The organism is Bordetella genomosp. 1 (assembly GCF_002261335.1).
Taxonomy (GTDB): Bacteria; Pseudomonadota; Gammaproteobacteria; order Burkholderiales; family Burkholderiaceae_B; genus Bordetella.
The window spans coordinates 555,828-783,893 of record NZ_NEVL01000003.1; the positions used below are offsets into that span (position 1 = coordinate 555,828).

Sequence of the window (228,066 nt, forward strand, 5' to 3'; positions counted from 1 at the left end):
CTGCATTTTTCGAACGCGGCGGCCGGCAAACAATGGTGTCAGACTGCATTTATCGCCGACCGCCGCGGCAGAACAATGGTGCCAGACTGAATTTTTTTGTGCGGGGTCATCGGCGGGACGGCTGCAGCGCCTGGGCCCGGCATGCGGCGGCTGACCGGCCGCACGCCAGGCTCGCGCCGGCCGCTCAACGCGCCTGGGGCACCGTGAGCAGGCGCCGGTCCGCATCCGAGGCAGCGTGCAGCAGGCTGCCGCCGAACACGATGCGGCCCATCTCGCACACCCTGGCCGGATCACTGGTGTCGAGATTCTTGACGTCGACCTGGCCAAGCGCCCGGTTCAGCACCGCCATCGCGTCGGGCGGCAGGCGAGCGATCATGCGGCTCAAGGCGGCACGGTAATCCGCCTGTGATGCCTCGTTGAGCGGCGCTTTCGCCATGTGGGCACGCAGGCTGTCAGTCAGCAAGATCTCCCAATCCGAAATGTGATCGCTGAAGCTCGCGCGCTCGAGCAGCGCGATCTGGGCACGGATGCGCCGGTCGAACCCCATGGGGTTGTTCGTACGATAGAGCTCGGCACACTCGGCGGGCGGGGCTTGCAGCATCAGCTCCAAAGTAAAGACGAAGCGGTTCTGCGCCTGCTGGTTGGACAGGCGGTACTCTCCGTCGATGATGGCCTGCCGGAAAAAGTCCCGGCGTTGCTCGCGGTTCATCGGCGCGATCCGTGCGGGCACGCCGGGCGTCTTCGTGAACGTGAGCGCAACGATGTTCAGCGCCTTAGCCACCGCACCGTCCGCCCGGTATGGCGCCTCGAGAATATCCCCCGGTTGCACTTCGATGACATCAGCCGGGGGCACCGGCACCGTGCTGCCGTCGGACCCGGGCCGAGCCAGATGCGCGCGCACCGTGTGCGGCAGGTTGCGTGCCATCCGGTACAGCTTGCGTCCCGATTCGCAGAGCCGGGCATCGGGAATTTCAGGCTGGTTCATTGCCACGTAGTACGGGTCGATCTCGCCTTCGAGCAGCCGGCTGCCCAGCAGCATCCAGCCGATACGCCACTCCTTCATGTCGCGCGCATTGATCGGCGCCTGCGCGATGTGGACGCGCAGTCGCTCGAAGGCCACGTCGGCCCACTCCTGGGCGTCCGCCGGCGCAAGCATCCCCGAGAGTTCCTGCAGCGCCGCCTCGAAGGTGTTGCCGTCGACCTTGCCCGCACGCAGTGCTGCCGCGCACTGCGCCTCCGGCGCCGCCTCCAGGAGCTTCTGTTGCAGCGCGAAGGCGCGCTCCATGTTGCCGTCGCTCAGCCGGCGTCCGCCGTCGACCAGCGCCGCGATCAGCAAAGGCCCGCGCCGCGCCGCGGGCAGGCTCGCGACGAAGTCGCGCGACTGGACGTCGGTCTGGATCCGGGCCTGGAACGCCGCCTGCGCGGGTGAAGGCTCGGCAGCCAGGGCAGCGGCGCCCGTCGCCAGGTTGACGATGCCGGCAAGGGCGGCGGCCGCGGCCAGGCGCGCGCCGGCGCGTTGCAACGTTCGGGCGCGCAAAGGTGCGGAGCCCGGCCGGGCGGCGCGCGTCGGCCGCGACACAATCACAGAAAAGTGGCTCATCAGCGCACCTCGGGGCGGGCGAGCAGGACGCGCTGTGCGCGCGGGCCGCGGGCATACACTTCACGCATCGCGCGGTGGTAGTCGCACACGGTGGCGGGATCGGTCGCGCCGTTTCTGAGCTTGTCGGCCAGCGCGGCGATCCGCAGCCGATCCCTTTCGCTCATCATGCCCACCGCCAGGTACCGCGCTGAGTCGGCCTCTTCCTTCGTGGATACGTTGAGCGGCGCTTGCCGCAGGTACGCGACGATTTTCTGCAACTCCACCTCCTTCCAGTCATACGCGATTGCCGAGGCGCCGTCGCCGCCGCGTTCGAAGAACGCCAGCAACACGGCGGTGCGCGTGCGCTCGCCCGCGGATCCCGGCTGCGCCTGGACGTAGGCGACGCATTCCTCCTGGTTGGCAAGCTTGAGGAAGGCGATCTCGTTTTCCTGTTGCAGCAGGCTCACGAAAATGGGAAGGCGGTTCGCGCCATTGGCGCGTGCCGCGATGAAGAACTTTTGCCGCTCGGCCGCGCCCAGACTGGCGATCCGGGCGGTCACCTCCGGCATCATGGCCAGGTAGGAGGCCATCAGGTCCAGCGTCTCATACGTATCGCTGCCCTCCTCGACCCGCACGTCGTAGAGCGTGCGGGGATCGATCGGCAGCTTGCCGGCGCGATCCAGGTTGTAGGGCAAGCGATTCTCCAACGGCCCCGCATTCGTGACCGTGGTGGTCGAGGTGGAGGCCGACGTCGTTTGCGCCTGGGCCGGCGCCGCGGCAAGCGAGATCACCGCGCCGGCAATGAGGCTGGCCATGGCACCAAGGCGGGTCGGGAGCCGGCGTTGGGCTTTCGATCTGATCGCCAGGCTTGAACGGTTTCGCATTGCTATCTCCTTTGGAATGCAGGTGTGCGCCGACCGCGAGCGAGCCTGCCCACGGCCGCGCCAGCGGAGCGCGCCAACAGGGACGGTCGGCAGGGTCGGGGTCGGCGGCGACGCCACTGACGCGTTATCGGGCCACGACGCGAGGCGGCGCAGCGTCCGCGTCATTTCTCCAGCCTGTTCGGCACGACGGCGTAGTCGGGCCGCATCAGCTCGAAACGCTCTCGCCCGGGTGCCCGCAGAATCGCCTGGTAGAAGCGCCGGCCGGCATCGCAGCGCACGGCGGGATCGAGCAACGCCGGTGCCAGCGCGACCTGCTCGAGCGGTCCGCCGCTCGCCTCGCCTTCGCGCGCCGCCAGCCTGCGCACGAGGGTCTCGTACGTGGACCTGGTGGTGCTGTTGCCGAAGGTCGTGTTGCCCCCGACGCCCATGCGCGCCTTCTGGATCTCGAACCACAGCGCGATCGTCTCCGGCGGCTGACGCCGCAACAGATCGCCGCTGGCAAGAATGCCTTGCGCCACGTCGCGCTCGCCCGCCAGCACCATGCGGTCGCACACGTCTTCGTCGACCGCCTTCAGCAGCGCGATGTACAGATAGAGCTGTTTCTGGAGCAACGCGCTGCTTTGCGAGCCCAGCCCGTGCAGCCATTCCTGACGCAGCCAGAGCCGCTGGCGCTCAATGGTGAGAAAGCGCGTCGAATGCATGATCATGCTGTCGCCGAGAATCTGCGCGACCCAGCGTCGGCCGGCCTGGTCGAGCGCATCGCCGGGTTGGTACTGTATTCCGGGGATGATGTCTTCGAGCTCGATGTCGAAACGGCGCGGCGCAGCGGCTTGCTGCGCTGCCCCTTCCGCCGGCACGGACCGCACGACCACCGCGGGGGGCGGCTCCGGCGCGGCAACGTCGTTGCCATCGGTCGGCATCCCAGCGCTGGCGATCGCCGCCGCCATGCGGTCCGCGTTCGAGGCGTACGCCGGCGCATCCGCGCCCGCAGCGGGCCCGGCGGGCGTGGCGCGCGTGGCGGCGGTGGCGGGCGTGACGGGCGTGACGGCCACCTGCCCGAGGCCATCGTGCTGGAAATACCTGACCCACTGCGTCATCACGTCGTTGCGCGACGGGTCCAATCCCAGTCCGGAGATGACGACACAAAGAAAGGTGAGGAACCAGGCCAGGGCCAGGCCGCCCTTGTGCGCGGCGGGCCGGACCACCTCGCCGTTGTCGGCAAGTTCGATTTCCTGGGGCTTGTCCAGCCACTGCTGCAACACGCCCAGGCTGGCGCGGCCGATCAGCACATCGCCGGTCCACGCGAAGATGCCCACGCTGGTCGACATCAGCAGCAACATGCCTGCCCACATCTCGACGCCGCCGTGCAGATGCAATCCGTAGGCGCCGACGAGCGCGGCGACGAGCGGCACGGGCTGCAACACCAGCGCGACGGCCAGCAATGCGAGAAACACGGTGCCCGAGCCCACGAGTGCATCCAGCGCGTAGAAGGCGCCCACGCCCTGCAGCACCATCACCAGCAGGTGCAGCAGGAACAAGACAAGGCCAGGCACGAAATTCATGGGAGACCGGATCAGAGAGGGCGACGGGGGGCTTGCGCAGCCGGACACATGCTGTTGCATGCGTCAGCAATGCAGCGCATGATAAATCAAGACGCATCAGCGCGACGCCCCGGCGGCTGGAATGTCTGTCTATAATTAGATCGTTAGTCTTAATCTGGCCCTGGCGCCGTTCCGGCCCGCCCTTCTCTTCTCGTAGCCACCATGACGCAACCCGCCCTGCCCACTTTTGCCGACGTCGAAGCCGCCGCCGCCCGCCTCCAAGGTGTGTCGCACAAGACGCCCGTCCTCACCTCCACCACGCTGAACGACCTGCTCGGCGCCGAGGTGTACTTCAAGGCCGAAAGCCTGCAACGCATGGGCGCGTTCAAGTTTCGCGGCGCCTACAACGCGCTGGCGCAGTTCAGCCCCGAGCAGCGTCGTGCGGGCGTGGTGGCGTTCTCGTCGGGCAACCACGCGCAGGGCGTTGCCCTGGCCGCCCGCATTCTCGGCATCCCGGCCACGATCCTGATGCCCTCCGATGCGCCCGCGATGAAGATCGCCGCCACCCGCGGGTACGGCGCCAACGTGGTGACCTACGACCGCTACAAGGAAGACCGCGAGGCGCTTGGCCGCAAGCTCGCGGAAGACGGCGGCCTGACCCTCGTGCCGCCCTACGACCACTTCGACGTGATCGCCGGCCAGGGGACCGCCGCCAAGGAATTGTTCGAGGAAGTCGGCGCGCTCGACGCGCTGTTTGCGCCGCTGGGCGGCGGCGGCCTGCTCTCGGGCACGCTGCTGTCGGCCAAGGCGCTCGCGCCGCAGTGCCAGGTGTTTGGCGTCGAGCCGGAGGCCGGCAACGACGCGCAGCAGTCGCTGCGCAAGGGCAGCATCGTGCACATCGACACCCCGGTCACCCTGGCCGACGGCGCCCAGACCCAGCATCTGGGCAACCTCACCTTCGCCATCATCCAGCGCGACGTGACCGACATCCTGACCGCCACCGACGCCGAGCTGGTCGAGGCAATGCGCTTCTTCGGCTCGCGCATGAAACAGGTCGTCGAGCCCACCGGCTGCCTCGGCCTCGCCGGCCTCAAGACGATCGCCGAGCAATGGCGCGGCAAGCGCGTGGGCATCATCATCAGCGGCGGCAACGTCGACCTCGCCCGCTACGCCCAACTCGTCGCCGACCCCGCCTGAGCTCCAGAAAAGGAGTCAGACTGCATTTTCTGATTGGCCGACACCCGAAAACAAAGGTGTCAGACTGCATTTTTGGCGTCCGCCCCGCGGCTCGAAAATGTAGTCTGACACCTTTGTTTGATCGCGGCCGGCCCCTCGAAAAGGTGTCAGACTGCAATTTCCCGCTCACGAAGGCCGCGATAAATGCAGTCTGACACCTTTGTTTTGGTCGGGCCGGGGCTGGATAAGGTGTCAGACTGCAATTTCCATGTCGGTCCTGGCGCGCGGGCCCCGAGCTTTAATCGCCCAGGAATTCCGAGAACGCTTCCAGGCCCTCGATGTGGTCGGCGACGACCTTGGCGATGAAGGCCAGCGGCACGGACAGCAGCGTGCCCCACATCCCCCACAGCCAGGTGAACAGCAGCAGCATCATGAACACGGCGACCGCGTTCATGCGCGCGATCCGGCCGGACATCCAGGTGGTCACCACCACCCCGATCAGGGTGGCGATGACCACGGTGCTGCCGGCCACCGCCAGCGCCGTTCCGATCTGGCCAAACTGCAGAAGCGCGGCCACGCCGGTGCCGACCGCCGTCAGCATCGGGCCGAAGTAAGGAATGATGTGCAGCGCGCCCGCCGCCACCGCCCAGGTGGCCGCGTTCTCCAGGCCGAACATCCGGAACACGATCCACGACAACAGCGCCAGCGCCACGTTGGTCACCAGCATCATCACCATGTACATATGGATCGAGCTGTTGATCTGGTCCAGCATGTGCACGCTGATTTTCTTTTGCGACAGCGTGTTGCCCGCCACCTTCACGAACTTGCGCTTGAACGCGTTGCCGGACAGCAGCAGGAAGAACACCAGAAAGATGCACATGGTGGCCTGGCCGAGAAACTCGGCCAGGCTCTTGGAGCCCAGCAAGAGGAAGTGATTCAGGTTGGCGTCCGACTTGTCGACCACGACCGGACGCCCGCCGCCCTGCCCGCCCTTGTCCACCAGCAGGCTCACCGAACTCTTCAGCCGCTCCATCAGCGAGCCGTCACCCGAGGCAAAATCGTCGAACGTGCGCGACAGCTTGCGCGACATGTCCGGCAGGGCCTGCACGATGGACGCGACCTGGTCGCTGATCGCATAGGCCACGAGCCCCAGCGTCGCGGCAAGAATCAGCATCACGATCATCACCCCCGCCACGCGCGGCACCCGCAACCGCATCAGCGCGGCCACCGCCGGGTCCAGGGTGTAGGCGATCACGATGGCGATCATGACCGGCACCACGAACTCCTGGGCGGCCTTCAGGCTGAACAGCACCGCCAGGACGGTCAGGGTCGTCAGGCAGGCGCCGCGTGCCCAGACGTGCGGCACGGGCGGCTTGGGCTCCGGCACGATGCCGGCTTCCTGGGCGGTGACTTTCTTTTCTTCTTCCGGCTCCGGCTTGGTGGCCTCGGCGGTAATGGTGGAATCGGCGGCGGTCATATCAGCGCGTTAATCCTTCGGGAGCCACGGCGGCACGGTGATGTCGGCGGTCATGGCGGCACACCCGTCCTCCCGATGAACGGCAGGCACAGGACGGGCAATCGGACGCGATATTCATGAATCCCCTCAACAATTCGAGTTTCCTGGCCCGAAGCAAATGCCATGCCCAAGCAAACACCGCGCTGGATGCGCGCGCAATCGGCCGGAGGGAGGAGTCGGTCGGCCTGATAAGCTGTTGGGCGCACGGCCCCCGCCCGCCGCATTTCGATGGACCGCCCCATGCATGTAGAGAAACTGGAACGACAACTCGAATTCCTGCGGGAAATCGACCGGCTCAAGAGCGTTTTGCGCCAATCCCCGCTGCTCGACCGCAGCCGCCGGGAGAATTCCGCCGAGCATTCCTGGCATCTGGCCATGTATGCGTTGGTGCTCGCCGAGTATGCCTGCGGGCCGGTGAATACCCTGCGTGTGATCCAGATGCTGTTATTGCATGACGTGGTGGAAATCGACGTGGGCGATTTTCCGATCCATGGCGGTCACTCGGCCGCCCTTCAGGCCGAACAGGAGCGCGCGGCGGCGGCGCGCCTGTTCGGGCTGCTGCCGCAACCGCAGGCAACCGAGTTTCATTTGCTGTGGGAGGAGTTCGAGCGCGCGGAATCCGAGGATGCCCGCTTCGCGAAGGCGCTCGACCGCTTCCAGCCGCTCTTGATCAACGTTTACACGGGTGGCGGCACATGGGCCGAGAACGACGTTTCGCTGGAACACGTGCTTTCGCGCTACGGCCCGGCCATCAAGGCAGGCGCGCCGGCCTTGTGGGCAGTCTGCGAACGCTGGGTGGCGGACCACTTCGCCGGGCGCGGCCCGGCCGCGGCGCGCGACTGAAAATTGCAGTCTGACACCTTTTCTGCATCGTCCAATAAATGCAGTCTGACACCTTTGTTGGGGTCGCTTCGGGAAAGGCGGCCGGGTGGATCCGGGAAAGCCGCACGGCGCGTCGCCGGCCGCCGATGAGCGGATTTACCGTTTGCCCAGATCGCCCTGCTTGAAATCCACCTCCCCCGCATATCCATACAGTTTCGACACTTTATGGAAATCCTCGGTGGAAAATCCGATCCACGAGTAATTCCGCACTGTGCGCTTGCATCGCAGGTCGCGCACGTTGAAGGACAGTGTCGCCTTCTGTTCGGGCACGTTCACGGCCTTGTGCAGCGAAGGGACGAAGGCGTAGTCGGTCGTGGGAAAGGTCTTGGTCACGCCCAGGGCGGTACGGACCGTGATGGCGGCCGGGGTGAATTCGTATTGCTTCACGAAAATGTAGTCGCGGCGCCATGCAACGAACACGAGCAGGCCCAGCAGCACCGTGATCGCGTAGAACGCCGGCGTATCGATGTTGCGGTCGACCGTGTAGCGGTAGCCGTAGTTGAACACCAGAGAGAGCAGTGCCACGGCGAGCACGAGTTGCCCGGTCTGGTAGGCCAGCCATTTGAAGCGATGCTGAACCGTGATGATCATGCGTGTATCCATGGGCGGAGGTTGATGCGATCGTGAAATGCCGACGACACGTCGCCGCGCACGCGAATGGTGCATCGAACTGCCGGCCAGATCAAGAACATCGGCATCTGCGCAGGGGATTGATCCCAAGGCTGGGAATAATCGCGGCCATGTGCCACAGGCGCCCACACGACGGTGTAAATGGAATAGCCGCCCCGGACGGGGCCGAACGAGACAGGCCTCGATTATCCAATCACGGCTGCGTTCGATATTCGGCCGCGGCAAAATAAAATCAATTTGCCTTCGCAGCGACGTATGCGTAAATTCGAGTTGAAAGCCCCGCACTGCGGGGCTGTTTTCTCCCCGGCGCTGCGGCGCCGGTGATCATCGCTCCCCGGACCCGGGGCAAGCCCGGGCCGTGGCTGAAGACAGGTTTGGCAACGGAGTAGCGACGATGAGAACCCGTGTTACGCAGGACGAGGCCATGATCGAGCGTTTTCGCGGCGATCCCGGCTTTGCGTTGAATGTCGTCAATGGCGTGCTCGAGCACGGCGACCAGGCTGAACTGCTACGCGTGCTGCGCCAGTTGGCGCAGGCGTCCGGCGGCGTGCAGTCGGTCGCAGAGGCCGCGCAGCTCAATCCCACCCAGCTCTACCGGACCTTGTCGCCCAAGGGAAATCCATCCTTGAGCAGCCTGATGTCCATCCTGAAAGCCATGGGCTTGCGCTTGTCGATCCAGCCGCTCGATCCTTCGCCGCCGCACCGGCCCAATTAACGCCCGGGCGGGTATTCCGTGCGCGTATCCGGCCTCTCCACGCCGGAATGATTTGCTTCGCGTATACGAATTCCGCCGGAAGCGTCTCAACGCAAACAGCGATCGGGGATTTATTCCCCGAAAATGCCTCCTGGCCGACCGTGGGCAGACGCGGCCACGGCATTATCCGCAGGCCGTGCACGCCCGTTCCCGGCCTGGGGTCGGCAGTGCTGCCATCAAGCGTCGGCGGCGCCATCCTGCAAATGGATTGCCAATCCGGTGCGGCCCGCGCCCAACCCCGGTTTCAGGGTGAGTGCCGGGATCTCATAATCGCCGTGATTCTGTTTGCGAAAGGGAATGGGCTCGGTGCGTTCGAGCGCATCCAGGCGCTGGCCCAATCCGCTGGCGACCTCGCCGAAATTGGCGTCATCGATCTTGCCACTGCGGTAGATCACGTGCGGCGGCAGCACATCGAAGCCCGGATAGAACAGCGTGCCGTGCTGGATCGGAAACAGAATATCGTCGATCGAGCCGTTGATGCCACGCGAGGCGTAGTGACTGGCCCAGCCGCCGGTAGTCACCACCAGCATGGCCCGCTTGCCGGCCATCGTGCCTTCTCCATAGCGGTCGCCCCAGTGGCTGTCCGAGTGTTCGCCCACGCCATAGGCAAACCCATAGGCATACACCCGCTCGATCCAGCCTTTCAGGATGGCCGGCATCGAGAACCACCAGAGCGGAAACTGCAGGATCACCGTATCGGCCCAGCGCAATTTGTCCTGCTCGGCGGCAATATCCGCGCTTTGCGTGCCGTTCATGAACGCGCGGCGCGATTCCTCCGAGGCATCGAAGCGACCGCCGGCCTTGAAGGCAGTGTTGTCGGCCGCGTCGAGCGTGGCTTTCCACTGCATCGCATACAGATCGGAGACCTGGACGGCATGGCCGCCCGCGCGCAGGCGCTCGACGGCGAAATCGCGCAGTGCGCCGTTCAGGGAGCGGGGTTCGGGATGGGCATAGACAATCAGGACATTCATGGCGGGCGCCTAAAGAATCAATCGATGGCGACACGATAGGGGCTGGCACGCTATATTGGAAATGAATATCCTGGATACCAGCCATTGCCATGAACAATCCCTTGCGCCAGCTCGACCTGAACCTGCTGGTCACCCTGGACGCGCTGCTGGCCGAACACAACGTCACCCGGGCCGCGGAGCGTCTCCACCTGGCGCAGCCCACGGTGAGCGTGCAGCTGGCACGGCTGCGCGAGGCCTTTGGCGACCCGCTGCTGCTGCCCGGACCGCGCGGCATGCGTCCCACGGCCCGCGCCGACGCCTTGCGCGAGCCGCTGCGCGAGGCCCTGCGGGCCTTGCAGTCGGCGGTTGCGCCCACGCCGGCGTTCGACCCGGCCCACGCGACGCATACCTGGCGGGTGATGGCATCGGACTACGGCGAATCCACCATTCTGCTGCCCGCCCTGCCCGGCCTGCGCGCCGCCGCCCCCGCAACGCGGCTGGCCATCCTCGAGCTGACACCACCCACCCTGGCGCGGCGCGCCGAGCTGGGCGAGCTGGACCTGGCGTTTCACATCACCACCGAGGCGCCGCCGCAGTTGCACCGCCGCAGCATGTTCCACGAACGCTATGTGCTGGTCGCCCGTGCCGGCCATCCGCGCCTGCAGCGCAAGCCCACGTTGGCGCAATACTGCAAGCTCCATCACGTCATCGTGTCGCCGAACGGCGGCGGTTTTCACGGCCCGGCCGACACGGCGCTGGCCGAGGCCGGCCTGGCGCGTCACGTCGCCCTGTCGGTGCCGCACTTCCTGTTTCTGGCGAAGGTGCTGACCGAAACGGATCTGGTGGCGATGGCGCCCGAACGGCTGGTGCGCGGTAATCCTGCGCTGCGTACGGTCGAGCCGCCCGTCAGCGTGCCGGGCTTCGAGATGGTGATGCTCTGGCACGAACGCGTGCATCGCGACCCGGCGCATCGATGGTTGCGCGAGCAAATGCTGGCCGCCGTGGCATCCGCGCCGCAATGAAAAACGGCGCCGCGAGGCGCCGTGTCTTGCTGCCCTGACGGACCTCTACCAATGCCAGGGCACGCGCGTGCCGATACCGCGCGCGGTGGCCTCGCGCAGCAGCGCCTGCCCCACCGTGAGGTCCTGCAGTGCCAGGCCGGTGAGGTCGAACACCGTGATATCGGCCGCGTGGCGCACGAAGGGCGCGCGGCCGGTGAGGATGTCGCCCAGTTCCACCCCGGCCTGCTCCGGCGCCCACTGGCCTTCGCCCAGACTGCGGGACTGCGCCAGGTCGTCGACGATCAGGCGCGCGCGCGCCAGCAGGCCGTCCGGCAGCTCGCGCTTGCCGCGCGTGTCGGCGCCCACCGCGTTGATGTGCGTACCCGGCCGCACGGCATCGGCGTGAAACAGCGCCTGGCGGCCGGGCGTCGCCGTGATCACCACGTCTGCCAGGGACACCGCCACGTCGGCCTCGGGCGCGTGATGCACCGCCAGGCCCGGCGCCGCGACGGCCGATTCGAAATCGGCCACCGGCTGCCCGCCGGCGGTTATGTAGTCGACCCGCGCGAGGTTCGGCAGCACGCGGCGTGCGTGCCGGATCTGCACCCGCGCCTGCACGCCCGTGCCGAACACGCAGAGCCGTCGGCTGTCGGGCCGCGCCAGCAGCGACAGCCCCAGCGCGCCGGCGGCTCCCGTGCGTTCGGTGGTGATCAGGTTGCCGTCGGCCAGACAGCGCGGCCGGCCCGTCGCCGGGTCGACCAGCATCACGGTGGCCTGGTGCGGCTCGCCGCCACGCTGTCGATTGGCCGGCCAGAAACCGGCCGCCTTGAAGCCCAGCAACGCCTCGTCGGCCACATCTCCGGCCTTGATGCCGAACACGCCGCCGCCGGCCAGCGCCTCGCGGATCACCGGGAACACGCGGCCCTGGCGCCCGGCGTGCAGCGCGAACGCCTGGCGCACGGCTTGGTCCACCATCTCGGGCAGCAACAGCGCCGCCACGTCGGCGTGGTCGAGCAACAGCAGGTCGTCTTTATTATTTGGCATCGTTGTACACCGTGGCGCGGGACACGCCCAGATGCGAGGCGATCACGTCCATCGCCTTGCGCACCTCGAGGAAACCGCCGGCCTTGAGCTCCTGCAGCAAGGCGCGACGCTGGTCGGCCTTGAGCGACTGCGCCGGCGTGGCGAGCGCGGCCGCGAACTGGTCGATCCGTTCGCGGATGCCATCCGCGCCGACCGGATCCAGCGTCTCGCGCACGGTGGCGGGCCCGGTGCCGCAGAACAGATCGAGCATGCTCTGCAAGGTGCGCAGCACCGTCACGTCGACGTTCAGGCAGAGCGCGGCCACATACCGGCCGTCGGCGTCCTTGATCCCGACCGAGGTGCTTTTGGCGCGCCGGCCGTCCGCGAACTGGTTGGCATAGTTGGTCAGCACCTGCGGGTAATCGTCATCGGCGATGCGCGCCAGCCCCAGCTCGGTCGTGGGATCGCCGACCGCTCGCCCGGACAGATTGTTGTGGATCGCCAGAATCGCGTTGTCCGGCGTGCGCAGGTCGTGCACCACCACTTCGCAGAACGGCGCAAAGGTCTCGCCCAGGCCATGGGCGATCTGCTTGACCTGTTCGATGAGCGAGTCCTGCTCGCTCGGGGCGGGCGGCTTGGCTTTTTTCATGACTATACGATTTGTCTAGAACTAATCGTATTGTACAGATTCGTCCGGGCCGCGCCGCGCCCGCTCAGGCCTCAACTGCCGGGACGCGCATACGCCTCCTCGAAGAAGAAGTCCTTCCAGCCCTGCGCACGGTGATTCAGCACGCCGATATCGTGCAGCTTCTCGGCGTAGACCTGCGTCTGTTGCGGATTGATCGTGAAGGTGTTCTCGGGATCGTTGATGATCCGCTGCACCAGTTCGACCGGCAGTTTGGAGTTCTGCTGGCGGATGAACACCTGGGCCGCCTCGGCCTTGTGGCCGGCGATCCACTGCTCGGCTTCGGCCAGGGCATCGTAGAAGGCCTTGTAGGTCTTCGGATTGTCGTCGTGGAACTTGCGCGTGGTGTAGAGCACGTTGAAGGTGGCCGGGCCGCCGAGGATGTCGTACGAACTGATCAGCTTGCGGATGGCGGGATTGCGCTCCAGCGCCTGGTAGTAGAACGGTGCGCTGGAGAAATGCGTGTTCACCTCCAGGCCGCCCGAGATCAGGGCCGCCGTCGCGTCCGGGTGCGGCAGGCTCACGGTGAAGGCGTCGAAGTGCTTGAAATCCGCCTTGCCGTAGCGCCTGGCCGCTTCGATCTGGAGCGTGCGCGACTGGAATCCCACCCCGGCGGCCGGCACGGCGATGCGATCCTTGGCGGAGAGATCGTCGATCGACTTGACGGCGGGGTTGTTGGTGATGAGGTAGTTCGGCAAGGCGCCCAGCGCGGCCACCAGCTTCACGTCCTGCTTGCCGCGCGTGCGGTCCCACAGCACCAGGGCGGGCGGCACCCCCGCGGACACGAAGTCGAGCGAGCCCGACAGCAGCGCCTCGTTCATGGCCGTGGCGCCGGAGATCTGGTTCCACTCCACCGTGATGTCGACGCCCGCGGCCTTGCCGTGCTTCTCGATCAGTTTCTGGTCCTTCACCACGTCCAGGATCAGGTAGGCGATACCGAACTGCTGGGCCACGCGGACCCGGCCCTCTGCCTGGGCAGGCGCAACCTGGGCCACGCCGAGGCCGGCCAGCACCAGCGCGGCCAGCGAGCGGGCGGAAAACACTTTCATGGGAGCACTCCAATAGGCGCGGGCACGGCATGCCCCGGTTGGCGCCGCTCAGGCCCGCGTCTGGCCGCGCCGGGAACGGCCGCATCCTCGCAGGGCACGCGACCGCTGCGAACGACGGATTTCGCCTATGGAAATGCAAACGCCCGGCACATGCTTATGCCGGGCGGTTGTTAGCGCAACGAACCATTGCCGGCACCGGGGGCCGGCGGCCGTCAGAGCATCTGGCCCAGGAAGGCGCGCGTGCGGGCCTGCTGGGGCGCGCTGAAGAAGGTGGCGGCGGGCGCCTCTTCCACGATCCTGCCCTGGTCCATGAAGATGACCCGGTGCGCCACCTCGCGGGCAAAGCCCATCTCGTGGGTCACCACCAGCATCGTCATGTGTTCGTCGGCCAGCTGGCGCATGGTACGCAGCACCTCGACCGTGAGCTCCGGGTCCAGCGCCGAGGTCGGCTCGTCGAACAGCATGATGTCGGGCTCCATGGCCAGCGCGCGGGCGATCGCCACGCGCTGCTTCTGGCCGCCCGAAAGTCGGTTGGGATAGTTGTCGCGCTTGTTGAGCAGGCCCACCTTGCGCAGCAGCTCCTCGGCCTGCGGAATGATGGCGTCGCGCTTCATGCCCTTGACCGTGATGGGCGCCTCGATCACGTTCTGCAGCACGGTCATGTGCGGGAACAGGTTGAACGACTGGAACACCATGCCCATGCGGCGGCACAGCCGGCGCACGTCGGCATCGGCCACGTAGCGGCTCTGCCCGCCCGGCACGGCTTCGGCCAGCGCCTCGCCCTCGATGTGGATGCTGCCGCCGTCGATGGTCTCGAGGTGATTCAGGCAGCGCAGGAAGGTGCTCTTGCCCGACCCCGACGGCCCGATCACGGCCACGACCTCGCCCCGGCCGAGCGTGAGCGACACCTGGTCGAGCACGCGGTTGTCGCCAAACGACTTGACGATGTCGCGCGCCTCGATCATCACGGTGCGCGCGTCGTTGCCCGCGGGCTCATTGATCGTATTTGGCATAGCGTTTTTCCATGTGCTGGAAGAACCAGGTCAGCACGAGGGTCATGATCAGATAGAAGGCGGCGGCGACCAGGAACGGCGTGGTCGAGAAATCCCGCTGCACCATACCGCGTGCGGTGCGCAGGATGTCGTTGAGGGCCAGCACGTAAATGAGCGAGGTGTCCTTCACCAGCGTGATGGTCTCGTTGCTCATGGGCGGCAGGACCCGCTGCACCATCTGCGGCAGCACCACGCGCCGCAGGGTCTGCAGGTAGGTCATGCCCAGCACCTTGCTGCCCTCGTACTGGCCGCGGTCCACGGACAGGATGCCGGCGCGGAAGATCTCGGCAAAGTACGCCGCATAGTTGAGCGCGAACGCCACGATGGCGGCCGGGAAGTCCGGCAGGCGGATGCCGATCACCGGCACGAACGGCAGCGCGAAATAGATGAACAGCATCTGCAGCATCAGCGGCGTGCCGCGCATGAGCCAGATGTAGCCGTTGACCAGCTGGCTCGCCAGCTTCCAGCGCGAGATGCGGATCAGCGCCAGCCCGAGGCCCAGCGGCACGGCCAGCGCCAGGGTGATGAAGAAGAGCGAGAGCGTGAGCTTCGCGCCCTGCGCCATCGGCCCCAGGAGGGAGAGTACGTAATCCATGTGTCGGTCCGCCCGGCGCCGGAACGCGCGTTCCGGCGCCCTGCCCCCGCGCGCGGGCGGCGGGCAGCGTGGGCGTCGTCTTTATTTGATGATGTCGGCGCCGAACCACTGGGTGGCGATCTTGGCCGAGGTGCCGTCCTTCTTCATGGCGGCGAGGGTCTCGTCGAGCTTCTTGAGCAGCTCGCCGTCGTCCTTGCGCAGGCCCACGCCGTAGTCTTCGGTGCCGAAGTTTTCGTCCAGCACGCGGTACTCGCCGGCGCGCTTGGCGGCCAGGTATCGGCCCACGACTTCATCGACCACCACGGCTTCCAGGCGGCCGGCCGAGAGGTCCATCAGCGCGGTCACGTTGTCGCCGAACAGCTTGAGTTCCTTCAGGCTGGCGGCCACCGGGGCGTCTTTCTTGATGGCGTCGACGGCGGAGCTGCCATCCTGGGCGCCGACCACGCGGCCGGCCAGGTCGGCCTTGGTCTTGATGGGCGAGGCGGCGGCGACCAGGATGATCTGGTGGTTTTCCATGTAGGGCGCGGTGAAGCCGATGTTCTTCTTGCGCTCTTCGGTGATGGTCAGGCCGTTCCAGAGCATGTCGACGCGCTTGCCGTTGAGCTCGGCTTCCTTGGCGTTCCAGTCGATCGGCTTGAATTCCATGTCCAGGCCCATACGCTTGCCAGCTTCGCGCGCCATGTCGATGTCGAAGCCGACGAGCTGGTTCTTCTCGTCACGGAAACCCATGGGCGGGAAGTTGTCGTCCAGGCCCACCACGATCTTCTTGGCGGCGGCCGCCTGCGGGGCGGGCGCGTTGTCGCCCTGGCCGCAAGCCACGAGCAGCGCGGAGGCGGACACCATCAGAAGTGCAGTCAGTTTTTTCATGTTTTCAGTGCGCGAGCACGCAAGAGGAGAGAAACCGGGGCGCCGGGCGAAGGCCACTCTGGCCGTCAAGTCGGGGATGCCGCGCGGCCGGCCGCGACGGCATTGGGCCGCCGGCCCATGGCCGCGGCGCGGATCCGCACGAAGGCGCCGAATCCGGGATTATATCGGCACCCGCGCGATCGGATCGCGCTGCGGGCCGGTGGGCGGCCTGCGGTTGGCGGGTTCGATCGGGGGGGAGCAGGTGTCGCGCTTGCCGTTCGCCGGACCGAGTTTGCTTGCGAGCTGCGCGGTTCTCGCCTGCGCGAGAGCACGTTCATACGGAAACGGGCGTCCGGCGTGACGCACCAACGAGCCGTTTGCACACGCGCCGGTCCGCGTCAGGGGCTCTACGGGAAACAGTCTTACTGGTGTCAGACTGCAATTTCTCGCTGGCGTCACCCCACAACTCCCAGCGTTCGCACCCAGCCTGGACGATCGTCCTATCGGTGTCAGACTGCAATTTCCGAGGAGCGCGTTCCGACCGGTGTGAGAAGGCCCGGCGGGCGGCTTCTCGCTGTCGAGCCACGGATTGGCGGTAGTCCTACTGGTGTCAGACTGCATTTTCCCGGCGAAGAAATTGCAGTCTGACACCTTTGTTGGGTGAGCCGCGCGGCGGGTCTGCCAGGCGACGATCCCGCAGGTGGCGGATATCAAAAATGCAGTCTGACACCTTTGTTTGGCACGCCACCCTTCCCCCTCGACATGGTCTTTCGTGGGCGGTGGCAGTCGAAAAAATGCAGTCTGACACCTTTGATTTTGGACCGGGCTACCGTCTTACCGGTGTCAGACTGCATTTTTCGGCGTGGAAATTGCAGTCTGACACCTTTTTAAAAATGCAGTCTGACACCTTTGTTTGGGGCGGCGGGGTGTCAGGGGCGGCGGAGGGCTTCTACCTGGATCTTGAGTTCGACTTCGGGTTTGAAGCCCATGTCCAGGCCGAAATCGAGGCCGAAATCGCTGCGCTTGAACTCGGTGGAGACGTCCGCGCCGCAGACTTCGCGTTTTTCCATGAAGTGTTCCATGCACTTGAAGTCGTCGATCTCGAGCTTGACCTTGCGGGTGACGCCGCGCAGGGTGAGGTCGCCGGTCGCCTCTTCCGGCTTGTCGCCGTCGAACTTGGTGAACGTGCCCTTGAAGGTGGCGTTGGGGTATTTCGCGGCGTCGAAGATGTCGGGTGCGATGGCGTGCTGGTTCATCTCGTCGTGGCCGAAGTCCACGGATTTGATGTCCACCGTCACGTCGATGGTGCCGGTGCGGGCCGCGCGGTCGAGCACGATCACGCCGCTGCTCCGGTTGAACTTGCCGCGCCAGGTCGACAAGCCGCCCATGTGGTCGGCCTCGAAGCTCGGGTACGTGTGCGAGGGATCGATGTCGTAAGTCACCGGCGCCGCGTGCACGGGGGCGACGCCCAGCAACAACGCGCCGGACAGGGCGCCGAACAGGGCGCGCACAGACAGGGAAGGCTTCATCGGGGGACTCCATAGAGGGTGGGCACAAGAACACGCCGGGCCAGCCAGCTCACTGCGCAGAGGGAGCAAGACAGACACCGAATGTCGGAACAGACTGACACGCTACCTGATGAGTGACCCGGCCCCGGTTGTTCAGTTCCCATTCAGCGCATCATCAACCACAGAAAAATCACTTTTCTTTATTTATTTCAATCAATTAAACGACCTTTCGATAATTCACATTAAACAAATCGCTTTAACAAATTCAAGCCACCAACGGGCCAGACGCCGTCGATATTCACGCCCTGCCGTGGTGCACTCCCGCTCCGTTGCTGCGAGAATGCCGCCTTCGCCGCTCGCCGGTGTCTTCCAAGCAGCAACTCTTGCAGCCCGCCACTTCCCCCTCCTCCTCAGCCACCCCGCGCGACCCCGGCACGTTGTGGCCGCAACTGGTCCTGACCGGCATCACCGTGATCTGGGGCGGTACGTTCCTGGTGATCAGCAAGGCCCTGCAGTGGATCGGCCCCTACACGCTGGTCGGCGCGCGCTTTCTGATCGCCGCGGCGATCCTGGGCGCGGTGTTGCGCAGCCGGCTGCGCGGCATGACGGGGCACGAGGTGCGCGCCGGCATCCTCATCGGTCTGGGCCTGTATTTCGGTTATTCGCTGCAGACCGTCGGATTGCAGACCATCGACAGCAACTCGTTTTCACCCTGGCGCCTGGGGAGTTCTATACGGTGCTGGGCGCGCTGGCGATTTCGGCGGAGATCCTGCTGATCGCCCACTTCAGCCAGCATTGCGATCCGCGTCGCGTGGCCTTCATGCAGCTGCTCGCGGTGGGCGTGATGGCCCTGGCCACGGCTGTGGCGCTGGGCGAGCGCCAGCCCGAATTCACGCCCGGACTGATCGCCAGCGTGCTCGGCCTCGCCGCGGCCTCCGCGCTGATCCAGTTCTGCATGAACTGGGCGCAGCGCTACGTGAACGCGACCCGCGCGACCTTGATCTATGCGATGGAGCCGGTCTGGGCCGCGCTGGTCGGTGCGGCGGCCGGCGAGCGGCTGGGCCTCTGGGGGCTGACGGGCGGCACGCTGATCGTGCTCGCCGTGCTGGTCAGCACGCTGGAGCGGCGCAAGCGCAAGACGTAGCGGCCGCGGGCGGACCCGGTAGACGATACGGAGGGGAATTCATGCAAAAGTTCACAGAATTCCTATCCAGATCAACGACATACCGCCGTAATCAAACCTCAGATCTCTGACCTGATTTCTTAGGTTTGACAGGCGTTCGGCCGGCCAGCAACTGCTCGATCTGGCGGTCGCGCGACGCGAGCTGCGCCTCCATCCGGGCGCACTGGGCCGTGAGATCGTCGAGCCGCGCCTGGGTCATCGCCTGCAGCGCGGCGGCGCTCTCCACGTCGGCTCGCGCCTGCCGCGCGGCCTGTTCGGCCAGGCCGCGGGCGCCGACCAGCTCCGCCTGCAGACCGTTGCGCTCGCCCTGCCATTGCAGTTGTTGCTCGCGCAACATGGCGCGGCCGGCGTTCTGCGCCTCCACGATCGCCTTCTCAGCGGCGGCAAGCCGCTCCTCCGCCTGCGCCAGCGCCCGGCGCAACTGCTGCTGCTCCTGGCGCGCGGCTTCGGCCTCTTCCTGCGAACGGCGCAACGCCTGGCGCTGGGCATCCAGATCACCCAGCCAGCGCCGCTCGTGCGACGCGTGACGCTCCTGCTCCGCGGCCAATGCCTGGGCATGGGACTGTGTCTGCTCGCGCAACTGGTCGGCCAGGGCCTTGCGGTCTGCCTCCAGCGCCTGCTGGCCTTGCACCAGCTCGGCGCGCTCGATGCGCGCCTGCGCCAACGCGTCGCGCAGCTGCGACTGGGCCTCCCCGAGCCGCGCGTCGGCTGCCTGGGTCAGCGCCAGCGCGTCGCGGGCCCGCGCCTCCAGCTCCTGGGCGCGGGCTTGCAGCAGCAGGCGCTCCTGCAGCAGCTCGTGTTCGCGCTCATCCAGGGCAGAGCGGGCCTGCACCAGCGCCAGACGCTCGTCGGCCACGGTGTGTGCCCATTCGTCTTGCGCGGCCTCGAGCGCCATCTGCCAGACCTGCGTCACGGCCTTGGCGACGGGCTCGGGCACGGCGGCGCCGGGCGTGTGCTGCCCCGCCAGACGCGCGCCCAGGTTGCGGAACCACGACTTCAGCATCGGGCCGACCGTATTGGGCGACCCCCGGCCGAGCTTGAGCCGAACCCGCTCGATGGTGGGCTGATCGCCCTCCATCAGCAGCGCGTCGGCCGCCTGCCACACATCCTGCTCCTGTACGCCCTGCGCCATCTCGGCCTCCCAATGTGCCGTTTGCCGGGCGCGCGCAATCGGCGACGCCCCTGATTCGATTGCCAAGCCGAAATAAGCGCGGATAATCGAAGGTTATCCGACCTTATTTGGCTACTACGTATTATTTAATACGTATTATGTATGATCTTAGACAATATGGCGCAGCCGTCTGACGAAAAGCCATCCGAAACGCCGAAAAACCGTGGCGAAAACGCGCCGGGCGCACCCCAGCGCCTCGAAGGCGGGATCGAACCCTCGGCCGGCCCCACGGCGACCCCGGGGCCTCCCCTCCCCGCCGCCCCGGCGCCCACCGCTGCGCAGCCCGCACCGGCCGAACGGCAGGCCTACGCCCTGCTGGCCGACGCCTCGCCCGGCGTGCGCGCGCTACTGCGCGAAGGCGCCTCCGAAAACACGGCCAACGCCTATCGCGCCGCGATCCAGTATTGGTCTGCCTGGCACGCGCTGCGCGTGGGCGCGCCCATGCGGCTGCCGGTCAGCGGCGAGGCGGTGCTGCGGTTCGTGGCCGATCATCTCGAGCACGCCGGGGTCGACGGCCTGACACATGAGCTGCCGGCAGAAATCGATGCCGCCCTGGTGGCGCAGCGCGTGAAGCGACGCGCCGGGCCACTGAGCCTCGCAACGGTGCGGCATCGGCTCGCGGTGCTGTCGGAGGCCCACGAAGCGCGTGCGCTGCCCAATCCGTGCCGCGACCGCGCCGTCCAGATCCTGATGGCGCGGGCGCGCAACGCCTATGCGCGTCGCGGCGTGCAGCCGGCGCGCAAGGCGGCACTCACGCGCGAACCGCTGGAGCGGATCCTGGCCACCTGCGATGGGTCGTTGATCGGCCTGCGCGACCGCGCGCTGCTGTTGTTCGCCTGGGCCAGCGGCGGGCGACGCCGCTCGGAGGTGGTGCGCGCCACCTTTGCCAACACGGTGCGCACGACCGAAGGCTGGCAATACATGCTGACGCACAGCAAGACCAACCAAAGCGGCGCGGTGCGCGCCGACATGGTCAAGCCGATCGTGGGCCGGGCCGCGCAGGCACTGGATGCGTGGCTGACCGCGGCGGGCCTGCGCGAAGGCGCCCTGTTTCGCCGCGTCCTGAAGGGGGGCCACGTGGGTGGGCCGCTGTCGGCCGAGGCAGTGCGCCGCATCGTCCAGGCGCGCTGCGCGCAGGCCGGACTGGAGGGCGACTACGCCGCACACAGCCTGCGCTCCGGCTACGTGACCGAAGCGGGCCGCGCCGGCGTGCCGATGGCCGAGGTCATGGCCATGACCGGCCACGCCAGTGTCACCAGCGTGGCCAGCTACCACCGCGCGGGGGCGGTCGGCGCCTCGCGTGCGGCGCGGCTGCTGGAGGATGCGGACGACGCGCCCCTCACCCGCGCGCCAACGCCGCCCGGCTGATGCCCGCGCGCCGCCTCGGCGCACGAGCGCCCGCAGCGAGCGCGCAGCGAGCACGCCGCGGCAATGCAGCGGTCGGGCCGACGACGCCGCAGCCGGGCGCGCCCCGCCCTCCCCGCTTACTTCACGCTCGCGACCGCGTCCAGGATCACGCGCGCCACGTCCTGCGGACGCGACTGCTGCGGCACGTGGCTGGCGGGCAGCTCGGTGATGCGTGCGCCGATCCGCTGCGCCATCGTGCGTTGCAGGGCCGGCAGGATCATGCGGTCCTGCTGGCTCACGACGAACCACGAGGGCTTGGTCTTCCATGCCGCGACCGACACCGGCTCGCCGAACGCGCTCGCCTTGATCGGGCCCTGGGTGGCCGCCATCACGCGGGCCTGGGCCGCGGGCACGTCCTGCGCGAAGTCGCGCGCCAGGCCGGCCGGCGTGAGGCTGAGCCAGCCATGGCTGTCGGGCACGATGCTGTCGTTGCCGGGCGCCTTGGGTTGGTTCTGCGTGACCGTGGCGACCGACTGGCCGGCGTCGGGCGCGAACGCGGCCACATAGACCAGGCTCGCGACCTTGGCATGGTTGCCGGCCTGCGTGATCACGCTGCCGCCCCACGAATGGCCCACCAGCACGACCTTGCCGGGCTGGCTGTCGATCGTGCGTTCGGCGGCGGCCACGTCGCCCGCCAGCGATTCGAGCGGGTTCTGCACGGCCTGCACCTGCACGCCCTTGTCCTGCAGCAGCGCGATGACCTTGGCCCAATCCGAGCCGTCGGCAAAGGCGCCGTGCACGATCACGACGGACGGGCGCGTTGCATCGGCAACGGGGCTGGCGGCCTGGACCGACAGGCTTTGGGTCAGGCCGGCGGCGAGGAAGGCGGCTGCGATAAGATGGCGTTTCATCAGAAATCTCCTGGGATCATGGGTTTCAAGCGACGTTTCGCTTGCTGGATGCCAGTGTGGCCAACCCCGGTTCCGGCCGGTATCGGATGATCGACCGATCCCCCCGCCCGCCGCCCGCCTCTACGCTTTCGCCATGATCGCAGCCAGTCCGATAGCCCTGACCGACGCCATCCTGGCGCTCGCCTTCGTCGGCGACCTCAGCATGGGCCGCGCCACCGACCACTCCCGCCGCGCCGCCTGCCTGGCCGGCTGGCTCGCCCGAGCCGCCGGCGCCGACGACGCCATGCAGAACCACGCGCGCGCCGTCGCGCTGCTGCGCTGGTCGGGCTGCACGGCCAACGCCAGCGGCTTTGCCGAACTGCTCGGCGACGATATCGCCGCGCGCGAGGCCATGATGGCGCAGACGCTCCCGCCCCTGGATGCGCGCACCCAATCGCTGATCGTGCCGCTCGCCGTGATCCACTGCGAAATCTCGGGCGACGTGGCGGTCACGCTCGGCATGCCCGAGACGGTGGTGACCGGGCTGCGCCAGGCGTTCGAACGCCACGACGGCAGCGGCTCGCCCCAGGGCCTGGCCGGCTCGGCGATCACCCCGGTGGCGCACTACGTCAACGCCGCCAGCGATCTGGAAATCCTGAGCCGCGCACATGGCCGCGAGCGCGCGCTGCGGTTCTTGCAGAGCCAGGCCGACGCCAAGTATCCGGCGGCGATCGTGGCGCACGCGATCACGCAGGGCCCCGCGTGGCTGGACGCCCTCGACGCATCGCCACCGGACTGCGCGGCCTGGAACCTCCACAGCGCCGGGGCCTGCGACGCCGATCTGAGCCTGCTGGCAGATGTGGCCGAACTCAAGCTGCCCTGGCTCGCCGGCTACTCGCGCCGCACCGCGGCGCTGGCTCAGCGCTGCGCCCGGCAACTGGGCATGGACGAGGCCACGCAGGCACGCCTGCAGGCCGCGGCGCTGGTGCACGGCATCGGCCGGGCGGCCACGCCCAATCATGTCTGGGACACGCCGGGCCGCCTGAGCCCCGACCAATGGGAGAAGGTGCGGCTGATGCCGTACTGGACCGCGCGCGCGGCGCGCCAGATCCAGGGCCTGGCGGATGCGGCCGAACTTGCCTCGTATGCCTACGAACGGCTGGACGGCGACGGCTACTTCCGCGGCATCGGCGGCGCCGGCCTGGGCCCGCCGCAGCGGGTGCTGGCCACCTGTGTCGCCCTGCAGGCGATGCTGGAGCCGCGACCCTGGCGCGAGGCGCTGACGCCGGCACAGGCCTCGGCGCTGCTGCATGAAGAAGCGCGCGCGGGGCGGCACGATGCCACCGTGGTCGATGCCGCGCTCACCGTGCTGGATGGCGGCCTGCCCGCCGCCCGCCGCGAGTCCGGCCTGTTGTCGCAGCGCGAGCTCGACGTGCTGCGCCAGATCAGCCTCGGCGCCAGCAACAAGGAGGCCGCACGCACGCTGGACATCAGCCCGAGCACCGTGCGCACGCATGTGGAGAGCATCTTTCGCAAGCTGGACTGCACCACGCGGGCGGCCGCCACGCTCAAGGCACTGACGGCCGGGCTGCTATAGGCGCGGCCGGTGGGCAGCCTGGTCTGCCGCGCAATTCGGCTTAGGCCCGGCCGCGCCGCCGCGTCTACCAGCGCACCACGTACGGCCGGTCGCCCAGGCCCCAGGTCGAGCCGCGCCGCTCGAGCGTGATGTAGGCGCTGTGCCACCCGTCCTCGGATTCGGGCGCCGTGCGCCAGGCCAGCACCGACTTTGCGAGCGCGGGATCCGCCGCCCAGCCCTGCGCGGGCTGCGGCAGCTTCCATTGGAACTTCACCAGGGCGATCAGGTTGTCGTTGCCGCCATTCGGATTCTTCAGCGGATCGGTGGAATGCAGGATCTCCCCCACGACCAGGCCCGGCGGGCAGAACAGCGCGGTGTCCAGCGTGTTGGCGCTGGTGTGCGGCGAGGCCTGGTACACGCGCTTGCCCTCCGCCGTGAGCGCCACCTGCGTGAGCTGCCCATCGATCTCGTAGCCCGGTTGCAATCCGGGCGCGCGGCCCTCGCCCTTGGGCGACAGCGTGATCAGCTTGTTCTTCACCAGCGCGTCGACCACCGGCTTCTGGGCCGCGAGCACCTCGGTCGAGGCGCTGGCCGGCAGCGGCGGCACCCCGAGCAACGGCAGGCAGGCCCGCGCGGGCACGTTGGCGGCGCGCGCCAGCTCGGTCTCCAGGATGTTCCGGATCTTGTCGTCGTCGAGCCCCGGCCCGTCTTCGGAGTGATAGAGCAGGTGCGCACCGACCGCGGCGGCCACCAGCGCCGGCACGGCCAGCCACCATAGGGAGATGCGCGTGCGCGGGGCGGGATGGCGGGTCATCGCGAAAAACACTCCTCTGTCGAAAGCGGGACTGGCATGAGCGGGATGGCGGCGGCGCGGCCGCAGGCGTGCGACGGATCGTGCGGCGCAGCTGCGCGGCGGGCGCGGCCCGCGCCCACTATAGCGCGGTTGCCCGCGCAACGACCGGCGCGGCAACGCAGGCCCGGACAAGCCGGCGGGCACGCGCGGCGGTCCGCGCCGGCGCCGCCCCAGGACGCGCCGGGCCGGCCCGCACCCGCGTCGGCGCTCCTTCCGTCACGAAGCGCGCTGGCGCAAGCGGCGCCGACGCACCGACATGCGGCCTCCACACCCGCCGCGAGAAGTCCCGACACACGCGTCGCGCCGCACGCGTCCCGCTATGTGAGCGCGGCCAATTTTTCCCGCTATCTGAACAGTTTCAAACCATGTTGGTGCACAAGCTTTCCACCACCTTTCACGCAATCGTTGCGCGCGCAATTAAATGATGGAAAGGTGAATTCCAGCCCTGGAAAACAGGCATTTTTTTACCTGGGTGTCAGTTTCGACGGGCAACATGAACGAAAGTATTAGGGACCGACACCATCTGCCGATTTCCCGGATCGGCACGCCCCCATACGCTTCATTCCCATTGCCTGGCGCGTCGCTCATGGGCGCGCGCCAACTCCGCCCATTCCTTTCCGCTCGATCCCTGTCATGCCCACAATGCTCCGGCGATTGTTCAAGACGTCCTGTCTGCTGCTCGCGCTCGCGGGTGCGCAGCAGGCCTGGTCCGCCACGCCTGCCGCCGAATCCGCCACCCCCGCCTCCCGCAACCCCACCACGGGCGAGTATCTCTCCATCGCATCCGACTGCGTCGCGTGCCACACCGTGCCGGGCGGCAAGCCCTACGCGGGCGGCTACGGCATCGACTCGCCGATGGGCAAGATCTGGTCGACCAACATCACCCCCTCGCGCGAGTTCGGCATCGGCGCCTACTCGCTGCAGGACTTCTCGCGTGCCGTGCGCGAGGGCGTGGCCCGCGACGGCCATCGCCTGTATCCGGCCATGCCGTACACCGCGTACGCCTCCATGACCGACCAGGATGTCGAGGCGCTCTATCACTACTTCATGAAGGAAGTGAAGCCGGTGGACGCGCCCACGCCCAAGACCGAGCTGCCCTTCCCGTTCAGCATCCGCCAGTCGATGATCGTGTGGAACGCGGTCAACTTGTCGTCGGGCCCGTTCCAGGCCGACCCGTCCAAGTCGGAGCAGATCAACCGCGGCGACTATCTGGTGAACACGCTGGCGCACTGCGCCGCCTGCCACACGCCGCGCGACTTCCTGCTCGCCGAGGATGCCGGCCGGGCCCTGTCGGGCGGCCAGCTCGGCGCCTGGTTTGCGCCCAACATCACCTCCGATCCGGTCGCCGGCATCGGCGGCTGGAGCGACGCCGAGCTGGTCGCGTATCTGCGCACCGGCCACGTCAAGGGCAAGGCACAGGCCGCCGGCCCGATGGCCGAAGCCATCGAGCACAGCCTGCAGCACCTGTCCGATCCGGACCTGCACGCCATCGTGGCGTATCTCAAGCAGACCCGCCCCGTTGCAAGCGGTGAAGCCAAGCCGCGCTACGCCTTTGGCGGACCCGATGACACCGAGGCCCGCCAGCGCGGCAATCTGGTGCGCGACCTGGATCCCGGCTGGCGCGTCTACTCGGCCACCTGCGCCGCCTGCCATGGCGCGCGCGGCGAAGGCACCGAGTCGTACCCCTCGCTGTATCACAACACCGTCACCGGGGCGCCCGACGCGTCGAACCTGATCGCCACCGTGCTGTACGGCGTGCATCGCAAGATCGACGCCCACGAAGACATCTCGATGCCCGGCTTCGGCCCGCAGGCGTCCTACACCGAACGCCTGTCGGACCAGCAGATCGCCGACGTGAGCAACTACGTGCTGGCGCATTACGGCCAGGTCGGCCAACGCGTGACGCCGCAGGACGTGGCGCTCGCGCGCAGCGGCGGCCCCGAACCGGCGCTCATCCGCGTGACGCGCTACGCCCTGCCAGTGGGAGGCGCCGTGGCGGTGCTGCTGCTGATCGCGATTGTGTACCTGGTGGCGCGCCGACGCGCCCGGAAGAAGGCCTGATCATGAAATCGACGAATCCCGTTTCCCCGTTCCCCGCGCGGCCGCTCGAGAACCCGGCGCGCCGCACCCTGGTCAAGGGCGCCGTGGCCTGGACGGTGCTGGGCGCCGCGCTCGCGCCCCTGCCGATCCGCCGCGCGCTCGCCGCCGCCCAGGAGAGCGCAGCCGCACCCGCCGCGCTCTCGCCCGCGTTGCAGGCGTTCCAGCGTGCCTCGGTGTTTCTCACCGGCAAGGAAGTGAGCGCCGCGATGGCCGCCCGCTGCCACGACGCGCTGACCAAGCGCATGCCCGACATCGACAGGATCGCCGCCGGCGTGAACGCGCTGGTCGAGCAGAAGCAGCTCAAGCACATGGACGACTACCTGGCGCTGACCGACGTCGATCCCAAGCTGGACCAGGACGCCAAGGAAATCGTGCGCGCCCTGTATCTCGGCGTGGTCGGCGACGACGCCGAGGCCGAATTGTTCGCCTACGAAGAGGCGCTGATGTACGACGCCACGCGCGACGTGCTGGTCGTGCCGACCTACGGCCGCGGCTTCAACACCTGGGGCCCCAAGCCCGCGGACAGCAACATCAAGGTTGAGAAATAATGGAATACGATAGCGACGTACTGATCATCGGTTCGGGCGTGATGGGCGCGCTGGTGGCCTCGCGCCTCGCACGTGCCGGCAAGTCGGTCACGATTGTGGAGGCCGGGCCGCGCGTCACGCGCCCGGAAATCGTCGAGCGCTTCCGCAACGCACCGGTCAAGCTTTCGCTCACCAACATCAAGCTGCAGGGCGCGGGCTCGCCCTTCCCGAATCCGCCGCACATTCCGTCGACCTACGGCGATTACCTGCAGCAGGTCGGTCCGGTGAAATACCCCACCAAGTACCTGCGCGTGGTCGGCGGCACCACCTGGCACTTCGGCTCGGCGCTGTGGCGCATGATCCCGAACGACTTCAAGACCCAGAGCCTGTACGGCCGCGGCCGCGACTGGCCGATGACCTACGACGAGCTCGAGCCCTACTATTGCCAGGCCGAGGCCGAGCTCGGCGTCTCGGGCATGGATGGCCAGGACGAAAGCGGCCAGGGGCTGCCGCACCAGTTTCCGCCGCGCTCCGAGCCCTTCCCGATGCCGGGCCTCGCCGTGCCGTACTTCATGCGCCGGCTGGCCGCGCAGCTGTCGGTGGGCGGCTACAACCCGATCTACGAACCGAACGGCCGCGCCACGCGGGAGTACAAGGAGCGTCCGCTGTGCTCGGGCAACAACAACTGCAACCCGGTCTGTCCCAGCGGCGCCAAGTATGATGGCACCCGCCACGTCGACGACGCCGAGCGTCATGGCGCGCGCGTGCTCGACAACTCGGTGGTCTATCGCATCGAGGCCAACGACCAGGGCAAGATCGTCGCCGCGCACTACAAGAAGCCCGATGGCTCCGAGCACCGCCTGACGGCGCGCTATTTCGTGCTGGCCGCCTATGGCATCGAGAGCCCCAAGCTGTTGCTGATGTCGACCTCGGAGAAGTATCCGAACGGCATCGCCAACAGCTCCGACCAGGTCGGCCGCAACCTCATGGGCCACACCGGCATCGCCATGAACGTGATGGCCAGCGAAGACCTGTGGCCGGGCCAGGGCCCGACCGAATTGCTGGTCTACATGAACTACCGCGACGGCGCGTTCCGCAAGGACATCCCGAGCTACAAGACCAAGCTGCGCAATACCGTGCCGACCTCGTCGATCGCCACCGACCTAATGAAGAAAGGCGTGTTCGGCTCCAGGCTGGATGCGGAAATCCGCCGCATCTCGGCGCGCTCGCTCAACTTCGCCGTGGACTTCGAGACTGAGCCGCTGCCCCAGAACCGCGTCACGCCGAGCAAGACCAAGACCGACGCGCTGGGCCTGCCCCTGCCCGAGATCTACTACAGCGTGAACGACTACTGGAACGCCGGCCGCGACTTCGCGGTGAAGGACCTGCAGCGCATGGCGCAGCTGATCAACGCCGACATTCTCAAGATGGACACCGGCCACCAGGATCGCCAGCACATCATGGGCACCACCATCATGGGCGCCGATCCGCGCACCTCGGTGGTGGATCGCGATGGCCGCTCGCACGACCATCCGAACCTGTTCATGGTCGGCACCAACGTGATGCCCGCCATGGGCTGCGTGAACCCGACGCTGACCGGCGCCGCCGTGTCGCTGCGCACCGCGGATGTGATGTTGCAGGAAGTCTGACGCCGGCCCGTCCGGCGCGCTGCATCACTCCACACGGCCACCCTGTGGTGGCCGTGTGCGTTCTGGAGGCAGGCTGACCGTCAGTCCAGCAGCGCGGCCGCCGCGCCGCCCGCCAGGATCGCGGCCAGCAGCGCGTCGAGGCTCTCGGCCACGACGCTCACCTCCTCGAACGCCGGCTCCACGCCGTGCACGATCCGGCCCGTGTCACGGTCCAGCGCGAGATACGCGTAATCGCCGCCCACGCTCATGAAGATCGGCAGATGACGGGCCCAGAACGCGGTCACCGCCTGCCGGTCGGCCTCGCTCATCGCGGCGTCCATGCTGATCTGGCGGAAGGCGTCGGGGCCGAAGGCGTCGTCCGAGGCGGCGGTATAGTCGGCGGCCGCCAGGAACCAGCGGGTGTCGTCGGCGCTGTTCAGTTGCGTGTACAACGACAGAAACGCCGCGTGGCTGGGCGCGCCCGCCGCAGCGTCCACGGCCGCCGCGAGCTCGCCGGGCGCGGCGCGGCGCACCGTCCAGCCGCTCGCGGCGAGATGGTCGAGAAAGCGTTCGTGCAGGGTCGTCATGGGGTGTCGTAATCGAGAGACGGCGCGCGCCGCGGCAGTCGCCATGATGCCATCATTCAGTTCGGCGTCATCCCGGCACTGCTAGTATCCCCCCATCGTGTCGGCCACCCGGCCGCCACCGTAAGCGTTCACGTCAATCAACGCGCCCGCTGTCCGCACGCCGGACGGGGCGCTGGCGTGCACGCGTGGCTCGCCGCTCCCCGCTGTCGTGCGCATGGCCTGATGACCGCAACGCGGCCCCTCGCCCATGGCAACCGATACCACCCTCCCTGCTCGCCCTCCCGACACGGCCGAATCGCGCCGCCGCCTGTACACGGCCCTGCTGGTGGCCGCCGCGTTCTTCATGGAGAACCTCGACGGCACCATCATCACCACCGCCGTGCCGGCGATGGCGCGCGATTTCGGCGTGCTGCCGATCGACCTCAATCCCGGCGTCAGTGCCTACCTGCTCACGCTCGGCATCTTCATCCCCATCAGCGGCTGGGTCGCCGACCGCTTCGGCCCGCGCCGCATCTTCGCCAGCGCCATCGTGATCTTCACGCTGGCCTCGCTGGCCTGCGGCATGGCCGACAGCCTCGGCATGTTCGTCGCGCTGCGGGTGCTGCAAGGCATCGGCGGCGCCATGATGGTCCCCGTCGGCCGCCTGGTCGTGCTGCGCAGCACGCCCAAGCACCAGCTGGTGGGCGCGATCGCCATCCTGACCTGGCCCGCCCTGGTCGCGCCCGTCCTGGGCCCGCCCATCGGCGGCTTCATCACCACCTATGCCTCGTGGCGCTGGATCTTCTATCTCAACCTGCCCATCGGCCTCGCCGCCCTGGCCGCCGCGTGGGTGCTGATCCCGAACGACCGCGCGGCCACCCGGCGCCCCTTCGACTGGGCCGGCTTCTTCTGGATCGGCAGCGGGCTGTTCTGCGTGCTGTGGGCGCTCGAGCATTTCGGCAAGCCGACACTCGACTGGTCGGCCATCGGCGTCTGGGCCGTCCTGGGCAGCCTGCTGCTGGCGTCGGGCGTGCGCCACCTGCACCGCACGCCGCATCCCATGCTGAGCCTGGCCGCGCTGCGCATCCCGACCTTCGCCGTCACGTGCTGGGGCGGCTCGCTGTTCCGCATGTCGGTCGGCGCCGTGCCGTTCCTGCTGCCGCTGATGTTCCAGGTCGGCTATGGCATGGACGCCTTCCATGCCGGCCTGCTGGTGATCGCCGTGTTCGCCGGCAACCTGCTGATGAAGGTCTACACCACGCGGGTGCTGCGGCGCTTCGGTTTTCGGCCCACGCTGCTGGTCAACGGGCTGATCAACGCGCTCGCGCTGATGGCCTGCGCCTTCATCGGCCCCGACACGCCGGTGGCAGCCACCGCCGTCCTGCTGTTCGTGGGCGGCATGGCGCGCTCGATGCAGTTCACGGCGCTCAACACGCTGGCCTTTGCCGACGTGCCGCAGGAAGGCATGAGCGCGGCCAACACCCTCTTCAGCACCGTGTTCCAGCTGGCGATCGGCATGGGCGTCGCACTCGGCGCGGTGTCGATCCGGGTGGGCGAATGGGCCGCGCCCTTCCTGCATCTGCAGGACCTGCCCGGCATCCCGTTCCGGCTCGCCTTCGTCGCGGTCGGCCTGGTGGCGCTGCTCGGCCTGGCCGACAGCCTCGCGCTGGCGCGTGGCGCCGGCGAACACGTCGCCCGCCCGCAGCCGCGCTGACGCCCGCGCGCCGCAGCCGGCCCGGGCGCGCCCGCCCGGCTGCGTTACGATGGCGGCCCCGCCCTTTCCATGCCGTACCCGCAGTGAAGCAACGCATCATGACGACCGCCTCCGACGCCGCGACCCGCCGCGCCACCCTCATCGGCCTGTGCGCCGTGCTGTGCTGGAGCGCCATGGTGGGCCTGATGCGCAGCGTGACCGAGGCGCTCGGCGCGGCGGGCGGCGGTGCGATGCTGTTCACCACCAGCGCCGTGCTGGTGACGCTGGTGCGGGGCTGGCCCCGCCTGCGCGGCTTCCATCCGGTCTATCTGGTGGTGGGCGGCGCCCTGTTCGTGGCCTACGAAGTGTGCCTGGCGCTGTCCATCGGCTATGCCCATACCCGCGCCCAGTCGCTCGAACTGGGCATGATCAACTATCTCTGGCCCTGCCTCACGCTGGTGCTGGCCGTGCTGTGCGGCCAGGCGCACGCGCGCTGGTGGATGTGGCCGGGCGCGCTGCTGTCGCTGGCCGGCATCGTCTGGGTGCTGAACGGCGACGGCTCGGCCTCGATCACCCGCTTCGTCAGCAACCTGCAGGACAACCCGGTGGCGTACACGCTGGCCTTCATCGCGGCCGGCCTGTGGGCCTGCTATTCGGTGCTGACGCGCCGCTACGGCCGCGGCCAGAACGGCGTGCCGGTGTTCCTGGCGGGCGCGGCCACCGTGCTGTGGCTCAAGTACGGCCTGAGCGCGGAGCCGGCGCTGCAGTTCACGGCGGGCGCGCTGGCGCAGGTGGGCATGCTGGCGCTGTTGACCGCCGCCGGCTACAGCTGCTGGAATCATGGCGTGCAGCACGGCAACCTGGCCATCATGGCCGCCGGCTCTTACTTCACGCCGGTGCTGTCCGTGCTGCTGGCGAGCCTGTGGTTGCGCACGCAACCCACCCTGGGCTTCTGGCAAGGCGTGGTGATGGTGACGGCCGGCTCGCTGGTCTGCTGGCGCGCCACGCGGCGCTGAGCGCCGCCGCGCTCAGCATCACAGCGCACGCAGCGGCGCGCGCTCGCCCCGATCGTCCGGAAACACCCGCGCGCACAGGAAATCCACCAGCGCGCGCACCTTGGGCGACGGATGTTTGCTCGCCGGCCACTGCACGTAGAACACGCCGGTCCAGCTGACCTGATCTTCGAGCAGGGCTACCAGCCGCCCGTCGGCCAGCGCGCTCTCCACCGCGAAACGCGGCACGAAGGCGATGCCCAGCCCGCGCAGCGCGAAGCAGACCCGCGTTTCGAGGTTGTTGGCGATCAGTGTGGCCGGCAGCTGCAGTTCGCCCTCGACCGAGCCGTCGATCACCGGCCACGCCTCGAGCTTGCCGCGCGTGGGATAGCGGAACTGCAGGCAGCGATGCTGCGCCAGATCGGCCGGCGAACGCGGCGTGCCGCATTCGGCCAGGTAGGCCGGCGAGGCCACGAGCAGCGACTTGTATTCGCCGAGCCGGCGCGCCGACAGACGCGAGTCGACCGGATGGCCCGAGCGCACCACGGCGTCGAAGCCTTCCTCGATCACGTCCACCATGCGGTCGGTGAAATCCAGATCGAGCTGGATCTCCGGATAGGCACGCATGAAGTCGCCCAGCACCGGCAACACCAGCGAGCTCACGATGGGCAGGCTCACGCGCAGCCGCCCGCGCGGCGCGCCGCTGCTTTGCGACAGCTCGAGTTCGGCGGCCTCGATCTCGGCCAGGATGCGGCGGCTGCGTTCGAGAAAAAGCGCGCCCTCGGCCGTCAGGCTGACGCTGCGCGTGCTGCGGTGGAACAAACGCACGCCCAGTTTTTCCTCGAGGCGCGCCACGCTCTTGCCCACGGCCGACGCGGAGACCCCCAACGCGCGTCCGGCCGCCACGAAACTGCGCGTCTCGGCCACCTGCACGAACACCATGAAGCCGTTCAGGCTGTCCATTGCGATCCCCATTGCGGACATAGTTGTCCGCACAACGAGGAACTGTACCCCACTTTTTCTTTAATGCGCCGCTGTCTATCGTGACGGCCTGATCATCCGAACGAGGCAGCACCATGCTCAACCCCTTCCCCGCTCATCCCCTTGCGCCGCAGGTGGCGTCATGAATCCCGCCGCCGCCGACCGCCTGCCCTGGGGCGCCCTGCTCGCGCTCGCGATGGGCGCCTTCATCACCATTCTCACCGAGGCCCTGCCGGCCGGCCTGCTGCCGCAGATGGCCCAGGGCCTGGGCGTGTCGCCGTCGATGGCGGGCCAGACCGTGACCGTCTACGCGGTCGGCTCGCTCGCCACGGCGATTCCGCTGACGGCCTGGACCCAGGGCATGCGCCGCCGCGGCCTGCTGCTGGCCGCGCTGGCCGGCTTCGCCATCGCCAACGCCGTCACCACCTTCTCGCCCTGGTACGCGCTCACGATGGTGGCGCGCTTCCTGGCGGGCGTGTCGGCCGGCCTGCTGTGGGCGCTGCTGGCGGGCTACGCCGCACGCATGGTCGCGCCGCACCTGCGCGGGCGCGCCATCGCGGTGGCGATGGTCGGCACGCCGCTCGCGCTGTCGCTGGGCGTGCCAGCGGGCGCATTCCTCGGCAACCTGATGGGCTGGCGCGCCTGCTTCGGCATCATGAGCGTGGCCGCGCTGCTGCTGATCGTCTGGGTGCGCGTGCAGGTGCCCGACTATCCGGGCCAGTCGCGCGGCGCGCGCGCCTCGCTCGGCCAGGTGCTGCGCATGCCGGGCGTGCGGCCGGTGCTGTTCGTGGTGCTGGCCTACGTGCTCGCGCACAACATCCTCTACACCTACATCGCCCCGTTTCTGGAAGCGGCGGGCATGCCGGGGCAGACCGACCGCGTGCTGCTGGTGTTCGGCCTGGCCTCGCTGGTGAGCATCTGGATCGCCGGCACCTGGATCGACCGTCACCTGCGGGCGCTCACGCTCGCGAGCACCCTGCTGTTTGCCGCGGCCACGCTCGCGCTGGGCCTGGCCGGCCGCGACGCCGCGCTGGTATATGTGTCGGTCGCCGCATGGGGGCTGGCCTTCGGCGGCGTGGCGACGCTGTTGCAGACAGCGCTCGCCATCCATGCCGGCGCGCATGCCGACGTGGCGCAATCGATGCTGGTGACCTCGTGGAACACCGCGATCGCGGGCGGCGGCCTGGTGGGCGGGCTGGTGCTGGATTACCTCGGCGTGGCGGCCTTCGCACCGGTGTTGCTGGCCCTGCTGGCCGCCGCGCTCATTGCGATCGTGGGCGGCTGGCCGCGCGACCGCCAGGTGGCGGGCGCGGCCACACCCGCCACGGCGTGCGACGGCGCCTGAACGCCGCGCCCGGCCGGGTTCAGGCGGCGGGCTCGGCCTCGAGCGCCGCCTGCCCCTGACGCGCGAACACCGAGGGCGCCATGCCGAAATGCTGGCGAAACGCCAGCGTGAACGCGCTGTGGCTCTGGTAGCCGCACCGCAGGGCCACCTGCAGGATGGGCTCGCCTTCGAGCAGCGCATCGAGCGCGCGCAACAGCCGCAGGCGCTGGCGCCAGCGGCCGAACGTCATGCCGGTGTCCTGCACGAAGTGGCGGTGCAACGTCTTGCCGCTCATGGCCAGCGTCGCGGCCCAGTCGTCGAGCCCGAGGGACTGGCCCGGCTCCGCGCTGAGCGCGTCGCAGACCTTGGCCAGACGCGCATCCTTGGGCCAGGGCAGAAAGAACGGCAAGGCGTCGCGCGTGCTGAGCTCCTCCAGCAGCAAGGCGCTCATGAGCTGGCCATGGCGCGACGCGCCGATGCCCGGCCCGGCCTGCGCCACGCGCAGGATCAGCGCGCGCAGCAGCGCCGACACCTGGATCACACCGTTGTTGATGGACAGGTCGGGCTCGAGCCCGGGCGCGACGAAGATGCCGTAGACACGGGCGCTGCGCTGCACGGTGAAGCCGTGCGCCACGTTGGGGCCGATCCAGACCGCCGTGGTGGGCGGCACCACCCATCGGCCGGTCGAGGCCTCGACGTGCATCAGACCTTCGGCCGCATATAGCAATTGGCTGTAATCGTGTTGATGCGCGGGCACGCGATGCCCGGGCGGGTAGGCCACCGCCACGCCGGTCACGGCGCCCGTGGGCGCGGCGTGCAGCGATTGTTCGAGCGCGCGGCAATCCTCGGCGGCGAGGTGCGAGAGCGGTATGTCTATTTTCATACAGAAACTGCGAGACTTCATCACGAAGACGCATTCTGCCTGTTTGCCAAAACTGACACAACACTGAATGTCGCAATCTTGCGGGCATTGCGGAAATCGCAATCCCGGCCCTCTCGGCACGCAAGGCCAGTCCGCGCGTACGCCCACAACGATTGTCCGTTCTCGAACAGAAACTGTCGGATTGCATGAAGACGCCCGCGCGGCCGGCCCCTAGACTGTCCGCATCGGCATTGCACTGACCCCGCTACCCATCATGGCCCGCTTCCCGCACGCCCTATCGCGACTACCCCTGACGCTACGTCGGGGTCCGTCGCGCGCGGCTGCGCGCCCGGACCTGCCCTGATTCCCCGCGGACCCCGACCTCGCACACGCTTGCCCCAAGCCAGGGGAATCAGGCCCATCCCCCTCGCGAGGTTCGCATGCTGCAACACCCCCACACCAAGTACCCGCCCCGACCGCCCGTCGCCCTGCCCGACCGCCAATGGCCCTCGCGCACGCTGCACGGCGCCCCCATCTGGCTCTCCACCGATCTGCGCGACGGCAACCAGGCGCTGTTCGAGCCCATGAACCGCGAGCGCAAGCTGCGTCTGTTCGACGAGCTGGTGCGCATCGGCTTCAAGGAGATCGAGGTCGGCTTTCCGGCCGCCTCGCAGACCGACTTCGACATCGTGCGCCACCTGATCGACGGCGACCTGATCCCGGCCGACGTCACGCCCATGGTGATGACGCAACTGCGCGAAGACCTGATCCGCGACACCGTGCGCAGCGTGCAGGGCGCACGCCGCGTCATCGTGCACTTCTACAACGCCATCGCGCCGGCGTGGCGCGAGATCGTGTTCGGCATGAGCGTGGACGAGATCATCGCCATGGTGCGCCATCACATCGCGCTGCTGGTCTCGCTCACCGACGCCCATCCGGAAACCGAATGGGTGCTGCAGTATTCGCCCGAGACCTTCTGCATGGCCGAGCTGGAGGTGTCGCTCGCGGTCTGCAACGCCGCCATCGAGGCCTGGGACGCGGGCCCGACGCGGCCGATGATCGTCAACCTGCCGACCACCGTCGAGGTCAGCACGCCCAACGTGTTCGCCGACCAGATCGAGTGGATGAGCCGCCGGCTCGACCGGCGCGAACACATCGTGCTGTCGGTGCACCCGCACAATGATCGCGGCACCGGCGTGGCCTGCGCCGAACAGGCCCTGCTGGCCGGCGCGCAGCGCGTCGAGGGCTGCCTGTTCGGCAACGGCGAGCGCAGCGGCAACCTCGACGTGGTGACGCTGGCGCTCAATCTCTATACCCAGGGCATCGGCCCGGGCCTGGACTTCTCCGACATCGCCGCCGTGGCGCGCATCGCCGAGGCCTGCACCGCGCTGCCGATCCACCCGCGCCACCCTTATGTGGGCGACCTGGTGTTCACCGCCTTCTCCGGCTCGCACCAGGACGCCATCGCCAAGGGCTTCGCGGCGCAGCGCGACGGCGCGCCCTGGCGCGTGCCCTATCTGCCGGTCGATCCCAAGGACCTGGGCCGCACCTACGACAGCATCGTGCGCGTCAACAGCCAGTCGGGCAAAGGCGGCATCGCCTACCTGCTGCAGCGCGACCGCGGCATCGTGATGCCGCGCCGCATGCAGGTGGAGTTCAGCGCCATCGTGCAGAAGCAGGCCGACAGCAGCGAAGCCGAGCTGAGCAGCGACGCCCTCTGGCAACTGTTCCGCCAGACCTATCTCGCGCCCGCCGGCGGGCTGCGCTACCTCGGCCACCGGCTGAGCGAAACCGCCGACGGCCGGCAACACATCCAGATCGATCTGGAGACGCCCGCCGGCGCGGCGTGCACGCTGGCGGGCAGCGGCAACGGCCCGGTGGACGCGGCGGTGGCGGCGCTCGGCCTGCCGCTGCGCATCGACAGCTTCGAGGAGCGCAGTCTCGACGCGGGCGCGGGCGCCCAGGCGCTGGCCGTGATCGAGGCGGCCAGTCCGGGCGTGGCGGGCTCGCGCTTCGGCGCCGGCATCCACGCCAACATCGTCACGGCCTCGCTGCTCGCGCTGCTCAGCGTGGCGGCGCGCTACGGCCACGCGCTGCCCGCCCAGGAGACGGCGGCGGCCGGCTGAGCGGCGCCGCCCATGAAAAAACGCCCCGATGCTGCCATCGGGGCGTTCGATACGCGGCAGGCGCCGGCCGCGGCCGGCGCCGCGCGTTCAGCGCTTCGGACCGGGGTCCGCGCCGATTTCCTTGCGCACCTTGGCCACGTCGGAGGCGGTCACGGCCGCGCCCTTGTTGCCCCAGCTGCCTCGCACGAAGGTGACCACGTCGGCCACTTCCGCGTCGTTCAGGCGCCAGTCGAAGCCCGGCATGCCATACGCGGTGGGTGCGGCCTGGGTGGCCGGCATCTGGCCGCCCTTGAGCACGATGTGGATCAGCGAGGTCGGATCGCTGGAGTTCACGGTCGAGCTCAGCGCCAGCTGCGGGAACGTCTCGGCGTAGCCCTTGCCGGTGCTGCGGTGGCAGGCGGCGCAGTTGTTGAGGAACTGCAGCGCGCCGTTGCTGGTGTCGCGGCCCACGCGCAGATCCTGGGCGGCCTTGTCGTCGTAGGCGAGCTTGGCGTTCGCCTTTTCGTCGACCGGCTTGAGGCTCTTCAGGTACGCCGCGATGGCGTTGAGGTCCTCGTCGCTCAGATGCTGCGTGCTGTCGGCCACGACCTGCGCCATGCCGCCGAACGCCGCCGAATGGCTGTTGCGACCGCTCTTCAGGAACGCCACGATGTCGGCCTGCGACCAGCTGCCCAGCCCGTCGGCGCTGTCGCCGCGCAGGTTCTTCGCGAGCCAGCCTTCGATCACGCCTCCCGAAAGGAACGCCGTGCCGTCGGCATCGGTGAGCGCCTTTTCCTGCAGGCCCACGCCGCGCGGGGTGTGGCAGGCGCCGCAGTGACCCAGCCCTTCGACCAGGTACTTGCCGCGCAGCATCACCGCCTGGTCGGCGGCCGAGGCGGACGCCGGCACCGCGTCGGCGACGTCGGGCGCATAGACCCAGCGCCAGACCGTGAGCGGCCAGCGCATCGACAGCGGCCACACGATGTCGGTGTCGCGGTTTTCCTGGCGCACCGGCGCCACGCCCTGCATGAAGTACGCGTAGAGCGCCTTCACGTCATCGGGCGACACCTTGGCGTACGAGGTGTACGGCATGGCGGGATAGAGCGTGTGGCCGTCCTTGGCCACGCCATGGCGCACGGCACGATCGAAATCCTCGAGCGTGTAGTTGCCGATGCCGGTGTCCTTGTCGGGCGTGATGTTGGTCGAATAGATCATGCCCAGCGGCGAATCCAGGCCCAGGCCGCCGGCATAGGGCTTGCCGCCCTTGACCGTGTGGCAGGCCACGCAGTCGCCGGCACGGGACAGGTACTCGCCCTTCTTGATGAGCGCCGCATCGGCGCCATCGGCGGCGAACGCGGGCAGGCTGACGACAGCGCAGGCCAGCGCCATGATGGTTTGCTTGATCATGATGCGTGCCTCCTCAAGCCTGGACCAGCGGACCGGGGTTCTTCAGATACTGCTCCCGGATCGCCTTGGCGGCCCAATAGGCCAGCGCGCCGACCAGGCCGGTGGGGTTGTAGCCCATGTTCTGCGGGAAGGCGCAGGCGCCCATCACGAACACGTTCGGCACGTCCCAGCTCTGCAGGTACTTGTTGACCACGCTCTCGCGCGGGTTCGAGCCCATGATGGCGCCGCCCGTGTTGTGCGTGCTCTGGTACAGGCGCGTGTCGTAGTGCGCACCCTTCTTGCGGGTGGCGACGAACACCTTCTCGTGCTTGATGTTCTTGCCGACTTCCTCCATGCGCTTGCCCATGTAGTCGAGCATCGCAAACTCGTTGTCGTGCCAGTCGAACGTCATGCGCAGCAGCGGCTGGCCGTAGGCGTCCTTGTAGGTCGGGTCCAGCGACAGGTAGGCGTCGTTGTACGACTGCACCGAGCCGGAGATGCCGATCGTCATGTAGCGCTGGTAGGTGTCCTGCACGTTGGCCTTCCAGCCCGAACCCCAGCTGGCCGCGCCCGGCGTGGTCGGGGTCTGCTTGATGGGACGGCCGCCGTAGCGCACGTGACGGATGCTGGCGCCGCCGATGAAGCCGAGCGGGCCGTGGTCGAACTGGTCGCCATTGAGGTCGTCCATGCCGACGCCGCCGGCGCCGGTGCCCACGAACGGGTTGAGCTGCGTGCCCTTGGGCAGCAGCACGTTGACCGCGCCGTTCATCTGGTAGGCGTAGTTCTTGCCCACCGTGCCTTCGCCGGTCTTGGGATCGTAGGGCTTGCCGATGCCCGAGAGCAGCAGCAGGCGCACGTTGTGCATCTGGTAGGCGGTCAGCAGCACCAGGTCGGCGGGCTGCTCGATCTCCTGGCCCTTCTCGTCGATGTAGGTCACGCCCACGGCCTTCTTGCCGGTGGAGTCGAGGTTGACCTTGATGACGTGCGAGCGGGTGCGCAGTTCGAAGTTGGGCTTCTTCAGCAGCACCGGCAGGATGGTGGTCTGCGGCGAGGCCTTCGAATACATGTAGCAGCCGTAGTTTTCGCAGAAACCACAGAAATTACAGGGGCCCAAGCGCACGCCGTAGGGGTTGGTGTACGGACCCGAGGCGTTGGACGCGGGCGCCGGGTAGGGATTGAAGCCGGCTTCGCGCGCGGCCTTCTCGAACAGCTGGGCACCCAGCGTGTTGGCCAGCGGGGCCAGCGGGTATTCCTTGCTGCGGCGGCCTTCGAGCGGGTTGCCGCCCTCGACGATCTTGCCCTGGATGTTGCCGGCCTTGCCGGACGTGCCGCACACGTCCTCGAAGTGCGTGAAGTGCGGCTCCAGCTCGTCGTACGTGACGCCGAAGTCCTGCAGGTTCATGCCTTCGGGGATGAACTTCTTGCCGTAGCGCGTTTCGTAGCGCGTGCGCAGTTCCAGCTCTTCGGGCAGCACGCGGTAGTGCATGCCGTTCCAGTGGAAGCCCGCGCCGCCCACGCCGTTGCCCAGCAGGAAGGAGCCGTGCTGGCGATACGGCACCGCGGTGTCATTGACGCCGTGGCGGATCGTCACGGTTTCCTTGGACAGGTCCTGGTAGAGCTTGCCGCGCACCGAGTACGCCAGCTCGTCGAGCACCTTGGGATACTCGGCGTCGGTCGGGGTGTCCTGCATGTGGCCGCGCTCCAGCGCCAGCACGTGCATGCCCGCATCGGTCAGTTCCTGACCCAGGATGGCGCCGGTCCAGCCGAAACCGACCAGCACCACATCCACTTTGTCTTTTTTGATTGCCATCGTTCAACCCTTCTCGCCGGAGATCGACACGGGGCCGTACGGGTACTTCGCGTTGGGCTGGTCGACCCAGTCCATGAAGTCGCCGCGCGCGCCCGGGAAGCCCACGAGCTTCCAACCCACCATGCCCTTGTTGCCGCCATACATCGGGTCGGCGAAGAAGCCTTCCTTGGTGTTGGCCAGCAGGTAGCTGAAGAAGGTGGTGGCGGGGACCTTGTCGAGCTTGATCTTGTTGCCCTGCAGGTCGTGCAGGATCTGCTCCTGCAGCGTCTTGTCGAGCTCGGCGTAGACCTTGCCGTGCGTCTGGCGGCTCCAGGCGTTCAGGCCGGCGATGCCGTTGCGGTAGATGTCGCGCGGGGTCTGGTCGAGCTGGTAGCCCATCTCCGGGCGCTGCTCGGTATTGAACGGACCTTCCATGTACCAGAGCTTGCCGTGACCGTAGGGGTCTTCCATCTGGCGGTCGATGAACTCGGGCACGCCCGCGGCCACGGCGCCGGGGCCCAGGTCGTCGGCGGGGATGAGGTGATCCACCGCGGCATTGATGAATGCCCACTCTTCCTGGTTGAAATACGTGGGCGTGTAGGGCTTGTTCTGGGCCTTTCTGTCCGCATCGCTGCTACAGGCCGTCTGCGAGACGACCATGCCGCCCGCGAGGGTCGTGGCAGGAACCAGCGCTACAGCCTGCTGCAGGAAACGCCTGCGCGGCCGCGTGTCTTCTGTCATGTGACTTCTCCGTGATTTTTCCTAGCTGTCACTGCTCGAACTCGAACATGCAATGCCGGAAACACGAACCGCCGAGCTGGTGACAACACGCACTGCCTTCCGCGCGGCACGAAGCCCTGCATTCGGCAAGCTGATGCAATCCCTAGTCGGGATAGCCCGAGCGATTATGCGCTTCGCTCACCGGGCAGCTCATTTACCCGAGTAGATCGCTCGGACTATCCGGGGCAATCCCCTACTCTCATCACAGGTTTAACGCGGCTGTCAGGCTGCGCCGGCGGCCGTGCGCAGGCCGCGGGCGCCGAGCGGACCTGCCGCTGCGGGCCCGCACGCGCCGCCCGCCCGCCGCGCGGCGTGCCGACGGCGGCAGCGCCACCCGCCGAAACGCCGCACTTTCATCCGCGTTTTCAGTTAGTTGCGGGCGCATCGAATCGCGCCCGGCAAGGTTGCGTGCGACGTGCAGCCCTGCAGCGCGGCGTCTGGGTCGGGCGCGGGTGCCGCGCAACGCGCGCGATCACGATGCCTGCCGCCTGCGCGTCTCAAGCCGCATCAAAAAAGGGCGCCAGGTGTGCCCTGGCGCCCTCTTGCGGTGCTTTTCGGTCCGTTGTGGTGCGGCGCAAAAGCAACACACCTTACTCAAGCCTGACGTCCATGCGCCGCACGCGTGGCTCACTCCTCGGCCGTGTCGAGCTGGTGATACTTGCGGCCCAGCTCCACGTTGGCGCGGTAAAAGCCCGCCTTGCTGCCGCAGTCGTAGCGCTCGCCCTCGTACTGATAGCCGAACACGGCGCGGTCCTTCAGCATGGCGGCGATCGCATCGGTGAGCTGGATCTCGCCGCCCACCCCGGCCTGGGTCTGGCGCAGGTAGGTGAAGATCTCGGGCTCCAGCACATAGCGCCCCACCACGCCCAGGCGCGACGGCGCGTCGCGCGGCGCGGGCTTTTCCACGATGCCGCTGACCTGCATCAGGCGCTCGTCGCGCATCTGGCCCGACACGATGCCATAGCGATCGGTGTGCTCGGGCTTGACCGGCTGCACGGCGAGCACGCTGCCGCCCTGCTTGCGCGCCACCTCGACCATCTGCGCCGTCACCGGCGTGTCGGCATCGATCAGGTCGTCGGCCAGTAGCACCACGAAGGGCTCGTTGCCGACGATGGCTTCCGCACACAGCACCGCGTGGCCCAGGCCCAGCGGCGCCGACTGGCGCGTGTAGACGCAGTTGACGTGGTCGGGCAGCACACTGCGCACGGTCTCGAGCAGCTCGGTCTTGTTCTTCGATTCCAGCGTGGCCTCGAGCTCGGGCACACGGTCGAAGTGATCCTCGATCGGCCGCTTGTTGCGGCCGGTGATGAAGATCAGTTCGGTAATGCCGGCGGCCACGGCCTCTTCGACCGCATACTGAATCAGGGGCTTGTCGACCACCGGCAGCATTTCCTTGGGCATGGCCTTGGTGGCCGGCAAAAAACGGGTGCCCAGACCCGCGACCGGGAATACGGCCTTGCGCACCGCCGGCAGGGGCTTGGCGCCGCGATCGGCGCGCACGGCGCCCGGATGATCCATGGACATCGAAAACTCCAGAAGCGTTCGATGAAAGCACCGACGGTTGTGAACGCAACGGGCCGCGGTGGCCGGCAGCCTTGCCCACCTGGGCACTGCCGACGCTGCACTGCCGCAATTTCCGTGCCCGGGCATGGCGGTTGCTAAGGGTGACCGCATCGAGCCCGCCCCGGGCTCCCGAGGAGACCCCATGCAACCCATCACCCGCACCCACGCCCCCCTCCGCCTGCTCGCCCTGTCGCTCGCCACCGCGGGCGTGCTGGCCTGGGCCATGCCCACGCAGGCCCAGCAGACCGCCGCGCCGGCCGGCGGCGCCGTCAGCGCGCAACACGACAAGGCGATGGGCGAACTGGCGGGCGCCGACAAGGACTTCCTGGAGAACGCGGCGCAGTCGGGCCACTTCGAGATCGAGGGCAGCAAGCTCGCGCTGGAAAAGTCGGGCAACGCGGACGTCAAGACCTTCGCGCAGAAGATGATCGACGAGCACGGCAAGGTGGGCGCGGCGCTCGCGGCGCTGGCCAAGCAGAAAGGCTACGACGCGCCGAGCGGCCCCTCGCTGATGCAACAGGCCAAGCTCAAGACGCTGGACATGAGCGACGACGGCTTCGACAAGCGCTACGCCGAGATGGTGGGCGTGACCGCCCACGAAGACGCCGTCACGCTGTTCCGCAAGGCCAGCGAGGAGGCGAAGGACCCCGACGTCAAGGCCTTCGCCGCCAAGACGCTGCCGGCGCTCAAGGAACACCTGACCGCCTCCCGGGCCCTGCAGAGCAAGGTCGGCGGCGGCAAGTGAGCGATCAGGCGAAGCGCGCCAGCGCTTCCTCGCCGGTCATGCCCGGCGTCACGCCGAGCGCGGCCGCGGCGGCCGACACCGCGGAAATGGCGGTGGTGCGCATGTCGTCGAAATCGTTGACGCCCGACACGATAGCGATGGCCTCGCCGGTCTTGTCGAAGGTGACGGGGTTCAGATAGCCGCAAGCCAGGATGCCCTTGCCGCCCACCAGCATCAGCAGCGGACGCTTGAGTTCGATACGGACTTGCTTGAAGGCGGCGAAATCGACGGACATGGTGAAACGCTCCAGGATCGGCGCCGCGACGCGCGGCGCAAAGCCGGATGATAAGCCAGCGCGCACCGGCGCGGATTGACGCCCTACGATTCGAACGTGATTTCCACCGATGCCGCGCTGCGATGCGCGGACCCGTGGAACACCGCCTCGATGTTGTTGCCGTCGGGGTCGAGCACGAAGGCGCCGTAGTAGCCCGGGTGATACGGCCGCTCGCCGGGCGCGCCATTGTCGCGTCCGCCCGCCGCCAGCGCGGCGCGATGAAAGGCCTCGACCATGGCGGTATCGCGCGCCTGGAACGCGAGATGGTGGCGTCCCGTGAGCACGCCGCAGGCCGCCGCGCTGTCCACGCTAGACACGAACAACTCATCGATCCAGAAGAAATCCGGACCGTCCCCGCCCCAGGGCACGGCCAGTGCCTCGCAGACGGCGGCATAGAAGCGCCGGCTGGCCGGCAGGTCTCGTACCACCAGTTGGATATGGTCGATAAGGCGACCGCGATGCAACGACTGCGTTTCCATGTCTGTCTCCCTTGCCGGCCCCGCGCCGGTCCATCCGCCATCGTAACCGCTGCCGTGCGGCGCGGTGGCGGCAGGCCTGCGGCTCAGACGCTCAGGTAGGCCCGCCGCGCCGCCTCGTCGGCGCGCAGCTCGGCCATGGTGCCGTGGTAGCGGATCTGGCCCTTCTCCAGCACGTAGGCCCGGTCGGCCACCAGCGCCGCGAAGTGCAGGTTTTGCTCGGACAGCAGAATGCTGGCCCCCTGCGCCTTGAGCTCGAGGATCATCTGCGCCATCTGTTCCACGATCAGCGGCGCGACGCCTTCGGAGGGCTCGTCGAGCAGCACCAGCAAGGGATTGCCCATCAGCGTGCGTGCCACCGTGAGCATCTGTTGTTCGCCGCCGCTCATCTGGCCGCCGGGCCGTTCCTGCATCGCACCCAGGTTGGGAAAGAGCCGATAGAGCGCCTCCGGCTGCCAGTGGCGCGCGGGCGTGCCGTCCGGCCACCGGCGCGGCGGCTGGCGCCCCACCTCGAGATTCTCGGCCACCGTGAGATCGGTGAAGATGCGGCGGTCTTCGGGCACATAGCCCAGGCCCAGCCGCGCCACCTCGTGCGGCTGGCGCCGCATCAGGTCATGGCCCAGGAAGCGCACCGAGCCCTGCCGGCGCGCCAGCAGGCCCATGATGGCCTTGAAGGTGGTGGACTTGCCCGCGCCGTTGCGGCCCATCAGCGCCACCACCTCGCCGCGTCCCACGTCGAGGTCGAGGCCGAACAGGATGTGGGCCGCGCCGTACCAGGCGTGGAGCCCGCGCACCGCGAGCAGCGGCGCCGGCACGGCGGGGGTATCGGGTCGGGTTGCGCTCATGCCGGCCCCGCCGGGGTCTCGAAGGTCTTGCCCGTGCCGAAATACACCGCCTGCACCTGCGGATCGTTGCGCACCTGCTGCGCGTCGCCCTCGGCGATCAGCCTGCCGCGCGCCAGCACGATGATGCGATCGGCGTAGGCGAACACCACGTCCATGCTGTGTTCGGTGAAGAGCACCGCCATGCCGCGTTCGACCACCAGCCGCTTGATGAGCGCCATGAGCGCGTGGCGCTCGGCCGGCGCCATGCCGGCGGTGGGCTCGTCCATCAGGAGCAGGCGGGGGGCGTTGGCCAGCGCCATCGCCAGCTCCACCCGCTTGATGTCGCCATAGGCCAGCTCGCTGCACGGCCGCGCGGCCTGCGCCTGCATGCCGACCTGCTCGAGCAGCGCCATGGCCGCGTCGCGGTACTGCCCCGCCGCACGCCGCAGCAAGGCATAGGTGCGGCCGTGGTGGGAAAGCAAGGCCATCTGCACGTTCTCCAGCACCGTGAGCGAGGCGAAGGTGGCGGCGATCTGGAAGGTGCGGCCCACGCCCAGGCGCCAGATGGCGCGCGGCTTGCGGCCCAGCAGCTCGTGGCCGTCCAGGCGCACGGAGCCAGCGCTGGCGGCCAGCTGGCCATTGACCATGTTGAAGGTGGTGGACTTGCCGGCGCCATTGGGCCCGATCAGGGCGAGCAGCTCGCCGGGCGCGACATCGAAGCTGACGTCGTCGACCGCGGCCACGCCGCCGAAGGCCTTGGAAAGATGCCTGACCTGCAACAGACTCATGCGCCCTCCCCGTCCGCGCCGCGCCGCGGCCAGCGCAGGCGGAAGAACCCGGCGATGCCCTGCGGAAAGGCCAGCACCAGCAACAGGATCACGCCGCCGAACAGCGCGCGCCAGTACTCGGTGGCGCGCAGCGCGTAATCCTGCAGCAGGCCGAACGTGGCCGCGCCGACGACCGGGCCGGCCAGGGCCTGGATCCCGCCCAGCAGCACCATGACCAGGCCGTCGATCGACTTGCCCACGCCCAGCGCGTCGGGCGAGATGCTGCCCTTGGAATACACATAGAGCGACCCGGCCAGCCCCGCGAACAGCCCCGCCAGCGTGAAGGCGGCCCACTGCACGCGCTTGACGTCGATGCCGACCGCATCGGCGCGCAGCGGCGAATCGCGGCCGGCACGCAGCGCCAGGCCGAACGGCGCGAACACGAGGCGGCGCACGGCCAGGAGCGCCAGCGTGGTGAGCAGCAGCACGGCGTAGTAATAGGCATTGCCGGAGAGCCAGTCGGCGGGCCAGATGCCGATGATGCCGTTCGATCCGCCCGTGACGCCATCCCACTGGAACACCACCGACCACACGATCTGCGCGAAGGCCAGCGTCAGCATCGCCAGGTAGACGCCCGACAGCCGCACGCAGAACCAGCCGAACACCAGCGCGCCGAGCGCGCCGGCCAGCGGCCCGAGCAGCAGCGTGGCCGCCATGGGCAGGGCCGCAGTCTTGAGCAACAGCGCCGCGCCATAGGCACCGAGGCCGAAATAGGCGGCATGGCCGAACGAATGCATGCCGCCCGGCCCCATCAGCAGGTGCAGGCTGACCGCGAACAGCACGAGGATCAGGATGTCCTGCGCCAGCACCACCGCATAGGGCAGCAGGCTTTCGGCCAGCGGCAGCAGCGCCAACAGCGCGAGCAGGCCCATCACCGCCAGGCGCGCGCCGCGCCCGGCAGGGCGCAACGGCGGCTCGGCGGGCGCCGCGCTGCGGCTGGCCGACTGCGGCCGGCCGAACAGGCCCCACGGCCGGAACACCAGCACCAGCGCCATGACCAGGAACTCGACCACCAGCGTGAGCCGGGAGAACGACACCTCGATGCCGAACAGAGAGACATTGCCCAGGAAGACGCAGAGCGCCTTGATCTGCGCCACGATCAGCGCCGCGACGTACGCGCCCGGGATCGAGCCCATGCCGCCCACCACCACGATCACGAACGCGTCGCCGATGGTGCGCAGGTCCAGGCTCAGGCTGGCGGGCTCGCGCGGCAGCTGCAGCGCGCCGCCCAGGCCGGCCAGCATCGCGCCCAGCGCGAACACCCCGGTGAAGAGCCAGGCCTGGTTCACGCCCAGGGCGCCGAGCATCTCGCGATCCTGCGTGGCCGCCCGCACCAGCATGCCCCAGCGGGTGCGCGTGAGCGCCAGCCACAGCAGGCCCAGCACCAGCGGCCCGACCGCGATCAGCACGAGGTTGTAGGTGGGATAGGCGCGTCCGAACAGGTCGATCGCGCCGCCCAGGCCCGGCGCGCGGCGGCCGAGCTGGTCTTCCGCGCCCCACAGCCACAGCGTGGCGTCGTTGATGATGAGCACCAGCGCGAAGGTGGCGAGCAGCTGGAACAGCTCGGGCGCCTTGTAGATGCGTCGCAGGAGCACCACCTCGATGGCCGCGCCCAGCGCGCCCACGATCAGCGCGGCCGCCATCAGGCCGAACCAGAAGCCGGCCGCCCCCGCGCCCAGCCGCTCGACCAGCGTGTAGGCGAGGTACACGCCCAGCATGTAGAGCGAGCCGTGCGCGAAGTTGACGATGCGCGTCACGCCGAAGATGAGCGACAGGCCCGCCGCCACCAGGAACAGCGACGAGGCCTCCGCCAGGCCGTTGAGCAGCTGGGCCAGGAAACCCGTCAGATCCATTCGGGCAGGCACCGGCAGCGTGACGAGGCCGGCCGCGCGGCGTGGACGGGCGCGCCCGTGCGCAGCGGCGTCACGGGGCCCGGCGCAGCTTGCGCACTTCGTCGTCGGAGGGCTGCACCTTGGCGCCGTCGACGTAGCGGATGTCGATCATCACACCCTTGCCGTCTTTCGAGGCGAGCTTGCCCACGTAGGCGCCCATGGTCGACTGATGATCGATCTCGCGGTATTCGATGTCGCCGAACGGAATCGTGAGCTTGAGGCCCGCGAAGGCCTTGATCAGCGCCTCGGTGTCGGTCGAGCCCGCCTTCCGGATGCCTTCGGCCAGCGACTTGATGGTGCTGTAGCCCACCACCGAGCCCAGCCGCGGGTAGTCGTTGAACTTGGCCTGGTAGGCCTTGAGAAAGGCCTGGTGCTCGGGGGTGTCGATGAACTGCCAGGGGTAGCCGGTGACGATCCAGCCCTCCGGGGTCTCGTCGCGGAAGGTGTCGAGATACTCGGGTTCGCCGGTGAGCACGCTGACCACGGCGGTGTTCTTGAACAGGCCGCGCGTGTTGCCCTCGCGCACGAACTTGGTCACGTCGGTGGCGAACAGCACGTTGAAGATGGCGTCGGGCCTGGCATCGGCCAGGGCCTGCACCACGCTGCCCGCGTCGACCTTGCCGAGTGGCGTGGCCTGCTCGGCCACGAACTCCACGTCGGGCTGCGCGGCCTTCATCAGCGTCTTGAAGGTGGCCACGGCCGACTGGCCGTATTCATAGTTGGGATAGACGATGGCCCAGCGCTTCTTGTTGAGCTTGACCGCCTCGGGCACCAGCATCGCCACCTGCATGTAGGTGGAGGTGCGCAGGCGGTACGTATAGCGGTTGCCGTCGTGCCAGACGATCTTGTCGGTCAGCGGCTCGCTCGCCAGGAAGAACACCTTTTTCTGGCGCGCGTAGTCGGTGAGGGCCAGGCCGATGTGCGACAGGAACGAGCCGGTGAGCACGTCGACCCGCTCGCGCGAGAGCAGCTCGTCGGCGGCGCGCACCGCGTCGCCCGGGTTGGCGTTGTCGTCGCGCACCACCAGCTCGAGCTTCTTGCCGTTGACGCCACCGGCGGCATTGACCTCGTCGAGCGCAAGCTGCATGCCTTTCTTGTAGGGCTCGAGAAAGGCCGGCTGGGCCTTGTAGCTGTTGATCTCGCCGATCTTGATGGTGCCCTGGGCCCAGGCGGAGGCACACAGCAACAGCGCGCAAGCGGCGCCGGCCAGCGGAATGGAGCGGATGCGGAGGTTCATGTCTTTCCCTTGCAGACACCGAAAAATTTCGATGTTGGCCCTTGCCCTGGCGCAACGTCCATGCGGATCCGTCTGGCACCGTCCGCGCGGGGGCGGCGCCGGGAAAAACCGGAAACGGGGACTCGGGCCGGGCGGCCTCGCTTTCTGGTCGCCGCGCGCCGGAGGTCTCCGGCGCGCAGATCATGGCGAAGTATACCGACTGCCCGCCCCCGGAATCAGGCCGCCTGGGCCTGCTGGACCGGCTCGTTGTCGATGCGGCGGAACACCAGCGCCGAAGCCAGCGTGACCAGCCCGACCACCACGAAGGCGATGCGGAAGGCCTGGCCGGCGTCGCCGTGGGCCGCGAACACCGACACCAGGCCGCCGCCGATGGTCACGCCCAGGCCCATGGCCAGCATCTGCACCATCGAGAACAGGCTGTTGCCGCTGCCCGCATCGCGGGTCGACAGGCCTTTGAGGGTGACGCCGTTCATGGCGGCGAACTGCATCGAGTTGCTGGCGCCGAACACGCCCAGCACCGCGATCTCGAGCCAGAGCGGCGTCACCGCCGAGAAGCTGGCGAAGGCCGCGATCGACAGGCCGACGATCACCGTGTTCCAGAACAGGAAGCTGCTGTAGCCGAAGCGGCGCAGCAGCGGCGCGATCCAGCCCTTGGCAAAGGTGCCGGCGATGGCCGCGGGCAGCATCATCAGGCCGGAGTGCAGCGGGCTGTAGCCCAGTTGCAGCTGCAACAACAGCGGCAGCAGGAACGGCACCGCGCTCGAGCCCACGCGGCACACCAGATTGCCGACCAGGCCGGTGGAGAAGTTGTGGTCGCGGAACAGGCCGAGCCGGAACAGCGGATCCGGGTGGCGCCGCGCATGGGCCACGTAACCCAGCACGGCCGCCACGCTCACGGCCAGCAGCGCCATCGACACCAGCAGGCGGTGCGGCCCCGGTGGGCCTTCGAGCGCCAGCGAGAACGACACCATGCAGAGCGACAGCAGCCCGCCGCCCACCCAGTCGAAGCGCGGCGCCTGCGGCAGGCTGTCGTCGGGCATGAACTTCCAGACGCCGAGCAGGCCGAGCGCGCCGATGGGCACGTTGATCAGGAAGATGGCGTGCCACGAGAGCGACTGCACGAACCAGCCGCCCAGCGTGGGCCCGAGGATGGGGCCGACCTGGCCCGCGATCGAGATCATCGCCAGCGCGGCGATGTAGGCCTCGCCGCGGATGGTGCGCAGCACCGCCAGCCGGCCCACCGGCAGCAGCATGGCGCCGCCCACGCCTTGCAGCACGCGCGCCGCCACCAGTTGCGGCAGCGACTGCGCGGTGGCACAGAACACCGAACCGAGCACGAACAGCAGGATCGACACGAAGTAGACCCGGCGCGAGCCGAAGCGGTCGGCCAGCCAGCCCGACGCCGGCGTCAGCAGCGCCATGGTCAGCGTGTAGGCCACCACCACCGGATGCATTTCCAGCGCCGATACCCCCATGCTGCGCGCAATCGAGGGCAAGGCGGTGTTGACGATCGTCGTATCGAGCGCCTGCATGAAAAAACCGCCCGCTATGGTCCATAGCATGGCGGTGTGGGCGGATGACTTCGGCATGGAAAACTGCGGCTCCGGGCAAGGAATTCGGGGGTCGCACGCGATAAGTCGTGCGCGATGGAGTCATTCTAGGTAAGCTGAGGCCTATCGTGAACCCCTTTAGGCACACTGACTGCTATCGATAATTCCGATAGACCTGTCGTGTCCCCCCGCTGCCATGCTCAATCCCGTCTGGCTCCAGACCTTCGTCACGGTCGCCACCGCCCACAGTTTTTCGCAGGCCGGGCGCGAGCTCGGGCTGACCCAGTCCACCGTGAGCGAGCACATCCGCCGCCTCGAAGACACGGTGGGCCGGCGCCTCTACACGCGCGACACGCATTCGGTCGCGCTCACGGCCGACGGCGAGGCCATGCTGGTGCACGCCCGCCTGATCCTGGAGGCGATGGCGCACGCCGAGTCGCAGTTCCGCTCGCCGCGCCTGCGCGGCCGGGTGCGGCTCGGCTGTTCCGACGACATCGCGCTCGGCCCCCTGCCCGGCATCCTGGCCGCGTTCCGCAATGCCCACCCCGACGTGGAGCTGCAGATCACGATCGCCATGACCGGCCGCCTGCACGAGCTGCTCGACGGCGGCGCGATCGACCTGCTGGTGGGCAAGCGCCGACCCGGCGAGGCGCGCGGCACGCGCTTGTTCACCAGCCATCTGCAATGGATCGCCCGCACCGGCACCGAGGTCGACCTCGGCCAGCCGCTGCCGCTGGTGCTGGCCGCCGAACCGAGCGTGACGCGCGCCGTGGTGCTGGACGCGCTGGCGGTGGCGGGCGCGAGCTGGCGCATCGTCTGCACCAGCAGCTCGCAGGCCGGCAGCAGCGCCGCGGCCCGCGGCGGCCTGGGGCTGACCGTGCGGCCGCAGTTCATGAGCGGCCGCGGGCTCGCGCCGCCCACCAACGCGGCGGCCCTGCCGGCCCTGCCCGACGTGGAATTCGTGGCCGTGGGCGCCGAGCACCTGAGCCGGCCCGCGGAAACCCTGCTGCAGATCCTGCTCGACAGCGAACTGCGCGGCGACTGGACCACCGTCTAGGCGCGCCGCTCCCCCACGCGCCACCAGCCCGGCAGCAGCGCGCGCACCTTGCCGCGGCGGAAGCGGTCGTCGATCAGGTGCACCGTGCCGGTGTCGGTCTCGCTGCGGATCACGCGGCCGGCCGCCTGCACCACCTTCTGCAGGCCGGGATAGAGGTAGGTGTAGTCGTAGGCGGACTCGTCGCCGAAGCGCGCGCGCATGGTTTCCATGATGCGCTCGTTGACCGGGTTGACCTGCGGCAGGCCGAGCGTGGCGATGAAGGCGCCGATCAGGCGCCGGCCCGGCAGGTCCACGCCCTCGGCGAAGGCGCCGCCCAGCACCGCGAAGCCCACGCCCTGCCCGCTTTCGGTGAAGCGCGCGAGGAATCCCGCGCGGGCGGCCTCGTCCATGCCGGGCGCCTGCTGCCAGAGGGGCACGTGGGGCTGGCGCTGGCGCATGGCCTGCACCATCTGCTCGAGATAATCGAAGCTGCTGAGGAAGCAGAGATAGTTGCCGGGCTGCGCGGCGTACTGCTCGGCGATCAGCGCGGTGATGGGGGCGAGCGACTGGCCGCGGTCGCGCCAGCGCGTCGACACATTGCCCACCACTTGCACGCGCAACTGATCGGCCGAGAACGGCGCGGCCACGTCGACCCAGGCGGTCGAGGCCGGCAGCCCGAGCGTATCGAGATGGAAGCCCGCCGGGCTGAACGTGCCGGAGAACAGCACGGTGCTGCGCGCGGCCGCATGGCGTGCCGCCAGGTAAGGCGCCGGCACCACGTTGCGGATGCAGATGTCTGATTCGGTCTTGCCGAGCGCGTCGCGCCGGGTGATGTCGAACAGCGCGTGGCTGCCGAAGCTCTCGGCCAGCCGGCCAAACTGCAGCAGCGTGAAGTACAGGCCCAGCAAGGGATCGTCGGGCGCGGCCGGCCCGCTGGCGAAGTGTTCGGCGAAGGCGGTGCTGGCGCGCTGCGCCGCCTCGCGCAGATTGGGCGGCACCATGTCGTGGGCGGCGTAATCGCCCTCCTGCTTCTTCAGCACCGCGCGCCACGAGCGCAGCAGCCCGTCGAGCGGCTTGCGCAGCGCCACGGGCGCCAGCGTGCGCGCCGCGCGCACCGCGCCCATCGACACGCTGACGCTGTACATGCGGCGGGCCCGCTCGAGCAGGTTGTGGGCCTCGTCCACCGCCACCGCCACGCGCCATTGATGCGCCTGCGTATAGGCATAGAGCATCGCGCTGGAATCGAACCAGTAGTTGTAGTCGCCCACCACCACGTCGCCCCAGCGCGCCAGCTCCTGGCCCAGGTAGTAGGGGCAGACATCGTGCCGGTCGGCCACGGCCCGCACCGCCGCGCGGTCGAGCACCGCGTCGGGTTCGGCCAGGGCCTCGGCGCGCGCCTCGGGCAGCCGATCGTAGAAGCCGCGGGCCCGCGGACACGATTCGCCGTGGCAGGCGCGATCGGGATGGGCACAACTCTTTTCGCGCGCAACCAGTTCCACCACCCGCAGCGGCAGCACCTTGCCGGGGCCGGCGTCGAGCCGGGCCAGCGCCGCCAGCGCCAGGCCATGGCCCGGGCCCTTGGCGGAGAGAAAGAACACCTTGTCGAGGCCCTGGGTGGCGCAGGCCTTGAGCAACGGGAACAGCGTGCCCAAGGTCTTGCCCACGCCGGTGGGCGCCTGCGCCATCACCGGATGCCCGTCGCGCGCGGCGCGATACACCGACACCGCCAGCTGGCGCTGGCCGGCGCGCATCTCGCCGAACGGAAACGCGAGCGCTTCGAGCGCGCCGTCGCGGGCCTCGCGGTGGGCCCGTTCGCGCGCCGCCCAGGCGGCGTAGCGCTCGCACAGGCCCGCGAAGAACTGCGCCAGCGCCGCGGCGTCCAGCGTCTCGGCCTCGGCCGATTCTTCCTCGGTGTCGAGATTGAAATAGACCACCGCCACGGTCAGGCGCGCCAGCCCGCGCGATTGGCACAGCATGTGGCCGTAGACGCGGGCCTGGGCACGATGCAGCGCGCGCTGGTTCTCGCGCAGCGCCGAAAGCTCGCCGCGATAGGTCTTGACCTCTTCGACGCGGGCCGCCACCGGGTCGTAGCCGTCCGCGCGGCCGCGCACGGTCAGGCCGGCATGCTGGGCGTCGAGGCTGACCTCATGTTCGAAGTGCGCGGGGCGGCGCGCGGCGATCACGGCGTGGCCCGCCATGCCCTCGAGCGCGGTGGGCGCCGGCGTGAAGCGCGAATCCAGATCGCCCTCGCGCGCCGTGAAATCGCACAGCGTGCGCACCGCCACGGCGAGATTCATGGCGACACCGCCATGCTGTCGGCCTCGGCCCAGCGCACGTGGCAGACCCGCACCGGCAGGCCATGCTCGGCCGCATAGGCCAGCCAGCGCAGCTGGTTGTCCTGCAGCCGGTCGCCCGGCCCCTTCACCTCGATCAGCTCATAGCGGCCCTCGCCGGGCCAGAAGCGCACCAGGTCGGGCAGCCCCGAACGATTGGTCTTGAGATCGTCGAGCAGGCGCGCGAACCACAGCGCCAGGTGCGCCGGCGCGATGCAGGCCAGCGCCTGCTCGAGCAGTTCGCGGCGCAACATGCCCCAGAACACGAACGGAGACTGCACGCCCTGCTTTTCGTCGAACCGCGCCAGGATGCGGGCGCGGTGGCTGCCGTCGCGGAGCGCGCCCAGACAGTCGTCGAACGCGGCGGCGCGGCGGGCGCGGAAACCGGCCTCGTGCAGGTCCGCGGGCCCGCGCTGGAACGGATGAAAGAAGGCGCCCGCCACCGGATGGAAGATGGCCTCCCAGCACAGCAGGCCGAACAGCGAATTGATGAGGCCGTTTTCGACGTAATGCACGGGCGCGTCGTCCGCGCCCAGATGATCGCGCGCCACCCATTCGACGCGGCTCGCCTGCGCCGGCCGGGGCAGCACCAGCTCGAAGACCTCGGGCGGCGCGGCGCGCACGCGCGGCGGCGGGGGTTGCTCGGCCTGCCGCGCCAGCCGGGGCAGCATGCGCGCCACCAGCTGGCGTTCGGCCTCGCTCTCGCTGTCGGCCAGGGCCGCGAGCGCCAGCGCATGCGCCTCGGCGTGGCGCGCCTGGCGTTCGACCACGCGGATCAGTCGCTGCCGCGCGCCGGGATAGGCCGAGGCCCGATAGGCGCGTTCGGCCTCGCGCCAGTCGGCGCGGCGCTCGCACCACTGCCCCAGCCGGAACCAGGTCTTGGCCTGCTTGCGCGCGAGCCAGGGCGCCGACGAGGGCCAGGCGGCGATGCGCGCATGCAGCTCGGCCGCCGGCGCGGGCTCGGGCGCGTCCAGGCTGTCGCGCACCGCCTGCAGGCCGAGCCAGGTGTCCAGGTCGGCGGCGTCGCGGAAGGCCCGCGTGTCCGCGTCGAGCGCGACCGGCTCGTATTGGAAGATGCCGAGGTCGGCCAGCACGAACTCCGACCAGCTCTGGTCGAGGTTGCCGAAAAACATCAGGCGCAGCCGCTCCGCGAGCCCGGCGATCTCCACCGACCAGATCGCTTCGCCGGGCGCGGCGCCCCAGGCGCTGCACGGACGCAGATCGGGCCCGCCCAGATGGGCGCGCAGTGCCGCCAGCAGCGCGTCCTTGCGCCAGGTCGCGCGCGCGCCCGCCGCCGGATACCGGCGCAGCAGCTCTTCCTTGGTGTGCAGCGCGGCCCACGTGGGCCAGTCGAGCTCGGGATCGGCGCGCAGCCAGCCCAGCGCCAGCAGCGGCGCGGCGGCCGCGGCGATGTCGCCGATCTCTTCGTAATGAAGGCGCGCCGCGCGGAACACCCGGTGCCGCCGCATCAGCAGGCGCACGGCGAGCGCGCGGGCCGGCTGCGGCAACTGCGCGAAGGCCGCGAGAAAGTCCTGTTCGGCGGGCAGCAGCACATCGGCGTAGCGCGTGGCCAGCCAGTCCAGCGCGTGCTGGAAATTGTGCAGGTAGTAGTAGCGATGGGCGGGAAACATGCCGGCGGCGGGCCGTGTCGAACCAGGATCCAGGGCGATATGCGTGTGCTGGATGGATATCCAGTCAAATCATAACAAAACGCCGCGGCCCCTGCCCCGCGGGTGCGGTCGGCGCGGGGGGCGGGGCTGGCGCGGCGGCGCTGATCCCTGCCGGCCCCGGCCGACCCGCGCGGGCCGGCACGACAGGAATTGCGTGCGCGCGCAACAATTTGCCGCCGCGGCGTGCCATCACGCCACAGGCCCGCCTCATGCCGGGGAAAAAGCCCGGATTCCGGCCTTGTTTTCACGCCCAGGTCGCACGGTTGCGGGTAAGCTAAGGCCCGGTCCCTCGCCGTGCGCCCGCCATCCCGCGGGCGCGGGCGATCCCCCGCGCGGCACGCGCGGTGGGGCCGACGCCGTTTTCACCGACTATCAGGAAACGACATGAGCAGAGAGAACGTCCGCAAACTCCTCTCGATGACCGCCGGCGACAGCGAACTGCGCGAGCGCGTCGAAAGGCTTTGCGACGGCAACGCCATCAGTTCGGCGGCCCGCGTGGTCCGCCTCGCGGAAGACCTGGGCATCACCTTCCGGATCGAGCCGTTCCTGGTCGAAATGCAGGCGCGCACCCAGGCGGCGCGCGACAAGGCCGCCGCCGACGGCCGGCCCGACGACGGGCCGGCGCGCTGGCGCTTCAACTGACGCGCCGGCCTCGCCCGCGCCCGCGTCACGCCCTTCACTCCTGCGGCGCCTCGCGGCTCGCACGTTGCTTCGCCGGCCCTTCGGCCTGGGTCAGGTTGTAGGCCGTGTTGACCAGGCCGATGTGCGAGAAGCCCTGCGGATAGTTGCCCACCAGCCGTCGCCGCGCCACGTCGTATTCCTCGGCCAGCAGGCCCAGATCGTTGCGCCGTCCCAGCAGGCTCTCGAACATCGCGTTGGCATCGTCCAGGCGCCCCTGCATCGCATACGCGTCCGCGAGCCAGAAGCTGCAGGCCAGGAACGCGCCCTCCTCGCCCGCCAGGCCGTCGTCGGTCTTGGCCATGCTGTAGCGGCGCAGCAGCCCACCCTGCAGCAGCTCGCCCTCGATGGCCGCGACCGTGCCCTGCACGCGCGGATCGTCGGGCGGCAGGAAGCCTACCTGCGGGATCAGCAGCAGGCTCGCGTCGAGACCGTCGCCGCCGTAGTACTGCACGAAGGTGTTGCGGCGGGCGTCGAAGCCGTGCGTGAGGATGTCGTCGCGGATGCGCTCGCGCAGCGCGCGCCAGCGCGCCACCGGTCCGCGCAGGCCGAATTGCTCGCATGACTTGATCGCGCGGTCGAACGCCACCCAGCACATCAGGCGCGAATGCGTGAAGGCCTGCTTGGGCCCGCGCACCTCCCAGATGCCGTGGTCGAGCGAGTCCCAGATCTTTTCGAGCGGCTTGAGAAACACGTTCTGCAGCCGCCAGGCCTCGGCCAGCGGCGCCAGCCCGGCCGCGCGCGCCGCGTGCAGCGTCTCGATCAGCTCGCCATACACGTCGAGCTGGATCTGGCCGGCGGCACCGTTGCCCACCCGCACCGGCTTGCTGCCGGCGTAGCCCGGCAGCCAAGGGACGTCGTGCTCGGGCAGCCAGCGTTCGCCGGCGATGCCATACATGATGTGCAGCTGGTCGGGATGGCCGGCCGCGGCGCGCAGCAGCCACTGCCGCCAGGCCTCGGCCTCTTCGCGATAGCCGGCGTTGAGCAGCGCGTAGAGCGTGAGCGAGGAATCGCGCAGCCAGCAATAGCGGTAGTCCCAGTTGCGTTCGCCGCCCAGTTCCTCGGGCAGCGAGGTGGTGGGCGCGGCCACGATGCCGCCGGTCGGCGAGAACGTCAGCAGCTTGAGCGTGATGAGCGAGCGCACCACCGCCTGGCGCCGGGGGCCATCGGGCCCCTCCCAGCGGCAGCGATGGGCCCATTGCTGCCACCACGACACGGTGCGCTCCAGGCTCTCCATGCGATCGGCCACGAAATGCGGCGTCTTGTGCGAGCGGTGGTACGACAGCGTGAACGGCACGACCTCGTCGGCGCACACGCTGAATTCGGCGGTGCTCACCATGTCGTGCCCGTCGAGCGGCACCGGGGTGTGGAGCTCGACCGCATCCGGGCCCGCGATGGCGCTCAGCCCGTAGTCGCGCCGGCGCACCCACGGCACCGCCTGGCCGTAGTTGAAGCGCAGCACCAGCTCCATGCTCATGTCCACCGTGCCGCGCAGGCCGCGCACCACGCGCACCACGTCGACCTTCTCCTCGTCTTCGGAGAGCGGCATGAAGTCGTGTACCACCGCCACGCCGGTGGCCGTCTCGATGCGCGTCTCGAGCACGGCCGTGTCGGGCACGTAGCGGCGCGTGATGCGCGCCTGCGGCTCTGCCGCGCTGATGCGCCAGCGGCCGTGCGAGGCATCGCCCAGCAAGGCGGCAAAGCAGGCGGGGGAGTTGAAGTGCGGCAGACAGAGCCAGTCGATGGAACCGTCGCGCGCCACCAGCGCGGCCGACAGCATGTTGCCGATCAGACCGTAGTCCTCGAGCGGCTTGGGGTAGCCATTGGCCTGCATCAGCCCGCCCCCCGGAATTCCGGATAGAGCGTCATGCCGCCGTCGACGAACAGCGTGGTGCCGGTGACGTAGTCGGCATCATCGCTGGCGAGCCAGACCGCGGCGCGGCCGATGTCGTCGGGCTCGCCGATGCGGCCGTACGGGATCAGCTTGAGCAGGTCGTTCATGGCCTGCGGCGTATCCCAGGCCTCGCGGTTGATGGGCGTGCGGATGGCGCCGGGCGCGATGCTGTTGACGCGGATGCGGCGCGGCGCGAGCTCCTGCGCCAGCGAGCGCATCAGCAGGTTGATGCCGCCCTTGGAGGCGGCGTAGTTGGCCTGGAACGCCCAGGGAATCACTTCGTGCACCGAGCTCATGAAGATCATCGTGCCCAGCGCGCGCACGCCCGCGGGCGGCATGCCGCGCGCGATGAAGCGCCGCGCCGCCTCGCGGGCGCACAGGAATTGCCCGGTGAGATTCACGTCGATCACGCGCTGCCATTGCGCCAGCGTCATGTCTTCGATGGCCGAGGGCTGCTCGATGCCCGCGTTGTTGACGAGGATGTCGAGCGGCCCGTGCTCGGCCTCGGCCCGCGCGAACAGCGCCTGGACCTCGTCTTCCTTGCTCACGTCGGCCTGCAGCGCAATGGCCTGGCCGCCGGCCTGCACGATGTCCTGGGCGACCCGCGCCGCGCGCGCCGCGGACTCGCCGCCGCTGCTGTGATTGACGGCGACGCGCGCACCGGCCTGCGCCAGCGCCACGGCCACCGCCTGACCGATTCCTGACGACGCGCCGGTGACCAGCGCGGTTCGTCCTTCCAACACCTTCGGCATGCCTGTCTCCTTGCGGCAACATCCGGCGCATCGCGCCGTGAATGGCAGGCTCCCCTATTTTTTCTTCAAGCTTAGCGGCGCATTCGTCAATCCACAACCATCGCCCGCCAGGCCGCGCCAGGCATGACGCTTGCTCTTCGCAACCCTGGCGCGCAGCGCCCGCACGCCGCGCGCGTACGCCGTATTCTTGCGTGCGCCTGAACACGCGTCCTTGCGACTTTACATACACTATGACTCCCGCCGGCAGGGTTCGCGCGCGCAACGAGCGCGCGGCCAGGCCGTTGCAATGTTGGAGTCTGCATTGATGGAAGTCCGTATCGAACCCTACCCCGGCTGCGATGAAGCCGCGCGCTATCTGCTGGCGGCGCGGCATCGCGGCGAGCCTGGTCCGCGCCTGCCCGAGCACTGCCGGCCGGCCACCTTGGGGCAGGCCCTGGCCGTGCAGATGCGCACGGCCGAACTGCAGCAGGCGCAAGGCGCGCCCATCGCCGCCTGGAAAAGCGCGGTCCCCACGCCCGAGAAGATCGCGGTCGCGCCGATCTACGCGCCGTCCGTGCACCAGAGCCGCCACGGCACCGCGCCCGCCGCCGATGCCATGGTGCGCATCGAACCCGAGATCGCCTTCGAACTCGCACGCGACCTGCCCGCGCGCGAGGCGCCCTATGCGCCCGCCGACGTGGATGCCGCCGTCGGCGCCGCGCGTCTCGCGCTCGAGGTGCTGGGCTGCCGCTACAGCGCGCCGCAGCACGTGCCGCTGCCCGAGCTGCTGGCCGACCACATGTTCAACCAGGGCCTGGTGCTCGGCCCCGAGATCGACGCGCCCGCGCCGGCGCAGATGCCGATCGAGGTGCATGTCGACGGCACGCTCCAGGAAGATCACGACGGCGTGCACCCCAACACCGATCCGCGCGCCGGCCTCTACTGGATCGCCGAATTCCTGCGCGCCCAGGGCCTGGGCCTGCGCGCCGGCCAGCACGTGATCACCGGCTCCTATGCCGGCTACATCGACGTGCCCGCCAATCGCGAAGTCCGCATCGTCTACGGCTCGCTGGGCGAGATCGCGCTGCGCTTCGTGCGCTGACGCGCCCTCAGGCGGGCGCGCCGCCCTCGCGCGCCCGCGCATAATCCTTCAAGAGTCGCATGAAGCGCTGCGCATGCCGGCTCGGGCGCTCGAAGCCCGAGCGCACCAGGCTGAGCTGCAGCGGAATCGCTTCCTCCAGCGGCCGCACCTCGATGCCGGGCCAGCCGGCCTGCTGCACCGAAAACTCGTCGACGATCGCCACGCCCACGCCGGCCCGCACCAGCGCGCAGGCAAGCTCGGCGCGCACGATGTCGACCGTGGCGTGCCAGCTCACGTCGGCGCGCTGGAACGCCGCCGCCACCAGTTGGCCGAACGGAATGTTGCGGCTGTAGAGCACCAGCGGATAGGCCGCGAGCTCGGCCAGGCCGACCGCGCGCCGCGCGGTGAGCGCGTGGCCGGTGGGCATGATGCACACCATCTGCCCCGTGGCGAAGGGCTCGACCACCAGATTGGGATGGTCGATCGGCAGCACCGACACCGCCAGTTCGGCCTTGCGGCCCAGCAGCTCGTGCGCCATGTCGGCGAGCAGGGTCGTGTGGTACTTGAGGCGCACGTTCGGAGACTGCGCCAGGAAGCGCGCGATCACCGGCGGCACGAAGTTGAGCGCGAGGCTCGGGCTCGAGCACAGCGTGAGCGCTCCTTCCGGCTGGCGCGCGAGGTCGCGCGCGAGCTCGTCGATGCGCAAGGCCTCGTCGAACAGCGGGCCGACCTCCTCGAACAGCCGCAGCGCCTCGGCGGTGGGCGTGAGCTTGCCGCGGTCGCGCGCGAACAGTTGCAGGCCCAACGCTTGTTCGGTGTGGGCGATGAGGCGGCTCACCGCCGGCTGCGACACGAACAGCAGCTTGGCCGCCCCGTTCATCGAGCCGGTCAGCATGACCGCGCGAAACACCTCCATCTGACGCAACTTGAAGCGCACGCCCGGCTCCTTTACGGCTGATCCAATAATCGAATGTTATACCCCCTGGCCAACTGGGCATAAGCCTGGATTTTCGGCCTTCGGTAGGATTCCCGCATGGGCGGTGGCACGCATCGCCCGGAAATCCGGATCGTTCGATAAGGGACCTGCATGACACTGAAATTGGGATTCGTCGGCCTGGGCATGATGGGCCTGCCGATGCTGGAGAACCTGGCCCGCGCCGAGGGCATCGACATCGTGGCCTTCGACCGCGCCGAGGCGCCGTTCGAGCGCCTGCAGCGCCACCCCGCCTGGCAGCGCAGCCTGCGCCGCGCCGCAACGCTGGCCGAACTGGCCGACCGCGAACTGGTCATCACCATGCTGCCCAACAGCACCATCACCAACGAGGTGGTCGCGGGACCCGGCGGCCTGGCGGGCCTGCTGGCGCGCGGCAGCACCGTGATCGACATGGGCTCGTCCAATCCCGCCGACACCGGCGTGCTGGCGGCCGCCCTGGCCGAGCGCGGCATCGTGCTGATCGACGCGCCGGTGTCCGGCGCGGTGGCCAAGGCCGCGACCGGCACGCTGGCCATCATGGTCGGCGCCGAGCCGTCCGACCTCGACCGCGTGCGGCCGGTGCTGGCCCACATGGGCACCACGGTCATCCATACGGGCGCGGTCGCCTCGGCCCATGCCATGAAGGCGCTCAACAACTATGTGTATGCGGCCGGCCTGCTCGCCGCCTCCGAGGCGCTGCTGATCGCCGACCGCATGAAGCTCGACCTCGGCATCTTCACCGAGGTGCTCAACGCGTCGAGCGGCCGCAACGTGGCCACCGAGACCAAGCTGCGCCAGTTCATCGTGCCGGGCACCTTCAACGGCGGCTTCGCGCTGGCGCTGATGGCCAAGGACCTGGGCACCGCCGACAGCCTGCAGGACCTCACCGGCGTGCAGGCCGAGCAGCTCGCGCTGTGCACGCGCCTGTGGCGCGAGGCGCGCGAACAGCTGCCCGCCACCGCGGACAACACCGAGATCTATCGCTACCTGCGCGACCGGGCCGCCGACGCCGTCGCGGCCTGAGCCCCCCGCAGGACGGACGGACCCGCACGACCGGGCCGCCGACATCCAATAACAGGAGACAACCCATGCCCACCCTTTTCCGCCAGCTCGGCCTGGCAGCGGCCGCCTGCGTGCTGGCCACCGGCAGCGCACTGGCTGCCTACCCCGACCATCCGATCCGCCTGGTGGTGCCGTTCCCGCCGGGCAGCATCACCGACGTGGTGGCGCGCGCGCTGGCCAAGGACATGGCCACCGACCTGGGCCAGCCCATCGTGGTGGAGAACAAGCCCGGGGCCAACGGCATCATCGGCACCCACGACGTGGCGCGCGCCAAGCCCGACGGCTACACGCTCGTGATCGTGGGCGTGTCCACCGCCGCCAGCGGCGTGAGCCTCTTCAAGGACCTGCCCTACCATCCGGCGCGCGATCTCACGCCGATCGGCGCGATCGCGGAAACGCCCTATCTGCTGGTCGGCTCGCACAAGATGCCGGGCAAGACCGTGGCCGATCTCTACGCCTACGGCAAAAAGAATCCCGGCAAGCTGACCTATGCCTACGGCTCGGGCAGCGCCCAGGTCTTCGGCGCCAAGCTCGCGAGCATGGGCGACATCAGCGTCACGCCGGTGCCCTATCGCGGCGGCCCGCAGGCACTCACCGACGTGATCGGCGGCACCGTCGACCTCACCTTCACCGACCTGGCCAACGGCCTGCAGCAGGCGCGCGCCGGCAAGGTCAAGGTGTACGGCGTGACCACGCCCGAGCGCTTTGCCCTCACGCCCGACGTGCCCACGCTCAACGAGACCGGCGCGCCCGGCTTCGATTTGACCGTGTGGTTCGGGCTGATGGGCCCGGCCCAGCTGCCGGCCGACATCACCGCCCGCCTGTCGCAGTCGCTGCAGCAGGCGCTGGCCCGCGACGAGCTCAAGGACACCTATGCCCGCCAGGGCCTCTCGCCGATGAAGCAGGGCCCGGCCCAATTCGGCGCCTACGTGTCGAGCGAGATCGACAAGTGGGCCGCCATCGTCAAGGAAACCGGCATTCCGCCGCAATAACCCGACCGTCTTCGACAAGGAAGTCCGCATGTCATTGATCGAAATCCGCAAGCGCGCCCTGCTCAAGGAAACCACCTATCACGAGAATGGCCCCGCGCCCGACCAGCCGCTGGTGCTGGCGGCCGCCTGCGCGGTGATCCGCAATCCCTACGCGGGCCGCTACGAGCCCGACCTGATGCCCTTCATGGCCGAGCTGCGCACGCTCGGCACCGAGCTGGCCACCGAGCTGGTCGACACGCTCGGCGGCAAGGACCGCGTGGAGGTCTACAGCAAGGCCGCCATCGTCGGCATCGACGGCGAGATGGAACACGGCGCCGTCTGGCACGAGGCCGGCGGCTGGGCCATGCGCAGCGCGCTGGGCGAGCCCAAGGCCATGGTGCCGGCGGTCAAGGCCGTGGCCAGCGCGGGCTACCGCGTGATGGTGCCGGTGCACTACATCCACGCCTCGTACGTGCGCAGCCACTTCAACAGCATCGAGATCGGCATCCAGGATGCGCCGCGCCCGCGCGAGATCCTGTTTGCGCTGGTGATGGGCACCGGCGGGCGCGTGCATTCGCGCCTGGGCGGGCTCACCAAGGAAGCGGTCAAGGTGCACGACGGCCAGCGCTGACCATGAAAAAAGCGGCCCGTGCGGGCCGCCTTCGGCTTGGCGACACGGCGGCCCTCGGGGGCCGCCGTTGCCTTTCATCGCCTCACGATGCCTCGAGCGCCTGCGGCACCATGCGCACGGCGCGCACCTGCGCGATGCGGCGGCCGTCCAGGCGCATGACCTCGAAGCGCCAGTCGCGCCACGGCACCACCGCGCCCACCGGCGGCAGCGTGCCCGAGGCCCGCAGCAGGCAGCCCGCCAGCGTGGCGTCGTCGGGATAGTCGCTCGCCAGCTGCGGCGCGTCGAGGATGCGCGCCACCTCGGTGATCTCGAGACGGCCGTCGAACAGCCACGCGCCGTCGGCCATGTGGGCCGCGCCCGCCGCGCCCTCGTCACCATGGTCGGGCAGATCGCCGGCCACCGCGGTCAGCAGGTCCATCGGCGTGACCAGGCCCTCGCACACGCCATGCTCGTCGACCACGATCAGCAGGTGTTCGCGCGACTCGCGCATGGCGTCGACCAGCTTGAGCACCGGCATGGTCTCGGCCACGTAATGCGGCTCGTGCGACAGCTCGATCAGGTCCACCGGACCCGGCACGCGCAGCGGCTCCATCACGTCCTTGAAATGCAGCACGCCGATCACGTTGGACGGATCGCCTTCGCACAGCGGCAGGCGCGAGTGGCCGCGCGCGAACTTCTCCAGCACCACCTCGGCCGGGTCTTTCACGTCGAGCCATACCATCTCGCCGCGCGGGACCATGATGGCGCGGATGTCGCGATTGCCCATCGACAGCACGCGCTCGATCATGGTGCTCTCTTCCGGTGCGAAGGCGGGCTCGTCCTCGTCGCCGTCGTGGCCGTGCGAGGCGTCGGCCGCGCCGTGGGCGTCGCCCTCGTGGCGGTCGGCACGCAGCAGGCGCAGCACGGCGCGCGCGGTGCGCTCGCGGCGGCCCAGGCCGTGCACGTCGGGCGTGGTGTTGCGGCGCGCCAGCTGGTTGAACAGCTCGATCAGGATCGAGAAGCCGATCGCGGCATACAGGTAGCCCTTCGGAATGTCGAAGCCCAGGCCTTCGGCCACCAGGCTGAAGCCGATCATCAGCAGCAGGCCCAGACACAGGATGACCACGGTCGGGTGGCGGCCCACGAACGACATCAGCGGGCGGCTGGCCAGCATCATCACCACCATGGCGATCACCACGGCGGTCATCATGATGCTGAGCTCCTGCACCATGCCCACGGCCGTGATCACGGAGTCGAGCGAGAACACCGCGTCGAGCACCACGATCTGCAGGATCACCTGCCAGAACACGGCGTGCTGGGTGCGCTTGCCGCCGGCGCCATGGGCGCGGCCCTCGACGCGTTCGTGCAGCTCCATCGTGCCCTTGAACAGCAGGAACAGACCGCCCAGGATCAGGATCAGGTCGCGGCCGGAGATCTCGGCGCCGAACACCGTGAACAGGGGCGCGGTGAGCGTGACCACCCAGGCGATGCTGGCCAGCAGGCCCAGTCGCATGATGAGCGCCAGCGACAGGCCGACCAGGCGGGCCTGGTTGCGCTGATGCGGCGGCAGCTTGTCGGCCAGAATCGCGATGAACACCAGGTTGTCGATGCCCAGCACGATCTCAAGCACGATCAGTGTCGCCAGGCCCAACCACGCGGTGGGATCGGCCATCCAGTCAAAAATCATCTGAGGTCCTCAGGAACAAGAAAACGGAAAGCGCGCGCGCGAGCCAGGGGCACGCGCGCGGCGCGGATGCGGAAACAGGGGGATGCGGGGCGGGACGCCCGGATGCGGCGAAACAGGCGCGGGGCGCCGGCGCACGCAGGGAATGCGAGGGACGTGCCGACAGCGAGCGTCGGCGGCGCGGAGCGGGCCGCGCGCAGGTCGGTGGAGATGGCGGCCGGCGGCGTGGCGATCACGGCGCCGACCCTACTAGGAGGCTCGTCGTGCATAAAAGCGGTTCACCGTCAGGGGGCAGGACCGCGCGCCGCAGCGCGCCGGGACAGAGGGCCATCGTTCGATGATAGCCAATCGTTCCCTGGCCGGAGACACGCGCTGCCGTGAGGTGGCGTGTCGCCGGGCCTGTCTTGCGCCGGACGCGATGTCCGGGCCAGAAGTGACAGATGCCCGCAATACTCTCTTTCTTACAGGACTCTGAATAATACCCGAAATCGGGGACCGCGCAAGCGCGCCGGGCACCCGACTTGCGGCGGCGCGTCCGGCGCCACGCGGCCGGTTGTCGCGGCCCGGCAAAGCTCTTACGCTGGACCGACGGGCGCGTCCCGGCGCCGCTGCCCGCCACCGCTTGAAATCGGTGCCCGCACCACCACTTACCATCCATGGTCAAGAGGGCGAGTTCATGAGATCGCGCGATTTTTCTTCCTGGGTCTGGGGCGACGCGCTGGCGCTGCTCCAGCATGCGGAGCGGATGCAACAGCACCTGCTGCGCAGCACCGCGCAGCCTCCCTGCTGGGAGCCGCCGGTCGACATCATCGAAACCGATACCGACATCACGGTCGTGCTGGCCGTGCCGGGGGTGGGGCCCGACGACGTCGTCGTGCGCTTCGATCCCGACGGGATCGCCATATCGGGCCTGCGGCCGTTCCCGGCGGCGTACCGTTCACGCATTCATCGACTCGAGATCCCGTATGGGCGCTTCGCGCGCCGCATCCGGCTCTCGCTGCATGCGCTCGAACCGCTCACGCCGCGGCTGGAAAACGGCTGCCTGATACTGACGCTGAACAAACTGAGGGAGGCTCCATGACGGACCTGCGCACCCTGCCCGACGACGCCCGCATCATCATCCCGCTGCGCGACGCCGTGCTTTTCCCCGGCGTGCTGTCGCCGGTCACCGTAAGCCGCGACATCTCCGTCGCCGCCGCGCAGGAGGCCGTCAAGGCCGAACGCCCGGTAGGCTTCCTGCTGCAGCGCGACCCGAAGAAAGACGTGGTCGTGCCGGAAGACCTGTGCTGGGTCGGAACCGAAGGCCAGATCGCCCGCTACATCACCGGGCAGGACGGCGCGCACCATCTGCTGGTGCAGGGCCAGTCGCGCTTTCGCGTGCTCGAGTTCCTCGAAGGCTGGCCCTTCCTGGTGGCGCGCGTCGCGCTGATCGAGGCGCCCGCCGCCAGCGACAATGAGGTCGAGGCGCGCTTCCTGCAGCTCAAGCGCCAGGCGATCGACGCGATCGCGCTGCTGCCCAACGTGCCCGACGAACTGGTCGCCGTGGTCCAGGGCATCGAGTCGCCCGGCCTGCTCGCCGACATGGTCACCAATCTGGTGGACATCAAGTCGGAGGAAAAGCAGGACATCCTCGAGACCTTCGACCTGGCGCGCCGCCTCGACAAGGTCATCGGCCTGCTGGGCGCGCGCATCGAAGTGCTGCGCCTGTCCAAGGAGATCGGCGAACGCACGCGGGCGCAGTTCGACGAACGCCAGCGCGAGACCGTGCTGCGCGAGCAGCTGCGCCAGATCCAGAAGGAGCTGGGCGAAAACGACGACAACGCCGCCGAGCTCGAGCAGCTGAAGGAAGCCATCGACCAGGCCGGCATGCCCGAGGACATCCTGCGCCATGCGCGCAAGGAGCTCGGCCGCCTGCAGCGCATGGGCGACAGCAGCGCCGAATACGCGATGCTGCGCACCTACCTGGAATGGCTCACCGAGGTGCCCTGGAAACCGGCGCCGCAGAACGCCATCGACCTGACCGAGGCGCGCAACGTGCTCGACGACGATCACTTCGGCCTGGACAAGATCAAGCGCCGCATCGTCGAGTATCTGGCGGTGCGCAAGCTCAATCCCGCGGGCCGCAGCCCCATCCTGTGCTTTGCCGGCCCGCCCGGGGTGGGCAAGACCTCGCTCGGGCAATCGATTGCGCGCGCAACCGGCCGCGAGTTCCAGCGCGTGGCGCTGGGCGGCGTGCACGACGAGGCCGAGATCCGCGGCCACCGCCGCACCTATCTCGGCGCCCTGCCCGGCAACATCATGCAGGCGATGCGGCGCGCCGGCACCCGCAACGTGGTGCTGATGCTCGACGAGATCGACAAGCTCGGCGCCGGCGGCTTCCATGGCGATCCGGGCAGCGCGCTGCTCGAGGTGCTGGACCCGGAGCAGAACCACAAGTTCCGCGACAACTACCTCGGGGTCGACTACGACCTGTCGCAGGTGATGTTCATCTGCACGGCCAACGCGCTGGACACCATCCCGGGGCCGTTGCGCGACCGCATGGAGATCATCCAGCTGCCGGGCTACACCGAGGAAGAGAAGATCCAGATCGCGCGGCGCTACCTGGTGGCGCGCCAGCTCGAGGCCAACGGCCTCACGCCGGCGCAGGCCGACCTCAGCGACGCGGCGCTGGCCGGCATCGTGGGCGACTACACCCGCGAGGCGGGCGTGCGCAGCCTCGAACGCGAGCTGGGCGCGGTGCTGCGCCACGCGGCCGTCGAGATCGCCGAGGGCAAGGCCGAGCACGTCCACATCGACGCGGCCGACCTGCCCGCGATCCTCGGCCCGCAGCGCTTCGAGAACGAGGTCGCGCTGCGCACGGCGGTACCGGGCGTGGCCACCGGCCTGGCCTGGACGCCGGTGGGCGGCGACATCCTGTTCATCGAGGCCAGCAAGACGCCGGGCAGCGGACGGCTGATCCTGACCGGCCAGCTGGGCGACGTGATGAAGGAGTCGGCCCAGGCCGCCCTCACGCTGGCCAAGACCTGGAGCCGCGACGCGATGGACAAGATCGACGTCCACATCCACGTGCCGGCGGGCGCCACGCCCAAGGACGGGCCCAGCGCGGGCGTGGCCATGTTCGTGGCGCTGGCCTCGTTGCTGTCCGACAAGCCGGTGAGCGCCAACGTGGCCATGACCGGCGAGGTCAGCCTGCGTGGCCTGGTACTGCCCATCGGCGGCGTCAAGGAGAAGACCCTGGCGGCGCTGCGCGCCGGCATCACCACCGTGATGCTGCCGCGCCGTAACGCCAAGGACCTCGACGACGTGCCGGCCGAGGCGCGCGCCAAGCTGCGCTTCGTGCTGCTCGACCGCGTGGAGGACGCGCTGCGCTGCGCGCTCGACGGCGACTGCGAGGCGGTCGCAGCGGCGGCGGCCACGCCCGCCGCCGCCCTCCAGCCCGAACCGGCCGAGGCCCGCGGCCCGGCCGCCGGCTGACGCGGCCGCGCCTCCGGCAGACCCGGCCGCGCCGACGCGCCTGCCGACGCGCCTGGCGCCACGACACCGGCCCGGCTGCATCGCGCAGCCGGGCCGGTGTCACGTCGGGGGATGGCGTGTGTTCAGGCCAGCGCGTCGGCCAGGAAATCCACGAACGCGCGGGTGCGGCGCGGCGCCTGCCGGCCGGCGGGATAGACCGCGTAGAGATTCATGTCGGTCACGCCGAAGTCGTCGAGTACCGGCTCGAGCCGGCCCGCCTGCAGGTCTTCGTGCGCGTCCCAGCTCGATTTCATCACGACCCCGGCGCCGGCCACGGCCCAGGCGCGCAGCATGCCGCCATCGGTGGTGCGGCGGTCGCCATCGACCTTGACCGTGAAGGTCTGGCCGGCCTCGAGGAAACGCCAGTTGCTCAGCAGCGCCCCGGGCCGCGCGAGCACCAGGCAGTTGTGCTGCTGCAGGTCGCGCGGATGCGCCGGCCGGCCGGCGCGCGCCCAGTAGGCCGGCGAGGCCACCACGCAGTGACGCCCGCGCACCAGCAGCCGCGCGGTCAGGCGCGAGTCGCGCAGCGGGCCGGTGCGGATGCCGAGGTCCAGCCCCTCCTCCACCAGGTCGATGATGCTGTCGCTCAGCCAGAGCTCCACCCGCAGGCCCGGATGCAGGCGCATGAAGGTGTCGACCAGGGGCGCGAGGCGCTGGCGGCCGAAGTCGTTGGTGCAGGTCACGCGCAGCTGGCCGGTCAGCGGGCCGTCGCTGGCAACGCCGTCGAGCACCTCGTCGAGCTCGCCCAGGATGCGGCGGCAGTCGGCGGCAAAGCGTTCGCCGTCGGCCGTGAGCGACAGCCTGCGCGTCGTGCGGGTCACGAGCGGCGCGCCGACCCGGGCCTCCAGCTTTTGCAGCGCCAGCGAGACGGTCGAGGGCGAGATGGCGCGGCTGCGCGCCACCGCCGACAGGCTGCCCTGGTCGGCGATGGCGAGGAAGAGACGCAGCAGTTCCAGTTGGTCCATGAGGGCCGGTCCGGCAAGGATGAAACGCCGCGATTATGCCCGCCGCGGCCTCAGATCACCCGAAAGCCATGGGTGGCGTCGCGGGCAAGCTGGTCCACCAGGCCGTACTCCCAATCGAGATAGCCCTGCATCGCGGCGACCGGATTGTCGGTGCCCTCGTAGGGCCGGCGATAGCGGTCGTCGTCGGGCGAGAGCCATTCCTGCGGCTCGGCGGCCAGCGCGAATCCGGCCGCCTGCCAGGCGGCGTTGCCGCCTTCGAGCACGTGCACCGGCACGTCCACGGCATGGCGCGCCAGCGCCGCGCGCAGGTCCGCCCAGGCATAGCCGGCGAGCCGGCCATCGGGCGAGCTCAGCACGATGCGCGTGGCACCCGCCAGCCCCGGCGCGATCCGGTCGAACCCGGCGCGCAGGGCGAACGCCGCCTGCGCGATGTGGCCGCGCCGATACGCCTGGCTCGGCGACAGGTCGATCAGGCGCGTGCCGGGCGCGGCCAGCCAGGCCTGCAACTGCGCCGGCGTCACGCCGGCCTGAGCCGCGCCCTCGGGCAGCGGCGGCAGCGCCGCGGCGCGCGCGCCGCGCTCCAGCATCAGGCCGGCCTGCACGGCGCGCGCTGCGTCGGCCGCGTCCAGCACATGCACATCCCAGCCCATCTGCGCCAGCCAGGAGGCGGTCATGTCGGCGCGCACCCCGGCCTCGGCGTCGATGCCGTCGCTCAGCACGATGCGCGCGCCGCGCACCGGCACCACGTGATCCGTTTCCTGCACCAGCTGCCCGCCCGGCGCGTTGGCAAAGCCCGGCAGATGGCCGGCCTCATACGGCTCGGGCTGGCGCACATCCAATAGATAGAGGCTGCGGCCCGGCGCCCGCAGCGCGGCGATGCCGTCCCAGCCCACCCGGCCCACCCCGGCCCGGTCCGCCACCGCGCGGGCGCGCGCCAGCGCCGCGTCGCGGTTCGCGTCGGCGACCGCCTGCGGATGGCGGCGCGACTGGCCGTGTTCCAGCGTGAGCCCGGCGAGGGTCCAGCCGATGGTGCCGTTGCGCAGCGCGTAGACCGGATTGGGCAGGCCCGCGTTCACCAGCGACTGCGTGCCGATGATGCTGCGCGTGCGGCCGGCGCAATTGACGATCACGGTGGTGGCCGGATCCGGGGCCAGCTCGCGCACCCGCAGCACCAGCTCGGCGCCCGGCACGCTGGTGCTGCCCGGGATGTTCATGGTGTGGTACTCGTCGAAGCGGCGCGCGTCGACCACCACCACGTCGGCGCCCTGCTCGAGCAGCGCGTGCACCTCGGGCGCAGCCAGCGAAGGGGTGTGGCGCTGCGCCTCGACCAGTTCGCCGAAGGACTTGCTGGGCACGTTCACGTCACAGAACAGCTCGCCCCCGCTCGCCTCCCACCCGGCCAGCCCGCCGGACAGCAGGTTCAGGTCGGTATAGCCGAGCGCGCGCAGCCGCTCGGCGGCGCGCCGCGCCAGCCCCTCGCCGTTGTCGTAGACCACGATCTGGGTGTCCCGCCGCGGAATGCGGCGCCAGGCCTGCAATTCGATCTGCGACCACGGCAGGTTGGCGGCGAACAGCGGGTGCGACACGGCGAACGGCGCCTCTTCACGCACGTCGAGCAGCGCCACCTCACGGCCGGCGATCAGGTCGGCGCGCACGGCCTGCGTGGATCGATGCGGGAAGGCCCCGGGCTGGGCCGCGCCCCACAGATTGGGTAGCGGCACGGGCGTGTAGCCGGAGATGAACGGCTTGACCTCGCCCGCCTCGGTGTAGACCGAGCGACGGATGCTGCCGATCTCGCCGCCATAGACGTGGATGCTGATCGAGGCCTGGTCGGCGTAGGCGTTGCTGACCCGGTGCACGTCGTGCGTGGGCGGCCACACCGCCTCCACCTGGCCGGGCGCGAGCCGCTCCTGCGCGCCCTCGGGCAGCCAGCGCCCCGACGCGTCACGCGCATAGCGCTGCGACAGCTCGGCCCCGCGCAACATGCCGATCAGGCCCCATACCGTATGGTCATGTATCGGCGTGGACTGGCCCGGCCCCCAGACGAAGCTCACCACCGAAAAGCGCCCGCCCGGATCCGCGTACAGCAGGTACTGGGCGTAGCGGTCGGGCTGCGGCTGGGCGTACTCCGGCGGCAGCCAGTCGTCGTGGCGCACCAGGTCGCGCAACAGGGCGCCTGCCTGAGGCAGGGCCTGCTCCCAGTGCCGCTCGCGGCCGAGCAGGTCTGACAGGTCTGAGATGAAGTCGCGCAGCCGCTCGGGGTGTGCACTGATGGTTTCAGAGAGGTTTTGTGGCATGTCTGGCAATCAGAATTCGGTCTGAAAAGTGCTCCATTCGGGCACATTCAACAAAATCAAATCAATGACCCCGGTAAAAATGGCCGTTATTCACGCATTTAATGGGGTGGCATCCACCGTTATATTCCGACGGGAGCAGCCCTGACCGGTGAGAGAGAGTATGCCAAACCCTCACCATAAAACGTCGTACCGGCCGATCGATAAATCTCATAAGGATATGTTATGACCCGCCGGTCCCGTTGCGATTGCTGAGCCGCCCACCGCGCCTGACAGGCTTAAGAACCGGCTTCGCCGGCCGTAAACCAGTCATGCGTCTTCAGGTCGGCAATGTGTCCCCTGAGAGGCCCGAGCCGCGCTCTTTGCCATGGGCATGGCAGATTGCGGCGCGGATCGTAGACCCGGAAGGCCCGGATTCCGGCCGCCTTCTGCCATGAGTAGTTGCGAGGAAAGCGTAGTGAGAAGGTATGCGTTGCGCCGCCCGGCCGGTTTCCTGCCCGCGCGGCAGGCGGTTTCCGGCTGCCTATCCGTTCGGCCCGTCGCCGCTGTCCGCCCCTGGGCGGCCGTGCTGCCGGCCTGAAGCGCCGCCCCCGCCCCTACGCCGCGACATGAAATCCATCGCGATCAATTTGAATATGGCTCAACTTATGGCCGGCCCCTGTTGTCCGCCGCCATGTCAGGGCAAGCTGCACCGCCGGACTTTCTCACATGCTTTCGTATGCTTGGAAAATCCCGCCCGACCGGATATAAATCACGACATTGACGCGCCGGGCCGGTTTGCCCGGGATAGTCGCAACCCCGGCCATCATTATTCCCGCCCCCGCATGCCGTCCGTCTGGCTGCGCGCGCACCCTGGCCACCGGCTCGCATCCCACGCCCAATCATGAACCGGCCCGCCATTCTCGTACTCGAAGACCACCCCGTTCAGCGGCTGGTGATGGTGCGTGCCCTCGAAACGCTGGGCCATTCCCGCATCCTGCAGGCGACCGAAGGCGAACAGGCGCTGGCGCGCCTGGCCGAGCACGGTCCGGTCGACATCGTGATCTGCGACATCAAGCTGCCCGGCATGGACGGCACCGCCTTCCTGCGCGAATCGAGCAAGCGCGGCCTGGTGAAGTCGGTGATTCTCAGCAGCGACGTCAGTAGCGACCTCACCGCCGCCGTCCTGCACATGGCGAGCCTGTTCGGCATCCGGGTCCTGGGCGACCTGGGCAAGCCGCTCAAGCTGACCCGCCTCGAGACCCTGCTGCGCCGCTATGAGTCGGACGCCGCCGCCCCGGTCGGCCAGACCCCGGCCGCGCCCGTCTTCTGCCCCACCACCCAGGACATCAATACGGGCCTGGACCGTGGCGAGTTCATCCCCTATTTCCAGCCCAAGTTCGACATCCGCACGCTGCAACCCGCGGGCGCGGAGGTGCTGGCGCGCTGGAACCATCCCGAGCACGGCATCCTGGGGCCCGGCGTCTTCCTCAACCAGGTGAAGGAGAGCGACGCGCTCGACCGGCTCACCTGGGTGTTGAGCGAAGCCGCCATGGCCCTGGCCGCGCGCGCCGTCATGAAGGGCCGCCCGGCCAGCCTCGCGATCAACGTGGAGACCAGCCAGCTGGCCTCCACCACGCTGCTGCCCACGCTCGAGGAAGCCCTGCTGCGCCACGCCCTGCCCGCGACCGCGCTCACGATCGAGGTCACCGAGACCGGACTGCTGGCCGCCCAGGCCACCACGCTCGAGACGCTGGTGCGCCTGCGCCTGTTGGGCTGCACCGTGGCCATCGACGACTTCGGCACCGGCTTCTCCTCGATGGAGCGGCTCTGCAACCTGCCCTTCAACCAGCTGAAGATCGACGCCTCCTTCGTGCGCCGCCTGCCGGGCGACTCGCGCAGCGAAAGCGTGATCGCCGCCACCCTGTCGCTGGCCGAGAGCCTGGGCATCGACGTGGTGGCCGAGGGCATCGAGACCGCCGAACAGCGCCACGCGCTGCTCGACATGCGCTGCGCGCTGGGCCAGGGCTACTGGTACGCGCGGCCGATGTCCGGCAACGACTACGAGTCGTGGCTGTTCAACCCGATGGCCGCCTGGACCTGAGGACCTGAGCCCGCGCGCGCCGGGTCGGCCCGGCGCGCCCGCGCCTTCGGCCCCCTCCCCAGACTGTTAGCCCCTTCCTAACAATTCTCGCCACGCGCCCGCGCCCCCGTTAAAGTGCGCGGGTTTTGGCGCTCCCGCAGTGTCGCGCCCGCCGCCCGCGCCGCGCCGCCGCGCCCGGATGCGGCCGCGCGTCGCTCGGCCGCCGCCTCCCCCCACGCCATGCGCCGCCGCGCTGCGGCCGTGGCCCACGTTGCGCCACGTCGCCCCCACGCATGCACACGGTCCTGATCATCGACGACCACCCCGTCACCACCTTCGCCGTCCGGATGCTGCTCGAGCGCGACGGCCTGGCCGTGGTGGGCGAGGCCGGCAACGGCATCGAAGGCGTGCGCATGGCGCGCCAGCTCTCCCCCGAGATCGCCATCGTAGACCTCGACCTGCCCCGGCTCGACGGGCTCGAGGTGGTGCTGCGGCTGGGCGGCCTGCCCTGTCCGCCCCGCACGCTGGTGCTCACGGCCCACGCGCCCGAGGTGTTCGCGCGCCGCAGCCTGGGCGCCGGCGCGGCCGGTTTCGTGTCCAAGCGCGACGGCCTGGCCGACGTGGTCAACGCGGTGCACGCGCTCATCAACGGCTACAGCTACTTCCCCGAAAGCATGATCGCGCGCACCCGTGGCGGCGCGCCCGAGTCCGACCTGGCGCTGCTCGCGCAGCTCTCCAACCGCGAGCTGGCCGTGCTCAAGCACCTCGCCGTGGGGCGCAGCAACAAGGAGATCGCCGACGCCATGTTCCTGAGCAACAAGACCATCAGCACCTACAAGACCCGCCTGTGCCGCAAGCTCGGCGCGCAGTCGCTGGTGGAACTGCTCGACTTCGTGCAGCGCACCCGGCTCGTCTGACCAGCATGCCCGCGCCCGCCTGCTTCGATCCCGACCAGATCCACGCCCTGAGCCAGGGCGATCCCGCCTTCGCGCGGCGGCTGGCCGCGGCGCTGGTGCAGACCAACGCCCAGGACCTGGCCGAGCTGCTGGCCGCGCATCGCGCCGGCCGCGCGCGCGTGGTGGCCGACCTGGCCCACCGCATCCTGGGCGGCAGCCACATCGTGGGCGCACAGGCGGTGGCCGAAAGCGCGCTCGCGCTCGAGACCCGCGCCGCCGCGCACGGCCTCGACGTCGATACCGCGCGCGGTGCCTGGCGCCTGGCCAGGCGCATCCGCGAGCTGGAGCGCGCGCTGGGGCGCTGGCTCGACGCGCCGCGCTAGCGCCGCCCAACGAAAAACGGCCGGTGCGCCATGCACCAGCCGTTGCGGGGACAACGAATCCTGCCGGACCCGTGGCACGAAGGCGCGGCGGGCGCGTCCTTCGACACCGGGCCGGCGCGCGCCGGGGGGCAATACCCCGCCGCGCGCCGGCCCTCGTTGCCGCGATTACGCGCCTTCGCGAGCCGGCACGGCGGCCGCGCCACGCGCCAGCTTGCGGGCGGCGAAGAAGCGGCCCAAGCCCACCACCAGCAGCGCGCCCAGCACTTCGGCGCCGATCTTCACCATGCCCGGCACTTCGCCGAAACGGTTGGTGATGACCACGTCGGTGACCAGCATGCCGCCGGCGATCCAGCCCAGCAGCGCGGCGCCGATGGTGATGACCATCGGGAAGCGGTCGATCAGCTTGAGCACGATGGTGCTGCCCCAGATGATGATGGGCACGCTCACGACCAGGCCGAAGATCACCAGGCCCAGCTGATGGGCCTCGTCGGCGCCCTGCGCGGCGCCGGCGATGGCGATCACGTTGTCCAGGCTCATGACGAAGTCGGCCACGATGATGGTCTTCACGGCCGCCAGCACCGAGGTGCCGCCCTTGATGTTGCTGTGCGCATCACCCTCGGGGATCAGGAGCTTCACGCCGACCCACAGCAGCAGCAGCGCGCCCACGACCTTCAGGAACGGGATCGTCAGCAGCGTCAGCGCGAAGCCGATCAGCAGGACGCGCAGGCCGATGGCGCCGGCGGTACCCCACAGGATGCCCTTCATGCGCTGTTTGGGTTCGAGGTTGCGGCAGGCCAGCGCGATCACGACCGCGTTGTCGCCGCCCAGCAGGATGTCGATCAGGATGATCTGGAATACGGCCGCCCAACTGAGCGTTTGCAAAAACTCAAGCACGTGGAAACTCCTGTGAACAGAAAAAAGGGAAACAGAGACCCGGCACGCCGGCGGCGCGCGTGTCGGCCCCGAGGGGCTGCGGGCGGGTTGGCTACATCGGCTGCACCAGCGCCAGCGAGAGCTGGCCGGCGACCTGCGCGAGATCGGTTTGTGGCTGATCGGTGGTCACGGCGTAGGCCCAGCGGCCTTGCTGCCAGTAGGCAACGCCGGCCACCCCGGCCTCGGTGACGCGCGAGACCACCGGCGCCTGGTCGGCCTCGCCGTCGGTCGCGCGTCCGGCGAAGATGGAGAGCACGCCGAGGCCGCCGGCCTCGAGCGCCACTTCCACCCCCGGGCCGCTGCGCGAGGGGAACACCTGCACGTCACGCACCCGCCAGTCGCGCGGCAGGGCCGGCAGGCGGATGCCCGTGGCACGCAGGATTTCGTCGGCGTCGAGATGGGTGACGCGCGGCTGCGACGCCATGCTGGCGCGCATCTGCGCCGTGCGGTGCGCGATCAGCGCGTCCTCGACGAAGGTGGGCACGTTCTGCGCCACGGCCATGCGCATGTCGGGGTGCCAGGCGCCGTAGGCCATGTGGCCGGCCCAGCCGATCGCCAGCAGCACGGCCGCGACGGCGATGTAGCGCAGCCGCTCGACCCAGGCGAGCCGGTCGAGGCCCTGCTGCAGGTCGAGCGCGGTGCGCTCGCAGCGCATCGGCGTGTCGGCCGGCGGCGGCAGCGTGCAGCGCAGCGCGTCGCGCACCTGCAGGTCTGCCATCACGCGCATGGCCTGCTCGGGATTGTGCGAAAGAAACTCCTCCACCTCGATCCGGCGCAGCGGGTCGAGCTGATCGTCGACGTAGGCGTCGAGATCCAGATCGGTGATGGGCAAAGTCTCAGACATCCGTGCCTCCCACGACGCGCAGGCGCCGGCTCGTCTGGCCGGTGGCCTCGAATTCGCGCAATGCCGCCCGGGCCCGGCCCAGGCGCGACATCAGGGTGCCGACCGGCACGTCCAGCACGCGCGCGGCCTCCTGATAGGACAGCCCTTCGAGCGTGACCAGGTGGAGCGCCTCGCGCTGATCCAGCGGCAGTTGTTCGAAGGCGCGCCGGATCTGCTGCAGGCGCACGTGATGCTCCTGCGGCGCGGCCACCGAGCCGGCCTCGTCCTCGTCGCCGTTCCAGGCCTCGACGTGTTCGGCCGCGGTGCGGGCGCGCCGCCATTCGCTCACGAACACGTTGTGCAGGATCGACATCAGCCAGGCGCGCGGATTGCCGTTGCCCTCGGCGCGCCAGGTGTGGCGGCGCTCGTAGGCGCGCGCCAGCGACTCCTGCACCAGGTCGTCGGCGTCATGGATATTGCGCGTCAGCGTGCGCGCATAGGCCCGCAGGGCGGGCAACTGGGCGGACACGGAGAATTCGGTGGTGGGCGCGGTCATATAGTCGTAGACGCCTGGGCAAAGGTTTTAATCCGCTTTCAAACGGCTTTCTTACAATTTTCTGAATTCTAGCTGAGTTCTTCCTGCCCGTGCTAGCAACTTGCGTCGAAGTTACGGCCTACGCGCACAATCTGTCGCCAAACAGCCCCTAATTCACAGTCAGAATTCAGACGACGCCACGTTTCCGTGCCGGCTTGACAGGGTGCGCCGGGCGCGAGATGGTTGATGGCGTCCCCCGTCGCTCCCCGGATTCCATGCTGCAAGCACCCTCCTCCCCGACCGACCTGCCGCGCGACGCGGCGCCCGCCGACGCCGATCCGGACGAGGCCGCCAGCGCCCGGGCCGCCAGCGACGACGCGGCCAGCCCCGACCGCGCGGGCGTGCTGGGCCCGTTCCGCTATGCCGCGTTCCGGATGATCTGGATCGCCAACCTGTTCGCCAACTTCGGCGTGTGGGCGCAATCGGTGGCCTCGGCCTGGGTCGTGACCGATGCGCCCGACAGCAGTGCCGTGCTGGTGGCGATGATCCAGGTGGCCGCGGCGCTGCCGCTGGTGCTGCTCTCGATCATGACCGGGGTGCTGGCCGACAATTACGACCGGCGCAAGATCATGCTGGTGGGCATGAGCGTGGAGCTGCTCATCGGGCTCACCATCACGACCATGGCTTTCATGGGCCAGCTGCACCCGGTGACGCTGATCGTCGCCACGTTGATCGTGTCGATCGGCAGCGCGCTGGTCACGCCGGCCTGGCAGGCGGCGGTGGGCGAACAGGTGCCCAAGGCCTTCGTCGGCCGCGCCGTGCTGCTCAACAGCGTGAACTTCAACGTGGCGCGCGCGCTCGGCCCGGCGCTCGGCGGCGTGATGCTGGGTGCGCTCGGCGCGCCCTGGGTGTTCCTGTTCAACTGCGTCTGCTATGCCGCCCTGATCTGGGCCATCTGGCGCTGGCGCCGCGAGCTGCCGCGCCGCACGCTGCCGCCCGAGCGCATCCTGGAGGGCGTCAAGGCCGCGCTGCGCTTCACCGAGTACTCCACCGTGACCCGGCTGGTGATGCTGCGCTCCTTCGTGTTCGGCCTGTCGGCCAGCGCGCTGTGGGCCCTGCTGCCCCTGCTCGCGCACGGCCACCCCTCCGGCAGCGCCTCGCTCTACGGCTACATGCTCGGCGCGCTGGGGATCGGCGCCATCACGGGCAGCGTGCTGATCGGCCGCGTGCAGCGCCGGGTGGGCGTGAGCCGGTTGATCAGCGGCGCGGCGCTGCTGTTCGCGCTGTGCCTGATGCTGCTCGGCCTCACCGAGGCGCTGCCGCTGGTGTTCGTGGCGCTGCTGCTGTGCGGCGCCTGCTGGATCGCGGTGCTCGCCACCTACAACACCACCGTCCAGCTCCTGGTGCCGGACTGGGTCAAGGCGCGCGCGCTGGCGCTCTACCAGACCGCGATCTTCGGCGGCCTGGCGCTGGGCTCCTTCGCCTGGGGCCATTTCGCCGGCACCATGGGCGCGCGCGGCGCGATGGGCGCGGCCGGCGTGACGCTGCTCGTCACGGTGCTGCTGCTGTACCGCTCGCGCCTGCCGGACCACGTGGACAGCCGCAACCTCACCGCCTTTCCCGTGACGCGGCCGAACGCCCCCACCGACTTCGATCCGCGCCACGGCGCGGTGCTGCTCACCATCGAGTATCAGGTCGACCCGGAGCGCGTGAGCCCCTTCGTGGATGCGATGCGGCCGCTGCGCCTGATGCGCCTGCGCAATGGCGCCGACCAGTGGCAGCTGTTCCGCGACCTGGAGCAGCCGCGGCTGTGGCGCGAGGTGTTCGTGATCGGTTCGTGGATCCAGTACCTGCGCATGAACGACCGGATGACCCTGGCCGACCGGATGGTGCTCGACGCGGCGCAGGCCTTTCACACCGGCCCGCAGCCGCCGCAGGTGACGCACGGCGTCAGCTATCTCGCGCTGGCCGCCGCGCCGCACGCGGGCCTGCACGCCATGCCGATCCCGGCCGATGCCGAGGGCGGCAGCGCGCCCGCGCACAGCGGCAGCCCGCTGTCGGATGCGCCGCCCCCCGGCGCCCAGCCCATGACCGACGCCACCCCGGCGTTCGCCGAGGCGCGGCCGGCGCCGCCCGCCGGCGCGGGTGCGCGCGATGAGGCGGACCCCGGCCCTGCGGCGGCCCCCGCCCGCTGAACGCCGAATGCGCAGGTCGGGCCGCGCGCGGCCCGGCCCGCTTTTATAACGACCTGAAAGTCGTCAAAACGGCGGAGCGCACGCCGTACGCACGATGCGGCGTTCGTGCACCCATTACATCTCAAGCGACTATTGTCGAATATGTGAACATCGTGCATGATTCCGCAACTGGGTCGCTGCGTTTCGCGCACCCCGCCGGGCACGCTCGCCGCCCGGCCGATCACGTCAGCATGGCAAGTCAGTTTGGCCGGACCCGCTGCCCGAGCTTGGCGCAACGGTTTTGCATAAATCCGCTGGTTTTTATGTGAGCACCCCGATGGCCTGCACTTCCTTCTGCACTGTCTCTTGCGGCCACGCCCTGTGCGCCGTGCCCTTGCAAGCCCCGTCCTTCGATTCTTTCTGCTGTTTGCGTTAAGCGCCAGGCAAGGTGCCTGGCAGGCCGCGTGCGCGCGTCGATTCCGGCGCGGCACGCGCTTGGTGGCGGAGCCCTCGCGCAGCGGCGTGCGCTCCGTTTCGTCGCAAGCGTGTCCCCCGGAGAAGCGAGCATGAGCAAGCAACCCGAAGTCCTGACCCCGTACGACCAATTCAATTTCTGCGTGCCCGAGAATGAATTCCCCAAGGAAGGCATGACCGCACGCGCCGCGCAGGCGCTGGTCCTGAGCGATGAGTGGACCGACACCAACCCCAACCTGAACATGTCGTCGTTCGTGACGACCTTCGCCGAACCGGAGGCGAAAGCGGTTGCGCACGCAAACATGTTCAAGAACTACATCGACCACGACATGTACCCGCAGCTGTTCGCGATGGAGCAGCGCATGGTGCGGTGGCTGCATCAGCTCTGGAACGGGCCCAGCGACGCCGAGCCCTACGGCACCGCCACGGTCGGCTCGTCCGAGGCGTGCATGCTGGCGGGGCTCGCGCACAAGTGGAACTGGCGCCAGGCGCGCGAGAAAGCGGGCAAGGACGGCTCCAAGCCCAACATGGTGACGGGCGGCAACGTGCAGATCGTGTGGAAGAAATTCCTGCGCTACTTCGACGTGGAGCCGCGCATCGTGCCGCTCAAGCCCGGCCAGTACACGCTCACCGCAGAGGACCTGGACCAGTACGTCGACGAGAACACCATCGCGGTGGTCGCGATCGCCGGCCAGACCTTCACCGGCGAGGACGACGACATCCAGGGCATCCACGACTGGCTCGACGCCTATGAAAAGCGCACGGGCATCTCCGTGCCGATGCACATCGACGGCGCCTCCGGCGGCTTCGTCAACCCGTTCCTCTACCCCGACTACAAGTGGGACTTCCGCCTGCCGCGCGTGCAGTCGATCAACGCGTCCGGCCACAAGTACGGCCTCACGCCGCCGGGCCTGGGCTGGGTGATCTTCCGCGAGCGCAAGATCTTCAACGAAGACCTGGTGTTCTATGTGAACTACCTGGGCGGCGAGATGCCCACCGCGACGCTGAATTTCAGCCGCAACTCGTTCCAGGTGGCGGTGCAGTACTACCAGTTCCTGCGGCTGGGGTTCGATGGCTTCAAGCGCGTGATGCAACGCACGCTCGAGAACGCGGTGGCGCTGCGGCAGAAGCTGGTCGACAGCGGTTACTTCACCATCATGAACGACACCCAGCGCATTCCCGTGGTGGCCGTGACGCTGCACGACAAGTACAAGAAGTTCAACGAGTTCGACGTGTCCAACAAGGTGCGCGAGCGCGGCTGGGTCATCTCGGCCTACAGCATGCCGCCCGACGCCGAGGAGGTGCGCAGCCTGCGCGTGGTGGTGCGCCCGCACATCAACCACAACGTGGCGATGATGCTGGCCAACGACATCATCAAGGCATGCCAGTACCTGGAGCAGCACGGCGGCAGCGCGACGCCGCCCGAGCTGCACGGCCACCACGACGAGCTCAAGGTATCGCCGGCCAAGTGCTGAGGGTTCCGGGCCGCGGCCGGCGGCGGCATCGCTGCCGCCGGCCGCATGGCTGCGCCGCCCCGGCGGCGGCGCAGCCGCGTCGCATCGCACCGAACAGGGAGCGTCCATGACCGCGTTCATGCAATTCCTGGGGAACAACCCCTACATCCTGCTGTTCCTGACCATCGGGCTGTCCGTCTGGGTCGGCAAGTTCCAGATCAAGGGCTACGGCTTGGGCTCGGTGGCCGCGGCCATCATCGTGGGCTGCCTGCTGGCCACCTTCGGCTCCACCTATGGCGTGAAGTTCCATCTCGACGACTTCGCCAAGTCGCTGCTGTACTACCTCTTCATGTATGGCGTGGGCCTGCGCGTCGGACCCTCGTTTCTCAACGCGCTCAATAAAGACTCGATCAACTACGCCATCCTGGCCGTGATCGCGCCGGTCCTGGGCCTGGGGCTGGTGGTGTGGGGCGTGGGCTTCTTCGGCCTGCCGCAGGGCGCCGCCGGCGGCATCCTGGCCGGGTCGCAGACCATGTCGGCCGCCATCGGCTCGGCGGAACAGGCCATCACCTCGGGCGCGCTGGCCCTGCAGGGCGGCATGACGCGCGAACAGGTCGATGCCATGATCGCGCTCTCCTATGGCATCACCTACATCTGGGGCACCGTGGGGATCGTGCTGCTGTGCAAGTACCTGCCGCGCATCTGGGGCGTGGACGCGCGCAAGTCGGCCATCGAGTTCGAGAAGTCGCATGGCGTGCCCAACGTCGACGACGCCGGCCTCACCGCCTTCCATCCGTTCGACGTGCGCGCCTACCGCGTGCTCAATCCGGAGACCGCGGGCAAGACCATCAAGCAGTTCCGCGAGCGCTTCCCCGAATACCAGGTCGTCAACGTGGAGCGCGGCGATGCGCTGCTGGGCGCGGACGAGAACCTGGTGCTGCAGGCCGACGACGTGATCGCGCTGGGCGGCCGGCTCGAGTTCATGACGGCCAACATGGGCGTGGTCGGCCCCGAGGTGCCGGACGCGCGCGCGCTGAACATCCCGCTGGACCAGGCCGAGATCCTGGTCACCAACAAGGACATCACCAACAAGCCGCTCAAGACCTTCCGCGGCAGCCCGCTCGCCGGCCAGATCCAGCTCCAGCGCATCGAACGCGGCGGCGTGCCGCTGCCGATCGGCCTGGAGACCACGCTGCACAAGCGCGACGTGCTGTTCGTCAACGGCCTGAAGCCGGCGGTGGAAAAGGCCGGCAAGATGTTCGGCGTGATCGCGCGCCACAGCTCGGCCACCGACCTGCTCACGCTGTCGGCCGGCATGATCCTGGGCTTTCTGATCGGCCTGATCGAGGTGCCGGCCTTCGGCGCCATGGTGGGCCTGGGCAATGCCGGCGGGCTGCTGCTGTCGGGCATCATCGTCTCGTCGATCTCGTCGCGGCTGCGCTTCTTCGGCAACACGCCCAACGCGGCGCGCAACATCCTCGAGGACCTGGGCCTGATCGGCTTCGTCGCCATCGTCGGCATCAACGCCGGCGCCGAGCTGCTCACGCAGCTGACCGGCGTCATTGCGCTCAAGATCTTCGCCGTGGGCTTCCTGGCCTCCACCATCCCGCCCATCATCGTGTGGGCCATCGGCTTTCACATCATGAAGATCAACCCGGCGCTGCTGATGGGCGCCACCGCGGGCGCGCGCAGCCACTCGGGCCCCGCGCGCGAGGCGGCCAAGGAAGTGGGCTCCAGCGTGCCGTGGCTGGGATTCCCGGTGGGCTACGCCGTCTCCGGCGTCCTGCTCACGGTGTTCGGCTATTTCGCGATGATGCTCGCGCACTGATCGCAAGCAGTGGTGCTCATGGCGCGCCCGGTGGCGCGCCTTTTTTTTGCTCCACGCGGCCGCCGCCTGCGTGGCGGCCCGGCGCAGGCCTGCCCGGCTGGCGCAGGAAGATCGCAGGTCTCGAGACCCGGGCGGCGTTCATGCATGATGTCCGTGTCGACGACACGCCCGCTCATGGAAGGACCACCCGCATGACCAGAAAGACGCCTGTGGCAACGCGCAGGCCCCCCGCCCTACCGGCCGGCTACGCGGGCATCCACGGCGGCATCGTGGAATTGCTGGACGCGGCACGCCTGGCGGCGGCGCGCAGCGTCAATGCGCTGATGACGGCCAGCTATTGGGAGATCGGCCGCAGGATCGTCGAGGCCGAGCAGCAAGGCCGACGGCGGGCCGGCTACGGTGAACAGCTGATGGCGCGCTTGTCGGCAGACCTGACGGCGCGCTTCGGGCGCGGGTTCAGCCCCGACAACCTGGAACACATGCGGCGCTTCTTCGCCACGTATCCCTTGGCTCAAATTTCCGAGACACTGTCTCGGAAATTCGGAGAAGGACCGGTCGCACAGAACTCCCACGCAGCGTCTGGGAAACTTGAGCTCGCCGAACTGGCCCGGATCTTCACCTTGCCGTGGTCGGCGTATGTCCGGCTCTTGTCGGTCAAGGATGACCGGGCCCGCCGGTTCTATGAAGCCGAGGCAATGTGCGGGGGTTGGAGCGTGCGCCAACTCGACCGGCAAATTGGCAGCCAGTTCTACGAGCGCACGGCCTTGTCCAAGGACAAAGCGACAATGCGGGTCAGGGGCTCGGTGGCCAGACCCGAGGATGCCGTCACGCCGAATGATGCGATCAAGGATCCTTATGTGCTGGAATTCCTTGACCTCAAAGACGAGTATTCCGAATCCGAACTCGAAGCAGCCCTGATCCAGCGGCTGGAAGACTTCCTGCTGGAGCTGGGGGAAGGCTTCACGTTCGTCGGGCGGCAAAGGCGCTTGCGCATCGACCAGACCTGGTATCGGGTGGATCTCCTGTTCTTCCATCGCAAGCTGCACTGCCTGGTCATCGTCGACCTGAAACTTGGCAGCCTGACGCATGCCGATGTGGGGCAGATGCACATGTACTGCAACTGTGCCAAGGCGCATTGGGCCTACCCGGATGAAAATCCTCCGGTCGGCCTGATCCTGTGCGCCGACAAGGGCCATGCCCTGGCGCGGTATGCGCTGGATGGGCTGCCGACCAAAGTGATGGCAGCCAACTACCGGACGGTGCTGCCCGACGCCGAATTGCTGCAAAAAGAGCTGGAGAACACGCGGCGTCTGCTCGAATTTCGTGGAACCCCGGTCACTCACCGATGACTCGGTCCGCCCCGGCAGTCCGTCAGCGGATGCCACGTTGTCCGCCCGCTGCCGTGCGGACCGCTGCGGGCTACCCTCCCCCCTGGCACCAGACCGAACCTGGGAGGCGCCGCTCGGTTGGGGTACGCTACGGACCATCGGCCGCGTCGCGTGCGGGCTGGCGCTGCCCGCGGCGGCGCGGCCTCGCTGAATCGCCGTCACGCCATACCGGAATCACCATGACCGCACCCGCCACCACGCCCGCCGTTGCACCCGCCTCTGCGCACGCCGTTGCCCAAGCCTCCCCCCGCGCCATCGCCGTCCGGCTCAAGCGCGCCTATGAGGCGCCCGTGCCGGAGGACGGCTATCGCGCGCTGGTGGACGCACTCTGGCCGCGTGGCGTCACCAAGGACGCCCTGAAGGCGGTCTGGCACAAGGAGGTGGCGCCGAGCGCCGACCTGCGCCGCGCCTTCCATCACGACGCCGAACGCTGGGGCGAGTTCCGCCGCGCCTATCTGGCCGAGCTGGCCGAGCCCGAGCGGCGCGCCGCGCTCGACGCGCTGCTGGCCGAGGCGGGCAGCGGGCCGCTCACGCTGGTCTATGGCGCGCGCGACACCGAACACAACAATGCGGTCGTGTTGCACGAGGCCCTCACGCGGCGGCGCTGAGGCCGGGCCGCGCGGCCGGATGTGTTACCGTGCGCAGCGCGACGCCCTCACGGACGCCGCCTTCATTGACCGCCGCCTTGCGGCACCCGGATTTCAGGCCTGGCATGGAACGCAAACTGCCCTACCCCCCCACTCCCGAACACGCGCCCGACCTGGCCGCGGTGGTCGTGAACGTGGTCAAGAACATCGAGGACGTGACGCTGGACTACAGCCCCGCCTCGCTGCAGGTGATCGACCGCCTGATCCAGGACTTCCACGCCGCCGGCAACGCCGCGTCGGCCGTGGGCAACACGGTGTTCCTGTTTGGCTGCTATGCCGGCGAAGTGATGGTGCGCCATCTGCATGGCCGCTGGCACCACGCCGACCAGTCGCCCATCGGCGCGTTCGACCCCTCGGGCAACATCCCGCTGGTGGTACAGCTGCCGAGCGGCGGCTGGTACAACCCCATCGCCAAGGCCTTCAAGGAGCTGGAGAACGGCGCCGAGGACAGCCTGACGTTCTTCTATCAGGTGGTGGCCGCGCAATCGGGCCAGACCGAGCCGCTGCGCGCGCGCCGCGTGAAAGACTGACGGCCCGCGGGCAGCGAGGCGGCCGGTGCGCCGCCCTGCGTGCCCGACCCGACGCCGCCGCGCTGGCGGCAGCCCCGAGGCCGCCCGCCCGGCCCTGCGCCGCGCCGGCCCGGCCGCGGGGCACACCCCTCACAGTACCGTCTTGAGCCCCACCGCGGGCACTTCGCGCGGCAGTTCCACGCGAAAGCGCGTGATGCCCTCGCGCGAGCCCGCCTCGATGCAGCCGCCGTGCGTAAGCACGATCTGCTGCGCGATGAAGAGACCCAGCCCCAGGCCCTTGTGTTCGCCCGGCCGGCGTTCGCCGCCGCGAAACGGATTGAACAGGTGCGGCAGCAACTCGGGCGGGATGGTGCCGCCGTTGCTCACGACGATCACGATGCGATCCGACGCGGTGCCGTCGACCTCGACCCGCACCGGCAGCCCGGCGCTGCCATGATGCACGGCGTTGCCCACCAGGTTGGCCAGCACCTGGCACAGCCGCTCGCCGTCCCAGGTTCCCAGCAGATTGCCGCGCAGCTCGGTTTCGATGCGGCGGTCGGGAAAGCCCGTCTGCACTTCGTCCAGCGTGCGTTGCAGCAGCGTCTCCATGCTCAGCCGCGTTGGCGCGAGCGTCAGGCCGCCGGCCTGGCGGATGCGGGTGACGTCGAGCAGGTCTTCGATCATGCGCGCCATGCGCTCACTGCTGCGCAGCATGCGATCGGCGATGCTGGCGACGCGCGCGCCGTCGGTCTGGCGCTGCAGCAGCGTGGCCGCGATCGTGATCGACTGCAGCGGCGTGCGCAGGTCATGGCTCAACACCGCCATGAACATCTCGTTCACGCGCAGCGCTTCAGTGCGCTCGCGCAGCTGCTGTGCCAGGGCCCGCTTGCGTTCGTGCAGCTCGAAGAACACGTTCGCCTTCGTGCTCAGCATGTACGGGTCGATCGGCTTGTACAGAAAATCCACCGCGCCGCTTTCGTAGCCGCGGAACTGCCAGTTGTGCTCGCGCGAGCCGGCCGTCATGAAAATAAGCGGAATGTGGCGCGTACGTTCGCTGCCACGGATCAGCTCGGCCAGCTCGAAGCCGTTCATCTCCGGCATCTGCACGTCCAGCAGGGCCAGCGCCACGTCGCCGTGGTGCAGCAGCAGCTCCAGCGCTTCGGAGCCGGACTGGGCCTTGAGCACCTCGACCCGGTCGCTCTCGAGCAGCGCTTCCAGGGCGACCAGGTTTTCCGGTACGTCGTCGACGAGCAGGCACTTGATGCGGTCGTCTGGGGCTGGGGCGGGCGTGAGGATCATGGTGTCGTTCTAGGGGTTTACAGCAGGCGCTGCGCGTGAAAGCGGGCGAGCAGCGCGGCGATGTCGTCGGGCGTCAGCACGTGGTGGGCCCGGACCCGCGCGAGCGCGGCTTCGGGCATGGCGGGCATGGCGGCGCTCGCGGGCGCCTGGACGACGGTGCAGCCGCCCGCGGCATGGATGGCCTCGAGCCCGGCCGCGCCGTCTTCGTTCGCGCCCGACAGCAGCACGCCGAGCAGGCGCTCGTCGTAGGCGTCGGCGGCCGACTCGAACAGCACGTCGATCGACGGCCGCGAGAAATGCAGCGGCGCGTCCACCGACAGGGCGAGCCGCGGGCCCGCGTCGATCAGCAGGTGGTAGTCGGGCGGCGCGAAGTAGACGTGGCCGCCCAGGATCTGCATCTGGTCCTGCGCCTCCAGCACCGGCAACGCGCAGCGCTCGCGGAAAATGTCCACCAGCAGGCTGCGCCGGTCGCGCGGCAGGTGCAGCACGACGACCACCGCCGCGCGCAGGCCGGCCGGCAGCCTGGGCACCAGCGTGGTCAGCGCGTCGATGGCGCCGGACGATCCGCCCACGACGATCGCATCCCACGGCCCGCCAGGGGCGCGCGCGGATGGGCCGAGGTGGACGGGCTCGCTCACAGGCCGGCCTTCTTGCGGTAGATGCGGTCTTCGAGCACCAGGTCGTCGAAGTTGTCGGCCTGCGCCGAGAAACGCAGCGATTCCTTCGACCCCAGGCCCAGGAAGCCGCGATGCACCAGCGCGTCGCGGAACAGGCCCAGCGCGCGATCCTGCAGCTTGCGCTCGAAATAGATCAGCACGTTGCGGCAGGAGATCAGGTGCACCTCGGCGAACACGCTGTCGGTCGCGAGGCTGTGATCGGAGAACACCATGTGGTCTCGCAGGGCCTTGTCGAACACCACCCGGCCGTAGCGGGCCGTGTAGTAATCCGACAGCGAGCTGCGGCCGCCGGAGCGGGTGTGGTTGTCGGTGAAGGCCGCCACCCGGTCGAGGTCGAAGATGCCCTGCTCGGCCGCGCGCAGCGCGTGCGGATTGATGTCGGTGGCGTAGATCAGCGCACGCTCGAGCAGGCCCTCCTCGCGCAGCAGGATCGCCAGCGAATAGACCTCCTCCCCGTTGCTGCACCCGGCCACCCAGATCTTGATCGAGGGATAGGTGCGCAGGATGGGCACGACCTCGCGGCGCAGCGCCGCGAAATACGTGGGATCGCGGAACATGTCGCTCACCTGCACCGTCAGGAACTGCAGCAGGCCGGTGAACACCGCCGGCTCGTGCAGCACGCGGTCCTGCAACTGCGACAGGGTCTTGCACTCGAACTGCAGCAGCGCGCTCTGCAGGCGCCGCTTGAGCGACGCCTGCGCGTAGCCCCGGAAATCGTAGTGATAGCGGTGGTAGATGGCATCGATCAGCAGTCGCTGTTCGATGTCGGCGGTACGCACCTTGGGCTGATCTGGCATGTTCGGCTCGAAAAACGCGTTCAGGGCGCCTTACTTGGGCATCCAGACCCGCACCAGCGAGAGCAGGCGCTCCACGTCCAGCGGTTTGGCGATGTAGTCATTGGCGCCCGCGGCGATGCACTTTTCCTGGTCGTCCTTCATGGCCTTGGCGGTCAGCGCGATGATGGGCAGGCGGCGCCACTCGGGGCGGTTGCGGATCTCGCGCATGGCGGTGTAGCCGTCCATTTCCGGCATCATGATGTCCATCAGCACCAGGTCGACGGCGGGCTTGTCGCCGGTGCCGGCGCGCGCCAGCGCGTCGAGCGCCTCGCGACCGTTGCGCGCGATCTCGACCTGCAGCCCGGTCGGCTCCAGGATGCTCGACAGCGCGAACACGTTGCGCACGTCGTCTTCCACGACCAGCACCGTGCGGCCTTCCAGCGCGGTCTCGCGGCTGCGCGCCAGCTCCAGCATCTTGCGCTGCTCGGGCGGCAGCTCGGCCTCCACCTGGTGCAGGAACAGCGTGACCTCGTCGAGCAGGCGTTCGGGCGAACGCGCGTCCTTGATGATGATGGACTTGGAGAAGCGGCGCAGCTGCTGCTCCTCGTCGAGCGACAGCGCGCGGCCGGTGTACACGATCACGGGCGGGAACGACACGCTGTCCTGCTCGGTCATCTGCTGCAGCAGCTCGTAGCCGCTCATGTCGGGCAGGTTCAGGTCCATCACCACGCAGTCGAAGGTGGTTTCGCGCAGCAGCTCGAGCGCCTGCGAGGCCGTCGCGGCCGGCACGATCTCGACGTCGTTGCGCGCCAGCAGCTGGCGCACGCTCTCGCGCTGGCGGTCGTCGTCCTCGACCACCAGCACACGGCGCACGTTCTGCGTGAACTTGGCCTCGAGGCGCTGGAACGCGTGCACCAGCTCCTCGCGCTTGACCGGCTTGAGCGCGTAGCCGATGGCGCCGCGGCCCATGGCCTCCTGCGAATAGTCGGCCACCGACACCACGTGCACCGGGATGTGGCGGGTGTGCGGATTGCGCTTGAGCTGGTCGAGCACGCCCAGGCCGGAGAAGTCGGGCAGGTTGATGTCGAGCACGATGGCGTTGGGCCGGCGCTGCGCCGCCAGCGCCAGGCCGTCGGCCGCGGTGTTGGCGACGTGGCAGACGAAGCCCATTTCGCGCGCCAGGTCGTTCAGGATGGCGGCGAAGCGCTCGTCGTCCTCGACCACCAGGATGCTGCGGCCGCTCTCCGCCGGCTGGGGCGCGCTCGGCGCCGGGGTGGCGGGCACCACCGCCGGGATCGCCGGCACGGCCATGGCCGGGATGTCCGGCCGGAAGGCGGCGGCGGCCTTGCGGGCCACCTGCGACGCGTGTTCCGGCGACGACTCCAGGCGCACCGGCACGACCAGCGTGAACACGCTGCCCTCGCCCGGCGTGCTCGCCACGGTGATCGTGCCGCCCAGCAGCGCGGCGAGGTCGCGCGAGATCGACAGGCCCAGGCCCGTGCCACCGTACTTGCGGTGGGTGCTGCCGTCGGCCTGGCGGAAGGCGTCGAAAATCAATTGCTGCTGGTCGGCCGCGATGCCGATGCCGGTGTCCTGCACGGCAAAGGCCAGCTGGCCCTGCGGCGTGCGGGCCACGCGCAGCGCGACGCTGCCGCGCTCGGTGAACTTGAGCGCGTTCGACAGCAGGTTCTTCAGCACCTGGCCCAGGCGCTGCGGATCGGTGTGCATGACGGCCGGCACGCCGGCGTCGACCTCGAGGTCCAGCGTCAGCCCCTTTTCCTCGGCGATCGGGCGCAGCGGCTCCAGCAGCGACTGCAGCGTCTGGGCGATCGAGACCTCCTCGACGCTCACCGTGGCCTGGCCCGCCTCGATCTTGGCCAGGTCGAGAATGTCATTGATCAGCACCAGCAGGTCGGTGCCGGCCGCGTGGATCGTCTGGGCGTACTTGACCTGCTCTTCGCTGAGATTGCCGGGCCGGTTGTCCGACAGCAGCTTGGCCAGGATCAGCGTCGAATTCAGCGGCGTGCGCAGCTCGTGGCTCATGTTGGCCAGGAACTCGCTCTTGTAGTGGCTCGCCTGCGCCAGTTCGCGCGCCTTCTCGGTGAGCGCGTCCTGCACCCGCAGCAGCTGCTCGCGCTGGCGCTCGAGCTGGTCGGTCTGCGATTCCAGATTGGCGTTGGTCTGCTCGAGCTCGGTCTGCTGCAGCTCCATGCGCGCCTGCGACTCCTGCAGGATGCGGCTCTGCTGCTCCAGCTCCTCGTTGCTCACGCGCAGCTCTTCCTGCTGGGTCTGCAGCTCTTCCGACTGGCGCTGGGTTTCTTCCAGCAGCGCCTCCAGGCGGCTGCGGTCCAGGCCGGCCCGGATCGCCACGGCCAGCGTCTCGGACGCGCCTTCGAGCAGCGCGCGCTCGGCCTCGCCGACGGCATGGTTGAAGCCCAGCTCCAGCACCGCATACACGCGTCCGTGCTGCATGGCCGGCGCCAGCAGCAGCTCGGCGGGATTGGAGCGGCCGGTGCTCGACGTCACCTCCAGGTGGCCGGCGGGCACATTGCGCAGGTGCATCAGCTTGCGCGACGTGGCGGCCTGCCCGGCCAGGCCCTCGCCCGACTGGATCTTCTGCGCCAGGCGCTCGCGCGGCAGGGCAAAGCCGCCGAACAGCTCCAGGTCGCCGCTGGCGCGGTCGAGCACATAGCCCGCGCCCACGTCGGCGCGCAGATAATCGGCCAGGTAGTCGAGCGTGCGCTGGCCGATCTCCTCGACCCGGTGATCGCCCTGCAGCTTCATGCTCAGGCCCGACAGACCGGCACTGACCCACGACTGGCGCGCCTTGTTGCGGTACTCGCGCATGGTCATGCCGGCGGAGGTCAGGATCAGGATCAGCAGCAGGATCGAGCCGCCCCAGGAGTAATAGGCGGACAGCGCGGCGGCGTCGGCCCAGGCCTCGCGGCGGTCCGTCAGCGCCTCCATCTGGCGCGTGTAGAGATCGGCCACCAGGTCGCGCAGGCGGTCCATCGCGTCCTTGCCGGTGTCGGTGCGCACCAGCGCCAGCGCGCCTTCGGTGTCGCCGGCCCGGCTCAGCTCGATCGTCCTGGCCAGCTCGGCCAGCTTCTGTTTGGTGATGCCCTCGATATCGTTGACGATGCGGCGCTGGGTCGAATCCGTGTACACCACCTCCTTGACCTGGGCCAGGCGCTGCTCGATCAGCGGCAGCGCGCGCAGATAGGGCTGCAGGTAGGCCAGGTCGCCGGTCAGCAGGTAGCCGCGCTGTCCGAGCTCCGCGTCCTTCAGCGCCGAGTTGAACAGGCTGAGCTGGCGCAGCGTCTCGGTGGTGCGGTCGATGGCCTCCACCGCCTGCACGCGGGTGTCGGCCGAGCGCACGTTCACGAACAGGATGACGAGGGTGGCGAGCGCCGCCGTGACGAAGCCGGCCAGCAGCGTCCTGGGGAAGATGTAGCGGCTGGCTGCTTGCGATGCTTTCGGCATGGGATCGGGTTTCCGGGGCAATGGAACGACACGCTCGGCCGCGCGTCGGGCGCAGCGTGCGTGGGCTTATATAAGAATGAGGCGGGTTTGCGGCCGAGAGGCCGCGCCATGGACTATACCGGTTTTGTCCCTAATCGCATCGGAGCGAGTCTGTTTAATCATCGGATCGCTTGCATTCGAAAAGAAAAACGCGCGAACGAGCTTCCCGCGCCGCGGCCTTCCCGTCGATTGTCGACACGCGATGCGCGCGACGCGACAACATCGAATAACGACCGACGGGTCGGCACGAGAGGCGTCGCCGCGCGGCGCGGGCGGCGGCAGCGCCGCGCTGTCCGCCCCCCGGAATCGTTGCGCGCGCACCCTTCCCCGCACCGACCGACCGGCCGCAACGCGCGCGGCCGACCGCCCTGCGCGTTGCCGCACCGATCCCTCCGTCGCGTCGCGCCCGGCCGACCGCCCGGTCGCGCGGCCCGCGTCCGGCAAGGCGGCCGGACGAGGATCTCGCCGCACGCAGGGGAAGCGCAAACCCGTTCAGTGGTCAGGCCACTGCACCAAATCGCTAGTGGTTTTCCCTGAAAAACCGATTTTACGACCGCCGGGCGGTTCCCTCCGCCAGAGGGCTTAGGTATATTTCGCGTCAGTGGCCTGACCACTGAACCACCAGACACCATCACAGGAATCGTCGCATGGCCGCTTTCCAGGCAGTTGCCTCCACCCGCCTCTACCGCATCATCGCGGATCAGATCGCGGGGCGTATCCGGGCAGGCGACTTCCCGGCGGGCGGCAGGCTGCCGGCCGAACGCGAGCTGGCCGAGCAGTTGCAGGTGAGCCGCGCCTCGGTGCGCGAAGCGCTGATCGCGCTGGAAATCGAAGGCTATGTGGAAGTGCGGGTGGGCACCGGCGTGTTCGTGTGCGCGCCGCGCGCCGACGGCCAGTACGCCGCCGCTGCCGCTCCCGCGCCCGCGGCCGGCGCCACCGAGTCCACCGACATCGGCCCCTTCGATCTGCTCGAAACGCGGCTGCTGATGGAGCCCGAGTGCGCGGCCCTGGCCGCGCAGAAGGCGTCTGCGGCGCAGATCGCGGCGATCCGCGCGGCCCACGAGGCCATGTCGCTCACGGATGGCCCGGCCGAGCACGACCGCGCGTTTCACAGCGCCATCGGCAATGCCTGCGGCAATGCCGCGCTGGCCGCGGCGATCTCGCACATCTGGCACCTCTCCTCCACCAGCCCGGTATTCCACCGGCTCGAAGAGCATTTCGTGACCACCAACGTGTGGAGCGAGGCGCAGAAAGAACACGAACGCATTCTCGCGGCCATCACCGACCGCGACCCGATCCGCGCCCGCCACGCGATGCACGACCACCTGGTCGGCATCATGGCGCGGCTGCGCGAGGACTTCGGCAGCGGTGGCATCCGATGACCCGCTGACCTGACGCCGGCCGCGCCGGCTCCCGCTTTCAACGCCCCTGACAGGCTGGCGCCTCGCGCACCGGCCGGGGCCCGTTCACGCCGCGGTTCCGGCGTGCCGCGGCACCGACGGATTCGGTGCACGACAGGCAAAACGACACTGCCCAGGGGAAAACAAATGCAGCTTCGCCACACCCTCACCCGCCTGCTGGCCGCCGCCGGCTTCACGCTCGCGCTGGCGCCCGCCGCCCACGCGCTCGACATCAAGCTCGGCCACGTGCTCGCGCCCAGCCACAGCTGGAACAAGGCCGCCGAAGGCTTCGCCGCCGAGGTCAAGGAAAAGACCGCCGGCCGCGTCAACTTCATCCTGTTCCCGAGCGGCCAGCTCGGCAACGAGAAGACCATGCTCGAAGGCCTGCAGATCGGCAGCCAGGGCGCGGCCATCATCGGCTCGGGCTCCCTGCAGCCGATCGAACCGAAGTTCGGCATCGTCGAGCTGCCCTACACCTGGACCTCGTCGGCGCAGGCCTACAAGGCCTATGACGGCGAACTGGGCCAGGCCCTGGCCAAGCTGGCCGACAAGAAGAACCTGGTGCTGGTGTCGTGGTGGGAAAACGGCTTTCGCCACGTGACCAACAACCGCGGCCCGGTCAGCAAGCCGGCCGACCTGGCCGGCCTGAAGACCCGCGTGACGCCGGACAAGATGCGCCTGGACACCTTCACGGCGCTGGGCGCGAACCCCGCCCCGCTGGCCTTCGGCGAGCTCTACTCGGCCCTGCAGCAGAAGGTGTTCGACGCGCAGGAGAATCCGCTGTCGATCATCTACACCTCGTCGTTCTTCGAAGTGCAGAAGTATCTCTCGCTCACCGGCCACGTCTGGGGTCCCGCCAACCTGATCGTCTCCAAGCCGGTCTGGAACAAGATCTCCGCCGATGACCGCAAGATCGTGCAGGCCGCCGCCGACAAGTGGCGCGACGCGCAACGCAAGATGATCAGCGAAGGCGACCAGCAGTACATCGAGCAGCTCAAGGCCAAGGGCATGCAGGTCAACGAGGTCGACAAGGCCGCGTTCGCCGCCGCCGTGGCCCCGGTCTGGAAGACCTACGAGCCCGTCTACGGCGCCGACCTGATGGCCCTGGTGCAGAAGTACCGCGAGGCCAAATGATGCTTGCCCGACTGTCCGTCATCCTGTCGGGCATCAGCAAGGCCTTCGCCGCCGTGGCGGTGGCCTTGCTGGCGATCCTGATCACCTACGTCGTGTTCGCGCGCTTCGTCACGCACACCACGCCGCACTGGGCCGAGGAGCTGCCGCGCCTCGTGCTGGTGTGGTCAGCCTTCATCGGCGGCGTGGTCTGCAGCTTCGAGCGCTCCCACCTCATGGCCGGCCTGCTGCCCTTCATCGTGCGCAACGAGCGCGTGCTGGCCTTCTTCGAACGCCTCAACCACGTGCTCATCATCGTGGGCCTGCTTGCGCTGGGCTATGCCGGCTGGCAGCTCGCCGAGCTCACCATGGACCAGACCCTGCCCGCGCTCGACGTGTCGGCCGGCACCGTCTACCTGGCCCTGCCGTTCGCCTGCGCCGTCACGGCCGTCGTGCACCTGGCGCAACTGTTCGCGCCGACCGCCGCAAAGGATTAATCGATGTCTTCCGGTGCCCTCTTCCTGATGGGCGTGTTTGCGATCACCGTGCTGATCGACATGCCCATCGCCTTCGGGCTGGTGCTCTCGTGCCTGGCCTACCTCGCGATCTATGACGCCGCTCCGCTCATGGTGGCGGCCCAGCAATACGTCGTGGGGCTGGACAGCTTCACGCTGCTGGCCATTCCCCTCTTCATTCTCGCCGCCCAGCTGATGAACGGCGCGGGCCTGACCCAGCGCATCGTGCGCCTGTGCGCCGCGCTGGTCGGCGACATCAAGGGCGGCCTGGCCGTGGTCGCGGTGCTGGCCTGCCTGCTGTTCGGCGCCCTGTCGGGCTCGGGCGTGGCCGACGTGGTCGCGATCGGCAGCCTGCTGCTGCCCGCCATGGCGCGCGCCGGCTACGACAAGGGCTTCTCGTGCGCCCTGGTCGGCAGCGCCGGCGCCACCTCCACCATCATCCCGCCCAGCATCGTGCTGATCGTGTACGGCACCATCACCGACACCTCGGTGGGCAAGCTGTTCCTGGCCGGCATCATCCCCGGCATCCTGCTCGGCCTGTCGCTGATCGGCGTGGCGATCTGGCAATCCCGCAAGCACGGCTGGTCGGGCGGCCAACCCTTCTCGTGGGGCGAGCTGCGCGCCGCCTTCATCGACGCGCTGCCCGCGCTGATGGTGCCGGTGCTCATCATCGGCGGCATCCGCTTCGGCATCTTCACCGCCACCGAGGCGGCCTCGAGCGCCATCGTCTACGCGCTGCTGATCGGCTTCTTCTGGTATCGCACGCTGAGCCTGCGCGCGATCTGGGAAAACCTGAAGTCCACCGGCGAGGGCAGCGCCTCGATCCTGCTCATCATCGGCGCGTCCGGGCTGTTCGCCTGGGTGCTGGTGGCCGAACAGGTGCCGCAGGCGCTGTCGGGCCTGCTGATGAACTGGACCGACAGCAAGACCACCGTGCTGCTGGTGCTGACCGTGGTGCTGCTGCTGCTCGGCACCTTCATGGAAGCGATTCCGGTCATCATCATCGTGGCGCCCGTCGTAATGCCGGTGCTGGCCCACTACAACATCGATCCGGTGCACTTCGGCATCCTGCTGTCGATCAACATGGCGATCGGCGCCAACACGCCGCCCGTGGGGGTCGACCTGATGGCCGCGTGCAAGATCGGCGGCATCAACATGATGCAGACCCTGCGTCCGCTGTCGTGGATGATGCTGGCCATGACCGCCGTGATGCTGCTGCTGACCTTCGTGCCCGAACTGGTGCTGTTCCTGCCGAGGCACGTGCAATGAGCCCCCGCCGCCCCGTTTCGCTGCGTCGCAGCTGGATGTTCGTGCCCGGCCTGGACGCCGCCGCGCAGCGCGCGGCCCTGGCCGCCGGCGCCGACGCCCTGGTGGCCGACCTGGAAGAGTTCACCGCCCCCGCCGACCGGCCCGCTGCGCGCGTGCGCATCGCCGCGCTGTTCGACGAATGCCGCGCCCAGGGCGTGGTTGCCGCCACCCGCATCAACAAGCTCGAGGACTGCGGCCTCGACGACCTGGCCGGCGTGATGCCCGGCGCGCCCGACGCGGTGTTCCTGCCGCACGTCGAGCACGCCGAGCAGATCGCCGCGCTCGATCGCGCCATAGGCGCGCACGAGGCCGCGCTCGGCCTGCCCGCCGGCAGCACCGAGATCGTGCCCACGCTGGAGTCCGCGCTCGGCGTGGTGCGCGCGCTCGACATCCTCACGGCCAGCCCGCGCGTGGCCGCCTGCCTGCTGGCCGCCGAAGACCTGAGCGCCAACCTGGGCGCCGAGCGCGCGCCCGACGGCATCGAGCTGCACGCCGTGCGCGCCCGCTTCCTGGTGGACTGCATCGCCGCCGGCTGCGTGCCGATCGACTGTCCGTTCAATTTCCGCGATCCGGACGCCCTGCGCGCCGACCTGCGCTGGGCGCGCCGCCTGGGCCTGAAGTCCAAGTGCGCGACCTTCGCCGAGCAGTTGCCGCTGATCCACGAGGTCTTCACGCCGGCCGCCGCCGAAGTCGCCGAGGCCGCCGATCGCGTGAGCCGCTTCGAGGCGCAGCGCGCCGGCCAGAGTGCCGGCGAGCGCGTCGATCCGCCCGTCTACAACACCGCGCGGCGCCTGCTGGCGCGCCACGCCGCATTCGAACAATGGGCCGCCGACAGCGCGGCCCGCACCCCCAAGGGAGACGCCGCATGACCGCCACCCCGCACCTGACCGAACGCAACGGCGGTCAGATCCTGATGCAGCAGCTGCGCATACACGGCGCGCGCCGCATCTTCATGATTCCGGGCGAAAGCTACCTGCCCTGCATCGACGCGCTCAACGAGCACGCCGGCGCCATCGAGCCCATCGTGTGCCGCCAGGAAAGCGGCGCGGCCTACATGGCCGAGGCCTATGGCAAGCTGACCGGCGAGCCCGGCATCTGCTTCGTCACGCGCGGCCCGGGCGCCACCAACGCCAGCATCGGCGTGCACACGGCCTTCCAGGACTCCACGCCGATGATTCTGTTCGTCGGCCAGGTCGGCAACGACTTCATCGAGCGCGAGGCGTTCCAGGAAGTCGATTACCGCCGCATGTTCGGCCAGATGGCCAAGTGGGTGGCGCAGATCGACCGCACCGACCGCATACCCGAATTCATCGCGCGCGCCTTCGCCGTGGCGACCAGCGGCCGGCCGGGTCCGGTGGTGCTGGCGCTGCCCGAAGACACGCTGTGGGGCCGCGCCACCGTGGCCGACCTGCCGCGCTACCAGCGCAGCCACAGCCATCCCGGCGCCGGCGACCTGGCCCGCATGGTGGGCCTGCTGGACCAGGCCGAACGGCCGTTCCTGCTGCTGGGCGGCAGCGGCTGGACCCCGACCGCGGTCGACCAGATCGCCGGCTTCGCCAAGCGCTTCGAACTGCCGGTGGGCACCGCATGGCGCCGCCTGGAATGCTTCGACCAGCGCCATCCCAACGCCGCCGGCCACGTGGGCTGGGCCATGGCCCCCGCCCTGCGCGAGCGCATCCTGGCCGCCGACCTGGTGCTGGCGGTGGGCACGCGCATGGGCGAGGCGACCACCGAGGGCTACACGCTGATCGAAAGCCCGCGGCCGCGCCAGCAGCTGATCCATGTCTATCCCGACGCCAACGAGCTGGGCCGCGTGTTCGCGCCGACCCAGGGCATCGTGGCCGACGTGGCGAGCTTCGCCGCGGCCGCCGCGCAGCTCAAGCCGGGCCATGCCGCCCCGCGCGGCGCCGCCGTGGCCGAAGCGCGGCGTGAGTACGAAGAGACGCTGCGCCCGCTGCCCTCGCCCGGCCCGATGTGCCTGGACGAGGCCGCCTCGTACGTCGATGCGCACCTGCCGGAGAACGCCTGCGTCACCGTGGGCGCCGGCAACTACGCGCTCTATCCGCACCGCTACCGCCGCTTCGCCGGCCTGGGCACCAGCCTCGCGCCGACCGTGGGCTCGATGGGCTACGGCTTGCCGGCCGCCATCTCGGCCAAGCTCGAACACCCCGACCGCGCCGCGGTCTGCTACGCGGGCGACGGCTGCTTCCAGATGAACCTGCAGGAGCTGGGCGTGGCGCTGCAATACCGGCTCGGCATCGTCGTGCTGGTGTTCAACAACGGCATGTGGGGCACCATCCGCGCCCACCAGGAGCGCGAGTTCCCGGCGCGCACGATCGCCCTGACGTTCCAGAATCCGGACTTCACCCAGCTCATCAAGAGCTACGGCGGCCACGGCGAGGCGGTGGAACGCACCGCCGACTTCGGCCCGGCCTTCGAGCGCGCGCTCGCCTTCGCGCAGCGCGAGAACCTGCCGGCCCTGCTGGAGATCCGCTACGACGCCGACGGCATCGCGCCGGGCCAGACCCTGGCCGGCATCCGCGCCGACGCCCAGGCCCGCATCGCCGCCCAGGGCCACTGAACCGAGACCATGATGAGCACGATATCGATCGACGGCCAGCGACTCTGGCAATCCCTGATGGACCTCGCCCGGATCGGCGCCACGCCCAAGGGCGGCAACTGCCGGCTCGCGCTGACCGCGCTCGACGGCCAGGGCCGCGACCTGGTGACGGGCTGGATGCGCGACGCGGGCCTCACGATCCGGGTCGACCGGATCGGCAACATCTTTGCGCGCCGCGCCGGCCGCAACGAGGCCCTGCCGCCCGTCATGACCGGCAGCCACATCGACACCCAGCCCACCGGCGGCAAGTTCGACGGCTGCTACGGCGTGCTGGCCGGACTGGAAGTGATGCGCACGCTCAACGACCATGGCGTCACGACCGAGGCGCCGCTGGAAGTGGCGATCTGGACCAACGAGGAAGGCTCGCGCTTCCTGCCCGTGATGATGGGCTCGGGCGTGTTCGCCAACAAGTTTCCGCTGCAGGTCGCGCTCGACGCCACCGACGGCCAGGGCAAGCGCGTGGCCGACGAGCTGGCGGCGATCGGCTATGCCGGCACCGACCCGGTCGGCGGCCGCCCGGTGGGCGCCTATTTCGAGGCGCACATCGAACAGGGCCCGATCCTCGAGCACGAGGACAAGGTGGTGGGCGTGGTGACCGGCTCGCTCGGCGTGCGGTGGTACGACGTGACCGTCACCGGCATGGAGATGCACGCGGGCCCCACGCCCATGAACATCCGCCAGGATGCGCTCTATGCGGCCACCTTCCTGATGCAGGCCGTGGTGGAGATCGCCAACGCCAACCAGCCGCACGGACGCGGCACGGTCGGCGAGGTGCACGTGCATCCGGGTTCGCGCAACGTGATCCCGGGCCAGGTGCGCTTCACGGTGGACCTGCGCCACCAGGACGCCGACACGCTGGCCGCGATGAACGACCGGCTGCTGGCCCTGTGCGACGAGATCGCCGCGCGCCACGCGGTGCAGGTGCAGATCCAGCAGGTGCAGTACTTCGCGCCCACGCCGTTCGCGCCCGACCTGGTCGACAAGGTGCGCGCCGGCGCGGCCGCGCGCGCGCTGCCGGCGATGGACATCGTGACCGGCGCCGGCCACGACGCGGTCTACATGGCCAGCGTCACGCCCACGGCCATGATCTTCGTGCCCTGCAAGGACGGCGTGAGCCACAACGAAATCGAAGACGCGCAGCCCGCCCACCTGGAGGCCGGCTGCAACGTGCTGCTCGACGCCATGGTGGCGCGCGCCAACCAGGAAGCCGCATGACCCTGCACGATGCCGATTACTGGCGCGCCCGCGCCGAGACGCTGCGGCCCGAGGGCCGCGCCTTCATCGACGGCGCCTATCGCGCCGCCGCCGCCGGCGCCACCTTTGCCGCCCACAGCCCGATCGACGGGCGCTTTCTCGCCGACGTGGCCGCCTGCGAGGCGGCCGACGTCGACGCGGCGGTCGCCAGCGCGCGGCGCGCCTTCGAGTCCGGCGTCTGGCGCGACCAGGCGCCGCGCGCGCGCAAGGAGGTGCTGCTGCGCCTGGCCGCCCTGATCGAGGCCCACACCGAAGAGCTGGCCCTGCTCGAAACGCTGGACATGGGCAAGCCGATCCGCGACGCGCTGCTGTTCGACGTGCCGGAGACGGCGCGCTGCTACGCCTGGTATGGCGAGGCCATCGACAAGCAGTACGACGAGATCGCCCCCACCGGCCCGGACGTGCTCGCCACGATCACGCGCGAGCCGCTGGGCGTGGTGGCCGCCGTCGTGCCCTGGAACTACCCGCTCATGATGGCGGCCTGGAAGGTCGCGCCCGCGCTGGCCGCCGGCAACAGCGTGATCCTCAAGCCCGCCGAGCAATCGTCGCTGTCTGCCCTGCGGCTGGCCGCGCTGGCGGCCGAGGCCGGCGTGCCGGCGGGCGTGCTTAACGTCGTGCCCGGCCTGGGCGCCAGCGCCGGCCAGGCGCTGGGCCTGCACCCGGACGTGGACTGCATCGCCTTCACGGGCTCGACCGCCACCGGCAAGCGCTTCATGCGCTATTCGGGCGAATCGAACCTGAAGCGGGTCTGGCTCGAGTGCGGCGGCAAGTCGCCGCACATCGTGTTCGCGGACTGCCCCGACCTGGACCGCGCGGCCCAGGTGGCGGCGCTGGCCATCTTCTCGAACCAGGGCGAGGTCTGCATCGCCGGCTCGCGCCTGTATGTGCAGGACAGCATCTACGACGACTTCATGGCGCGCGTGGCGAGCCATGCGGCCACGATGCAGCCGGGCGACCCGCTCGATCCCGACAGCGCCATGGGCGCCATGGTCGATGAGCGCCAGATGCAGGGCGTGCTGGCACGCATCGAGGCCGGCCAGCGCGAAGGCGCGACGCTGCGCGTGGGCGGCAAGCGCGTGCGCGGCGAGACCGGCGGCTTCTACATCGAGCCCACCATTCTGGACTGCCCTTCGCAGGACAACTCGGTCGTGCGCGAGGAGGTCTTCGGCCCGGTGCTCGCGGCCCAGCGCTTCGGCAGCGAGGCCGAGGCGATCGCGCTGGCGAACGACTCGATCTACGGCCTGGGCGCCGGGCTCTGGACCGCCGACCTGTCGCGCGCACACCGCCTCTCGCGCGCGCTGCGCGCCGGCCTGGTGTGGGTCAACTGCTATGCCGACGGCGACATCAGCGTGCCCTTCGGCGGCGTCAAGCAATCGGGCTTCGGCCGCGACAAATCGCTGCATGCGCTCGACAAGTACTGCGACCTGAAGACCACCTGGATCAGCCTGGCCGCGCGCTGAGCCGGGGCCGGACGGCCGTCCGCCGCGAGACGGCCGTCCCGCTCAAATCGGGAGAATAAGGGGTGTTTTGCACGCTATTCCTGGCTTTTGCGGCGCCCTTGAAATAATCAGCAACAGTTAAAATGAGCGCCATAAATCCGATAACGAGCGCTTCCTGCATGCCTCTCCAGACGTCCTCCGCCCCCCGCACGATCCATCTCTATACCGAGGAGCAGCGCGGCAACCAGATCGTTGAATCGATCGTCGTCGGCATGTTCTCCGACGTCTCCGGCGCCGACAAACTCATCGTGGTGCAAGACCCGCACAGCGGGATCAAGTTCGTCTACCGCGTCGAGCACGACGTCAGCAACCTCGACGCCGCCGCCATCACCGAACTCGACGCGGCCAAGTTCGACGGCAAGTCGAGCACCAACATCAATGGCATGAGCTACAAGCTCGGCACCGCCGACGCCGCCCTGAAGCTCTTGCGCGGCAAGACCACCTGGATCCAGGACAAGGGCGCCGTGCTGTCGGTGCTGCTGCAGAACGCCGCCGTGCGCAGCGCGCGCTTCAGCGTGATGCGCATCCAGCGCGAGCGCATGACCAAGGTGCCGCCCGGCGTGCAGGTCGAGAGCCTGGCGCAGGCGCTGGCCGCGCGCGAGGCCGCCGCCGCCTCGACCGCCGATCCGCTGGTCTGAGCGGGCGCCGCCGGGCGCCCCACACCCGCTTACATCAGAAGGTCCGACGCGGGCCGATATGCAGTTACACTCCCGCGTTGCGACCCCATCCGAGGGTGCGCCGCCGCCCGCACGCCCCGTGCGCACGCCCACGCGCCCCGCCTGCCCGCCACCTATGACACTAAAAGAACAGCTCTTTCTCGCCAGCCAGTACGCGGCGCCCCACCACCTCGTATCGCGCGCCATGGGCCGCATGGCCGACAGCCGTTCGCCCGAGCTCAAGAACTGGATGATCTCGCGCTTCGTGCGGCGCTACCAGGTCGACATGAGCGAGGCGCTGGTCGAGGATCCGCTGGCCTACGGCTCGTTCAACGAATTCTTCACCCGGGCCCTCAAGCCGGACGCGCGTCCGCTCGACGACACCCCGGGCGCGGTGCTCTCGCCCGCCGACGGCGCGATCAGCCAGCTCGGCCCGATCGAGCACGGCCGCATCTTCCAGGCCAAGGGCCACAGCTACGGCCTGACCGACCTGCTCGGCGGAGACAGCGAACGGGCCGCGCCGTTCATGGGCGGCGAGTTCGCCACCATCTACCTGTCGCCGCGCGACTATCACCGCGTGCACATGCCGGTCGCCGGCACGCTGCGCGAGATGATCCACGTGCCGGGGCGCCTGTTCTCGGTCAATCCGTTGACCGCGGGCCACGTGCCCTCGCTGTTCGCCCGCAACGAACGGGTCGTCTGTGTGTTCGACACCGAGCACGGGCCGATGGCCCTGGTGCTGGTCGGCGCCATGATCGTGGCGTCGGTCGAAACCGTCTGGGCCGGCCTGGTCACGCCGCACAAGCGCCAGGTCCGCGCGGTGCGCTACGACGCCCCCGCCCGGGCGCCGATCCACCTCGAGAAAGGCGCCGAGATGGGGCGCTTCCTGCTGGGTTCGACGGTCATCGTGCTGTTCGGCCCGAAGCAGGTCCGCTGGCTCGACACGCCGTCGGTGCGCGGCCCGATCCGCATGGGCGAGACGCTGGCCCTGCCCGCCAACGATTTCCCCTCGCATCTCGACGTGGTCTGAACATCACGCACAAAAGCGAATAAGCGTTTTCAACTTTATTCGCTTTCTCTGGACATTGCCGCGCGGGTAGAGTGTGGATGCGGGACTGCCGGGGGGCCGTTCCGCCTCTCGACTTTCCGACTCTGCGGAGCCTTCCGATGTCCAGCCTGCCCACTCCCGCGGCCGCACCCGCGCCGACGCCCGTGCCGGCGCCCTCGCCGGCGCCCGCCGCCACCCGCCTTCCGCGCGTCCTGCGCGGCATCCTGAGCCTGGACGATTTCGAGGCCGCCGCACGCCGTCGCCTGCCCCGCCCGATCTACGGCTACGTGGCCGGCGCCGCCGAAAACAATCACAGCCGCGACGACAACCGCGCCGCGTTCGCCGAGCTCGGCTTCGTGCCGCGCGTGCTGGTCGACGTGTCGCGCCGCGACCAGTCGGTGGAGCTGTTCGGCCGGCGCTACGCCACGCCGTTCGGCATCGCGCCGATGGGCATCAGCGCCCTGTCGGCCTATCGCGGCGACATCGTGCTGGCGCGTGCCGCGCAGGCGGCCGGCATCGGCGCCATCATGAGCGGCTCGTCGCTGATCCCGCTCGAGGCCGTACACGAGGCCGCACCCGGCGCCTGGTTCCAGGCCTACCTGCCCGGCGACCCGGCGCGCATCGACGCGCTGATCGAGCGCGTGGCGCGGGCCGGCTACCGCACGCTGGTACTGACGGTGGACATCCCCGTGTCGGCCAACCGCGAAAACAACGTGCGCACCGGCTTCTCCACCCCGCTCAAGCCCAGCCTGCGGCTGGCCTGGGACGGCCTGACCCATCCCGCCTGGCTGGCCGGCACCTTTCTGCGCACGCTCGCCCGCCACGGCATGCCGCACTTCGAGAACTCGTTCGCCACGCGCGGCGCGCCGATCCTGTCGGCCAACGTGCTGCGCGACTTCAGCGCGCGCGACCATCTCAACTGGGCGCACGTGGCGCGCATCCGCCGCGCCTGGAAGGGCGAGCTGGTCATCAAGGGCATCATGAGCCCCGCCGACGCCGCGCTGGCACGGCAGCACGGCGTGGACGGCATCATCGTGTCGAACCACGGCGGCCGCCAGCTCGACGGCACCGTGTCGCCGCTGCGCGTGCTGCCCGACGTGGCCGAGGCCGCCGGCGGCATGGTGGTGATGATGGACAGCGGCATCCGCCGCGGCGCCGACGTGCTGAAGGCGCTGGCGCTGGGCGCCCGCTACGTGTTCGTGGGCCGGCCGATGAACTACGCCGCGGCCGTGGCGGGCGAGGCCGGCGTGGCGCACGCCATCCGGCTGCTGCGCGACGAGGTCGACCGCAACCTGGCCATGCTCGGCCTGTTGTCGTGCGCGGCGATCGATGCCGGCGTGCTGCGGCTGATGGGCCCGATGGGCGCGGCGCGCTGAGCGCGCCGGGCCGCGCTTACCAGGGGAAGTCGATCAGCTCGCCGTAGAGCCGGCGCAGCGTGGCCTTCACCTCGGGCGACTGCTGGTAGATCTGGATGAACTGCAGCAGGCGCGGGTCCTGTGCCTTGGCGGGCGTGGTGACCCAGCGGATCGCGTAGCGGCGCACCGCCTCCGGATCCTTGTTGTCGAAGGCCAGGCCGTCTTTCTCGTCGATGCCGGCGTGCTTGGCGAAGGTGGTGTAGGTCACCGAGGCGGTCACGTCATCGAAGGTGCGGGCCGATTGCGAGCCCTCGATTTGCACCAGCTTGATGTTGCGCGGATTCGCCGTGATGTCGTCGATGCGGGCCTGGTGACCCACGCCGGGCTTGAGCTCGATCAGCCCGATACGCTGCAACAGCAGCAGCGCACGGCCGGTGTTCACCGGGTCGTTCGGCACCGCGATGGTGGCATTCTGGGGGATCGTGTCGCCCTTCTTCAGCTTCTTGCTGAACAGGCCGATGGTGGTGGAATAACCATAGGCGATGGGCGTGAGCGAGGTGCCGCGGCGCTGGTTGAACAGCTCGAGAAACGGCGCGTGCTGGAAGAAGTTCGCGTCGATCGACCCATCGGCCACCGCGATGTTGGGCAGCACCCAGTCGTTGAACTCCACCAGCTTCACCTCCAGGCCCTGCTTGCGCGCCTGGGCGATGGCGATCTCGGTGGCCTCGTTCGCCACGCTGGGGATCACGCCGATCGTCAGCGGCCTGGCGGCCTTGGCGGGCTCGGCGGCCTGGACGGCGGGAATCATCGCGGCGGCGGCCAGGGCGGCGGCCGCGCGCAGGAACTGGCGGCGATACGAAAAGGACATGACGAACCCGGAGAGGCGCCCCGCCACATGCGGGACATCTGCGCATTGTGCCCCAGCCGCGGGCCGCGACGCCTATTCCCGTGCGGCCGGCAAGGACAAGTCGGCGGCGCGCAGCCGGTAGAGCACGTGCGGCGCGAGCGGATGCCGCGGGGCCAGTTGCGGATGCAGGAAGTCCTCGCGCGCATCGTGGCGCATGCCCAGGCGCGCCATCACCGCGCGCGAACGCCGGTTGGCCGCCGTGGTGAAGGCCACGATCTCGGCCAGGCCCACGCTGTCGAACCCGTGCTCGAGCGCGGCACGCGCCGCCTCGGTGGCGAAACCCAGGCCCCAGAACGGCTGGGCCAGGCGCCAGCCCACCTCGACGCAGGGCGTGAACGGCGCATCGAAGCGCGGCCGGGACAAGCCGACGAAGCCGATGAAGGGGGCACCGCCGCGCACCTCCACCGCCCACAGGCCGAAGCCTTCCTGCGCCAGGTTGGCGCGGATGCGGGCGGCCAGCGCGTCGCTGCCGGCGCGGTCCAGCGTCCCGGGAAAGAATGCCATCACGCGCGGATCGGCGTTGAGCTCGGCGAAGGCCGGCAGATCGGCATCTCGCCAGGGGCGCAGCAACAGCCGCGGGGTGGTCAGGGAAAAGCTCATATCGGCGGCGCGGGCCCGATGGGCCGGCGGAACGCGGCCCGAGGCGCGGATCGTAAACGAAGTTCCGGCGCGGCACCACCGCGGCATGCCGGCGGCGCCGCAGCGCGGCCGCCCATGACGCGGACTCAGGGCAAACCCGGATTCGCACGCTATCATAGGCGCTTCGCAGCACACCCGACGCCTGCTTCGCAACCGGAGTATCCATGACCGACCGTACCCTCATCATCCTGGCCGCCCTGAACATGATCGTGGCGGTGGGCGCGGGGGCCTTCGGTGCGCATGGGCTCAAGCAGACGCTCGGCACCGACATGCTGGCGGTCTGGCAGACCGGCGTGCAATACCACCTGATCCACGCGCTCGGCCTGTTCGCCATCGCGCTGATGGGTGCGCGCTTCGCCTCGCCGCAGCTCGCCATCGCGGGCTGGCTCATGTTCGCCGGCATCGTGCTGTTCTCCGGCAGCCTCTACGCGCTGGCGCTCACCGGCACCCGCATCCTCGGCATCATCACGCCGATCGGCGGCACCGCCTTTCTCGCGGCCTGGGCCCTGGTGGGCTGGGCGGCCTGGCGCGGTCCCGCGCAAGGCCTGTAGCCCCCGCGCGGCGCACGCGCCGCTTCCTGCCGATGGCGCGCCCGGCGACGGCGCGCGGTTCTCTTTCTGTGTTCGGTGACCATGGACTCCGCAGTTCGCACCTCCACTCCGCTTGCCGGCATACTCTGCGTGGTGGGCGGCATCTTCTGTCTCACGCTCTCGGACGCCCAGGCCAAGTGGCTGGGCGAACACTACAGCCCGATCCAGATCCTCTTCATGCGCGCGCTGATCGCGCTGCCCGTGGTGCTGGCGGTGGTGGCCACGCTGGGCGGGCGCCGCAGCCTGCGCACGCAGTATCCGCTGATCCACCTGCTGCGCGGCGCCATCAACATCGTGTCGGCGAGCTGTTTCTACATCGGCCTCACGCATCTGCCGCTGGCCGAGAACACCGCCATCGCCTTTGCCGCGCCGCTGTTCGTGACCGCGCTGTCGGTGCTGCTGCTCAAGGAAAAGGTCGACGGCGCGCGCTGGCTGGCCGTGGCCGCGGGGTTCGCCGGGGTGCTGGTGATCGTGCGCCCGGGCTCGGGCAGCTTCCAGGTCGAGGCGCTGTGGCCGCTCATCACCGCCTTCCTCTACGCCGTGATGATGATCACCGCGCGCGCGATCGGCCGCGGCGAGAGCATGCTCACCACCATGTTCTACATCGTGGCCGGCCAGCTGCTGTGCAGCGCCGTGGTGGTGCCCTGGTTCTGGACCGCGCCGGCCGCCGAGCACCTGCCCTACTTCGCGGGCGTGGCCTTGTTTTCGACGCTGGGTCTGACGCTCATCACCCAGGGCTTTCGCATCGGCCCGGCCTCGGTGGTCGCGCCGTTCGACTACACCGGCCTGATCTGGGCCACGCTGCTGGGCTGGATCGTCTGGAACGAGCGCCCCGACGTGCAGGCCTACGTGGGCGCGCTCTTCATCGCCGGCAGCGGCCTCTACATCGCACTGCGCGAGACCGGCGGCGCCCGGCGCCGGCGCAAGCGCGCCTGAGCGCGCCCGCCGCTACTCCAGCGGCGGATCGAAGTGGCGGTCGAGCACGGCCGCCAGATGCGGCTCGAGCGCCGCCACCTCGGCCGCCGCGTAGAGCTGCGGGCAGGCCGAGCGGAACCACGCCGGGCCCGGCCGCCAGCGCGTCATCACCGCCACGTACAGGTCGAGCGCGGAAAAATACGTGCCCAGCACATGCGGGGCGCCGGCCTGGCGTTCGATCTCCTGCCACAGCAGCGCGCGCCGGTCGTGCACCTTGACCCGCAACAGGTCGGCGGCCGCGCCGGGGCCGACCCATTTGGCCGGATCGTCGCCATAGGTGAAGGTCGGATAGACCGAGCCGACCAGCCGCTCCAGCAGGTTCCAGAAGCGGGACCGCGCGGCCGTGCCGGGCGGCGGCACCAGGGCCGCCTGCGGCGCCACGTCGTGCAGGTGCAGGATCATGGCCGCGCTTTCGGTCATGATGCTGCCATCGGGCAGCACCATCGTCGGCACCTGTCCGCTGGCGTTCAGCCGCAGCAGGCGGTCGCGCCCCGGGCCGGGCTTGAGATAGGGAATGTCGGTGAGGGTGTAAGGCACGCCGGCCAGCCGCAGCGCGGCCTCGACGATGGCCGAACCGCAGCCGCGCGAGCCGATCAGTTCGTAGGCGTTGTGGGCGGGGGCCGCGGGGGCCGCCGTGTCGCGGGATTCATGCATGATGCGCTCCCGGCGCGCCGGCCTGGCGGCTGCGCGCGCAACGTTTCCGGATGAGTCGGAGGCAGGCCGCCGGACGGCCCGCCTCCAGGCCACTATAACGCGCGCGCGGCCGGGCCGCGAGAGGTTGCCGCCGGGCTCAGGCGCCCGCCTGCACCGCCTTCAGGATACGGCCGAACAGCGCGTCCGCATGGGCCGAGTCGAGCCAGCGCACGATCGCCACCATGCGTTGCTCGGGCGCCACCCAGGTGAACGAACTGCCGGCGCCCACGCCGAAGAAGCTCGATGCCGGCAGGCTCGGGAACATCTTGCGCTCGTGGTTGAGCCAGATCAGATAGCCGTAGTACGGCGCGATGTCGACCGGCGTGCGCATGGCGGCGATCCACTCGCGCGACAGCACCTGCTTGCCGTTGGCGCGGCCCTCGTCGAGCAGCATCTGGCCGATCAGCGCCTGGTCGCGCGCGCTGATCGACATGCCGCCGCCCCAGTGGGTGCCGCCGGGCACCGACTGCATGCGCTTGCCGTCGATCTCGACCCACGAGGTGTCGTACCCGACCCACTGCCAGTCTTCGCTGGCGCCCACCGGCCGCGTGATCGCCTCGCGGAACACCTCCGGCAGCGGTCGGCGGAACAGGTTCAGCAGCGCGAACGAGAGCTGGTTGATGCGCACATCGTTGTATTCCCAGTAGGTGCCGGGCTTCTGCAGCGGCCGCGCGTCGCCCTTCTTGCCGTCGGGCGGCACACCGAAGGTCACGGCGCGGTAGCGGTCCACCTGGTCGGGCAGGCCGAAGCGCTCGCCCTCCCATTCGCTGGTCTGCTGCAGCAGCTGCCGCCACGTGATCTCGGCATTCTGGCCTTCGTCGAAGCCGATGCCCGCGAGGCGGCTGCCGATGCGCTCGTTCACGTCGGGCAGCAGGCCACGGTCGTGGGCCACGCCGGCCAGCAGCGCCAGGTACATCTTGGCCACGCTGAACGTCAGGTCGGCGCGGTCGGGCTCGCCCCAGCTCGCCACCGTCTTGCCGTCGAGCAGAATCACGCCACTGTTGGGGCCGCGGTCGTGCACCGGGCCGTAGAGGCGGTTGTAGGGCGGCGGATCGTTCACGTGCACGCCCCAGTTGCCCTTGACGCTGCGGTCCCAGGTGGATTCGTGCGCCTCGGCGAACTGGATCGCCTCCTGCATCAGTGCGTCGTTCATGCGGTTTCCTTTGAAGAAGAAAGTTGCGGACTCAACGGGCCGGCGGCTCGGCGACGGCCAGCCGCGCCATGGCCGCGGCGATCCCGCCGGGCCGGTGCGGCACGCCCGCGGCGGCCAGCCCCATTTCGACGCCGGCCAGCGTGCCGCACAGCGTCAGGTCATTGAAGTGGCCGAGATGGCCGATGCGGAAAATCCGGTTGCTGAGCTTGCCCAGCCCCTGCCCCAGCGACATGTCGAAGCGGTCCAGGATGAGCTTGCGCAGCGGATCGGCGCCATGGCCTTCGGGCATCAGCACGGCCGTGAGCGCCGGGCTGTAGCCATTGGGATCCAGGCACAGCACCTCCAGGCCCCAGGCCTCGACCGCGGCACGCGTGGCCTCGGCATGGCGGCGATGGCGCGCGAAGACCTCCGGCAGGCCCTCGGCGCGCAGCATCGCGATGGCCTCGTGCAGGCCGTAGAGCAGATTGGTGGCGGGCGTGTAGGGGAAGTAGCCCTTGTCGTTGACCGCCAGCATGTCGCGCCAGTCCCAGTAGGCGCGCGGCAGCCGCGCCTGCTCGGCGCGCGCCAGCGCGCGTTCGCTGATCGCGTTGAATGACAGGCCGGGCGGCAGCATCAAGCCCTTCTGCGAGCCCGACACGCTCACGTCCACGCCCCAGGCCTCGTGGCGGTAGTCGATCGAGCCGAGCGAGGAGATCGTATCGACCAGCAGCAGCGCGGGATGGCCGGCGTCGTCGAGCGCGGCGCGCACGGCCGGAATGTCGCTCGTGACGCCGGTGGAGGTCTCGTTGTGGACCACGCAGACCGCGGCGATGTCGTGCGCACGGTCGGCGCGCAGCGCGGCGGCGATCTCGGCCGCGTCCACGCCGTGGCGCCAGTCGCCCGGCAGGAAGGTCACGCGCAGGCCCAGGCGCTCGGCCAGGCGGCGCCACAGCGTGGCGAAGTGGCCGGTCTCGGCCATCAGCACGTGGTCGCCCGGGGACAGCGTGTTCACCAGCGCGGCCTCCCACGCACCGGTGCCGGACGCCGGATAGATGATGACCGGGCCGCGGGTCTGGAACACCTCGCGCATGCCGGCCAGCACCTCGCGGCCCAGCTCGCCGAACTCGGGCCCGCGATGATCGATGGTGGGCTGGTCGATCGCGCGCAGCACGCGGTCCGGCACATTGGTGGGTCCGGGGATCTGCAGGAAATGGCGACCGGAGGGATGGCGATTCAGGGCGAGCATGCGTGGCCTCTCGTTAAATTGGTATACCAACAGCACGGCAGCAACCGGCAGGCGGCAAACCGCCCGCACTCCGCAAGGAGCGCAGGCAGGCCCGAGCCGGACGGGACATCGTCCGCAAGCACTCTACGCCTTTGTTTTCGCGCTGGGAATGCAGGGTATTCACGCATGATGCAAAGCCGGTCCACGGGACTATAGTGGCCGCTCCCCACCGCTGGAATTGGTATACCAATGCGCAGTGAGCCGCCCTCAGCCCTTGCCGATCCCGCCGCCGCCGCCCCCGGCCGCCGCAGCGCGGGCAGCACGCTGCCCGCCAGCGTGGCGCAGGCGCTGCGCGAGCGCATCGTGCAGGGCCAGTTCCCGCCCGGCGCGCGGCTCAACGAACGCGATCTGTGCGAGCAGTTCGGCGTGTCGCGCACGCCGCTGCGCGAGGCGTTCCGCCTGCTGGCGGCCGAGGGCCTGATCGAGCTCGAACCCAATCGTGGCGCGCAGGTGGTGGCGCTGTCCGAGCAGCGCATCCGCGAGGCCTTCGAGGTGATCGGCGGGCTCGAAGCGATGTCGAGCCGGCTGGCCTGCGAGCGCGCCACCGACGCCGAGATCGCCGAGATCCGCGCCCTCACCTACGAGATGATGGCGAGCCACGCGCGGCGCGACCTGCCCACCTACTACCGCCTGAACCACGAGATCCACGCGTGCCTGAGCAAGGCCGCGCACAACGGCCTGCTCAACCAGCTCTACGACGCCCAGAACGCGCGCATCCAGCACCTGCGCTTCGCGTCCAACGAGGATCCGGCCAAGTGGGACCAGGCCATGCGCGAGCACATCGACATGGCCGAGGCGCTGGCGCTGCGCGACGGCGAGCGGCTCGCCGCCATCATGCGCGGCCACCTGCAACGCAAGTGCGATGCCGCGCTGCGCGCGCTCGCCAGCCACGGCATCGTGCCGCCCGCCAGCGGCTGAGCCGCCCCGCAGTACCCAATCCAGCGGACCGGCGCCCACGCCGGCCACGGAGACGACAGATATCAGCAGTGCAGTTCCACGCAGCACCCGGCAGCATCTCGTCCAACCACACAGGCCTCGTCCAGAGGCAGGATCATGGGGAATCAGAACATGGCACTCTCGCCCGCCTTCACTTTCACCGGCCGCGCCGCGCGGCTGCGGCTGACCGCCTGCGCGCTGGCGCTGGGCCTGGCCGGCGCCCTGCCGGCCGCGCATGCGGCCAAGAAAGACGACACCGTGCGCATGGCCTACGACCAGGCGCCGGAAAGCGTGGACCCTTACTACAACAACGTGCGCATCGGCGTCATCATCGCGGCGAACGTGTGGGACACCCTGCTCTACCGCGATCCGGTCAGCAACGAGTACAAGGGCCAGCTGGCCAAGAGCTGGAAGCAGGTCGACGACAAGACGCTCGAGTTCGAGCTGCGCCAGGGCGTGAAATTCCACAACGGCGAGGAGTTCGACGCCGACTCGGTGGTGTACACGCTGAACTTCGTCGCCGACCCGAAGAACAAGGCGGTCACGCAGCAGAACGTGGCGTGGATCGACAAGGTCGAGAAGATCGACAAGTATCACGTGCGGCTCACCACCAAGAAGCCCTTCCCCGCGGCCAAGGAATATCTCTCCACCACCGTGGCGATCCACCCGGCCAAGTACTACCAGGAGGTGGGCCCGCAGGGCATGAACGCCAAGCCGGTGGGCAGCGGCCCGTACAAGGTCGTCGACTACCAGCCCGGCAAGTCCATCACGCTCGAGAAGAACACCGAGTACTTCAAGGATTCGCCCAAGGCCCAGCCCAAGGTCGGCAAGGTGGTGATCCGCTTCATCCCCGATCGCCAGACGCAGATGGCCGAGGTGATCTCGGGCGGCGAAGACCTGATCATGAGCGTGCCCAAGGACCAGGCCGAACAGCTCAAGAGCGTGCCCACGCTGCAGGTCATCAACGGCGAGACCATGCGCATCGTGTTCATGCAGATGAACATCCTCGACAACACCCCGCAGCCGGCGCTCAAGGACGAGCGCGTGCGCCGCGCCATCAACCACGCCATCGACCGCCAGGCCATCCTGAAGAACATCGTGGGCGAAGGCGGGTCGATCCTCAACGCGGTCTGCACGCCGTCGCAGGTGGCCTGCACGCAGGACGTGCATGCCTACAAGTACGACCCGGCGCTGGCCAAGAAGCTGCTCGCCGAGGCCGGCTACGCCAACGGTCTCGACATCGACCTGGTGGCCTACCGCGAACGCAACCAGACCGAGGCCATCATCAACTACCTGCAGGCGGTGGGCATCCGCCCGCGCCTGAGCTTCCTGCAGTACGCCGCGATGCGCGACATGATCCGTGGCGGCAAGGCCGCGCTCACGCACCAGACCTGGGCCTCCAATCTGGTGAACGACGTGTCCGCCTCCACGCCGGTGTACTTCGGCTTCGGCAACGACGACATCACCCGCGACCAGCAGGTCAAGACCCTGCTCGACAAGGGCGACGAGACCATCGACCCGACCGCGCGCGCGGCCGCCTACAAGCAGGCGCTCGGCATCATCGCCGACAAGGCCTACGCGGTGCCCCTCTGGACCCTGCCGGCCTACTACGTGGCCAACAAGGACCTGCAGCTCAAGCCCTACTCCGACGAGCTGATCCGCTTCTGGGACATGAGCTGGAAGTAAGCACGTGGGGCCCGGCGCGCGCGGCGCCGGGCCGCCGAACCTGGATGCAAGAGGTGGATGGATATGTTGGCTTATACGCTCAGACGCCTGGGCCTGGCCGTGCTGGTGGCACTGACGGTCTCGATCCTGGCGTTCCTGTTGTTGCACCTGTCGGGCGATGCGGCGCTGGCGCTCGCCGGCGAAGGCGCGCGCCAGGCGGACATCGACGCGGTGCGCAAGGCCTACGGCCTGGACCGCCCGCTGGTGGTGCAGTACGCCGATTGGCTCTGGCACGTGGTGCGCGGCGACTTCGGCATGTCGGTGTACTTCAAGACCCCCGCCGGCCCGCTGATCTGGGGCAAGCTCATCACCACGCTGCAGCTCGGCATGGGCGCGCTGGCCGTGGCGCTGCTGATCTCGATCCCGCTGGGCGTGCTGGCCGCGCTCTATAAGGGCAGCTTCATCGACCGCCTCTGTCTGGCCATCGCGGTGCTGGGCCAGGCGCTGCCGAACTTCTTCTTCGCCCTGATCCTCATCATGCTGTTCTCGCTCACGCTGCGCATCCTGCCGGTGTCGGGCAGCGGCAGCTGGCAGCACTTCGTAATGCCCTCGATCGCGCTGGGCTACTACGTCGCGCCGGCCTTCATGCGGCTCATCCGCGCCGGCATGATCGAGGTGCTGGCGGCCGACTACATCCGCACCGCGCGCGCCAAGGGCCTGCCGGCCGGCACCGTGATCTTCAAGCACGCGCTGCGCAACGCCATCGTGCCGGTGGTGGCGCTGGCGGCCGTGCAGCTGGGCTACCTGCTGGGCGGCTCGGTGGTGGTGGAGACCATCTTCGCCCTCGACGGCCTGGGCTACCTGGCCTACCAGAGCATCACCTACAAGGATTTTCCGGTGATGCAGCTGATCGTGCTGCTGCTGTCGGTGCTGTACGTGCTGCTGACGCTGGCCGCCGACGTCGCCAACGCCTGGCTCGATCCGCGCATCCGCGCCGCATAAGGAGGCCGCCATGGACGTCCGTACCCTCGCCTCCACCCCGGCCACGCAGGGGCCCGCCGCCCCCGCGGTGAGCCCGGCCGCCCCGCCGCGCCGCTCCGCCTGGTCGGCCCTGCGCCGCAACAAGGCCCTGATGGTGGGCGGCGGCCTGCTGCTCTTCATCGTGCTGGTGGCGCTGTTCGCGCCCTGGCTCGCCCCGCACGACCCCTACTTCCAGGATCTTGCCTACCGCACCGCGCCGCCCGTCTGGTACGAGAAAGGCACCTGGCTGCACCCGCTCGGCACCGACCAGCTCGGCCGCGACTACCTGTCGCGCCTGATGTACGGCGCGCGCATCTCGCTCCTGATCGGGGTGAGCGTGGCGCTGCTGTCGGGCCTGATCGGCACGGCCATGGGCATGGCGGCCGGCTACTTCGGCGGCCGCGTCGACCTGGTGGTGTCGTTTCTCGTCACCACCCGGCTGTCGCTGCCGGTGATCCTGGTGGCGCTCGCCACCGTGGCGCTGGTGGGCGGCTCGCTGTGGGTCGTGATCCTGGTGCTGGGCCTGCTCAAGTGGGATCGCTTCGCGGTGGTGATGCGCAGCGCCACCCAGCAGGTGCGCTCGCTCGAATACGTGGCGGCCGCGCAGGCCGCCGGGGCCTCGACCTGGCGCATCATCCGCGGCGAGGTGCTGCCCAACGTGGTGCCGCACCTGATCGTGATCGCCACGCTCGAGGCCGCCAGCGCCATCCTGCTCGAGGCCTCGCTGTCCTTCCTCGGCCTGGGCGTGCAGCCGCCGCTGCCCTCGTGGGGGCTGATGATCTCCGAGGCCAAGGCCTACATGTTCTTCTCGTTCTGGCTGATCGCCATCCCCGGCACCGCGCTGGCGCTGCTGATCTTCGCGATCAACCTGGCGGGCGACGGCCTGCATCAACTGCTCACGCCGCAGGAAAGGAGCTGACGTGGCACACGACTACGCATTGGAAATCGATGGCCTGTCGGTCGACATCGACACGCCCAACGGCACGCTGCACGCGGTGCGCGACGTGTCCTTCAAGGTCCGGCCCGGCGAGACGCTGTGCCTGGTGGGCGAATCGGGCTGCGGCAAGTCCATGACCTCGCTCGCCATCATGGGACTGCTGCCGCGCGCGGCCAAGCGCAGCGCCCGCCGCCTCGCGGTGCGCGGCGAAGACCTGGCCCACGCCAGCCGGCGGCGCGCCAACGCGCTGCGCGGCGACAAGATGGCCATGATCTTCCAGGAGCCCATGACCGCGCTCAACCCCGCCTACACCATCGGCACCCAGCTCACCGAGCACTACATCCACCACCGCAAGGCCAGCGCGGCGCAGGCGCGCGAGCGGGCCGCGGAGCTGCTGCACAAGGTCGGCATCGCGTCGGCCGGCGAGCGGCTGGGCCAGTACCCGCACCAGTTGTCGGGCGGTCTGCGCCAGCGCGTCATGATCGCGATGGCGCTGATGTGCGGGCCCGAGGTGCTGATCGCCGACGAGCCCAGCACCGCGCTCGACGTCACCATCCAGGCGCAGATCCTGCGCCTGCTGGCCGAGCTGCAGGCCGAGCTCGGCATCGCCATGGTGCTGATCACCCACGACCTCGGCGTGGTGGCGCGCATCGCGCACCACGTGGCGGTGATGTATGCCGGCCAGATCGTCGAGGAAGCGCCGGTGCACGAGCTGTTTGCCACGCCGCGCCATCCCTACACCCGCGGCCTGCTCGACTGTATCCCGGTGCCGGGCCGCAGCCAGCCCGGCACGGAGCTGGGCACCATCCCGGGCGTGGTGCCCTCGCTGGTGGGCACGATCCGCGGCTGCGCCTTCGCCGACCGCTGCCGCTACGCCACCCAGGCCTGCCGCGACGCGATTCCGCTGCACCATGCGCAGGGCCAGCACTGGCGCTGCATCCACGCCGAACTGGAGGCCGCATGAACGTCCCCGCCACGCCCCTGCTGCGCGCCCGCCAGGTGCAGCGCAGCTTCCAGATCGGTGCCGGCATGTTCCGCCCGCGCCGCACCCTGCATGCCGTCAACGGCGTCGACCTCGACGTGGAGCGCGGCTCGGTGCTTGGCATCGTCGGCGAGTCGGGCTGCGGCAAGTCCACGCTGGCGCGCCTGTTGCTGGGCCTGACCGCGCCGAGCGCCGGCCAGATCGAGCTCGACGGCCAGGACATCGGCCGGCTCGACCGGCGCGCCATGGCCCGGCGCGTGCAGCCGATCTTCCAGGACCCGTATTCTTCCCTGAACCCGCGCCGCAGCATCGCCGCCATCGTGTCGCTGCCGCTGGAGGTGCACGGCATCGAGAACCGCAGGCAGCACAAGGCCATCGAGATGCTGGAACGGGTCGGCCTGCCGCCGCGCCTGGCGCACAACACGCCCAGCCAGCTGTCGGGCGGGCAACGCCAGCGCGTGGCGATTGCGCGCGCGCTGGTCATGAAGCCCGAGCTGGTGATCTGCGACGAACCGACCTCGGCGCTCGACGTGTCGGTGCAGGCCCAGATCATGAACCTGCTGATGGAGCTGCGCCGCGACTTCAACCTCACCTATGTGTTCATCAGCCACAACCTGGCGGTGGTCGAACACCTCGCCACCCACGTCGCGGTGATGTACCTGGGCCGCGTGGTGGAGTCCGCGCCCACCGCCGAGCTGTATGCGAACCCGCGCCATCCCTACACCCAGGCGCTGCTGGCCTCGGTGCTCACGCCCGAGCCGGGCCTGGGCATCCCCGACATGGGCCTGGGCCTGTCGTTCCCGGATCCGGTCAATCCGCCCTCGGGCTGTCCGTTCCATCCGCGCTGCCAGCACGCCATGCCGCAATGCGCCGAGGTGCGGCCGCCGCTGGCGGCCGCCGGCGCCGCCGTCGTCGCCTGCCACCTCTATCCCGCCTCGCCCACCGCCACCGGAGCCACCCTCTCATGAGCCGCGATCTCGCCCTGGAAAATGCCGCGCACCGCTTCGATTCCGGCGACTTCGGCCGCCTGCTGGCGCGCCGCATCGCCATCCCCACCGAAAGCCAGAACCCCGATCGCGGCGCCGAGCTGGCGCGCTACCTGGCCGACGAGATCGAGCCGGCGTTCGCGGCCATGGGCTTCACCTGCCGCACCCTCACCCATCCCAAGGCGCGGGCGCCGTTCCTGCTGGCCGAGCGCATCGAAGACCCGGCGCTGCCCACCGTGCTGGGCTACGGCCACGGCGACGTGATCCGCGGGCTCGAGCCCGAGTGGCACGCAGGGCTGTCGCCCTGGGCCATGACCGAACGCGACGGCCGCTGGTATGGCCGCGGCATCGCCGACAACAAGAGCCAGCACAGCATCAACATGGAGGCGCTGCGGCTGGTGCTCGAGACGCGCGGCAAGCTCGGCTTCAATGCCAAGTACCTGATCGAGATGGGCGAGGAAACCGGGTCGCCCGGGCTGCGCGAACTGTGCGAGGCCGAGCGCGACGCGTTGCGCGCCGACCTGCTGATCGCCTCCGACGGCCCGCGCCTCGCGCCGGGCCGGCCCACGGTGTTCCTGGGCGCGCGCGGCAGCCTGAACTTCGATCTCACCATCGAGGCGCGCGCCGGCGGCCATCATTCCGGCAACTGGGGCGGCCTGATCTCGAATCCCGGCATCCAGCTCGCGCACGCCATCGCCACGCTGGTCTCGCCCACCGGCCAGATCCGCGTGCCGGAGTGGGTGCCGCGCGAGCTGCCCGAGTCGGTGCGCCGCGCGCTGGCCGACTGCGAGGTCGACGGCGGCAGCGACGGCCCGGAGATCGAGCCCTGGTGGGGCGAGCCGGGCCTGTCGCCGGCAGAACGCGTGTTCGGCTGGTGTTCGTTCGAGGTGCTGGCCTACAAGACCGGCAACCCCGAGACGCCGGTCAACGCGATCCCGCCGCGCGCGTGGGCCCGCTGCCAGCTGCGCTTCGTGGTGGGCGTGGATGCCGACGACCTGCTGCCGGCGCTGCGCCGCCATCTCGACAGCCACGGCTTTCCCATGGTGCAGATCGCCACCACGCGCGAGACCATGTTCAAGGCCACCCGCATCGATCCCGACGACGCCTGGGTCCGCTTCGCCGTGGATTCGCTGGCGCAGACCACCGGCAAGAAGCCCGCCATCCTGCCGAACCTGGGCGGCTCGCTGCCCAACGACATCTTCACGGAAGTGCTGGGCGTGCGCACGGTCTGGGTGCCGCACTCCTATCCCGGCTGCTCGCAGCACGCGCCCAACGAGCACCTGCCGCCCGAGCTGATGCGCGAAGGGCTGCTGGGCATGACGGGTCTGTATTGGGACATCGGCGCGGCGGCCGCCGAAGGGCGCGCGCCGCGCTGAGACGCCAAGGCCGGGCGCGCGGCCCGGCCCTTGGCCGCGACCGGGCCTACTTCGCCGCGGGCGGCGTCACGCGCAGCAGCGCGCCGGCGGGTGCGTCGGTCAGGATGTAGATGGCGCCATCGGGGCCCTGGCGCACGTCACGCACGCGCGCCTTGTGCTTGCCCAGCAGGCGCTCCTCGCGCACGATCCGGTCGCCGTCGAGCTGCAGCCGGATCAGGTCCTCCTCGGCCAGCGCGCCGATGAAGAGCGAATGCTTCCAGGCCGGATGGCGCTCGTCGGTATAGAACGCCATGCCGCTCACGCCGGGCGACTTCTTCCACCAATAATGCGGATCGACGGCGCCTTCCATGGTCGCGCCCTTGGCCTCGGGAATGCGCAGGCCGGAGTAGTTGATGCCATGGGTGGCGATCGGCCAGCCGTAGTTGGCGCCGCGCTCGACCAGGTTGATCTCGTCGCCGCCGCGCGGGCCGTGCTCATGCTCCCAGACCACGCCGGTCCAGGGATTGCGCGCCATGCCCTGCGGATTGCGCACGCCGTACGACCAGATCTCCGGGCGCACGCCGGCCTGGCCGACGAAGGGGTTGTCCTGCGGCACGCGACCCTCGGCCGTGAGCCGCACGATCTTGCCCTGCAGCTTGTCGAGCTCCTGCGCGGTGGGCCGCTGGTTGTTTTCGCCCAGCGTGATGAAGAGATAGCCCTTGTCGTCGAACACCAGGCGCGACCCGAAGTGATTGCCGGTGGAGAGCTTGGGCTCCTGGCGGAAGATCACCTTGAACTCGGTGATCGAGCGCTTGTCGTTGGCCAGCCGGCCATAGCCGACCGCCGTACCCGCCTTGCCGTCGCCCGCTTCGGCGTACGACAGGTATACGCGCCGATCCTGCGCGAAGCCGGGCGAGAGCACCACGTCGAGCAGGCCGCCCTGGCCCTCGGCCCACACGCGCGGCACGCCGGTGAGCGGCGCCGACAGCTTGCCCGAGCGGTCGAGCAGGCGCAGCCGGCCCGGCCGCTCGGTGATCAGCATGTCGCCATCGGGCAGGAAGGCCAGGCCCCACGGATGCTCCAGGCCGCCGGCCACCTCGGTGACCTGGGCCTGGACCTCCACCGGCTTCATGCTTTCGGTGGAGGCGGCCTGCGCGGCCGTCCAGGCGGCGCAGGCGAACACGAGCGCGGCGCTGGCGGCGAGCGCGACCCGCAACGAGACGGGCGAAGGCGCGGCCGAGGCGCGCACGGATGTGGGAACCGCAGAATCGACGGACGGACCGTGATACGTCATTGAAAACCTCCCCGCGACAGGTGGTTGGCGTATTGGAGAAAAATCCCGGCAGAAGCCGTCCGCGCAGGACGGTCGACACGAAGCGCTGGGGCCGGGCCGCGGGGCCACGGTCGGCACGAAGCCGCCGTCCGATTGGCGTACCATAACGCGATGCCCGGACAGATGCGGTCCGGCCTCTTGGAGATCACGTTCAATGAAACTGTACTACATGCCCGGCGCCTGCTCGCTCGCAGGCCACATCGTGCTCGAATGGGCCGGCAAGCCTTATGAAACGCAGCGCGTGGCGCGCGAGGAGCTCAAGCAGCCCGCGTATCTCGAGGTCAATCCGCTGGGCGCCGTGCCCGCCCTCACCGACGGCGATCTCACCCTGACGCAGAACGCCGCCATCCTCGAATACATCGCCGAACAGGCGCCCGCCGCGCTGCAGCTCCTGGGCGACGGCAGCGCGCGCGGCCGCGCCGAGGTGCGCCGCTGGGTCGGCTTCATCAACTCCGACGTGCACAAGACCTTCTCGCTGGTGTTCGGCCCGCAGCGCTACGTCGAGGACGAGGCCGCGCAAGCCCAGCTGCGCGGCGCCGCCGCGGCCCAGCTGCGCAATCTGTTCGGCGTGATCGACCAGCAGCTCGCCGGCCGCGACTACCTCACCGGCGCCAAGCCCTCGATCGCCGACGCCTATCTGTATGTGGTGCTGCGCTGGGCCCACGCGAAGGAGATCGACCTGTCGGGCAAGGACCACCTCGCCGCCTTCTTCAAGCGCATGTCCGCCGACCCGAAGGTCCAGGCTGCGCTCAAGGCCGAAGACCTGCAGTGACACGGCCGCCGCGCCAATGAAAAGCGGGAGCCCGAGGCTCCCGCTTTGCTTTTGTTGCGTGCGCAATCAGAGCGGCTTGCGCGGCAGCGCGTCGCCCGGGCCCACGCGCTCGGTGATGAGCGAGTAATGCTCCGGCCGGCGGTGGCGCGCGAAGTCGAACACGTTGCGGCGGAAGGTCTCGGCCAGGTCCAGGTCGGCGCTCACCGCGATGACTTCGTCGTCTTCGGTCACGGTCTGCGCGGCGATTTCGCCCGTGGGCGCCACGATCACCGAGCCGCCGATCATGTGGTGCCCGTCTTCGGCGCCGCACTTGGCGGCGGCCGCGGCCCAGACGCAGTTCTGGTAGGCGCTCGCCTGCAGGGTGATCAGATGATGATGCATGCGCAGGTGCACCGGCTCCGGCCAGTGGATGTTGTGCGACGGCGTGTTGTAGCCCAGCACCACGACTTCCGCGCTCTGCAGCGACATCATGCGCCAGGTCTCGGGCCAGCGGCGGTCGTTGCACAGGCACATGCCCACGCGCGCGCCGAGCGCATCCCACACGCCGAAGGGCTCGTCGCCCACGTTGAAGAACTTCTTCTCCAGATGCTGGAACGGCGCGTCCGGCTTGTGGTCGTCGTGGCCCGGCAGGTGGATCTTGCGATACTTGCCCACGATGGCGCCCGCCTTGTCGACCAGGATCGCGCTGTTGAACGGCACGCCGTCGGGCGTGAGTTCGGCGTAGCCCAGGTAGAAGCCCACGCCGAGGCGGCGCGCCTCGTCGAACAGGGGCTGGACCTGCGCATTGGGCATGGTCGGCTCGAAGAAGCGGGCCTGGGCCTCCTCGTCGCTCATCCAGTAGCGCGGGAAGAAGGTCGTGAGCGCCAGCTCCGGAAACACCACCAGCTCGGCGCCGCGGCCATGGGCCTCGCGCAGCATCTCCACCAGGCGCTTGACCACGCGTTCGCGCGTGTCGGCCAGATGCACCGGCCCCATCTGCGCCACCGCCAATCCGATCCTGCGCTTGCCCTTCCCCGTCTCGCTCATTGTGCTGTTCCTCGTCCTGCGGGCGCGCGGCAACGTGCCGCCTGCCCAGTCCAAACCCGAAGCATGCGCCACGCGGCGCGCGCGGCATAGCGGCGCCTGCCCGCCACGGCGCGCCCGCGCGGCGGCGGGCGAAATTGCCGCAAACCCGCGCCAATGCTGGCGCTGGCGCGATCCGGGTGGCGCGGGCCGATAGCGCCGCGTTATGAGCCAGCGACAAAATTCAATGATCGCCGATGCCGCCAGGACCGCCGCGCTGGCCGCCGCACTCGCCGCCGCACTGGCCGCCGCACTGACCGCCGCACTCGCCGCCGCGCGTGCATCCGCGGCCCGGGCCGGTTACAACGTGGCATGGGCACGCGCCATGCGGCTTCGCCCGTCCCGGGCAACACGCCCCACGCAAGGCAACCCGCAAGGAGACCCCGGCAATGAGCTATGACCTCTGGTATTGGGACGGCATCCCCGGACGCGGCGAATTCGTGCGCCTCGCGCTCGAGGCGGCCGGCATTCCCTACCGTGACCGCGCCCGCGAAAACGACGGCAAGAACCACGACGGCGACTCCGCCAGCCTGGTCGAAGACCTGCAGCAGCCCCGCGCGCACCCGCCCTTCGCGCCGCCCTATCTGGTCGCCGACGGCATGACCATCGGGCAGGCCGCCAACATCCTGCTGTATCTGGGCGAGAAGCATGGGCTGGCGCCGGCCGACACCGAGGGCCGGCTCTGGATCAATCAGGTGCAGCTCACGCTCGCGGACCTGGTCACCGAGGTGCACGACGTCTATCACCCGATCGCCGCCGGCCTGTACTACGAAGACCAGAAAGACGAGGCGAGCCGCCGCGCGGCCGACTTCCGCGCCAACCGGCTGCCGAAGTTCCTCGGCTACTTCGAGAAGCTGGTCCACGCCGACAGCGGCTGGCTCACGGCCAACGGCTGGACCTACGCCGACCTCTCGCTCTACTACGTGCTCGACGGCCTGCTGTACGCGTTCCCGCGCCGCATGCTGCGCATCGCGCACGCCTATCCGCGCCTGATGGCGCTGCACCAGCGCGTGGAGCGCCTGCCCTCGCTGCAGGATTACTTCAACAGCCCGCGCCGCCTCCCGTGGGGCAACGGCATCTTCCGCCACTACGACGAGCTCGACCCGCTCGAAGACTGATCGGCCGCCTCGGCCAGCACCTGCTGGGCTGCCGCGAGAAAGCGCCGGCCCAGCAGCGGCAGCGGCGCCAGGTTGGTGTGGGTGGCCCAGATCGGCGCGCTGACGGCCGGCTCGACCGGCCGCAGTTCCACCTGGCCCTCGAGCTCGGGCGTGACGCACCAGCGGTCGACCAGCGCCGGCCCCAGTCCCTGCAGCGCGAAGGCGCAGGCGGTGACCGGCGAATGCACCTCGACCGCCGCCGGACAGGCCGGCGCGCCGCCGAAGAACGGCGCCAGCGCGCGGCCCAGCGGCGTGTCGGGCGGATAGCCGATCCACTGCGCCGACGAGAAATCGGCCGCGTGGATCACCGCATGTTCGGCCAGCGCATGGCCGCGCGGCACCACGCACACCACCGGCACCTCGCCCAGCAGCGTCGAGCTCAGGTTGGGATGCTCGGGCGGCGACATGGACAGGCCCACGTCGGCCCGCCCCGTGAGGAAATAGCCCGCCAGCTCGTCGAAGGTCACGCTGCGGTAGTCCACCCGGCTGCGCTCGTTGCGCTTGCGCATGCGCAGGATGGCCTGCGGCACGAGGCGCTGGCCGAAGCTCGCGCTCGACACCACCCGCAACATGCCCGCGCCGTCGTGGGCCAGCGCCGCGGCGAGGTCGTTGACCCGCTGGATCCCGCCGTAGACCTGCTCGACCTCGCCGTAGAGCCTGCGCGCCTCCGGCGTGGGCACCAGCCGGCTGCGCGCGCGCTCGAACAGCGCGTAGCCCAGCCGCGACTCGGTCAGCGCCAGCACCCGGCTCACGGCCGGCTGCGAGACGTGCAGCGCGCGGCCCGCGCCGCTGATCGAGCCGGCCATCATGATGGCGCGAAAGACCTCGATCTGGCGCAGGTTCAGCGGCCGGCTGCCCTGCGGGCCGGGGCCGGTGTCGTCGGGAAAATCATCATCGGCCATGGCGGCGCATCCTTGCAGGCAATAACGACGAATTATAGGTTTGGGACATTTTTCGATGAGGGACGGTCGAGACCCCGGTGATAACCTGCCCGGCGCAGTATCGAACAAGCCACAACAGGGGAAATACCACATGAACCGATACCTCCAACGCAGCCTGGGCATTGCCGCCCTGGCCGCCACGCTGGTCAGCGCCAGCGCCGTCGCCGCCTTCCCGGACAAGCCGGTCACCTTCGTCGTGCCCTCGGCGGCCGGCGGCTCGCCCGACGTGCTGTCGCGCCTGGTGACCACCCAGCTCGCCAAGGACACCGGCGCCACCGTGGTGGTGGAAAACCGCCCGGGCGCGGCCGGCAACATCGGCATCGCGCTGATCAAGCGCGCCGCCGCCGACGGCTACACCATCGGCTACGGCAACATCAACACGCTGGCGGTCAACCGCTCGCTGTTCAACAAGCTGCCCTACGACGTCGACAAGGATCTGACGCCCGTCGCGCATTTGTTCGACCTCTACAACGTGCTGATCGTGCCGGCCGAGTCGCCGGTGACGTCGGTGCAGGACCTGATCGCGCGCGCCAAGGCCGCGCCCGGCAAGATGTCGTATGGCGCCTCCGGCGTCGGCACCACCGGCCACATGGGCGGCGAGCTGTTCAAGAGCATGGCCAACGTCGACGTGATGTTCATCCCCTACAACGGCGGCCCGGCCGCGCTGCAGGACCTGCTGGGCGGCCGCCTGGACTTCACCTTCGTGAACTCCTCCGAGGCCGTGCCGCTGATCAAGAGCGGCAAGGTGCGCGCGCTCGGCGTGAGCAGCCTCAAGCGCCTGGCGCTCCTGCCCGAGGTGCCGACGCTGGACGAGAGCGGCCTGAAGGGCTATGAGACCGTGGCCTGGGGCGGCGTGGTGGCGCCCAAGGGCACCCCGCCCGAGGTGGTCGACTACCTGAACAAGGCCCTGGTCAAGGCGCTGCAGGTGCCTGAGGTGCGCACCGGCCTGGCCGGCCTGGGCGCCGAGCCCGCAGGCGGCACGCCGGCCGACTTCCAGCGCCTGATCGACGCGGAAACCACCAAGTGGCGCAACATCATCGACAGCGCGAAGATCGAAAAACTCGATTGAGCGCACGACGCGCGGCCGCGGCCGCGCGTTTTTTCTTCCGACGCAGCCAGCAGCAGGTCTCACCCAGATGCAAGCCGATTTCATCATCACCAACGCCCTGATCGTCGACGGCAGCGGCGCGCCCGCCGTGTCGGGCCATGTGGCCGTGCAGGGCCAGACCATCACGGCCGTGGGCCCGTTCGCGCTGCCCGACGGCGTGCCGCAGTTCGAGGCGGGCGGACGGGTGGTGGCGCCCGGCTTCATCGATTCGCACACCCACGACGACGGCTACCTGCTGGCCCATCCGGACATGACGCCCAAGGTGTCGCAGGGCATCACCACGGTGGTCACCGGCAACTGCGGCATCAGCCTGGCGCCGCTGCCCGCGCGCGCCGTGCTGCCGCAACCGCTCGACCTGCTGGGCCCGCCCGAGCTCTGGGGCTACGAAAGCTTCGCCGCCTGGCTCGACCAGTTGCGCGCGCAACCCGCCGCCACCAACGTGATTCCGCTGGTCGGCCACACCACGCTGCGCGTGGCGGTGATGGACGACACCAGCCGCGCCGCCAACGCCGCAGAACGCGCGGCCATGGCCGCGCTGCTGGACGAGGCGATGGCGGCCGGCGCCTTCGGCGTGTCCACCGGCACCTTCTATCCGCCCGCCAGCGCCGCGCCCACCGACGAGCTGCTGGACGTGTGCGCCCCGCTGGCCGGCCGCGCCGCGATCTACGCCACCCACCTGCGCGACGAGGCCGACCACATCGTGCCCGCCATGGAAGAGGCGCTGCAGATCGGCCAGGCCACCGGCGCGCGCGTGGTGTTCTCGCACCACAAGCTGGCCGGCGAGCGCAACCACGGCCGCAGCCGCGAAACGCTCGACATGATCTCCGAGGCGGCCCGGCACCAGCCGGTCTGCCTCGACTGCCATCCCTACCCCGCCACGTCCACGATGCTGCGCATCGATCGCGTGCGGCTCGCGAGCCGCACCATGATCACCTGGTCGCAGGGCTACCCCGCCGCCACCGGCCGCGACTTCGCCGACGTGCAGGCCGAGCTGGGCCTGGACGACGAGGCCACGCTGGCGCGCCTGGCGCCCGCCGGCGCGATCTACTTCCTGATGGACTCGGCCGACGTGACGCGGATCTTCGAACATCCGCTCACCATGGTCGGCTCCGACGGCCTGCCCTTCGATCCGCATCCGCACCCCCGCCAATGGGGCACGTTCACCCACGTGCTGCGCCGGCTGGTACGCGAGGAGCGGGTGCTGAGCCTGCCCGCCGCGATCCACCGCATGACCGGCCTGGCCGCCGAGCAGTACGGCCTGGAGAAACGGGGACTGTTGCGAAAGGAGTATCATGCAGACATCGTCTTATTCGATCCCGACACCGTCTCCGACCTGGCCACCTTCGCCGCCCCCGTGCAGCAAAGCCAGGGCATAGCCGCGGTCTGGGTCAACGGCGCGCTGGTCTGGAACGGCCAGTCGCCCAGTGGCGCGTTGCCCGGCCAGGTGCTCAAGCCTGCCGCACGCGCTGGTTCGGAAGTCGCTTGATGAATCACCCGATGCAACCTTGTTTCCTGGGCGTGCTCGGCGGAATGGGCCCCATGGCCGGCGCCGCCTTCGCCCTGCGGCTCGCCGCCCTCACCCCCGCCAGTGTCGACCAGCAGCACATCCCCACGCTGCTCCTGAACGATCCCCGCATTCCCGACCGCAGCAGCGCGCGCCTGGCCGGCGGCGAGGATCCGCTGCCGCACATGCTCGAGCGCATCCGCTTCCTCAACGACGCGGGCGCGCAGCTGATCGCCATTCCGTGCAACACGGCGCACCTCTGGTACGACGAGATCGCCGCCGCGGCGCAATGCCCGGTGCTGCACATCATCGAGGCGGTGGCCGAAGACCTGAAGCGCCAGGGCATCCCCACCGGCCGCATCGGCCTGATGGGCACGCCCGCGACGCTGGCGCTCAACCTCTACCAGCAGACGCTGGAGAAGCACGGCTACGAGTGCATCGTGCCCACCGCCGACGAAGTGCAGTCGCTGTGCGCCGCCTCGATCGCCGCCGTCAAGGGCAATCGCCTCGACGAGGCGTACGCGCCCGCCGCCGAGTGCATCGCGCGCCTGAAGCAGCGCGGCGCCGACGCCGTGGTCCTGGGTTGCACCGAGCTGCCGCTGGCGGTACCGCACGCGCTGCGTCCCGGCCTGGGCGTGCCGCTCACCGACTCCATCGACGCGCTGGCGCTCGCCGCCATCGGCTACTACGACCGCGTCCGGAACGCGCAACGCCAGGCCGCCTGAGGCCGGGCGCTTCCGATCCGCCCCCGCCGGCGCGCGCCGGCGCGGCGGTCAGGTCCGGAACACCCCCACCGATTCATCGAGTTGCGCGGCCAGGTCGGCCAGGCCGCGGGCGATGCGCGCCGCGTCGTCGGCCAGCGCCGCGTTGCGCTGGGTCATGTCGCCGATGTGGGCCACGGCCGAGTTGATCTGCGCGATCCCGGCCGACTGCTCACGGCCCGCCGTGGAGATGTCGTTCACCAGCACCGCGACCTCGCGCACCTGGGTGGCGATGCCGCCGATGGCCGCGCGCGTGTCGCCGGCATGGCGATGGCCGGCATCGACCTCGGCCAGCGCCGTCTGGATCAGCGCCTCGATGCTCTTGGCCGCCTCGGCGCTGCGCTGCGCCAGCTGCCGCACCTCGCTCGCCACCACCGCAAAGCCGCGCCCTTCCTCACCCGCGCGCGCCGCCTCGACGGCGGCGTTGAGCGCCAGGATGTTGGTCTGGAAGGCGATGCTGTGGATCACGCCGATGATCTCCGACATCTTGCCCGCGGCCGCGCTCATGCCGTCCATGGCCTGCACCAGCGTGTCCACGACCGCGCTGCCCGCGTCGGCCGCCTGCGCCGCGACCCGGGTCTGGTGATCGACCTGCTCGGTGTGGCTGGCGTTCTGCGCCACGGTGGCCGTCAACTGCTCCAGGCTGGCCACGGTCTCCTCCACGTTGGCGGCCTGGCTCTCGGTCTGCGCCGACATGTCGGCGCTGGCCTGCGCGATCTCCTGCGTCTGGCCGTTGATGGTGGAGCTGGCCGCGCGCACGCGCTGCACGATGCCGATCAGGCCGTCGCCGATGCCGTTCACCGCCGACGTGAGGCGGCCGATCTCGTCGGGCCGGCCAGGCTCGGCGCGGGCGCGCAGATCGCCCTGCGCCAGCTGTTCGGCCACGGCCACGGCCCGGTTCAGGCGCCGGCCCACGGTGCGGCGGATCACGCCGAACAGCAGCGCCGTGAGCGCCAGGATCGCGCCCAGCGCCGCGCCGACGTACACCAGCCGCGCGCGCCGCACGTCGGCGGTGAGCTCGGCCAGGCTGGCGCGCCCCACCACCAGCCACTGCCATTCCGGCGCGTAGGCGTGCGCGTACAACTGCTCCTCGCCCTGCTGGACCAGCGCAAAGGCGCCGTCGCGCGCCTGCAGCATGGCCGGCACGAGCGCTTGGCCGGTGTCGTCGACCAGCGCGTCCGCGCCGGTGAGCGCGCTCTTGCCGGCCAGCGCGGCGGGCACGAGATACTGGCCGTGCGCCGCGCCGGGCGCGGCCGCGATCACCTGGTAGCCGCCGCTGGCGCCGACCCGGCGCGACGCCACGTCGCGCTTGAGCGCCTCGGTGGTGGCGGCGATGTCCACGCCCACGAACAGAATGCCGACCACCCTGCCCCCGGCATCCTTCACCGGGCGGTAGGTGGTCATGTAGAAGGTGCCGAACAAGGTCGCCGGGCCGGAATAGGTCTGGCCCTGGCTGACCTTGGCGTAGGCCGCGCTGTCGCGCGCCAGCACCGTGCCCATCGCACGCTGGCCGGCGGCGTCCTTCACCGAGGTCGCCACCCGCACGAAGTCGTCGCCGTCGCGGGCGAACAGCGTGGCCACGCCCTGCGTGCGCGCCGTGAAGCGATCGGGCACGGCCAGGTTCTGGTTCAGCACCACCTCGCCGGCGCGCAGGGTCGGCGCGTCGCGCGCGCCGGCCGGCAGCCGCGCCGCCGTGTCGAGCGCATAGGGCTCGGGCAGGTCGGCGGCAAAGATGTTCATGAAGCGGTCGGCCTCGGTCTGCACGGTGGCGCTGTACATGCGCACCATCGCGGCGATGCCCTGCGCCTCCACGCGCATGCGCTCGGTGACTTCGCGCTCGACGCTGGCCACCATGCCGCGGTACAGGGCCCAGGTGAAACCCAGGAAGACGATGGTGACCAGGCACAGCACCATCAGGGAAAGGCGGGATGCCACGCTCCAGGCGCGGCGGGGGGACGGACGGGTCATGCGGTTCTCGCTCAAGCGTACGACGCCCGGGGAGACAATTCCCCCGGCCACGCCACCTGACTACGACCCGCCGGTCGATAAACTTAAATATTTCAGTGCTATTTGCGCGAGATAAAAGCAACTAAAAGAAATTGCATGCACTTTCGCCGCGCGATCCGTGAGATTGCCGTCTCACGATGACGTGAACCCACGCGTGCAAGCGCCTTGCGCCAGCGCCGCCGCCAAGAAAAAGGCCTGGTTTCCGGAAACCGGAACCAGGCCTGGATGCCCATGCCGCAGCGGCTGAGGGCAGACCCCGAGGTCAGCCGCCGAGATAGGCGCGCCGCACCTCGTCGTTGATCAGGAGGTTCGCGCCCGTGTCCTCGAGCACGACCCGGCCGTTTTCGAGCACGTAGCCGCGGTCGGCCACCTGCAGCGCCTTGTTGGCATTCTGCTCGACCAGGAACACGGTCACGCCCTCTTCGCGGATGGTGCGGATGATGTCGAAGATCTGCGCGATGATGAGCGGCGCCAGCCCGAGCGTGGGCTCGTCGAGCAGCAGCAGACGCGGCCGCGTCATGAGCGCGCGCCCGATGGCCAGCATCTGCTGCTCGCCGCCCGACATCGTGCCGGCGCGCTGCGCCGCCCGCTCCTTCAGGCGCGGGAACAGCTTGTAGACGTGCTCGAGCCCTTCCTGGATCTGCTCGCGCTTGGAGAAGAACCCGCCCATCATCAGGTTTTCCGCCACGGTCAGGTCTTTGAAGACGCGCCGCCCTTCGGGTGAGATGGCGATGCCGCTGCGCATGATGTCATGCGTTTCGGCCTGGGTGATGTCGCGGCCCTCGAACGTGATGGTGCCGCTGCGCGCCCGCGGGTTGCCGCAGGCGGTCATGAGCAGCGTGGTCTTGCCGGCGCCGTTGGCACCGATCAGCGTCACGATCTCGCCCTGGTTCACCTCGACCGACACGCCGTCGAGCGCCTGGATCGCGCCGTAGTAGGTATGGATGTTTTCCAGCTTCAGCATTTACTCTTCCCCCAGGTACGCCTTGATGACGCGCGGGTCGTTGCGCACGGCATCGGGGGTGCCGGTGGTGATCGGCTTGCCATGCTCCATGACCAGGATGCGGTCGGAGATCCCCATGATCAGGCTCATGTCGTGCTCGATCAGCAGCACCGCCACGCCGAACTCGCGGCGCAGCTGGTCGATCAGCGTCTGCAGGTCGCGCTTTTCCTGCGGGTTCAGGCCCGCCGCCGGCTCGTCGAGCATGAGCAGGCGCGGCTTGGTGATCATGCAGCGCGCGATCTCGAGCCGGCGCTGATGGCCGTAGGCCAGGTTGCCGGCCTCGCGGTTGGCCAGCTCGCGCAGGCCCATGAAATCGAGCCACTGGGCGGCCCGGTCGAGCGCGTCGGCCTCGGCCTGGCGATACGACTTGAGCTTGAGCAGGCCCGGCAGCAGGCGCGACTCCACCTGCGTATGCTGGGCCACCAGCAGGTTTTCGAGCACGGTGAGCTGCTTGAACAGCCGCACGTTCTGGAAGGTGCGCACCAGGCCGTGGCGCGCCACCTTGTGGCTGGGCAGGCCGAGGATGGGCTTGCCGTCCATCACGATCTCGCCGGCCGTGGGCCTGTAGAAGCCGCCCACGCAGTTGAACACCGTGGTCTTGCCCGCGCCGTTGGGGCCGATGATGGCGAACACTTCGTCGCGCTTGACCTCGAAGGCCACGCTGTCGACGGCCAGCAGGCCGCCGAAGCGCATCGTGAGGCCGGAGACTTTCAGCAAGGTTTCGCTCATTTACGCAGCTCCACGTGAGGACGCTTCATGGGCAACAGGCCTTGCGGACGCCACATCATCATCAACACCATCACCAGACCAAACATCAACATGCGGTATTCGGCGAACTCGCGCGCCAGCTCGGGCAGCACGGTCAGCAGGATCGCCGCCAGGATCACGCCCACCTGCGAGCCCATGCCGCCCAGCACCACGATGGCCAGGATCAGCGCGGATTCGATGAAGGTGAACGACTCCGGATTGACCATGCCCTGGCGCGCCGCGAAGAAGGCGCCGCCAAAGCCGGCGAACATCGCGCCCAGCGTGAACGCCGAGAGCTTGATGCGGGTGGGATTCAGGCCCAGCGAACGGCAGGCGATCTCGTCTTCGCGCAACGCCTCCCAGGCGCGCCCCACCGGCATGCGTATCAGCCGTGTCGAGACGAACAGCGTGATCAGGGCCAGCGCCAGCGCCATCAGGTAGAGGAACACCACCATGTGCTGGTTCTGGAAGGCCAGGCCGAAGAACTCGTGGAAGGTCTGGCTGCCCTCGGTGCTGGCGCGGCGCGTGAGCTCCAGGCCGAACACGGTGGGCTTGGGAATGCCGGAGATGCCGTCGGGACCGCCGGTGACGGTGTTCAGGTTGATCAGCAGCAGGCGGATGATTTCACCGAAGCCCAGCGTGACGATGGCCAGGTAGTCGCCGCGCAGGCGCAGCACCGGGAAGCCCAGCACGAAGCCGAACAGCGCCGCCATCGCGCCCGAGAACGGCAGCGCCTCCCAGAAGCTCCAGCCGCCCCAGTGATAGAGCAAGGCGTAGGTGTAGGCGCCCACGGCGTAGAAGCCGACGAAGCCCAGGTCGAGCAGGCCGGCGAAGCCCACCACGATGTTCAGGCCCAGGCCCAGCATCACGTAGATCAGCACCAGCGTGGCGATGTCGACGTTGCTGCGGCCGGCGAAGAACGGCCAGATCACCGCGGCGGCGACGATCAGCAGGAACACCCACTTGCGGCCCTTGGTGGGCGCGGCCGGCAGCACCGGCAGCCCGGTCTTGAGGCGGCGGAACGGCACGGCGATCCAGGGCCGCACCAGCTGGAACACGAACACGCCGATGACGGCGATCGCGACCAGGTCCCAGCGCGGCTCCATCAGGGTGCGCGCCCCCTGGCGGATCAGTTGCAGGCCGAAGATGGGGGTGATGATGAACGCGGTCAGGACGGCCGCGATCGTCGCATTCTTGAGAGCGTTGTTGGCCATCAGACTTTCTCTACCTCAGGTTTGCCCAGCAGCCCGGTCGGACGGAACAGCAGAATCAGCACCAGCAGCCCGAACGCCACGATGTCCTTGTATTGCGAGGAGATGTAGGCGGCCGCGAAGGTCTCGGCCAGGCCCAGCAGCACGCCGCCCAGCATGGCGCCGGGGATGCTGCCGATGCCGCCCAGCACGGCGGCCGTGAAGGCCTTGATGCCGGCGATGAAGCCGATGAACGGGTTGAGCTTGCCGACGGTGATGGCGATCAGCACGCCGCCGACCGCGGCCAGCGCGGCGCCCAGCACGAACGTGAACGAGATCACCTTGTTGGTGTCGATGCCCAGCAGGTTCGCCATGTGCATGTCCTGCGAGCAGGCGCGCGACGCGCGGCCCATGCGCGAATACTTGATGAACAGCGTGAGCGCGATCATCAGCAGCACGGTGACCACGATGATCATCACGCGCGAGTACGGCACGGTCACGTCGAAGTCGGAGCCCATGTGGAACTGCAGCGCGCCGCTCACCAGCGAGGGCACCGCCATGTCGCGGGCGCCCTGCCCCAGCGCGACCCAGTTCTGCAGGAAGATCGACATCCCGATCGCGGAGATCAGGGCGACCAGGCGGGGACTGCTGCGCACCGGCCGATAGGCCACGCGCTCGACCGAATAGCCATAGATGCTGGTCACGACGATCGCGACCACCAGCATGGCGGCGATCACGAAAGGCAGGGGCAACCCGCTATTGGTGCCGATGGCGGTCAGGGTGACCAGACCGACGTAGGCACCGATCATGTAAATCTCGCCGTGTGCGAAATTGATCATGCCGATGATGCCGTAGACCATTGTGTAGCCGATGGCGATCAACGCATAGATGGCACCCAGGGACAGTCCGTTGAAGAACTGCTGGGTGAGTTGCGGGAGGAGATCGGACATATTGATTCATGCTCCAAACGGAACCGGCTCCGGTGGTACGACCCGGAGCCGGAAACCTGGGCGTATGCGACAGCGCCGGCGCGACGCCGGCGGCGCGTGTTTACAGCTGGGTCTTCTTGCCGGCCTTGTCCCACTTGAAGACGGCGAATTCGAAGTCCTTCAGATCGCCCTTGGCATCGTACTCGACCTTGCCGATGGCGGTGTTGAAGGTGGTCTTGTGCAGGTAGTCGGCCACCTTGGCGGGGTCTTCGCCCACCGCGTTGATGCTTTCGGCGATCAGCTGGACCGCGGCGTAGGCCGGCATCTGGAAGGCGCCGTCGGGATCGCGCTTGGCATCCTTGAACGCCTTGACCACGCCTTCGTTGCCCGGCAGCTTGGTGAAGTCGGAGGGCAGCGTGACCAGCAGGCCGTCGATGGCCGGGCCGGCGATGGCGACCAGATCCTGGTTGGCCGTGCCTTCCGGACCCATGAACTGGACGTTCAGGCCCTGCTCGCGCGACTGGCGCAGCAGCAGGCCGAGCTCGGGGTGGTAGCCGCCGAAGTAGACGAAATCGACGCCGGCCGACTTGAGCTTGGTGATGATGGCCGAGTAGTCGCTGTCGCCGACGTTGATGCCTTCGAACAGCGCGATGTTGACCTTGTCGGCCTCCAGCGTGTTCTTGACCTGGGTGGCCACGCCCGAACCGTAGGTCTGCTTGTCGTGCAGCACGGCGACCTTCTTGGGCTTGATCGTCTTGGCGATGTAGTGGGCGGCGAACGGGCCCTGCTGGTCATCGCGGCCGATGGTGCGGAAGAAGAAGTGCGGCTTGATCGTGTCGGTGACCAGCGGCGAGGTGGCGCCCGGCGTGATGCCGACGATGCCTTCCTGCTCGTACACGTTGACGGCGGCGACCGTGACGCCGGAGCACGCGTGGGCCACGGCGAACTTGGCGCCCGAGTTGACCACGCGGTTGGCGGCCGGCACGGCCTGCTTGGGCTCGCAGCCGTCGTCGATCAGGATGGGTTCGAGCTTCTTGCCCTTGACCCCGCCCTTGGCGTTGATGGTTTCGATTGCCGTGAGGGCGCCGGCCTGGATCTGGTCACCGTATTGGGTGTTGGGGCCGGTCATGGGCTGGGGAATACCGATCTTGATGGTATCGGCGGCGTGGGCAGCACCTGCGAGTGCCAGTGCCCCGATCGCAAATGCAAGCGGCGTAAAGCGTTGCGACAACTTCATGCGGATTCTCCCGGCTAGAGGGGGTTGGTTCGGTGCGGCTTTGCACCTGCCGGGGGCCGGGCCGATCTGGCCAGGCTTCTGACATGCGCATTACCGGCTTCTTGGGCAAAAAACCAATGTGGGCGGTATTCTGAAAGCAAGCCTAAAGGCTGTCACTGCGTACAATCCCCAGTATTTTCATATCCGGGAAAAAGTGTGACGGATATCGGAAAATGCCGGACGTAATCGTCATGTAAGGCTTTTGTTTTATGCAAATGCCACATTCCTTCCCGCCTTCCCTGTCGCCCAAAAGACAACGCGCCGGCCGCCCTCCCAGGCAACCGGCGCGCGGCCCGCGATATGGCCAGGATCAGCGTGCCTGGGCCACTCCGTCGGCCGGTCGGGCCAGGTTCCACATCAGCGCGCGGAACGGCGCCAGCATGCTGATGTTGACCGCCAGCTTGATGGCCAGGTCGCCCAGCATCCAGCTCACCCACGGCGCGCCGGTCGCCGCGAACGCCACCGAGAAGAAGATGGCGGTGTCGAACACCGCGCCGATCACGCCGGAGAGCAGCGGCGCACGCCACCAGCGCTGGTCGCGCAGGCGGTCGAACACCTGGATGTCGATCAGCTGGGCGCAGATATAGGCCAGGCCGGAGGCCAGCGCGATGCGCGGCGAGGCCACCCACACCGACACGGCCAGCGCCGCGGCAAAGCCGAACCAGGCCACGCGGCGCGCCGCGGCCGGACCGAAGCGCCGATTGAGCACGTCGGTGACCAGGAACGCGATCGGGTACGACAGCCCGCCCCAGGTGAGCCAGTCGTTGAGCGGCACCTGCACCAGGATGTTGGAGCCGACCACCACGGCGCACATGCACAGCACCGCGATCAGGAATTGCGCCACGCGCATGGGCTCGTAGCGGCCCGGCGCGTGGTTGACGGCCGGTTTCACTTGCCGAACTCCTGCGCCAGCTCGCGCGAACGCGCGGCGGCGGCGTCGAGGGCGCGCGCCACCAGGCCACGGAAGTCGGCCTGCTCGAACACGGCCAGCGCGGCGGCGGTGGTGCCGCCCTTGGACGTGACGCGCTCGCGCAGCACGCCGGGGCCGTCTTCCGACTCGGCCGCCAGGCGGGTGGCGCCGGCAAAGGTGCCGAGCGCCAGCTGGCGCGCCTGCTCGGCGCTCAGGCCCAGCTTCAGGCCGGCCTCGATCAGCGACTCCAGGAACAGGAACACATAGGCGGGGCCGCTGCCCGAGAGCGCGGTGACGGCGTCGAGCGCGGCGTCGTCGGCCACCCACACCACCTCTCCCACCGAGCCCAGCAGGCGCGTGGCCAGCTCGCGATCGGCGGCGTCGACGCCCGCGAGCGCGGCCAGGCCGGTCATGCCGGCGCCGACCAGCGCGGGCGTGTTGGGCATGCAGCGCACCAGGCGCTGCCACGGGGCCTCGGCGCTGCCGAGCCATTGCGCCAGCGTGTCGGCGCGCAGGCCGGCGGCGACGCTGATGACCAGGGTGTCGTCGCGCAGCCACGGGCGCGCGGCGGCCACCACCTCGCGCATGTTCTGCGGCTTGACCGCAAAAATCCAGACGCGCGCGCGCGCGAGGGCCGCGTCCGGGGCGGTGGCGGTGGTCATGCCGCGCGCCTGCCAGGCGGCATGGGCGTCGGCGTTGATGTCGACGACGTGGATGTTGCCTGCCGGGCACACCTTGCCGGCCAGGCCGCTGGCCAGCGCGGCCGCCATGTTGCCGCCGCCGATGAATGCGATAGAGAGTTGGTTTTCCATGGGCGAGGATTGTAAACCGCCGGACTGCGGCGCAGAATGGCCAGACTCATCCGGTCCGGGATTTCGCAGGCTCTGCGTCGCGCGGCCATTTGACAGCACACCGGCATGGTGTAAAAGTCACGCCTTTGTCACAAACAATTCATAAGGTGTAACGCCTCGCGCGGTCCGGATCCGGCTCGCGCGGTCGCTCAAACCGGAGGAACAACTCATGCGACCCCAACGTCTCGCACTCACTTTCGCGGCCCTGATGGCCGCCTTCGCGGGTGTCTCGGCCCACGCCGCCACCGAAATCCAGTTCTGGCACTCGATGGAAGGCGCCCTGGGCGACCGCGTCAACGGCCTGGTGGAAGAATTCAACAAGGCCAACCCTGACTACCAGGTCAAGGCGGTCTACAAGGGCAACTACGGTGAGTCGATGAACGCGGGCATCGCGGCGTTCCGCGCCGGCAACGCCCCCGACATCCTGCAGGTGTTCGAAGTCGGCACCGCGACCATGATGTACGCCAAGGGCGCCGTCAAGCCGGTGCAGCAGATGTCCGAGGAAGCGGGCGACCCGATCGATCCGAAGGCCTTCATCGGCGCGGTCGCGGGCTACTACTCCTCGCCCGAGGGCAAGCTGGTGTCGATGCCGTTCAACAGCTCGACCGTGGTGTTCTACTACAACAAGGACGCCTTCAAGAAGGCCGGCCTGGATCCCGAGAAGCCCCCCAAGACCTGGGAAGAGCTGGCCGCCGCGGGCGCCAAGCTGAAGGCCGCCGGCCAGGAGTGCGGCTACACCACCTCGTGGCCGTCCTGGACCCAGCTCGAAACCTTCTCGGCCTGGCACAACGTGCCGTACGCCACCAAGGACAACGGCTTCGGCGGCCTGGACGCCCGTATCGCCGTCGACACCCCGCTGCACGTGCGCCACCTCGAAAACCTGGCCAAGCTGGGCAAGGAAGGCATCTTCATGTACGGCGGGCGCGGCGACGAGCCGAACTCGCTGTTCATCAGCGGCAAGTGCGCCATGATCACCGGTTCGAGCGGCCTGCGCGCGAACATCGCCAAGAACGCCAAGTTCGAGTTCGGCACCTCCACCGTGCCCTACTACGCCGACGTGCAAGGCGCGCCGCAGAACACCATCATCGGCGGCGCCTCGCTGTGGGTCTTCGCCAACAAGAAGCCCGAGGTCTACAAGGGCGTGACCAAGTTCTTCAAGTTCCTGGCCTCGCCCGAAACCGCCGCCAAGTGGCACCAGCAGACCGGCTACGTGCCGGTCACCGTGGCCGCCTACGAGCTGACCCAGAAGCAGGGCTTCTACGACAAGAATCCCGGCACCGACGTCGGCGTCAAGCAGCTCAACGTGCAGACCACCGCCCAATCGCGCGGCCTGCGCCTGGGTTACCTGCCGCAGATCCGTGAGATCGAAGACGCCGAGATCGAGCGTATCGTGTCCGGCAAGACGACCGCCAAGGATGGTCTGGCGAACATCGTCAAGCGTGGCAACGAACTGCTGGAAAAGTTCGAAAAGAGCGTGAAGTAAACACCGGGGCGCGTCCCACTGGCCCGTCGGCACCGGCATTTCCGGGACGACGGGCCTGTCGTTTATGATGCAGCCGCAGCTGCCGCCCTGCCCGGTTTCCGGGCGCGACCGGCAGACTGCGGAATTTTCGTTTCGAGGGGTGCCGTTGCCCTCGACACCGGCCTGACGGGCGCCCTGCCCGGCCTGCCTCCCGCCGCCGGGCTGTGTCTCCGGCCGGCGCAGTACCGGTGGCGCCCGCGCGCCGCTTTCATTGAATCCTCCAAGGCATCCGCCCCATGGAAAAACGTGTAGTTTTCGGCCATAAAACGCTGCCCTATCTGCTGCTCGCCCCGCAGTTGATCATCACGGTGGTGTTCTTCTTCCTGCCCGCCGGGCAGGCCATGTGGCAGTCGCTGCGTCTCGAAGACGCCTTCGGACTGTCCTCGGAATTCGTGGGCCTGGCGAACTTCGCCGAGCTGTTCTCGCAGGACAGCTACCTCGACTCCTTCCGCGTCACCGCCATCTTCTCGGCGCTGGTCGCCTTCGTCGGCCTGTCCGTGTCGCTGCTGCTGGCCGTGATGGCAGACCGCGTGATCCGCGGCGCCGGCCTCTACAAGACCCTGTTGATCTGGCCGTACGCGGTCGCGCCCGCCGTGGTCGGCGTGCTGTGGCTGTTCCTGTTCTCGCCGTCGGTCGGCATCCTGGCCGTTGCGCTCAACGGCATGGGCGTGCCCTGGAATCCGCGCCTCAACGGCGACCAGGCCCTCACGCTGGTGCTGATCGCGGCCGTCTGGAAGCAGATCTCGTACAACTTCCTGTTCTTCCTGGCCGGCCTGCAGTCGATCCCGCGCTCGCTGATCGAGGCCGCCGCGATCGACGGCGCCTCGCCGGCGCGGCGCTTCTGGACGATCGTGTTCCCGCTGCTCTCGCCCACCACCTTCTTCCTGCTGGTGGTCAACGTGATCTACGCCTTCTTCGACACCTTCGCCGTGGTCGACACCACCACGCAGGGCGGTCCCGGCACGTCCACGTCGATCCTGGTCTACAAGGTCTATTCCGATGGCTTCCGCGGTCTGGACCTGGGTTCGTCGGCGGCGCAGTCGGTGGTGCTGATGTTCATCGTGGTGGCACTCACGGTGATCCAGTTCCGCTACATCGACCGCAAAGTGCAGTACTGAACCTAGACAGAAACAGGTATCGAATCATGGTAGAACGCCGTCCCTGGCTGGACATTCTGGCCCACGTCATCCTGCTCTGCGGGGTGGCGCTGGTCGCCTTTCCGATTTACGTCACGTTTGTCGCCTCGACCCAGACCGCGCAGGAAGTCGCTTCCGCGCCGATGTCGCTGATCCCCGGCAAGCACTTCATCGACAACTACATGCAGGCGCTGTTCGCCGGCTCCGGCGGTGGCTCGTCGGGCACGCCGGTCGCGCGCATGATGTACGTGAGCCTGATCATGGCCCTGGCGATCTCGCTGGGCAAGATCCTGATCTCGCTGCTGTCGGCCTTCGCGGTGGTGTACTTCCGCTTCCCGGGCCGCATGTTCTTTTTCTGGATGATCTTCGTCACGCTGATGCTGCCGGTCGAGGTGCGCATCGCCCCGACCTACAAGGTCGTGGCCGACCTCGGCATGCTCAACAGCTACGCCGGCCTGACGCTGCCGCTGATCGCCTCCGCCACCGCCACCTTCCTGTTCCGCCAGTTCTTCCTGACGGTGCCGGACGAGCTGGTGGAAGCGGCGCGCATCGACGGCGCCGGTCCGGTGCGCTTCTTCCGCGACGTGCTGATGCCGCTGTCGCGCACCAGCATCGCGGCGCTGTTCGTGATCCAGTTCATCTACGGCTGGAACCAATACCTGTGGCCGCTGCTGGTCACGACCCAGGAAGACATGTACCCGGTGGTCATCGGCATCAAGCGCATGATCAGCGGCGGTGACAGCGTCACCGAATGGAACATCACCATGGCGACCGCCATCCTGGCCATGATCCCGCCCGCGCTGGTGGTGATCCTGATGCAGAAATGGTTCGTCAAGGGCCTGGTCGACACCGAGAAATAAGGCGCAACCGGCCTTCCCGAACAAGATTACGCAGACGAAGAAACACATGGCTACCCTCAGCTTTCGCAACGTAAAGAAAACCTACGCCGGCAACGTGCCGGTGATCCATGGCATCGACATGGAGATCAAGGATGGCGAGTTCATCGTCATCGTCGGTCCGTCGGGCTGCGGCAAATCCACGCTGATGCGCATGGTCGCCGGCCTGGAGACCGTGACCAGCGGCGACATCCTCATCGACGACAAGCCGGTGAACAACCTGGAACCCGCCGAACGCGACATCGCGATGGTGTTCCAGAACTACGCGCTCTATCCGCACATGAGCGTGTACGACAACATGGCCTACGGCCTGAAGATCCGCAAATTCTCCAAGGACGAGATCCGCAAGCGCGTCGAAGCCGCGGCCCAGATCCTGGAGCTCGGCAAGCTGCTCGACCGCCGTCCGCGCGCCCTCTCCGGCGGCCAGCGCCAGCGCGTCGCCATGGGCCGCGCCATCGTGCGCGAGCCCAAGGTCTTCCTGTTCGACGAGCCGCTCTCCAACCTCGACGCCAAGCTGCGCGTGGCGATGCGCCTGGAGATCCTGAAGCTGCACCGCCGCCTCAACACCACCAGCCTGTACGTGACGCACGACCAGGTCGAAGCCATGACGCTGGCGCACCGCATGGTCGTGATGTACCAGGGCGTGCCGGAACAGATCGGCACCCCGATGGAAGTGTTCGACAAGCCCGCCTCGACCTTCGTCGCCGGCTTCATCGGCTCGCCCCCGATGAACCTGATCGACGTGGCCGTCGCCGGCGACGGCACGGTGCAGACCGCCGACGGCCGCCCGCTCGACGTGTCGCCGCTGCAGGTGCCGGCGCAGGTGCGCGGCCGCAAGGTCGTGATGGGCATGCGCCCCGAGCACATGCTGCTCAACGCGCCCGGCATCCCGGTCGAGATCGAAATGGTCGAGACGCTGGGCTCCGAGCAGCTGGTGCACGGCCGTTGCGGCAACACCATGCTGGTGGTGCGCTGCACGACGCGCCAGCTGTCGGAATCGCCGGCCAAGGTGGGCGACACGCTGAACATCGGCTCCGACGGCCGCCACGCGCTGCACTGGTTCGAGATCGACACCGGCCGCCGCGTCGAGGGCCTCTGATCCTCGCTCGCGCACGACAAAACGCCCGTCACGCGACGGGCGTTTTTGTTTTTGCGGCCGCGGCCGGAACTCAGGCCGGGGCCGGCGCCTCCGGCCAGGTCAGCATGAAGCGCGCGCCGCCCAGCGGGCTGTCGAGCACCTGCACGGCGCCACCGTGGTTGGCCGCGATGCGCGCGACGATGGCCAGGCCGAGGCCGACGCCGCCGGTGTCGCGGCCGCGGCTCTCGTCGAGCCGGATGAAGGGTTCGAACAGGCGCTGGCGGTCGGCCACGTCGATGCCCGGGCCGTCGTCGTCGACGATCAGCGCGTAGCCGCCCTGCCCGTGCGACTCGAGCGCGATCTCGACCTGGCTGCGCGCATGGCGCACGGCGTTCTGCACCAGGTTGCCGAGCGCGCGCGTCATGTCGCGCGGCTGCAGCCGCACCCGCGCGGGGCCGCCGGGGCGCACCCGCAGCGCCACCCCGCGTCGGGCGCCGTCGCGTCGGGCGCCGTCGCGTTCGTGCTGCGCGCAGGCCTCGCCGAGCCAGTCGCGCACGTCCACGTCTTCCTGCGCCAGCGCGCCACCCGGCGGGCGCTCCAGGCGCGCGTACACCAGCAGCTCCGCCACCATGGCGTCGAGCTCGGCCACGTCGCCCTGCATGTCGCCGATCAGGCTGGCGCGGCGCGCAGGGTCGGCCTCCGCACGCAGCATGTCGAGCTCGAAACTCAGGCGCGCCACCGGCGTGCGCAGCTCGTGCGACACGGCATTCGTGAGACTGCGCTGGTTGTCGATCAGCGCGGCGATGCGCTCGGCCATGTGATTGAACGCGCCGCTCACATGACGCAGGCCGGAGAAGCGCGAGCTGCGCGCGCGCACGGCCAGGTCGCCCTGCGCCATGCGCAGCGCGGCCTGGCGCAGCGCGTCGAGGTCGCGCCACATGGGCCAGACCCACAGGGCCAGCAGGATCAGCCCCAGCAGCAGGATGACAAAGGCATAGGCCACCACCACGATCCAGTTCACGATCGGCGGATCGGCCGGCAGCCGGATCTCCAGCCACTGCCGCGGCTCGCCGGCGAGCGGCGCGATGTAGGTCCGGTAATCGTCGCGCATCAGGAAGCGGCCGGCCGCGAGCTGGGTGATCTCGCCGCGGGTCGGCACCACTTCGTCGGCCTGCAGCAGCCGCAGCTCCAGCCCGTAGTGCGGCCGCAGCGCGGTCTGGAGATAGTGTTCGCGCCCGGCGGGGGGCACCGGGTCGAGCGCGGTGCGCAGCGCGAACACCTGGCCGCGCACGGCATCGTAGGAATAGTCGGCCGTGATCGAATCGAACAGATACTCGGCCGCGCGGTTCACCACCTGGGTCGACACGATGGTGCCCACCACCAGCACCACGAACAGGCGCAGCAGGAACTTAAGCAAGGTTGCTCTCCCCTTCGAGCAGCGAAAACAAATAGCCCTTGCCCCACACCGTCTTGATGCGCAGCGGATCGCGCGGGTCGTCGTCGAGCTTGCGGCGCAGCTTGCTCACGCAGACATCCACGCTGCGGTCCAGGCCGTTGAATTCGATGCCGCGCACCGCGTTGAGCAGGTCGTCGCGCGTGAGCACCTGGCCGGCGTGGCTGGCCAGCGCCCACAGCATCTCGAACTCCATCGTGGTCAGGTCCACCTCGGCATCGCCCAGATGCACGCTGCGCGCCGAGCGGTCGATCTGCAGCCTGCCGAACACCAGGCGGGTGCGCGTCTCCGGCGCGCTGGTCTGGCGCCGCAGCAGCGCCCGCACCCGCGCCAGGAGCACGCGCGGCTCCACCGGCTTGATCACGTAGTCGTCGGCGCCGGACTCCAGACCCAGGATCTGGTCCAGGTCGTCTTCGCGCGCCGTCAGCATCAGGATCGGCGTGGCGCTGAACGCGCGCAGGTCGCGGCACACCTGCAGGCCGTCGCGGCCGGGCAGCATCAGGTCGAGCAGCACCACGTCGGGCTGCGCCTGCACGAAGGCATCGACCGCCTGGTCCCCGCGCCATGCCTGCGCCACCTCGAAGCCGTGGCTTTCCAGAAACTGCGCGATCAGGCGCGAGAGCTTGACATCGTCTTCGACGATCAAGGCTTTGGTCATGACAGCGTCCACCGGATGCCGCGCGGGCGGCGGGATGAAAAAAGCCGGGCGCGACAGGTTCGCCGCCCGGCTGGCGCGGCCCGCGCGGGGCCGTGCGTCTCACATGGCTGGATTACTTGTAGGCGGTCTTGCTGCCATCCTTGTGCCAGGTAAAGACCTGGAACTCGAAGTCGGTCAGGTCGCCCTGCTTGTTCCAGGCGGTCTTGCCGATCGGGGTGTTGAAGCTGTTGGCGTGCAGGTATTGCGCGACCTTGCCCGGATCGGTGCTGCCCGCGCCCTTGATGCCGTCGGCGATCACTTGCGTGGCGGCATAGGCGGTGAGCTGGAAGGCGCCGTTCGGGTTGCGCTTCTTGTCCTTGAAGGCCTTCACGATCTCGGCGTTGGCCGGGTTTTCGGTGAAATCGGCCGGCAGCGTCAGCAGCATGCCCTCGGAGGCGTCGCCCGCGATCGCGTTGATATCGGGATTGCCCACGCCCTCGGGACCCATGAACTTGGCCTTCACGCCCTGTTCGGCGGCCTGGCGCAGCAGCAGGCCCATTTCGGGGTGGTAGCCGCCGTAGTAGACGAAGTCGACGCCGTTGCTCTTGAGCTTGGTGATGACGGCCGAGTAGTCGCTGTCGCCGGCATTGATGCCTTCGAACACGGCGACCTTCACGCCGCCCTTCTCCAGCGTGTCTTTCACGGCGGTGGCGATGCCCTGGCCATACGACTGCTTGTCGTGCAGCACGGCGACGGTCTTGGGCTTGATCTTCTCGAGCACGAACTTGGCGGCGGCGGGACCCTGCTGGTCGTCGCGGCCGATGGTACGGAAGATGAACTCGTAGTTCTTGCCATCGGTGACGGCGGGCGAGGTGGCCGACGGGGTCACCATCACGACGCCTTCGTTGTTGTAGATGTCGGTGGCGGCGATGGTGGCGCCCGAGCACACGTGGCCCACGACGAAACCGATCTTGCCATTGACCACGCGGTTGGCGGCCACCGGGCCCTGCTTGGGTTCGCAGGCGTCGTCGATCACGACGGCCTCGAGTTTCTTGCCATCCACGCCGCCGGCCGCATTGATGCGCTCGATCGCGGTGTTGACGCCTTCGCGCACCATGTCGCCGTATTGGGTGACCGGACCGGTGGTCGGGCCGACCACGCCGATCTTGATCGAGTCGGCCGCGTGCGCGCCGCTGGCGAAGGCCAGACCGGCCGTCATCCCGAGCGCGGCAATCACCGGAGCCAGACGAAAGGTTTTCTTCATGGGCTTTACTCCTTCAAGGCTTGTAATCATTTGGTCTCACCGACGGGTCACCGGCGTACCGGCCTCCTGAAAACCCGTCCTTCGGCCCGGCAAGCATACACTGAAAGACCGGGGCTTCCGACCACCCCATGGACGGCCGCCATATACGGCTCGCGGCATATGCAATCGCCTATTTATTCGTTTGCGTTCTTAAGCGCGGATTGCATCATTCTGTCCATGAGACTTCAGCCCATCATCGTTCCCGGCTGGAAAGACTCCGGTCCCGGCCACTGGCAAACCCTCTGGGAGCAGCTCCTTCCCAACGCCCGGCGCTTGCGCCAGCGCGACTGGGAGAATCCGGAGCGCACCGAGTGGCTCGCAACCCTGTCGGCCGCCGTGGACCAGTCCGCCAGCCCGGTGCTCCTGGTCGCCCACAGCCTGGGCTGCCTGATCAGCGCCAGTCTGCCCGTGCCGCTGCGCGGCAAGGTCGCGGGCGCCCTGCTGGTCGCGCCTGCCGACGTGGAGCGCCCCAACGCCCCCGCGCTGTTGCGCAACTTCGGTCCGGTTCCGCGTCAGCCCCTGCCGTTTCAGAGCGTCGTGGTCGCGAGCGACGACGATCCCTACTGCCGCCTCGAGCGTGCGCGCCAGTTCGCGCAGGACTGGGGCAGCCGGCTGGTGGTGCTCGAAAATGCCGGCCATATCAACGCGGACAGCGGGCTGGGCGAATGGTCGCAGGGCCTGAAACTGCTGGGTGCGCTGCGCCGCCGTGCCAGCTGGCGCGTGTCGCCGCCGCCCGAGAAAATCCCGCCGGTGCCGCTCGCGCCGCTCGGGACACGTTTTTCCAATACCTGAGGCTGCCGCCGCCTGAAGGTTATTCGCCGCCCTCCGGGGCGGCGTTTTCTTTATCCGCCTTTTATTAACGCGTTATTAAACGCGGGTTTTCTTCCATAATCGGGAACTCGCCAGCGACCCCACGGTCAATTTACAAAATGCAGCGCCGGCAAATACCGGGAAATCCGGGGTCGTGCACAACCTGTAAATCCGATGTAAGCCTGCGGGCGGCGATGTAAGCAGTCGTTCACTGCTGCACCGCAGCATCCTACCCCCTTCCCCATGACGCGCCCAGAGGCGGCGCGGCCCGCCATTAATTATTGGCAACTTTGCCATTAATACTGTCGGTTCTTGACATACTCTGCCCCCGCCCGCTCCCTAGAATCACTCTCCGTGAAACCGGAGCGCGGCCCGGCCCCTCCCTTTCACGCAGGCTCTATAAACAATAATCGCAGCGTCGGCACTCCGGATAGGGGCGGATCAGGTCGCGCAGTGCCTGCCGGCACGCAATGAAGCTGGCGCTGCAACCATCCCGAAGCCCACGAAAGGGGCGACGCTGCATTAGCTATTGCTAAAGGAAGTTAAATGGCAAAGCGCGTCGCCGTGGTGGGCATGTCGTTCCGTTTTCCCAGCACCAACACCTCCGGATACTGGGAAGACCTGCTGGCCGGCAAGGATCTGGTCACCGAAATCGATCCCGGGCGCTGGTCTCCCGATCGCTATTTTCACCCTTCCAAGCAAAATCCCGGCACCGCGTATACCCGCTCGGCCGGCACGCTGGGCGACATTTCCGGCTTCGATGCCGATTTCTTCGGTATTTCCCCGCGCGAGGCCGCAGTCATGGATCCGCAGCAACGGCTGCTGCTGGAGCTGTGCTGGGAGACCATGGAAGACGCGGCGATCGCGCCGCAGCGCCTGCGCGGCAGCGACTGCGGCGTCTACATCGGGATCTCCACCGCCGACTACGCCTATCGCATGGCGCACGACCTCGACCTGCTCGACAGCAGCGTCGCCACGGGCAACACCAGCAGCATCGCCGCCAACCGCCTGTCGTATGTGTTCGACCTGCGCGGCCCCAGCATGGCGGTGGACACGGCGTGCTCCTCGGCCCTGGTGGCGTTTCACCAGGCCGTGCGCGCGGTCCAGACCGGCGAGTGCACGCACGCCATCGCGGGCGGCGTGAGCCTGCATCTGCACCCCTTCGGCTTCATTACCTTCTCCAAGGCCTCCATGCTGTCGCCGCGCGGACGCTGCAGCGTGTTCGACGCCTCGGGCGACGGCTATGTGCGCTCAGAGGGCGGCGGGCTGTTTCTCCTGAAGGACTACGAACAGGCGCTGGCCGACGGCGACCGCATCATCGGCGTGGTGGCCGGCTCGGCGGTGAACACCGATGGCAAGAAGTCCGGCCTCACCGTGCCCAGCCCGCAGGTGCAGGCCCAGCTGCTGGAGCAGGCCTACGCCCGCGCCGGCATCGACCCGGCCCAGCTCGACTACCTCGAGGCGCACGGCACCGGCACGCGCGTGGGCGACCCGATCGAGACCCGTGCCATCGGCATGGCGCTGGGCGCCCGACGCCCCGGCGACCAGCCCCTGCCGATCGGCTCGGTCAAGAGCAACCTGGGCCACCTGGAGGCCGCCTCGGGCGTGGCCGGGCTGGTCAAGGCGCTGCACGCGCTGCGCCACCGCGAGGTGCCCGCCACCATCGGCATCACCGAGATCAACCCGAATATCGACTGCCAGGGTTGGAACATCGACATCGTGACGCAGAACCGCAAGCTGCGCCCTGCCGGCACGCTGACCATCGGCGTGAACTCGTTCGGCTTCGGCGGCGCCAATGCGCACGTCATCCTGCAGAGCGCGCCGGAACCGGTGCAAGAGGAGCAGCCCGCGCCGGCCCCGGCCGCCGAGCTGCCGGTGGTCGTGAGCGCGCGCAGCGAGGCCGCCCTGGCCCAGGCGGCGCGCGAGCTGGCCGCGCAGTTGCGCGCACAACCGCAACGCTTTTACGACATCGCCTGGCAGACCAGCCTGCGGCGCGAGTGGCACGCCCAGCGCGCACTGGTGTTCGGCCGCGATCCCGAGACCGTCGCCACCCTGCTGGAACAGCATGTCGACGGCAATGCGCCGCGCCACCGGGTGGCCGCCGGCACGGCGGTACCGGATGCCAGCGGCGTGGTGTTCGCCTACTCCGGTAACGGCTCGCAGTGGCTCGGCATGGGCCAGCGCCTCATGCGGCACCCGGTGTTCGCCCAGGCCGTCGAGGCGATCGACCAGCACTTCGCGCCGCTGGCGGGCTACCGCCTGGCCGACGAGCTGCAGCGCCAGGACGCGCCCAGCCGCTACGACAGCACCGAATTCGCCCAGCCCGCACTGTTCGCCGTGCAGGTCGGCATCACCCATCTGCTCGCTACCCGCGGCGTGCGGCCCAGCGCGGTGCTCGGCCACAGCGTGGGCGAGGTCGCGGCCGCCTGGGCCAGCGGCGCCCTCACCCTGCGCGACGCGGCGCATGTGATCTATCAGCGCAGCCGGCTGCAGGGCACCACGCGCGGCGTGGGCGCCATGACCGCGGTCGGCATGAACGGCAACGATGCCCAGGCCATGATCGACGCGGCCGGCCTCTCCGACAGCGTGTGCGTGGCGGGCTACAACAGCGTGCGCGGCGCGACGCTCGCGGGCGACCCCGCGGGCCTGGCCCGCATCGAGGCCGACCTCAAGGCGCGGCGCCAGTTCCAGCGCCGCCTCGACCTGGACTATGCCTTCCACAGCAGCGCCATGGACGGCATCGAGGCCGAACTGCGCGAGGTGCTGGGAGCCATCGCGCCGCAGCCGGTGTCGGTGCCCATGATCTCCACGGTAACCGGCGCGCCGGTGGCCGGCCCGGAACTCACGGCGCAGTACTGGTGGGACAACGTGCGCCGGCCGGTGCGCTTCGAGCAGGCGCTCGCCGCGCTCACCGCGCAGGGCCAGACCCTGTACCTGGAGATCGGCCCGCACCCGGTGCTGCGCGGCTATCTCAACGATGCGCTCAAGGAGGCCGACCTCAACGGCCGCGCGCTCACGACCGCCGCGCGTGGCGAGGACGACCCGCAGCGCATCCTGGATGCCGCCGCACAGGCCATCGTGGCCGGTGCCGTGCCGCACTGGCACGCGCTGCTGCCGCGCGCCGGCCGCCCGGTCACACTGCCCGCCTACCCCTGGCAGCGCGAGCGCCACTGGATCGAGGAAACGCCCGAGAGCCACAGCCTGCTGGGCCGGCACGACCTGCATCCGCTGCTCGGCCATGCGCTGCCGCAGCAGGACTGGCAGTGGGAGTCGCGCCTGGACACCGCGCGCCACGCACCGCTGGCCGACCACGTGGTGGGCGAAGCGGCGGTGTTCCCCGGCACCGGCTTTGCCGAGGTCGCGCTGGCCGCGGCCGCCCGCCTGTCGCCGCAGAGCGCCGTGCTCGACGTCGAGGACCTGGAGATCCGCGTGCCGCTGCTGCTCGACGGCGAACAGGCCCAGCGCCTGCGCACCGAACTCGATCCGGCCGACGCCAGCGTGCGCATCCTCGGCCGCGCCACCGGCAGCGATGGCGCGTGGACGCTGCACGCGACCGCCCGCGCGCTGACGCAGACCGCCGACGGCCTGCTGGACCTGGCCGCGCCCGCGGTGCCCGAGCGCATGCCCGACTTCGACCATGACCTGCACGCCGAGCTCACGCGCAATGCCGGCCTGGACTACGGCCCGCACTTCAGCCTGGTGCGTCGGGGCTGGCTGACCGATGCGGACACCGTGCTGGCGCAGCTCGACGCGCCGCTGGACGATGCCGTCTGGCAGGGCCTGCTGCTGCATCCGGGCTCGCTGGACTGCACCTTCCAGCTCATCATCATGCTGATGCGCGAACACGCGCACCGCTACGCCGGCATGACCTTCGTGCCTGCCCGCATGGGCCGCATCACGGTGCGCGCCGGTGCCGCCGCGCCGCGCTGGGTGCGCGCGCGCCTGCTGCGACGCAATCCGCATTCGCTCACGGCGGAGTTCGAGCTGTTCGACGCCGAGGGCAACGCGGTGGCCGCGATCCGCCAGGCGCGCTTTCGCAGCGTGCGGCTCGGGGGCCAGGGCCTGCCCGCGCTGCACTATCTCCAGGACGCGGCGGTTGCCGCGCCCCACCCGCTCGCCAGCCCGGCCGCGCCGGCGCCCGACGCCGCGCTGCTGGCGCGGCTGCTCGACGTGCCGCAGGAGACGCGCGAGCGCCTGGCACGCTACACCAACGAGGTCGAGCCGCTGCTCTACAGCCTGAGCGAACAGTTCGGCCTGGAGGCGTTGCGCGAGCTCGCCGAGCCCGACGGGCAGCTGCCCGCCGTCACGGTCACGCGCCTGCGCGAACGTGCCCGCGACGCCGCGCCGCTGTTCGATCATCTGCTGCGCCTGGGTACCGACGCCGGCTGGCTCGCGCCGACCACCGCGGGCTGGCGCCTCACGCCGCAGGCCAGCGACGAGGGCCGCCCGAGCGCGCAGGACATCTGGACGCTGCTGTCGCACGACTACCCCGACGACTTCACGCTGATGCAGGCCTGCGCCCGTACCGGCATGGCGCTGCCCGCGCTGCTGCGCGGCGAGACCCAGGCCGGCGACGTCGAGGGCGGCTTCAGCCCCGCCGCGGCGCAGACGGCCATCCTCGGCCGCGCCGGACAGTTGCACTGGCAACAAAGCGTGGCCGAGGCGGTGCATGCCGCGCAGGCGCGCCTGCCCGCCGGCGCCCGTCTGCGCGTGCTGGAAATCGGCGGCTGCGGACCCGAGCTGGGCGCCGCCTGCTGCGCGGCGCTGGATTTCGACCGCGCCGACTATCTCTACCTCGCCACCCAGCCCGACGCGACCGACGCGGCGGCGGGGCTGCTCGAGCGCTGGCCCCAGGCCCGGGTGCAGCCTGCCGGCGAGGCGGTGCCCCCGGCCCACTATGACCTGGTGTTCGTCCACACCGCCTGCCAGACGCTGGCGCAGAGCCAGGCCGCCGTGGCGGCCGCGTGCGCCGCGGTGGCGCCGCACGGATTGCTGGGCCTGACCGGCAACCATCCCGACGGCTGGCTCGATCTGGTGTTCGGCGCGCGCGCCGAATGGTGGGCCGAATCGCAGGATGGCGGCGCCATCGCTGCATTGCAGCCCGCGGCCCATTGGCAGGCCGCGCTGCAGGCCGCGGGCCAGCGGCCGCTGCTGGCGCCCGACGCCATCGAGGCCGGCCCCTACCTGATCTGGTCGCAACCCGAGCCCCAGCCCCGGTCGGCCACGACCCCGGCCCCGGCCACGGCCGACGCGCCGCGCGCCTGGCTGATCCTGGCCGACGACGCCGGCGCCGCCTGGGCCGAAGGCCTGCAGGCACGCCTGGCGGCCTGCGGCGACCAGGCCATCCTGGTGCGCGACGTGCAGGCCGAACCGCAGGCGGTGGCTGCGAGCCTGGCGATGGCACGCGAAACCGCCGGCGCCTTGCATGGCGTGATCCACGCGGACGGCCTGGCCGGCGACGGGGCGGGCGACGACGACACCGCCCACGCGCGGCTGGCCCGCCAGCAGCGCCGCGTGACGCTGGCCGCGCTGGTGGCGCAGGCCTGCGAGCCGCTGGCCGCGCCCGTCGACCTGGTGCTGCTCACCCGCGGCGCGATGCAGTACCTGACCGGCGCCGCCGGCCAGGACGACGACGCCGCGCTGTGGGGCTTCGGCCGCACGCTGCAGAACGAGGCCGCCAACTTCACGGTGCGGCAGATCGACCTGCCCGCCGCCGCCCCGGCCGGCTGGGACGCGCTGGTGCGCGAGCTGCGCCAGCCCACCGATGAACCCGAGGTGCTGCTGGGCGCCCAGGGCGAACGCCACGCGGTGCGGCTGCGCCAGGTCGAGGCGCCGCGCGCCGCCGCGGCCGGCAGGGACGACGCGGTGGTACGCCTGGGCCTGTCGTTCCCCGGCCAGTTGCGCAATCTGCGCTGGGAACGCGTGGCCGCCACCGCCCCGGACGCGCACCAGATCGAGGTGGACGTGCAGGCCACCGGCCTGAACTTCCGCGACGTGATGTATGCGCTCGGCATGCTGTCAGATGAGGCGATCGAACAGGGCTTCGCCGGCCCCACGCTGGGCCTGGAGTTCGCCGGCACCGTGCGCCGCGTCGGCGCCGCCGTGACCGACTACCGTCCCGGCGACCGGGTGGTCGGCTTCGGCCCGGCCAGCTTCAGCAACCGCGTGCTCACCACGGCCGACGCCATCTCGCCTATCCCGCGCGGCCTGAGCGCGGCTGCGGCCGCAACGATTCCCAGCACCTTCTTCACCGTCTACTATGCGCTGAACCACCTGGCGCGGCTGGAGGAAGGCGAGCGCATCCTGATCCACGGCGCGGCGGGCGGCGTGGGCATCGCGGCGATCCAGTTCGCGCAGGCGATGGGCGCCGAAGTGCACGCCACCGCCGGCACGCCCGAGAAACGCGATTTCCTGCGGCTGCTCGGCGTGACGCACATCTACGATTCGCGCGCCCTCACCTACGCCGACGAGATCCTCGCGGCCACCGAGGGCGCCGGCGTGGACGTGGTGCTCAACTCCCTCGCGGGCGAGGCGATCAACCGCAACTTCGCCGTGCTCAAGCCCTTCGGCCGCTTCCTCGAGCTCGGCAAGCGCGACTTCTACGAAAACACCCGCATCGGGCTGCGCCCGTTCCGCAACAACATCAGCTACTTCGGCATCGACGCCGACCAGCTGATGCGCGAGCGCCCCGCCCTGACGCGCCGCCTGTTCGGCGAAATGATGGCCCTGTTCGAGCGCGGCACGCTGCGCCCGCTGCCGTATCGCACCTTCGAGGCGCGCGACCTGGTGGAGGCGTTCCGCCACATGCAGCAGGCACGCCAGATCGGCAAGATCGTGGTGACCTACGACGCGGGCCTGCCGCCGATCGAATCCGGCGCCGACGCCGGCGCGCCCTGGCAGGCGGCCGCCGACGCCAGCTACCTGGTCACGGGCGGGCTGCGCGGCTTCGGCCTGCGCACCGCGCAATGGCTGGCCGAACGCGGCGCGCGGCACCTCGTGCTGTGCAGCCGCAGCGGCCCGGCCGACGGCGAGGCGCAAGCGGCCATCGCGGCCCTGCGCGCCCAGGGCGTGACGGTGCTGGCCGAAGCCTGCGACGTGACCGACGCCGCGGCTCTGGCGGCGCTGCTGGAGCGCGTGCGCGCGTCGCTGCCGCCGCTGCGCGGCGTGGTCCACGCCGCCATGGTGCTCGACGACGGGCTGGTGCGCAGCCTCGACGGCGAGCGCATCGGCCGCGTGCTGGCGCCCAAGCTGCTGGGTGCGCTGCACCTGGACGCGCTGACGCGCGATTGCCCGCTCGACTTCTTCGTCTGCTACTCCTCGGCCACCACGCAGTTCGGCAATCCCGGCCAGGGCAACTACGTGGCCGCCAACGCCTGGCTCGAGGCCTTCACGCGCCAGCGGCGCGCCCGCGGCCTGCCGGCCACCGCCGTGCTGTGGGGCGCCATCGACGACGCCGGCTACCTGGCGCGCAACACGCAGATCAAGGATGCGCTCGCCAGCCGCATGGGCGGCCGGCCGCTGCCCGCCGCGCTGGCGCTGCAGGCGCTCGGCGAGCTGCTGCGCCACGGCGCGTCCGGGCTGGGCGTGCTCGAGCTCGACTGGCAGCCGCTGGCGCGCTTCCTGCCCGCCGCCGGCACGCCGCGCTACGCCGAGCTGGCCCTGGCCGGCGGCGGCGCGGACAGCGCGGCCGGCGACGACATCAGCCATCTGCTGGCCACGCTCGACGACGAGGCCCTGCACGAACGCGTGGTGGAGATGGTCAAGCGCGAGGTCGGCGAGATCCTGCGCGTGGCGCCGGAGCGCATCGACGCCTTGCGCTCGGTCTACGACATGGGCCTGGATTCGCTGATGGGCGTGGAGCTGGTGGTGGCGCTGGAGCAGCGTTTCGGCCAGCGCCTGCCGGTGATGGCACTGTCGGAGAGCGCCACCATCGACAAGCTCGGCCGCCGCCTGGTGGTCCTGCTGCGCGGCGAGGATGCCGCGCCGGTCCAGCCCGACCTCTCGAGCCAGATCGAACACGTGGTGGCGCAGCATGCGGTGGACGTGCCGATGGAGGCCATCGTGGATTTCGCCACGCAGCTCGAACAACGCGGCAGCGGCGACGCCCCGCGCCTGATCCGCTGACCGGGGGCCACATGGATACGACGACCAAACCCGTCAAGCGCCCGGCGCTCGGCCTGAAAGACCGCCTGATCCGCCACGCCCTCGAACGGCGGCTGGACCGGGCCGCCGCACCCGTACCCGCGGCGGCGCTGGCGCGCGGCGGCGATGCGCCGATCCCGGACGCGCATTGCCGCTTCGACCAGCATCCCGGCTACCAGCAACTGCGCATCATCAATGACGGCGCGGCCCGCCTCGGCGTGGCCAACCCCTTCTTCAAGGTGCACGAGGGCACGGCGGGCGCCGACACCCGGATCGGCGGGGCGCCCTATCTCAACTTCGCCAGCTACAACTACCTGGGCCTGTCGGGCGACGCCGCGGTGGCCGAGGCCGCCAAGGCGGCCATCGACCGCTATGGCACCTCGGTGTCGGCCAGCCGCCTGGTCTCGGGCGAGCGCCCGATCCATCGCGAGCTCGAACAGGAAATCGCGGCGCTGTACGGCGTGGACGACGCCATCACCTTCGTGAGCGGCCACGCCACCAACGTGTCGACCATCGGCCACCTGTTCGGCCCCAACGACCTGGTGCTGCACGACGAGCTGATCCACAACAGCGTGCTGCAGGGCATCCAGCTGGCCGGCGCGCGGCGCCTGCCTTTCCCGCACAACGACGCGGCCGCGCTGGATGCGCTGCTCACGGCGCAACGGCGCCAGTTCGAGCGGGTGCTCATCGTGCTCGAAGGCATCTACAGCATGGACGGCGACTATCCCGACCTGCCCGCCTTCGTGGAGATCAAGCGCCGCCACCAGTGCTTCCTGATGGTGGACGAGGCCCATTCGCTGGGCGTGATGGGCGCGCGCGGCCACGGCATCCGCGAACACTTCGGCCTGGCCGGCAGCGACGTCGACATCTGGATGGGCACGCTCAGCAAGACGCTGGCGGGCTGCGGCGGCTACATCGCGGGCGAACGCGCGCTGGTCGAGCACCTGAAGTTTCTCGCACCCGGCTTTCTCTACAGCGTCGGCATGCCGCCGCCCGTGGCCGCCGCCTCGCTGGCGGCCCTGCATCGTTTGCACGAGGTCACGGATCGGGTGCAGGCCCTGCAGGCGCGCGGACAGGCCTTTCTGGGCCGGGCGCGGGCGCTCGGCATCGACACCGGCACCAGCGCCGGCCTGGCCGTGATCCCGGCCATCATCGGCAACTCGGTCAAGGCCGCCCGGCTCTCCGCCGCGCTGTTCGCGCGCGGCATCAACGTGCAGCCCATCCTGCATCCGGCCGTGCCGGAGCAGTCGGCGCGCCTGCGCTTCTTCATCTGCAGCGGCCACAGCGAGGCCGACATCGAGCAGGCCGTGCAGGCCACGGCCGAGGAGATCCGCCGCCTGTAGGGCAGCGCGTGAAGAGGCGGTGCGCGCAGCATCGGGCCGTCAGGATCGCAGCGGATCCTGACGGCCTTGTTGCATGAGAATCGGGTCGCGTCGGCAGCGACCGCCCGTTCACGCGGCCGCCCGCACTCCCTGGCCCTGGCGCTGCAAGCCCGCCGCGCGCAGGAAGCGCTGGCCCAGATCGTGCACCGCGAGCTCCTCGCGGCCGCCGCGCGGCGCCGTGCCGCCGGCGTTCCACAGCAGGTAATCGGTGCGGCCGTCGGGCTCGCCCAGCACGCCATAGACGCCCTCCATGATGGGCACGTGGTCGCCATAGACGCACAGCGACGCCGGGCGATCCAGCGCGCGCATGGTATCGCTCAGGTGCACGAACATGCGGTCGGCGTTGCGCAGGTGGCGCACATAGGCGGCCAGCTCGTCGCAGCCGTCCGGCAGCGCGCCCAGGAACAGCGCCTCGCGCTCGGCCTGCGACACGGTCTCCCAGTGCAGCGGACCGTGGTTTTCCATCGTGATCACGTGCACGTAGAGCGGCTGGTCGCCGGCCTCGCGCAGCAGCCGGGCCACGTGTTCGGCCACCGGCATGTCGCCGACATAGGCGCCCACCCGGTCCTGCGGGGCGAACGCGGAGATGTCGGTGAAGGCGTCGAAGCCCAGCCGCGGCAGCACGCGGTCGCGCCGGTAGAAGCTGGCGTGGTACGGGTGCACGCACACGGTGCGGTAGCCCCACTCGCGCAGGTGCGAGGCGATCGTCGGCACGGGCCGCCGGCCGAGGCTGCGATACGGGTTGTAGCGGTGCACGCCCAGCTCTTCGGCCGACACGCCCGACAGAAAGCCGAACTCCGAGCGCACCGTGTTCGCGCCCCAGGCCGCCACCCGCAGGCGCCCGGTCGCGACCGCCTCGGCGCGCAGCGTGTCCCAGCCGGCCAGCACCTCGGGCCGCACCAGCGGATAGCGGGCGCGCGGATCGAAGAACGACTCGCTCTGGATCGACACCAGGTGCGGCAGCGCCGCCGCGGGTTGCGGGCGCAAATGCACGAACGGAAAGCCGCTCAGCGGCCGCGGCGGGGAACGGCGCTCCGCGCGGCCGTAGGTCCACAGCAAGGCGGCGAGGCCGGCGCGGCGCAGGTCGGCCGAGGCGCGAAACGACGCGGCCGGCAGCCAGCGCGCGGCGACCAGGGTCAGCGCCATGCCACCCGCCACCAGCAACGCCACCGCGCCCAGCCAGCGGCCCGCGGTGGCGCCATAGGCCGACTCGAAGCGGAACGCCAGCGCCACGCACAACGCATAGCCGACGATCGGCACGACCAGGCCGGCCCAGCCCAGGAACGGCAGGTAGAGCCGCGGATGGCGCATCGCGTCGATGAAGTACTCGAAGTCGGCCGTGACGAACGGCTCGCGCAGGGAGCGGAACTTGGCGTTGTTGACCGCCACCAGCACGCCCTGGATCACGAACACATTCGCCGCCGCGAACGCCGGGCGGCGGAACAGCGCCAGCTCCAGGCCGAAGGCGACCGTCCACACCCCCACGTGCACCCAGAGCGACGACAGCGGCCGGCGCCAGGGCGCGCGCGGGCGCGGCTGCAAGGCCTGTTCCAGCACGAAGCTCGCCAGCAGCCCGATGGCCCAGGGCAGCGCCAGCGCGGAATAGGCGGACCAGAACTCACTCACGATAGCCCAGCCTTCTCAGGATGAAACCCGACACGGCAGGGTGGATGCCGGCCAGCAGCCAGCAGCCGAAGTTGAGCGGGAACGGGAAGCTGATGCGGGCGCGGTTGGCCGCCAGGCCGCGGCGGATGCGTGCCGCGGCGCGCGCCGGCTGCCACAGAAAGGGCTTGGGACCGGGCATGGCGTCGCACATGGGCGACGCGACATAGCCCGGCATGATCACATTGAACTGCACGCCAAACGGCGCCATCGCATCGCGCATCGCCTCGCCATAGGCCTTGAGCGCCGCCTTGCTGGCGCTGTAGCTGGGCGTCTCCGGCAAGCCGCGCCACGCGGCCAGCGAGCTGATGAGCGCCACCTGGCCGCGCCGGCGCGCGCGCATGTGCGGCAGCACGCCCTGGACGGTGGCCATCGCCGCCCGCACGTTCACATCGATCAGCATGCGCGCCTCGGCCACGTCCTCGCCCTGGCCGTCGGCGCGGGCGTGGATGTTGACGCCGGCGTTCACGATCGCGAGGTCGGGCACGCCGGCCGCGCAGACCTCGGCCAGCCATTGGTCGACCGCCTCGATGTCGCGCACGTCCAGCACCCGCGTGAGCACGCGCGCGCCGCGCGCCTGGCATTGCGCCGCGATGTCCGCGAGCCGGTCTTCGCGCCGGCCCTGCAGGATCAGCGTGGTGGACGGCGCGGCGTAGGCCAGCGCGAGGGCCGCGCCGATGCCGCCGGTCGCGCCGGTGATGAGTACCGATCCGGGTCGCTTCATAGCAGCGCCTCCAGGGGTGAGCGCGGCCGCGTCATGCGTGCCACCGCGTTGCGCACGGCCAGGCGGATGCCCTGCGTGCTGTAGAAGCCGCCGTTGATCTGGGTGGTATGGATCACGATGCTGCGAAACGCGCGGTACAGCACCGCGTCGGGCGGCGCGGCGTCGCGCCAGAACGCATCGAGGCCGTGCTGCCAGGTCAGGCCCGGCAGCGCGTAGATCGGCGTGGCGAGCGCCAGCGTCGGGCAGCCATGGTCGAGCGCGGCCGTGCCCACGGTGGAGTTCACGGTCACCACGCCGCGCGCATGCCGCAGCACGGTGGGCAGGTGGCCCGACTCGAGATAGCGCACCCGCTCGCGCAGGCCGTAATGGGCAGCGCGCTCGGCCACCATCGCGCCGTGGTCGGCAAAGCCGGGATCGAGCGGATGATTCTTCACCACCAGCAGCGCCTCGGCCGGGGCATGCTGCGCGAACGAGCGCATGACCTCGTCGACCAGCTCGCGCATCGAGCCGTAGCGCGAGTGATCGCGGATCTGCGCGTCGCTCTCGAGCTGCAGCGGCAGCAGGAAGTACGGCTGGCGCCCCTGGGCCAGCACGGCCACCGTGTGCGCGTCTTCCTGCACCTTGCGCCGCAGGGAGAAGGCGCGGCGCACATAGGCGCCGTACTCGCGCGCGGCGCCATACGGGGCGTGGGTGCGATAGCGCGGATAGAAGATCGGATTCCAGGCGCTGAAGCTGTGATACGCCACGTCGTGCCAGGCCCGCAGCCAGAACGGCGCGGCGAACGCGCGCGCGGGCTCGGCGCCGGCACGGCCGGCCGCTTCCAGGTACCAGGCGGGATCGCGCGGCAGCGCCGAATGCGCGTTCACGCCGCCGCGTTCCAGCGTGACCCAGTGCGGCCGGAAGTAGCCTTCCTCGAACACGTGCACGCGCAGGCCGCGCTCGCGCGCCCGCGCCACGGCCGGCCGGTGGATCGGCCGGCGGTCGCCGAACAGCACCACGTCGGTGGCCTGGCTGCGCTCGAACTGGCGCTCGTAGAAGGCCGCGCTGTCCTCGGCACGGCCGCGGTACGACACCGCATTGCCGCCGCGCCAATAGGCCTGGTCGCCGACCGTATAGTTGACCTTGGCGACCTTGTGCCCGGCCTGGCGCAACGCCAGCGCCAGGCAGGCGAAGAACGGCGAACATACGCCCTGGAGAAACAGAAAACTCGCGTGCATGACTCAGCCCCGGTACGACAGACGGGCCTGCCACAGGGCCTGCAGCTTGCGCACCTGGCGCCGGGCATAGCCCGCGCGCAGCGAGGCCAGCCGGCCCTGCGCCTGCAGCGCCTCGCGCGTCTGCATGATGCGGGTCAGCACGGCCTCGCAGGTGGTGTAGCCGCGCAGCTCCCAATCCCAGTACAGCGGATAGCGCAGCAGCGTGCCCGCCACCAGCTGGTCGAGCGAGAGCCGGCGCGCCCGGCGCACGATGCGGCCACGGTCTTCGGTCAGCCCCCAACCGGCGTAGAAGGGCTGGCCGTAGACCACGACGCGCTTGCCGCGCAACAGCGCGTCGAAGCCGGACAGCGAGGTCATGGTGTGCACCACGTCGCAGGCCTCGATGCAGCTGACCACGGAGAGCTCGAGCTCGATGTGGTCGGCATACTCGAGCGCCTCGGCCTGCGCCACCTTGCCGCGCCGGTTGCGGCTCAGCACGTCGGGATGCGGCTTGTAGACGAGGTAGGCGTCGGGATGCGCCAGCCGGGCCTCGGCCAGCAGCGCGAGGTTGGTGCGCACGCTGTCGCAGCCGAAACGCACGGAGGCGTCGTCCTCGACCTGGCCGGGCACCAGCACCACTTCCCTGCCCTGCGCATCCCAGCCGGCCGGCTCGGGCTGCGCCACGTTGTACTTGGTGATGCCGTGCGCCACGATGAAGGCGCGGATCCGCTGCGCGGCCGCGCAGTCGCCCTGCGTGAAGGTGCCGTAGTTGAGCTCGCGCTCCAGGTCCGACTCGCGGCGCGGATCGAAATAGATGCCGCTGCCGTCCAGCGCCAGGCTGAGCGGCTTGATCAGGTCGGAACCCAGCCCGACCGAGCGCATGAAGCCGTCTTCGATCGCCACCAGCGCCGCGCCGCTCTGCTCGGCGAGTTCGGCCAGGCCGGCGGGCGGCTCCGCGCCCCAGAACGCCAGCGCCTCGCCCGCCTTGGGCGCGAACGCCGCGGCCTGGGTGGCATCCTCGGCGCTCAGCACCCGGCCCGGATAGGGCGAGAGCATGGGCGAGAGATGCGCCGACTTCCAGCGCCGCGTGCCCACCAGGATGGTGCGGCTGGGCATGCGCGCGGCCATGGCGCGCTGGCGCACCAGCCAGTCGATCACGTCGAAGATCGTGCCGCGACCATGCGACAGCGGGTCGATGTAGCGCGTGTAGTGGAAGTAGGCCGCCGCGAACAGCTCCTCCAGCGTGCGGGTGCGCGTGCGCCGTTTGCACTGCTGGCGGTCGTCGGTCAGGCCCCAGCCCGCATACCAGGGCATGCCGAAGCAGGTCACGGGCTTGCCCGCGAGCAGCGCCTCGAAGCCCATCTGCGAGCTCACCACGTACACGTGATCCATTTGCTCGATCAGGCCGAGCGCGTTCATGTCGGTGTCCAGCAGCACCACGTCGGCGTCCGGCACCACGTCCGACAGGTAGCCGGCCTTGGCGCCCGCCACCACTTCCGGATGGGTCTTGACGTGGATCAGCGCGCCGGGATGCTCGGCGCGCGCGGCGTCCAGCATGCAGGCAAAGGTCTCGGCGTCGGCCAGCCCGAGCGTCACGCTCATGTCGCCCTGGGTCTGGTCGACCACCAGCACGCGCTTGCGTCCCTGGGCCGGCGGCAGTTCCGGCGGCGCGAACGGCGTGTGGTTGTACTTGGACAGGCGATGCGAGCGCACGCGCGAGATCGCGTCGGGCACCGCATCGTCCAGGTCCGCGAGCAGGTCGGCGTCGCTGGCGAGCATGGCTTCCAGCTCGGAGGGCCGGGTGGCGTCGTAATAGATGCCGAGCCGGTCCACCACCAGCGACAGCGTGGGGCTGCCCTGCCCCGTGCCGAACGAGCGCAGGAAGCCGTCTTCCAGCGCCAGGTACGGCAGGTTCAGGCGCGCGGCACGTCGCCGCGCGCCTTGCGCCGTGGGTTTGGCGCCCCACCCCGCGATGGCCTGCAGCCGGCGCCGCGCCGCCGGCCGCCAGGGCCGGAAGCGCGTGACCGCCGCACCCAGCAACTCGGCCAGGAGCGGGATGCGTGCGATACCGCTGGAGTGGATCTCGATCATCGCAGGAACCGGACGTACCAGGGCATGGCCGCGTCGATGCCGAGCAGGATGTCGAAGCGCGGCTGGTAGCCGAGGTGGCGCCGCGCCCGGCCGATGTCGGCCTGCGAGTGGCGCACGTCACCGGCGCGGAAGTCCGCGTGGGCGGCCTCCAGCTCGTAGCGCACATCCTGGCGGCCCAGGCTTTCCTTGATGAAGTCGAACAACTGGTTCAGCGTGGTGCGGCCGCCGTAGGCGACGTTGTAGACCTGGTTGACCGCCTTGTCCTCGGCCATGGCGGCCAGCAGATTCGCCTGCACCGCGTTGTCCACGTAGCAGAAGTCGCGGCTGGTCTCGCCGTCGCCGTTGATGGTGACCGTCTGGCCCTGGATCATCGCGGCGGTCCACTTGGGGATCACGGCGGCGTAGGCGCCGTTCGGATCCTGGCGGCGGCCGAACACGTTGAAGTAACGCAGCCCCACCGTGTTGAAGCCATACGAGCGCGCGAACACGTCGGCGTAGAGCTCGTTGACGTACTTGGTGACGGCATAGGGCGACAGCGGCTTGCCGATGTTCTCCTCGACCTTGGGCAGCGCGCGGTGGTCGCCGTAGGTCGAGCTGGAGGCCGCATAGACGAAGGCCTTGACCTTGGCGTCGCGCGCGGCCACCAGCATGTTCAGGAAGCCGCTGATGTTGACTTCGTTGCTCGTGATCGGGTCGGCCAGCGAGCGCGGCACCGAGCCGAGCGCGGCCTGGTGCAGCACGCGTTCCACGCCTTCGGTGGCGCGCTTGCAGGTGTCCAGGTCGCGGATGTCGCCCTCGATGAACGAGAAGCGCGCCCACTGCTCCGGCGTGACCAGGCCCTGCACCTCGTCGAGGTTGCGCTGGTGGCCGGTGGCGAAGTTGTCCAGACCGACCACGGTCTGGTCGAGCTTGAGCAGCGCTTCCAGCAGATTGGAGCCGATGAAGCCGGCGCAGCCGGTCACCAGCCACCGGGCGGGCTTGGCGCGCAACTGCGCGCAGAGGGTGTCGAAGCGATTGTCGAAACGAACTGCCATGAACCCTCCGTTTACAGACGCACGTCGGCAGCGTCGGCCGGCAGCACGTACTTCAGGTCATAGAGGATGTGGGCGGGCTTGCCCAGCTTGCGGATCTCGTCGGCGCCCATCTTCACGAACTGCTCGTGCGACACGGCCAGGATCACGGCGTCGTACTTGCCGGCCTGCGGGGTCTCGACCGGCGTGATGCCGTACTCGTGCTCGGCCTCTTCCTTCTCGACCCACGGATCGTAGACGTCCACGGCGACGTTGTATTCGCCGAGTTCCTTGACGATGTCGACCACGCGGGTGTTGCGCAGGTCGGGGCAGTTTTCCTTGAAGGTCAGGCCCATCACCAGCACGCGCGCGCCTTCCACGTAGATGCGCTTCTTGGTCATCGCCTTGACCAGCTGCGACACCACGTAGCCGCCCATCGAGTCGTTCAGGCGGCGCCCGGCCAGGATGATCTCGGGGTGGTAGCCGATGGCCTGCGCCTTGTGCGTCAGGTAGTACGGGTCCACGCCGATGCAGTGGCCGCCCACCAGGCCCGGACGGAACGGCAGGAAGTTCCACTTGGTGCCGGCGGCCTGCAGCACGGCCTCGGTGTCGATGCCCATCTTGTTGAAGATGAGCGCGAGCTCGTTGATGAGCGCGATGTTGACGTCGCGCTGGGTGTTCTCGATCACCTTGGCGGCCTCGGCCACGCGGATGCTCGGCGCCTTGTGGGTGCCGGCCACGATGATCTCTTTGTAGAGCTGGTCGACCAGCTCGGCCACTTCCGGCGTCGAGCCCGAGGTCACCTTCTTGATGGTGCTGACGCGGTGCGCCTTGTCGCCCGGGTTGATGCGCTCCGGGCTGTAGCCGGCGTAGAAGTCCACGTTGAACTTCAGGCCCGACACGCGCTCGAGCACCGGCACGCAGTCTTCCTCGGTGGCGCCCGGGTACACGGTCGATTCGTAGATCACGATGTCGCCGCGCTTGAGCACCGCGCCGATGGTCTCGCTCGCCTTGACCAGCGGGGTCAGGTCGGGCTGGCGGTACTCGTCGATCGGGGTGGGCACGGTCACGATGAACACGTTGGCGCGGCCCAGCTGCTCGCGCTCGGTGGTGTAGCTCAGGCCCTTGGCCGATGCCAGCTCGGCGTCGTCGACTTCGAGCGTGTGGTCGTGGCCGGCCTGCAGGGCCTTCACGCGGCGTTCGTTGATGTCGAAGCCGATGACCTCGCGCTTCTTGCCGAATTCGACGGCGAGCGGCAGGCCGACATAGCCCAGGCCGACGACGGCGAGCTTGATCTGGTCCACGGATTTAAGCAATTGCGACATGAAACACCTTCTGCAAAAAAATCAATTGGCGCCGACACGTTGGCCGACGATCAGTACCTGCACGATCGGGGTGATGATCTTCTCCCACTCGTAGATCGGCGCGTTGCTGACATACACCACGTCCTCGGGCTTGAGCTCGAACTGCTTGGCCAGGAACATGGATTCGGGATTGCGCATGTTGAGACGGAACACGGTCGGATGCGGCGTGCCGTTGGCGTTCTGGCCATCGAGCCGGAACACGAACACCCCGGTGGCATCGGCCGCGCGATCGTTCAGGCCGCCCGCCACGCCCAGCGCATCCAGCAGATTAGTCTGCTTGGACGGCAGCTCGTGCAGGCCGGGCTTGGTGATGGCGCCCATCGCGACGAAGCGCTTCAGGTTGGGCTCGACCACCACTTCCGAGCGCGGCTCGACGGCCACGTTGCGGCCGTTGAGCAGCTGCTGGTAGGGAATGCGCTTGACCTGCTTGCCGGTGCGGATCACCACGTCGGCCTGGTACGGCGGCAGCGTCGAGCCGCCCGCCTGCGTGATGGCGTCGAGCGCGGTCAGCGGGCCCTTGTTGCCGCCGAAGCGGCCCGGACGCGGCACGGCGCCGGCCACCAGCACGGAGTTGGAGCGGTCGTCCGCGAGGTCGACCATGACCTGCGGCTGCACGGCCGCGCTGGCGCTCAGCGCCCCGCGGATCTGCTTTTCGATGGCCTCGAGCGACTTGCCCTTGACCTTGAGGCGGCCGGCATACGGCACCGAGATCACGCCCGAGGAATCGACGCGCACCGATTCGAACACGGTGCCGCCCTGGGCCAGCGGCGCGAACAGGCCGCCCTCCATGCTGTCGGCCACCAGGATGCGCAGCACGTCGCCGGGCATGACGGTCATGTTGCCGACGTAGCCGTCGCTGGTGGCGCCTTCGGCGTCGTCGTTGTGACGCACCAGCACATAGGGCGCGATCGTGTCGGCGCGCACGTCGACCAGCTCGTACGCACCGGGCTCGGTGGCGCCGGCTTGGGTGCCGCCGTCGAGAATGGCGCCGCGGGACGGGCCCGAGCCCGAGAGAATGCCGCAGCCGGAAAGGGACAACACCGCCAGGACACCCAGCAGTCGCAGTATGTTCTTATTCATGCCCGTCTTGATACTCCGGAAAAGAAAAGGAATGGTGCCCGGCCCGTGCGGCGCCGGCGTGGCGCAGTTGCGCGCGCACCCGGTCCAGCATGTGATCGGCCAGCACCGCCTCGAAGCGTGGCGAGTAGTGATTGACGTCGGCCCCTTCCTTGTCGAGCAGGCTGGCTTCATCCCAGCCCTGCGCGATATCCAGCGGGTCCAGCACGGCCACGCCAGGCAGGCCGGCGGCGGCCTGCTTGACACGGGTCACGTGCCGGCTGCGCGACACCATCTTGCGGCCATCGGGCCGCGCCACGTCGACATGCGTGACCGCCAGCAAAGGCTTGCCGGTCACGCGCGATAGGTAATGCAGGTCTGCCCGCACCTCGTCCTCGGTGTCCTCGGTGCAGACGGCGTTGCGCAAAACGCGCGCGCCGGCCGGCTTGAGCGCGTCGTCGATCACGTGATCGAACACAGGCTGCACAGCCTCGAACGCCTCGGGCAGCACGCGGCCGTTGCGCACCAGCGAGCGCCACCAGGCCATGCCCTCGTCGCCCAGCTCGCGCACCAGCTGGCGCACCACCAGGTTCTTCTGCAGGAACACGCCGTCGACGCTGACGCTGCGCTCGGCGGCCGCCTCCACCACCATCAGATCGGCGGTGCGCAGCTCGTCGGCCAGCGCCGGCGTCACGATCGGCACGCGGGCGGCCGGAAACAAAAACGGCAGCAGCTGCCGGTCCAGGCCGGTGCGCTCGGCGAGCCAGCGCACCCGCTGGGCCGCCTCGCGCGTGCTGTGGATGTAGCCGTTGATGCCGGAGGTGTAGAGACGGGCCGAGCCGCTTTCCTGCAGCAGCTTGACCGGGCGGTGCACGCGGCAGCTGCCCAGCACGAACAGGTTCGGGACCGGGGCGGCGCTCACGAGCGTGACGGCGGCTTGATTCATGCTCGGCTCCTCAAGGGGTCTGGTAGCAGCGCACGGTCGACGCGATCATCTGCGACAGCGAGAAGCGCGCGGTGGCCCACTGGCGCGCGCGCTCGGCGATCTGCGCGTCGGCCTGGCGCATCTCGTGCAGACGGGTGAGCGCCTGCGCCACGTCGTCGGCCGTGACCGTATCGGCGGGCAGCGTGAGGCCGGTCACGCCCTCCTGCACCGCCTCGCCGGCGCCGCCGGCCAGCGTGGTCACCACGGGCACGCCGGAGAATTGCGCCTCGATCAGCACGTTGGGCAAGCCTTCGAAACGTGACAGCAACAAAAAAGCGTCGAACTGAGTCAGCCAGTAGCCGACACGCTTGGACAGCCCGGTGAACAGAATGCGGTCGGCCATGCCGATGCGCTGTGCGAACTCCTTCACCGGCTCGAGCAGCGGCCCGCCGCCGACCATCACGAAACGCGCGTGCGGATGGGTGGCGGCAAACTTCTGCGCCGCCTCGACCCACAGGAACGGCCGCTTGTTGTCGTCCACCCGCATCACGGTGCCGACCGTGAAGGTCTGGTCCGGCGTGCGCGCGTTGAACTGCGCCATCATGCCGAGCGCGGTCTCGTCGCTGTTGGGCTTGAGCGGCGCCAGGCCGTTGTAGACCACCGGGATGCGGCGCGCGTCCACGTTCAGCCACTCGGCGTAGCGGTGGGCGGCGAACTGCGAGTTCGAGCTCAGCACCACGCCGCGCATCTTGAGCAGCTCGGAATAGATCGTGTCGTACTCGACGCGATAGCGGTCGGGCCGGTCGACGGGCGGCATGGTGCGCACCGACAGCACGATGCGCGGCACGCCCGCCAGCAACGCGGCCAGCGCGGTGGCGAAGATCGAGCCGTCCTGCCAGATGTGCACCACCTGCGGCACCGACGAGCGCATCACGTCGGTCAGCTTGGTCGTGCCCTCGATGATCTGCTTGGGCAGAAAGCGCAGGTATTCGCGGTAAGGCGCGAGCAGCGACGAGTATTCGCAGCCGCCCCAGGCCTGCATGTCGGCGTACACCGACACGGGAATGCCGTTGTCGCGCAGCGTGGCGGCGAAGAAATCGGCGCCCTCGCGGCTGCGCAGCGAGCGGCACACCACCTGCACCGGGCCCACCACGCCGTAGCCGGCGATCGAGTTGCCCGACTGGATCGCGGTCTGCAAGGCCACCGCCGTGTTGACGAACTGGCGCTCGGCCCCGCCGGCGCCCAGCGAGCCGTTGATCATCAGCACGGTGCCGACGAAGGACTCCGGACCGGCGTCGTACTCGGCGTTGCGGCGCTTGCCGATCTCCTGGAACAGGCGCTCCAGCACCAGGATGCTGACCGGCACGTCGCGGCCCTCGCCGTCCACGCCCAGCAGGCGCAGCGCGGCGATGTCATTGTCGAGCTCGCCGAGCCGGCGCGCCACCTTGCGCCCGGCGTCGCCGAGCGCGCCGGCGCCGTTGCGCAGCACCGAGCGGGCACGCCAGAGCGCGCCGCGGCGCACCAGCGACTGGGCCCAGCTCACGTAGCCGTTCTCGAAGCCCGGGTGCTCCTGCACCAGGCGGGCGAAGCAGGCTTCCGCATTCTCGGCGTTGCCGATCTCGTCCCAGCTCTTGGCCTCGAGCAGGATGTCGCGGGCGCTGGTGCTGCCGCCGGCGAAATACAGTTCGAGTTCGCCGCGGGCCGCATCCACGCCGAGCTGGCGCTTCACGCCGCGCAGCATCAGGATGAAAGCATCCGACGAGTCGGGGAAACGCTGATGGATGCTGCGCCACACGGCCAGGCTCTCGTCGGGCTTGTGGGCGGCCTCGAGGCTGCGCGCCACCAGCACCTGGAACAGCTCGGTTTCCGGATAGCGGCGCACATACTCCATCAGGCGCGGCACCGCGCCATGCGGATCCGCGCTCGCCACGTGCTGCTCGAGCAGCTTGCGCGCCTCCAGCAGGGTGTCGCGCGAGGGCTCTTCGGTCTGCGGCTCGGCGGTCACGGCGGCGGCCAGCATGTCCACCACCGACAGGGTGGCCGGACGGCCGCCCGCCGGCGCGTCCGAGCTCTCGGCCCGGCGCGGCTTGCGGATACGTGAGAGAAAGGAAAACATGGCTGATCTCGCTTTCGGCTGGGGTCGGCCGCCCGGGGCGGTCAGGCGTGGTCCTTGATGGCGTACACCACCAACACGGCGACGATCCACAGAATGAACAGGCCCAGCACGCCCAGGGCGGTGTCCACCATGCGGCGCGGGTACTGCGATTCGTCGGCCATGGTCGGCTGCGACGCCACCACGGTGTAGAGCAACTGGCGCGCGGCCATGCCGCGGGCGTCTTCGAGCGCCTTCAGCGCGCCGGTGTAGTACACCTCGGCAAACTGGCGCTCGGTCTCGGCCGACTCGTACTCGCGCAACACGGCGGACAGCGAGCCGCGCTCGTCGGGCTTGGCGCCGCGGGCCACGCTGATCTGATGGTCGTTGAGCTCCTTGAGCTGGCGTTGCAGGGCCTGGTAGCGAGCCTGCACGCGCTCGTAGGCCGGGCCGCTGCGCAGGCCGCCGGCGCGCATGGCGTCGAGTTCGGCCGCCGCGGTGGCGATGTCGCCGCGCACCTTGGCCGCGATCTGCAGATTGGCTTCGGCCTCCTTGACCGGGTCCAGCACGCCGGTGCGGGCACGCAGGTCCTGCACCTTTACGCGGGCCTCCGACAGGCGCTTCTCGGCGCCCTGCACCTCATCCTGCGCAAAGCGCACGCTGTCTTCGCGCGCCTTGACCGACATCTTGTTCACGAGCTTCTCGCTCGCGCCCAGGATGGCCTGCGCCAGGCGCAGCGAATCTTCCGGCGTGAACGCCCGCACGCGCAGGATGATGGCGCCGGTCGACATGTCGAACTCGATGTCGACCATGCGGTTCCACTGGCGCCACAGGCCTTCGTCGGTGTCGTCCTCGGACATGCGATACCAGAGGTCGATCGCCGGCTTGGACCACATGCCGCGCAGGTTGAGCTGCTTGTCGAGCTCGCGCACGATCTGGCGCGACTTGACGTAGTCCACCACCGCGAACGAGTCGACGAACAGTTCAGAAGTCATTTCGCTGCCGCCCAGCGTGGCATGGCCTTCGCGGCTCGCGGCCGAGGCCTGCGTCTGCGTGCCCGCGCGCAGCCCGAACCTCGCCTCGGACACGTACTGGTCGTGCGCGATGAAGGTCAGGTACAGGGCCAGCAGCACGCCCGGGATGCCGATCAGCAGGATCGCCGACCAACGCAACCAGTGCGCCTTCTGCTGCGGGCGCCCCGCAGGCAGGCGCGGCCCCGTGTAAGTAGTCTCCGGACTCGTCATAAGCAATCGTCGTTGTGGTTCAGAAAAGGGTTCAGGACTGCGGCTCTTCCTGCTGCACGTCCTCGGGCAGCACGTCGCCCTTCGGTGCAGCGGCGCCGCCTTGGATGAATCGCTCGGCGGCCTCGGCCAGCGGGCCATAGCCGCTCAGGCGGCCGTCGCGCAGGACCACGCCATGGGTGCAGAAGCGCCGCACGGTGGTGTTGGAGCTAGACGCCATCAGGATGGTCGCGCCGCGGGTGCGCTCGGCGAACACCTCCAGGCACTTGCGCTTGAAATCCATGTCGCCGACGGCCAGCATCTCGTCCACGACATACACCTCGCAGACCAGGGCCATCGACAGGCCGTACGACAGGCGGGCCCGCATGCTGTTGGCATAGGTCGCCACCGGCAGGTCGTAGGCGCGCCCGAGCTCCGAGAAGTCGTACACGAAGCGCTCGACCTCGCCCACGTCGCAGCCATACACGCGCGCCACGAAACGCACGTTGTCGCGGCCCGTCATGTTCGAGCTGATCGCACCGGCGAAGGCCAGCGGATACGACACCACCGCGCGGCGGTGGATGCTGCCGGAGTCCGGCAGCTCCATGCCGCTGATCATGCGCACCAGGGTCGACTTGCCGCTGCCGCTGCCGCCGAAGATGGCCACGTTCTCGCCTTCGACGAAGTCGAAGCTGACGCCGTCCAGCACGTGACGGATGCCCTTCTTGGAGCGGAAGCCCTTGCGCACGTCGCGCAGCGAAACCACGATTTTCTTGTCCATGGTTGCCTTCCTCAGCGGGTGTGCAGGCGCCGGCGCATCGCGCGCTCCAGGCACAGGCCGAGCACGACGGTGGCGATGGCCCATTCGATCAGGTAGGCCCGATCCAGGGTCAGCGACGAGAAGTTGGTGAAGTAACCGGAGCGGAACCACTCGATCGAGTGGACCAGCGGGTTGTAGACGAGCACCCGGCGCGCCTGGTCGGGCAGCGAATCGACCAGGTAGAACACGCCGGAGAGCAGGTACAGCGGCCGCGTCACGGCGCTGTACAGGTGTTCCCACGACTTGAACAGCATGTTGAGCACGGCGTTGATCAGGCCCACGCCGAAGCCCAGCATGAAGGTGAAGAAGGCGGCGGCCGCGCAGGTCTCGATGCGTTCCGGCATCACGAACTTGTCGCCCAGCTTCAGCAGGAACAGCAGGATGGCCAGCACCGCGATCCAGGTCAGCCCCTGCAGGATGGCCTTGGCGAACACGATGTCCATATTGGTCACCGGCGGCAGGCGCAGCAGCTGGGTGTTCGACGAGATCGAGCGCGACAGGCGCGAGGAGGTGTGGCTGAACAGGAAGAACGGCATGATGCCGGTCACGAAGAACAGCTGCAGGTTGCCGATCGGTGCCTGGCGGCCCCACACCACGTAGATGGTGGACAGCACCGCGACGTGCAGGATGGGCTCGATCAGTGCCCACAGATAGCCCAGGCGGGTGCCGCCGAAGCGAACCCGGGTCTCCCGGTAGATCAACGACATCACCACCCGCGCCTGGACGCCCAGCGCATGCGTCAGCACCTGCGCGCTCACGCCGCCGCTCCCACTCGCTTCATTCGCCGCTCCCACGATCCGCCTGATTACTGCGCGGCGGATCGAAATCAATTATTGGAATAAGGAAAAACAAATTCCACGGCCGTTTATTAATCCGGTCTTACGTGGAAGTGGAGCGATCATATCGGCGCGCCGACGAGGCGGACATTTCAACTTATATCAAATCAACACCAAGGGTGGGCCGGGATATTTGGTCGCATTTATCGTGTAGGCCCGCACCTATAATTAATGCCCGGCCCCTTCCCATACGAGGGGACGCGCAAGTGAAATGATCTCGGGGTAAGCCCTTAAAGCCCCGCGGAAGGAGTGCGTAAGGTCCATGCTGAGAACAACTCTGTTAAATCTTTATCAAAGACGAGTACATGGCCAGACCTGGGGCGAAAGCGCGCATCGCGTCTATCTGCAAGGGCCGGAAGACCCGGTCCTGTTGAATCGAATTGGTCTGTTTGATACGTCCCGTAATATTGAGACGGCCGTCTCGGAAAAATCGCTCGCGCGTGCGCGTGCGGCGCTCGAATGGGATCCCGCCATCGCGCCCGAGCGCCCCGCTGCCTACAAGGGCCGCGTTTCCGACCACGAGCGGCGCCAGTACGCCCTGGCCCTGGCGCGGCTGGCCCCGGCCCGCGCCAGCGGCTGGCTACGCCCGGCAGAGCGAGAGCTGGCGCTGGCCGCGGCCCTGGCAGTGGGCGACCTGGACCACGCCCGCTGGCTGGCCATACGTATGCAAATGTCGGAAAGTATGAAAAATTCGATTAATTTGCATGCAATGTTTGCTGCGCTGCACACTCGACAGGGAGATAATCGCCGCGCTCGCAAACATTTAATGCATGTGCTGACAGATCAGCGCATCGAGTTACCCGACCGCGCCGCCCCTATGAAAATCGAGGATCTGGTGGCCGCTTGCCAGGGGCGGCCGGTCCGCCCGGCCCATCCCGGCCCCCTGATCAGCGTAATCATTTGCGCATACAATGCAGCCCCTCACATTCGCAGCGCCCTGCACTCCGTGCTGAGCCAGAGTTACCGCAACGTCGAAATCATTGCGATTGATGACGGCTCGACGGATAACACATTCCTACATATGCAGGAAATGGCGGATCTGAATCCGCGTATAAATACTGCCAGGATTGAAAACAGCGGTGTTTATGCGGCCCGCAATATGGGTTTGCGTTTGGCAAAAGGTGAATTAATCACTTTTCTGGACGCCGACGACATAATGCTGCCGCTGCGTCTGGAACAGCAGGCCGATCGCCTGCTCGCCACCGGTGCCGGGGCGGTCGTCAGCCGCCTGCTGCGCATCACGCCTCACGGCGTGCCGGTGGCGCCCCGCGTCTATCCGCTGGTACGACACAACCCCTCCTCGATCATGCTGCGCCGGTCCGTCGTGGCCGTCACCGGCGGTTTCGAGGAGGTCCGTTACGGCGCCGACGAGGAGTTCGAACACCGTATGCAGCTATACCTGGGACGTCAGGGCATCGTGCGCGATACCGCCGTGCAGACCATCGCCCTGCATCACGCCGACTCACTGACCCAGCGCGGCGACAGCGGCCTGCAATCCGAACAGGGCCGCCGCGCCCGCATCCGCTATCGAGAGGACTGGGTGCGCCGACATGCGCAGCTGGCCTCCCACCGACCGGGCAGCGCCGCGCGCTGACCCACCCGCCCACTTTCCCAAGAAGACCCTGAGTATGGACAACGTCAACACCGTCCGCGCCATGCCTCTGTCCGACGGAGCCCGCGCCTCCGCGGACCGCCGCCTGCACGAACTGCTGCAGGAGATGCAGAGCGCCCACGCCCGACTCGAGCAGGAGCGCGCCGCGCGCGTGCAGGCCGAGAAAGACCTGGCCAGCGTCAAGGCGCTGCTGCGCGAATCGAACCAGCAACTGGCCAAGCAGCGCCGCACGCTGACCTGGCAGTTCGGCGAGGCCGTGACGCGCGCCAATTCGCTCGGCGACTACGTCATGCTGCCCTACCGCCTGGCGCGGCTGTCGCGCGACCACAAGCGCGAGCTGCGGCACACGCCGCAGCCGCGCAAGGGCACCGCCGCCCTGCCCGCCGAAACGGCCAACGCGATCAAGGAAGCGCTCGACTACGTCAAGCGCGTGCGCAGCCCCGAGGTCATCCTGTGGTGCTCGCGCCAGACCTGGCCCAATGACGTGCGCTCCAAGGTGCTCTGCGAAGTGGCGCGCTGGGCCCGCACCAGCTATCCCGACATCGCCGAACAGATTGCGGAGCAGCTGGCCACACTGGACCCGGGCGCGCCGCACGTGCGCCAGCTCGCCTACAGCCTCTACGACGCCGGCATCGTGACCGCGTCGGCGCGCCTGCTGCAGGCCGCCATGGAGTCGGGCGTGCGCCTGAACGCCACCGAGCAGCTGCGCAGCGATCGCATCCGCCAGGCGCAGCGCATCCTCGAATGGAACGACGACGACCTGCAACCCGACGGCCAGCGCTTCGACATGAATGGCAACGGCCCGCTGGTGGTGCTGACGCAGCGCTCGATCCTGCACGGCCGCGGCGCCGGCGACAATGCCCTGCACCGCTACGCCACCAGCCTGAAGGCCCGCTTCGGCGACGTGCTGGTGATCAGCCTGGCGCCGGTGGACCAGGACGATGGCGCCAGCGGCATGGCACGCGCCGAGCTGCAGCTCGACGGCATCGTGTACAAGTCGGCGCCGCAGCCGGCGCTGGACACGCAGCCCGCCGACGCGCTGGCCGACCTGCTGTCCGAAGCCATCCTCGCCGCCACCGTGCGCCAGCGCCCGCGCGCGGTGCTGGCCTGGGACGACGCGCATTGCGCGCTCGGCGCGCATGCCGCCGCCCGCAAGCTGCGCGTGCCCAATGGTTTCGTGCTCAACGGCATCCGCTACTTCCAGAAGACCGCCGCCAACCATGCGCTGTCGCAGCGCGGCCAGGTGGACCTGCGCCTGTTGCGCCGCGCGCTGCGCCAGGCCGACATGCTGGCGCTCGGCAGCACCGCGCTGCACGAGCCGGTGCAGAAGCTCATCGGCGAGAACCGCAACTGCTCGATCGTGCCGCCGCTGCCCCTGCCCGCCGCCAATCTGCGGCAGAAGGAAGACGGCCCGGCCGACACGCAGCTCACCTCGACGCTGCGCGCGCTCGAGGGCAAGCGCGTCATCGCCCTCACCGAAGACGAGCCGCCCGCCCTCATCGCGCGCGCGGTGGTGGATCTGTACGCCGAGATCTCGCTGCGCCAGACCGATGCGGTGCTGCTGGTGCTGTCCAACGGCAAGACCGCCGCCGCGATGCGCAGCCACGCCGTGGCCATCGGCCTGCACGAAGACCAGGTGATCTTCTCGCCCGACCTCACCGACGCCGTGTCGCGCGAGCTGTTGTTGCGGCGCGTGGAGGTCGCGTTGTTCCCCTACCAGGCCACGCGCGCCGAGACCGCCGTCGTGCCCTCGCTCGCGAACCTGCTCGAATGCATGGCGCTCGGCATCTGCCCCGCCGTGGGTCCGACCGAGGCCTATACCAATCTGGTGGACGCCGGCAGCAACGGGCTGTGCATCGACATGGCCGCGCCGTCGAACGACACCGCGTCGCAGATCATCGAGGTCTTGCAGGCGCCCGACACGCTCGCCGCGCTGGGCAAGCGCGCTCGCGACAGCGCGCAGCGCCGCGCGCCCTGGCAGGACTACGAAGAAGGCCTCGCGGCCATGCTGCTGCAGTCGTCGCAGCCCGAACCGCGCGATCCGGCACGTCGCGCGGAGCCGCGCCTGCTGCACCTCAAACGCGCTTCCTGAGGAACGTTGTGATCATGCGCCCAGATGCAACATTGCCCTACGCCCACGCCGCGGTCGCAGACCGCGTGCACCGGCACACGGCCTAAACCCGGTTACGTAATCACACCGTACGCATCAGGACCCGCAACAGCGTTCCAGTATCTTTCCCTCCTTGTTGTACTAGACGGAGTATCGACCAGTGATTATCTCTACGATCGGTTCCTGCCGCGTGGCGGGCCCCATGACCAAAGTCCAGGCCCAACGGAATTTCGTGTTGGACAACCGGCTGTTGTATGGCTACACGCACAACACCAAGGAAACGATCCAGGCGATCCGCTACATGCGCGGTGAACTGACGATTCCCGAAGCCGCCTGGAAATTCCTGTCCGACCAGCCCTACCGCGCGTCGAACCCGCTGCGCTCGCGTGAAAGCGTGCCCAAGGAAGACCGCCACGTGGTCGAGATCAGCTCGATCAAGGTGCTGGAATACCGCGACACCTATCTGCAGCTCGTGCGCTTCAAGGACGCGCTGTCGTTCTGCCCCGAGCTGCGCAAGATCTTCTTCGACCACCCCGGCGCCGATGCCCGCGAGGCCCGCCTCGCGGCCCTGCAGGCCACGCCCTCGTTCTCGCGCGTGCCGGCCAATGTGCAGGACGTGCTGCGCGAAACCGTGCTGCGCACGCAGACCGCCACCGAGATCGAATCCGACCTCAAACAGATCGCGCAGATCCTGGGCCAGCACTTCGTGCTCGTCACGCACTGCAATGCGATGAACGCGCAGAACCAGCTGATCGCCGATCGCGCCAAGATGGTGGAACGCGTGTCGCGCGCCGCCTCGCGCGCCGGCATCACCCTGGTCGATCCGGGCGCCCTGCTGGCCGCCTATGGCCAGGAGCGCGGCATGCCCGAAGACGGCCGCGACACCGCGCACTACACGCCGGCCTTCGCGCGCCTGGTGGGCAAGGAAATCGCCGACAAGCTGCTGGGCGTGCAGGAAGCCGCCGCCGTGCCCGCGGGCGAGGAAGGCCTGACCTGGAAGCAGTGCATCGAGCGCGCCAAGGAAACCGCCCAGGCCCAGGAATGGGACCGCGCCCTGCTCTACGCCAACCGCGCCATCGACCTGAAGTCGACCATCTCGGCCGCCTACGTGTTGCGCGCCCGCGCCGTGACCGCGCTCGAGCAGACCGACGACATGCTCGAAGCCTGGACGGCCGCGCTCAACATCCAGGCCAACCGCAACGGCTACATCATGCGCCAGGCCGCCGAGGCCGCCATGGTGGTGGGCGATCTGCCGCAGGCACTCGAATGGGCCACCGATTCGCTGGCCCTGGAAACCGAAGAGAAGACGGCGCTGCTGCTGGGCCGCATCCACGCCCGCCTGGGCCAGAACAAGGAGGCCGAACGCGCCTTCCGCGTGTGCGCCGAGCAGTCGCCCGAGCGCGCCCTGCGCTACGCCGTGCGCGGCACCACCGCGCTCGAGGAAGCCGCCAGCATGGTCAACGCGCTGGCCGCCGCCAACTCGGTGGAAGCCGGTGCGCTGCAAGGCGCGCGCGAACAGGTGCTCAAGCGCGCCTCGCGTGAAGTGCGCCACACCGGCCGCGCCGGTGCGGCCCTGCCCACCCCGGGCGCCTTCTTCGCCCTGCTGACGCTGGCCGGCGAGCGCCTGGCCGAGTTCAACGACGAGATCAACCAGGCCTATCGCCGCCTGCTCAAGGCGTTCGAGACCGTGGCCGACTACCAGCAGAGCGAGCAGGCGATTTCGCTGCTCGGCCAGCTGGCCGCGATCAAGGCGGTGGACCCGCGCTACGTGCAGCGTGCCGCCAAGGCCCTGCAGGCCACCGGCCATCGCGCCGCCGCCGTGCAGTGCTGGCAGCGCCTGGCCAACAGCGAACTGCCGGGCGAACGCGAAACGGTACTGCTCGCCGCCGGCCGCCTGAGCCAGCTCGAAGCCCACACCCAGGCCGCCGATGTCTATCGCCGCCTGGCCCAGAGCGGCACGGTGCCGACCTCGCAGGCGCACGAGATGATCGAACGCAATCTGCGCGCGCTGGCCCGAGCGGTGCGCAAGCATCTCACCGAAGGCAATCTGCGCGAGGCCGAGCAGGAGCTCGAAGCCATCAAGCGCATCGATCCGGGCTACCCCGGCCTGACCTCGCTGCAGCGCTCGCTGGTCGACGCGCATCGCCGCGAGTTCCAGAGCCAGCGCGAGCAGGGTTCGACCAGCGCCGCCGACCTCGAAGCCAGCGCCCGCCGCGTGATCGAGACCAATCCGCGCGATCGCGATGCCAACATCGAGCTGGTGATGCAAAGCCTGCGCAACGGCAACCTGACGGAAAGCCGCCGCATCCTGGATCGCTTCCTGGAAGGCACGCCGGCCTGAGTACAAGCGATGGAGGCGGACCCGCCGGCCGTCTCCATGGTTTGACCGGCGCGCTCCTCGCAACGGCGCGCCAAAAAAAACGCCCCACGAAAGTGGGGCGTTTCCGTTGCCGCGCCGGTCAGGGCGCAGGCATCACTGCAGCAGGCTGCGCAGCATCCAGGCGTTCTTTTCGTGCACGTCCAGGCGCTGCGTGAGCAGGTCGGCGGTGGGCTGGTCGTTGGCGGCGTCGGCCTTCTCGAAGGCGGCGCGGGCGGTCTTGGCGACGGCCTCGTTGCCCTTGACCAGCAGGCGCACCATTTCCAGCGCCTCGGGCACCGTGTCCGGCTCCGAGATCGAGGTCAGCTTGCCGAATTCGCGGTACGTGCCGGGCGCGTAGTGGCCCAGCGCGCGGATGCGCTCGGCGATGGCGTCCAGCGCGCCCCACTCTTCCGTGTACTGCGTCATGAACATGTTGTGCAGCGTGTTGAACAGCGGGCCGGTGACGTTCCAGTGGAAGTTGTGCGTCATCAGGTAGAGCGAGTACGAATCGGCCAGCAGCTTGGACAGCTCGCCGGCGACGGCGGCACGATCCTTGTCGGAGATGCCGATGTTGATGCTCAGCGCGCCGGAGGTGGAGGTGCTTTTCTTCGAGGATTTGGACATGTTCTTGCTCCTTCTGAGGGATACATGATCAGGATAACACCGCGTGTCGCCGCGAACGGCCACGCGCGGAAGCCTGGATGGCGGCGCATTGCGCGGAATCAAATCCGCCGCACGCGGCCGTCATCCGAGTCCGGCGCAGGCTGCGCGCCGGACGGTGAAAACGTCATGCCGCCGCGCTCTGCTGCGAGGCGGCCTCCTCGCTCAGCATCTGCACGTTGGGCAGCTCGCAGGCATACACGGCCTGGGCCAGCGCCTCGATCGCGGCCAGGCGCGGGAAGCTGCGGCGCCAGGCCAGCACCACGCGGCGCTCGGGCGGCGTGCCGGTAAAGGGGATGTAGCGCAGCAGGCTCTTGACCGCGGGATGCTCGGGCACCGCGGTGACGGGCAGCACGGTCACGCCGATGCCGGCCGCCACCATGTGGCGGATGGTCTCGAGCGACGAGCCTTCGAACGTGCGCTGGATGCCGTCGCTGGAGGCCGAGAAGCGCGACAGCTCCGGACAGACCTCCAGCACCTGGTCGCGGAAACAGTGGCCACTGCCCAGCAGCAGCATGGTCTGCTGTTTCAGGTCCTGGGCGTCGATCGACTCGCGCTCGGCCCACGGATGATCGTGCGGCACGGCCACCACGAAGGGCTCGTCGTAGAGCGGCTGCATCACCAGCCCGGCCTCGGGCAGCGGCAGCGCCATGATGGCGCAATCGATCTCGCCCTGGCGCAGCAGCTCGACCAGCCGCACGGTGAAGTTTTCCTGGAGCAGCAGCGGCATCTGCGGCGTGCGCTCGATCTGCAAGGGGACCAGGCGCGGCAGCAGATAGGGCCCGATGGTGTGGATCACGCCGACCCGCAACGGCCCGGCGAGCGGGTCGTGCCCCTGGCGCGCGATCTCCTTGATGCTGGCGCTCTCTTCGAGCACCTTCTGCGCCTGCGCCACGATGCGCTGCCCGATCGGCGTGACGCCGACCTCCGCGCCGCCCCGCTCGAACAGCGTCACGCCCAGCTCGTCTTCGAGCTTGCGGATCGCCACCGACAGCGTGGGCTGGCTGACGAAACAGGCCTCGGCGGCGCGGCCGAAATGGCGCTCGCGGGCCACGGCCACGATGTACTTGAGTTCGGTCAGGGTCATGCGACCTGCTCCTCGAATTCGGCGCGCGCGATGGCGCGCACCTGATTGTGCCCGAAAGATGATGTCATGTACGCAGAAAGTCCTCGCGGCCGCGCATCCAGCGCGCCAGGTGGGCGGTCACCGCGGCGGGCTCGGTCTGGCGCAGCCAGACCGCCGCGTCGCGTGCCTGCTCGGCCAGCTCCACGTCGCGTTCCAGGTCGGCAAAGCGCAGCAGCGCCATGCCCGACTGGCGCGTGCCCAGGAATTCACCGGGGCCGCGCTGCTCCAGGTCGCGGCGCGCGATCTCGAAGCCGTCGCCGGTCTCGAACATCGCGCGCAGGCGCTCGCGCGCCACCTGCGACAGCGGCGTCTGGTAGAGCAACACACAGACCGACTCGGCCTCGCCGCGCCCGACCCGCCCGCGCAGCTGATGCAGCTGGGCCAGGCCGAAGCGTTCGGCATGCTCGATCACCATCAGCGAGGCATTGGGCACGTCCACGCCGACTTCGATCACGGTGGTGGCCACGAGCAGGTCGATCTCGCCCGCGCGGAAGGCCTGCATCACGGCGGCCTTCTCGCTCTGCGGCAGCTTGCCGTGCACCAGGCCGATGCGCAGGTCGGGCAGCTCTTCGCGCATGGTGTCGTAGGTATCGACGGCGGTCTGCAGCTGCAGCGCCTCGCTTTCCTCCACCAGCGGACAGACCCAGTAGGCCTGGCGGCCCTGGCGCGCGGCCTGGCCGATGCGGGCCAGCACTTCTTCGCGGCGCGCATCGGAGAGCAGCTTGGTCAGCACCGGCTTGCGGCCGGGCGGCAATTCATCGATGACCGACACGTCGAGGTCGGCGAAGAAGGTCATGGCGAGCGTGCGCGGGATCGGCGTGGCGCTCATGTTGAGCTGGTGCGGCACCACCACGCCGGTCTCGCCCTCGCCCTTGCGGTTGAGCGCCAGGCGCTGGCCCACGCCGAAGCGATGCTGCTCGTCGACGATGGACAGGCCCAGGCGCTGGAACTCGACGTGATCCTGGATCAGCGCCTGGGTGCCGACCGCCAGCTGCACCGCGCCCTCGGCCACGGCGGCCGCGGCCTCGCGGCGCTTCTTGGGCGTGAGGCTGCCGCTCAGCCAGGCCACCTTCACGCCCAGCGGCTCGAGCCACGCGCACAGCTTGCGGTAATGCTGTTCGGCCAGGATCTCGGTGGGCGCCATCAGCGCCACCTGATAACCACAGGAGATCGCCTGCGCGGCGGCGAGCGCGGCGACCACCGTCTTGCCGCTGCCCACGTCGCCCTGCAGCAGGCGGTGCATCGGGAATTCCTGGCCCATGTCGGCCGCGATCTCCGCCACCACGCGCTGCTGCGCGCCGGTGAGCGTGAACGGCAGGGTCTCGTACAGCCGTGCCACCAGCCCGCTGCCGGCCGGCTGGGCCGGCATCACGGGCGCGCGCTTCTCGCGCCGCGCCGCGCGGGCGGCCGCCAGCGACAATTGTTGCGCGAGCAACTCATCGAACTTGATGCGATGCCAGGCCGGGTGGGTGCGCTCGATCAGCGCGTCTTCGGACACGCCCGGCGGCGGCGCGTGCAGCAGCCGCACCGCCGGCTCGAACGCCATCAGGTCGAGCTTGCGCAGCAGCGCCAGCGGCAGCGTATCGCTCAGGTCGGCGCGCGCCAGCGCCTCGCGCACGGCGCGGCGCAGCGTGGGCTGCGGCAGGCCGTCGGTGCTGGGATAGACCGGCGTGAGCGCGTCGGGCAAGGCGGTGTCGGCCACGCTCATGCGCGGATGCACCATCTCGCGCCCGAACAGGCCGCCGCGCACCTCGCCGCGCGCGCGCAGGCGCCGCCCGGGGGTGAGCTGCTTCTGTTGGCTGGGATAGAAATTGAGCCAGCGCAGCTGCAGCTCGCCGGTCTCGTCGACGATGACGGCGGTGAGCTGCTTGCGCGGCCGGTATTGCACTTCGGTGCCGCGGATCTCGCCCTCGACCTGCGCCGAGTAACCCGGCCGCACCGACTTGATCGGCACCACGCGGGTTTCGTCTTCGTAGCGCAGCGGCAGGTGCACCACGAAGTCCTCGGGCGTGAGCAGCCCGAGATTGCGCAGCTTGCGCTCGACGTCGGTGAGCTTGCGCGGCGCCGCGGCGTCGGTCCGCGCAGCCTCCGGCGCGGCCGGCTTGGCGCGGGCGGCGGAGGCGGTGCGGGGCTTGGCGGTTGCCGGCATGGATACTGCGCGCGACGTGGGGGCCTGGCGGCCGTTTACAGGACCAGGATGGCCTCGACCTCGAACTGCGCATCCTTGGGCAGGCTGGCCACGCCGATGGTCGAGCGCGCCGGGAACGGCTGCGGGATCAGCTCGGCCATGATGGCATTGGCGGCGGTGAACTTGCTCAGGTCGGTCAGGAACAGCGTGAGCTTGACGATGTCGTTGAGCGTGCCACCGGCGGCCTCGATCACGGCCTGCATGTTGGCGAAAGCCTGGCGCACCTGCGCGTCGAAATTCTCCGAGACCAGGTCGCCCGTGCCCGGCTCGAGGCCGATCTGGCCCGACAGGTAGACGGTCTTGGAGCCGGTGGTTGCCACGGCTTGCGAATACGGGCCGACGGCGGCCGGCGCGGCATCGGTATGGATGATCTGCTTGCTCATGGATAGCTCCTGGGTAGGCTTAATAGTGTATCTATCGAAGTTTAAACAGCAATAGACTTTCGCGAAAGCCCCGTCTCGGCGGCATGCCCCTCATTATGACGACTTGGCCTGCCGGCGCGATGTCAGCCGGGCGGTGCCATCGGATGCGCCAGCAGCAGGTCGTGCAGCCCCTGCGCGGCCACCGACAGCGAACGGCCCCTGCGCCGCACCAGGTACAGCGGCCGGGTCAGCGCGCGGCCCGCGAGCGGCCGGATCACCAGGCCGGGACGCTCGAAATGGAACAGCGTCATGGCCGGCACCAGGCTCACGCCCACGCCGGCCTGCACCAACCCCGTGACCGTGGCCAGGTGCTCGACCTCGAGCAGGGGCGCGGGCGCCGCGTCGCCCAGCGCCTGGTCCAGGTGCTTGCGCACGCTGCTGTTGCGCGCCAGCGCGATCCAGGGCCAGCGCACCACGTCGCGCACGCGCACACTGGCCTGGGCCGCCAGCGCGTGATCCTCGCGGCACACCAGATGGTAGCGGTCGGCGTGCAGGAACTCGCTCTCCAGGCCCGACATGTCGGCGCGGCGCGAGGCCACGGCGAAGTCGACCTCGCCGCTGCTCACCAGGTCCAGGCAGGGATCGAGCAGCGCATCGCGCAGCTGCAGTTCGATGCCGGGATGCTCGGCATGGAAGCGCGCCAGCAGCGGCGGCAGCCAGCCCGCGGCCAGCGAGGGCAGCGCGGCCAGCGCCACCCGGCCGCGCCGGCGCGCGGCGTGGTCGCGCAGGTCTTCCATGGCCAGGTCCATGTCGGCCAGCAGGCGCCGCGCCGATATCTCCAGCACGCGGCCCTCGGCGGTGAGCTCCACGCGGCGCGTGTTGCGGTCGAACAGGCGCACGCCGGCGCCCTGCTCCAGCGTGCGGATCAGGGCGGAAAACGCGGGCTGCGTCAGGTGGCAGCGCTGGGCGGCGCGGGTGAAGTGGCGTTCGTCCACGAGCGCCACGAAAGCGCGCAGTTGCCGGGCCGACAGATTCATAGATTTCCTGGATGAATCAATCTCATCTTTCTATTTTACGCATGACCCGGGGCTGCCTATAGTGCAGACAAACAGGGCTGGCGCGACGACGCCGCCCCCCCAACTGCCTTCAGGAAGAGACACTCCCCATGCCCGACTCCGTATGCCTGGTCGGTTGCGCCACGGGCTTTTCAGGCGACCGCACCGACGGCGCGCCCGCCGTGGTGCGCAGTCTGATCGCCCGCGGCGGCGGCACCCTCATTTTCGAAACCCTGGCCGAGCGCACGCTGGCCCTGGCCCAGCTCGCGCGGCGCCAGGATCCCGAGGCCGGCTATGAGCCCCTGCTCGACGAGCTGGTCGGCCCGGTGCTGGCCGACTGCCTCGCGCACGGCATCCGCATCGTCAGCAACTTCGGCGCGGCCAACCCGCCCGCCGCGGCCCGCCGCATCGCGGCGCTGGCGCGCGAGCAGGGCCTGCCCGCCCCGCGCATCGCGGTGATCCACGGCGACCAGCTCGACACCCCGGCCCAGCGCGCGCTGCTGCGCGAGCGCCTCGGCGCGCGCCTGGACGAGGTCGAAGTGGTGAGCGCCAACGCCTACCTCGGCGCCCACGAGATCGCGCAGGCGTTGCGCGCCGGCGCGCAGATCGTGGTGGCGGGCCGCGTGGCCGACCCCTCGCTCACGCTCGGGCCCGCGCTGGCCCACCACGGCTGGGCCGACGACGCCTGGCCCGAACTGGGCCGCGCCACCATGGCCGGCCACATGCTCGAATGCGGCACCCAGGTCAGCGGCGGCTACTTCGCCGTGCCCGGCCTGAAAGACGTGCCCGACCTGCACGACGCCGGCTTTCCCATCGCCGCGATCCGCGCCGACGGCAGCTTCACCATCACCAAGGCCGACGCCACCGGCGGCCGGGTGGACGCGCTCACGGTCAAGGAACAGCTGCTCTACGAGGTGCACGATCCGGCGCGCTATCTCACGCCCGACGTGACCGCCGACCTGAGCGGCGCGCGCGTCGAGACGCTCGGCCCGGACCTCGTCGCGGTGCACGGCATCACCGGCCACGCCCGCCCGCCGGAACTGAAGGTCAACGTCTGCTACCAGGGCGGCTGGCTGGCCGAGGCCGAGATTTCCTATGCCGGCGTGCAGGCCGAGGCGCGCGCGCGCCTGGCCGCCGACATGGTGTCGCGCCGGCTGGGCGACGCCCTGCCGCTGCGCTTCGACCTGATCGGCGCGCTCAGCATCCTCGGCGACGACGCCGGCCGGCGCCTGGCCGCCGAGCCCGATCGCCAGCGCCGCGACGTGCGCCTGCGCGTGGCGGGCGAGCACGCCACACGCGCGGTGGCCGAGCGCGTGCTGCGCGAAGTGACCGCGCTCTACACCTGCGGCCCGGCCGGCGGCGGCGGCGTGCGCACCAGCCTGCGGCCGCGCCTGAACATGATGTCCTGCACCATTCCCCGCGAGGCCGTGGCCTCGGGCTGGCGCTGGCTGGAGGAGGCCGCATGAGCGCGCAAGATCCGCAATCCGTCGTCGTGCCGCTCTATCGTCTCGCGCACAGCCGCACCGGCGACAAGGGCAACACGTCGAACATCAGCCTGATCGCCTGGGATGGCGAGTGCTACGCCGTCCTGCGCCACGCCGTCACCGGCGAGCGCGTGGCGCAGTGGTTCGGCGACCGCGCGCCCACGCGCGTCACGCGCTACGACCTGCCCGGCCTCGAGGCGATGAACTTCGTGCTGGAGAACGTGCTCGATGGCGGCGTGAACGACGCGCTCAACCTCGATGCCCACGGCAAGAGCCTGTCGTTCCATCTGCTCGACATGCCGGTGTCCGTGCCCGCCGCGCTCGCGGCGCGCCTGCCCGACATCCCCGCCCTGCCCCCGGATCCGCCGGCGCAGGCCTGAAGGTCCTTTCCGTCCCATAACAACACACAGGAGACATACCCATGCGACATACCCTGCTCGGCCTCAGCGCCGCCCTGGCCTGCAGCTTCGCCGCCGCGCCGGCCCTGGCCGCCGACACCTTCCCGGCCAAGCCGATCACGCTGGTGGTGCCGTTCGCGCCCGGCAGCGCCACCGACCAGATCGGCCGCGCCATTGCCCAGGGCATCACCGAACAGACCGGCACCGCGGTCGTGATCGAAAACAAACCCGGCGCCAGCGCCATGATCGGCGCGCAATACGTGGCCCGTGCGCAGCCCGACGGCTACACCGTGCTGATCACGACCAACACCACGCACGCGGCCAACGAGCACCTGTACAAATCGCTCTCGTACAACCCGGTGAAGGACTACGCGCCGATCACGCTGCTCGGCAAGGGCGGCCAGATCATGGTCGTGAACCCCAACGCCAAGGCCACCACGGTCAAGCAGTTCCTCGACGAGGCGCGCGCCAACCCGGGCAAGCTCAGCTTCGGCAGCGGCAGCTCGTCGAGCCGCATCGCGGGCGAACTGCTGCAGCAGATGGCGGGCGTGCAACTGCTGCACGTGCCGTACAAGAGCAACCCGCTCGCGGTCACCGACCTGCTCGGCGGCCAGATCGACATGATGATCACCGACACGGCCACCGGCCTGCCGCAGGTCAAGAGCGGCAAGCTGCGCGCCCTCGGCGTGACCGGCACCAAGCGCAGCGCGCTCGCGCCGGACGTGCCCACGATCGCCGAAGCCGGCGTGCCGGGCTACGAAATGGGCTACTGGTTTGCCGCCTATGCGCCGGCCGGCACGCCCGAGCCGCTGGTCAAGCGCCTGCACGAGCTGATGGTCAAGGCCACGGAAAGCAACGCGGCCAAGCAGTTCTACAGCTCGACCGGCACCGATCCCGTCACCTCCACCCCGCAGGAGCTCGCCGCGTTCCAGAAGGACGAGGCGGGCAAGTGGGGCGAGATCATCAAGAAGGCCGGCATCCAGCCCGAGTGAGCCCCCGCGCGCCTGCGCATGACGAAAAAAAACGCGGCCCAGGGCCGCGTTTTTCATGCACGGTGGCGCGTGGCCACCGGCGCGATCACTTGTCGACGAAGGCGCGTTCGAACACGTAGTCGCCGGGCTCGCCCACGCCGGGCGAGGCCTCGAAGCCGCGCTTGTCGAGCATCGCGCGGATGTCGGCCAGCATGTGCGGGCTGCCGCAGATCATGGCGCGGTCGACGGCCGGATCCAGCGGCGGCAGGCCGATGTCTTCGAACAGCTTGCCGTTTTCGACCAGCTCGGTGATGCGGCCTTGGTTGCGGAACGGCTCGCGCGTGACCGTGGGGTAATAGATCAGCTTGTCGCGCACGATGTCGCCGAAGAATTCGTTCTCGGGCAGCTCGCGCTCGATGAAGTCGGCGTAGGCCAGCTCGCTGGCGAAACGCACGCCGTGCAGCAGCACGACCTTCTCGTAGCGTTCGTAGATCTCGGGATCCTTGATGATGCTCATGAAGGGTGCGAGACCGGTGCCGGTGCCGAACAGGTAGAGATGCTTGCCCGGGCGCAGGTCGTCGACGACCAGCGTGCCCACGGGCTTGCGGCTCACCAGGATCGTGTCGCCCTCTTTCAGATGCTGCAGGCGCGAGGTCAGCGGACCGTCCTGCACCTTGATGCTCAGGAATTCGAGGTTTTCTTCGTAGTTTGCGCTGGCGATGCTGTAGGCGCGCATCAGCGGCTTGCCTTCGACTTCCAGGCCGATCATCACGAAGTGACCGTTGTGGAAGCGCAGCGCGGCGTCGCGCGTGCAGGTGAAGGAGAACAGAGTGTCGTTCCAGTGGCGCACGCTGAGCACGCGCTCGGTGTTGAAAGCTGCCATGTCGTTCTTGAGGATTGCGGCCGCTGGGGCCGGAAGGCATCGGCGCACGCCGAGACCGGAAAGTGGCGCAGGGGGAGCAGCGCGACGACGCCGGCGTGATGACGGACCCGATGCCGAACCGGCATCCGGCGCCAGGCCATCCTCGGCCGCGCGGCGGGCTGAAATCCCTGCCTTTTACCCTGCAACTCCCGCGGCCAGAGGCCTAGGGTTACTACGGATTCTACCCGATCCAGCTGATAATTGCTCTCATTAATCCGTAATACCCTTATAGCTTTTGCGTTGGGTCAAGCCCGGCGGACATGCGCAAAAGTTGGATCTTCACGGCCCCGACCCGGCGTGCGATCGGCCCGCCTCAGAGGCGTCTTATCCTGTCAGGAAGTTGAACGAAATCAGGGTTTTCTGGTATTGTCCGGCTCTCAGTTGATAATCATTTTCGTTAGCGCGACGCCGCGCCGACGAGCACCGGAGAGACCCTGATGTCGACCAAGCGCCCCTCGATCATTTCGATGCGTCCCCTGATGGCTGCCCTGGCCCTGGCCGGCGCGTCCGCCGGCTTTGCCTCCACGGCCTTCGCCGCCGAAGAGGTCAGCCTCTACACCACGCGCGAGCCCAAGCTGATCCAGCCGCTGCTCGACGCCTTCACCAAAGACACCGGCATCAAGGTCAACACCGTCTTCGTGAAAGACGGCCTGCTCGAGCGCGTGAAGGCCGAAGGCGCCAAGTCGCCCGCCGACGTGCTCATGACCGTGGACATCGGCAACCTGATCGACCTGGTCGACGGCGGCGTGACCCAGTCGGTGAAGTCCGACACGCTGAACTCGGTGATCCCGGCCAACCTGCGCGGCGCCGACGGCAAATGGTACGCCCTGTCGCTGCGCGACCGCGTGCTCTACGTCGAAAAAGACCTGAAGCTGGAGAAGTTCAACTACGAAGACCTGGCCGATCCCAAGTGGAAGGGCAAGGTCTGCATCCGCTCGGGCCAGCACCCCTACAACACCGCCATGATCGCGGCCATGATCGCCCATGACGGCGCCGAGGCCACCGAGAAGTGGCTGCGCGGCGTGAAGGCCAACCTGGCCCGCAAGGCCACCGGCGGCGACCGCGACGTGGCGCGCGACATCCTGGGCGGCATCTGCGACATCGGCCTGGCCAACGCCTACTACGTGGGCCACATGAAGAATTCGGAGCCGGGCACCGACGCGCGCAAGTGGGGCGATGCCATCAAGGTCATCCGCCCGACCTTCGCCAACGACAAGAGCCAGGGCACCCACGTCAACGTGAGCGGCGCCGCCGTCGCGGCCAACGCGCCGCACAAGGCCAACGCCGTCAAGCTGCTCGAATACCTGGTGTCCGAACCGGCCCAGACGCTCTACGCCCAGGCCAACTACGAGTACCCGATCCGCCAGGGCGTGAAGCTCGACCCGGTGGTGGCCAGCTTCGGCCCGCTCAAGGTCGACCAGCTGCCCGTCGCCGAGATCGCCAAGCATCGCAAGCAGGCCAGCGAACTGGTCGACAAGGTCGGCTTCGACAACTGATGTCCGGGATGCCCCGCCGCGCGCGGGGCATCGCGAGCGCCAGACCGGCAAAGCGGCTTCGTGCCGCTTTTGTGCTTTACAGCGGGCCCGCGCGCCCTGCCCGCTTCACGCATCTCACTGAACACGCATGCACATCGAATCGACCGCGCGTGCCGCTCCCGCCCGGGGCTGGCGACTGCGCCGCTCCGAACGCGGCGGCGGCTGGCTCGCCGGCGCCCTGCTGATCGCGCTGGCCGTGCTGGCCCCCATCGCGGCGCTGGTGTGGTGGGCGGCCGACGCCGACCTCGCCCACTGGCAGCACCTGGCGCGCTTCGTGCTGCCGCAGGCGCTCACCAACACCGCCATCCTGCTGGCCGGCGTGGGCGTGCTGGTCACGTGTCTGGGCACCGGCGCGGCCTGGCTGGTCACGGCCTATGAGTTTCCGACCCGGCGCATGCTGACCTGGGCGCTGCTGCTGCCGCTGGCCGTGCCCACCTACATCATCGCCTTCGCCTACCTGGACCTGCTGCACCCGATCGGGCCGATCCAGAGTGGCATCCGCACCCTGCTCGGCTACGACAGCCCGCGCCAGTTCCGCCTGCCCGACCTGCGCTCGATCTACGGCGCCATCTTCGTGCTGGGCTTCGTGCTCTACCCCTATGTGTATCTCAGCACCCGCGTCATGTTCATGACGCAGGCCGCGAGCCTGCTGGAAGCGGCGCGCACGCTGGGCGCGGGGCGCTTCGGCGTGTTCACGCGCGTGGCGCTGCCGCTCGCGCGCCCGGCCATCGCGGTCGGCGTTAGCCTGGCCCTGCTCGAGACGCTCAACGACATCGGCGCCTCCGAGTTCCTCGGCGTGCAGACCCTCACGGTGTCGGTCTACACCACCTGGGTCACGCGCAGCGACCTGGCGGGCGCGGCGCAGATCGCGCTCACCATGCTGCTGTTCGTGGTCGGCCTGATCCTGCTGGAACGCCACGGCCGCAAGCGCCAGCGCTACGCCAACACGCAGCGCATGCGGCCGATGCAGCCGCGCCGGCTGCACGGCGTGCACGCGCTCGCCGCCATCGTGCTGGGCTGGATCCCGGTGCTGCTGGGCTTCGTCGCGCCGGCCGCCTATCTGGTCTGGGAAACCTACAAGCGCCTGCACCTGGTGGGCGGCGTGTCGGGCCAGCTGCTGATGGGCCTGAAGAACACGCTGCTGATCGCCACCGCCGCCACCCTGATCACGCTGGTCTGCGGCCTGATCGTGGCCTGGGCCGGCCGCACCCTGCGCGAGAGCGCGCGCTTCAATCCCGGCCGCATGTGCGCCCGCGTCGCGAGCCTGGGCTATGCCGTGCCCGGCACCGTGCTGGCCATCGGCCTGCTCACACCCTTCACCTGGCTCGACCGGGTCGCCGGCGGCGTGTTCGGCGTCGAGGGCATGCTGCTGATGGGCAGCATGGGCGCGCTGGTGGTTGCGTACACGATCCGCTTTCTTGCGATCTCGACGGGCGGCATCGAGGCCGGCCTGGCGCGCATCCCGGCCTCGCTCGAACAGGCCTCGCGCCTGCTGGGCGAGACGCCCGCGGGCACGCTGCGCCGCGTCCACCTGCCGCTGCTGCGCCCGGCGCTGGCCGCGGCCGCGCTGCTGGTGTTCGTGGACACCATGAAAGAACTGCCCGCCACCCTGCTGCTGCGACCGATGAACTTCGACACGCTGGCGACCTGGCTCTACGCCGAGGCCGCGCGCGGCACCTACGAAGAAGGCGCGGTCGCCGCGCTGGCCATCGTGCTCGCGGGCCTGTTGCCGGTCATCCTGCTGGCACGAACGAATTTGAAGATGGGACATTGAGATGGCGTCCGACCTGCTGGAAATTTCGCATATCGCACTGGGCTACGACACGCCCGCCGGCCTCAAGGCCGTGGTGCGCGACCTGAGCCTGGGCCTGCCCGCCGGCCACATCGGCTGCCTGCTGGGCGAGTCGGGCTGCGGCAAGACCACCGTGCTGCGCAGCATCGCCGGCTTCGAGCCCGTGCGCGCCGGCCACATCGCGCTGGGCGGCCGCGTGCTCTCGTCGGCCACCGAACAGGTGGCCCCCGAACGCCGCAACGTCGGCATGATGTTCCAGGATTACGCGCTGTTCCCGCACCTCACCGTGAGCGAAAACGTGGCCTTCGGCCTGCGCAAGATGGAGCGCGCGGCCCGCACCGCGCGCGTGACCGAAATGCTGGAGCTGGTCGGCCTGGCCCACGTCGCGGCCAGCTACCCCCACGAAATCTCCGGTGGCCAGCAGCAACGCGTCGCCCTGGCCCGCGCCCTCGCCCCCTCCCCCGAACTGCTGCTGCTCGACGAACCCTTCTCGAACCTCGACGTCGACACCCGCGAACGCCTCGCCTTCGAGGTCCGCGACATCCTCAAGACCACCGGCCACACGGCCATCCTCGTCACCCACAACCAGGCCGAAGCCTTCGCCATCGCCGACCGCATCGGCATCATGGCCAATGGCGAGATCGCGCAGTGGGACACCCCCTACAACCTGCGCCACACCCCCGCCAGCGATTTCGTGCGCGACTTCATCCGGCGGGAGACGCTGGTGGAGCAACGGGAGCAGGCTTATGCGCGGGGAAGGTGAGGTGGGCAGTTTAGGTGTGGGGAATCGTTGAACGGACGCGGTGCATATGCTGGCTTGCGAATGCCGGCAGTTCTTTGCAAGTGCATCGTCAAACAACCTGTTCTACCCGCTTGATCGCACCATGACAAAGCGTCTGTAGAGGGATATTCCCGAGCACCCACCGCGCATGCCGAACTGACTTTGGCCATGTTGCTGCAACGATTGGCACATGTCGATCAACCTGCGATAGCGTTGCTGCCCCGTCTACCACCATCTCCTCCCTTCAAAAACCAACTAAGTCTTCCCACAGAAGGGGGAGTCGATTTGGCCCGCCAGCAGCTCGTTCTGGACAGCTACGTCCGTCCGTAATTTCGCCTTTAGAAACAGTGCTCACACAAAGTAAATATTTTGTATAATAACGGAACCAACTGTTACCGACCTCGTCGGGCCGGCGTTATTTTGCGGCAGTTGCTCTTACCTTTCGAAGATAAGAACTCGGTTTCCAAGAACAAAACTTAAGAGACATGCGATGAACGATCAAGAGAAGGCGCCAGGTGTTCGACCGGGGTTCCATCCAGCGTTTGATATGCAGCCCTTCAGCGAGACGGAGCGTGGAATCCTTCAGAACCTTTCATCAGAGTTCTATCTGACGAGTCACGGAGGCAATGCGTTTCTCGGAAAGAATGCGCAGTATCGCTACTTCCTCCTTAAGGTGCCGAGCGAATATGCCGAAGAATTTAACCTGAAACGAGAAGTCGTATGCATTTTTTCTGCATATCCGAACTTTGAGCCGCGCGCCCTTGACGTCTACGAGGTCGCTCTCCGTCAGTATCAAGGGTTACGCCTTGAGAATGTAAGTCGAATCCTGATTGCTTCCGATCCAGAAGTCGAAACGGCCCTGAATGACTTGATCAAGTCGAACCCAGAACAGCCAATCATCATCCCATTCACATACTCCGAACTCGGAAAAGCGGTTTCGCCGAACTTTCTGCGCGCACGATTTCGGAAGTATTTTTTCACACGCAATCTGTTCAATTTCTTTTCGCCGCTCCAACGGGATTTGTACTTTTTCGGACGAACACAAAAAGTCCAGCATCTCATCGCACGCTATGAGAGCAGCGAGAACTCGGGCTTATTTGGCCTCCGCCGCAGCGGCAAGACGTCTGTAATCTACGGAGTGGAAAGGGCGATGTCCGCACGCGGCAAGCGAACCGTGACTGTCGACTGCCAAAGCCCTAGCGTCCATCAACTCAGATGGAATGAGCTTCTACATAAGGTTGTGGAAGAAGTTCACAAAGCCAAAGAGTCAAAAATCCGACTCTCGGAGCGGTCGTCGTACACACCTCAAGATGCAGCCTCATTATTCGAGCAGGAGATGTTGCGGGTCCATGCATCGAAGAAGGCTGAGTCGATTCTGCTTATTTTTGACGAGATCGAACGCATCTCACCTGATACCGCGTCTTCGGAACATTGGCGAAGCCAGGACGATTTCGTGTTCTTTTGGCAATCCATGCGGGCTTTCTTCCAACGAAATCGGGGCGTATTTACGTTCATGATCGTTGGAACCAATCCGGCGTGCATTGAGGCCAGTACGGTAAATGGGCAAGACAACCCTATATTTGGGTCGCTACCGCGCGACTACCTTACTCCCTTCGATGCTGACCAAGTAGCAGAGATGGTAGGCCGACTTGGACGGTACATGGGACTTACATTTGATCCTATGCTCTTTGGGCGACTCACGGACGACTTCGGAGGGCATCCCTTCCTGATTCGTCAAGTGTGTAGTGAGATTCATGATCTAGCCCCGCGCGATCGCCCTGCCTGGGTAGATAAACCATTGTATGAACAGGCCGTCGGAAGCTTCAAGAAAAAGTCCGCTCCGTATCTGAGCATGATCCTTGATGTGCTAGCAGAACAGTACAAGGACGAGTATGAAATGCTGAGGTATTTGGCGTCTGGTGACGTCGATGCATTTAACGAACTTGCTCATGATAGCGATGCATATACGGACCACCTTCGTGGCTACGGTTTGGTCACAGTTTCGGAACACGGCACTTCATTTCGCATCGAATGCATCAAGGATTTCATGCTTGATCGGCATAAATACATGTCGCTATCGCTGTCAGCAGAACAACGCGAGGCTGAAGTCAGCGAGAGACGTATTCGCCTTGAGCAAGGCTTTCGCAAGATCATTCGCAACCAACTCAAGGCCGCGTTTGGCGCTAAAGTTGCGCGCGAGAAGCTGTTGGCGGCGGTACCTGAAAAGCGCCGTGAGAACTTAAGTGGATTCGATCTCGATCAAATTTTTGCTCCGAATGATAGTCCGCTTTACCTTTTGGAACTAATACAACTCCTGTCTCGCGAGTGGGAATCTTTCAAGCACATATTTCCCTTCGAGAAGGACAAGGCAGTTTGGATGTTGACAGAAATCAACTCGATGAGGCGCGATGCGCATTCAAATGAAATATCTAGCGAAGCTTTGAATGACCTCCGCATTTTCTTCGGAAGATTCGATCCCGTGATCGATGAGTGGGCTTGAAGACTTTCTCCAAGACTGATATGCGTCAACACAGCATTAGGGCGTCATGTCGCGAGCCATGCGACCGAGCCTGTGCCAACTCCAGCGGAATGCATCCAGCCAACTTTGAGTAGCAGGGTTTAGGCTTCGACACGAAGTCGGCTAGGGGTGCAACGGCCGAGATCAGCCCTCCACAGCTCCGGCGCACCATACCGCCGCACATGAGTGCACAAAGACTAAGTTCTGCGCTCCCCGAAAAGAAGGGAACGCGCAACCAACCCAAAAAACCGGCCACGCGGCCGGTTTTCATTCCTGCAAGCGAGCGTGTTACCCCCCCTCACCCCTTAACCGCCGGCAACGGAATGAACTCGCTTTCATCCCCCGGCACGATCAGATCGAAGCGGGTGCGGGTCCAGTCGTCCTTGGCTTGTACAATACGGTCCTTGTTGCCGGAGACGAGGTCCGCCCGGTGAAGCGCGCCGTTCTGCGGTTCTCGCAGCACAGCGCAGTCCGAGGGCGCTCAGACCCTCAGGCATGATCCAACAACGGGGCTTGAGGGCGACGCCGTCGACCTCGACCTAGCGCTGCTTTAGGTAGGTTGGCCGCTCTGCCATATACGCGACCGGATCTTGCCGCGGGCCGGCTTGTATTTGGATGACTCGTCGCCAGTAAGGCATCAAATTACTCTTTCGGAGAGCCCGTCGAAAAACATGGCCAGAAGCTTTATTCACAGCGGCATCACTGACTTTTAGCCCTCATTATGAGCATTTCTGCAAAATCATAGGCTCTGTTCTTTATTTGTTCGGCGACTGCGTTTTCCGTCTGAACAATCGGATTTTCAATCCAAAGCCTTTCCTGCCATGGCAAAGCCGAAATCGCTCTGGCCGCCTCATCAAATCCATTACTCCAGAATACTCCGGCCACGTTGTAGCTTCGCCGATACAGTTGGCCAACAAGTGCCTCCACATCTTTAATGGATGAGCCGTGTGAATGCGATGAAAGAATGCAGATATCCGCATCGCAGAAAAATTTCTTGAAATAGTTTTCTGGACTCAAATAGGTAGCTCGCATTTCCTGGAAGCTACGATTCGCTGTGAACAGCGTTTGGAGTCTCTTTGGCGCTCTAGGATGCCGAATATCTTTAAGCGTGTTTTTGGGAAGTCGTTTATACGACTCTTGACAGAGGGCCTGCACTAAAAACCTCTGGAAAGATGTTTTCCCTGTGTTGTTATCACCAATAAGCACATACGCCCAGTTCGAGAACATTCCGACTTCCTCACATAGCACGATGAGTGCCCTCTATTCGATGAACGATTAGATCAGCCACGTTGCATTAGGTTGGGTGCCGTCCACCCCTAGAATTCCCAATGCAGCCAAGATCGGGACTACGTAGTTGACAACTCTAGTGTTACCGTTGGCTTCTCGCGCGGCCATGCAAAGAGGACCTGAATGTTCAGCAGTCTGGTTCGAGCGGATTTCGCATGCGTTCGAGGCACCGTGCCCATGCGCGACTAGATAACGTAACACCGCCAAAAATGCCGTTCGGCGAATGATTATCGGAGAACCTCCCGCCGTTGCGATTTCCACAGCATCGCGGTCGACCGCTTCTACGGTAAAGGCCCGACCGACTGCATCATCGGGCGTTCTTAAATCAGTCAATCCTTCAATTCTTGGCCAAACATGAAGGAGAGAGTTATTCAACAACGCGTCCATATAGTCACCTTTCTACGTTGAACCAATGAGTGAAGCAGATAGTAACTTGTTGTGACATAAAGAACAAGAAGCATGGTAGATCCATTTCAGATCAAAAGCAGCCTCCGCGCCCGATCCCAAGCCCGCCTGCGCACCTTCATGTAAATTTATGAGAGTTGCGCATTAAGTGCGCGTTCTCGCGCAAGAAAAACCGGCCCTGCGGCCGGTTTTAATTCCTGCAAGCGAACCTATACCCCCCTCACCCCTTAACCGCCGGCAACGGAATGAACTCACTCTCATCCCCCGGCACGATCTGGTCGAAGCGGGTGCGGGTCCATTCGTCTTTGGCTTGTTCGATGCGGTCCTTGCTGCTGGAGACGAAGTTCCACCAGATGAAGCGCGGGCCGTCGAGGGGTTCGCCGCCGAGCACGGCGAAGCGGGCGGCGCTCAGGGCCTTGAGCGTGACCGGACAGCCGGGCTTGAAGACGATCAGGCGGCCGGGTTCGAAGACGACGCCGTCGACCTCGACCTGCCCTTGCACCAGGTAGGCGGCGCGTTCTTCGTATTGCGCGTCCAGGTCAAGGCGTGCGCCGGCCTGCATCTGGACGTCGCCGTAGAACAGCGGCGACAGGGTCTTCACCTTGGAGGTCTGGCCGAACAGCGTGCCGGCGACGACCTGGGCGCGCACGCCCTCGCCTTCGACCACGGGCTGCGCGTCGAGGCCGTAGTGGGTGAAGCCAGGATCGGTTTCCTCGTGCTGGCGCGGCAGGGCCACCCAGGTCTGCAGGCCGAACAGGCGCTGCGGGCCCTTCCGACTCTCGGGCGAGGAGCGCTCGGAGTGGACGATGCCGCGGCCGGCGGTCATCCAGTTGACTTCGCCCGGGCTGATGAGCTGCACGTGGCCCACGCCGTCGCGGTGCACGATGCCGCCTTCATACAGGTACGTGACCGTCTCCAGGCCGATGTGCGGGTGGGGCCGCACGTCCATGCCGGCGTTGGCCGGGAACAGGGCCGGGCCCATTTCGTCGAGGAACACGAAGGCGCCCACCGAGCGGCGTTGCGCCGAGGGCAGCGCGCGCTTCACTTCGAAGCCGCCGAGGTCGGAGGAGCGCGGCACGACGACGGTGTCGACGGCGCTGGCGGGGTCGGAATGGGAGAGATCGGACATGAGGCACCTGAAAGCGTGAGAGTGAGGGTCCGGGCGGCGCCCGGCGGGGGAATGGCAGCGGGTCGGTCAGGGGCAGCCCGGGGATCTCCCCCGGGCCGCGTTCACTTTACGGCAGATCGAACACCAGCACTTCGGCGGCGTCGCCGTGCTCGATGCGCACGCTGGCCTCGCCTTCGAGCGACACGGCGTCACCGGCCTGCAGCACCTGGCCATTGACGGTCAGATTGCCACGCGCCAGATGGACCCAGGCGCGGCGGCCGGCCGACAGCGGCAGCTCGGCGGTCTCGGCGCCGTCGAACAGGCCGGCGTAGAGACGTGCGTCCTGGTGGATCACCATCGAACCATCGGCGCCATCCGGCGAGATCACCTGGACCAGCTTGCCGCGCTTGTCGTCGGCCGTGTACGTCTTCTGATCGTACTCGGGCGCGATGCCGACCACGTTGGGCTCAATCCAGATCTGCAGCATGTGCGTGCCGGCGTCGGGCTGCGGGTTGAACTCCGAGTGGAGCACGCCGCGGCCGGCGCTCATGCGTTGCACGTCACCCGGGCGGATGGTGGAGCCGGTCCCCATGCTGTCCTTGTGGGCGACGGCGCCGTCCAGCACGTAGGTGATGATTTCCATGTCGCGGTGGCCGTGCGTGCCAAAGCCCCGGCCGGCGGCGATGCGGTCGTCGTTGATCACGCGCAGCGGGCCGAAACCCATGTGGGCGGGATCGTAGTAGTTGGCGAACGAAAAGGTGTGCCAGGAATCCAGCCAGCCGTGGTTGGCGTGACCGCGTTCGGCAGCGGGGCGAAGAGTGATCATGGTGGAACTCCTTGATTTCGATTTGATGAACGGTTTGATCCGAGGGGCCCTGGCGGCCTATTCCGCCTGGCCCTCCGGTGTCGTTCACCGGATGAATCACATTCTGCGCGTCCGGCCCGGCCTTGAGATGGCGCGGTTTTGATGAGATCATTCAAATAATTTGAACGATAGCCCGGAGCGCCGCATGAGTACCCCCGCCCGCCCCGCCATGCCGTCCGGCATCGCGCCCATCACGCCCGAGCTGCTGACCATGGTCGACGCCATCGCGCGCCATGGCAGCTTCGCCCGCGCCGCGCGCGAGCTGGGCAAGGTGCCCTCCGCCGTGACCTACGCCGTGCGCAAGCTGGAAGACGGGCTGGATGTGCTGTTGTTCGACCGCTCTGGCCACCGCGCCCGTCTCACCGAGGCGGGCGAGACCCTGCTCGAAGACGGCCGGGTGGTGCTGCAATCGCTTGACGACCTGGCCTGCCGGGTCAAGCGCGTGGCCACCGGCTGGGAGGTGGAGCTGCGCATCGCGGTGAGCGCGGTGCTGCCGCTCGACCCGCTCTACGACCTGATGCGCGAATTCGAGGCGGTGGCGAGCGCCACCACCTTGCGGTTTTCCACCGAGGTGTTGAGCGGCAACTGGGACGCGCTGATGGCCAATCGCGCCGACCTGGTCATCGGCGCCGACGCGGCCGGCGCCCCCGCGGGCGCGTATCGCAGCCAGCCCATGGGCGACACGCAATTCGGCTTCTGCGTGGCGCCGCATCATCCGCTGGCCGCGCTCAACCGTCCGCTCACGTCCGAAGACATCCGGGCCCACTGCGCCATCGTGGTGGCCGACACCTCGCGCAACCTGCCGCCGCGCACGCGCGGCGTGTTGCAGAACCAGGCCATGATCGTGATGCCGACCATGCAGGCCAAGATCGATGCGCAGGTGCGGGGGCTGGGCTGCGGCCATCTGCCGCTCACGCTGGCGGCGCCGTACATCACCCAGGGCTTGCTGGTGGTGTGCCCCACCGCCGATGTGGTGCCGCTGACCGAGCACGTGGTCTATGCCTGGCGCCCGGAGGCGCCGGGCCAGGCGCTCAAATGGTGGCTGGCGCGGCTGCAGTCGCCGCGGCTGTGCGAGGCGCTGCTGGGCGTGCGCGACGCGCTGCCGGGCTGAAACGCGGGCGCGGTTCGACGGCGGCGGCCCAGCCCGGCAGCCGGCCGCCGGATGCCGGCGCCCATCCGGGCACCGACATGCCGATGGCGCGGGCGCTTACTCGACGCTCGCGCCGGATTCCTGCACGACCTTGGCCCAGCGCGGAATCTCGCTCGCCATCAGGTCACGCAGCTGCTCGGGCGAACCGCCGACCAGTTCCATGCCCATGGTCTTGCCCAGCTTTTCCTGCACGTCCGGCTCTTTCAGGATGGCCGCGATCTCCTTGGAGAGACGGTCGACCACCGGCTTGGGCGTGCCCTTGGGCGCGTACACCGCCTGCCACGACGCCACCGAGAAGCCCGGCACGCCGGCCTCGGCCAGCGTCGGCGTGTCCGGCGCCAGCGCGATGCGGTGCGGCGTGGTCACGGCCAGCAGCTTGAGCTTGCCCTGCTGCAGCAGCGGCAGCGCGGCGGTCATCTGGTCGAACATGAAGGTCACGGCGCCCGACGACACGTCGATCATCGCGGGCGGCGTGCCCTTGTACGGCACGTGCGTGAGCGGCACGCCGATGGTGCGCGCGAACAGCTCGCCGGTGAGGTGGGTCGAGGTGCCGGCGCCCGACGAGGCGAAGGTGCGCTTGGTGGGATCGCGCTTGAGCAGCGCGATCAGGTCCTGCACCGAGTTCACGCCCAGGTTGGGATCCACGAGCAGCACGTTGGGCAGCGTCGCCACCAGCGACACCGGCTCAAAGTCCTTGACCGGGTCGTACTTCAGGTTCTTGTAGAGGCTGGCGTTGATCGCATGGGTGCTGATGGTGCCGCCGAACAGCGTGTAGCCGTCAGCCGGCGCCTTGGCCACGTAGGTCGCGCCGATGCCGCCGGCCGCGCCGGGCTTGTTCTCCACCACCACGCTCTGGCCCAGGCGCTCGCCCAGCTTCTGCGCGATCACGCGGCCGACCACGTCGGTGGAGCCGCCCACGGTGAACGGCACCACGTACGAGATCGGCTTTTGCGCGGGCCAGTCGGCGGCCTGCGCCGCCGCGCCCAGGGAGAGCGCGGCCAGCAGCGCGAGCGCGCCGCGCGCAACGGGGTTGCACATCGAAGTCATGTTTGTCTCCTGCCTTCTGGTTTATGCCCGGGGCCGGCACGGCGGCCGCCAGACGCTGGGAAGCGGCCGGCTTATGCGTGCCGCCCTGCTCCCCTCGGGTGCGCCGCCGCCCGGTGGGGCGCGCGGCGCGGATCTTGCCTCAGCGGCCGTTCTTCTCGCGCCAGGCGGCGAAGCGCTCGCGCGTGCCCGGCTCGGTGGGCGGGTACAGGCCCAGGATCGACGCGCCGCCCTGCACTTCTGCTGTCACGAAATCCTCGAACGCCGTCATCTCGACCGCCTCGGCGGCGATCTCGTCGGCGATGCCGGCGGGGATCACGACCACGCCTTCGCGGTCGCCCACCACCACGTCGCCCGGGAACACGGCGACGTCGCCGCAGCCGATCGGCACGTTGATGTCGAGCGCCTGGTGCAGCGTGAGGTTGGTCGGCGCCGAGGGGCGCTGGTGATAGGCGGCGATGGCCAGCTCGGCGATCTCCGGCGAATCGCGGAAGCCCCCGTCGGTGACCACGCCGGCCACGCCGCGCTTCATCAACCGCGTGACCAGGATCGAGCCGGCCGATGCCGCGCGCGCATCCTTGCGGCTGTCGATCACCATCACCGCGCCGGCCGGGCAGGTTTCCACGGCCAGGCGTTGCGGATGGCTGCGATCCTCGAACACCTTGATGTGGTTCAGGTCTTCGCGCGCCGGGATGTAGCGCAGCGTGAAGGCCTCGCCCACCATGTTGGGCTGGTTCGGGTTGAGCGGACGCACGTCCTGGATGAACTGGTTGCGCAGGCCGCGCTTGAACAGGGCCGTGCACAGCGTGGCGGTGCTCACGCCCTCGAGGCGCTTGCGGGTATCGGGATTGAGCTTGGACAAGACGGATCTCCGGGAAGGATGCGGGGAATGCGGCGGCAGGCGCGGCACGCCATGCGAAAGCGGGTCCGGCGCCGCCGGACCCGCCAGGGATCAGAAGATGTCGGGTTCCGGCACGGGCGCGCCGAAGTCGGTTTCGAGGAAGTCGAAATCGCAGCCGTCGTTGGCCTGCAGGATGTGTTGCGAGTACATCCAGCCGTAGCCGCGCTCGTAGCGCTTGGGCGGCGGCGTCCAGGCGGCGCGGCGCGCGGCCATTTCCTCGTCGCTGATGTTGAGGTGGATCGAGCGCGCCGGCACGTCGACCGTGATCAGGTCGCCGGTGCGCACCAGCGCGAGCGGCCCGCCCACATAGGATTCGGGCGCGGCGTGCAGAATGCAGGCGCCATAGCTGGTGCCGCTCATGCGCGCATCCGACAGGCGCAGCATGTCGCGCACGCCCTGCTTCACCAGCTTGGTCGGGATCGGCAGCATGCCCCACTCGGGCATGCCGGGGCCGCCCTGCGGGCCGGCGTTGCGCAGGATCATGATGTGATCGGCCGTGACGTCGAGGTTTTCGTCGTCGACCGCCGCCTTCATGCTCGGATAGTCGTCGAACACCAGCGCCGGGCCGGTGTGCTGCAGGAACTGCGGCGCGCAGGCGCTGGGTTTGATGACGCAGCCGTCGGGCGCGATGTTGCCGCGCAGGACCGCCAGCGCGCCCTCGTCGTAGATCGCGTTTTCGATGGGACGGATCACGTCGTCGTTGTAGACCTCGGCGCCGGCGATGTTCTCGCCGATCGACTTGCCGGTGACAGTGAGCGGCGTGGGGTCGAGATGCTCGCCCAGGCGCGCCATCAGCGCGGTGAGGCCGCCGGCGTAGTAGAAGTCTTCCATCAGGTAGGTGTCGCCGCTGGGCCGGATGTTGGCGATCACCGGCACCTTGCGGCTGGCCGCGTCGAAGTCCTCGAGCGTGACCTGGCAGCCGGCGCGACGCGACATCGCCACCAGGTGGATGATGGCGTTGGTGGAGCAGCCCATGGCCATGGCCACGTTGATGGCGTTCTTGAACGAGGCGGTGCTGAGGATCTTCTGCGGCGTGAGGTCTTCCCACACCATCTCCACCACGCGGCGGCCGCATTCGGCCGACATGCGCATGTGACCGACGTCTGCCGCGGGGATCGACGAGGCGCCCGGCAGCGTCATGCCGATGGCCTCGGCGATGGCGGTCATGGTGCTGGCGGTGCCCATGGTCATGCAGGTGCCGTAGCTGCGGGCGATGCCGCCCTCGACCTCGGTCCATTGTTCGGTGGTGATCTTGCCCGCGCGGCGCTCGTCCCAGAGCTTCCAGGCATCGGAGCCGGAGCCCAGGATCTTGCCCTTCCAGTTGCCGCGCAGCATGGGGCCGGCCGGCACATACACACAGGGCAGCCCGGCGCTGATCGCGCCCATCAGCAGGCCCGGGGTGGTCTTGTCGCAGCCGCCCATCAGCACCGCGCCGTCGACCGGATGGCTGCGCAGCAGCTCCTCGGTTTCCATGGCGAGGAAGTTGCGGTAGAGCATGGTGGTGGGCTTGACGAACGACTCGGACACCGAGATCGCCGGCAGCTCGACCGGGAAGCCGCCCGCCTGGAACACGCCGCGCTTGACGTCGTCGACGCGCTGCTTGAAGTGGCTGTGACAGGGATTGAGGTCGGACCAGGTGTTGATGATCGCGATCATCGGGCGGTCGACCCAGTCTTCCGGGGCATAACCCATCTGCATCATGCGCGATCGGTGGCCGAACGAACGCAGGTCGTCCTTGGCCATCCAGCGCGCGCTGCGCAGGCTCTCGTAACTCCGCTTCATTGCTGTCTCCATGGTGCCGGTTCGCCGGTCTTTCCGGACTGAACCGGCTATGCAGACGATTGAAACACTAATATATTAGTATGTCAACGAAGCCCGGGGCGGTAGAATCCCTCACCCCGGCGCAGTACGCTGCCCTATCCGGGCCGCGATTTCAGGACCCCCTATTCCACCCCATGAATCTCGCCGACGCCCTGCCCGCCCTCAACCTGGACCGTTCGCGCCACGCGGCGCCCCAGGTGTTCGAGAAGCTGCGCGATCTCATCATCTCGCTCGAGCTCACGCCCGGCACCGTGCTGCCGCGCCCCGAGCTGGCCGATGCCTTCGGCGTATCGCAGACCCCGATCCGCGATGCGCTGCTGCGGCTTTCGGAGGCCGGCCTGGTCGACATCTTTCCGCAGCACACCACGGTGGTGAGCCGCATCGACGTGGCGGCCGCGCGCCAGGCGCATTTCCTGCGCCGCTCGCTCGAGCTCGAGATCGTGAATCTGCTCGCGCAGCGCACCGACAGCGCGCTCGTCGCGCGGCTGCAGCGCCACATCGACGACCAGCTCGCCGCGCGCGGCGCCGACGACTACCCCGCCTTCATCGCGGCCGACCAGGCCTTTCACCGCGAGATGCACGAGGCCGCGGGCGTGGCCGGCCTGTGGGATCTCGAGCAACGCTACAGCGGCCACGTCGACCGCCTGCGCCGGCTGCACCTGCCCGAAGCCGGCAAGGCCGAGCGCATTCTCGACGACCACCGCCGCATCCTCGCGCGCATCGCCGCGCACGACGCCGTGGGCGCGCAGGCGGCGCTGCGCGAACACCTGTCCGGCACGCTGAGCCAGGTCGAAGACATCTGCCGGCGCTACCCGGACTACGTGCGCCTGCCATGAAAAAATCCCCCTGGCGCCCGGCGCCAGGGGGATCGTTCCGGGCGGCGCTTTGCGCTCTCCCCTTTCCCCTTGGGTTTGCTGCGTTGATCTATTCGTCGGCAATACCCAGCTCACGCAGCTTGCGCGTGATCGTGTTGCGCCCGATGCCCAGGCGCGAGGCGGCCTCGACGCGGCGGCCGCGGCTGGCGTCGAGCGCGCTTTGCAGCAGGATCTTCTCGAACTGGCGCGTGAGCGTGGCCATGACCGCGGGCTCGCCGCGCTCGAGGCGGTACTGCGCGTCGCGCAGCAGCGCGTCCTGCCAGTTGCGCGGCACCTCGTCGGTGCCGTAGAGCCCGGCCGGGCTCGCGCCCGGCGCGGCCTGCGCGCCGTAGCCGGCTGCGGCGGCCTGCGCCGGCTCCGTGGTGAGCGGCCGCGCGGGGTTGGCGTTGATGAGGTGCGTCTGGTGCTCCACCGCGCGGATCTCGGGCGGCAGGTCGTTGCGGTCGATGGTCTGCCCGGGCGCCATCACGGTGAGCCAGTGGCAGAAGTTCTCGAGCTGGCGCACGTTGCCCGGGAAATCAAACTTGGTCAGCACCGCCACCGCTTCGGGCGTCAGGCGCTTGACCGGCACGCCCAGAGAGCGCGCGCTGGCCGCCAGGAAGTGATTGGCCAGGGCCGGGATGTCTTCGATGCGTTCGCGCAGCGGCGGCAGCCGCAGCCGGATCACGTTCAGGCGGTGAAACAGGTCTTCGCGGAACAGGCCCTGCTCCACGCGCTGCTCGAGCGGCTGGTGGGTGGCGGCCACGATGCGCACGTCCACGCGCACCGGCTGGGCGCCGCCCACGCGATAGAAGCTGCCTTCGGCCAGCACGCGCAGCAGACGGGTCTGCAACTCGATCGGCATGTCGCCGATTTCGTCGAGGAACAGCGTGCCGCCATGGGCCTCTTCGAAGCGGCCGCGGCGCAGCGTGTTGGCGCCGGTGAAGGCGCCGCGCTCGTGGCCGAACAGCTCGGCCTCGAGCAGGTCGCGCGGGATCGCGGCGGCGTTGAGCGCCACGAACGGTCCGGCCGCGCGGGCGCCGTGGCCGTGCAGCGCGCGCGCCACCAGCTCCTTGCCCGTGCCCGATTCGCCGGTGATCAGCACCGTGACCTTGGACTGCGCCAGCCGGCCGATCGCGCGGAACACCTCCTGCATCGCGGTGGACGCGGACTGCGTCATCATCCAGCGCTCGTTGGACTGCGCGCTTTCGCCGCTGCTGCCCTCGGTCGCGCCCTGCGGCTCGGATTCCTGCATGGCGCGCTGGATCAGCGCCACGGCCTCGTTCACGTCGAACGGCTTGGCGAGATAGTCGAAGGCGCCGCCCTGGAAGGCCGACACGGTGCTGTCGAGGTCCGCGAACGCGGTCATGACGATCACCGGCAGGCCGGCATGATGCTCCTTGATCTGGCGCAGCAGCTCGAGGCCGTTGCCGCCGGGCATGCGGATGTCGGATACCAGCACCGAGGGCATGTCGTGCGCGAGCGCATCCAGCACGTCGGCGGCCTGGTGGAAGCTGCGGGTCGGGATGCCGGCGCGCGCGAGCGCCTTCTCCAGCACCCAGCGGATGGCCTGATCGTCGTCGACGATCCAAACGGGTTTCGTCACAATGAAGACTCCATCGGAAGGACCAGGCGGAACTCGGTATGCCGGGGACGGGATTCGAATTCGATGATGCCTCCGTGCTGCTGCACGAAATCCTGGGAAAGGCTCAGGCCCAGGCCGGTGCCGCCCGCGCGGGCGGTGACCAGGGGATGGAAGATGCGGTCGCGGATGTGCTCGGGCACGCCGGGACCGTTGTCGATGATCGAGAGCACCAGCGCGAGGCGGTGGTGGCGGTGCGCCAGCATGACCTGCCGCGCCACGCGGGTGCGCAGCACGATCTGGCCCGCCGGCACGTCGGCGCCGCCCTTCTGCAGGCTCAGCTCCTGGGCCGCGTTGCGCGCCACGTTGAGCACCGCCTGCATCAGGCGCGCGGCGTCGCCGGGAATGTCGGGCACCGACGCGTCGTAGTCGCGCACCAGCGTGACGCTGTCGCGGAACTCGGCCTGGATCAGCGCGCAGACGCGCTCGCAGATCTCGTGGATGTTCACCGGCCGCGTGTTCAGCGGCACACGCTGCGGGCCGCTCAGGCGGTCCACCAGCGCCTGCAGGCGGTCGGCTTCGGAAATGATGACTTGCGTGTATTCGGCCAGCGCCGCGCTCGGCAGCTCGGCCTCGAGCAGTTGCGCGGCACCGCGCAGCCCGCCCAGCGGATTCTTGACTTCGTGCGCGAGGTTGCGCAGCAGTTCCCGGTGCGACTCGATCTCGTCGACCAGGCGGTGGTTGCGGTCGGCCAGCACACGCTGCTCGATCTCGCGGGTTTCGATCAACACGGGCCATTGCTGGCCGGTGAGCGCCACGGTGGTGACCGTGACTTCCGCGGCGTCATTGCCACGGCGGAACGACGACAGCTGGCGGACATCGGCAAACTTGCCGGCCACCGCGCCATCGATGGAGGTCTGCAGATCTTCGGGGGTGTCGAACAGCGTGGCGGCGGACAGGCCGCGCAGTTGCTTGCGGGAGCGGCCGAAGAGGTCTTCGGAGGCCGCGTTGGCGTATTCGATGTGGCCGCGTTCGTTCAACAGGAAAACGGACGTGGCGAGCAAGTCAAAGGCATCTACATTCATCATACGGGGCTCCGGGGCGGGTCAGTCGGCGGGCCAGCTTGCCGCTTGGCCCGCCCCTGGAAGGAGCCTTTTCAGGCCCCGATCAAGCCGCGGAAGATCACAGGCTGTAGTACATGTCGAACTCGACCGGGTGCGTGGTCATGCGCAGACGGGTCACATCGGCCATCTTCAGGTCGATGTAGGCGTCGAGCATTTCGTTGCTGAACACGCCGCCGCGGGTCAGGAACTCGCGGTCCTTGTCGAGCGCAGCCAGGGCTTCTTCCAGCGACGCGCAGACGGTCGGGATCTTTGCATCCTCTTCCGGCGGCAGGTCGTACAGGTTCTTGTCGGCCGGGTCGCCCGGGTGGATCTTGTTCTGCACGCCGTCCAGGCCGGCCATCATCAGGGCCGAGAAGGCCAGGTACGGGTTGGCCAGGGGATCCGGGAAGCGGGTCTCGATGCGACGGCCCTTCGGGTTGCCCACGTAGGGAATACGGATCGAGGCCGAACGGTTGCGGGCCGAGTAGGCCAGCTTGACCGGGGCTTCGAAGTGCGGGACCAGGCGCTTGTACGAGTTCGTGCCGGGGTTCGTGATGGCGTTCAGCGCGCGAGCGTGCTTGATGATGCCGCCGATGTAGTACAGCGCGAACTCCGACAGGCCGGCGTAGCCGTTGCCCGCGAACAGGTTCTGGCCGTCCTTCCAGATCGACTGGTGCACGTGCATGCCCGAACCGTTGTCGCCAACGATCGGCTTCGGCATGAACGTGGCGGTCTTGCCGTAGGCGTGGGCCACGTTGTGGATCACGTACTTCATGATCTGGGTCCAGTCGGCGCGCTGCACCAGCGTGCTGAACTTGGTGCCGATTTCGAGCTGGCCGGGGGCTGCCACTTCATGGTGGTGCACTTCGACCGGCACGCCCATCTGCTCGAGCAGCAGGCACATTTCCGAACGCATGTCCTGGAACGAATCGACCGGGGGCACGGGGAAGTAGCCGCCCTTCACGCCCGGACGGTGGCCGGTGTTGCCGCCTTCGAACTCGAGACCGGTCGACCACGGGGCTTCTTCGGACTTGATCTTCACGAAGGTGCCCGACATGTCGGTGTTCCAGGTCACGCCGTCGAACACGAAGAATTCGGGTTCCGGACCGAAGTAGGCGGTGTCGCCCAGGCCGGAGGACTTCAGGTAGGCTTCGGCGCGCTTGGCCAGCGAGCGCGGGTCACGGTCATAGCCCTTCAGATCCGAAGGCTCGACGACGTCGCAGCTCAGGATCAGCGTCGGCTCTTCGCGGAACGGATCCAGGTTAGAGGTGGTCAGGTCGGGGATGAGCAGCATGTCCGACGCTTCGATGCCCTTCCAGCCGGGGATCGAGGAACCGTCGAAGGCTTGACCGCTTTCCAGCTTGTCCTCATCGATCGCCGAGACAGGCACCGAGACGTGGTGCTCACGGCCGACGGTGTCGGTGAAGCGGAAATCTACGAACTTGACTTCGTTATCGGCGATCTGCTTGAGAACGTCTTTGGGGCTTGCCATGTCATCTCCATTAGATAAAAGCGTCGAGGGCTAATCGCCCGACCGGCATAAAACAGGGAAGCAATATGCGTGCCAGCTTTTGCCCCTGGGGAAAGCCCAGGGGTGGCACGCTTATGGGGAAATGGTAGCACCACTATGGTGCAAAACGTGGGGCATGAGAACCCCAGTTTGGTGCGGCACGATTACAGGAAGATTTCCTGCAGGTCGTTGAGGAAGCGCCATCCCAGGGCACTGGCGGCCAGGCGCGTGGGATCGGGGCTCAGCAGGCCCCGTTTGGTGGCCGCCTCCAATTGGTGCGCAATCGAGGCAAGCGACATTCCGGTGCGTTCTTCGAACGCGGCGGCCGCCACGCCGTCTTTCAGTCGCAAAACATTGAGCATGTACTCGAACGGCAGCGCGTCCGGCCCGACCAGGCGGCTTTCGGCGATGTGGCTGCCGTCGCGCTGCGCCACCTTCGCCATCCAGGATTCCGGATTCTTCAGCCGCGCCTCGCGCACGATGCGGTCGTGGAACGACAGCTTGCCGTGCGCCCCCGGGCCCAGGCCCAGGTAGTCGCCGAACTCCCAGTAGTTGACGTTGTGGCGGCAACGCGCGCCCGGCTTGGCGTAGGCGGACACCTCATAGCGCGCCAGCCCGGCCCGGGCAAGCGTGTCTTCGACCAGATCCTGCATCTCCGCGCTGGTGTCGTCGTCGGGCACCTCGGGCGGGAACTTGGCGAACACCGTGTTGGGTTCGAGCGTGAGGTGATAGAGCGACAGGTGCTCGGTGCCGAACGACAGCGCCTCGCGCAGATCGGCCTCGCAGGCGGCCAGGCTCTGGCCGGGCAAGGCGAACATCAGGTCGAGGTTGACCCGGCCGAAGGCGTCCTGCGCCATGCCGATGGCGGCCCGCGCCTGCGCGGCGTCGTGAATCCGGCCGAGCTTGCGCAACTGGGCATCGTCGAAGCTCTGGATGCCGAGCGACACCCGCGTCACGCCGCTGGCCGCATAGGCCTTGAAGCGCGCCGCCTCGGCGGTGCCGGGGTTCGCCTCCATGGTGATCTCGGCATCGGGCAGCACGTTCAGGCAGGCGCGCAGCATCGCCAGCAGCTCGTCGAGCCCCTCGGGCGACAGCAGGCTGGGCGTGCCGCCGCCGATGAACACCGAAATCACCTGGCGGCCCCAGATCGACGGGATGGCCTGCTCCAGGTCGGCGCGCAGCGCGTCGAGATAGGCGCGCTCGGGAATCCGTTCGTCGCCGCCGCCGGTGGCGTGGGAGTTGAAATCGCAATAGGGGCATTTCTGCACGCACCAGGGCACGTGCACATACACCGACAGGGGCGGCAGGCTGGTGAGCGTGGCACCCGCGGGCAGCACGACGGGCGCGCGCGCCGGCACGGCGCCGGCGGACAGGATGGGAATGGTGATGGCCATGCGTGGTTCCGCGGCACCCGCCTCAGCGTGCGCGCAGCTTCTCCAGCAGTTGCGCCAAAGCCATCGCACGATGGCTCACGCGGTTTTTCTCGGCCGGATCGAGCTCGGCGGCGGTCTTGCCCAGGTCGGGCAGATAGAAGTGCGGGTCGTAGCCGAAGCCATGCTCGCCGCGCGGCGCCTCGACGATCTCGCCGTGCCAGTGCCCTTCCCCGATCAGCGGACAGGGATCGTCGGCGCTTTGCACCATCACCAGCAGCGCCACGTACCAGGCGTGGCGGTCGGCCTGGCCGGCCAGCTTGCGCACCAGCAGCGCGTTGTTGGCGCCATCCTCGCGTTCGCCGCCATGCATCTGGGCGAAGCGGGCCGAATAGACACCGGGCGCGCCGCCCAGGGCGGCCACGCACAGGCCGGAGTCGTCGGCCAGGGCCGGCAGGCCGGTGGCCGCGCTGGCATGGCGCGCCTTGGCCAGCGCATTCTCGACAAAGGTGACGTGGGGCTCTTCGGCCTCGGACACGCCGAGCCGGGCCTGGGGCACCAGCTCGATGCCCAGGGGCGCGAACAGCGCGGAGAATTCACGCAGCTTGCCGGCGTTGTTGGAGGCAAGCACGACACGCCGGGGCGTGGCAGGGGAAGCAACGGTAGACATGCCGTCATTATAGAGAGCCGGGCGGCCCCGGCCGGCGCCACGACCCTGCCGGGCGCAGGGTCGGATGCGGCGCGCCTGCCACAGACGGCGGCCGTCCGCCACGCCGCCACCACGCAATAACAATTCGCAACATTAGCGAAATAATGCCCCGGCATAGTGCTGCTTCGGCCACCTCGACGTGGCACCGTGTCAAGACACTATGAATCCCCTGCCAGCCCGCGCCATCAGGGCCGCGGACCTCTCGCTCGAATCCATTCTCCAACAGGGCCTGCTGAGCCCGCGCTTCCAGCCCCTGGTCGATCTGGCCAGCGGCCGCATCTATGGCCATGAAAGCCTGATACGCGGCCCGCAGGACTGCCCGCTGCATATGCCGGACGCGCTCTTCGCCGCGGCCGAGCGCGACCAGTTGCAGACGCAACTGGAATGGCATGCCTTTCGCACCGGCCTGCTCGACTTCGCCGCCACCGGCGCCGCCGGCAAGGTCTTCCTCAATTTCTCGGGCACCGCGCTGTGCCAGTTCTGGGCGCAGTGGCGCGAGGCCCTGCCCGAACAGCTGCTGCAGGGCTGCCGGATCGATCCGACCAAGATTGTGATCGAGCTGACCGAGCACGACCCCGCCAAGGGCGACATGAAGCTGCTGACGCAGGCGCTCGACTGCCTGCGCGGCTACGGCATGCGCCTGGCGCTCGACGACTACGGCGTGGGCCACGCCACCCTGCAGCTCTGGGCCGAGATGCGGCCGGACCTGGTCAAGATCGACCGCTACTTCTTCAAGGACATCGCCCGCGACGAGCGCCGCATGCAACTGGTGCGCGCGATGCTGGCGGTGGCGCAGAGCATGAACACGGCGGTGGTGGCCGAGGGCATCGAATGCCACGAGGACCTGGCCGCGGTCAGCGAACTCGGCATCCGCTATGCGCAGGGCTGGTATCTCGGCCGGCCCGCCGTCGAACCGCTGGCGCGCCTGGCCGACGACGTCGAGCACGCCATGCCCACCCTGCCGCGCGCCTCCGCGCGCCCGCGCGCGCTGGCCAACGGCTCCGGCCGCACCGCCGCGTCGCTGCGGGTGCATGCGCGGCCGGTGCTGCTGGGCACCCACAGCAACGACGACGTGCACCGGCTGTTCCAGGAGCAGCGCGGCCTGCACGCGGTGGCGGTGCTCGACGGCGAGAACCGCCCGGTGGGCATCATCAACCGGCGCGACTTTCTCGAACATTATTCGCAGCGCTACACGCGCGACCTGTTCGGCCGCAACTCGTGCAGCACCTTCATGAATCCCGATCCGGTGCTGATCGACGTGGCCACCTCGATCGACCAGCTCAGCCACGTGCTGACCTCGGATGACCAGCGCTACCTGGCCGACGGCTTCGTGGTGACCCACGAGGGCCGCTACGACGGGCTGGGCACCGGCGAGGCGCTGGTGCGCTCGGTGACCGAGATCCGGCTGGAGGCGGCGCGCTACGCCAACCCGCTGACCTCCCTGCCCGGCAATATCCCGATCAGCCAGCACATCACGCACCTGCTGGAAGGCGACGGCGAGTTCGTGATCTGCTATGCCGACCTGAATAACTTCAAGCCGTTCAACGACGTGTACGGCTATTGGCGCGGCGACGACATGATCCTGCTGTGCGCCGAGGCCATCAAGCGCCATTGCGACGCCCAGCGCGACTTCGTGGGCCACGTCGGCGGCGACGACTTCGTGATGGCGATGCGCAGCACGGACTGGAACCCGCGCGTCGAATCCATCATCGCGCAGTTCAACCTGCTGGCGCTCGACCTGTACGACGACCAGGGCCGCAGCGAGGGCGGCATCCACGCCGAGGACCGCTACGGCGTGCTGCGCTTCTTCCCGTTCGTCACGCTCGGCATCGGCGCCCTCATCGTCAACCCCGCCGAGCTCACCGCGCGCGGCCTGCGGGTGCGCGCCGAAGACATCGCCTCGGCCGCCGCGCAGGTCAAGCACAAGGTCAAGCACGGCGACCAGCACCTGGTGGTGGAACCCTACCGCCCATCGCGCTGAGCGCCGGCGCGCGGCGCACCCGCTATCATTGCGTCTGGCCGGGCCTCATGCCCGGCCGGCATCGCAATGGACAAGATCAGACTCGACAAATGGCTGTGGGCCGCGCGCTTCTATAAAACGCGCAGCCTGGCCAGCACCGAAATCGGCAAGGGCCGCGTGCAGGTCAACGGCCAGCCGGCCAAGCCCGCGCGCGAGGTCGCGCCCGGCGACCTGCTCACCATCCGCAAGGAAGAGCCGCCCGCCATCGAAGTGAAGGTGGTGGCGATCAGCGCCGTGCGCGGCCCCGCGCCGGTGGCCCGCCTGCTCTACGAAGAAACCAGCGAGAGCGTGGCCGCGCGCGAACGCGCCGCCGAACAGCGCCGCCTCGCGCCCGAGCCGGCGCTGGGCATCGCGGCCGGCCGGCCGACCAAGCGCGACCGGCGCCAGATCGACCTGATCCGCGGCAAGTAAGAAAGGCGCCATGCAAGACGCCGGCCCGCGGGCCGGCGTCTTCTGCTGTGCGCGAAGCGCTGCGCTCAGGCGGCGCGGCGCTCGGGCGCCGGCGCGTAGTCCAGCCGCGGCCGCGCGTCGTCCTGCTCGCGCGCCTCGTGCGCGGCCGGCTGCAGCGCGCGCAGCGGGATCACCTCGGCGCCGGCCCGCGCCGCCTCGGCCGAGAGGCGGAACACCGCCACGGCCTGGCGCAAGGCCTGCGCCTGCATTTCCAGCGCGGCGGCGGCCGCGGCGGTCTGCTCGGCCATCGCGGCATTCTCCTGCGTGGCGCGGTCCATGTCGGTCACGGCGTCGTTGATCGCGGCGATGCCGCCCGCCTGCTCGCCGGCCGCGTGCGAGATCTCCTCCACGATCACCGTCACGCGCTCGACCGCCTGCACCACGTCGTCGATGGTCTGGCCGGCCTGGTTGACCTGCCGCACGCCGGCCTCGACCCGTTGGCCGGACTCGTCGATCAGCCCCTTGATCTCCTTGGCGGCCTGGGCGCTGCGCTGCGCCAGCGAACGCACCTCCGCCGCCACCACCGCGAAGCCCTTGCCCTGCTCGCCCGCGCGTGCCGCCTCGACCGCCGCGTTCAACGCCAGGATGTTGGTCTGGAACGCGATGCTGTCGACCACGCCCACGATCTCGCCGATGCGGCGCGCCGAGGCGGCGATGCCGCCCATGGTGTCGACCGCCTCGTGCACCGTCCGGCCGCCGGCGCGCGCCAGCTCGGCCGCGTCGCGCGCCTGGTGGCGGGCCTGCTCGGCGTTGTTGGCCGTGGTGTGCACGTTCTGCGCCAGCTGCGTCATGCTGGCCGCAGCCTCCTGCAGCGAGGCGGCCTGGCGCGAGGTGCGCATCGCCATCTCCGAGCCGCCGGCCGCGATCTCGCCCGCGCCGCCATGGATCTCTTCGACGCCGTGGCGCACGGCCTGCACCGCCTTCGACAGGCCGGCCTGCATGCGGCGCATGGCGCCGAACAGCACGCCCACCTCGTTCTGGCCGCGCGGCTGGATCGCCGCGGTCAGGTCGCCATCGGCGATGTGGTCGAAGTGCGTGCCGGCCTCCGACAAGGGCCGCAGCACCGCGCGGCGAAACGCCAGGCGGATCGCCAGCGCGGCCGCCGCCACCAGCACCACCAGCGCCAGGGCCGCGACGATGGCGTGGCGCAGGCGCGTGCCGGCGTCGGTCACGGCGGCGCGGCCCTGCTCGCGCGCATACGCCTGGTAGGCGTCCACGGCCTGCACATAGGCCTGCACCGCCTTCGGCAGCACCTGGTCATTGAGGCGATTGGCCTCGATGCCGTTCCACTTGGCGATCGCCTCGCGCATCGGCGCCAGGCCCTGGCCGGCCAGGCCGGCATAGCCCGCGAGCACGGCGTCGAACAGGGGCGCGCCCTCGGCGCTGCTTTCGGGGTTGGCGGCGAGACGCTTCTGGCTCTCCGCCGCGCTGGCGAGCAGCGCGTCGACCTGGCCCAGGGCCGCGTCGCGCTGCTCCTCCAGCCCGCCTTCCATGGCGGTCTTGGCGTCGGTGAGCAAGGCGCGGGCGCGGAACAGCCAGCTGCTGGTGTCGTTCAGGTCGCCGGCGCGCTCGATGCTGCCGCGGCCGAGCGCCTCGACGTAGCCGCGGCTCTCCTGGAGCACCGCGATGGCGCCCGCCGACGCCAGGGCAAAGAGGGTGACGAACAGGATGAGGGTCGCCGACAGCGCCGTGGCGACGCGTAGATTCTTGCGCATGTGTTTATCCGTGACGATCGCCCTCGGGGGGCAGCGGCGGCGCTTGAAATGCGCCGCCATAATCGGTAACGAAGTATGAACATGCGAGTTGGCAGTTTCTTTACAGCGCGCGCGCGACGTGTCACGGCGTCGTCATGCGCGCCCCTCAGCCGGCCCGTTCGCTGGCCGGAATGTCGTCGATCATGGTCTGCACCAGCTCGCGCGCGAAGGTGGGCAGCGCCTCCAGGTCGCGTACCACGATGTGCAGCTTGCGCAGGCTCCATTCGTCGGTGAGCGGCACCAGCGCGATGTCGAGCACGCGGGCGTAGCGCAGCGCCACCGACTCCGGGATCACGCCGATGCCCACCCCGCTCTCGATCATGCGGCAGGCGGCCTCGAAGTTGCCGACCTCGATGCGAAAGCGGAAGGTGCGGCCCAGCGCCGCCGCGGCCTGCACCAGGAACGGGTGGATCGCGCTCCACTCCGACAGCCCCACGTAGTCGTAGGCCAGCGAATCGGCGAACGGCACCGCGCTCTCGGCCGCCAGCGCGTGGCGCCGCGCGGTGACCAGCACGAGCCGGTCGCTGCGATACGGGATGAACTGCAGCTTGGGGTCCGGACCGCAGCCGGCCACGATGCCCAGGTCGGCCGAGCCGTCGGCCACCGCGCGCACGATCAGGTAGCTCAGGCGCTCGCGCAGCTCCACGTTCACGTCGGGATGGCTGGCCAGGTAGCGCGCCAGCACGCCCGGCATGAATTCGGTGCTGGCGGTGGTGTTGGCCAGCACCCGCACGTGGCCCTTCACGCCGCGCGCGAACTCCTGCATGTCGCCGCGCAGCTGTTCGATCTGCTGCATCACGATGCGGGCGTGGCGCGTGAGGGCCTCGCCCGACGGCGTCATGGTCACGCCCTGGCTGGTGCGGTAGAGCAGCTGCGTGCCGAAGTGCTCTTCCAGGTTCTTGACCCGGGTGCTGGCCGCGGGCAGCGATAGATGCGACTTCTCCGCGCCGCGCGTGAGGCTGTGCCAGTCGCCGACATGCACCATCAATTGCAGGTCGGTCAGGTCGAAATGCGTTGCCATGCCTTGCTGTCCCCCCGGGTCCGTCACCCGAATGCTTCGGGATTGGAAAACCCCGTATTAAGCAATCATAAATTGGCAGTCGGCCCGCCCTGCGGCACAGTGCGTGCTGACCCTCCCCGACCGAATCATAGAAGCACAAGAGACCGAAGCACCCTTATGGTTGATACCAATCCCGACATCCAGGCCATCCGCGAGGCCGTGCGCGACCTCTGCGGCCAGTTTTCCGCCGAATACTTCCGCAAGGTCGACGAGGCGCGCGGCTATCCCGACGAATTCGTGCGCGCGCTGACCGAGGCCGGCTGGCTGGCAGCGCTGATCCCGCAGGAATACGGCGGCTCCGGCCTGGGCCTGACCGAGGCCTCGGTCATCATGGAAGAGATCAACCGGTCGGGCGGCAACTCGGGCGCCTGCCACGGCCAGATGTACAACATGGGCACGCTGCTGCGCCATGGCAGCGACGAACAGAAGCGCACCTACCTGCCGCGCATCGCCAGCGGCGAGCTGCGCCTGCAGTCGATGGGCGTGACCGAGCCCACCACCGGCACCGACACCACCCGCATCAAGACCACGGCGGTGAAAAAGAGCGACCGCTATGTGATCAACGGCCAGAAGGTCTGGATCTCGCGCGTGCAGCATTCCGACCTGATGATCCTGCTGGCCCGCACCACGCCGCTCGAGCAGGTCACGCGCAAGTCGGAAGGCATGTCGATCTTCCTGGTCGACCTGCACCAGGCGATCGGTCACGGCATGGAGGTGCGGCCCATCCCCAACATGGTCAATCACGAGACCAACGAGCTGTTCTTCGACAATCTCGAGATCCCGGCCGAAAACCTCATCGGCGAGGAAGGCAAGGGCTTCAAGTACATCCTCGACGGCCTGAACGCCGAGCGCACGCTGATCGCCGCCGAGTGCATCGGCGACGGCCACTGGTTCATCGACAAGGTCACCGCCTATGCCAAGGAGCGCGTGGTGTTCGGCCGCCCGATCGGCCAGAACCAGGGCGTGCAGTTCCCGATCGCGCGCGCCCACATCAACGTGGAGGCGGCCAGCCTGATGCGCTACGAGGCGTGCCGGCTGTTCGACGCGCACCAGCCCTGCGGCGCGCAGGCCAACATGGCCAAGCTGCTGGCCGCCGACGCCTCGTGGGAGGCGGCCAACGCCTGCCTGCAGTTCCACGGCGGCTTCGGCTTCGCCAACGAATACGACGTCGAGCGCAAGTTCCGCGAGACCCGCCTCTATCAGGTCGCGCCGATCTCGACCAACCTGATTCTTTCGTACGTGGCCGAGCACATGCTGGGCCTGCCCCGCTCCTTCTGATCCAAGGTACCGCCATGTCCGCCCTGCCCGCCACCCTGCCCCACGGCCATCCGTCCGCCGCGCTGGCCGAGTTCGCCAGCACGCTGCGTTTCGAAGACATCCCGGCCGGCGTCGTGCGCCGCGCCGAAGACCTGCTGCTCGACACGCTGGGCTCCATCCTGGCCGGCGCCGGCGCGCGCGCCGTGCAGACCATCGGGCGCTTCGCCGCCACCATGGGCCCGGCCAACGGCAGCGCCGAGGTCCTGATCGACCGGCGCGGCACCACGCCGCTGTTCGCCGCGATGGTGAACGCGGCTGCGGCCCACGTGGTGGAACAGGACGACGTGCACAACGGCTCCGTGTTCCATCCCGCCGCCGTGGTGTTCCCGCCCGCGCTGGCGGTGGCGCAGACCATCGGCGCGAGCGGCCGCGAGCTGCTCACCGCCGCCGTGGCGGGCTACGAGGTCGGCATCCGCGCCGGTGAGTTCCTCGGCCGCTCGCACTACAAGATCTTCCACACCACGGGCACGGTCGGCACGCTGGCCGCCGCCGTCACCGTGGGGCGCCTGCTCAAGCTCGATCCGGCGCGCATGCTGCACGCGCTGGGCTCGGCCGGCACCCAGGCCGCCGGCCTGTGGGAATTCCTGCGCGACGCCGCCGATTCCAAGCAGTTGCACACCGCCAAGGCGGCCGCCGACGGCCTGACCGCCGCCTATCTGGCGCAGGATGGCTTCACCGGCGCGCAACGCATCCTCGAAGGCAAACAGGGCATGGCGGCCGGCATGTCGACCGACGCCGACCTCTCGCGCCTCACCGATGGCCTGGGCACGCGCTGGGCGCTGGCCGAGACCTCGTTCAAGTTCCATGCCTCGTGCCGGCACACCCATCCGGCCGCCGACGCGCTGCTGGCGCTGATGCGCGAGCACGGCCTGCGGGCCGACGACCTGGCCGAGGTCGAGGCACAGGTGCACCAGGGCGCGATCGACGTGCTCGGTCCGGTGGTCAATCCCACCACCGTGCATCAATCCAAGTTTTCGATGGGCACCGTCTTGGCCCTGATCGCGCGCGAAGGCCGCGCCGGCCTGGCCGAGTTCGACGCCGCACTGCACGACGCCGAGGTCGCGCGCCTGCGCGAGCGGGTGCGCATGACGCTCGACACCGAGGTCGACGGCGCCTATCCGCAGCGCTGGATCGGCAAGGTGGCGGTGCGCACCACCGACGGCCGCCAGCTGACGGCGCGGGTGGACGAGCCCAAGGGCGACCCGGGCAACACGCTGTCGCGCCCCGAGGTCGAAGACAAGGCGATCCGCCTGGGCACCTATGCCGGCGCCGCCACCGAGGCCGAGATGCGCCAGCTGATCGCCACGGTCTGGGGCCTGGCCGAACTGCCCAAGGTGGGCCGCCTGCTGCCCGCCTGAGCCGCGAATCCGGCGCACCATGCAATGGGGCGGCCTCGCGGCCGCCCCGTTTTTTTGCTGCGAGTGACGCGCGGTCAGCGACGCGCGGTCAGCGACGCGCGTTCAGCGACGCGCGTTCAGCCTTGGAGCGCGGCGCGCTGCTCGGCCACCAGGCGCGCGATGCCGCCCTCGGCCAGGCCCAGCATGGCGTCGAGCTCGGCGCGCGTGAAGGTCGCGCCCTCGCCCGTGCCCTGCACTTCGACGAAGGCGCCCGCGCCCGTCATGATGACGTTCACGTCGGCGTCGCAGGCCGAGTCTTCCTGGTAGTCCAGGTCGAGCACCGGCCGACCGTCGACCAGGCCCACCGACACGGCGGCGACCGCGTCGCGAATCGGATTGCGGGTGATGTCGCCACGTTCGAGCAGCAAGGCGATCGCGTCGCTCGCGGCCACCCAGGCGCCGGTGATGCTGGCGCAGCGCGTGCCGCCGTCGGCCTGGAGCACGTCGCAATCCAGGTGCAGCGTGCGCTCGCCCAGCGCGCTCAGGTCGAACACGGCGCGCAGGCTGCGGCCGATCAGGCGCTGGATCTCCTGGGTGCGGCCGCTCTGCTTGCCGCGCGCCGCCTCGCGGTCGCCGCGCGTGTGGGTCGCGCGCGGCAGCATGCCGTACTCGGCCGTGACCCAGCCCTCGCCGCGGCCCTTCATGAAGGGCGGCACCTTGTCGAGCACGCTGGCCGTGCACAGCACGTGGGTATCGCCGGCACGCACCAGCACCGAACCCTCCGCATAGCGGGTGAAGCCGCGCGTGAGCGAGAACGGCCGCAGTTCGTCGACGGCGCGGCCGCTGGGGCGGGAAGAGGCGGAAGTGGCGTTCACGGGAAGCTCCAGTGTGGGTCTGTAAAAGCCCCGGATTGTACGGGGTCGGCGGCGACGGGCGAGGCCGGCATCGGTTATCCTGCGTACCAGGCGCGGCGCCCCGCGGCGCGCCGGCCGGCCGCGGGGCCGGTCGAGCTCACTTTACGTCCGAGGCGCGCCGCCGCGCCCGGCCATTTCTCAGGATATCCCACCATGATCCGCAGCATGACCGCGTTCGGCAATGCCCGCGTCGACCTCGAACAGGGTTCGCTCGCGCTCGAACTGCGCAGCGTCAACAGCCGCTTTCTCGACCTGTATTTCCGGCTGCCCGACGAGCTGCGCCACGCCGAAACCCCGCTGCGCGAGCTGCTGACCACGAATCTGGCGCGCGGCAAGGTCGAGGTGCGCGCGTCGTTCACCCGCGCCAGCACCAACGAAGTCACGCAGCTCGATCCCGAGTGGCTCAACCGCCTGGCCGAGCAGTTGCAGGCCGCGCGCCGCATCCTGCCCGAGACCAGCGCGCCGCGCCTGGTCGAGCTGTTCAACTGGCCCGGCCAGCGCAGCAACGACGCGCTCGACCCGCAGGTCTGGGGCGCCGCCTGTGTCCAGGCCGGCCAGCAGGCCCTGGCGCAACTGCAGGAAGGCCGCGTGCGCGAAGGCGAACGCCTGGCCGGCATGATGCGCGACTGCGCCGACGGCGTGGCCGCGATCGTCCAGCAGGTCGAAACCCACCTGCCCCAGCTGCTCGCCGACCATCGCGAGAAGCTCGCCACCAAGCTGCGCGAAACCGTCGAAAACGCCTTCCCGGGCGGCTTCGCCCACATCACCGGCCCCGAGCTGTCCGAGCGCCTCGCGCAGGAAGCCAACCTGTTCGCGCTGCGCATCGACGTCGCCGAAGAGCTCTCGCGCCTGCGCTCGCACCTCGAAGAGCTGCGCCACCTGCTCACCGAGGGCGGCGGCAAGGCCGGCAAAGGCGGCGGCAAGCAAGGCGGCAGCGCCGGCAAGCGCCTGGACTTCCTGTTCCAGGAAATGAACCGCGAGGCCAACACGCTGGGCTCCAAGGCCGGCAGCATGGAAGTCACCCGCGCCGCGATGGACCTGAAGCTGCTGATCGAACAGATGCGCGAACAGGCGCAGAACCTCGAATAAGTCGGTTCGCACGAAAGCACGAAGGCAAGAAAGCCAGGGCATGCCCTGGCTTTCTGCCTTTCGGGCGGCCGCGCCCTCAGTCGCGCGCTTCGATCAGCTTGTTGATGCGCAGCGCCAGCAAGGTGCAGACCACGCCCGACAGCAGATACAGGCTCACCGCGATCAGGCCGAAGCGGGCCGAGAGGCCGAGGGCCACCACCGGGGCGAAGGCGGCGCCGATCAGCCAGGCCATGTCGGTGGTCAGCGCGGCGCCGGTATAGCGGTAGCGGCGCGTGAAGTTGGACGTCACCGTGCCGGCCGCCTGGCCGTACGACACGCCCAGCAGCGCGAAGCCGATCAGGATGAAGGCGTCCTGCGCGAGCGGCCCGCCGCCGAGCAGCCACGGCGCGAACAGCGCGAAGATGCCGATCAGCACGGCCAGCGCGCCGAGGGTGTTGCGCCGCCCGATGCGGTCGGCGATCAGGCCGGACGCGATGGTGCCCAGGATGCCGACGACGGCGCCGAGGATCTGCACGACCAGCACCGTGCCGAGCGGCTGCGTCTGGCTCACCGCGATCCACGACAGCGGGAACACGGTCACGAGATGGAACAGCGCGTAGCTGGCCAGCGCCGCGAAGGCGCCGATGAACATGTTGTAGCCCTGCTCGCGCACGATCTCGCCGGTCGCGATCGGCTCGAGCTCGCCCTCTTCGAGCAGCGCCGTGTATTCCTCGGTGACCACCAGCCGCAGCCGCGCGAACAGCGCCACCACGTTGATGGCGAAGGCCACGAAGAAGGGATAGCGCCAGCCCCAGTCGATGAAGTCGGCATCGGTGAGCGTGAGGTGCAGGAACAGGAACAGCGCGCTGGCGATCATGAAGCCGATGGGCGCGCCGAGCTGCCCGATCATGGCGTACCAGCCGCGCCGCGACGACGGCGCGTTCAGCGCGAGCAGCGACGGCAGGCCGTCCCAGGAGCCGCCGAGCGCCATGCCCTGCAGCCCGCGGAACACGGCGAGCAGGATGATGGCGTAGGCCCCGATGGACTCGTAGCGCGGCAGGAACGCGATGCCGCAGGTGGCCGTACCGAGCAGGAACAGCGCCACGGTGAGCTTGATGCCGCGCCCCCAGCGCCGCTGGATCGCCATCGATATCGCGGTGCCCAGCGGGCGCACCACGAAGGCCAGCGCGAACACCGCGAACGACCACAGCGTGCCTTCGAGGGGCGCCTCGAACGGGAAGAACACGCGCGGAAACACCATCACGCATGCGATGCCGAAGACGAAGAAGTCGAAGTATTCGGAGGTGCGCCCGATGACCACGCCGACGGCGATCTCGCTGGGCGCCACCTTGGCATGACTCGCGCCCAGGCTGGGCTTGGCGCCAGGATGGCCGGGATGGGGTTGCGCCGGGCCGGGATACTGCGTGGTGGTCGACATATGCGTGCTCGCTGAAATCGGACCGGCTTTGCGCGTGGGCGCGGCGCCGATCCAGGTCTACGATCCCTGCATCACACCTGCACGATGCCATGGCACGGGACTGCCGTCCATGGCTTTTGCGACAGCGGCGAGCACGGCGCTCGCGCCGCAGCCGGGGCTGCGAATGCGCCTGCGCGAGACGTTGCGCGCGCAACACATGCACCGGCTCTGTCACCGCATATTTTTACTCTTTTTACCCTGGATTTTTGCTACCTTCCAGCGTAGGGTTGAGATTATTTCCCACGGTTACGTTTCGGGGTAGGGCAATGCCGTTATTCCAAAGACTCCGCGGAGTTCTCCTGCTGGCCTGCGTCTTTTTGCTGGCGGGGTGCAATACCGTCCTGATGGCGCCATCAGGAGACGTTGCGTGGCAACAGCGCAATCTCATCCTCATATCGACCGGCCTGATGTTGCTCATCATCGTGCCGGTCATCATCCTCACGCTGGTCTTCGCCTGGCGCTACCGCGAAACCAACACCAAGGCGCACTACGATCCCGACTGGAACCACTCCACCATGCTGGAGCTCCTGATCTGGGCCGCGCCGCTGCTCATCATCATCGCGCTGGGCGCGCTCACCTGGGTCAGCACCCACCAGCTCGACCCCTACCGCCCGCTCGCCCGCATCGCCGAAGGCCGCGAGGTGCCGGCCAATACCAAGCCGCTCGTGATCGAGGTGGTGGCGCTCGACTGGAAATGGCTGTTTCTCTATCCCGAGCAAGGCGTGGCGACGGTCAACGAGCTGGCCGCGCCGGTCGACCAGCCGATCCAGTTCCGCATCACCTCCTCCACCGTGATGAACTCCTTCTTCGTGCCGGCGCTGGCGGGCCAGATCTACGCCATGCCGGGCATGCAGACCACGCTGCACGCGGTGATCAACCATCCCGGCGACTACGAGGGCCTGTCCGCCAACTTCAGCGGCGCGGGCTTCTCCGGCATGCGCTTCCGCTTCCACGGCGTCGACCGCGCCGGCTTCGACGAGTGGATCGAGCGCGCCCGCAAAGACGGCCAGACGCTCTCGCGCGAGGCCTATCTCAAGCTCGAGCAGCCCAGCGAACGCAACCCGGTGGCGCGCTACGCCAGCGTGGCGCCCGGGCTGTTCGACGCGATCGTGAATCGCTGCGTCGAGCCCAACCGCATGTGCATGAAGGATGCGATGGCGATCGACGCGCGCGGCGGCGCGGGCCTGCCCGGCATGCTGAACTTGACTTCCATGGACCCCGCCCTGCGCGAGCGCCTCGGCCTGGCCGACGGGCCGCTGCGGCAGTACGTGGGCGCCATGTGCACGGCAGCCACCGAGTCGGCGCGCATGGCGCTTTGATCGACGCGCCGCGCCATGGGCACGGCCGTTGCGTAGGCAGGGCAGCATTGCCTGGGCGGCACGCCAGCCGCCCCGGACACATTAGCCGGGAATCGAGATGCCAGAATCATCAGACCTCACCACGCTGATCTTCGGACGGCTCACCTGGGAAGCGATTCCCTATCACGAGCCGATTCTCATCGCCACGTTCGCCGCCGTCATCCTGGGTGGCATCGCCGTGGTCGGGGCCATCACCTACTTCGGCAAGTGGGGCTACCTGTGGCGCGAGTGGTTCACCAGCATCGACCACAAGAAGATCGGGATCATGTACGTGATCCTCGGCCTCATCATGCTGCTGCGCGGCTTCGCCGATGCCATCATGATGCGGGCCCAGCAGGCCGTCGCCTTCGGCGACCAGCTCGGCTACCTGCCGCCCCACCACTACGACCAGATCTTCACCGCGCACGGCGTGATCATGATCTTCTTCGTGGCCATGCCGCTGGTCACGGGCCTGATGAACTACATCGTGCCGCTGCAGATCGGCGCGCGCGACGTGGCGTTTCCGTTCCTCAACAACTTCAGCTTTTGGATGACGGTGGGCGGCGCGGTGCTGGTCATGACCTCGCTGTTCGTGGGCGAGTTCGCGCGCACGGGCTGGCTCGCATATCCGCCGCTATCGGGCATCCTGCACAGTCCGGACGTCGGGGTCGACTACTACATCTGGGCCTTGCAGGTGGCCGGGGTCGGCACCCTGCTGTCCGGCGTGAACCTGCTCGTGACCATCGTGAAGATGCGCGCGCCGGGCATGTCGCTCATGCGCATGCCGGTGTTCACCTGGACCGCGCTGTGCACCAACGTGCTGATCGTGGCGGCGTTCCCGGTGCTGACCGCCGTGCTGGCCCTGCTCTCGATGGACCGCTACGTCGGCACCAACTTCTTCACCGCGGACTTCGGCGGCAACGCCATGATGTACGTGAACCTGATCTGGATCTGGGGCCACCCGGAGGTCTACATCCTGATCCTGCCGGCCTTCGGCATCTTCTCCGAGGTCGTGGCCACCTTCTGCCGCAAGCGCCTGTTCGGCTACGCGTCGATGGTGTACGCCACCGTCGTGATCACCGTGCTCTCCTATCTGGTGTGGCTGCACCACTTCTTCACCATGGGGTCCGGGGCGAGCGTGAACTCGTTCTTCGGCATCACCACGATGATCATCTCGATCCCGACCGGGGCCAAGATCTTCAACTGGCTGTTCACCATGTATCGCGGCCGCATCCGCTTCGAGGTGCCGATGCTCTGGACCCTCGGCTTCATGGTGACCTTCGTGATCGGCGGCATGACCGGCGTGCTGCTGGCGGTGCCGCCGGCCGACTTCGCGCTGCACAACAGCCTGTTCCTGATCGCCCACTTCCACAACGTCATCATCGGCGGGGTGCTGTTCGGCCTGATGGCCGGCATCACCTACTGGTTTCCCAAGGCCTTCGGCTACCGGCTCGATCCGTTCTGGGGCAAGTGCTCGTTCTGGTTCTGGCTGGTGGGCTTCTACGTGGCCTTCATGCCGCTCTACGTGCTGGGCCTGATGGGCGTGACGCGGCGCGTGAGCCACTTCGAGGACACCTCGCTGCAGATCTGGTTCCAGATCGCGGCGTTCGGCGCCGTGCTGATCGCCTTCGGCATCGCCAGCTTCCTGATCCAGCTGGTGGTGAGCTTCCGCCGGCGCGAGCAGCTGCGCGACGACACCGGCGACCCCTGGGACGGCCGCACGCTGGAATGGTCGACCTCGTCGCCGCCGCCGCAATACAACTTCGCCTTCACGCCGCTGGTGCATGACCTCGACGCCTGGGCGCAGATGAAGCAATACGGCTACCAGCGCCCGCAGGCCGGCTTCATCCCGATCCACATGCCCAAGAACACCTGGGCCGGCATCGTGATCGCCGGGCTCTCGACGCTGCTGGGCTTCACGCTGATCTGGCACATGTGGCTGCCGGCGGTGCTGTCGTTCGGGGCGCTGATCGTGGTGACGATCGTCCACACCTTCAACTACAAACGCGATTACTACGTGCCCGCCGAGCAAGTGGCGCGCACCGAAGCCGATCGCACTCTGCTGATGGCCAAACATGTCTGATACCGCGGCTCACCTCCCCCCTTCCGGCGCGCCGGCGGACCGGCCGCTGTTCTATCTCCCGGAAGAGCACCACCCGAAGAACGGCACGATGCTGGGCTTCTGGGTGTACCTGATGAGCGACTGCCTCATCTTCGCCTGCCTGTTCGCCACCTACGGCGTGCTGGGCCGCAGCTACGCGGCCGGTCCCTCGGGCGCCGACCTGTTCGAGCTGGAGCTGGTCGCGCTCAACACGGCGCTGCTGCTGCTCTCGTCCATCACCTATGGCTTCGCCATGCTGGAGATGCGGCGCAAGCGGCTCGGCGCCACCCAGGGCTGGCTGGCGGTCACCGGGCTGTTCGGCCTGGCCTTCCTGTGCGTGGAGATCTACGAGTTCGCCCACCTGATCCACATCGGCGCGGGCCCGCAGCGCAGCGCCTTCCTGTCGTCGTTCTTCGCGCTGGTGGGCACCCACGGACTGCACGTGACCTTCGGCATCATCTGGCTGGTCACGCTGATGGTGCAGCTCAAGATGCACGGCCTGATCCCCGAGAACCGCCGCCGCATGATGTGCCTGTCGATGTTCTGGCACTTCCTCGACCTGATCTGGGTCGGCGTGTTCACCTTCGTCTACCTGATGGGAGTCCTGCCATGACCACCCGCACCGATCACATGGGCAGCCTGGAGTCGAGCCCGGATCCGCATCACCGCACGCCGCACGGCGCCAGCGGCCACGGCGGCGGGCACGGCCACGACGACCACGACGACGACGGCGGCGCCAGCCACGGCAGCTTCCGGAGCTACATGACCGGCTTCGTGCTGGCGGTGATCCTCACGGCGATTCCGTTCTGGCTCGTGATGGGCCAGGTGCTGCAGAGCTCGCGCACCACGGCGCTCATCATCCTGGCGCTGGCGGCGGTGCAGATCGTGGTGCACCTCGTGTATTTCCTGCACATGGACACGAAGTCGGAGAGCGGTTGGAGTATGCTGGCGCTGATTTTCACGCTGGTGATGGTCGTGATCACCCTGTCCGGGTCGATCTGGATCATGTATCACCTCAACAGCAACATGATGCCGATGACGCCGCACGATATGCGCAACATGCCATAGCGCACGGGGTCCGGCCGCGACAACCCGAGCAGCAATACCTTGACCCGACCGGACTCCAGCCTGCAACGCCCCGCCGACGACACGCCGCGCCGCCCGCGCGGCAATCTCACCCTCGTGATCCTGGCGGCCATCGCCCTCTTCCTGTTCGCCGTGCTGTGCACGCTCGGCACCTGGCAGATCCATCGCCTCGCCTGGAAAAAGAATCTGATCGCCCAGGTCGAGGGCCGCGTGCATGCGCCGGCCGTGCCGGCACCGGGCCGCGCCGACTGGGCCGCGCTCACCAACGACAACGCCGAATACCGCCACGTGCAGGCCGAGGGCGTGCTGCGCCACGACCAGCAGACGCTGGTGCAGGCGGCCACCGAGCTGGGTTCCGGCTATTGGGTGCTGACGCCGCTGCAACAGGCGGACGGCAGCCTGGTGATGGTGAACCGCGGCTTCGTGCTGCCGGCCTGGCGCAAGCGCGCCGAGGCCGAGCCGGCCGGCACCGCGCCGGTCAAGGTGGACGGGCTGCTGCGCATGGGCGAAGGCCCGGGCGGGTTCCTGCGCGAGAACGACGCGCAGGCCGACCGCTGGTATTCGCGCGACCTGCCCGCGATCGCCGCGCGCCGCGGCCTCGATCCGCAACAGGTGGCGCCCTACTTCATCGACGCCGGCGCCACCGCCGCGCGCGACCCGGCCACCGCCCCCGTGGGCGGCCTGACCGTGCTCAGTTTCGCGAACAACCACCTGGGCTACGCGCTCACCTGGTTTGCGCTGGCCATCATGGTGCTGGTGGGCGCGGGCATCGTGGCGCGCGAAGAGCTGCGCACGCGCAAGCGCCAGGGAGGCCGCTGAGCCGTACGCGGCAGACGCACGCACGAAAGCCGGCGCGAGCCGGCTTTTTCACAGGCAAAGGCCGGCATGCGCCGGCCTCCGGGGATTGCGTGGGCGCGCGATCAGAGCTGGGCGGCGGCGCGGCGCTCGACCTGCGGCAGCCACATGGCGAAGGCCTCGAGCGACATGGGCTGGTCGAAGAAATAGCCCTGCCCGTCCTGGATGCCGAGCTCGCGCAGCCGCACTACCTGCAGCACGTTTTCGATGCCCTCGGCCACCACCCGCACGCCCCGGCGCTGGCTGGCATAGCGAGCCACGTCGAAGATCGCGCGGTTTTCGGCCGGCGTGCCGAGCGCGGCGATCAGGGATTGGTCGAGCTTGAGGAAGTCGGGCCGCACGCGGGCCAGGCTGTCGATGTCGTTGAAGCCGGTGCCGAAGTCGTCGACGCCGATGCGGATGCGGCCGCGCCGCAGGCTCGCCAGGCGGCGCAGCGCGGCCTGGGTGTCGGGCAGGGCCTCGTCTTCGGTGAGCTCGATCCAGATCTCGGCATGCGCCGGCAGGATGCCATCGAGCTCTTCGAGATGGGCGGGAAAGGCCGGCGCCAGCAGGTAGCCGGCGGGCACGTTGAACGACATGTGGAATTCGGCCGGGAGGCCGACGCGCGCCACCGCGGTGGCGGCCTGCACGAACACCTGGCGGCTGAGCGCGGGCAGCGCGCCGGCGTGGCGGGCAATCGGGATGAAGCGTTCGGGCGGGATGTCGGTGCCGTCGGGCAAGCGCCAGCGCATCAGCACCTCGGCGCCGACGCAGCGCCCGGAGTCGAGCGCCAGCATGGGCTGCAGCACCGGACGGAACTGGCGCAGCAGCGCCGCATCCCGCCTGCCGGCCTCGAGGAGGCGGCGCAGCGCGGCCGTGTCGGGCAGCAAGCCATTGCCGTCGTGGGGATGCTTCAAACCGTTCTCCTCGTACGGGTCGTTTGGCATGCCGCGCGGCCTGGCCGCGCGTGCCGGTCCGTGTTCGGATGGCGCAATGGTGAGATGGTGCCACAGCCGGGCACAAAAGTGCGGGGCTTGCGCGGCGGCGCAGGCCTCTTTGACGGACTTTATTGAAACGCGGTCTCGGTGAAGGTGCGCAGTTTGCGCGAATGCAGGCGCTCGGGGGCCATTTCGCGCAACAACTCCAGCGCCCGGATGCCGATCTCCAGGTGCTGGTTGACCTGGCGGCGGTAGAAGGCGCTGGCCATGCCCGGCAGCTTGAGCTCGCCGTGCAGCGGCTTGTCGGAGACGCACAGCAGCGTGCCGTAGGGCACGCGGAAACGGAAGCCGTTGGCCGCGATGGTGGCCGACTCCATGTCGAGGGCGATGGCACGCGACTGGGCGAAGCGCTGCACCAGCTCGCCCTGGTCGCGCAGCTCCCAGTTGCGGTTGTCGATGGTGGCGACCGTGCCGGTGCGCATGATGCGCTTGAGGTCCCAGCCCGACAGGCCCGCCACCTCCTGCACCGCCTGTTCCAGCGCGACCTGCACTTCGGCCAGCGGCGGCACCGGCACCCAGGTGGGCAGGTCGGCGTCGAGCACGTGGTCGTCGCGCACGTAGCCGTGTGCCAGCACGTAGTCGCCCAGGCGCTGCGAATCGCGCAGCCCGGCGCAGTGGCCCAGCATCAGCCAGGCGTGCGGGCGCAGCACCGCGATGTGGTCGGTGATGGTCTTGGCGTTGGACGGGCCCACGCCGATGTTGACCAGCGTGATGCCGGAATGATTGGGCCGCACCAGGTGATAGGCCGGCATCTGCGGCAGGCGCACCGCGCCGGTGTCCGGCGCCGCGGTTTCGCCGCGCCGGGTGATGCGGTTGCCGGGCTCGACCAGCGCGTCGTAGTCGCCGCCGCCCTCGGCCATCAGCGCGCGGGCGCGCAGGCAGAACTCGTCGACGTAGAACTGGTAGTTGGTGAACAGCACGAAATTCTGGAAGTGCGATGGCGCCGTGGCGCTGTAGTGCTGCAGGCGGTGCAGGGAGTAGTCGACGCGCGGCGCCGTGAACGGCGCGAGCGGGCTGGGCTCGCCCGGCCGGCCCTTCCAGGAGCCGTTGACGATGGCGTCGTCGGTGACGGCGAGGTCGGGCACGTCGAACAGGTCGCGCAGCGGCCGCTTCAGGCTTTCGAGGTGTTCGCCCTCGACGTAGGCGCCGTCGGGGAAGGCGAAGTGCAGCGGAATGGGCGAATCCGACTCGCCGATCTCGATCGGCACGCGGTGGTTCTGCAGCAGCTGGCTCAGCTGCTCGATGAGATAGTCGCGGAACAGCGCGGGCTGGGTGATCGTGGTCTGGTAGTGGCCGGGCTCGGCCACATGGCCATACGACAGGCGGGTGTCGATCGGATCGTAGGTGTCGACCGCCACGCGCACGGCGGGATAGAAGGCGCGCACGCGGGCGCGCAGGTCGCGGCCCTGCAGGACTTCCTGGAAGGCGCTGCGCAGGAATCCGGTGTTGCGGGCGTAGATCTCGAGCAGGCGCTCCACCGCTTGGGTAGCGTCGTCGAACGGCTCGAAAGGAATCGGGTCGGGGCTGTACAGGTTGGCTGCGGTCATGGTCCGGTCCGTGGCCGGCGCCGACGCGGCGCCGGTGCAGGGATTATGCCGCAAGCGTCATGACACGGACGGGCATGTTCGTACATTCGCGAACATCGATGATGCATCCCGTTTCAAATGTAATGAAATACTATTCCATTACAATGGTGCGGCGCATCGATGACAGAATGCGCAATGCCGCCGGCTTGCACGTTGCCAAAGCCATCCGCCCACACTCCGATTTTTGAAGTGTCGCAATGACTCCACCCACGCGAGAAGTCCGCCGACAATCGTCTGTATTGTCTGCCTTTATCAGCGCCCCGCTTCTGGCGCTCTGCCTGACCACCTTCAGCGGCGCGGCCCATGCCTCGCTGCACCCCGCCGCCCGCGCCAGCCTCAGTGGCCTGGCGCTGGCCAACGAAACCACCGTTCCCACGCTGCGCGACCGCGTCGTGCAGGCCGGCCTGGAAGCCATCGGCACGCCCTATTCCTGGGGTGGCGACGATCCCGACGGTTTCGACTGCAGCGGCCTGACCCTGTTCGTCTATCGCGAGATCGCCGGACTGGAACTCCCCCGCACGTCGCGTGCCCAGCGCACCGCCGGCAAGAACGTCGCCCGCGCGCGGCTCAAGCCGGGCGACCTGGTGTTCTTCGCCACCCGCGGCCGCGGCGTGACCTCGCACGTGGGCATCTACATCGGCCAGGG

At 68.8% G+C, this 228,066-nt stretch carries 190 protein-coding genes and 2 pseudogenes (1 of these 192 cut by a window edge); 90 read left to right on the plus strand and 102 right to left on the minus strand.

Annotation, left to right across the window (positions count from 1 at the left end; all coding sequences use genetic code 11):
- Positions 1-184: 184 nt before the first annotated feature.
- From CEG14_RS11020 to CEG14_RS11030, 3 genes are all read right to left on the minus strand, one after another.
- The gene (locus tag CEG14_RS11020; RefSeq protein WP_143277201.1) at positions 185-1,600 is read right to left on the minus strand and encodes a hypothetical protein; all 1,416 of its coding nucleotides are present in this window, start codon (positions 1,598-1,600) and stop codon (positions 185-187) included.
- On the minus strand, positions 1,600-2,463 hold the full coding sequence (locus tag CEG14_RS11025; protein WP_143277202.1) for a hypothetical protein: 864 nt from the start codon (positions 2,461-2,463) through the stop codon (positions 1,600-1,602). The genes CEG14_RS11020 and CEG14_RS11025 overlap by 1 nt, the downstream gene beginning before the upstream one ends.
- Positions 2,464-2,624: 161 nt before the next feature.
- Positions 2,625-4,001, minus strand: coding sequence for a hypothetical protein (locus CEG14_RS11030; RefSeq protein ID WP_094826407.1), 1,377 nt, complete (start codon positions 3,999-4,001; stop codon positions 2,625-2,627).
- A 225-nt stretch (positions 4,002-4,226) separates the two neighbouring features.
- Here CEG14_RS11030 and CEG14_RS11035 point away from each other — a divergent pair, with 225 nt between their 5' ends.
- On the plus strand, positions 4,227-5,201 hold the full coding sequence (locus CEG14_RS11035; RefSeq protein WP_094826408.1) for a threo-3-hydroxy-L-aspartate ammonia-lyase: 975 nt from the start codon (positions 4,227-4,229) through the stop codon (positions 5,199-5,201).
- 277 nt (positions 5,202-5,478) lie between these two features.
- Here the strand turns inward: CEG14_RS11035 and CEG14_RS11040 are convergent, their stop codons facing one another.
- A complete protein-coding gene (locus CEG14_RS11040) occupies positions 5,479-6,657 on the minus strand; it encodes an AI-2E family transporter (RefSeq protein ID WP_094826409.1) in 1,179 nt (392 codons plus the stop codon).
- A 279-nt stretch (positions 6,658-6,936) separates the two neighbouring features.
- On the opposite strand from CEG14_RS11040, the gene CEG14_RS11045 reads away from it, so the two are divergent.
- Positions 6,937-7,539 (plus strand): HD domain-containing protein, encoded by a 603-nt coding sequence (locus tag CEG14_RS11045; RefSeq protein WP_094827497.1) that lies wholly within the window; start codon positions 6,937-6,939, stop codon positions 7,537-7,539.
- Positions 7,540-7,674: 135 nt separating this feature from the next.
- On the opposite strand, the gene CEG14_RS11050 is transcribed toward CEG14_RS11045, so the two are convergent.
- A complete protein-coding gene (locus CEG14_RS11050; protein ID WP_094826410.1) occupies positions 7,675-8,169 on the minus strand; it encodes a hypothetical protein in 495 nt (164 codons plus the stop codon).
- Between the two features lie 463 nt (positions 8,170-8,632).
- Here CEG14_RS11050 and CEG14_RS11055 point away from each other — a divergent pair, with 463 nt between their 5' ends.
- Positions 8,633-8,923, plus strand: a complete 291-nt coding sequence (locus CEG14_RS11055) for a helix-turn-helix domain-containing transcriptional regulator (RefSeq protein ID WP_255032230.1) — start codon at positions 8,633-8,635, stop codon at positions 8,921-8,923.
- A 215-nt stretch (positions 8,924-9,138) separates the two neighbouring features.
- Here the strand turns inward: CEG14_RS11055 and CEG14_RS11060 are convergent, their stop codons facing one another.
- Positions 9,139-9,933 carry an NAD(P)H-dependent oxidoreductase gene (locus CEG14_RS11060; RefSeq protein ID WP_094826412.1) on the minus strand — a complete coding sequence of 265 codons (795 nt, stop codon included), beginning with the start codon at positions 9,931-9,933 and terminating at the stop codon, positions 9,139-9,141.
- 89 nt (positions 9,934-10,022) lie between these two features.
- On the opposite strand from CEG14_RS11060, the gene CEG14_RS11065 reads away from it, so the two are divergent.
- Complete coding sequence (locus tag CEG14_RS11065; RefSeq protein ID WP_094826413.1) at positions 10,023-10,934, plus strand: LysR family transcriptional regulator; 912 nt, start codon at positions 10,023-10,025, stop codon at positions 10,932-10,934.
- A 45-nt stretch (positions 10,935-10,979) separates the two neighbouring features.
- Here CEG14_RS11065 and CEG14_RS11070 read toward each other — a convergent pair whose 3' ends face one another.
- The 7 genes from CEG14_RS11070 to CEG14_RS11100 form a co-directional block, all read right to left on the minus strand.
- Positions 10,980-11,957, minus strand: a complete 978-nt coding sequence (locus CEG14_RS11070) for an ornithine cyclodeaminase family protein (protein ID WP_094826414.1) — start codon at positions 11,955-11,957, stop codon at positions 10,980-10,982.
- Entirely contained in the window at positions 11,947-12,585 is a 639-nt protein-coding gene (locus CEG14_RS11075) for a helix-turn-helix transcriptional regulator (RefSeq protein ID WP_094826415.1), read from the minus strand. Before CEG14_RS11075 ends, CEG14_RS11070 begins: the two co-directional genes overlap by 11 nt.
- 71 nt (positions 12,586-12,656) lie before the next feature.
- On the minus strand, positions 12,657-13,670 hold the full coding sequence (locus CEG14_RS11080; RefSeq protein WP_094826416.1) for an ABC transporter substrate-binding protein: 1,014 nt from the start codon (positions 13,668-13,670) through the stop codon (positions 12,657-12,659).
- A 212-nt stretch (positions 13,671-13,882) separates the two neighbouring features.
- Positions 13,883-14,635: an amino acid ABC transporter ATP-binding protein gene (locus CEG14_RS11085; protein ID WP_094827498.1), complete on the minus strand. Its 753-nt coding sequence runs from the start codon at positions 14,633-14,635 to the stop codon at positions 13,883-13,885.
- Between the two features lie 28 nt (positions 14,636-14,663).
- Positions 14,664-15,317: an amino acid ABC transporter permease gene (locus CEG14_RS11090; RefSeq protein WP_094826417.1), complete on the minus strand. Its 654-nt coding sequence runs from the start codon at positions 15,315-15,317 to the stop codon at positions 14,664-14,666.
- 81 nt (positions 15,318-15,398) lie between these two features.
- Positions 15,399-16,184 carry an amino acid ABC transporter substrate-binding protein gene (locus tag CEG14_RS11095; protein ID WP_094826418.1) on the minus strand — a complete coding sequence of 262 codons (786 nt, stop codon included), beginning with the start codon at positions 16,182-16,184 and terminating at the stop codon, positions 15,399-15,401.
- A gap of 908 nt (positions 16,185-17,092) precedes the next feature.
- Positions 17,093-17,680: a YceI family protein gene (locus CEG14_RS11100; protein ID WP_373454202.1), complete on the minus strand. Its 588-nt coding sequence runs from the start codon at positions 17,678-17,680 to the stop codon at positions 17,093-17,095.
- A gap of 374 nt (positions 17,681-18,054) precedes the next feature.
- Between CEG14_RS11100 and CEG14_RS26610 the strand changes: the two genes are divergently transcribed.
- Together CEG14_RS26610 and CEG14_RS26615 are read left to right on the plus strand one after the other, a co-directional pair.
- Complete coding sequence (locus CEG14_RS26610; protein ID WP_256985641.1) at positions 18,055-18,447, plus strand: EamA family transporter; 393 nt, start codon at positions 18,055-18,057, stop codon at positions 18,445-18,447.
- On the plus strand, positions 18,408-18,815 hold the full coding sequence (locus CEG14_RS26615; RefSeq protein WP_256985642.1) for a DMT family transporter: 408 nt from the start codon (positions 18,408-18,410) through the stop codon (positions 18,813-18,815). The genes CEG14_RS26610 and CEG14_RS26615 overlap by 40 nt, the downstream gene beginning before the upstream one ends.
- 91 nt (positions 18,816-18,906) lie before the next feature.
- On the opposite strand, the gene CEG14_RS11110 is transcribed toward CEG14_RS26615, so the two are convergent.
- A complete protein-coding gene (locus tag CEG14_RS11110; protein WP_094826420.1) occupies positions 18,907-19,986 on the minus strand; it encodes a DNA-binding protein in 1,080 nt (359 codons plus the stop codon).
- Between the two features lie 156 nt (positions 19,987-20,142).
- Between CEG14_RS11110 and CEG14_RS11115 the strand changes: the two genes are divergently transcribed.
- Positions 20,143-21,393: a site-specific integrase gene (locus CEG14_RS11115; RefSeq protein WP_094826421.1), complete on the plus strand. Its 1,251-nt coding sequence runs from the start codon at positions 20,143-20,145 to the stop codon at positions 21,391-21,393.
- Positions 21,394-21,509: 116 nt separating this feature from the next.
- Here CEG14_RS11115 and CEG14_RS11120 read toward each other — a convergent pair whose 3' ends face one another.
- The gene (locus CEG14_RS11120) at positions 21,510-22,283 is read right to left on the minus strand and encodes an alpha/beta fold hydrolase (RefSeq protein WP_094826422.1); all 774 of its coding nucleotides are present in this window, start codon (positions 22,281-22,283) and stop codon (positions 21,510-21,512) included.
- A 133-nt stretch (positions 22,284-22,416) separates the two neighbouring features.
- Here CEG14_RS11120 and CEG14_RS11125 point away from each other — a divergent pair, with 133 nt between their 5' ends.
- A complete protein-coding gene (locus CEG14_RS11125; RefSeq protein WP_094826423.1) occupies positions 22,417-23,859 on the plus strand; it encodes an HD domain-containing phosphohydrolase in 1,443 nt (480 codons plus the stop codon).
- Between the two features lie 64 nt (positions 23,860-23,923).
- Here CEG14_RS11125 and CEG14_RS11130 read toward each other — a convergent pair whose 3' ends face one another.
- Complete coding sequence (locus CEG14_RS11130; protein WP_094826424.1) at positions 23,924-24,652, minus strand: hypothetical protein; 729 nt, start codon at positions 24,650-24,652, stop codon at positions 23,924-23,926.
- A gap of 672 nt (positions 24,653-25,324) precedes the next feature.
- On the opposite strand from CEG14_RS11130, the gene CEG14_RS11135 reads away from it, so the two are divergent.
- The 3 genes from CEG14_RS11135 to CEG14_RS11145 are packed head-to-tail and all read left to right on the plus strand — an operon-like array spanning position 25,325 to position 28,967.
- Complete coding sequence (locus CEG14_RS11135; protein ID WP_256985643.1) at positions 25,325-26,752, plus strand: cytochrome c; 1,428 nt, start codon at positions 25,325-25,327, stop codon at positions 26,750-26,752.
- Positions 26,753-26,754: 2 nt separating this feature from the next.
- Positions 26,755-27,339 (plus strand): sugar dehydrogenase complex small subunit, encoded by a 585-nt coding sequence (locus tag CEG14_RS11140; RefSeq protein WP_094826426.1) that lies wholly within the window; start codon positions 26,755-26,757, stop codon positions 27,337-27,339.
- Positions 27,339-28,967 carry a GMC family oxidoreductase gene (locus CEG14_RS11145; RefSeq protein ID WP_094826427.1) on the plus strand — a complete coding sequence of 543 codons (1,629 nt, stop codon included), beginning with the start codon at positions 27,339-27,341 and terminating at the stop codon, positions 28,965-28,967. Before CEG14_RS11140 ends, CEG14_RS11145 begins: the two co-directional genes overlap by 1 nt.
- An 80-nt stretch (positions 28,968-29,047) precedes the next feature.
- Here CEG14_RS11145 and CEG14_RS11150 read toward each other — a convergent pair whose 3' ends face one another.
- Positions 29,048-29,533 carry a hypothetical protein gene (locus CEG14_RS11150; protein ID WP_094826428.1) on the minus strand — a complete coding sequence of 162 codons (486 nt, stop codon included), beginning with the start codon at positions 29,531-29,533 and terminating at the stop codon, positions 29,048-29,050.
- A gap of 247 nt (positions 29,534-29,780) precedes the next feature.
- Between CEG14_RS11150 and CEG14_RS11155 the strand changes: the two genes are divergently transcribed.
- Together CEG14_RS11155 and yddG are read left to right on the plus strand one after the other, a co-directional pair.
- Entirely contained in the window at positions 29,781-31,226 is a 1,446-nt protein-coding gene (locus CEG14_RS11155; RefSeq protein ID WP_094826429.1) for an MFS transporter, read from the plus strand.
- 98 nt (positions 31,227-31,324) lie between these two features.
- Positions 31,325-32,221 (plus strand): aromatic amino acid DMT transporter YddG, encoded by an 897-nt coding sequence (yddG, locus tag CEG14_RS11160; RefSeq protein WP_094827499.1) that lies wholly within the window; start codon positions 31,325-31,327, stop codon positions 32,219-32,221.
- Positions 32,222-32,239: 18 nt separating this feature from the next.
- Here yddG and CEG14_RS11165 read toward each other — a convergent pair whose 3' ends face one another.
- On the minus strand, positions 32,240-33,160 hold the full coding sequence (locus CEG14_RS11165; RefSeq protein WP_094826430.1) for a LysR family transcriptional regulator: 921 nt from the start codon (positions 33,158-33,160) through the stop codon (positions 32,240-32,242).
- Positions 33,161-33,320: 160 nt separating this feature from the next.
- Here CEG14_RS11165 and CEG14_RS11170 point away from each other — a divergent pair, with 160 nt between their 5' ends.
- On the plus strand, positions 33,321-34,523 hold the full coding sequence (locus CEG14_RS11170; RefSeq protein ID WP_094826431.1) for an MFS transporter: 1,203 nt from the start codon (positions 33,321-33,323) through the stop codon (positions 34,521-34,523).
- Between the two features lie 19 nt (positions 34,524-34,542).
- On the opposite strand, the gene CEG14_RS11175 is transcribed toward CEG14_RS11170, so the two are convergent.
- On the minus strand, positions 34,543-35,385 hold the full coding sequence (locus CEG14_RS11175) for an AraC family transcriptional regulator (protein WP_094826432.1): 843 nt from the start codon (positions 35,383-35,385) through the stop codon (positions 34,543-34,545).
- A 419-nt stretch (positions 35,386-35,804) separates the two neighbouring features.
- Between CEG14_RS11175 and CEG14_RS11180 the strand changes: the two genes are divergently transcribed.
- Positions 35,805-37,490: a 2-isopropylmalate synthase gene (locus tag CEG14_RS11180; protein WP_094826433.1), complete on the plus strand. Its 1,686-nt coding sequence runs from the start codon at positions 35,805-35,807 to the stop codon at positions 37,488-37,490.
- An 87-nt stretch (positions 37,491-37,577) separates the two neighbouring features.
- Here the strand turns inward: CEG14_RS11180 and CEG14_RS11185 are convergent, their stop codons facing one another.
- The 4 genes from CEG14_RS11185 to galU form a co-directional block, all read right to left on the minus strand.
- Positions 37,578-38,876 carry a c-type cytochrome gene (locus CEG14_RS11185; protein ID WP_094826434.1) on the minus strand — a complete coding sequence of 433 codons (1,299 nt, stop codon included), beginning with the start codon at positions 38,874-38,876 and terminating at the stop codon, positions 37,578-37,580.
- Between the two features lie 13 nt (positions 38,877-38,889).
- Positions 38,890-40,665 (minus strand): GMC family oxidoreductase, encoded by a 1,776-nt coding sequence (locus CEG14_RS11190; RefSeq protein ID WP_094826435.1) that lies wholly within the window; start codon positions 40,663-40,665, stop codon positions 38,890-38,892.
- Positions 40,666-40,668: 3 nt separating this feature from the next.
- Positions 40,669-41,385 (minus strand): gluconate 2-dehydrogenase subunit 3 family protein, encoded by a 717-nt coding sequence (locus CEG14_RS11195; protein ID WP_094826436.1) that lies wholly within the window; start codon positions 41,383-41,385, stop codon positions 40,669-40,671.
- 666 nt (positions 41,386-42,051) lie between these two features.
- Positions 42,052-42,948: a UTP--glucose-1-phosphate uridylyltransferase GalU gene (gene galU / locus CEG14_RS11200; protein ID WP_373454189.1), complete on the minus strand. Its 897-nt coding sequence runs from the start codon at positions 42,946-42,948 to the stop codon at positions 42,052-42,054.
- Positions 42,949-43,129: 181 nt separating this feature from the next.
- On the opposite strand from galU, the gene CEG14_RS11205 reads away from it, so the two are divergent.
- Complete coding sequence (locus CEG14_RS11205) at positions 43,130-43,732, plus strand: DUF4142 domain-containing protein (RefSeq protein WP_373454190.1); 603 nt, start codon at positions 43,130-43,132, stop codon at positions 43,730-43,732.
- Between the two features lie 4 nt (positions 43,733-43,736).
- Here CEG14_RS11205 and CEG14_RS11210 read toward each other — a convergent pair whose 3' ends face one another.
- The 7 genes from CEG14_RS11210 to CEG14_RS11240 form a co-directional block, all read right to left on the minus strand.
- A complete protein-coding gene (locus CEG14_RS11210) occupies positions 43,737-44,006 on the minus strand; it encodes a DUF1805 domain-containing protein (RefSeq protein WP_094826437.1) in 270 nt (89 codons plus the stop codon).
- Positions 44,007-44,089: 83 nt separating this feature from the next.
- Complete coding sequence (locus CEG14_RS11215) at positions 44,090-44,524, minus strand: VOC family protein (protein WP_094826438.1); 435 nt, start codon at positions 44,522-44,524, stop codon at positions 44,090-44,092.
- 83 nt (positions 44,525-44,607) lie between these two features.
- Positions 44,608-45,366 (minus strand): ABC transporter ATP-binding protein, encoded by a 759-nt coding sequence (locus CEG14_RS11220; protein WP_094826439.1) that lies wholly within the window; start codon positions 45,364-45,366, stop codon positions 44,608-44,610.
- Positions 45,363-46,133 carry an ABC transporter ATP-binding protein gene (locus CEG14_RS11225; RefSeq protein WP_094826440.1) on the minus strand — a complete coding sequence of 257 codons (771 nt, stop codon included), beginning with the start codon at positions 46,131-46,133 and terminating at the stop codon, positions 45,363-45,365. The genes CEG14_RS11220 and CEG14_RS11225 overlap by 4 nt, the downstream gene beginning before the upstream one ends.
- On the minus strand, positions 46,130-48,025 hold the full coding sequence (locus CEG14_RS11230) for an ABC transporter permease (protein WP_094826441.1): 1,896 nt from the start codon (positions 48,023-48,025) through the stop codon (positions 46,130-46,132). The genes CEG14_RS11225 and CEG14_RS11230 overlap by 4 nt, the downstream gene beginning before the upstream one ends.
- A 70-nt stretch (positions 48,026-48,095) precedes the next feature.
- Positions 48,096-49,301 carry an ABC transporter substrate-binding protein gene (locus tag CEG14_RS11235; RefSeq protein WP_094826442.1) on the minus strand — a complete coding sequence of 402 codons (1,206 nt, stop codon included), beginning with the start codon at positions 49,299-49,301 and terminating at the stop codon, positions 48,096-48,098.
- A 215-nt stretch (positions 49,302-49,516) separates the two neighbouring features.
- Complete coding sequence (locus CEG14_RS11240; RefSeq protein WP_094826443.1) at positions 49,517-50,890, minus strand: DHA2 family efflux MFS transporter permease subunit; 1,374 nt, start codon at positions 50,888-50,890, stop codon at positions 49,517-49,519.
- A gap of 157 nt (positions 50,891-51,047) precedes the next feature.
- Here CEG14_RS11240 and CEG14_RS11245 point away from each other — a divergent pair, with 157 nt between their 5' ends.
- Positions 51,048-51,908, plus strand: coding sequence for a LysR family transcriptional regulator (locus CEG14_RS11245; protein ID WP_094826444.1), 861 nt, complete (start codon positions 51,048-51,050; stop codon positions 51,906-51,908).
- Here CEG14_RS11245 and CEG14_RS11250 read toward each other — a convergent pair.
- Together CEG14_RS11250 and CEG14_RS11255 are read right to left on the minus strand one after the other, a co-directional pair.
- Entirely contained in the window at positions 51,905-54,184 is a 2,280-nt protein-coding gene (locus CEG14_RS11250; protein WP_094826445.1) for an ATP-dependent DNA helicase, read from the minus strand. The two genes, CEG14_RS11245 and CEG14_RS11250, sit on opposite strands and share 4 nt — an antisense overlap.
- Positions 54,181-55,851, minus strand: a complete 1,671-nt coding sequence (locus tag CEG14_RS11255) for a VRR-NUC domain-containing protein (RefSeq protein ID WP_094826446.1) — start codon at positions 55,849-55,851, stop codon at positions 54,181-54,183. The genes CEG14_RS11250 and CEG14_RS11255 overlap by 4 nt, the downstream gene beginning before the upstream one ends.
- A 423-nt stretch (positions 55,852-56,274) precedes the next feature.
- On the opposite strand from CEG14_RS11255, the gene CEG14_RS11260 reads away from it, so the two are divergent.
- A complete protein-coding gene (locus CEG14_RS11260) occupies positions 56,275-56,532 on the plus strand; it encodes a Nif11-like leader peptide family natural product precursor (RefSeq protein WP_094826447.1) in 258 nt (85 codons plus the stop codon).
- 34 nt (positions 56,533-56,566) lie between these two features.
- Here CEG14_RS11260 and CEG14_RS11265 read toward each other — a convergent pair whose 3' ends face one another.
- Together CEG14_RS11265 and CEG14_RS11270 are read right to left on the minus strand one after the other, a co-directional pair.
- Entirely contained in the window at positions 56,567-58,402 is a 1,836-nt protein-coding gene (locus tag CEG14_RS11265) for a glycoside hydrolase family 15 protein (RefSeq protein ID WP_094826448.1), read from the minus strand.
- Positions 58,402-59,214 (minus strand): glucose 1-dehydrogenase, encoded by an 813-nt coding sequence (locus CEG14_RS11270; RefSeq protein ID WP_094826449.1) that lies wholly within the window; start codon positions 59,212-59,214, stop codon positions 58,402-58,404. Before CEG14_RS11270 ends, CEG14_RS11265 begins: the two co-directional genes overlap by 1 nt.
- Before the next feature lie 304 nt (positions 59,215-59,518).
- On the opposite strand from CEG14_RS11270, the gene CEG14_RS11275 reads away from it, so the two are divergent.
- Positions 59,519-60,295, plus strand: coding sequence for a fumarylacetoacetate hydrolase family protein (locus CEG14_RS11275; protein ID WP_179280585.1), 777 nt, complete (start codon positions 59,519-59,521; stop codon positions 60,293-60,295).
- A 7-nt stretch (positions 60,296-60,302) separates the two neighbouring features.
- On the opposite strand, the gene CEG14_RS11280 is transcribed toward CEG14_RS11275, so the two are convergent.
- Positions 60,303-61,211 carry a LysR substrate-binding domain-containing protein gene (locus CEG14_RS11280; RefSeq protein ID WP_094826451.1) on the minus strand — a complete coding sequence of 303 codons (909 nt, stop codon included), beginning with the start codon at positions 61,209-61,211 and terminating at the stop codon, positions 60,303-60,305.
- Between the two features lie 150 nt (positions 61,212-61,361).
- Here CEG14_RS11280 and CEG14_RS11285 point away from each other — a divergent pair, with 150 nt between their 5' ends.
- The 3 genes from CEG14_RS11285 (at position 61,362) to CEG14_RS11295 (ending at position 63,911) form a co-directional block, all read left to right on the plus strand.
- Complete coding sequence (locus tag CEG14_RS11285; protein WP_094826452.1) at positions 61,362-62,270, plus strand: NAD(P)-dependent oxidoreductase; 909 nt, start codon at positions 61,362-61,364, stop codon at positions 62,268-62,270.
- Positions 62,271-62,335: 65 nt separating this feature from the next.
- A complete protein-coding gene (locus CEG14_RS11290; protein ID WP_094826453.1) occupies positions 62,336-63,301 on the plus strand; it encodes a Bug family tripartite tricarboxylate transporter substrate binding protein in 966 nt (321 codons plus the stop codon).
- 28 nt (positions 63,302-63,329) lie between these two features.
- Positions 63,330-63,911 carry an amino acid synthesis family protein gene (locus CEG14_RS11295; RefSeq protein ID WP_094826454.1) on the plus strand — a complete coding sequence of 194 codons (582 nt, stop codon included), beginning with the start codon at positions 63,330-63,332 and terminating at the stop codon, positions 63,909-63,911.
- A gap of 82 nt (positions 63,912-63,993) precedes the next feature.
- Here CEG14_RS11295 and CEG14_RS11300 read toward each other — a convergent pair whose 3' ends face one another.
- Complete coding sequence (locus CEG14_RS11300; protein WP_094826455.1) at positions 63,994-65,577, minus strand: TerC family protein; 1,584 nt, start codon at positions 65,575-65,577, stop codon at positions 63,994-63,996.
- Between the two features lie 673 nt (positions 65,578-66,250).
- Between CEG14_RS11300 and CEG14_RS11305 the strand changes: the two genes are divergently transcribed.
- Both CEG14_RS11305 and lon read left to right on the plus strand, forming a co-directional pair.
- Positions 66,251-66,655 carry an Hsp20/alpha crystallin family protein gene (locus tag CEG14_RS11305; protein ID WP_094826456.1) on the plus strand — a complete coding sequence of 135 codons (405 nt, stop codon included), beginning with the start codon at positions 66,251-66,253 and terminating at the stop codon, positions 66,653-66,655.
- On the plus strand, positions 66,652-69,048 hold the full coding sequence (gene lon / locus CEG14_RS11310; protein ID WP_094826457.1) for an endopeptidase La: 2,397 nt from the start codon (positions 66,652-66,654) through the stop codon (positions 69,046-69,048). Before CEG14_RS11305 ends, lon begins: the two co-directional genes overlap by 4 nt.
- A 122-nt stretch (positions 69,049-69,170) precedes the next feature.
- Here lon and CEG14_RS11315 read toward each other — a convergent pair whose 3' ends face one another.
- From CEG14_RS11315 to CEG14_RS26620, 3 genes and pseudogenes are all read right to left on the minus strand, one after another.
- Complete coding sequence (locus CEG14_RS11315) at positions 69,171-70,052, minus strand: LysR family transcriptional regulator (RefSeq protein WP_094826458.1); 882 nt, start codon at positions 70,050-70,052, stop codon at positions 69,171-69,173.
- A gap of 50 nt (positions 70,053-70,102) precedes the next feature.
- Positions 70,103-71,758, minus strand: coding sequence for a rhodanese-like domain-containing protein (locus CEG14_RS11320; protein WP_256985783.1), 1,656 nt, complete (start codon positions 71,756-71,758; stop codon positions 70,103-70,105).
- Between the two features lie 99 nt (positions 71,759-71,857).
- Positions 71,858-72,349: pseudogene (locus tag CEG14_RS26620) on the minus strand (cysteine dioxygenase); the annotation flags it as partial.
- A gap of 880 nt (positions 72,350-73,229) precedes the next feature.
- Here CEG14_RS26620 and CEG14_RS11325 point away from each other — a divergent pair.
- The 3 genes from CEG14_RS11325 (at position 73,230) to CEG14_RS11335 (ending at position 75,687) form a co-directional block, all read left to right on the plus strand.
- Positions 73,230-74,429 carry an EAL domain-containing response regulator gene (locus CEG14_RS11325; protein ID WP_094826460.1) on the plus strand — a complete coding sequence of 400 codons (1,200 nt, stop codon included), beginning with the start codon at positions 73,230-73,232 and terminating at the stop codon, positions 74,427-74,429.
- Between the two features lie 272 nt (positions 74,430-74,701).
- Positions 74,702-75,325 carry a response regulator gene (locus tag CEG14_RS11330; protein WP_094826461.1) on the plus strand — a complete coding sequence of 208 codons (624 nt, stop codon included), beginning with the start codon at positions 74,702-74,704 and terminating at the stop codon, positions 75,323-75,325.
- Positions 75,326-75,330: 5 nt separating this feature from the next.
- Complete coding sequence (locus tag CEG14_RS11335) at positions 75,331-75,687, plus strand: Hpt domain-containing protein (RefSeq protein WP_094826462.1); 357 nt, start codon at positions 75,331-75,333, stop codon at positions 75,685-75,687.
- Between the two features lie 165 nt (positions 75,688-75,852).
- Here CEG14_RS11335 and CEG14_RS11340 read toward each other — a convergent pair whose 3' ends face one another.
- The 3 genes from CEG14_RS11340 to CEG14_RS11350 form a co-directional block, all read right to left on the minus strand.
- Positions 75,853-76,581, minus strand: a complete 729-nt coding sequence (locus tag CEG14_RS11340) for a TerC family protein (RefSeq protein ID WP_094826463.1) — start codon at positions 76,579-76,581, stop codon at positions 75,853-75,855.
- 91 nt (positions 76,582-76,672) lie between these two features.
- Entirely contained in the window at positions 76,673-77,464 is a 792-nt protein-coding gene (locus tag CEG14_RS11345) for an anti-sigma factor family protein (RefSeq protein WP_255032238.1), read from the minus strand.
- On the minus strand, positions 77,457-77,999 hold the full coding sequence (locus tag CEG14_RS11350; RefSeq protein ID WP_094826464.1) for a sigma-70 family RNA polymerase sigma factor: 543 nt from the start codon (positions 77,997-77,999) through the stop codon (positions 77,457-77,459). Before CEG14_RS11350 ends, CEG14_RS11345 begins: the two co-directional genes overlap by 8 nt.
- Before the next feature lie 254 nt (positions 78,000-78,253).
- Here CEG14_RS11350 and CEG14_RS11355 point away from each other — a divergent pair, with 254 nt between their 5' ends.
- The 6 genes from CEG14_RS11355 (at position 78,254) to CEG14_RS11380 (ending at position 86,473) form a co-directional block, all read left to right on the plus strand.
- The gene (locus tag CEG14_RS11355) at positions 78,254-80,173 is read left to right on the plus strand and encodes an MFS transporter (protein ID WP_094826465.1); all 1,920 of its coding nucleotides are present in this window, start codon (positions 78,254-78,256) and stop codon (positions 80,171-80,173) included.
- A gap of 545 nt (positions 80,174-80,718) precedes the next feature.
- Entirely contained in the window at positions 80,719-82,101 is a 1,383-nt protein-coding gene (locus CEG14_RS11360) for a glutamate decarboxylase (protein WP_094826466.1), read from the plus strand.
- 106 nt (positions 82,102-82,207) lie between these two features.
- On the plus strand, positions 82,208-83,908 hold the full coding sequence (locus CEG14_RS11365) for an aspartate:alanine exchanger family transporter (protein ID WP_094826467.1): 1,701 nt from the start codon (positions 82,208-82,210) through the stop codon (positions 83,906-83,908).
- 191 nt (positions 83,909-84,099) lie between these two features.
- Positions 84,100-85,257 carry a PDDEXK nuclease domain-containing protein gene (locus CEG14_RS11370; protein WP_094826468.1) on the plus strand — a complete coding sequence of 386 codons (1,158 nt, stop codon included), beginning with the start codon at positions 84,100-84,102 and terminating at the stop codon, positions 85,255-85,257.
- Between the two features lie 218 nt (positions 85,258-85,475).
- Positions 85,476-85,904 (plus strand): DUF488 domain-containing protein, encoded by a 429-nt coding sequence (locus CEG14_RS11375; protein WP_094826469.1) that lies wholly within the window; start codon positions 85,476-85,478, stop codon positions 85,902-85,904.
- Between the two features lie 104 nt (positions 85,905-86,008).
- Positions 86,009-86,473 (plus strand): hypothetical protein, encoded by a 465-nt coding sequence (locus CEG14_RS11380; RefSeq protein WP_094826470.1) that lies wholly within the window; start codon positions 86,009-86,011, stop codon positions 86,471-86,473.
- 129 nt (positions 86,474-86,602) lie between these two features.
- Here CEG14_RS11380 and CEG14_RS11385 read toward each other — a convergent pair whose 3' ends face one another.
- The 4 genes from CEG14_RS11385 to CEG14_RS11400 are packed head-to-tail and all read right to left on the minus strand — an operon-like array spanning position 86,603 to position 92,687.
- Positions 86,603-87,751 (minus strand): hybrid sensor histidine kinase/response regulator, encoded by a 1,149-nt coding sequence (locus tag CEG14_RS11385; RefSeq protein WP_094826471.1) that lies wholly within the window; start codon positions 87,749-87,751, stop codon positions 86,603-86,605.
- 17 nt (positions 87,752-87,768) lie between these two features.
- The gene (locus CEG14_RS11390; protein ID WP_094826472.1) at positions 87,769-88,389 is read right to left on the minus strand and encodes a chemotaxis protein CheB; all 621 of its coding nucleotides are present in this window, start codon (positions 88,387-88,389) and stop codon (positions 87,769-87,771) included.
- Complete coding sequence (locus CEG14_RS11395; RefSeq protein WP_094826473.1) at positions 88,386-89,225, minus strand: CheR family methyltransferase; 840 nt, start codon at positions 89,223-89,225, stop codon at positions 88,386-88,388. The genes CEG14_RS11390 and CEG14_RS11395 overlap by 4 nt, the downstream gene beginning before the upstream one ends.
- 30 nt (positions 89,226-89,255) lie before the next feature.
- Positions 89,256-92,687 carry a response regulator gene (locus CEG14_RS11400; protein WP_094826474.1) on the minus strand — a complete coding sequence of 1,144 codons (3,432 nt, stop codon included), beginning with the start codon at positions 92,685-92,687 and terminating at the stop codon, positions 89,256-89,258.
- 686 nt (positions 92,688-93,373) lie between these two features.
- On the opposite strand from CEG14_RS11400, the gene CEG14_RS11405 reads away from it, so the two are divergent.
- The 11 genes from CEG14_RS11405 (at position 93,374) to CEG14_RS11455 (ending at position 105,512) form a co-directional block, all read left to right on the plus strand.
- Positions 93,374-94,108, plus strand: a complete 735-nt coding sequence (locus CEG14_RS11405; RefSeq protein WP_094826475.1) for a FadR/GntR family transcriptional regulator — start codon at positions 93,374-93,376, stop codon at positions 94,106-94,108.
- 165 nt (positions 94,109-94,273) lie between these two features.
- On the plus strand, positions 94,274-95,260 hold the full coding sequence (locus CEG14_RS11410; protein ID WP_094826476.1) for a TRAP transporter substrate-binding protein: 987 nt from the start codon (positions 94,274-94,276) through the stop codon (positions 95,258-95,260).
- Complete coding sequence (locus CEG14_RS11415; protein ID WP_094827503.1) at positions 95,260-95,733, plus strand: TRAP transporter small permease; 474 nt, start codon at positions 95,260-95,262, stop codon at positions 95,731-95,733. Before CEG14_RS11410 ends, CEG14_RS11415 begins: the two co-directional genes overlap by 1 nt.
- A gap of 3 nt (positions 95,734-95,736) precedes the next feature.
- Positions 95,737-97,020 (plus strand): TRAP transporter large permease, encoded by a 1,284-nt coding sequence (locus CEG14_RS11420; protein WP_094826477.1) that lies wholly within the window; start codon positions 95,737-95,739, stop codon positions 97,018-97,020.
- Positions 97,017-97,928 carry an HpcH/HpaI aldolase/citrate lyase family protein gene (locus CEG14_RS11425; protein WP_256985658.1) on the plus strand — a complete coding sequence of 304 codons (912 nt, stop codon included), beginning with the start codon at positions 97,017-97,019 and terminating at the stop codon, positions 97,926-97,928. The genes CEG14_RS11420 and CEG14_RS11425 overlap by 4 nt, the downstream gene beginning before the upstream one ends.
- Positions 97,925-99,640 (plus strand): thiamine pyrophosphate-binding protein, encoded by a 1,716-nt coding sequence (locus CEG14_RS11430; RefSeq protein WP_094826479.1) that lies wholly within the window; start codon positions 97,925-97,927, stop codon positions 99,638-99,640. Before CEG14_RS11425 ends, CEG14_RS11430 begins: the two co-directional genes overlap by 4 nt.
- 9 nt (positions 99,641-99,649) lie before the next feature.
- A complete protein-coding gene (locus CEG14_RS11435) occupies positions 99,650-100,894 on the plus strand; it encodes a Zn-dependent hydrolase (RefSeq protein WP_094826480.1) in 1,245 nt (414 codons plus the stop codon).
- Positions 100,891-102,393: an aldehyde dehydrogenase gene (locus CEG14_RS11440; RefSeq protein ID WP_094826481.1), complete on the plus strand. Its 1,503-nt coding sequence runs from the start codon at positions 100,891-100,893 to the stop codon at positions 102,391-102,393. Before CEG14_RS11435 ends, CEG14_RS11440 begins: the two co-directional genes overlap by 4 nt.
- A gap of 158 nt (positions 102,394-102,551) precedes the next feature.
- A complete protein-coding gene (locus CEG14_RS11445; RefSeq protein ID WP_094826482.1) occupies positions 102,552-103,070 on the plus strand; it encodes a hypothetical protein in 519 nt (172 codons plus the stop codon).
- Positions 103,071-103,224: 154 nt separating this feature from the next.
- Positions 103,225-104,118 (plus strand): archaetidylserine decarboxylase, encoded by an 894-nt coding sequence (asd, locus tag CEG14_RS11450; RefSeq protein ID WP_094826483.1) that lies wholly within the window; start codon positions 103,225-103,227, stop codon positions 104,116-104,118.
- A gap of 137 nt (positions 104,119-104,255) precedes the next feature.
- The gene (locus CEG14_RS11455; RefSeq protein ID WP_094826484.1) at positions 104,256-105,512 is read left to right on the plus strand and encodes an alpha-hydroxy acid oxidase; all 1,257 of its coding nucleotides are present in this window, start codon (positions 104,256-104,258) and stop codon (positions 105,510-105,512) included.
- A 16-nt stretch (positions 105,513-105,528) separates the two neighbouring features.
- On the opposite strand, the gene CEG14_RS11460 is transcribed toward CEG14_RS11455, so the two are convergent.
- Together CEG14_RS11460 and CEG14_RS11465 are read right to left on the minus strand one after the other, a co-directional pair.
- Positions 105,529-106,359, minus strand: coding sequence for a MetQ/NlpA family ABC transporter substrate-binding protein (locus CEG14_RS11460; RefSeq protein WP_373454191.1), 831 nt, complete (start codon positions 106,357-106,359; stop codon positions 105,529-105,531).
- Between the two features lie 72 nt (positions 106,360-106,431).
- Positions 106,432-106,998 (minus strand): GNAT family N-acetyltransferase, encoded by a 567-nt coding sequence (locus CEG14_RS11465; protein ID WP_094826485.1) that lies wholly within the window; start codon positions 106,996-106,998, stop codon positions 106,432-106,434.
- Positions 106,999-107,201: 203 nt separating this feature from the next.
- Here CEG14_RS11465 and CEG14_RS11470 point away from each other — a divergent pair, with 203 nt between their 5' ends.
- Together CEG14_RS11470 and CEG14_RS11475 are read left to right on the plus strand one after the other, a co-directional pair.
- Positions 107,202-107,588 carry a DUF423 domain-containing protein gene (locus CEG14_RS11470; protein WP_094826486.1) on the plus strand — a complete coding sequence of 129 codons (387 nt, stop codon included), beginning with the start codon at positions 107,202-107,204 and terminating at the stop codon, positions 107,586-107,588.
- Positions 107,589-107,669: 81 nt separating this feature from the next.
- The gene (locus CEG14_RS11475) at positions 107,670-108,563 is read left to right on the plus strand and encodes a DMT family transporter (protein ID WP_094826487.1); all 894 of its coding nucleotides are present in this window, start codon (positions 107,670-107,672) and stop codon (positions 108,561-108,563) included.
- A 12-nt stretch (positions 108,564-108,575) separates the two neighbouring features.
- Here CEG14_RS11475 and CEG14_RS11480 read toward each other — a convergent pair whose 3' ends face one another.
- From CEG14_RS11480 to CEG14_RS11490, 3 genes are all read right to left on the minus strand, one after another.
- Entirely contained in the window at positions 108,576-109,256 is a 681-nt protein-coding gene (locus CEG14_RS11480) for a glutathione S-transferase (RefSeq protein ID WP_094826488.1), read from the minus strand.
- 136 nt (positions 109,257-109,392) lie between these two features.
- Positions 109,393-110,448: a serine hydrolase domain-containing protein gene (locus CEG14_RS11485; protein WP_094826489.1), complete on the minus strand. Its 1,056-nt coding sequence runs from the start codon at positions 110,446-110,448 to the stop codon at positions 109,393-109,395.
- A gap of 31 nt (positions 110,449-110,479) precedes the next feature.
- Positions 110,480-111,673, minus strand: coding sequence for a pyridoxal-phosphate-dependent aminotransferase family protein (locus CEG14_RS11490; RefSeq protein WP_094826490.1), 1,194 nt, complete (start codon positions 111,671-111,673; stop codon positions 110,480-110,482).
- 228 nt (positions 111,674-111,901) lie between these two features.
- Here CEG14_RS11490 and CEG14_RS11495 point away from each other — a divergent pair, with 228 nt between their 5' ends.
- The 7 genes from CEG14_RS11495 (at position 111,902) to CEG14_RS11525 (ending at position 119,614) form a co-directional block, all read left to right on the plus strand.
- Positions 111,902-112,630, plus strand: coding sequence for a GntR family transcriptional regulator (locus CEG14_RS11495; protein ID WP_094826491.1), 729 nt, complete (start codon positions 111,902-111,904; stop codon positions 112,628-112,630).
- A gap of 150 nt (positions 112,631-112,780) precedes the next feature.
- On the plus strand, positions 112,781-114,334 hold the full coding sequence (locus CEG14_RS11500) for an ABC transporter substrate-binding protein (protein ID WP_256985659.1): 1,554 nt from the start codon (positions 112,781-112,783) through the stop codon (positions 114,332-114,334).
- A gap of 63 nt (positions 114,335-114,397) precedes the next feature.
- Positions 114,398-115,315 carry an ABC transporter permease gene (locus tag CEG14_RS11505; RefSeq protein ID WP_094827505.1) on the plus strand — a complete coding sequence of 306 codons (918 nt, stop codon included), beginning with the start codon at positions 114,398-114,400 and terminating at the stop codon, positions 115,313-115,315.
- A gap of 10 nt (positions 115,316-115,325) precedes the next feature.
- On the plus strand, positions 115,326-116,252 hold the full coding sequence (locus tag CEG14_RS11510; protein WP_094826493.1) for an ABC transporter permease: 927 nt from the start codon (positions 115,326-115,328) through the stop codon (positions 116,250-116,252).
- A 1-nt stretch (position 116,253) separates the two neighbouring features.
- Complete coding sequence (locus CEG14_RS11515; RefSeq protein WP_094826494.1) at positions 116,254-117,234, plus strand: ABC transporter ATP-binding protein; 981 nt, start codon at positions 116,254-116,256, stop codon at positions 117,232-117,234.
- Positions 117,231-118,220, plus strand: coding sequence for an ABC transporter ATP-binding protein (locus tag CEG14_RS11520; protein WP_094826495.1), 990 nt, complete (start codon positions 117,231-117,233; stop codon positions 118,218-118,220). The genes CEG14_RS11515 and CEG14_RS11520 overlap by 4 nt, the downstream gene beginning before the upstream one ends.
- On the plus strand, positions 118,217-119,614 hold the full coding sequence (locus tag CEG14_RS11525; RefSeq protein WP_094826496.1) for a M20 family metallopeptidase: 1,398 nt from the start codon (positions 118,217-118,219) through the stop codon (positions 119,612-119,614). Before CEG14_RS11520 ends, CEG14_RS11525 begins: the two co-directional genes overlap by 4 nt.
- Positions 119,615-119,660: 46 nt before the next feature.
- Here CEG14_RS11525 and CEG14_RS11530 read toward each other — a convergent pair whose 3' ends face one another.
- Positions 119,661-120,842, minus strand: coding sequence for a PQQ-dependent sugar dehydrogenase (locus CEG14_RS11530; RefSeq protein ID WP_306437026.1), 1,182 nt, complete (start codon positions 120,840-120,842; stop codon positions 119,661-119,663).
- A gap of 238 nt (positions 120,843-121,080) precedes the next feature.
- Here CEG14_RS11530 and CEG14_RS11535 point away from each other — a divergent pair, with 238 nt between their 5' ends.
- Entirely contained in the window at positions 121,081-121,698 is a 618-nt protein-coding gene (locus CEG14_RS11535) for a glutathione S-transferase family protein (protein ID WP_094826497.1), read from the plus strand.
- Positions 121,699-121,764: 66 nt separating this feature from the next.
- Here the strand turns inward: CEG14_RS11535 and CEG14_RS11540 are convergent, their stop codons facing one another.
- Complete coding sequence (locus tag CEG14_RS11540) at positions 121,765-122,724, minus strand: N-carbamoyl-D-amino-acid hydrolase (protein ID WP_094826498.1); 960 nt, start codon at positions 122,722-122,724, stop codon at positions 121,765-121,767.
- Between the two features lie 223 nt (positions 122,725-122,947).
- Here CEG14_RS11540 and CEG14_RS25705 point away from each other — a divergent pair, with 223 nt between their 5' ends.
- A complete protein-coding gene (locus tag CEG14_RS25705) occupies positions 122,948-123,160 on the plus strand; it encodes a hypothetical protein (RefSeq protein ID WP_143277203.1) in 213 nt (70 codons plus the stop codon).
- A complete protein-coding gene (locus CEG14_RS11545) occupies positions 123,150-123,878 on the plus strand; it encodes a glutathione S-transferase (protein WP_094826499.1) in 729 nt (242 codons plus the stop codon). Before CEG14_RS25705 ends, CEG14_RS11545 begins: the two co-directional genes overlap by 11 nt.
- Here the strand turns inward: CEG14_RS11545 and CEG14_RS11550 are convergent.
- Positions 123,848-124,819: a LysR family transcriptional regulator gene (locus CEG14_RS11550; RefSeq protein ID WP_094826500.1), complete on the minus strand. Its 972-nt coding sequence runs from the start codon at positions 124,817-124,819 to the stop codon at positions 123,848-123,850. The genes CEG14_RS11545 and CEG14_RS11550 overlap by 31 nt on opposite strands.
- Before the next feature lie 130 nt (positions 124,820-124,949).
- Here CEG14_RS11550 and CEG14_RS11555 point away from each other — a divergent pair, with 130 nt between their 5' ends.
- The 3 genes from CEG14_RS11555 (at position 124,950) to CEG14_RS11565 (ending at position 128,195) form a co-directional block, all read left to right on the plus strand.
- Complete coding sequence (locus CEG14_RS11555) at positions 124,950-125,927, plus strand: Bug family tripartite tricarboxylate transporter substrate binding protein (RefSeq protein WP_094826501.1); 978 nt, start codon at positions 124,950-124,952, stop codon at positions 125,925-125,927.
- Positions 125,928-125,994: 67 nt separating this feature from the next.
- Positions 125,995-127,452 carry an N-acyl-D-amino-acid deacylase family protein gene (locus tag CEG14_RS11560; protein WP_094826502.1) on the plus strand — a complete coding sequence of 486 codons (1,458 nt, stop codon included), beginning with the start codon at positions 125,995-125,997 and terminating at the stop codon, positions 127,450-127,452.
- A complete protein-coding gene (locus CEG14_RS11565; RefSeq protein ID WP_094826503.1) occupies positions 127,452-128,195 on the plus strand; it encodes an aspartate/glutamate racemase family protein in 744 nt (247 codons plus the stop codon). Before CEG14_RS11560 ends, CEG14_RS11565 begins: the two co-directional genes overlap by 1 nt.
- Positions 128,196-128,243: 48 nt before the next feature.
- Here the strand turns inward: CEG14_RS11565 and CEG14_RS11570 are convergent, their stop codons facing one another.
- The 8 genes from CEG14_RS11570 to proC all read right to left on the minus strand — a co-directional run bounded on the left by CEG14_RS11570 (position 128,244) and on the right by proC (position 137,105).
- Positions 128,244-130,199, minus strand: coding sequence for a methyl-accepting chemotaxis protein (locus tag CEG14_RS11570; protein ID WP_094826504.1), 1,956 nt, complete (start codon positions 130,197-130,199; stop codon positions 128,244-128,246).
- A 301-nt stretch (positions 130,200-130,500) separates the two neighbouring features.
- A complete protein-coding gene (locus CEG14_RS11575; RefSeq protein WP_094826505.1) occupies positions 130,501-131,202 on the minus strand; it encodes an ABC transporter ATP-binding protein in 702 nt (233 codons plus the stop codon).
- Complete coding sequence (gene livG, locus CEG14_RS11580) at positions 131,203-131,970, minus strand: high-affinity branched-chain amino acid ABC transporter ATP-binding protein LivG (RefSeq protein WP_094826506.1); 768 nt, start codon at positions 131,968-131,970, stop codon at positions 131,203-131,205. It lies immediately after the preceding gene.
- Positions 131,967-133,202, minus strand: a complete 1,236-nt coding sequence (locus tag CEG14_RS11585) for a high-affinity branched-chain amino acid ABC transporter permease LivM (RefSeq protein WP_094826507.1) — start codon at positions 133,200-133,202, stop codon at positions 131,967-131,969. The genes livG and CEG14_RS11585 overlap by 4 nt, the downstream gene beginning before the upstream one ends.
- Complete coding sequence (gene livH, locus CEG14_RS11590; RefSeq protein WP_094826508.1) at positions 133,202-134,128, minus strand: high-affinity branched-chain amino acid ABC transporter permease LivH; 927 nt, start codon at positions 134,126-134,128, stop codon at positions 133,202-133,204. Before livH ends, CEG14_RS11585 begins: the two co-directional genes overlap by 1 nt.
- 100 nt (positions 134,129-134,228) lie before the next feature.
- Positions 134,229-135,344, minus strand: coding sequence for a high-affinity branched-chain amino acid ABC transporter substrate-binding protein (locus tag CEG14_RS11595; RefSeq protein ID WP_094826509.1), 1,116 nt, complete (start codon positions 135,342-135,344; stop codon positions 134,229-134,231).
- A 349-nt stretch (positions 135,345-135,693) separates the two neighbouring features.
- Positions 135,694-136,233: a queuosine precursor transporter gene (locus CEG14_RS11600; RefSeq protein WP_094827507.1), complete on the minus strand. Its 540-nt coding sequence runs from the start codon at positions 136,231-136,233 to the stop codon at positions 135,694-135,696.
- A gap of 38 nt (positions 136,234-136,271) precedes the next feature.
- Positions 136,272-137,105, minus strand: a complete 834-nt coding sequence (gene proC / locus CEG14_RS11605; RefSeq protein ID WP_094826510.1) for a pyrroline-5-carboxylate reductase — start codon at positions 137,103-137,105, stop codon at positions 136,272-136,274.
- A gap of 208 nt (positions 137,106-137,313) precedes the next feature.
- Here proC and ugpB point away from each other — a divergent pair, with 208 nt between their 5' ends.
- The 4 genes from ugpB (at position 137,314) to CEG14_RS11625 (ending at position 141,797) form a co-directional block, all read left to right on the plus strand.
- A complete protein-coding gene (gene ugpB / locus CEG14_RS11610; RefSeq protein WP_094826511.1) occupies positions 137,314-138,627 on the plus strand; it encodes a sn-glycerol-3-phosphate ABC transporter substrate-binding protein UgpB in 1,314 nt (437 codons plus the stop codon).
- Between the two features lie 275 nt (positions 138,628-138,902).
- On the plus strand, positions 138,903-139,784 hold the full coding sequence (ugpA, locus tag CEG14_RS11615) for a sn-glycerol-3-phosphate ABC transporter permease UgpA (protein WP_094826512.1): 882 nt from the start codon (positions 138,903-138,905) through the stop codon (positions 139,782-139,784).
- 26 nt (positions 139,785-139,810) lie between these two features.
- The gene (gene ugpE, locus CEG14_RS11620; RefSeq protein ID WP_094826513.1) at positions 139,811-140,662 is read left to right on the plus strand and encodes a sn-glycerol-3-phosphate ABC transporter permease UgpE; all 852 of its coding nucleotides are present in this window, start codon (positions 139,811-139,813) and stop codon (positions 140,660-140,662) included.
- 46 nt (positions 140,663-140,708) lie between these two features.
- The gene (locus CEG14_RS11625; RefSeq protein WP_094826514.1) at positions 140,709-141,797 is read left to right on the plus strand and encodes a sn-glycerol-3-phosphate import ATP-binding protein UgpC; all 1,089 of its coding nucleotides are present in this window, start codon (positions 140,709-140,711) and stop codon (positions 141,795-141,797) included.
- 70 nt (positions 141,798-141,867) lie between these two features.
- On the opposite strand, the gene CEG14_RS11630 is transcribed toward CEG14_RS11625, so the two are convergent.
- The 3 genes from CEG14_RS11630 to CEG14_RS11640 form a co-directional block, all read right to left on the minus strand.
- Positions 141,868-143,193, minus strand: a complete 1,326-nt coding sequence (locus tag CEG14_RS11630) for an ATP-binding protein (protein WP_094826515.1) — start codon at positions 143,191-143,193, stop codon at positions 141,868-141,870.
- Positions 143,186-143,887: a response regulator gene (locus tag CEG14_RS11635; protein WP_094826516.1), complete on the minus strand. Its 702-nt coding sequence runs from the start codon at positions 143,885-143,887 to the stop codon at positions 143,186-143,188. Before CEG14_RS11635 ends, CEG14_RS11630 begins: the two co-directional genes overlap by 8 nt.
- A 112-nt stretch (positions 143,888-143,999) precedes the next feature.
- On the minus strand, positions 144,000-145,130 hold the full coding sequence (locus CEG14_RS11640; protein WP_094826517.1) for a branched-chain amino acid ABC transporter substrate-binding protein: 1,131 nt from the start codon (positions 145,128-145,130) through the stop codon (positions 144,000-144,002).
- A gap of 216 nt (positions 145,131-145,346) precedes the next feature.
- Between CEG14_RS11640 and CEG14_RS11645 the strand changes: the two genes are divergently transcribed.
- The 3 genes from CEG14_RS11645 to CEG14_RS11655 all read left to right on the plus strand — a co-directional run bounded on the left by CEG14_RS11645 (position 145,347) and on the right by CEG14_RS11655 (position 155,464).
- A complete protein-coding gene (locus CEG14_RS11645) occupies positions 145,347-145,961 on the plus strand; it encodes an RBBP9/YdeN family alpha/beta hydrolase (protein WP_094826518.1) in 615 nt (204 codons plus the stop codon).
- 564 nt (positions 145,962-146,525) lie between these two features.
- A complete protein-coding gene (locus tag CEG14_RS11650; RefSeq protein ID WP_094826519.1) occupies positions 146,526-154,103 on the plus strand; it encodes a type I polyketide synthase in 7,578 nt (2,525 codons plus the stop codon).
- Positions 154,104-154,114: 11 nt separating this feature from the next.
- Complete coding sequence (locus CEG14_RS11655; RefSeq protein ID WP_094826520.1) at positions 154,115-155,464, plus strand: aminotransferase class I/II-fold pyridoxal phosphate-dependent enzyme; 1,350 nt, start codon at positions 154,115-154,117, stop codon at positions 155,462-155,464.
- Positions 155,465-155,572: 108 nt separating this feature from the next.
- On the opposite strand, the gene CEG14_RS11660 is transcribed toward CEG14_RS11655, so the two are convergent.
- Genes CEG14_RS11660 through CEG14_RS11715 form a run of 12 tightly spaced genes read right to left on the minus strand, consistent with a single transcriptional unit; the run spans position 155,573 to position 170,406 of the window.
- Positions 155,573-157,129: an LTA synthase family protein gene (locus CEG14_RS11660; RefSeq protein WP_094826521.1), complete on the minus strand. Its 1,557-nt coding sequence runs from the start codon at positions 157,127-157,129 to the stop codon at positions 155,573-155,575.
- The gene (locus CEG14_RS11665) at positions 157,122-157,889 is read right to left on the minus strand and encodes an SDR family NAD(P)-dependent oxidoreductase (RefSeq protein ID WP_094826522.1); all 768 of its coding nucleotides are present in this window, start codon (positions 157,887-157,889) and stop codon (positions 157,122-157,124) included. The genes CEG14_RS11660 and CEG14_RS11665 overlap by 8 nt, the downstream gene beginning before the upstream one ends.
- On the minus strand, positions 157,886-159,106 hold the full coding sequence (locus tag CEG14_RS11670; protein WP_094826523.1) for a capsule biosynthesis protein: 1,221 nt from the start codon (positions 159,104-159,106) through the stop codon (positions 157,886-157,888). The genes CEG14_RS11665 and CEG14_RS11670 overlap by 4 nt, the downstream gene beginning before the upstream one ends.
- A 3-nt stretch (positions 159,107-159,109) precedes the next feature.
- Positions 159,110-161,176, minus strand: coding sequence for a capsular polysaccharide biosynthesis protein (locus CEG14_RS11675; RefSeq protein WP_094826524.1), 2,067 nt, complete (start codon positions 161,174-161,176; stop codon positions 159,110-159,112).
- Positions 161,173-162,210, minus strand: coding sequence for an SDR family oxidoreductase (locus CEG14_RS11680; protein ID WP_094826525.1), 1,038 nt, complete (start codon positions 162,208-162,210; stop codon positions 161,173-161,175). Before CEG14_RS11680 ends, CEG14_RS11675 begins: the two co-directional genes overlap by 4 nt.
- Before the next feature lie 11 nt (positions 162,211-162,221).
- Positions 162,222-163,511: a Vi polysaccharide biosynthesis UDP-N-acetylglucosamine C-6 dehydrogenase TviB gene (gene tviB, locus CEG14_RS11685; protein ID WP_094826526.1), complete on the minus strand. Its 1,290-nt coding sequence runs from the start codon at positions 163,509-163,511 to the stop codon at positions 162,222-162,224.
- Between the two features lie 21 nt (positions 163,512-163,532).
- A complete protein-coding gene (locus CEG14_RS11690; RefSeq protein WP_094826527.1) occupies positions 163,533-164,630 on the minus strand; it encodes a polysaccharide biosynthesis/export family protein in 1,098 nt (365 codons plus the stop codon).
- A complete protein-coding gene (locus CEG14_RS11695; RefSeq protein ID WP_256985661.1) occupies positions 164,623-165,552 on the minus strand; it encodes a capsular biosynthesis protein in 930 nt (309 codons plus the stop codon). Before CEG14_RS11695 ends, CEG14_RS11690 begins: the two co-directional genes overlap by 8 nt.
- 10 nt (positions 165,553-165,562) lie before the next feature.
- On the minus strand, positions 165,563-167,647 hold the full coding sequence (locus tag CEG14_RS11700) for a glycosyltransferase (protein WP_094826528.1): 2,085 nt from the start codon (positions 167,645-167,647) through the stop codon (positions 165,563-165,565).
- A gap of 41 nt (positions 167,648-167,688) precedes the next feature.
- Positions 167,689-168,867: a capsule biosynthesis protein gene (locus tag CEG14_RS11705; RefSeq protein ID WP_094826529.1), complete on the minus strand. Its 1,179-nt coding sequence runs from the start codon at positions 168,865-168,867 to the stop codon at positions 167,689-167,691.
- Positions 168,868-168,898: 31 nt separating this feature from the next.
- Positions 168,899-169,624, minus strand: coding sequence for an ABC transporter ATP-binding protein (locus CEG14_RS11710; protein ID WP_094826530.1), 726 nt, complete (start codon positions 169,622-169,624; stop codon positions 168,899-168,901).
- Between the two features lie 11 nt (positions 169,625-169,635).
- Entirely contained in the window at positions 169,636-170,406 is a 771-nt protein-coding gene (locus CEG14_RS11715) for an ABC transporter permease (RefSeq protein WP_094827508.1), read from the minus strand.
- Between the two features lie 355 nt (positions 170,407-170,761).
- Between CEG14_RS11715 and CEG14_RS11720 the strand changes: the two genes are divergently transcribed.
- From CEG14_RS11720 to CEG14_RS11730, 3 genes are all read left to right on the plus strand, one after another.
- The gene (locus CEG14_RS11720; protein WP_094826531.1) at positions 170,762-172,093 is read left to right on the plus strand and encodes a glycosyltransferase family 2 protein; all 1,332 of its coding nucleotides are present in this window, start codon (positions 170,762-170,764) and stop codon (positions 172,091-172,093) included.
- 34 nt (positions 172,094-172,127) lie between these two features.
- On the plus strand, positions 172,128-174,203 hold the full coding sequence (locus CEG14_RS11725; protein ID WP_256985663.1) for a glycosyltransferase: 2,076 nt from the start codon (positions 172,128-172,130) through the stop codon (positions 174,201-174,203).
- 220 nt (positions 174,204-174,423) lie between these two features.
- Positions 174,424-176,562 carry a capsular biosynthesis protein gene (locus CEG14_RS11730; RefSeq protein WP_256985665.1) on the plus strand — a complete coding sequence of 713 codons (2,139 nt, stop codon included), beginning with the start codon at positions 174,424-174,426 and terminating at the stop codon, positions 176,560-176,562.
- A gap of 132 nt (positions 176,563-176,694) precedes the next feature.
- Here CEG14_RS11730 and CEG14_RS11735 read toward each other — a convergent pair whose 3' ends face one another.
- From CEG14_RS11735 to CEG14_RS11755, 5 genes are all read right to left on the minus strand, one after another.
- On the minus strand, positions 176,695-177,204 hold the full coding sequence (locus CEG14_RS11735; RefSeq protein ID WP_094826533.1) for a Dps family protein: 510 nt from the start codon (positions 177,202-177,204) through the stop codon (positions 176,695-176,697).
- Between the two features lie 163 nt (positions 177,205-177,367).
- Positions 177,368-178,327, minus strand: coding sequence for a LysR substrate-binding domain-containing protein (locus tag CEG14_RS11740; RefSeq protein ID WP_094826534.1), 960 nt, complete (start codon positions 178,325-178,327; stop codon positions 177,368-177,370).
- 64 nt (positions 178,328-178,391) lie between these two features.
- Complete coding sequence (gene recG, locus CEG14_RS11745) at positions 178,392-180,515, minus strand: ATP-dependent DNA helicase RecG (protein WP_094826535.1); 2,124 nt, start codon at positions 180,513-180,515, stop codon at positions 178,392-178,394.
- Positions 180,516-180,550: 35 nt separating this feature from the next.
- Positions 180,551-180,937 carry a Rid family detoxifying hydrolase gene (locus CEG14_RS11750; protein ID WP_094826536.1) on the minus strand — a complete coding sequence of 129 codons (387 nt, stop codon included), beginning with the start codon at positions 180,935-180,937 and terminating at the stop codon, positions 180,551-180,553.
- Positions 180,938-181,059: 122 nt separating this feature from the next.
- Positions 181,060-181,953, minus strand: a complete 894-nt coding sequence (locus tag CEG14_RS11755; protein ID WP_094826537.1) for a LysR family transcriptional regulator — start codon at positions 181,951-181,953, stop codon at positions 181,060-181,062.
- 128 nt (positions 181,954-182,081) lie between these two features.
- Here CEG14_RS11755 and CEG14_RS11760 point away from each other — a divergent pair, with 128 nt between their 5' ends.
- From CEG14_RS11760 to CEG14_RS11770, 3 genes are read left to right on the plus strand one after another with little or no spacing between them, the layout of a single operon-like run.
- Positions 182,082-183,437, plus strand: coding sequence for an acyclic terpene utilization AtuA family protein (locus CEG14_RS11760; RefSeq protein WP_094826538.1), 1,356 nt, complete (start codon positions 182,082-182,084; stop codon positions 183,435-183,437).
- On the plus strand, positions 183,434-183,835 hold the full coding sequence (locus tag CEG14_RS11765; RefSeq protein WP_094826539.1) for an AtuA-related protein: 402 nt from the start codon (positions 183,434-183,436) through the stop codon (positions 183,833-183,835). The genes CEG14_RS11760 and CEG14_RS11765 overlap by 4 nt, the downstream gene beginning before the upstream one ends.
- A gap of 41 nt (positions 183,836-183,876) precedes the next feature.
- Entirely contained in the window at positions 183,877-184,845 is a 969-nt protein-coding gene (locus CEG14_RS11770) for a Bug family tripartite tricarboxylate transporter substrate binding protein (RefSeq protein ID WP_094826540.1), read from the plus strand.
- An 85-nt stretch (positions 184,846-184,930) separates the two neighbouring features.
- On the opposite strand, the gene CEG14_RS11775 is transcribed toward CEG14_RS11770, so the two are convergent.
- A complete protein-coding gene (locus CEG14_RS11775; RefSeq protein ID WP_094826541.1) occupies positions 184,931-185,707 on the minus strand; it encodes a ferredoxin--NADP reductase in 777 nt (258 codons plus the stop codon).
- Between the two features lie 473 nt (positions 185,708-186,180).
- Here CEG14_RS11775 and CEG14_RS11780 point away from each other — a divergent pair, with 473 nt between their 5' ends.
- From CEG14_RS11780 to CEG14_RS25710, 4 genes are all read left to right on the plus strand, one after another.
- Positions 186,181-187,242, plus strand: coding sequence for a Fe(3+) ABC transporter substrate-binding protein (locus tag CEG14_RS11780; RefSeq protein WP_094826542.1), 1,062 nt, complete (start codon positions 186,181-186,183; stop codon positions 187,240-187,242).
- A 127-nt stretch (positions 187,243-187,369) separates the two neighbouring features.
- The gene (locus CEG14_RS11785; RefSeq protein ID WP_094826543.1) at positions 187,370-189,055 is read left to right on the plus strand and encodes an ABC transporter permease; all 1,686 of its coding nucleotides are present in this window, start codon (positions 187,370-187,372) and stop codon (positions 189,053-189,055) included.
- Position 189,056: 1 nt separating this feature from the next.
- Positions 189,057-189,836, plus strand: coding sequence for an ABC transporter ATP-binding protein (locus CEG14_RS11790; protein ID WP_094826544.1), 780 nt, complete (start codon positions 189,057-189,059; stop codon positions 189,834-189,836).
- A gap of 508 nt (positions 189,837-190,344) precedes the next feature.
- The gene (locus CEG14_RS25710) at positions 190,345-192,354 is read left to right on the plus strand and encodes an AAA family ATPase (protein ID WP_143277204.1); all 2,010 of its coding nucleotides are present in this window, start codon (positions 190,345-190,347) and stop codon (positions 192,352-192,354) included.
- Between the two features lie 316 nt (positions 192,355-192,670).
- Here CEG14_RS25710 and CEG14_RS26355 read toward each other — a convergent pair.
- From CEG14_RS26355 to CEG14_RS11800, 5 genes and pseudogenes are all read right to left on the minus strand, one after another.
- Positions 192,671-192,796, minus strand: a pseudogene (locus tag CEG14_RS26355) (pirin family protein); the annotation flags it as partial.
- A 275-nt stretch (positions 192,797-193,071) separates the two neighbouring features.
- The gene (locus CEG14_RS25715) at positions 193,072-193,599 is read right to left on the minus strand and encodes a hypothetical protein (protein ID WP_143277205.1); all 528 of its coding nucleotides are present in this window, start codon (positions 193,597-193,599) and stop codon (positions 193,072-193,074) included.
- Positions 193,600-193,647: 48 nt separating this feature from the next.
- Positions 193,648-194,046 (minus strand): hypothetical protein, encoded by a 399-nt coding sequence (locus tag CEG14_RS25720; RefSeq protein WP_141243330.1) that lies wholly within the window; start codon positions 194,044-194,046, stop codon positions 193,648-193,650.
- A 238-nt stretch (positions 194,047-194,284) separates the two neighbouring features.
- Positions 194,285-195,193, minus strand: a complete 909-nt coding sequence (locus CEG14_RS11795) for a pirin family protein (protein ID WP_094826545.1) — start codon at positions 195,191-195,193, stop codon at positions 194,285-194,287.
- Between the two features lie 106 nt (positions 195,194-195,299).
- Entirely contained in the window at positions 195,300-195,998 is a 699-nt protein-coding gene (locus CEG14_RS11800) for a pirin family protein (protein ID WP_094826546.1), read from the minus strand.
- Between CEG14_RS11800 and CEG14_RS26360 the strand changes: the two genes are divergently transcribed.
- Positions 195,997-196,140, plus strand: a complete 144-nt coding sequence (locus CEG14_RS26360) for a hypothetical protein (RefSeq protein ID WP_179280586.1) — start codon at positions 195,997-195,999, stop codon at positions 196,138-196,140. The two genes, CEG14_RS11800 and CEG14_RS26360, sit on opposite strands and share 2 nt — an antisense overlap.
- A gap of 42 nt (positions 196,141-196,182) precedes the next feature.
- Positions 196,183-197,148, plus strand: coding sequence for a LysR family transcriptional regulator (locus tag CEG14_RS11805; protein ID WP_255032266.1), 966 nt, complete (start codon positions 196,183-196,185; stop codon positions 197,146-197,148).
- A gap of 96 nt (positions 197,149-197,244) precedes the next feature.
- Here CEG14_RS11805 and CEG14_RS11810 read toward each other — a convergent pair whose 3' ends face one another.
- From CEG14_RS11810 to araD, 3 genes are all read right to left on the minus strand, one after another.
- Complete coding sequence (locus CEG14_RS11810; RefSeq protein ID WP_255032267.1) at positions 197,245-198,234, minus strand: Bug family tripartite tricarboxylate transporter substrate binding protein; 990 nt, start codon at positions 198,232-198,234, stop codon at positions 197,245-197,247.
- 139 nt (positions 198,235-198,373) lie between these two features.
- Positions 198,374-199,093 carry a ribonuclease activity regulator RraA gene (locus CEG14_RS11815; protein ID WP_094826548.1) on the minus strand — a complete coding sequence of 240 codons (720 nt, stop codon included), beginning with the start codon at positions 199,091-199,093 and terminating at the stop codon, positions 198,374-198,376.
- A 90-nt stretch (positions 199,094-199,183) separates the two neighbouring features.
- Positions 199,184-200,914 (minus strand): L-arabinonate dehydratase, encoded by a 1,731-nt coding sequence (gene araD / locus CEG14_RS11820; RefSeq protein ID WP_094826549.1) that lies wholly within the window; start codon positions 200,912-200,914, stop codon positions 199,184-199,186.
- Between the two features lie 173 nt (positions 200,915-201,087).
- On the opposite strand from araD, the gene CEG14_RS11825 reads away from it, so the two are divergent.
- On the plus strand, positions 201,088-201,789 hold the full coding sequence (locus CEG14_RS11825) for a GntR family transcriptional regulator (RefSeq protein WP_094826550.1): 702 nt from the start codon (positions 201,088-201,090) through the stop codon (positions 201,787-201,789).
- Positions 201,790-201,877: 88 nt separating this feature from the next.
- On the opposite strand, the gene ntrC is transcribed toward CEG14_RS11825, so the two are convergent.
- From ntrC to rdgB, 5 genes are all read right to left on the minus strand, one after another.
- Positions 201,878-203,413, minus strand: a complete 1,536-nt coding sequence (gene ntrC / locus CEG14_RS11830; RefSeq protein WP_094826551.1) for a nitrogen regulation protein NR(I) — start codon at positions 203,411-203,413, stop codon at positions 201,878-201,880.
- Complete coding sequence (glnL, locus tag CEG14_RS11835; protein ID WP_179280622.1) at positions 203,410-204,474, minus strand: nitrogen regulation protein NR(II); 1,065 nt, start codon at positions 204,472-204,474, stop codon at positions 203,410-203,412. The genes ntrC and glnL overlap by 4 nt, the downstream gene beginning before the upstream one ends.
- 97 nt (positions 204,475-204,571) lie before the next feature.
- Positions 204,572-205,984, minus strand: coding sequence for a type I glutamate--ammonia ligase (glnA, locus tag CEG14_RS11840; RefSeq protein WP_094826553.1), 1,413 nt, complete (start codon positions 205,982-205,984; stop codon positions 204,572-204,574).
- Positions 205,985-206,166: 182 nt separating this feature from the next.
- On the minus strand, positions 206,167-207,396 hold the full coding sequence (gene hemW / locus CEG14_RS11845; protein WP_094826554.1) for a radical SAM family heme chaperone HemW: 1,230 nt from the start codon (positions 207,394-207,396) through the stop codon (positions 206,167-206,169).
- Between the two features lie 22 nt (positions 207,397-207,418).
- Entirely contained in the window at positions 207,419-208,042 is a 624-nt protein-coding gene (gene rdgB / locus CEG14_RS11850; RefSeq protein WP_094826555.1) for an RdgB/HAM1 family non-canonical purine NTP pyrophosphatase, read from the minus strand.
- Positions 208,043-208,241: 199 nt separating this feature from the next.
- On the opposite strand from rdgB, the gene CEG14_RS11855 reads away from it, so the two are divergent.
- Positions 208,242-210,062: an EAL domain-containing protein gene (locus CEG14_RS11855; RefSeq protein ID WP_094826556.1), complete on the plus strand. Its 1,821-nt coding sequence runs from the start codon at positions 208,242-208,244 to the stop codon at positions 210,060-210,062.
- Between the two features lie 66 nt (positions 210,063-210,128).
- Entirely contained in the window at positions 210,129-210,512 is a 384-nt protein-coding gene (locus tag CEG14_RS11860) for an RNA-binding S4 domain-containing protein (RefSeq protein ID WP_094826557.1), read from the plus strand.
- 65 nt (positions 210,513-210,577) lie between these two features.
- Here the strand turns inward: CEG14_RS11860 and CEG14_RS11865 are convergent, their stop codons facing one another.
- Positions 210,578-212,266: a methyl-accepting chemotaxis protein gene (locus CEG14_RS11865; protein WP_094826558.1), complete on the minus strand. Its 1,689-nt coding sequence runs from the start codon at positions 212,264-212,266 to the stop codon at positions 210,578-210,580.
- 145 nt (positions 212,267-212,411) lie between these two features.
- Positions 212,412-213,326: a LysR substrate-binding domain-containing protein gene (locus CEG14_RS11870; RefSeq protein WP_094826559.1), complete on the minus strand. Its 915-nt coding sequence runs from the start codon at positions 213,324-213,326 to the stop codon at positions 212,412-212,414.
- A 156-nt stretch (positions 213,327-213,482) separates the two neighbouring features.
- Here CEG14_RS11870 and CEG14_RS11875 point away from each other — a divergent pair, with 156 nt between their 5' ends.
- On the plus strand, positions 213,483-214,643 hold the full coding sequence (locus tag CEG14_RS11875) for an acyl-CoA dehydrogenase family protein (protein WP_094826560.1): 1,161 nt from the start codon (positions 213,483-213,485) through the stop codon (positions 214,641-214,643).
- Positions 214,644-214,657: 14 nt separating this feature from the next.
- Positions 214,658-216,040, plus strand: a complete 1,383-nt coding sequence (locus CEG14_RS11880) for an MmgE/PrpD family protein (RefSeq protein WP_094826561.1) — start codon at positions 214,658-214,660, stop codon at positions 216,038-216,040.
- Between the two features lie 116 nt (positions 216,041-216,156).
- Here CEG14_RS11880 and rph read toward each other — a convergent pair whose 3' ends face one another.
- Entirely contained in the window at positions 216,157-216,894 is a 738-nt protein-coding gene (gene rph / locus CEG14_RS11885; RefSeq protein WP_094826562.1) for a ribonuclease PH, read from the minus strand.
- A gap of 192 nt (positions 216,895-217,086) precedes the next feature.
- On the opposite strand from rph, the gene CEG14_RS11890 reads away from it, so the two are divergent.
- Positions 217,087-218,022 carry a YicC/YloC family endoribonuclease gene (locus tag CEG14_RS11890; RefSeq protein WP_094826563.1) on the plus strand — a complete coding sequence of 312 codons (936 nt, stop codon included), beginning with the start codon at positions 217,087-217,089 and terminating at the stop codon, positions 218,020-218,022.
- A gap of 76 nt (positions 218,023-218,098) precedes the next feature.
- On the opposite strand, the gene CEG14_RS11895 is transcribed toward CEG14_RS11890, so the two are convergent.
- Positions 218,099-219,439: an MFS transporter gene (locus tag CEG14_RS11895; protein WP_094826564.1), complete on the minus strand. Its 1,341-nt coding sequence runs from the start codon at positions 219,437-219,439 to the stop codon at positions 218,099-218,101.
- Positions 219,440-219,744: 305 nt separating this feature from the next.
- Between CEG14_RS11895 and cyoA the strand changes: the two genes are divergently transcribed.
- The 5 genes from cyoA (at position 219,745) to CEG14_RS11920 (ending at position 224,821) form a co-directional block, all read left to right on the plus strand.
- Positions 219,745-220,797, plus strand: coding sequence for a ubiquinol oxidase subunit II (cyoA, locus tag CEG14_RS11900; RefSeq protein ID WP_094826565.1), 1,053 nt, complete (start codon positions 219,745-219,747; stop codon positions 220,795-220,797).
- A 97-nt stretch (positions 220,798-220,894) separates the two neighbouring features.
- Positions 220,895-222,898: a cytochrome o ubiquinol oxidase subunit I gene (gene cyoB, locus CEG14_RS11905; protein WP_094826566.1), complete on the plus strand. Its 2,004-nt coding sequence runs from the start codon at positions 220,895-220,897 to the stop codon at positions 222,896-222,898.
- Positions 222,891-223,529, plus strand: a complete 639-nt coding sequence (cyoC, locus tag CEG14_RS11910) for a cytochrome o ubiquinol oxidase subunit III (RefSeq protein WP_094826567.1) — start codon at positions 222,891-222,893, stop codon at positions 223,527-223,529. The genes cyoB and cyoC overlap by 8 nt, the downstream gene beginning before the upstream one ends.
- The gene (cyoD, locus tag CEG14_RS11915; RefSeq protein WP_373454192.1) at positions 223,526-223,984 is read left to right on the plus strand and encodes a cytochrome o ubiquinol oxidase subunit IV; all 459 of its coding nucleotides are present in this window, start codon (positions 223,526-223,528) and stop codon (positions 223,982-223,984) included. Before cyoC ends, cyoD begins: the two co-directional genes overlap by 4 nt.
- A gap of 39 nt (positions 223,985-224,023) precedes the next feature.
- Positions 224,024-224,821 carry an SURF1 family protein gene (locus CEG14_RS11920; protein ID WP_094826568.1) on the plus strand — a complete coding sequence of 266 codons (798 nt, stop codon included), beginning with the start codon at positions 224,024-224,026 and terminating at the stop codon, positions 224,819-224,821.
- 101 nt (positions 224,822-224,922) lie between these two features.
- On the opposite strand, the gene CEG14_RS11925 is transcribed toward CEG14_RS11920, so the two are convergent.
- Positions 224,923-225,753 carry an EAL domain-containing protein gene (locus CEG14_RS11925; RefSeq protein ID WP_176461476.1) on the minus strand — a complete coding sequence of 277 codons (831 nt, stop codon included), beginning with the start codon at positions 225,751-225,753 and terminating at the stop codon, positions 224,923-224,925.
- A gap of 149 nt (positions 225,754-225,902) precedes the next feature.
- Positions 225,903-227,381 (minus strand): AMP nucleosidase, encoded by a 1,479-nt coding sequence (locus CEG14_RS11930; RefSeq protein ID WP_094826570.1) that lies wholly within the window; start codon positions 227,379-227,381, stop codon positions 225,903-225,905.
- Positions 227,382-227,617: 236 nt separating this feature from the next.
- Here CEG14_RS11930 and CEG14_RS11935 point away from each other — a divergent pair, with 236 nt between their 5' ends.
- A protein-coding gene (locus CEG14_RS11935; RefSeq protein ID WP_094826571.1) for a C40 family peptidase crosses the window boundary here: on the plus strand, positions 227,618-228,066 show its 5' portion. The gene runs 151 nt beyond the window's last position; only the first 449 of its 600 coding nucleotides appear in the window; it begins with the start codon at positions 227,618-227,620; its stop codon lies off the right edge, out of view.

Excerpts from the sequence above, each read along its gene's own strand:
- CEG14_RS11020 (WP_143277201.1), bottom strand. The coding sequence starts at position 1,600 with ATGAGCCACTTTTCTGTGATTGTGTCGCGGCCGACGCGCGCCGCCCGG.
- CEG14_RS11025 (WP_143277202.1), bottom strand. The coding sequence starts at position 2,463 with ATGCGAAACCGTTCAAGCCTGGCGATCAGATCGAAAGCCCAACGCCGG.
- CEG14_RS11035 (WP_094826408.1), top strand. The coding sequence starts at position 4,227 with ATGACGCAACCCGCCCTGCCCACTTTTGCCGACGTCGAAGCCGCCGCC.
- CEG14_RS11040 (WP_094826409.1), bottom strand. The coding sequence starts at position 6,657 with ATGACCGCCGCCGATTCCACCATTACCGCCGAGGCCACCAAGCCGGAG.
- CEG14_RS11045 (WP_094827497.1), top strand. The coding sequence starts at position 6,937 with ATGCATGTAGAGAAACTGGAACGACAACTCGAATTCCTGCGGGAAATC.
- CEG14_RS11050 (WP_094826410.1), bottom strand. The coding sequence starts at position 8,169 with ATGATCATCACGGTTCAGCATCGCTTCAAATGGCTGGCCTACCAGACC.
- CEG14_RS11055 (WP_255032230.1), top strand. The coding sequence starts at position 8,633 with ATGATCGAGCGTTTTCGCGGCGATCCCGGCTTTGCGTTGAATGTCGTC.
- CEG14_RS11060 (WP_094826412.1), bottom strand. The coding sequence starts at position 9,933 with ATGAATGTCCTGATTGTCTATGCCCATCCCGAACCCCGCTCCCTGAAC.
- CEG14_RS11065 (WP_094826413.1), top strand. The coding sequence starts at position 10,023 with ATGAACAATCCCTTGCGCCAGCTCGACCTGAACCTGCTGGTCACCCTG.
- CEG14_RS11070 (WP_094826414.1), bottom strand. The coding sequence starts at position 11,957 with ATGCCAAATAATAAAGACGACCTGCTGTTGCTCGACCACGCCGACGTG.
- CEG14_RS11075 (WP_094826415.1), bottom strand. The coding sequence starts at position 12,585 with ATGAAAAAAGCCAAGCCGCCCGCCCCGAGCGAGCAGGACTCGCTCATC.
- CEG14_RS11080 (WP_094826416.1), bottom strand. The coding sequence starts at position 13,670 with ATGAAAGTGTTTTCCGCCCGCTCGCTGGCCGCGCTGGTGCTGGCCGGC.
- CEG14_RS11085 (WP_094827498.1), bottom strand. The coding sequence starts at position 14,635 with ATGATCGAGGCGCGCGACATCGTCAAGTCGTTTGGCGACAACCGCGTG.
- CEG14_RS11090 (WP_094826417.1), bottom strand. The coding sequence starts at position 15,317 with ATGGATTACGTACTCTCCCTCCTGGGGCCGATGGCGCAGGGCGCGAAG.
- CEG14_RS11095 (WP_094826418.1), bottom strand. The coding sequence starts at position 16,184 with ATGAAAAAACTGACTGCACTTCTGATGGTGTCCGCCTCCGCGCTGCTC.
- CEG14_RS11110 (WP_094826420.1), bottom strand. The coding sequence starts at position 19,986 with ATGGCGCAGGGCGTACAGGAGCAGGATGTGTGGCAGGCGGCCGACGCG.
- CEG14_RS11115 (WP_094826421.1), top strand. The coding sequence starts at position 20,143 with ATGGCGCAGCCGTCTGACGAAAAGCCATCCGAAACGCCGAAAAACCGT.
- CEG14_RS11120 (WP_094826422.1), bottom strand. The coding sequence starts at position 22,283 with ATGAAACGCCATCTTATCGCAGCCGCCTTCCTCGCCGCCGGCCTGACC.
- CEG14_RS11125 (WP_094826423.1), top strand. The coding sequence starts at position 22,417 with ATGATCGCAGCCAGTCCGATAGCCCTGACCGACGCCATCCTGGCGCTC.
- CEG14_RS11130 (WP_094826424.1), bottom strand. The coding sequence starts at position 24,652 with ATGACCCGCCATCCCGCCCCGCGCACGCGCATCTCCCTATGGTGGCTG.
- CEG14_RS11135 (WP_256985643.1), top strand. The coding sequence starts at position 25,325 with ATGCCCACAATGCTCCGGCGATTGTTCAAGACGTCCTGTCTGCTGCTC.
- CEG14_RS11140 (WP_094826426.1), top strand. The coding sequence starts at position 26,755 with ATGAAATCGACGAATCCCGTTTCCCCGTTCCCCGCGCGGCCGCTCGAG.
- CEG14_RS11145 (WP_094826427.1), top strand. The coding sequence starts at position 27,339 with ATGGAATACGATAGCGACGTACTGATCATCGGTTCGGGCGTGATGGGC.
- CEG14_RS11150 (WP_094826428.1), bottom strand. The coding sequence starts at position 29,533 with ATGACGACCCTGCACGAACGCTTTCTCGACCATCTCGCCGCGAGCGGC.
- CEG14_RS11155 (WP_094826429.1), top strand. The coding sequence starts at position 29,781 with ATGGCAACCGATACCACCCTCCCTGCTCGCCCTCCCGACACGGCCGAA.
- yddG (WP_094827499.1), top strand. The coding sequence starts at position 31,325 with ATGACGACCGCCTCCGACGCCGCGACCCGCCGCGCCACCCTCATCGGC.
- CEG14_RS11165 (WP_094826430.1), bottom strand. The coding sequence starts at position 33,160 with ATGGACAGCCTGAACGGCTTCATGGTGTTCGTGCAGGTGGCCGAGACG.
- CEG14_RS11170 (WP_094826431.1), top strand. The coding sequence starts at position 33,321 with ATGAATCCCGCCGCCGCCGACCGCCTGCCCTGGGGCGCCCTGCTCGCG.
- CEG14_RS11175 (WP_094826432.1), bottom strand. The coding sequence starts at position 35,385 with ATGAAAATAGACATACCGCTCTCGCACCTCGCCGCCGAGGATTGCCGC.
- CEG14_RS11180 (WP_094826433.1), top strand. The coding sequence starts at position 35,805 with ATGCTGCAACACCCCCACACCAAGTACCCGCCCCGACCGCCCGTCGCC.
- CEG14_RS11185 (WP_094826434.1), bottom strand. The coding sequence starts at position 38,876 with ATGATCAAGCAAACCATCATGGCGCTGGCCTGCGCTGTCGTCAGCCTG.
- CEG14_RS11190 (WP_094826435.1), bottom strand. The coding sequence starts at position 40,665 with ATGGCAATCAAAAAAGACAAAGTGGATGTGGTGCTGGTCGGTTTCGGC.
- CEG14_RS11195 (WP_094826436.1), bottom strand. The coding sequence starts at position 41,385 with ATGACAGAAGACACGCGGCCGCGCAGGCGTTTCCTGCAGCAGGCTGTA.
- galU (WP_373454189.1), bottom strand. The coding sequence starts at position 42,948 with ATGTCCATGGATCATCCGGGCGCCGTGCGCGCCGATCGCGGCGCCAAG.
- CEG14_RS11205 (WP_373454190.1), top strand. The coding sequence starts at position 43,130 with ATGCAACCCATCACCCGCACCCACGCCCCCCTCCGCCTGCTCGCCCTG.
- CEG14_RS11210 (WP_094826437.1), bottom strand. The coding sequence starts at position 44,006 with ATGTCCGTCGATTTCGCCGCCTTCAAGCAAGTCCGTATCGAACTCAAG.
- CEG14_RS11215 (WP_094826438.1), bottom strand. The coding sequence starts at position 44,524 with ATGGAAACGCAGTCGTTGCATCGCGGTCGCCTTATCGACCATATCCAA.
- CEG14_RS11220 (WP_094826439.1), bottom strand. The coding sequence starts at position 45,366 with ATGAGCGCAACCCGACCCGATACCCCCGCCGTGCCGGCGCCGCTGCTC.
- CEG14_RS11225 (WP_094826440.1), bottom strand. The coding sequence starts at position 46,133 with ATGAGTCTGTTGCAGGTCAGGCATCTTTCCAAGGCCTTCGGCGGCGTG.
- CEG14_RS11230 (WP_094826441.1), bottom strand. The coding sequence starts at position 48,025 with ATGGATCTGACGGGTTTCCTGGCCCAGCTGCTCAACGGCCTGGCGGAG.
- CEG14_RS11235 (WP_094826442.1), bottom strand. The coding sequence starts at position 49,301 with ATGAACCTCCGCATCCGCTCCATTCCGCTGGCCGGCGCCGCTTGCGCG.
- CEG14_RS11240 (WP_094826443.1), bottom strand. The coding sequence starts at position 50,890 with ATGCCGAAGTCATCCGCCCACACCGCCATGCTATGGACCATAGCGGGC.
- CEG14_RS11245 (WP_094826444.1), top strand. The coding sequence starts at position 51,048 with ATGCTCAATCCCGTCTGGCTCCAGACCTTCGTCACGGTCGCCACCGCC.
- CEG14_RS11250 (WP_094826445.1), bottom strand. The coding sequence starts at position 54,184 with ATGAATCTCGCCGTGGCGGTGCGCACGCTGTGCGATTTCACGGCGCGC.
- CEG14_RS11255 (WP_094826446.1), bottom strand. The coding sequence starts at position 55,851 with ATGTTTCCCGCCCATCGCTACTACTACCTGCACAATTTCCAGCACGCG.
- CEG14_RS11260 (WP_094826447.1), top strand. The coding sequence starts at position 56,275 with ATGAGCAGAGAGAACGTCCGCAAACTCCTCTCGATGACCGCCGGCGAC.
- CEG14_RS11265 (WP_094826448.1), bottom strand. The coding sequence starts at position 58,402 with ATGCAGGCCAATGGCTACCCCAAGCCGCTCGAGGACTACGGTCTGATC.
- CEG14_RS11270 (WP_094826449.1), bottom strand. The coding sequence starts at position 59,214 with ATGCCGAAGGTGTTGGAAGGACGAACCGCGCTGGTCACCGGCGCGTCG.
- CEG14_RS11275 (WP_179280585.1), top strand. The coding sequence starts at position 59,519 with ATGGAAGTCCGTATCGAACCCTACCCCGGCTGCGATGAAGCCGCGCGC.
- CEG14_RS11285 (WP_094826452.1), top strand. The coding sequence starts at position 61,362 with ATGACACTGAAATTGGGATTCGTCGGCCTGGGCATGATGGGCCTGCCG.
- CEG14_RS11290 (WP_094826453.1), top strand. The coding sequence starts at position 62,336 with ATGCCCACCCTTTTCCGCCAGCTCGGCCTGGCAGCGGCCGCCTGCGTG.
- CEG14_RS11295 (WP_094826454.1), top strand. The coding sequence starts at position 63,330 with ATGTCATTGATCGAAATCCGCAAGCGCGCCCTGCTCAAGGAAACCACC.
- CEG14_RS11300 (WP_094826455.1), bottom strand. The coding sequence starts at position 65,577 with ATGATTTTTGACTGGATGGCCGATCCCACCGCGTGGTTGGGCCTGGCG.
- CEG14_RS11305 (WP_094826456.1), top strand. The coding sequence starts at position 66,251 with ATGAGATCGCGCGATTTTTCTTCCTGGGTCTGGGGCGACGCGCTGGCG.
- lon (WP_094826457.1), top strand. The coding sequence starts at position 66,652 with ATGACGGACCTGCGCACCCTGCCCGACGACGCCCGCATCATCATCCCG.
- CEG14_RS11315 (WP_094826458.1), bottom strand. The coding sequence starts at position 70,052 with ATGGACCAACTGGAACTGCTGCGTCTCTTCCTCGCCATCGCCGACCAG.
- CEG14_RS11325 (WP_094826460.1), top strand. The coding sequence starts at position 73,230 with ATGAACCGGCCCGCCATTCTCGTACTCGAAGACCACCCCGTTCAGCGG.
- CEG14_RS11330 (WP_094826461.1), top strand. The coding sequence starts at position 74,702 with ATGCACACGGTCCTGATCATCGACGACCACCCCGTCACCACCTTCGCC.
- CEG14_RS11335 (WP_094826462.1), top strand. The coding sequence starts at position 75,331 with ATGCCCGCGCCCGCCTGCTTCGATCCCGACCAGATCCACGCCCTGAGC.
- CEG14_RS11345 (WP_255032238.1), bottom strand. The coding sequence starts at position 77,464 with ATGTCTGAGACTTTGCCCATCACCGATCTGGATCTCGACGCCTACGTC.
- CEG14_RS11350 (WP_094826464.1), bottom strand. The coding sequence starts at position 77,999 with ATGACCGCGCCCACCACCGAATTCTCCGTGTCCGCCCAGTTGCCCGCC.
- CEG14_RS11355 (WP_094826465.1), top strand. The coding sequence starts at position 78,254 with ATGCTGCAAGCACCCTCCTCCCCGACCGACCTGCCGCGCGACGCGGCG.
- CEG14_RS11360 (WP_094826466.1), top strand. The coding sequence starts at position 80,719 with ATGAGCAAGCAACCCGAAGTCCTGACCCCGTACGACCAATTCAATTTC.
- CEG14_RS11365 (WP_094826467.1), top strand. The coding sequence starts at position 82,208 with ATGACCGCGTTCATGCAATTCCTGGGGAACAACCCCTACATCCTGCTG.
- CEG14_RS11370 (WP_094826468.1), top strand. The coding sequence starts at position 84,100 with ATGACCAGAAAGACGCCTGTGGCAACGCGCAGGCCCCCCGCCCTACCG.
- CEG14_RS11375 (WP_094826469.1), top strand. The coding sequence starts at position 85,476 with ATGACCGCACCCGCCACCACGCCCGCCGTTGCACCCGCCTCTGCGCAC.
- CEG14_RS11380 (WP_094826470.1), top strand. The coding sequence starts at position 86,009 with ATGGAACGCAAACTGCCCTACCCCCCCACTCCCGAACACGCGCCCGAC.
- CEG14_RS11385 (WP_094826471.1), bottom strand. The coding sequence starts at position 87,751 with ATGATCCTCACGCCCGCCCCAGCCCCAGACGACCGCATCAAGTGCCTG.
- CEG14_RS11395 (WP_094826473.1), bottom strand. The coding sequence starts at position 89,225 with ATGCCAGATCAGCCCAAGGTGCGTACCGCCGACATCGAACAGCGACTG.
- CEG14_RS11400 (WP_094826474.1), bottom strand. The coding sequence starts at position 92,687 with ATGCCGAAAGCATCGCAAGCAGCCAGCCGCTACATCTTCCCCAGGACG.
- CEG14_RS11405 (WP_094826475.1), top strand. The coding sequence starts at position 93,374 with ATGGCCGCTTTCCAGGCAGTTGCCTCCACCCGCCTCTACCGCATCATC.
- CEG14_RS11410 (WP_094826476.1), top strand. The coding sequence starts at position 94,274 with ATGCAGCTTCGCCACACCCTCACCCGCCTGCTGGCCGCCGCCGGCTTC.
- CEG14_RS11415 (WP_094827503.1), top strand. The coding sequence starts at position 95,260 with ATGCTTGCCCGACTGTCCGTCATCCTGTCGGGCATCAGCAAGGCCTTC.
- CEG14_RS11420 (WP_094826477.1), top strand. The coding sequence starts at position 95,737 with ATGTCTTCCGGTGCCCTCTTCCTGATGGGCGTGTTTGCGATCACCGTG.
- CEG14_RS11425 (WP_256985658.1), top strand. The coding sequence starts at position 97,017 with ATGAGCCCCCGCCGCCCCGTTTCGCTGCGTCGCAGCTGGATGTTCGTG.
- CEG14_RS11430 (WP_094826479.1), top strand. The coding sequence starts at position 97,925 with ATGACCGCCACCCCGCACCTGACCGAACGCAACGGCGGTCAGATCCTG.
- CEG14_RS11435 (WP_094826480.1), top strand. The coding sequence starts at position 99,650 with ATGATGAGCACGATATCGATCGACGGCCAGCGACTCTGGCAATCCCTG.
- CEG14_RS11440 (WP_094826481.1), top strand. The coding sequence starts at position 100,891 with ATGACCCTGCACGATGCCGATTACTGGCGCGCCCGCGCCGAGACGCTG.
- CEG14_RS11445 (WP_094826482.1), top strand. The coding sequence starts at position 102,552 with ATGCCTCTCCAGACGTCCTCCGCCCCCCGCACGATCCATCTCTATACC.
- asd (WP_094826483.1), top strand. The coding sequence starts at position 103,225 with ATGACACTAAAAGAACAGCTCTTTCTCGCCAGCCAGTACGCGGCGCCC.
- CEG14_RS11455 (WP_094826484.1), top strand. The coding sequence starts at position 104,256 with ATGTCCAGCCTGCCCACTCCCGCGGCCGCACCCGCGCCGACGCCCGTG.
- CEG14_RS11460 (WP_373454191.1), bottom strand. The coding sequence starts at position 106,359 with ATGTCCTTTTCGTATCGCCGCCAGTTCCTGCGCGCGGCCGCCGCCCTG.
- CEG14_RS11465 (WP_094826485.1), bottom strand. The coding sequence starts at position 106,998 with ATGAGCTTTTCCCTGACCACCCCGCGGCTGTTGCTGCGCCCCTGGCGA.
- CEG14_RS11470 (WP_094826486.1), top strand. The coding sequence starts at position 107,202 with ATGACCGACCGTACCCTCATCATCCTGGCCGCCCTGAACATGATCGTG.
- CEG14_RS11475 (WP_094826487.1), top strand. The coding sequence starts at position 107,670 with ATGGACTCCGCAGTTCGCACCTCCACTCCGCTTGCCGGCATACTCTGC.
- CEG14_RS11480 (WP_094826488.1), bottom strand. The coding sequence starts at position 109,256 with ATGCATGAATCCCGCGACACGGCGGCCCCCGCGGCCCCCGCCCACAAC.
- CEG14_RS11485 (WP_094826489.1), bottom strand. The coding sequence starts at position 110,448 with ATGAACGACGCACTGATGCAGGAGGCGATCCAGTTCGCCGAGGCGCAC.
- CEG14_RS11490 (WP_094826490.1), bottom strand. The coding sequence starts at position 111,673 with ATGCTCGCCCTGAATCGCCATCCCTCCGGTCGCCATTTCCTGCAGATC.
- CEG14_RS11495 (WP_094826491.1), top strand. The coding sequence starts at position 111,902 with ATGCGCAGTGAGCCGCCCTCAGCCCTTGCCGATCCCGCCGCCGCCGCC.
- CEG14_RS11500 (WP_256985659.1), top strand. The coding sequence starts at position 112,781 with ATGGCACTCTCGCCCGCCTTCACTTTCACCGGCCGCGCCGCGCGGCTG.
- CEG14_RS11505 (WP_094827505.1), top strand. The coding sequence starts at position 114,398 with ATGTTGGCTTATACGCTCAGACGCCTGGGCCTGGCCGTGCTGGTGGCA.
- CEG14_RS11510 (WP_094826493.1), top strand. The coding sequence starts at position 115,326 with ATGGACGTCCGTACCCTCGCCTCCACCCCGGCCACGCAGGGGCCCGCC.
- CEG14_RS11520 (WP_094826495.1), top strand. The coding sequence starts at position 117,231 with ATGAACGTCCCCGCCACGCCCCTGCTGCGCGCCCGCCAGGTGCAGCGC.
- CEG14_RS11525 (WP_094826496.1), top strand. The coding sequence starts at position 118,217 with ATGAGCCGCGATCTCGCCCTGGAAAATGCCGCGCACCGCTTCGATTCC.
- CEG14_RS11535 (WP_094826497.1), top strand. The coding sequence starts at position 121,081 with ATGAAACTGTACTACATGCCCGGCGCCTGCTCGCTCGCAGGCCACATC.
- CEG14_RS11540 (WP_094826498.1), bottom strand. The coding sequence starts at position 122,724 with ATGAGCGAGACGGGGAAGGGCAAGCGCAGGATCGGATTGGCGGTGGCG.
- CEG14_RS25705 (WP_143277203.1), top strand. The coding sequence starts at position 122,948 with ATGATCGCCGATGCCGCCAGGACCGCCGCGCTGGCCGCCGCACTCGCC.
- CEG14_RS11545 (WP_094826499.1), top strand. The coding sequence starts at position 123,150 with ATGAGCTATGACCTCTGGTATTGGGACGGCATCCCCGGACGCGGCGAA.
- CEG14_RS11550 (WP_094826500.1), bottom strand. The coding sequence starts at position 124,819 with ATGGCCGATGATGATTTTCCCGACGACACCGGCCCCGGCCCGCAGGGC.
- CEG14_RS11555 (WP_094826501.1), top strand. The coding sequence starts at position 124,950 with ATGAACCGATACCTCCAACGCAGCCTGGGCATTGCCGCCCTGGCCGCC.
- CEG14_RS11560 (WP_094826502.1), top strand. The coding sequence starts at position 125,995 with ATGCAAGCCGATTTCATCATCACCAACGCCCTGATCGTCGACGGCAGC.
- CEG14_RS11565 (WP_094826503.1), top strand. The coding sequence starts at position 127,452 with ATGAATCACCCGATGCAACCTTGTTTCCTGGGCGTGCTCGGCGGAATG.
- CEG14_RS11570 (WP_094826504.1), bottom strand. The coding sequence starts at position 130,199 with ATGACCCGTCCGTCCCCCCGCCGCGCCTGGAGCGTGGCATCCCGCCTT.
- CEG14_RS11575 (WP_094826505.1), bottom strand. The coding sequence starts at position 131,202 with ATGCTGAAGCTGGAAAACATCCATACCTACTACGGCGCGATCCAGGCG.
- livG (WP_094826506.1), bottom strand. The coding sequence starts at position 131,970 with ATGAGCGAAACCTTGCTGAAAGTCTCCGGCCTCACGATGCGCTTCGGC.
- CEG14_RS11585 (WP_094826507.1), bottom strand. The coding sequence starts at position 133,202 with ATGGCCAACAACGCTCTCAAGAATGCGACGATCGCGGCCGTCCTGACC.
- livH (WP_094826508.1), bottom strand. The coding sequence starts at position 134,128 with ATGTCCGATCTCCTCCCGCAACTCACCCAGCAGTTCTTCAACGGACTG.
- CEG14_RS11595 (WP_094826509.1), bottom strand. The coding sequence starts at position 135,344 with ATGAAGTTGTCGCAACGCTTTACGCCGCTTGCATTTGCGATCGGGGCA.
- CEG14_RS11600 (WP_094827507.1), bottom strand. The coding sequence starts at position 136,233 with ATGCGCGTGGCGCAATTCCTGATCGCGGTGCTGTGCATGTGCGCCGTG.
- proC (WP_094826510.1), bottom strand. The coding sequence starts at position 137,105 with ATGGAAAACCAACTCTCTATCGCATTCATCGGCGGCGGCAACATGGCG.
- ugpB (WP_094826511.1), top strand. The coding sequence starts at position 137,314 with ATGCGACCCCAACGTCTCGCACTCACTTTCGCGGCCCTGATGGCCGCC.
- ugpA (WP_094826512.1), top strand. The coding sequence starts at position 138,903 with ATGGAAAAACGTGTAGTTTTCGGCCATAAAACGCTGCCCTATCTGCTG.
- ugpE (WP_094826513.1), top strand. The coding sequence starts at position 139,811 with ATGGTAGAACGCCGTCCCTGGCTGGACATTCTGGCCCACGTCATCCTG.
- CEG14_RS11625 (WP_094826514.1), top strand. The coding sequence starts at position 140,709 with ATGGCTACCCTCAGCTTTCGCAACGTAAAGAAAACCTACGCCGGCAAC.
- CEG14_RS11635 (WP_094826516.1), bottom strand. The coding sequence starts at position 143,887 with ATGACCAAAGCCTTGATCGTCGAAGACGATGTCAAGCTCTCGCGCCTG.
- CEG14_RS11640 (WP_094826517.1), bottom strand. The coding sequence starts at position 145,130 with ATGAAGAAAACCTTTCGTCTGGCTCCGGTGATTGCCGCGCTCGGGATG.
- CEG14_RS11645 (WP_094826518.1), top strand. The coding sequence starts at position 145,347 with ATGAGACTTCAGCCCATCATCGTTCCCGGCTGGAAAGACTCCGGTCCC.
- CEG14_RS11650 (WP_094826519.1), top strand. The coding sequence starts at position 146,526 with ATGGCAAAGCGCGTCGCCGTGGTGGGCATGTCGTTCCGTTTTCCCAGC.
- CEG14_RS11655 (WP_094826520.1), top strand. The coding sequence starts at position 154,115 with ATGGATACGACGACCAAACCCGTCAAGCGCCCGGCGCTCGGCCTGAAA.
- CEG14_RS11665 (WP_094826522.1), bottom strand. The coding sequence starts at position 157,889 with ATGAAGCGACCCGGATCGGTACTCATCACCGGCGCGACCGGCGGCATC.
- CEG14_RS11670 (WP_094826523.1), bottom strand. The coding sequence starts at position 159,106 with ATGCACGCGAGTTTTCTGTTTCTCCAGGGCGTATGTTCGCCGTTCTTC.
- CEG14_RS11675 (WP_094826524.1), bottom strand. The coding sequence starts at position 161,176 with ATGATCGAGATCCACTCCAGCGGTATCGCACGCATCCCGCTCCTGGCC.
- CEG14_RS11680 (WP_094826525.1), bottom strand. The coding sequence starts at position 162,210 with ATGGCAGTTCGTTTCGACAATCGCTTCGACACCCTCTGCGCGCAGTTG.
- tviB (WP_094826526.1), bottom strand. The coding sequence starts at position 163,511 with ATGTCGCAATTGCTTAAATCCGTGGACCAGATCAAGCTCGCCGTCGTC.
- CEG14_RS11690 (WP_094826527.1), bottom strand. The coding sequence starts at position 164,630 with ATGAATAAGAACATACTGCGACTGCTGGGTGTCCTGGCGGTGTTGTCC.
- CEG14_RS11695 (WP_256985661.1), bottom strand. The coding sequence starts at position 165,552 with ATGAATCAAGCCGCCGTCACGCTCGTGAGCGCCGCCCCGGTCCCGAAC.
- CEG14_RS11700 (WP_094826528.1), bottom strand. The coding sequence starts at position 167,647 with ATGTTTTCCTTTCTCTCACGTATCCGCAAGCCGCGCCGGGCCGAGAGC.
- CEG14_RS11705 (WP_094826529.1), bottom strand. The coding sequence starts at position 168,867 with ATGACGAGTCCGGAGACTACTTACACGGGGCCGCGCCTGCCTGCGGGG.
- CEG14_RS11710 (WP_094826530.1), bottom strand. The coding sequence starts at position 169,624 with ATGGACAAGAAAATCGTGGTTTCGCTGCGCGACGTGCGCAAGGGCTTC.
- CEG14_RS11720 (WP_094826531.1), top strand. The coding sequence starts at position 170,762 with ATGCTGAGAACAACTCTGTTAAATCTTTATCAAAGACGAGTACATGGC.
- CEG14_RS11725 (WP_256985663.1), top strand. The coding sequence starts at position 172,128 with ATGGACAACGTCAACACCGTCCGCGCCATGCCTCTGTCCGACGGAGCC.
- CEG14_RS11730 (WP_256985665.1), top strand. The coding sequence starts at position 174,424 with ATGACCAAAGTCCAGGCCCAACGGAATTTCGTGTTGGACAACCGGCTG.
- CEG14_RS11735 (WP_094826533.1), bottom strand. The coding sequence starts at position 177,204 with ATGTCCAAATCCTCGAAGAAAAGCACCTCCACCTCCGGCGCGCTGAGC.
- CEG14_RS11740 (WP_094826534.1), bottom strand. The coding sequence starts at position 178,327 with ATGACCCTGACCGAACTCAAGTACATCGTGGCCGTGGCCCGCGAGCGC.
- recG (WP_094826535.1), bottom strand. The coding sequence starts at position 180,515 with ATGCCGGCAACCGCCAAGCCCCGCACCGCCTCCGCCGCCCGCGCCAAG.
- CEG14_RS11750 (WP_094826536.1), bottom strand. The coding sequence starts at position 180,937 with ATGAGCAAGCAGATCATCCATACCGATGCCGCGCCGGCCGCCGTCGGC.
- CEG14_RS11755 (WP_094826537.1), bottom strand. The coding sequence starts at position 181,953 with ATGAATCTGTCGGCCCGGCAACTGCGCGCTTTCGTGGCGCTCGTGGAC.
- CEG14_RS11760 (WP_094826538.1), top strand. The coding sequence starts at position 182,082 with ATGCCCGACTCCGTATGCCTGGTCGGTTGCGCCACGGGCTTTTCAGGC.
- CEG14_RS11765 (WP_094826539.1), top strand. The coding sequence starts at position 183,434 with ATGAGCGCGCAAGATCCGCAATCCGTCGTCGTGCCGCTCTATCGTCTC.
- CEG14_RS11770 (WP_094826540.1), top strand. The coding sequence starts at position 183,877 with ATGCGACATACCCTGCTCGGCCTCAGCGCCGCCCTGGCCTGCAGCTTC.
- CEG14_RS11775 (WP_094826541.1), bottom strand. The coding sequence starts at position 185,707 with ATGGCAGCTTTCAACACCGAGCGCGTGCTCAGCGTGCGCCACTGGAAC.
- CEG14_RS11785 (WP_094826543.1), top strand. The coding sequence starts at position 187,370 with ATGCACATCGAATCGACCGCGCGTGCCGCTCCCGCCCGGGGCTGGCGA.
- CEG14_RS11790 (WP_094826544.1), top strand. The coding sequence starts at position 189,057 with ATGGCGTCCGACCTGCTGGAAATTTCGCATATCGCACTGGGCTACGAC.
- CEG14_RS25710 (WP_143277204.1), top strand. The coding sequence starts at position 190,345 with ATGAACGATCAAGAGAAGGCGCCAGGTGTTCGACCGGGGTTCCATCCA.
- CEG14_RS25715 (WP_143277205.1), bottom strand. The coding sequence starts at position 193,599 with ATGTTCTCGAACTGGGCGTATGTGCTTATTGGTGATAACAACACAGGG.
- CEG14_RS25720 (WP_141243330.1), bottom strand. The coding sequence starts at position 194,046 with ATGGACGCGTTGTTGAATAACTCTCTCCTTCATGTTTGGCCAAGAATT.
- CEG14_RS11795 (WP_094826545.1), bottom strand. The coding sequence starts at position 195,193 with ATGTCCGATCTCTCCCATTCCGACCCCGCCAGCGCCGTCGACACCGTC.
- CEG14_RS26360 (WP_179280586.1), top strand. The coding sequence starts at position 195,997 with ATGGTGGAACTCCTTGATTTCGATTTGATGAACGGTTTGATCCGAGGG.
- CEG14_RS11800 (WP_094826546.1), bottom strand. The coding sequence starts at position 195,998 with ATGATCACTCTTCGCCCCGCTGCCGAACGCGGTCACGCCAACCACGGC.
- CEG14_RS11805 (WP_255032266.1), top strand. The coding sequence starts at position 196,183 with ATGAGTACCCCCGCCCGCCCCGCCATGCCGTCCGGCATCGCGCCCATC.
- CEG14_RS11810 (WP_255032267.1), bottom strand. The coding sequence starts at position 198,234 with ATGACTTCGATGTGCAACCCCGTTGCGCGCGGCGCGCTCGCGCTGCTG.
- araD (WP_094826549.1), bottom strand. The coding sequence starts at position 200,914 with ATGAAGCGGAGTTACGAGAGCCTGCGCAGCGCGCGCTGGATGGCCAAG.
- CEG14_RS11825 (WP_094826550.1), top strand. The coding sequence starts at position 201,088 with ATGAATCTCGCCGACGCCCTGCCCGCCCTCAACCTGGACCGTTCGCGC.
- glnL (WP_179280622.1), bottom strand. The coding sequence starts at position 204,474 with ATGAATGTAGATGCCTTTGACTTGCTCGCCACGTCCGTTTTCCTGTTG.
- glnA (WP_094826553.1), bottom strand. The coding sequence starts at position 205,984 with ATGGCAAGCCCCAAAGACGTTCTCAAGCAGATCGCCGATAACGAAGTC.
- hemW (WP_094826554.1), bottom strand. The coding sequence starts at position 207,396 with ATGGCCATCACCATTCCCATCCTGTCCGCCGGCGCCGTGCCGGCGCGC.
- rdgB (WP_094826555.1), bottom strand. The coding sequence starts at position 208,042 with ATGTCTACCGTTGCTTCCCCTGCCACGCCCCGGCGTGTCGTGCTTGCC.
- CEG14_RS11855 (WP_094826556.1), top strand. The coding sequence starts at position 208,242 with ATGAATCCCCTGCCAGCCCGCGCCATCAGGGCCGCGGACCTCTCGCTC.
- CEG14_RS11860 (WP_094826557.1), top strand. The coding sequence starts at position 210,129 with ATGGACAAGATCAGACTCGACAAATGGCTGTGGGCCGCGCGCTTCTAT.
- CEG14_RS11865 (WP_094826558.1), bottom strand. The coding sequence starts at position 212,266 with ATGCGCAAGAATCTACGCGTCGCCACGGCGCTGTCGGCGACCCTCATC.
- CEG14_RS11870 (WP_094826559.1), bottom strand. The coding sequence starts at position 213,326 with ATGGCAACGCATTTCGACCTGACCGACCTGCAATTGATGGTGCATGTC.
- CEG14_RS11875 (WP_094826560.1), top strand. The coding sequence starts at position 213,483 with ATGGTTGATACCAATCCCGACATCCAGGCCATCCGCGAGGCCGTGCGC.
- CEG14_RS11880 (WP_094826561.1), top strand. The coding sequence starts at position 214,658 with ATGTCCGCCCTGCCCGCCACCCTGCCCCACGGCCATCCGTCCGCCGCG.
- CEG14_RS11890 (WP_094826563.1), top strand. The coding sequence starts at position 217,087 with ATGATCCGCAGCATGACCGCGTTCGGCAATGCCCGCGTCGACCTCGAA.
- CEG14_RS11895 (WP_094826564.1), bottom strand. The coding sequence starts at position 219,439 with ATGTCGACCACCACGCAGTATCCCGGCCCGGCGCAACCCCATCCCGGC.
- cyoA (WP_094826565.1), top strand. The coding sequence starts at position 219,745 with ATGCCGTTATTCCAAAGACTCCGCGGAGTTCTCCTGCTGGCCTGCGTC.
- cyoB (WP_094826566.1), top strand. The coding sequence starts at position 220,895 with ATGCCAGAATCATCAGACCTCACCACGCTGATCTTCGGACGGCTCACC.
- cyoC (WP_094826567.1), top strand. The coding sequence starts at position 222,891 with ATGTCTGATACCGCGGCTCACCTCCCCCCTTCCGGCGCGCCGGCGGAC.
- cyoD (WP_373454192.1), top strand. The coding sequence starts at position 223,526 with ATGACCACCCGCACCGATCACATGGGCAGCCTGGAGTCGAGCCCGGAT.
- CEG14_RS11930 (WP_094826570.1), bottom strand. The coding sequence starts at position 227,381 with ATGACCGCAGCCAACCTGTACAGCCCCGACCCGATTCCTTTCGAGCCG.